The 229,933-nt window shown below is 70.5% G+C and carries 210 protein-coding genes, 4 tRNA genes, 5 pseudogenes and 1 riboswitch (2 of these 220 running past the window's edge); of the genes and pseudogenes, 125 read left to right on the forward strand and 94 right to left on the reverse strand.

Annotation, left to right across the window (positions count from 1 at the left end; genetic code table 11):
• The 7 genes from OIE47_RS13210 to OIE47_RS13240 form a co-directional block, all read left to right on the forward strand.
• On the forward strand, positions 1-897 hold the 3' portion of the coding sequence (locus tag OIE47_RS13210; protein WP_326561784.1) for an LCP family protein. 303 nt of this gene lie to the left of the window's left edge; the window shows 897 of its 1,200 coding nt (coding positions 304-1,200); the start codon falls outside the window, past its left edge; its stop codon occupies positions 895-897.
• 109 nt (positions 898-1,006) lie between these two features.
• Complete coding sequence (locus tag OIE47_RS13215) at positions 1,007-2,089, forward strand: LCP family protein (RefSeq protein ID WP_442792088.1); 1,083 nt, start codon at positions 1,007-1,009, stop codon at positions 2,087-2,089.
• Between the two features lie 56 nt (positions 2,090-2,145).
• Positions 2,146-2,481 (forward strand): rhodanese-like domain-containing protein, encoded by a 336-nt coding sequence (locus OIE47_RS13220; RefSeq protein ID WP_326561785.1) that lies wholly within the window; start codon positions 2,146-2,148, stop codon positions 2,479-2,481.
• 2 nt (positions 2,482-2,483) lie between these two features.
• Positions 2,484-3,281 (forward strand): glycerophosphodiester phosphodiesterase, encoded by a 798-nt coding sequence (locus tag OIE47_RS13225; protein WP_326561786.1) that lies wholly within the window; start codon positions 2,484-2,486, stop codon positions 3,279-3,281.
• A gap of 50 nt (positions 3,282-3,331) precedes the next feature.
• Positions 3,332-4,792 carry a PAS domain-containing sensor histidine kinase gene (locus tag OIE47_RS13230; protein ID WP_326561787.1) on the forward strand — a complete coding sequence of 487 codons (1,461 nt, stop codon included), beginning with the start codon at positions 3,332-3,334 and terminating at the stop codon, positions 4,790-4,792.
• A 76-nt stretch (positions 4,793-4,868) separates the two neighbouring features.
• Entirely contained in the window at positions 4,869-5,279 is a 411-nt protein-coding gene (locus tag OIE47_RS13235) for an ATP-binding protein (RefSeq protein ID WP_326563086.1), read from the forward strand.
• Between the two features lie 101 nt (positions 5,280-5,380).
• Positions 5,381-6,307 (forward strand): DUF5926 family protein, encoded by a 927-nt coding sequence (locus tag OIE47_RS13240; RefSeq protein WP_326561788.1) that lies wholly within the window; start codon positions 5,381-5,383, stop codon positions 6,305-6,307.
• A 39-nt stretch (positions 6,308-6,346) separates the two neighbouring features.
• On the opposite strand, the gene OIE47_RS13245 is transcribed toward OIE47_RS13240, so the two are convergent.
• Entirely contained in the window at positions 6,347-7,555 is a 1,209-nt protein-coding gene (locus OIE47_RS13245; RefSeq protein WP_326561789.1) for an arginine deiminase, read from the reverse strand.
• A gap of 159 nt (positions 7,556-7,714) precedes the next feature.
• Here OIE47_RS13245 and OIE47_RS13250 point away from each other — a divergent pair, with 159 nt between their 5' ends.
• The 5 genes from OIE47_RS13250 to pheA all read left to right on the forward strand — a co-directional run bounded on the left by OIE47_RS13250 (position 7,715) and on the right by pheA (position 11,206).
• On the forward strand, positions 7,715-8,455 hold the full coding sequence (locus OIE47_RS13250) for a hypothetical protein (protein ID WP_326561790.1): 741 nt from the start codon (positions 7,715-7,717) through the stop codon (positions 8,453-8,455).
• A gap of 183 nt (positions 8,456-8,638) precedes the next feature.
• Positions 8,639-9,100, forward strand: a complete 462-nt coding sequence (locus tag OIE47_RS13255) for a PAS domain-containing protein (protein WP_326561791.1) — start codon at positions 8,639-8,641, stop codon at positions 9,098-9,100.
• Positions 9,101-9,175: 75 nt separating this feature from the next.
• The gene (locus tag OIE47_RS13260; RefSeq protein WP_326561792.1) at positions 9,176-9,565 is read left to right on the forward strand and encodes an ACT domain-containing protein; all 390 of its coding nucleotides are present in this window, start codon (positions 9,176-9,178) and stop codon (positions 9,563-9,565) included.
• 86 nt (positions 9,566-9,651) lie between these two features.
• A complete protein-coding gene (locus tag OIE47_RS13265) occupies positions 9,652-10,239 on the forward strand; it encodes a hypothetical protein (RefSeq protein ID WP_326561793.1) in 588 nt (195 codons plus the stop codon).
• A 10-nt stretch (positions 10,240-10,249) separates the two neighbouring features.
• Complete coding sequence (pheA, locus tag OIE47_RS13270) at positions 10,250-11,206, forward strand: prephenate dehydratase (protein ID WP_326561794.1); 957 nt, start codon at positions 10,250-10,252, stop codon at positions 11,204-11,206.
• Positions 11,207-11,259: 53 nt separating this feature from the next.
• Here pheA and OIE47_RS13275 read toward each other — a convergent pair whose 3' ends face one another.
• The 3 genes from OIE47_RS13275 to OIE47_RS13285 all read right to left on the reverse strand — a co-directional run bounded on the left by OIE47_RS13275 (position 11,260) and on the right by OIE47_RS13285 (position 12,998).
• A complete protein-coding gene (locus OIE47_RS13275; RefSeq protein ID WP_326561795.1) occupies positions 11,260-11,982 on the reverse strand; it encodes an AIM24 family protein in 723 nt (240 codons plus the stop codon).
• Positions 11,983-12,058: 76 nt separating this feature from the next.
• Complete coding sequence (locus tag OIE47_RS13280) at positions 12,059-12,421, reverse strand: metallopeptidase family protein (RefSeq protein WP_326561796.1); 363 nt, start codon at positions 12,419-12,421, stop codon at positions 12,059-12,061.
• Positions 12,422-12,566: 145 nt separating this feature from the next.
• A complete protein-coding gene (locus OIE47_RS13285; RefSeq protein ID WP_326561797.1) occupies positions 12,567-12,998 on the reverse strand; it encodes an OsmC family protein in 432 nt (143 codons plus the stop codon).
• 144 nt (positions 12,999-13,142) lie between these two features.
• Here OIE47_RS13285 and OIE47_RS13290 point away from each other — a divergent pair, with 144 nt between their 5' ends.
• The 4 genes from OIE47_RS13290 (at position 13,143) to OIE47_RS13305 (ending at position 17,149) form a co-directional block, all read left to right on the forward strand.
• A complete protein-coding gene (locus OIE47_RS13290) occupies positions 13,143-13,916 on the forward strand; it encodes a hypothetical protein (RefSeq protein ID WP_326561798.1) in 774 nt (257 codons plus the stop codon).
• 141 nt (positions 13,917-14,057) lie between these two features.
• Positions 14,058-15,317: a serine--tRNA ligase gene (gene serS, locus OIE47_RS13295; RefSeq protein WP_326561799.1), complete on the forward strand. Its 1,260-nt coding sequence runs from the start codon at positions 14,058-14,060 to the stop codon at positions 15,315-15,317.
• Between the two features lie 204 nt (positions 15,318-15,521).
• Positions 15,522-16,343, forward strand: a complete 822-nt coding sequence (locus OIE47_RS13300; protein WP_326561800.1) for an HAD family hydrolase — start codon at positions 15,522-15,524, stop codon at positions 16,341-16,343.
• The gene (locus OIE47_RS13305) at positions 16,343-17,149 is read left to right on the forward strand and encodes an HAD family hydrolase (RefSeq protein ID WP_326561801.1); all 807 of its coding nucleotides are present in this window, start codon (positions 16,343-16,345) and stop codon (positions 17,147-17,149) included. The genes OIE47_RS13300 and OIE47_RS13305 overlap by 1 nt, the downstream gene beginning before the upstream one ends.
• Before the next feature lie 139 nt (positions 17,150-17,288).
• Here the strand turns inward: OIE47_RS13305 and OIE47_RS13310 are convergent, their stop codons facing one another.
• Positions 17,289-17,882 carry a bacterial proteasome activator family protein gene (locus OIE47_RS13310; protein ID WP_326561802.1) on the reverse strand — a complete coding sequence of 198 codons (594 nt, stop codon included), beginning with the start codon at positions 17,880-17,882 and terminating at the stop codon, positions 17,289-17,291.
• Between the two features lie 61 nt (positions 17,883-17,943).
• Between OIE47_RS13310 and OIE47_RS13315 the strand changes: the two genes are divergently transcribed.
• Both OIE47_RS13315 and OIE47_RS13320 read left to right on the forward strand, forming a co-directional pair.
• Positions 17,944-18,738, forward strand: a complete 795-nt coding sequence (locus OIE47_RS13315) for an alpha/beta hydrolase family protein (RefSeq protein WP_326561803.1) — start codon at positions 17,944-17,946, stop codon at positions 18,736-18,738.
• 107 nt (positions 18,739-18,845) lie between these two features.
• Complete coding sequence (locus tag OIE47_RS13320; protein WP_326561804.1) at positions 18,846-20,048, forward strand: ABC transporter substrate-binding protein; 1,203 nt, start codon at positions 18,846-18,848, stop codon at positions 20,046-20,048.
• A gap of 61 nt (positions 20,049-20,109) precedes the next feature.
• On the opposite strand, the gene ddaH is transcribed toward OIE47_RS13320, so the two are convergent.
• Positions 20,110-20,943 (reverse strand): dimethylargininase, encoded by an 834-nt coding sequence (gene ddaH / locus OIE47_RS13325; protein ID WP_326561805.1) that lies wholly within the window; start codon positions 20,941-20,943, stop codon positions 20,110-20,112.
• Positions 20,944-21,002: 59 nt separating this feature from the next.
• Between ddaH and OIE47_RS13330 the strand changes: the two genes are divergently transcribed.
• Positions 21,003-21,467: an Lrp/AsnC family transcriptional regulator gene (locus tag OIE47_RS13330; protein WP_326561806.1), complete on the forward strand. Its 465-nt coding sequence runs from the start codon at positions 21,003-21,005 to the stop codon at positions 21,465-21,467.
• A 32-nt stretch (positions 21,468-21,499) separates the two neighbouring features.
• Here the strand turns inward: OIE47_RS13330 and OIE47_RS13335 are convergent, their stop codons facing one another.
• Positions 21,500-21,982, reverse strand: a complete 483-nt coding sequence (locus OIE47_RS13335) for a hypothetical protein (protein WP_326561807.1) — start codon at positions 21,980-21,982, stop codon at positions 21,500-21,502.
• 206 nt (positions 21,983-22,188) lie between these two features.
• Between OIE47_RS13335 and OIE47_RS13340 the strand changes: the two genes are divergently transcribed.
• Positions 22,189-24,228, forward strand: coding sequence for a beta-propeller domain-containing protein (locus OIE47_RS13340; RefSeq protein WP_326561808.1), 2,040 nt, complete (start codon positions 22,189-22,191; stop codon positions 24,226-24,228).
• Between the two features lie 75 nt (positions 24,229-24,303).
• Here OIE47_RS13340 and OIE47_RS13345 read toward each other — a convergent pair whose 3' ends face one another.
• The 4 genes from OIE47_RS13345 to OIE47_RS13360 form a co-directional block, all read right to left on the reverse strand.
• A complete protein-coding gene (locus tag OIE47_RS13345; protein WP_326561809.1) occupies positions 24,304-25,482 on the reverse strand; it encodes a T3SS (YopN, CesT) and YbjN peptide-binding chaperone 1 in 1,179 nt (392 codons plus the stop codon).
• Between the two features lie 106 nt (positions 25,483-25,588).
• Complete coding sequence (locus tag OIE47_RS13350) at positions 25,589-25,852, reverse strand: DUF6457 domain-containing protein (protein WP_326561810.1); 264 nt, start codon at positions 25,850-25,852, stop codon at positions 25,589-25,591.
• Between the two features lie 49 nt (positions 25,853-25,901).
• Complete coding sequence (gene mobA, locus OIE47_RS13355) at positions 25,902-26,528, reverse strand: molybdenum cofactor guanylyltransferase (RefSeq protein ID WP_326561811.1); 627 nt, start codon at positions 26,526-26,528, stop codon at positions 25,902-25,904.
• A gap of 151 nt (positions 26,529-26,679) precedes the next feature.
• Positions 26,680-27,819 carry a DUF4192 domain-containing protein gene (locus OIE47_RS13360; RefSeq protein ID WP_326561812.1) on the reverse strand — a complete coding sequence of 380 codons (1,140 nt, stop codon included), beginning with the start codon at positions 27,817-27,819 and terminating at the stop codon, positions 26,680-26,682.
• A gap of 159 nt (positions 27,820-27,978) precedes the next feature.
• On the opposite strand from OIE47_RS13360, the gene OIE47_RS13365 reads away from it, so the two are divergent.
• The 4 genes from OIE47_RS13365 (at position 27,979) to OIE47_RS13380 (ending at position 31,545) form a co-directional block, all read left to right on the forward strand.
• On the forward strand, positions 27,979-28,869 hold the full coding sequence (locus OIE47_RS13365; protein ID WP_326561813.1) for a fructosamine kinase family protein: 891 nt from the start codon (positions 27,979-27,981) through the stop codon (positions 28,867-28,869).
• Positions 28,870-28,886: 17 nt separating this feature from the next.
• Positions 28,887-29,996 (forward strand): GTP 3',8-cyclase MoaA, encoded by a 1,110-nt coding sequence (gene moaA / locus OIE47_RS13370; RefSeq protein ID WP_326561814.1) that lies wholly within the window; start codon positions 28,887-28,889, stop codon positions 29,994-29,996.
• A 2-nt stretch (positions 29,997-29,998) separates the two neighbouring features.
• Positions 29,999-30,265 (forward strand): MoaD/ThiS family protein, encoded by a 267-nt coding sequence (locus tag OIE47_RS13375; protein ID WP_326561815.1) that lies wholly within the window; start codon positions 29,999-30,001, stop codon positions 30,263-30,265.
• Positions 30,266-30,345: 80 nt separating this feature from the next.
• A complete protein-coding gene (locus OIE47_RS13380) occupies positions 30,346-31,545 on the forward strand; it encodes a low temperature requirement protein A (RefSeq protein WP_326561816.1) in 1,200 nt (399 codons plus the stop codon).
• A 25-nt stretch (positions 31,546-31,570) separates the two neighbouring features.
• Here OIE47_RS13380 and OIE47_RS13385 read toward each other — a convergent pair whose 3' ends face one another.
• The 3 genes and pseudogenes from OIE47_RS13385 to OIE47_RS13395 form a co-directional block, all read right to left on the reverse strand.
• Positions 31,571-33,556, reverse strand: a complete 1,986-nt coding sequence (locus OIE47_RS13385; RefSeq protein WP_326561817.1) for a hypothetical protein — start codon at positions 33,554-33,556, stop codon at positions 31,571-31,573.
• The gene (locus tag OIE47_RS13390; protein WP_326561818.1) at positions 33,553-33,813 is read right to left on the reverse strand and encodes a hypothetical protein; all 261 of its coding nucleotides are present in this window, start codon (positions 33,811-33,813) and stop codon (positions 33,553-33,555) included. The genes OIE47_RS13385 and OIE47_RS13390 overlap by 4 nt, the downstream gene beginning before the upstream one ends.
• Positions 33,810-34,111: pseudogene (locus OIE47_RS13395) on the reverse strand (DivIVA domain-containing protein). Before OIE47_RS13395 ends, OIE47_RS13390 begins: the two are co-directional and overlap by 4 nt.
• Positions 34,112-34,526: 415 nt before the next feature.
• On the opposite strand from OIE47_RS13395, the gene OIE47_RS13400 reads away from it, so the two are divergent.
• Positions 34,527-34,754 carry a winged helix-turn-helix domain-containing protein gene (locus tag OIE47_RS13400; protein WP_326561819.1) on the forward strand — a complete coding sequence of 76 codons (228 nt, stop codon included), beginning with the start codon at positions 34,527-34,529 and terminating at the stop codon, positions 34,752-34,754.
• Positions 34,755-35,013: 259 nt separating this feature from the next.
• On the forward strand, positions 35,014-38,235 hold the full coding sequence (locus tag OIE47_RS13405) for a UvrD-helicase domain-containing protein (RefSeq protein ID WP_442792089.1): 3,222 nt from the start codon (positions 35,014-35,016) through the stop codon (positions 38,233-38,235).
• A gap of 37 nt (positions 38,236-38,272) precedes the next feature.
• Here the strand turns inward: OIE47_RS13405 and OIE47_RS13410 are convergent, their stop codons facing one another.
• Positions 38,273-39,010, reverse strand: coding sequence for an A24 family peptidase (locus OIE47_RS13410; protein ID WP_326561821.1), 738 nt, complete (start codon positions 39,008-39,010; stop codon positions 38,273-38,275).
• A gap of 234 nt (positions 39,011-39,244) precedes the next feature.
• Here OIE47_RS13410 and OIE47_RS13415 point away from each other — a divergent pair, with 234 nt between their 5' ends.
• Entirely contained in the window at positions 39,245-40,264 is a 1,020-nt protein-coding gene (locus tag OIE47_RS13415) for an LppU/SCO3897 family protein (protein ID WP_326561822.1), read from the forward strand.
• Positions 40,265-40,411: 147 nt separating this feature from the next.
• Complete coding sequence (locus tag OIE47_RS13420; RefSeq protein ID WP_326561823.1) at positions 40,412-41,662, forward strand: ATP-binding protein; 1,251 nt, start codon at positions 40,412-40,414, stop codon at positions 41,660-41,662.
• 24 nt (positions 41,663-41,686) lie between these two features.
• On the opposite strand, the gene OIE47_RS13425 is transcribed toward OIE47_RS13420, so the two are convergent.
• Positions 41,687-42,226: a GNAT family N-acetyltransferase gene (locus OIE47_RS13425; protein WP_326561824.1), complete on the reverse strand. Its 540-nt coding sequence runs from the start codon at positions 42,224-42,226 to the stop codon at positions 41,687-41,689.
• A 163-nt stretch (positions 42,227-42,389) separates the two neighbouring features.
• Between OIE47_RS13425 and OIE47_RS13430 the strand changes: the two genes are divergently transcribed.
• Together OIE47_RS13430 and OIE47_RS13435 are read left to right on the forward strand one after the other, a co-directional pair.
• Positions 42,390-42,935 carry a DoxX family protein gene (locus OIE47_RS13430; protein WP_326561825.1) on the forward strand — a complete coding sequence of 182 codons (546 nt, stop codon included), beginning with the start codon at positions 42,390-42,392 and terminating at the stop codon, positions 42,933-42,935.
• Positions 42,936-43,176: 241 nt separating this feature from the next.
• Positions 43,177-44,628: a glycosyltransferase 87 family protein gene (locus OIE47_RS13435; RefSeq protein ID WP_326561826.1), complete on the forward strand. Its 1,452-nt coding sequence runs from the start codon at positions 43,177-43,179 to the stop codon at positions 44,626-44,628.
• A gap of 22 nt (positions 44,629-44,650) precedes the next feature.
• Here the strand turns inward: OIE47_RS13435 and OIE47_RS13440 are convergent, their stop codons facing one another.
• The 4 genes from OIE47_RS13440 to moaC form a co-directional block, all read right to left on the reverse strand.
• Positions 44,651-45,088, reverse strand: a complete 438-nt coding sequence (locus OIE47_RS13440; protein WP_326561827.1) for a molybdenum cofactor biosynthesis protein MoaE — start codon at positions 45,086-45,088, stop codon at positions 44,651-44,653.
• A 37-nt stretch (positions 45,089-45,125) separates the two neighbouring features.
• Positions 45,126-46,382, reverse strand: coding sequence for a molybdopterin molybdotransferase MoeA (locus tag OIE47_RS13445; RefSeq protein ID WP_326561828.1), 1,257 nt, complete (start codon positions 46,380-46,382; stop codon positions 45,126-45,128).
• A gap of 113 nt (positions 46,383-46,495) precedes the next feature.
• Positions 46,496-46,978 carry a MogA/MoaB family molybdenum cofactor biosynthesis protein gene (locus OIE47_RS13450; protein WP_326561829.1) on the reverse strand — a complete coding sequence of 161 codons (483 nt, stop codon included), beginning with the start codon at positions 46,976-46,978 and terminating at the stop codon, positions 46,496-46,498.
• On the reverse strand, positions 46,975-47,466 hold the full coding sequence (moaC, locus tag OIE47_RS13455; protein ID WP_326561830.1) for a cyclic pyranopterin monophosphate synthase MoaC: 492 nt from the start codon (positions 47,464-47,466) through the stop codon (positions 46,975-46,977). Before moaC ends, OIE47_RS13450 begins: the two co-directional genes overlap by 4 nt.
• Before the next feature lie 702 nt (positions 47,467-48,168).
• Between moaC and OIE47_RS13460 the strand changes: the two genes are divergently transcribed.
• Genes OIE47_RS13460 through OIE47_RS13475 form a run of 4 tightly spaced genes read left to right on the forward strand, consistent with a single transcriptional unit; the run spans position 48,169 to position 53,144 of the window.
• Positions 48,169-50,694: a putative bifunctional diguanylate cyclase/phosphodiesterase gene (locus OIE47_RS13460; RefSeq protein ID WP_326561831.1), complete on the forward strand. Its 2,526-nt coding sequence runs from the start codon at positions 48,169-48,171 to the stop codon at positions 50,692-50,694.
• On the forward strand, positions 50,694-52,067 hold the full coding sequence (locus OIE47_RS13465) for a glycosyltransferase family 87 protein (protein ID WP_326563087.1): 1,374 nt from the start codon (positions 50,694-50,696) through the stop codon (positions 52,065-52,067). The genes OIE47_RS13460 and OIE47_RS13465 overlap by 1 nt, the downstream gene beginning before the upstream one ends.
• Complete coding sequence (locus OIE47_RS13470) at positions 52,064-52,690, forward strand: phosphoribosyltransferase (RefSeq protein WP_326561832.1); 627 nt, start codon at positions 52,064-52,066, stop codon at positions 52,688-52,690. The genes OIE47_RS13465 and OIE47_RS13470 overlap by 4 nt, the downstream gene beginning before the upstream one ends.
• Before the next feature lie 25 nt (positions 52,691-52,715).
• Positions 52,716-53,144, forward strand: a complete 429-nt coding sequence (locus OIE47_RS13475; protein WP_326561833.1) for a TFIIB-type zinc ribbon-containing protein — start codon at positions 52,716-52,718, stop codon at positions 53,142-53,144.
• Between the two features lie 117 nt (positions 53,145-53,261).
• Here the strand turns inward: OIE47_RS13475 and dnaB are convergent, their stop codons facing one another.
• Entirely contained in the window at positions 53,262-56,186 is a 2,925-nt protein-coding gene (gene dnaB / locus OIE47_RS13480; protein ID WP_326561834.1) for a replicative DNA helicase, read from the reverse strand.
• Between the two features lie 412 nt (positions 56,187-56,598).
• Here dnaB and OIE47_RS13485 point away from each other — a divergent pair, with 412 nt between their 5' ends.
• The gene (locus OIE47_RS13485) at positions 56,599-59,079 is read left to right on the forward strand and encodes a hypothetical protein (protein WP_326561835.1); all 2,481 of its coding nucleotides are present in this window, start codon (positions 56,599-56,601) and stop codon (positions 59,077-59,079) included.
• Positions 59,080-59,171: 92 nt separating this feature from the next.
• Here the strand turns inward: OIE47_RS13485 and rplI are convergent, their stop codons facing one another.
• The 4 genes from rplI to rpsF all read right to left on the reverse strand — a co-directional run bounded on the left by rplI (position 59,172) and on the right by rpsF (position 60,841).
• Positions 59,172-59,621 (reverse strand): 50S ribosomal protein L9, encoded by a 450-nt coding sequence (rplI, locus tag OIE47_RS13490; RefSeq protein WP_326561836.1) that lies wholly within the window; start codon positions 59,619-59,621, stop codon positions 59,172-59,174.
• Positions 59,622-59,635: 14 nt separating this feature from the next.
• Positions 59,636-59,875 (reverse strand): 30S ribosomal protein S18, encoded by a 240-nt coding sequence (gene rpsR, locus OIE47_RS13495; RefSeq protein WP_007073789.1) that lies wholly within the window; start codon positions 59,873-59,875, stop codon positions 59,636-59,638.
• A gap of 44 nt (positions 59,876-59,919) precedes the next feature.
• The gene (locus OIE47_RS13500) at positions 59,920-60,468 is read right to left on the reverse strand and encodes a single-stranded DNA-binding protein (protein WP_326561837.1); all 549 of its coding nucleotides are present in this window, start codon (positions 60,466-60,468) and stop codon (positions 59,920-59,922) included.
• 82 nt (positions 60,469-60,550) lie between these two features.
• Positions 60,551-60,841, reverse strand: coding sequence for a 30S ribosomal protein S6 (rpsF, locus tag OIE47_RS13505; protein ID WP_121157770.1), 291 nt, complete (start codon positions 60,839-60,841; stop codon positions 60,551-60,553).
• Positions 60,842-61,700: 859 nt separating this feature from the next.
• Here rpsF and OIE47_RS13510 point away from each other — a divergent pair.
• Together OIE47_RS13510 and OIE47_RS13515 are read left to right on the forward strand one after the other, a co-directional pair.
• A complete protein-coding gene (locus OIE47_RS13510; RefSeq protein WP_326561838.1) occupies positions 61,701-62,477 on the forward strand; it encodes a deoxyribonuclease IV in 777 nt (258 codons plus the stop codon).
• A gap of 13 nt (positions 62,478-62,490) precedes the next feature.
• Complete coding sequence (locus OIE47_RS13515) at positions 62,491-64,977, forward strand: hypothetical protein (protein WP_326561839.1); 2,487 nt, start codon at positions 62,491-62,493, stop codon at positions 64,975-64,977.
• A 110-nt stretch (positions 64,978-65,087) separates the two neighbouring features.
• Here OIE47_RS13515 and OIE47_RS13520 read toward each other — a convergent pair whose 3' ends face one another.
• Complete coding sequence (locus OIE47_RS13520) at positions 65,088-66,626, reverse strand: glycosyltransferase family 87 protein (protein WP_326561840.1); 1,539 nt, start codon at positions 66,624-66,626, stop codon at positions 65,088-65,090.
• Between the two features lie 121 nt (positions 66,627-66,747).
• Positions 66,748-69,003, reverse strand: coding sequence for a transglycosylase domain-containing protein (locus OIE47_RS13525; RefSeq protein WP_326561841.1), 2,256 nt, complete (start codon positions 69,001-69,003; stop codon positions 66,748-66,750).
• A gap of 7 nt (positions 69,004-69,010) precedes the next feature.
• Here OIE47_RS13525 and OIE47_RS13530 point away from each other — a divergent pair, with 7 nt between their 5' ends.
• Positions 69,011-69,613: a hypothetical protein gene (locus OIE47_RS13530; RefSeq protein ID WP_326561842.1), complete on the forward strand. Its 603-nt coding sequence runs from the start codon at positions 69,011-69,013 to the stop codon at positions 69,611-69,613.
• A 319-nt stretch (positions 69,614-69,932) separates the two neighbouring features.
• Here the strand turns inward: OIE47_RS13530 and OIE47_RS13535 are convergent, their stop codons facing one another.
• On the reverse strand, positions 69,933-70,394 hold the full coding sequence (locus tag OIE47_RS13535; protein WP_326561843.1) for a DUF5318 domain-containing protein: 462 nt from the start codon (positions 70,392-70,394) through the stop codon (positions 69,933-69,935).
• A 176-nt stretch (positions 70,395-70,570) separates the two neighbouring features.
• Here OIE47_RS13535 and OIE47_RS13540 point away from each other — a divergent pair, with 176 nt between their 5' ends.
• Together OIE47_RS13540 and OIE47_RS13545 are read left to right on the forward strand one after the other, a co-directional pair.
• Positions 70,571-71,218, forward strand: a complete 648-nt coding sequence (locus OIE47_RS13540) for a PadR family transcriptional regulator (protein WP_442792090.1) — start codon at positions 70,571-70,573, stop codon at positions 71,216-71,218.
• A 20-nt stretch (positions 71,219-71,238) separates the two neighbouring features.
• Positions 71,239-72,318 carry an inositol-3-phosphate synthase gene (locus OIE47_RS13545; protein WP_326561844.1) on the forward strand — a complete coding sequence of 360 codons (1,080 nt, stop codon included), beginning with the start codon at positions 71,239-71,241 and terminating at the stop codon, positions 72,316-72,318.
• A gap of 113 nt (positions 72,319-72,431) precedes the next feature.
• Here OIE47_RS13545 and OIE47_RS13550 read toward each other — a convergent pair whose 3' ends face one another.
• Together OIE47_RS13550 and OIE47_RS13555 are read right to left on the reverse strand one after the other, a co-directional pair.
• Positions 72,432-72,938: a methylated-DNA--[protein]-cysteine S-methyltransferase gene (locus tag OIE47_RS13550; protein ID WP_326561845.1), complete on the reverse strand. Its 507-nt coding sequence runs from the start codon at positions 72,936-72,938 to the stop codon at positions 72,432-72,434.
• Between the two features lie 22 nt (positions 72,939-72,960).
• Positions 72,961-73,629, reverse strand: coding sequence for a hypothetical protein (locus OIE47_RS13555; protein ID WP_326561846.1), 669 nt, complete (start codon positions 73,627-73,629; stop codon positions 72,961-72,963).
• 398 nt (positions 73,630-74,027) lie between these two features.
• Here OIE47_RS13555 and OIE47_RS13560 point away from each other — a divergent pair, with 398 nt between their 5' ends.
• Complete coding sequence (locus tag OIE47_RS13560; protein WP_326561847.1) at positions 74,028-74,585, forward strand: NADPH-dependent FMN reductase; 558 nt, start codon at positions 74,028-74,030, stop codon at positions 74,583-74,585.
• A gap of 87 nt (positions 74,586-74,672) precedes the next feature.
• Here the strand turns inward: OIE47_RS13560 and OIE47_RS13565 are convergent, their stop codons facing one another.
• Positions 74,673-76,178, reverse strand: a complete 1,506-nt coding sequence (locus OIE47_RS13565) for a CCA tRNA nucleotidyltransferase (RefSeq protein WP_326561848.1) — start codon at positions 76,176-76,178, stop codon at positions 74,673-74,675.
• Positions 76,179-76,332: 154 nt separating this feature from the next.
• On the opposite strand from OIE47_RS13565, the gene murJ reads away from it, so the two are divergent.
• The 7 genes from murJ (at position 76,333) to OIE47_RS13600 (ending at position 84,784) form a co-directional block, all read left to right on the forward strand.
• Complete coding sequence (gene murJ / locus OIE47_RS13570; RefSeq protein ID WP_326561849.1) at positions 76,333-78,078, forward strand: murein biosynthesis integral membrane protein MurJ; 1,746 nt, start codon at positions 76,333-76,335, stop codon at positions 78,076-78,078.
• A gap of 369 nt (positions 78,079-78,447) precedes the next feature.
• The gene (locus tag OIE47_RS13575) at positions 78,448-80,046 is read left to right on the forward strand and encodes a protein kinase family protein (protein ID WP_326561850.1); all 1,599 of its coding nucleotides are present in this window, start codon (positions 78,448-78,450) and stop codon (positions 80,044-80,046) included.
• Between the two features lie 46 nt (positions 80,047-80,092).
• The gene (sigM, locus tag OIE47_RS13580; protein WP_326561851.1) at positions 80,093-80,857 is read left to right on the forward strand and encodes an RNA polymerase sigma factor SigM; all 765 of its coding nucleotides are present in this window, start codon (positions 80,093-80,095) and stop codon (positions 80,855-80,857) included.
• Positions 80,854-81,849: a hypothetical protein gene (locus OIE47_RS13585; RefSeq protein ID WP_326561852.1), complete on the forward strand. Its 996-nt coding sequence runs from the start codon at positions 80,854-80,856 to the stop codon at positions 81,847-81,849. The genes sigM and OIE47_RS13585 overlap by 4 nt, the downstream gene beginning before the upstream one ends.
• A gap of 185 nt (positions 81,850-82,034) precedes the next feature.
• Positions 82,035-82,988: a thioredoxin-disulfide reductase gene (gene trxB / locus OIE47_RS13590; protein ID WP_326561853.1), complete on the forward strand. Its 954-nt coding sequence runs from the start codon at positions 82,035-82,037 to the stop codon at positions 82,986-82,988.
• 37 nt (positions 82,989-83,025) lie between these two features.
• Positions 83,026-83,349 carry a thioredoxin gene (gene trxA, locus OIE47_RS13595; protein WP_326561854.1) on the forward strand — a complete coding sequence of 108 codons (324 nt, stop codon included), beginning with the start codon at positions 83,026-83,028 and terminating at the stop codon, positions 83,347-83,349.
• 271 nt (positions 83,350-83,620) lie between these two features.
• Entirely contained in the window at positions 83,621-84,784 is a 1,164-nt protein-coding gene (locus tag OIE47_RS13600) for an N-acetylmuramoyl-L-alanine amidase (RefSeq protein ID WP_326561855.1), read from the forward strand.
• A 16-nt stretch (positions 84,785-84,800) separates the two neighbouring features.
• Here the strand turns inward: OIE47_RS13600 and OIE47_RS13605 are convergent, their stop codons facing one another.
• Positions 84,801-85,466, reverse strand: coding sequence for a GNAT family N-acetyltransferase (locus tag OIE47_RS13605; RefSeq protein WP_326561856.1), 666 nt, complete (start codon positions 85,464-85,466; stop codon positions 84,801-84,803).
• A 326-nt stretch (positions 85,467-85,792) separates the two neighbouring features.
• Here OIE47_RS13605 and OIE47_RS13610 point away from each other — a divergent pair, with 326 nt between their 5' ends.
• Together OIE47_RS13610 and OIE47_RS13615 are read left to right on the forward strand one after the other, a co-directional pair.
• Positions 85,793-87,109 carry an aminotransferase-like domain-containing protein gene (locus tag OIE47_RS13610; protein WP_326561857.1) on the forward strand — a complete coding sequence of 439 codons (1,317 nt, stop codon included), beginning with the start codon at positions 85,793-85,795 and terminating at the stop codon, positions 87,107-87,109.
• Between the two features lie 79 nt (positions 87,110-87,188).
• Positions 87,189-88,130, forward strand: a complete 942-nt coding sequence (locus OIE47_RS13615) for a D-alanine--D-alanine ligase family protein (RefSeq protein WP_326563088.1) — start codon at positions 87,189-87,191, stop codon at positions 88,128-88,130.
• A 220-nt stretch (positions 88,131-88,350) separates the two neighbouring features.
• On the opposite strand, the gene OIE47_RS13620 is transcribed toward OIE47_RS13615, so the two are convergent.
• The 9 genes from OIE47_RS13620 to rpmH form a co-directional block, all read right to left on the reverse strand.
• A complete protein-coding gene (locus OIE47_RS13620; protein WP_326561858.1) occupies positions 88,351-89,247 on the reverse strand; it encodes a hypothetical protein in 897 nt (298 codons plus the stop codon).
• 1,960 nt (positions 89,248-91,207) lie between these two features.
• Positions 91,208-92,242, reverse strand: coding sequence for a ParB/RepB/Spo0J family partition protein (locus OIE47_RS13625; protein ID WP_326561859.1), 1,035 nt, complete (start codon positions 92,240-92,242; stop codon positions 91,208-91,210).
• Between the two features lie 27 nt (positions 92,243-92,269).
• A complete protein-coding gene (locus OIE47_RS13630; protein WP_326563089.1) occupies positions 92,270-93,304 on the reverse strand; it encodes a ParA family protein in 1,035 nt (344 codons plus the stop codon).
• Positions 93,305-94,452: 1,148 nt separating this feature from the next.
• Positions 94,453-95,361: a 16S rRNA (guanine(527)-N(7))-methyltransferase RsmG gene (rsmG, locus tag OIE47_RS13635; RefSeq protein WP_326563090.1), complete on the reverse strand. Its 909-nt coding sequence runs from the start codon at positions 95,359-95,361 to the stop codon at positions 94,453-94,455.
• Positions 95,362-95,368: 7 nt separating this feature from the next.
• Positions 95,369-95,929 carry a Jag family protein gene (locus tag OIE47_RS13640; RefSeq protein ID WP_442792150.1) on the reverse strand — a complete coding sequence of 187 codons (561 nt, stop codon included), beginning with the start codon at positions 95,927-95,929 and terminating at the stop codon, positions 95,369-95,371.
• A gap of 287 nt (positions 95,930-96,216) precedes the next feature.
• Complete coding sequence (gene yidC, locus OIE47_RS13645) at positions 96,217-97,248, reverse strand: membrane protein insertase YidC (protein WP_326561861.1); 1,032 nt, start codon at positions 97,246-97,248, stop codon at positions 96,217-96,219.
• Entirely contained in the window at positions 97,245-97,538 is a 294-nt protein-coding gene (yidD, locus tag OIE47_RS13650; protein WP_326561862.1) for a membrane protein insertion efficiency factor YidD, read from the reverse strand. The genes yidC and yidD overlap by 4 nt, the downstream gene beginning before the upstream one ends.
• Positions 97,535-97,963 (reverse strand): ribonuclease P protein component, encoded by a 429-nt coding sequence (gene rnpA, locus OIE47_RS13655; RefSeq protein WP_326561863.1) that lies wholly within the window; start codon positions 97,961-97,963, stop codon positions 97,535-97,537. Before rnpA ends, yidD begins: the two co-directional genes overlap by 4 nt.
• Positions 97,964-97,998: 35 nt before the next feature.
• Positions 97,999-98,136: a 50S ribosomal protein L34 gene (gene rpmH, locus OIE47_RS13660; protein ID WP_091249168.1), complete on the reverse strand. Its 138-nt coding sequence runs from the start codon at positions 98,134-98,136 to the stop codon at positions 97,999-98,001.
• Between the two features lie 657 nt (positions 98,137-98,793).
• On the opposite strand from rpmH, the gene dnaA reads away from it, so the two are divergent.
• The 5 genes from dnaA (at position 98,794) to OIE47_RS13685 (ending at position 105,630) form a co-directional block, all read left to right on the forward strand.
• Complete coding sequence (gene dnaA / locus OIE47_RS13665; RefSeq protein WP_326561864.1) at positions 98,794-100,692, forward strand: chromosomal replication initiator protein DnaA; 1,899 nt, start codon at positions 98,794-98,796, stop codon at positions 100,690-100,692.
• 1,028 nt (positions 100,693-101,720) lie between these two features.
• Entirely contained in the window at positions 101,721-102,854 is a 1,134-nt protein-coding gene (gene dnaN / locus OIE47_RS13670) for a DNA polymerase III subunit beta (RefSeq protein WP_326561865.1), read from the forward strand.
• A gap of 39 nt (positions 102,855-102,893) precedes the next feature.
• Positions 102,894-103,766 (forward strand): phosphogluconate dehydrogenase (NAD(+)-dependent, decarboxylating), encoded by an 873-nt coding sequence (gnd, locus tag OIE47_RS13675; RefSeq protein ID WP_326561866.1) that lies wholly within the window; start codon positions 102,894-102,896, stop codon positions 103,764-103,766.
• 6 nt (positions 103,767-103,772) lie between these two features.
• The gene (gene recF / locus OIE47_RS13680) at positions 103,773-104,906 is read left to right on the forward strand and encodes a DNA replication/repair protein RecF (RefSeq protein WP_326561867.1); all 1,134 of its coding nucleotides are present in this window, start codon (positions 103,773-103,775) and stop codon (positions 104,904-104,906) included.
• 196 nt (positions 104,907-105,102) lie between these two features.
• Positions 105,103-105,630: a DUF721 domain-containing protein gene (locus tag OIE47_RS13685; protein ID WP_442792151.1), complete on the forward strand. Its 528-nt coding sequence runs from the start codon at positions 105,103-105,105 to the stop codon at positions 105,628-105,630.
• A gap of 121 nt (positions 105,631-105,751) precedes the next feature.
• Here OIE47_RS13685 and OIE47_RS13690 read toward each other — a convergent pair.
• Together OIE47_RS13690 and OIE47_RS13695 are read right to left on the reverse strand one after the other, a co-directional pair.
• Positions 105,752-106,921: pseudogene (locus tag OIE47_RS13690) on the reverse strand (MFS transporter); the annotation flags it as partial.
• 195 nt (positions 106,922-107,116) lie between these two features.
• Positions 107,117-107,671 carry a hypothetical protein gene (locus OIE47_RS13695; RefSeq protein ID WP_326561868.1) on the reverse strand — a complete coding sequence of 185 codons (555 nt, stop codon included), beginning with the start codon at positions 107,669-107,671 and terminating at the stop codon, positions 107,117-107,119.
• 496 nt (positions 107,672-108,167) lie between these two features.
• Here OIE47_RS13695 and gyrB point away from each other — a divergent pair, with 496 nt between their 5' ends.
• The 6 genes from gyrB to OIE47_RS13725 all read left to right on the forward strand — a co-directional run bounded on the left by gyrB (position 108,168) and on the right by OIE47_RS13725 (position 114,358).
• The gene (gene gyrB / locus OIE47_RS13700; RefSeq protein WP_326561869.1) at positions 108,168-110,111 is read left to right on the forward strand and encodes a DNA topoisomerase (ATP-hydrolyzing) subunit B; all 1,944 of its coding nucleotides are present in this window, start codon (positions 108,168-108,170) and stop codon (positions 110,109-110,111) included.
• A gap of 182 nt (positions 110,112-110,293) precedes the next feature.
• A complete protein-coding gene (gyrA, locus tag OIE47_RS13705) occupies positions 110,294-112,816 on the forward strand; it encodes a DNA gyrase subunit A (RefSeq protein WP_326561870.1) in 2,523 nt (840 codons plus the stop codon).
• Between the two features lie 3 nt (positions 112,817-112,819).
• The gene (locus tag OIE47_RS13710) at positions 112,820-113,815 is read left to right on the forward strand and encodes a DUF3566 domain-containing protein (RefSeq protein WP_326561871.1); all 996 of its coding nucleotides are present in this window, start codon (positions 112,820-112,822) and stop codon (positions 113,813-113,815) included.
• Positions 113,816-113,992: 177 nt separating this feature from the next.
• Positions 113,993-114,066, forward strand: a tRNA-Ile gene (locus tag OIE47_RS13715).
• Between the two features lie 41 nt (positions 114,067-114,107).
• The gene (locus OIE47_RS13720) at positions 114,108-114,236 is read left to right on the forward strand and encodes a DLW-39 family protein (RefSeq protein WP_211349269.1); all 129 of its coding nucleotides are present in this window, start codon (positions 114,108-114,110) and stop codon (positions 114,234-114,236) included.
• Positions 114,237-114,282: 46 nt separating this feature from the next.
• A tRNA-Ala gene (locus tag OIE47_RS13725) sits at positions 114,283-114,358 on the forward strand.
• On the opposite strand, the gene OIE47_RS13730 is transcribed toward OIE47_RS13725, so the two are convergent.
• Positions 114,329-114,568 (reverse strand): DUF4259 domain-containing protein, encoded by a 240-nt coding sequence (locus tag OIE47_RS13730; protein ID WP_326561872.1) that lies wholly within the window; start codon positions 114,566-114,568, stop codon positions 114,329-114,331. The two genes, OIE47_RS13725 and OIE47_RS13730, sit on opposite strands and share 30 nt — an antisense overlap.
• A 72-nt stretch (positions 114,569-114,640) precedes the next feature.
• Positions 114,641-115,408 carry an ATP-grasp domain-containing protein gene (locus tag OIE47_RS13735; RefSeq protein ID WP_326561873.1) on the reverse strand — a complete coding sequence of 256 codons (768 nt, stop codon included), beginning with the start codon at positions 115,406-115,408 and terminating at the stop codon, positions 114,641-114,643.
• A gap of 87 nt (positions 115,409-115,495) precedes the next feature.
• Here OIE47_RS13735 and OIE47_RS13740 point away from each other — a divergent pair, with 87 nt between their 5' ends.
• Positions 115,496-116,101 carry a cadmium resistance transporter gene (locus tag OIE47_RS13740; protein WP_326561874.1) on the forward strand — a complete coding sequence of 202 codons (606 nt, stop codon included), beginning with the start codon at positions 115,496-115,498 and terminating at the stop codon, positions 116,099-116,101.
• 98 nt (positions 116,102-116,199) lie between these two features.
• Here the strand turns inward: OIE47_RS13740 and OIE47_RS13745 are convergent, their stop codons facing one another.
• The 4 genes from OIE47_RS13745 to OIE47_RS13760 form a co-directional block, all read right to left on the reverse strand.
• Positions 116,200-116,523, reverse strand: a complete 324-nt coding sequence (locus tag OIE47_RS13745) for a transcriptional regulator (RefSeq protein WP_326561875.1) — start codon at positions 116,521-116,523, stop codon at positions 116,200-116,202.
• A complete protein-coding gene (locus tag OIE47_RS13750; protein ID WP_326561876.1) occupies positions 116,520-116,978 on the reverse strand; it encodes a hypothetical protein in 459 nt (152 codons plus the stop codon). The genes OIE47_RS13745 and OIE47_RS13750 overlap by 4 nt, the downstream gene beginning before the upstream one ends.
• Before the next feature lie 104 nt (positions 116,979-117,082).
• Positions 117,083-118,510 carry an MFS transporter gene (locus OIE47_RS13755; protein WP_326561877.1) on the reverse strand — a complete coding sequence of 476 codons (1,428 nt, stop codon included), beginning with the start codon at positions 118,508-118,510 and terminating at the stop codon, positions 117,083-117,085.
• Positions 118,511-118,638: 128 nt separating this feature from the next.
• Positions 118,639-119,220: a peroxiredoxin-like family protein gene (locus OIE47_RS13760; protein WP_326561878.1), complete on the reverse strand. Its 582-nt coding sequence runs from the start codon at positions 119,218-119,220 to the stop codon at positions 118,639-118,641.
• 69 nt (positions 119,221-119,289) lie between these two features.
• On the opposite strand from OIE47_RS13760, the gene OIE47_RS13765 reads away from it, so the two are divergent.
• The 7 genes from OIE47_RS13765 (at position 119,290) to OIE47_RS13795 (ending at position 125,540) form a co-directional block, all read left to right on the forward strand.
• A complete protein-coding gene (locus OIE47_RS13765; protein ID WP_326561879.1) occupies positions 119,290-119,910 on the forward strand; it encodes a TetR/AcrR family transcriptional regulator in 621 nt (206 codons plus the stop codon).
• 107 nt (positions 119,911-120,017) lie between these two features.
• Complete coding sequence (locus tag OIE47_RS13770; RefSeq protein WP_326561880.1) at positions 120,018-121,004, forward strand: ABC transporter ATP-binding protein; 987 nt, start codon at positions 120,018-120,020, stop codon at positions 121,002-121,004.
• Positions 121,001-121,792, forward strand: coding sequence for an ABC transporter permease (locus OIE47_RS13775; protein ID WP_326561881.1), 792 nt, complete (start codon positions 121,001-121,003; stop codon positions 121,790-121,792). Before OIE47_RS13770 ends, OIE47_RS13775 begins: the two co-directional genes overlap by 4 nt.
• 34 nt (positions 121,793-121,826) lie before the next feature.
• Positions 121,827-123,023: a sensor histidine kinase gene (locus OIE47_RS13780; RefSeq protein ID WP_326561882.1), complete on the forward strand. Its 1,197-nt coding sequence runs from the start codon at positions 121,827-121,829 to the stop codon at positions 123,021-123,023.
• Complete coding sequence (locus OIE47_RS13785) at positions 123,013-123,639, forward strand: response regulator transcription factor (protein ID WP_326561883.1); 627 nt, start codon at positions 123,013-123,015, stop codon at positions 123,637-123,639. The genes OIE47_RS13780 and OIE47_RS13785 overlap by 11 nt, the downstream gene beginning before the upstream one ends.
• 183 nt (positions 123,640-123,822) lie before the next feature.
• On the forward strand, positions 123,823-124,911 hold the full coding sequence (locus OIE47_RS13790) for an S-(hydroxymethyl)mycothiol dehydrogenase (protein ID WP_326561884.1): 1,089 nt from the start codon (positions 123,823-123,825) through the stop codon (positions 124,909-124,911).
• Complete coding sequence (locus OIE47_RS13795; protein ID WP_326561885.1) at positions 124,911-125,540, forward strand: MBL fold metallo-hydrolase; 630 nt, start codon at positions 124,911-124,913, stop codon at positions 125,538-125,540. The genes OIE47_RS13790 and OIE47_RS13795 overlap by 1 nt, the downstream gene beginning before the upstream one ends.
• Positions 125,541-125,576: 36 nt before the next feature.
• Here the strand turns inward: OIE47_RS13795 and OIE47_RS13800 are convergent, their stop codons facing one another.
• Positions 125,577-126,221: a response regulator transcription factor gene (locus OIE47_RS13800; RefSeq protein WP_326561886.1), complete on the reverse strand. Its 645-nt coding sequence runs from the start codon at positions 126,219-126,221 to the stop codon at positions 125,577-125,579.
• Positions 126,173-127,489 carry a sensor histidine kinase gene (locus tag OIE47_RS13805; RefSeq protein WP_326561887.1) on the reverse strand — a complete coding sequence of 439 codons (1,317 nt, stop codon included), beginning with the start codon at positions 127,487-127,489 and terminating at the stop codon, positions 126,173-126,175. Before OIE47_RS13805 ends, OIE47_RS13800 begins: the two co-directional genes overlap by 49 nt.
• A gap of 108 nt (positions 127,490-127,597) precedes the next feature.
• Between OIE47_RS13805 and OIE47_RS13810 the strand changes: the two genes are divergently transcribed.
• Positions 127,598-129,238: a carboxylesterase/lipase family protein gene (locus tag OIE47_RS13810; protein WP_326561888.1), complete on the forward strand. Its 1,641-nt coding sequence runs from the start codon at positions 127,598-127,600 to the stop codon at positions 129,236-129,238.
• A 9-nt stretch (positions 129,239-129,247) separates the two neighbouring features.
• Here the strand turns inward: OIE47_RS13810 and OIE47_RS13815 are convergent, their stop codons facing one another.
• Positions 129,248-133,792, reverse strand: coding sequence for an HAD-IC family P-type ATPase (locus OIE47_RS13815; protein WP_326561889.1), 4,545 nt, complete (start codon positions 133,790-133,792; stop codon positions 129,248-129,250).
• Positions 133,793-134,017: 225 nt separating this feature from the next.
• Here OIE47_RS13815 and OIE47_RS13820 point away from each other — a divergent pair, with 225 nt between their 5' ends.
• On the forward strand, positions 134,018-134,272 hold the full coding sequence (locus tag OIE47_RS13820; protein ID WP_326561890.1) for a hypothetical protein: 255 nt from the start codon (positions 134,018-134,020) through the stop codon (positions 134,270-134,272).
• A gap of 135 nt (positions 134,273-134,407) precedes the next feature.
• Positions 134,408-135,778, forward strand: a complete 1,371-nt coding sequence (locus tag OIE47_RS13825) for an MFS transporter (RefSeq protein ID WP_326561891.1) — start codon at positions 134,408-134,410, stop codon at positions 135,776-135,778.
• Positions 135,779-135,811: 33 nt separating this feature from the next.
• Here OIE47_RS13825 and OIE47_RS13830 read toward each other — a convergent pair whose 3' ends face one another.
• Together OIE47_RS13830 and OIE47_RS13835 are read right to left on the reverse strand one after the other, a co-directional pair.
• Positions 135,812-136,381, reverse strand: coding sequence for a TetR/AcrR family transcriptional regulator (locus tag OIE47_RS13830; RefSeq protein WP_326561892.1), 570 nt, complete (start codon positions 136,379-136,381; stop codon positions 135,812-135,814).
• Complete coding sequence (locus tag OIE47_RS13835) at positions 136,374-137,180, reverse strand: alpha/beta fold hydrolase (RefSeq protein WP_326561893.1); 807 nt, start codon at positions 137,178-137,180, stop codon at positions 136,374-136,376. The genes OIE47_RS13830 and OIE47_RS13835 overlap by 8 nt, the downstream gene beginning before the upstream one ends.
• A gap of 102 nt (positions 137,181-137,282) precedes the next feature.
• On the opposite strand from OIE47_RS13835, the gene OIE47_RS13840 reads away from it, so the two are divergent.
• The 3 genes from OIE47_RS13840 to OIE47_RS13850 all read left to right on the forward strand — a co-directional run bounded on the left by OIE47_RS13840 (position 137,283) and on the right by OIE47_RS13850 (position 138,934).
• The gene (locus tag OIE47_RS13840) at positions 137,283-138,065 is read left to right on the forward strand and encodes an SDR family oxidoreductase (protein WP_326561894.1); all 783 of its coding nucleotides are present in this window, start codon (positions 137,283-137,285) and stop codon (positions 138,063-138,065) included.
• Between the two features lie 37 nt (positions 138,066-138,102).
• On the forward strand, positions 138,103-138,303 hold the full coding sequence (locus OIE47_RS13845; protein WP_326561895.1) for a hypothetical protein: 201 nt from the start codon (positions 138,103-138,105) through the stop codon (positions 138,301-138,303).
• 79 nt (positions 138,304-138,382) lie between these two features.
• Positions 138,383-138,934 (forward strand): YbaK/EbsC family protein, encoded by a 552-nt coding sequence (locus tag OIE47_RS13850; protein ID WP_326563091.1) that lies wholly within the window; start codon positions 138,383-138,385, stop codon positions 138,932-138,934.
• 321 nt (positions 138,935-139,255) lie between these two features.
• Here OIE47_RS13850 and OIE47_RS13855 read toward each other — a convergent pair whose 3' ends face one another.
• From OIE47_RS13855 to OIE47_RS13890, 8 genes are all read right to left on the reverse strand, one after another.
• A complete protein-coding gene (locus OIE47_RS13855) occupies positions 139,256-139,519 on the reverse strand; it encodes a hypothetical protein (protein ID WP_326561896.1) in 264 nt (87 codons plus the stop codon).
• Positions 139,516-139,743: a hypothetical protein gene (locus OIE47_RS13860; protein ID WP_326561897.1), complete on the reverse strand. Its 228-nt coding sequence runs from the start codon at positions 139,741-139,743 to the stop codon at positions 139,516-139,518. The genes OIE47_RS13855 and OIE47_RS13860 overlap by 4 nt, the downstream gene beginning before the upstream one ends.
• Positions 139,740-139,988: a hypothetical protein gene (locus tag OIE47_RS13865; protein WP_326561898.1), complete on the reverse strand. Its 249-nt coding sequence runs from the start codon at positions 139,986-139,988 to the stop codon at positions 139,740-139,742. Before OIE47_RS13865 ends, OIE47_RS13860 begins: the two co-directional genes overlap by 4 nt.
• Before the next feature lie 274 nt (positions 139,989-140,262).
• Entirely contained in the window at positions 140,263-140,472 is a 210-nt protein-coding gene (locus OIE47_RS13870; RefSeq protein ID WP_326561899.1) for a DUF397 domain-containing protein, read from the reverse strand.
• A gap of 23 nt (positions 140,473-140,495) precedes the next feature.
• Entirely contained in the window at positions 140,496-141,359 is an 864-nt protein-coding gene (locus OIE47_RS13875) for a helix-turn-helix domain-containing protein (RefSeq protein ID WP_326561900.1), read from the reverse strand.
• A 155-nt stretch (positions 141,360-141,514) separates the two neighbouring features.
• Complete coding sequence (locus tag OIE47_RS13880; protein WP_326561901.1) at positions 141,515-142,147, reverse strand: DsbA family oxidoreductase; 633 nt, start codon at positions 142,145-142,147, stop codon at positions 141,515-141,517.
• A 20-nt stretch (positions 142,148-142,167) separates the two neighbouring features.
• A complete protein-coding gene (locus OIE47_RS13885) occupies positions 142,168-142,590 on the reverse strand; it encodes a SufE family protein (RefSeq protein WP_326561902.1) in 423 nt (140 codons plus the stop codon).
• 38 nt (positions 142,591-142,628) lie between these two features.
• Entirely contained in the window at positions 142,629-143,054 is a 426-nt protein-coding gene (locus tag OIE47_RS13890) for a CBS domain-containing protein (RefSeq protein WP_326561903.1), read from the reverse strand.
• A 149-nt stretch (positions 143,055-143,203) separates the two neighbouring features.
• Between OIE47_RS13890 and OIE47_RS13895 the strand changes: the two genes are divergently transcribed.
• On the forward strand, positions 143,204-143,815 hold the full coding sequence (locus OIE47_RS13895; protein ID WP_326561904.1) for a dTDP-4-dehydrorhamnose 3,5-epimerase family protein: 612 nt from the start codon (positions 143,204-143,206) through the stop codon (positions 143,813-143,815).
• Between the two features lie 39 nt (positions 143,816-143,854).
• Here the strand turns inward: OIE47_RS13895 and OIE47_RS13900 are convergent, their stop codons facing one another.
• A complete protein-coding gene (locus OIE47_RS13900) occupies positions 143,855-144,277 on the reverse strand; it encodes a hypothetical protein (protein ID WP_326561905.1) in 423 nt (140 codons plus the stop codon).
• A 205-nt stretch (positions 144,278-144,482) separates the two neighbouring features.
• Positions 144,483-146,231 carry a proline--tRNA ligase gene (locus OIE47_RS13905; protein ID WP_326561906.1) on the reverse strand — a complete coding sequence of 583 codons (1,749 nt, stop codon included), beginning with the start codon at positions 146,229-146,231 and terminating at the stop codon, positions 144,483-144,485.
• Positions 146,232-146,359: 128 nt separating this feature from the next.
• Here OIE47_RS13905 and OIE47_RS13910 point away from each other — a divergent pair, with 128 nt between their 5' ends.
• From OIE47_RS13910 to OIE47_RS13925, 4 genes are all read left to right on the forward strand, one after another.
• Positions 146,360-146,887, forward strand: coding sequence for a SigE family RNA polymerase sigma factor (locus OIE47_RS13910; protein ID WP_326561907.1), 528 nt, complete (start codon positions 146,360-146,362; stop codon positions 146,885-146,887).
• A complete protein-coding gene (locus OIE47_RS13915; protein WP_326561908.1) occupies positions 146,884-148,053 on the forward strand; it encodes a hypothetical protein in 1,170 nt (389 codons plus the stop codon). The genes OIE47_RS13910 and OIE47_RS13915 overlap by 4 nt, the downstream gene beginning before the upstream one ends.
• A 159-nt stretch (positions 148,054-148,212) precedes the next feature.
• On the forward strand, positions 148,213-148,980 hold the full coding sequence (locus tag OIE47_RS13920; protein WP_326561909.1) for an SGNH/GDSL hydrolase family protein: 768 nt from the start codon (positions 148,213-148,215) through the stop codon (positions 148,978-148,980).
• Positions 148,981-149,099: 119 nt separating this feature from the next.
• Positions 149,100-150,122 (forward strand): hypothetical protein, encoded by a 1,023-nt coding sequence (locus OIE47_RS13925; RefSeq protein ID WP_326561910.1) that lies wholly within the window; start codon positions 149,100-149,102, stop codon positions 150,120-150,122.
• Positions 150,123-150,235: 113 nt separating this feature from the next.
• Here OIE47_RS13925 and OIE47_RS13930 read toward each other — a convergent pair whose 3' ends face one another.
• Positions 150,236-151,459, reverse strand: coding sequence for a class I SAM-dependent methyltransferase (locus OIE47_RS13930; protein ID WP_326561911.1), 1,224 nt, complete (start codon positions 151,457-151,459; stop codon positions 150,236-150,238).
• A gap of 226 nt (positions 151,460-151,685) precedes the next feature.
• Between OIE47_RS13930 and OIE47_RS13935 the strand changes: the two genes are divergently transcribed.
• On the forward strand, positions 151,686-152,591 hold the full coding sequence (locus OIE47_RS13935; protein WP_326561912.1) for a sulfurtransferase: 906 nt from the start codon (positions 151,686-151,688) through the stop codon (positions 152,589-152,591).
• Positions 152,592-152,666: 75 nt separating this feature from the next.
• Here OIE47_RS13935 and OIE47_RS13940 read toward each other — a convergent pair whose 3' ends face one another.
• A complete protein-coding gene (locus OIE47_RS13940) occupies positions 152,667-153,968 on the reverse strand; it encodes a YncE family protein (protein ID WP_326561913.1) in 1,302 nt (433 codons plus the stop codon).
• Positions 153,969-154,045: 77 nt separating this feature from the next.
• Positions 154,046-154,558, reverse strand: coding sequence for a hypothetical protein (locus tag OIE47_RS13945; protein ID WP_326561914.1), 513 nt, complete (start codon positions 154,556-154,558; stop codon positions 154,046-154,048).
• 316 nt (positions 154,559-154,874) lie between these two features.
• On the opposite strand from OIE47_RS13945, the gene OIE47_RS13950 reads away from it, so the two are divergent.
• The 5 genes from OIE47_RS13950 to OIE47_RS13970 all read left to right on the forward strand — a co-directional run bounded on the left by OIE47_RS13950 (position 154,875) and on the right by OIE47_RS13970 (position 157,990).
• Positions 154,875-156,032 carry a helix-turn-helix domain-containing protein gene (locus OIE47_RS13950; protein WP_326561915.1) on the forward strand — a complete coding sequence of 386 codons (1,158 nt, stop codon included), beginning with the start codon at positions 154,875-154,877 and terminating at the stop codon, positions 156,030-156,032.
• Positions 156,033-156,292: 260 nt separating this feature from the next.
• Positions 156,293-156,427, forward strand: a complete 135-nt coding sequence (locus OIE47_RS13955) for a hypothetical protein (protein ID WP_326561916.1) — start codon at positions 156,293-156,295, stop codon at positions 156,425-156,427.
• A complete protein-coding gene (locus OIE47_RS13960) occupies positions 156,424-156,645 on the forward strand; it encodes a hypothetical protein (RefSeq protein WP_326561917.1) in 222 nt (73 codons plus the stop codon). The genes OIE47_RS13955 and OIE47_RS13960 overlap by 4 nt, the downstream gene beginning before the upstream one ends.
• Positions 156,642-156,890, forward strand: a complete 249-nt coding sequence (locus tag OIE47_RS13965) for a flavin reductase (protein WP_326561918.1) — start codon at positions 156,642-156,644, stop codon at positions 156,888-156,890. The genes OIE47_RS13960 and OIE47_RS13965 overlap by 4 nt, the downstream gene beginning before the upstream one ends.
• Positions 156,891-157,300: 410 nt before the next feature.
• Positions 157,301-157,990, forward strand: a complete 690-nt coding sequence (locus OIE47_RS13970; protein ID WP_326561919.1) for a hypothetical protein — start codon at positions 157,301-157,303, stop codon at positions 157,988-157,990.
• Here the strand turns inward: OIE47_RS13970 and OIE47_RS13975 are convergent.
• Entirely contained in the window at positions 157,960-159,213 is a 1,254-nt protein-coding gene (locus tag OIE47_RS13975; protein WP_326561920.1) for an MFS transporter, read from the reverse strand. The two genes, OIE47_RS13970 and OIE47_RS13975, sit on opposite strands and share 31 nt — an antisense overlap.
• A gap of 120 nt (positions 159,214-159,333) precedes the next feature.
• Here OIE47_RS13975 and OIE47_RS13980 point away from each other — a divergent pair, with 120 nt between their 5' ends.
• The 4 genes from OIE47_RS13980 (at position 159,334) to OIE47_RS13995 (ending at position 166,171) form a co-directional block, all read left to right on the forward strand.
• A complete protein-coding gene (locus OIE47_RS13980; protein ID WP_326561921.1) occupies positions 159,334-161,127 on the forward strand; it encodes an HSP90 family protein in 1,794 nt (597 codons plus the stop codon).
• Positions 161,128-161,133: 6 nt separating this feature from the next.
• A complete protein-coding gene (locus tag OIE47_RS13985; protein ID WP_326561922.1) occupies positions 161,134-164,088 on the forward strand; it encodes a hypothetical protein in 2,955 nt (984 codons plus the stop codon).
• Between the two features lie 24 nt (positions 164,089-164,112).
• Positions 164,113-164,736, forward strand: coding sequence for a TetR/AcrR family transcriptional regulator (locus tag OIE47_RS13990; protein WP_442792091.1), 624 nt, complete (start codon positions 164,113-164,115; stop codon positions 164,734-164,736).
• Between the two features lie 97 nt (positions 164,737-164,833).
• Positions 164,834-166,171: an acetyl-CoA carboxylase biotin carboxylase subunit gene (locus OIE47_RS13995; protein ID WP_326561923.1), complete on the forward strand. Its 1,338-nt coding sequence runs from the start codon at positions 164,834-164,836 to the stop codon at positions 166,169-166,171.
• A 114-nt stretch (positions 166,172-166,285) separates the two neighbouring features.
• On the opposite strand, the pseudogene OIE47_RS14000 reads toward OIE47_RS13995, so the two are convergent.
• Positions 166,286-166,720, reverse strand: a pseudogene (locus OIE47_RS14000) (XRE family transcriptional regulator); the annotation flags it as partial.
• A 315-nt stretch (positions 166,721-167,035) separates the two neighbouring features.
• Between OIE47_RS14000 and OIE47_RS14005 the strand changes: the two are divergent.
• The 3 genes from OIE47_RS14005 to OIE47_RS14015 all read left to right on the forward strand — a co-directional run bounded on the left by OIE47_RS14005 (position 167,036) and on the right by OIE47_RS14015 (position 170,837).
• The gene (locus OIE47_RS14005) at positions 167,036-167,944 is read left to right on the forward strand and encodes a hydroxymethylglutaryl-CoA lyase (RefSeq protein ID WP_326561924.1); all 909 of its coding nucleotides are present in this window, start codon (positions 167,036-167,038) and stop codon (positions 167,942-167,944) included.
• 127 nt (positions 167,945-168,071) lie between these two features.
• Positions 168,072-169,604 carry an acyl-CoA carboxylase subunit beta gene (locus OIE47_RS14010; RefSeq protein WP_326561925.1) on the forward strand — a complete coding sequence of 511 codons (1,533 nt, stop codon included), beginning with the start codon at positions 168,072-168,074 and terminating at the stop codon, positions 169,602-169,604.
• A gap of 84 nt (positions 169,605-169,688) precedes the next feature.
• The gene (locus OIE47_RS14015) at positions 169,689-170,837 is read left to right on the forward strand and encodes an acyl-CoA dehydrogenase family protein (protein WP_326561926.1); all 1,149 of its coding nucleotides are present in this window, start codon (positions 169,689-169,691) and stop codon (positions 170,835-170,837) included.
• Between the two features lie 123 nt (positions 170,838-170,960).
• On the opposite strand, the gene OIE47_RS14020 is transcribed toward OIE47_RS14015, so the two are convergent.
• The 3 genes from OIE47_RS14020 to OIE47_RS14030 all read right to left on the reverse strand — a co-directional run bounded on the left by OIE47_RS14020 (position 170,961) and on the right by OIE47_RS14030 (position 173,821).
• Positions 170,961-171,878 (reverse strand): hypothetical protein, encoded by a 918-nt coding sequence (locus tag OIE47_RS14020; RefSeq protein WP_326561927.1) that lies wholly within the window; start codon positions 171,876-171,878, stop codon positions 170,961-170,963.
• Positions 171,871-172,383, reverse strand: a complete 513-nt coding sequence (locus OIE47_RS14025) for a SigE family RNA polymerase sigma factor (protein ID WP_326561928.1) — start codon at positions 172,381-172,383, stop codon at positions 171,871-171,873. Before OIE47_RS14025 ends, OIE47_RS14020 begins: the two co-directional genes overlap by 8 nt.
• 112 nt (positions 172,384-172,495) lie before the next feature.
• A complete protein-coding gene (locus OIE47_RS14030; RefSeq protein ID WP_326561929.1) occupies positions 172,496-173,821 on the reverse strand; it encodes a hypothetical protein in 1,326 nt (441 codons plus the stop codon).
• A gap of 197 nt (positions 173,822-174,018) precedes the next feature.
• On the opposite strand from OIE47_RS14030, the gene OIE47_RS14035 reads away from it, so the two are divergent.
• Together OIE47_RS14035 and OIE47_RS14040 are read left to right on the forward strand one after the other, a co-directional pair.
• The gene (locus OIE47_RS14035) at positions 174,019-176,340 is read left to right on the forward strand and encodes an MMPL family transporter (RefSeq protein WP_326561930.1); all 2,322 of its coding nucleotides are present in this window, start codon (positions 174,019-174,021) and stop codon (positions 176,338-176,340) included.
• Between the two features lie 120 nt (positions 176,341-176,460).
• A complete protein-coding gene (locus OIE47_RS14040) occupies positions 176,461-179,127 on the forward strand; it encodes an ATP-binding protein (protein WP_326561931.1) in 2,667 nt (888 codons plus the stop codon).
• A 267-nt stretch (positions 179,128-179,394) separates the two neighbouring features.
• On the opposite strand, the gene OIE47_RS14045 is transcribed toward OIE47_RS14040, so the two are convergent.
• The gene (locus OIE47_RS14045) at positions 179,395-179,832 is read right to left on the reverse strand and encodes a MarR family winged helix-turn-helix transcriptional regulator (protein WP_326563093.1); all 438 of its coding nucleotides are present in this window, start codon (positions 179,830-179,832) and stop codon (positions 179,395-179,397) included.
• Positions 179,833-179,991: 159 nt separating this feature from the next.
• Between OIE47_RS14045 and OIE47_RS14050 the strand changes: the two genes are divergently transcribed.
• Both OIE47_RS14050 and OIE47_RS14055 read left to right on the forward strand, forming a co-directional pair.
• Entirely contained in the window at positions 179,992-180,573 is a 582-nt protein-coding gene (locus OIE47_RS14050; RefSeq protein ID WP_326561932.1) for a YceI family protein, read from the forward strand.
• Between the two features lie 285 nt (positions 180,574-180,858).
• Positions 180,859-182,337, forward strand: coding sequence for a glutamate--cysteine ligase (locus OIE47_RS14055; protein ID WP_326561933.1), 1,479 nt, complete (start codon positions 180,859-180,861; stop codon positions 182,335-182,337).
• A gap of 43 nt (positions 182,338-182,380) precedes the next feature.
• Here the strand turns inward: OIE47_RS14055 and OIE47_RS14060 are convergent, their stop codons facing one another.
• The gene (locus OIE47_RS14060; protein WP_326561934.1) at positions 182,381-183,700 is read right to left on the reverse strand and encodes a hypothetical protein; all 1,320 of its coding nucleotides are present in this window, start codon (positions 183,698-183,700) and stop codon (positions 182,381-182,383) included.
• A 186-nt stretch (positions 183,701-183,886) separates the two neighbouring features.
• Between OIE47_RS14060 and OIE47_RS14065 the strand changes: the two genes are divergently transcribed.
• Both OIE47_RS14065 and OIE47_RS14070 read left to right on the forward strand, forming a co-directional pair.
• Complete coding sequence (locus OIE47_RS14065) at positions 183,887-184,582, forward strand: PASTA domain-containing protein (RefSeq protein ID WP_326561935.1); 696 nt, start codon at positions 183,887-183,889, stop codon at positions 184,580-184,582.
• 451 nt (positions 184,583-185,033) lie between these two features.
• Positions 185,034-186,419 (forward strand): PASTA domain-containing protein, encoded by a 1,386-nt coding sequence (locus OIE47_RS14070; RefSeq protein ID WP_326561936.1) that lies wholly within the window; start codon positions 185,034-185,036, stop codon positions 186,417-186,419.
• Positions 186,420-186,513: 94 nt separating this feature from the next.
• Here the strand turns inward: OIE47_RS14070 and OIE47_RS14075 are convergent, their stop codons facing one another.
• Both OIE47_RS14075 and OIE47_RS14080 read right to left on the reverse strand, forming a co-directional pair.
• Positions 186,514-187,029, reverse strand: a complete 516-nt coding sequence (locus OIE47_RS14075) for a hypothetical protein (RefSeq protein WP_326561937.1) — start codon at positions 187,027-187,029, stop codon at positions 186,514-186,516.
• Between the two features lie 160 nt (positions 187,030-187,189).
• Complete coding sequence (locus tag OIE47_RS14080; RefSeq protein ID WP_326561938.1) at positions 187,190-187,492, reverse strand: hypothetical protein; 303 nt, start codon at positions 187,490-187,492, stop codon at positions 187,190-187,192.
• A 574-nt stretch (positions 187,493-188,066) separates the two neighbouring features.
• On the opposite strand from OIE47_RS14080, the gene OIE47_RS14085 reads away from it, so the two are divergent.
• The 3 genes from OIE47_RS14085 to OIE47_RS14095 all read left to right on the forward strand — a co-directional run bounded on the left by OIE47_RS14085 (position 188,067) and on the right by OIE47_RS14095 (position 189,836).
• Positions 188,067-188,945, forward strand: a complete 879-nt coding sequence (locus OIE47_RS14085) for a helix-turn-helix domain-containing protein (protein ID WP_326561939.1) — start codon at positions 188,067-188,069, stop codon at positions 188,943-188,945.
• Positions 188,921-189,142, forward strand: coding sequence for a DUF397 domain-containing protein (locus OIE47_RS14090; protein ID WP_326563094.1), 222 nt, complete (start codon positions 188,921-188,923; stop codon positions 189,140-189,142). The genes OIE47_RS14085 and OIE47_RS14090 overlap by 25 nt, the downstream gene beginning before the upstream one ends.
• Before the next feature lie 280 nt (positions 189,143-189,422).
• Entirely contained in the window at positions 189,423-189,836 is a 414-nt protein-coding gene (locus OIE47_RS14095) for a hypothetical protein (protein ID WP_326561940.1), read from the forward strand.
• Here the strand turns inward: OIE47_RS14095 and OIE47_RS14100 are convergent.
• The 6 genes from OIE47_RS14100 to OIE47_RS14125 form a co-directional block, all read right to left on the reverse strand.
• Positions 189,804-190,415, reverse strand: coding sequence for a hypothetical protein (locus OIE47_RS14100; RefSeq protein WP_326561941.1), 612 nt, complete (start codon positions 190,413-190,415; stop codon positions 189,804-189,806). The two genes, OIE47_RS14095 and OIE47_RS14100, sit on opposite strands and share 33 nt — an antisense overlap.
• Positions 190,416-190,543: 128 nt before the next feature.
• Positions 190,544-191,323 carry a 3-ketoacyl-ACP reductase gene (locus OIE47_RS14105; protein ID WP_326561942.1) on the reverse strand — a complete coding sequence of 260 codons (780 nt, stop codon included), beginning with the start codon at positions 191,321-191,323 and terminating at the stop codon, positions 190,544-190,546.
• Positions 191,320-192,747: a hypothetical protein gene (locus OIE47_RS14110; RefSeq protein WP_326561943.1), complete on the reverse strand. Its 1,428-nt coding sequence runs from the start codon at positions 192,745-192,747 to the stop codon at positions 191,320-191,322. Before OIE47_RS14110 ends, OIE47_RS14105 begins: the two co-directional genes overlap by 4 nt.
• A 166-nt stretch (positions 192,748-192,913) precedes the next feature.
• On the reverse strand, positions 192,914-193,720 hold the full coding sequence (locus OIE47_RS14115) for a WecB/TagA/CpsF family glycosyltransferase (RefSeq protein ID WP_326561944.1): 807 nt from the start codon (positions 193,718-193,720) through the stop codon (positions 192,914-192,916).
• 106 nt (positions 193,721-193,826) lie between these two features.
• The gene (locus OIE47_RS14120) at positions 193,827-194,900 is read right to left on the reverse strand and encodes an NAD-dependent epimerase/dehydratase family protein (protein WP_326561945.1); all 1,074 of its coding nucleotides are present in this window, start codon (positions 194,898-194,900) and stop codon (positions 193,827-193,829) included.
• Positions 194,901-195,022: 122 nt separating this feature from the next.
• Positions 195,023-195,108, reverse strand: a tRNA-Leu gene (locus OIE47_RS14125).
• A gap of 242 nt (positions 195,109-195,350) precedes the next feature.
• Between OIE47_RS14125 and OIE47_RS14130 the strand changes: the two genes are divergently transcribed.
• The 7 genes from OIE47_RS14130 (at position 195,351) to pknB (ending at position 204,384) form a co-directional block, all read left to right on the forward strand.
• Positions 195,351-196,145: a DUF3662 and FHA domain-containing protein gene (locus tag OIE47_RS14130; RefSeq protein ID WP_326561946.1), complete on the forward strand. Its 795-nt coding sequence runs from the start codon at positions 195,351-195,353 to the stop codon at positions 196,143-196,145.
• Positions 196,146-196,149: 4 nt separating this feature from the next.
• On the forward strand, positions 196,150-196,632 hold the full coding sequence (locus OIE47_RS14135; RefSeq protein ID WP_326561947.1) for an FHA domain-containing protein FhaB/FipA: 483 nt from the start codon (positions 196,150-196,152) through the stop codon (positions 196,630-196,632).
• Positions 196,629-198,095 carry a PP2C family protein-serine/threonine phosphatase gene (locus OIE47_RS14140; RefSeq protein WP_326561948.1) on the forward strand — a complete coding sequence of 489 codons (1,467 nt, stop codon included), beginning with the start codon at positions 196,629-196,631 and terminating at the stop codon, positions 198,093-198,095. The genes OIE47_RS14135 and OIE47_RS14140 overlap by 4 nt, the downstream gene beginning before the upstream one ends.
• A gap of 79 nt (positions 198,096-198,174) precedes the next feature.
• Positions 198,175-199,620 (forward strand): FtsW/RodA/SpoVE family cell cycle protein, encoded by a 1,446-nt coding sequence (locus OIE47_RS14145; RefSeq protein ID WP_326563095.1) that lies wholly within the window; start codon positions 198,175-198,177, stop codon positions 199,618-199,620.
• On the forward strand, positions 199,617-201,119 hold the full coding sequence (locus OIE47_RS14150; protein ID WP_326561949.1) for a peptidoglycan D,D-transpeptidase FtsI family protein: 1,503 nt from the start codon (positions 199,617-199,619) through the stop codon (positions 201,117-201,119). The genes OIE47_RS14145 and OIE47_RS14150 overlap by 4 nt, the downstream gene beginning before the upstream one ends.
• Positions 201,119-202,570 (forward strand): serine/threonine-protein kinase, encoded by a 1,452-nt coding sequence (locus OIE47_RS14155; protein ID WP_326561950.1) that lies wholly within the window; start codon positions 201,119-201,121, stop codon positions 202,568-202,570. The genes OIE47_RS14150 and OIE47_RS14155 overlap by 1 nt, the downstream gene beginning before the upstream one ends.
• Positions 202,567-204,384, forward strand: a complete 1,818-nt coding sequence (pknB, locus tag OIE47_RS14160) for a Stk1 family PASTA domain-containing Ser/Thr kinase (RefSeq protein WP_326561951.1) — start codon at positions 202,567-202,569, stop codon at positions 204,382-204,384. Before OIE47_RS14155 ends, pknB begins: the two co-directional genes overlap by 4 nt.
• A 51-nt stretch (positions 204,385-204,435) precedes the next feature.
• Here pknB and OIE47_RS14165 read toward each other — a convergent pair whose 3' ends face one another.
• The 3 genes and pseudogenes from OIE47_RS14165 to OIE47_RS14175 all read right to left on the reverse strand — a co-directional run.
• The gene (locus OIE47_RS14165; RefSeq protein WP_326561952.1) at positions 204,436-205,086 is read right to left on the reverse strand and encodes an aminodeoxychorismate/anthranilate synthase component II; all 651 of its coding nucleotides are present in this window, start codon (positions 205,084-205,086) and stop codon (positions 204,436-204,438) included.
• A gap of 4 nt (positions 205,087-205,090) precedes the next feature.
• On the reverse strand, positions 205,091-205,381 hold the full coding sequence (locus tag OIE47_RS14170) for a hypothetical protein (protein ID WP_326561953.1): 291 nt from the start codon (positions 205,379-205,381) through the stop codon (positions 205,091-205,093).
• Between the two features lie 3 nt (positions 205,382-205,384).
• Positions 205,385-206,389 (reverse strand): annotated as a pseudogene (locus tag OIE47_RS14175) (class E sortase); the annotation flags it as partial.
• Position 206,390: 1 nt separating this feature from the next.
• Here OIE47_RS14175 and OIE47_RS14180 point away from each other — a divergent pair.
• On the forward strand, positions 206,391-207,329 hold the full coding sequence (locus OIE47_RS14180) for a hypothetical protein (protein WP_326561955.1): 939 nt from the start codon (positions 206,391-206,393) through the stop codon (positions 207,327-207,329).
• Positions 207,330-207,705: 376 nt separating this feature from the next.
• On the opposite strand, the gene OIE47_RS14185 is transcribed toward OIE47_RS14180, so the two are convergent.
• Complete coding sequence (locus tag OIE47_RS14185) at positions 207,706-208,515, reverse strand: DUF881 domain-containing protein (protein WP_326561956.1); 810 nt, start codon at positions 208,513-208,515, stop codon at positions 207,706-207,708.
• Between the two features lie 220 nt (positions 208,516-208,735).
• Between OIE47_RS14185 and OIE47_RS14190 the strand changes: the two genes are divergently transcribed.
• From OIE47_RS14190 to OIE47_RS14225, 8 genes are all read left to right on the forward strand, one after another.
• Positions 208,736-208,999 (forward strand): cell division protein CrgA, encoded by a 264-nt coding sequence (locus OIE47_RS14190; protein WP_326561957.1) that lies wholly within the window; start codon positions 208,736-208,738, stop codon positions 208,997-208,999.
• Positions 209,000-209,297: 298 nt separating this feature from the next.
• Positions 209,298-211,490 (forward strand): (Fe-S)-binding protein, encoded by a 2,193-nt coding sequence (locus tag OIE47_RS14195; protein ID WP_326561958.1) that lies wholly within the window; start codon positions 209,298-209,300, stop codon positions 211,488-211,490.
• A 73-nt stretch (positions 211,491-211,563) separates the two neighbouring features.
• Positions 211,564-212,736, forward strand: a complete 1,173-nt coding sequence (locus OIE47_RS14200) for a sensor histidine kinase (protein WP_326561959.1) — start codon at positions 211,564-211,566, stop codon at positions 212,734-212,736.
• Positions 212,727-213,371, forward strand: coding sequence for a response regulator transcription factor (locus OIE47_RS14205; RefSeq protein ID WP_326561960.1), 645 nt, complete (start codon positions 212,727-212,729; stop codon positions 213,369-213,371). The genes OIE47_RS14200 and OIE47_RS14205 overlap by 10 nt, the downstream gene beginning before the upstream one ends.
• Before the next feature lie 110 nt (positions 213,372-213,481).
• On the forward strand, positions 213,482-214,807 hold the full coding sequence (locus tag OIE47_RS14210) for a hemolysin family protein (protein WP_326561961.1): 1,326 nt from the start codon (positions 213,482-213,484) through the stop codon (positions 214,805-214,807).
• Positions 214,808-214,832: 25 nt separating this feature from the next.
• Positions 214,833-215,876, forward strand: coding sequence for a hemolysin family protein (locus tag OIE47_RS14215; RefSeq protein WP_326561962.1), 1,044 nt, complete (start codon positions 214,833-214,835; stop codon positions 215,874-215,876).
• Between the two features lie 136 nt (positions 215,877-216,012).
• Positions 216,013-217,041 carry an NlpC/P60 family protein gene (locus OIE47_RS14220; protein ID WP_442792092.1) on the forward strand — a complete coding sequence of 343 codons (1,029 nt, stop codon included), beginning with the start codon at positions 216,013-216,015 and terminating at the stop codon, positions 217,039-217,041.
• A 215-nt stretch (positions 217,042-217,256) separates the two neighbouring features.
• A riboswitch (cyclic di-AMP (ydaO/yuaA leader) is annotated at positions 217,257-217,394 on the forward strand.
• Between the two features lie 67 nt (positions 217,395-217,461).
• The gene (locus OIE47_RS14225) at positions 217,462-218,445 is read left to right on the forward strand and encodes a C40 family peptidase (RefSeq protein WP_326561964.1); all 984 of its coding nucleotides are present in this window, start codon (positions 217,462-217,464) and stop codon (positions 218,443-218,445) included.
• Between the two features lie 80 nt (positions 218,446-218,525).
• Here OIE47_RS14225 and dcd read toward each other — a convergent pair whose 3' ends face one another.
• Complete coding sequence (dcd, locus tag OIE47_RS14230) at positions 218,526-219,104, reverse strand: dCTP deaminase (RefSeq protein ID WP_326561965.1); 579 nt, start codon at positions 219,102-219,104, stop codon at positions 218,526-218,528.
• 115 nt (positions 219,105-219,219) lie between these two features.
• Here dcd and OIE47_RS38005 point away from each other — a divergent pair, with 115 nt between their 5' ends.
• Positions 219,220-219,861, forward strand: a complete 642-nt coding sequence (locus OIE47_RS38005; protein WP_442792093.1) for a pyridoxamine 5'-phosphate oxidase family protein — start codon at positions 219,220-219,222, stop codon at positions 219,859-219,861.
• 97 nt (positions 219,862-219,958) lie between these two features.
• On the opposite strand, the gene OIE47_RS14240 is transcribed toward OIE47_RS38005, so the two are convergent.
• The gene (locus OIE47_RS14240; protein WP_326561966.1) at positions 219,959-220,942 is read right to left on the reverse strand and encodes a zinc metalloprotease; all 984 of its coding nucleotides are present in this window, start codon (positions 220,940-220,942) and stop codon (positions 219,959-219,961) included.
• Positions 220,943-221,153: 211 nt separating this feature from the next.
• Between OIE47_RS14240 and OIE47_RS14245 the strand changes: the two genes are divergently transcribed.
• A tRNA-Gly gene (locus OIE47_RS14245) sits at positions 221,154-221,224 on the forward strand.
• Between the two features lie 60 nt (positions 221,225-221,284).
• Here the strand turns inward: OIE47_RS14245 and OIE47_RS14250 are convergent.
• From OIE47_RS14250 to OIE47_RS14260, 3 genes and pseudogenes are all read right to left on the reverse strand, one after another.
• Positions 221,285-222,409, reverse strand: coding sequence for a tyrosine-type recombinase/integrase (locus OIE47_RS14250; protein WP_326561967.1), 1,125 nt, complete (start codon positions 222,407-222,409; stop codon positions 221,285-221,287).
• A gap of 38 nt (positions 222,410-222,447) precedes the next feature.
• A pseudogene (locus tag OIE47_RS14255) lies at positions 222,448-222,867 on the reverse strand (DUF3631 domain-containing protein); the annotation flags it as partial.
• 771 nt (positions 222,868-223,638) lie between these two features.
• On the reverse strand, positions 223,639-224,145 hold the full coding sequence (locus OIE47_RS14260; protein WP_326561968.1) for a hypothetical protein: 507 nt from the start codon (positions 224,143-224,145) through the stop codon (positions 223,639-223,641).
• A 945-nt stretch (positions 224,146-225,090) separates the two neighbouring features.
• Here OIE47_RS14260 and OIE47_RS14265 point away from each other — a divergent pair.
• Together OIE47_RS14265 and OIE47_RS14270 are read left to right on the forward strand one after the other, a co-directional pair.
• Entirely contained in the window at positions 225,091-225,510 is a 420-nt protein-coding gene (locus OIE47_RS14265; protein ID WP_326561969.1) for a hypothetical protein, read from the forward strand.
• A gap of 186 nt (positions 225,511-225,696) precedes the next feature.
• The gene (locus OIE47_RS14270; RefSeq protein WP_326561970.1) at positions 225,697-225,996 is read left to right on the forward strand and encodes a hypothetical protein; all 300 of its coding nucleotides are present in this window, start codon (positions 225,697-225,699) and stop codon (positions 225,994-225,996) included.
• A 741-nt stretch (positions 225,997-226,737) separates the two neighbouring features.
• Here the strand turns inward: OIE47_RS14270 and OIE47_RS14275 are convergent.
• Positions 226,738-226,941, reverse strand: coding sequence for a hypothetical protein (locus OIE47_RS14275; RefSeq protein ID WP_326561971.1), 204 nt, complete (start codon positions 226,939-226,941; stop codon positions 226,738-226,740).
• Positions 226,942-227,090: 149 nt separating this feature from the next.
• Between OIE47_RS14275 and OIE47_RS14280 the strand changes: the two genes are divergently transcribed.
• Both OIE47_RS14280 and trxA (OIE47_RS14285) read left to right on the forward strand, forming a co-directional pair.
• Positions 227,091-227,483 (forward strand): MerR family transcriptional regulator, encoded by a 393-nt coding sequence (locus tag OIE47_RS14280; RefSeq protein WP_326561972.1) that lies wholly within the window; start codon positions 227,091-227,093, stop codon positions 227,481-227,483.
• Positions 227,453-227,800, forward strand: a complete 348-nt coding sequence (trxA, locus tag OIE47_RS14285; RefSeq protein WP_326561973.1) for a thioredoxin — start codon at positions 227,453-227,455, stop codon at positions 227,798-227,800. The genes OIE47_RS14280 and trxA (OIE47_RS14285) overlap by 31 nt, the downstream gene beginning before the upstream one ends.
• Positions 227,801-227,833: 33 nt before the next feature.
• Here the strand turns inward: trxA (OIE47_RS14285) and OIE47_RS14290 are convergent, their stop codons facing one another.
• Together OIE47_RS14290 and OIE47_RS14295 are read right to left on the reverse strand one after the other, a co-directional pair.
• Positions 227,834-228,577 (reverse strand): glycosyltransferase, encoded by a 744-nt coding sequence (locus OIE47_RS14290; RefSeq protein ID WP_326561974.1) that lies wholly within the window; start codon positions 228,575-228,577, stop codon positions 227,834-227,836.
• Complete coding sequence (locus OIE47_RS14295; protein ID WP_326561975.1) at positions 228,574-229,257, reverse strand: UTRA domain-containing protein; 684 nt, start codon at positions 229,255-229,257, stop codon at positions 228,574-228,576. Before OIE47_RS14295 ends, OIE47_RS14290 begins: the two co-directional genes overlap by 4 nt.
• A gap of 133 nt (positions 229,258-229,390) precedes the next feature.
• Here OIE47_RS14295 and OIE47_RS14300 point away from each other — a divergent pair, with 133 nt between their 5' ends.
• Positions 229,391-229,933, forward strand: the 5' portion of a protein-coding gene (locus OIE47_RS14300; RefSeq protein WP_326561976.1) for a hypothetical protein. Its footprint extends 12 nt past the window's final position; only the first 543 of its 555 coding nucleotides appear in the window; it begins with the start codon at positions 229,391-229,393; its stop codon lies off the right edge, out of view.

Here is a 229,933-nt window from a genome sequence, read left to right on the forward strand (position 1 = left end):
CTGCTGCTCGGGGTGGACGTGCGCGGGTCGTGGGACCCGGAGAACGTGCGGGCCGACACGATCATCGTGCTGCACATCCCGGCCAGCCACGACCAGGCGTACCTGATCTCGATCCCCCGGGACACCGAGGTGCAGGTGCCGGCGTCGAAGAAGAGCGGCTACTCGGGCGGTACGGCGAAGATCAACAGCGCGTTCGAGATCGGCGCCAAGAACGGTGCCGGTTGGACCGGCGGAGCACAGCTCACGGCGGCCACCATCAAGAACCTGACCGGCATCGGCTTCGACGGTGCCGCGATCATCGACTTCGGCGGGTTCCGCAAGGTCATCGACGCGCTCGGCTCGGTGCACCTCTGCGTCGACCAGGAGGTCGAGTCGTACCACATGAAGTTGGTCGACGGTAAGCCGATGTGGAACGCGGACGCCAAGAAGACCGGCAAGCCGATGAAGCCGGTGGTGCACAAGAAGGGCTGCCGCGAGATGGAGGGCTGGGAGGCGCTGGACTATTCCCGCCAGCGCTACGGCCTGAAGAACGGCGACTACGACCGGCAGCAGCACCAGCAGCAGCTCATCAAGGCGATGGCGAAGAAGGCGATGGACGGCGGGGTGATGACCAACCCGCTCAAGCTCAACGACCTGGTCAAGTCCGCCGGTGAGGCGTTCGTGCTCGACACCGGCGGCACGGAGATCGGCGACTTCGTCTTCACCCTGCGCGGGGTGGCCGCCAACGACATGGTCATGCTCCGCACCAACGACGGCGCGTTCAACTCGGTCAAGGAGGGTGCGGAGGAGCGCGAGGTGCTCAAGCCGATCAGCCTCGAGATGTTCAAGGCGGTCAAGGACGACAAGCTCGCCGAGTTCATCGCGGCCAACCCCAGCGTGATCTCCACCAAGAAGTGACCGGGGCGACGCTACAAACGCCCCTGGACGGGTAGCCCGGATTCAGGCCGGACGTGGGAGATGCCCACGCGGCAGGGTCCGGGAGGCTGCCACGAACAGATCCGAACGAGTGGGTCGGGAGCAGCCGGAACACTCGGATCGCAAGGCCGATTCGTCGTCTTCCGGCGGATCGGGACGAGGACGCGCGAAACGGGTACGCCGTACCGCCCGTTGGCCCAAGGTCCTGCTCGGCATCGGGATCGGCCTGGTGCTGATCGCCGTCGTCGCCGGCCTCGGCCTGCGCGGGGTGACCCAGCGGTACGACAACAGCGTGGCCAAGGAGCTGCTGCTCGACCCCGCCGCCCGGCGGGACCGGGCCGCGGGCAACGGCCCGCTCAACTACCTCCTGGTCGGCTCGGACCGGCGGGCCGCCACCGCACAGTCGGACCAGCGCGCGGACACGATCCTGATCGTGCACATTCCGGCCGGGCTGAACCGGGCCTACCTGATCTCCGTACCCCGGGACCTGCTGGTCGAGATCCCGCCCTCGCCGGCGAACGCCTATCCCGGCGGGTCCGACAAGATCAATTCCGCGTTCCACTACGGCGGCGGCGGGCAGCCCGGCGCCCGGCTGCTCTCGGCGACCCTGACCCAGATCACCGGGCTCCGGTTCGACGGCGCGGCGCTGATCGACTTCTCCGGCTTCCGCAAGGTGATCGACCTGCTCGGCGGGGTGAAGATGTGCGTCGACACCCCGGTACGGTCGATCCACACCAACGTCCAGTTCAACCCCGGCTGCCAGGACATGAACGGGGCGACGGCGCTGGACTACGCCCGCCAGCGCTACGACCTGCCGGCCGGCGACTTCGACCGGCAGCGGCACCAGCAGCAGTTGCTCCGGGCGATCATGGACAAGGCCAGCGCGAGCGACCTGCGTACCAACCCGCTGAAGCTCGACCAGGTGATCCGGGCGGTCGGCGCCTCGCTGACCGTGGACACCAACGGCAAACCGACCCAGGACATCCTGTTCGACCTGCGCGGGCTGCGCCCCGAGGCGATGAGGGGCATCCAGGTCCCGTCCCGCTCCGAGATGATCGGCGACACGTCGTACGTGGTGCTGGACGACAGCGCGACCGGGCTGTTCCAGGCCCTGCGGGGGCCCGATCTGGACGGCTGGGCACAAGCCAACCCAAAATGGGTGAACAAGCTGTAGCGGCGCGGCACCGCCCGGCCGCACCGGCCCGACCGTCCGGCTCTAGGCTGGACGCCGTGAACGGATCGAGAATTCCCACCGTGACGGTGTCCGAGGTCGACGACGAGGCGTACCTGCTCGACGTGCGCGAGCCCGACGAGTGGGAGGCCGGCCACGCGCCCGGCGCCCACCACCTGCCGATGATGGAGGTGCCGGCCCGCCTCGCCGAGCTCCCCACCGACCAGGACGTGGTCGTGGTCTGCCGGTCCGGGGGCCGCTCCGGCCAGGTGGTCTCCTACCTGCTCGGCAACGGCTGGGACAACGTACGCAACCTCGAGGGTGGGATGCAGGAGTGGGCCGCGTCCGGCCGACCGGTGCAGAGCGAGAACGGGCAGCCCGCCCGAGTGATCTGAGCATGACCGGTCCACTGGTGTTCGCACACCGCGGTTCGTCCGCGGTGCTGCCCGAGCACACCCTGGCCGCGTACCTGCGGGCGCTGGACGAGGGCGCGGACGGGTTGGAGTGCGACGTCCGGCTGACCCGCGACGGGCACCTGGTCTGCGTACACGACCGGCGGCTGGACCGGACCAGCAACGGCACCGGGCTGGTCAGCACCCGTACCCTCGCCGAGCTGGACCAGCTCGACTTCGGCTCGTGGCACAGTGCCATGGCCGGCGAGGACCTGCCGACCGACGTACCGGCGGACCCGTCCCGGACCCGGTTGCTCACCCTCGACGGGCTGCTGCGCGCGGTCCGCGCCGCCGGCCGCCCGGTCGAGCTGCTGATCGAGACCAAACACCCCACCCGGTACGGGGCCGACGTCGAGCGCCGGCTGGTCGACCTGCTCCGCCAGCACGGGCTGGTCGACCGGAACCCGGACGAAACCGTACGGGTCACCGTCATGTCGTTCTCGCCCCTGGCCGTACGCCGGATCCGCGAACTGGCCCCGCAACTGCCGACCGTGCTCCTGCTCGAGGTGTTGCCGCCCTGGATGCGCGTGGGCCGGCTGCCGTTCGGCGCCCAGATCGCCGGCCCCGGCATCGGGCTGCTCCGGGCCCGTCCCCGGCTGGTGCCGGCGTTACGCGCCGCCGGCAACCGCGTCTACGTCTGGACGGTCAACGAACCCGACGACCTGGATCTGGTCCTCGACTCCGGGGTGGACGGCATCATCACCGACCGTCCGGCGCTCATCCTCGACCGGCTGGGTCGCTGACCGGCCGACCGGGACTGCCCAAAGCCGACCGGAGAAGGCAGACTCGGGGCATGCCGGACCGCCCCGATTACCCCGCTCTCGTCGCCGGCCACACCGTCGTCATCGAAATGATCAATTCCGGTGACGCCGCGCTGCCGGTCCTCGGTCACCTGCTCCGGGTCGCCCAGCGGACGGTCGGCGCGGCCGGCATGGCCTTTGTGGAGTACGGCCCCACCCGGGGCAGGATCATCGCCGCCACCGGGGCCGCGGAGTGGGCCCTCGGCCGACCGGTGCCGCTCGGCGACCCGGCCACCGAACGGCTGCGGTCCGGTGCCCGGGTGCAGGACATGCGGGTCGACGCGCTCTCCTGGGAACTGGCCCACCAACCCGACCGGTCGGACCTGCGCCGGATGGTGGTGGCGCGGGCGGAGATCGGCGGGGTGATGATCGGGAGCCTGCACGCCCTCTATCCCGACGGTGACGACGACTGCGGCCCGGAACACCGCACCGTCCTGACGTACGTCGCCTCCTGCGTCGCGCACATGTACGGCGACCAGGCGGGTCTGCCCGTACACGGGGACGGGCCGGTGGTCGCCGCGCTCGCCGACGGGCTCGCCATCGCCGACCGGGACGGCTTCGTCCGGCTCTGGAACCCGGCGGCGGAACAGATCGTCGGGCGGACCGCGGCCCAGGCGCTCAACCACCCGCTGCCCTTCCCCCTGCCGCCGCCGGGGCAGGTCCTCGACCACCGGCTGCCGGACGGACGGTGGATCAAGATCACTTCGGGGGAGCTGCCCGGCACGGTCGCCTCCCGGGTGGTCACCTTCCGCGACGTCACCGACCAGTTCCGGCAGGACCACGACACCGACCTGTTCGTCGCCGTCACCAGCCACGAACTCCGTACGCCGGTGACGGTCATCAAGGGGTACGCCGACACCCTCACCGACCACTGGGACTCGCTCTCCGAACCGGACCGACGCCAGGCGGCACGGGTGATCGGGCAACGGGCCGGCGAACTCGCCCGCCTGGTCGACCGGCTCCTCTCGGCGGCCAACGACGCGGGTCCGGTGGGCGGCGCTTCCCCCGTACCGTTCGACCTGGTCGAGGCGCTGCGCGCCGCGGTCGCCGACCTGCCCGCGCACCTGCGCCGCCGACTGGTCCTCGCGCTCCCGGTGGACCTGCCCAAGGCGCTCGGCGACCGGGCCAGCCTGGCGACCGTGCTGACCGAACTGGCCACCAACGCGGACAAGTACTCACCCGCCGACTCCCCGGTGGAGTTGCGCGCCGAGGCCGACGGGCACACGGTGGCGTTCCGGGTCAGCGATCGTGGCGTAGGCATCCGACCCGAGCATGTGGAGCGTGCGTTCGACCGGTTCTGGCAGGGCGAGTCCGGCGACCGCCGGCAGTACCCCGGGGCCGGGCTCGGCCTCTACCTGGTCCGCCGGATCGTCGAACGACAGAATGGATGGGTTTCCCTGCGACCTCGGGCCGGGGGCGGTACGGTCGCAGAGGTGCGGCTGCCCAGAGGGTGATCCGCACCGATGGATTCCGGCGGTGCTCCGAGGAGGCACGTCCGTGGTTACGGGGATCGCTGAACGCTCGTGGTGCGTGGTCGTGCCGCACCAGGCGAGCGGAGCACGGACGGCCCGGCAACGGCTGGCGACCGAGCTGTCCGGGGTCATCCCGGCGGAGCTGCTCGCCGACGTCGTCGCCGTCCTGGCCGAACTCGTCGGCAACGCGGTCCGGCACGCCGAGCCGCTGCCCGGCGGGGTGGTCCGGGTGGCCTGGCGCCTGCGTCACGGTCCCGGCACCGACGTGGTCGGGATCCGGGTCACCGACGGCGGCGCGAACACCTCCCCCCGGATCCGTACGCTGGGGCTGGAGGCGATCGACGGCCGTGGGCTGCACATCGTGACCGCCCTCACCACCCAGTGGGGCGTCGAACGGGACGGCCTCGGGCAGAGCGTCTGGGCCGAACTCGCCGCCCCCGCCGCGGACCGCCTCGTCGCGCTGTACTGACCGCCCCGTCGCCCTGTCCTGACCGTGCCCGGGACCGTCGACCGGCCGGTGGGGCACCGAGCGACCCGGAGTCCGGCCCCGATCCTCTAGGCTGTCTCGCCGTGAGCAAGCGTCGAAAGCAAACCCGGTCCTCGGCCGTTGCCGGTTCGAACAGCACGCCGGACGGCGGCCAGCGGCCGGCGAAGGAGAAGCGGGAGAAGGTCCGCGACGTCTTCGTCCCCCGGCCGTTCGAGGGACTCGCCGACGAGGCGGAGTGGATCGCCCTGCGCGAACTCGTACCGGCCGCGTCGGCCCCGCTCCAGCTCACCCCCGACCTCGTCGAGCAGTACGGCGACCGGCCGGTGATGCTCTCCACCGTGCTGCCGATGGCGTGGCCGGCGATGACCAAGCCGGACGGGCGGGTCTTCATCGGCCTCCAGCGCCACGACCAGTCCGGTGACGTCTCCCGGGACCTCGCCGTCGCACTGCTCGCCGCCCTGGACGCCGAACCCGGACAGCAGGTGTCGGTGCCGCCGCTGCCCGGCGTCGGTCCCCGGCTGCAGGACCTGCTGGTCACCGACCGGCTCGACATCACCATGCACGAGGGCTTCGACTTCTGGCTGGACCCCGACGCCGCCGACGACCCGACCGTGCAGGCGTCGCTGGAGCGGGCCAACGCGTCGATCTACCCGACCGTACGGCTCGCCGCCGCTCCGGCCGCGTACTGGTGCCGGGTGCCGGAGAAGAGCCACGTGCGCTGGGTGCTGCCCGACGACGAGGACGCCGCGCTCGACGCGCTGTCCCGCCTGGGCGCCGCCGGTGAGCTGACGCTCGGCGAGGGCACCCGGTTCGCCGGGATGTTCCGGGCCCACGGGCGGCTCGTACCGGTCTGGGACCTGCCCCGCGATCCCGAGGCGGACGAGTGGGAGACCCCGCTGGCCGACTTCGCCAAGCGGTACGCGGCGGCGCTCGCGGATTCGTCGCCGCTCGACGGTGCCGCCCGCCGCGCCCGCCAGGGCCTGGTCGGCCGCCAACTGACCCTGCGCTGACCCTGGCCCCAGCGCTCGCCGAATCTCGCCCCGCCGCTGTCAGCGGGGTGAGTCGCGGACCAGGGGGCAGGACATGCACCGCGGGCCGCCTCGCCCCGAGCCGAGTTCGGAGCCGGCGATCCGGATCACCTCGATCCCGGCCCGTTCCAACTGGGCGTTCGTCTCCACGTTGCGTTCGTACGCGACGCAGAGCCGGGGGGCCAGGGCGAGGGTGTTGTTGCCGTCGTCCCACTGTTCCCGTTCGGCGGTGACCGGGTCGAGGCCGGTGTCGATGACCCGCAGCGTGTCCAGGTCCATCGCGTCGGCCGCCGCCCGCAGGAACGGCGCCGGCCCGTCGACCTGCGGCTCGCCGTCGGGGCCGTTGACCACGGTGTACGCCGTCAGGGTGTCGGCGACGTTGGCGTACATCAGGACCGTGTCGACGTCGACCATCGTGCAGACGGTGTCGAGGTGCATGGTGGCGCGTTCCTGCGCGATCGGCACCACCAGGATGGTGTGCGCCAGGTCGGCGGCGAAGACCCGGCGGGCCAGCCGTTCGGCACCGGCCGGTGTGGTCCGTTCACCGACGCCGACCGCGATCACCCCCGGGGCGAGCAGCAGCACGTCGCCGCCCTCGATCCGTTCCAGGCCCGGGTGGTAGACGAACGGCGTACCGCCGAACCGGGGGTGGTGCCGGTAGATCGCGTCGGTCAGCGAGGTCTCCCGCTGACGGGCGGGCATAGTGAGACTCGTCACTGCGGCGTGGTCTCGGATCCAGGTGGATGAATCTCTGGTGAAGAGAAGATTGGGCAACGGGTCGATGACGAAGTCGTGTCGGTCGAGCAAGGTGTAGACCAACCCGCCGGGCCGGTCCCAACTCGTACGGAGTTCCTCGTGCGCGAGCCCGGCGATGAGCACGGTGGCGAGCGCGGCCGGGTCGAGGTAGGTCAGATGGTCCGCCACCCGCCGCCGCAGCGTCTCACCGAGCCGGGGGTCGCCGAGCACCTGCTCGGTCACCTCGGCCCTGGCGTCGGGCAGGGCCAGCGTCTCGGCCAGCAGGTTTCCCAGGTAGAGGACCTCGACGCCACGGGACGCGAGGGCGGCGGCGAAGGCGTCGTGCTCCTCCTGGGCCCGTCCGACCCATGGGATGGCATCGAAGAGCAGCGAGCCGTTGTTGCGCGGGGTGAGCCGGGCGAGTTCGCCGCCGGGCCGGTGCAGGAGCACCGTACGAAGACGACCTACCTCACTGTCGACGTAGTGTGTCACCATCGAAGCGTAGGGCAGGACTTGTCACCATCCGGGAAAACGGGCTGGGGGTGAATATGGCATTCATCCATACTCACTCAGCGGTTCGTCTTGCAGAACCACCGGTGTGGCCACGTACGGTAGTGAAGACATAACCCGAGGGACCTTTTGCCGGAGGTCACGATGACTGTGTTTCCTGCGCGCCGAGCGGTACCCACCGCCCGAGCCCTACCCGCCCCGCCGCCGACCGGGCCGTCCGGGACGCTCGAAGCCGTTCGTCCCACCCCATTGGACTGGGCCCGCCGTCGCCGCGCCGAACGTGAAGCCCGCCGGGTCGAGGGAGCTGCCGCACGCGCACTCCACCAGCTCGACCACCTCGGTCCCTCCTGGCACGTGATCGACGTTCCGCGCGCGGAGCTGGCCGGTGGCCACCCGATCGCCCTCGACCGTGGCGCCCGTGACGAGCGGGCCAGCTTCCTCGCGATCGGACCCAGCGGCCTGTTCGCGGTCACCATCGCCGACCACGGCCGGGCCCGCGTCATGATCGCCGGTGACGTGGTCCAGATCAACGGCAAGCGCCCGAACTACGTCGCCGAGGCACGCCGGGACGCCAAGCGGGCGAGCAAGGCGCTCTCCACCGCGGTCGGCCTGAACGTACCCGTCACCCCGGTCCTCACCTTCGTCGGTTCCGGCGTGATCAGTGTCTACGGCCTGCCGAAGGAGTGTCTGGTCGCGACCCACCGCGAACTGGACCGCCTCCTGGTGGCCGGCGGCACCCGGATCAGCGCCGCCACCGCGGAAAAACTCTCCCGGGTCGCACAGGCGCCTTCCACCTGGTTGAACGGCCCCTACCGGTCCGCTGCGGACTACCGTTGGTACGAGGACGGCCGAACGGCCGCTGACAAGCGGGCCAGCCACCGGTAACGTCACCAGCCAACGTCACCTATCGGGGCGGGAGTCCGCTTTCGCCCCCGTGGCATCGCTCGGCCCTGCCCTGGACCGTGCGCTGTCATGGCTCGCCGTCGCGACGGCCCCACCGGGGGTAAGCACCGAACCGTCGCGGTCGGCTAGCGTGGGTCCGACTGGTGAAGTTGCATAGGAGGCGCGGTGGCCCACGTCGAACTCTCACTCACCGAGGCGTTCGTGCCACCCTCCACCGGGACCTCGGCGGATCACGAGTCCGACAGCTTCGCCAACTGGTCCGCCAGCGTCTCCCTGGCCGCCGAGGCATGTCTCCTCATCGACCTGCGTACGACGATCACCGCCATCTCCGACTCGTGCTGCACCCTGCTCGGCCTCAGCGCCCCGGCGAAGGTGGTCGGCCACCCGCTGCTCGACGGCGAACTGCGGTTGCTCGACTTCACCGCCGCCCGGGGCGAGTTGAACGAGCAGGAGGTCGACAAGATCCCGCCGCTGCTCGCGCTCAGCTCCGGCCGGCTCACCCGTGGCCTGCTCCGGGTCCAGGCCGGCACCAGTCCGACAACCGACGCGACGGTGGACGCGATCTCGACGCCGCTGCTGGTCGCAGGGGCGGTCGCCGGCTCCCTCACCTTCTTCGCTCCGGTCTGACCGGCCGACCCACTGTGTCGCTCGCCGCACAGTAAGGAGTTGGGCGGTCGACCGGGCTCACCGTAAGGTGCCCTCATGTTGGATATCGCTCTGCTTCCGGAGGAGTACGCGGTGTGCCGGCTGCCGGCCGGCTCGTCGCTGCCCGCCGGCCTGCTGGGCGGTACGGCGGAGTCCGGCGTCCTGTCGGTGACCTGGACCGCCGACGAGGTGTCGATCATCTGTCGGGCCGACCGGGCACCGGTCGAGGCCACCGTCGAAACCCCGTGGCGCTGCCTACAGGTCGCCGGACCGCTGGACATGGCCCTGACCGGGATCCTGGCCTCGCTGGTCGTACCGCTCGCCGACGCGCGGGTCAACATCTTCGCGTTCTCCACCTACGACACCGACTACCTGATGGTGCCGGCGGTCCGACTCGCCGAGGCGCTGGCCACCCTGACCCACGCCGGTCACCGCGTCTCCGGCTGAGCATCTATCTAGCGGCCGGTCCACAGGAATACCATGGGGCCCGGTCAACTGATCGGCTTCTCCGCCCCGGCGCAAGGAATCGGCCCGTGCTCCGCGCACCATCCTCACGTACCACCGTGGCCCGCCGGCTCGTCGCCAGCGGTCTGCTCGTCGGTGGCCTCGCCCTGGCCGGCTGTGGCACCCCGCCGGAGTTGCGGAAACCGCCCGGCAGCGAACTGCCCTCGCCGGCCACCGCACATCCCACCCCGACCGGCACCCCGGTCACGCCGGGCACCCGCACCCAGACCCCCGGCACCTGGCCGACCCCCACGCCGCTGTTCGGCGAGAACACCGCCGTCGCATGCCAGGGCAAACCAACCGCCGACCAGGTGGTCGCCCTGCTCCGCCGCTCGTCCAGCGGGATCCCGCGCGGGGTCCAGTTGACCGTGCCGGCCCCCGGCCCGCTCTGCGCCGGCGACTGGCAGTACACCGTGGTCCAGGTCGGTGACCGGGGCCCGTGGCAGGTGGTGTCGAAAGGACCGGCGACCGCACTGACCCTGGTCACCGCCGGGACCGACGTGTGCAGCATCCCGGTCCGTACCGGCGCACCCGCCGGCATCAAGACCGCTGCCTGCGAAACCCCGCCCCAGGTTGCCGGCGGGTACACCACGCCCCCGCCCACCACCGGTGCGTAGGCTGGACCGCATGCCCGGTGTACCACCGACCCGGTTCGTCTACCTCGGTCCCGAAGGAACCTTCGCCGAGCAGGCACTGCGTACCCTGCCGGCGGCCGTAAGCGGCAGCCGTACCCCGGCGCGCAGCGTGCCGGAGGCCCTCGACGCGGTCCGGCTCGACGACGCCGACGCGGCGCTGGTGCCCCTGGAGAACTCGATCGGCGGCGCGGTCGGGGTGACCTTCGACGAGATCGTCGACGGCGACCCCCTGATGATCGCCCGTGAGGTGGTGCTGCCGGTCGAGTTCGTGCTGGCCGCCCGGCCGGGCCGGTCGCTGGACGAGATCCGTACGGTCGCCGCCCACCCGCAGGCGTCGACCCAGTGCCGTGGCTGGCTCCGGGAGCAGTTGCCGAACGCCACGGTGGTCGACGTGCTCTCCAACGGAGCTGCCGCCGCGGCCGCCGCAGCCGGTGAACAGGACGCCGCCATCTGCGCGCCGATCGGGGTGACCCGGCAACGGTTGGCCGTACTGGCCGAGAAGATCGCCGACCACGGCGACGCCGTCACCCGGTTCGTGCTGGTCACCCGGCCGAGCGCACCTCCGCCGCCGACCGGCGACGATGTGACGTCGTTGGCGGTCTTCATCGCCCACGACCGGGTCGGTGCGCTGCTCGCGGTGCTGATGGAACTCGCCGTACGCGGGGTGAACCTGACCCGGATCGAGTCCCGCCCGACCGGCGAGGCCCTGGGGCGCTACGTCTTCTTCCTCGACTGCACCGGGCACGTCGCCGACGACCGGGTCGGCGAGGCGCTGCGGGGACTGCGTCGGGTCTGCGCCGACGTACGGTTCCTCGGCTCGTACCCCCGGCACCGGTGGGGGGTGGCGCCGCACGAACCCCCGGTGCCGGCGCCGCCGGGCCTCAGCGATGCCGACTACGCCGACGCGACCGCGTGGCTGACCCGGCTCCGGGCCGGCGAACTCGGCTGATCCCCGTGGCGGGGTGACCCGTACGGCCACCCCGCGCGCTCGTGCCGCCCGGTTCAGCTCAGCAGACCGCCGAGCAGGCCGCCCTGCTGTTCCTGCTGGCCACTGCCCTGCACCGGCGGCTCCTCCGACGGCTGCACGACCACGAAGCCCTGTCCGGCGAAGCTCATCGTGAACGCCTCCCCGGTACGCCGCCCGAGCAGGGTGCCGAGCCCGAGCTGCTCGGCCCGGTGGTAGCCGGTCTGCAGGCTCGCCGACCAGCAGACGGCCGCCTGGGGGTCGACGAAGGTCGGCCCGTCCACGTTCAGCACCACCGGGGTGCCCTTGGTGGTGATCGCGATCCGGCCGTAGCCGGTGAACACACAGTTGAACAGGCCGGACGACGAGGCCATCCCGGCGCCGCCGACCATCCTGATGTCGTACTGGAGGGTGGAGTCGAAGGCCAGGACGCTGGATCCGTTGATCGACAACGCGTCGCCGGGCTCGAGGTCGATCAGGTGTACGTCACTGGCGTAGTCGGCGAGGAAAACATCGCCCCGGCCGGTGACCTTCATCAGCGGCACACCCTCGCCGGTGAGCTTCTGCTTGAGGAACTTGCCGAGGCCGCCGGAGCCGAGTGCCTGGAACTGCACCTGTCCCTGGTAGGCGACCATCGAGCCGACGCGGGCCATCGCCTCGCCGTTCAGCTCGATCTTCAGCATCTTGGAGTTCTGCAGCCGCAGGCCGGGCTGGTCGGACTCCTTCTCCAGGTTCTCCGCGGAGAACAGCGCGCTGCGCATGGGTGTTCCTCCTGCTAGGGGTTGTTGCCCGAGGGTAGGCACCGGATGCAAACGGGCCTGGACGCGGGGGCGAGGGTCAGCCCCAGCCGAGGGCGTGCAGGCGCTCGTCGTCGATGCCGAAGTGGTGTGCGATCTCGTGTACGACGGTGACCGCGATCTCATCGATCACCTCGTCGTCGTCCTGGCAGATGCGCAGGATCGGATAACGGTAGATGAAGATCCGGTCGGGCAGGACGCCCGCGTAGTCCCAACCCCGGCTGGTCAGCGCGTGGCCCTCGTAGAGCCCGAGCAGCTCGGGCCCACCCTCGGGCGAGTAGTCCTCGACCAGGATCACCACGTTGCTCATCAGGCGGAGCAGCTCCGCGGGCACCTCATCGAGTGCCTCGCCGACCAGCTCTTCGAAACGCTCGCGGCTCATCTCGACCGGCACGCTCACCATTGTGCCCGATCAACGCGGTACCCACCGGGCGTCGAACACCGGATACGGGTGAGCGCGGTGCCCCGGCAGCCGTACCCGTTCGGTCTGCCGACGCGTACGGGCGTGCCGTGAACACCGCGCTCGGCGGCTCGGATCAGGTGCCGGGTCAGGCGGAGAGGCGGGCGACCAGGGAGATCTCGGCGCCCGGGGAGAGCAGCCGGGAGATCGGGCAGTTGGCCTTCGCGCTCTCGGCCTGCTTCTGGAACTCGGCCTCGTCGATGCCCGGCACGTCCCCGACGGTTTCGAGGTCGATCCGGGTGACGGAGAACCCGCCGTCGGTCTTGTCCAGGTGGACCTTTGCCGTGGTCTCGACCGAGGTCGGGGTGAACCCGGCGTCGGCCAGGCCCTTGGAGAAGGCCATCGAGAAGCAGCCGGCGTGAGCGGCGCCGATCAGCTCCTCGGGGTTGGTCCCCTCGCCCTCCTGGAACCGGGACTTGAATGAGTAGTTCCCCTCGATCCCGCCGTTGCCGGTGCGGATCGTGCCGGAACCTTCGGTCAGGTTGCCCTGCCAGCGGGCGGACGCAGTACGGATAGGCATGACCACGACGCTAGTGCAAACCGGCCGGCGATGCGACGAACCGGGGCGGGACCATGGACACAGCGTCGGCGGCGTTCCGGGGTGCGGTCAGGAAGCTGTGTCATGATGCGGCGAGGACCGCGCTTACCCGGAAAGGGCACGGCCATGTCCCAGGAGTACCCGATTCCCCGGCAGGATGTCCGGTCGGAAGGCGTCGCCATGGTGGAGTGGGGCGACCAGGACGAACCACGCCGACCCCGCCGCCGTGGCGACCTGATGACCCGCCTCGCTCGGGACCCCCGGCTGGTGCCGGTGGTCGCCGGGATCGGGGCGGTCGCGGTCTTCGCCTCGCTGGTCGGTGAGTGGACGATCATGCGGGTGCCGAACTTCGGGCCGGAGGGTGTCGGGACGGTCGGCCGTACTCCGGTCGGGGTCTCCGACTCGACCAACTTCGGGGCCGCGTACCTGTTCGGGGTCTTCGGCATCGTCTGCTGCCTGGCGCTGGTCATCTTCGGCACGACCGCCGTACGGCGCAACGTCCGGGTGGTCGGCCTGGCCATCACCGGTACGGTGCTCGGCGTACTCGTCGCCGCGTCGCTGACCCTGGACAACATCTCCCGGCTCGGGATCGGTGAGGACACCGGCCTGCGGATCGAGTACGGCCGTGGGCTGGTGATGGCGTACGTCGGCACGGCGCTGCTCGGGCTCGCCCTGTATCTCGCCGGTCGGCTGCTCGGCCCCGACCCGACGCCGGCCGCGCCACCGGCCGCCGGGGCGGAGCGCCCCGAACAGGCGGATCCGGACCCCGATCCCGTCTTCTCCTGGCGCCGCCAGACGAGCACGGGAACACCCGACGACGAGTTGGACGACGTGCCCCGGGACCTGACCGTCGGCCCGACCACCCCGTTCGCCTCGCCCGAGCCACCGGAAGCCCGCTGAGGCCGGTCGTCACGGCCCGCCGAGGCCGGACGCCGCAGCCGGGCCGGCCGCCGGGCGGCCACGTGCGGGATCACGCCGCCGACCGCGCCGGGCAGATATCGCGGTGAAGGTTGGCGGCCCTTCCCGGTAGGCTCACTTCCCGTGATTGACCTGCGTCTGCTTCGCGACGAACCGGAAACCGTCCGTGCCAGCCAGCGTGCCCGTGGCGAGTCCGAGTCGGTCGTCGACGACCTGCTCGGGGCCGACGAGCAGCGCCGAGCCGCAGTCGGGCGGTTCGAGGCACTCCGGGCCGAGCAGAAACAGCTCGGCAAGCAGATGCCCAGGGCCACCGGGGACGAGCGGACCGCACTGCTGGCGCGTACGAAGGAGCTCTCGGGTGAGGTGAAGGCGGCCGAGGCCGCCACCACCGAGGCCGACGCGGCGCTGCGCCGGGCCCAGCTCGCGGTTCCGAACGTGGTCGAGCCGGGCGCCCCGGCCGGCGGCGAGGACGACTACGTCGTGCTGCGCGAGGTCGGCCAGCTACCGGTGATCGACAACCCGAAGGACCACCTCGAAATCGGCGAGGCGCTGCGGGCGATCGACATGGAACGCGGCGCCAAGGTCTCGGGCAGCCGGTTCTACTTCCTGACCGGGGTGGGCGCGCTGCTCCAACTCGGCCTGCTCCAGCTCGCCATCGCCCAGGCCGTCGAGTACGGCTTCACCCCGGCCATCACCCCGGCGTTGGTCAAGCCGGAGTCGATGGAGGGGACCGGTTTCCTCGGCGCGCATGCGAGCGAGGTCTACCGGCTGGACGCGGACGACATCTTCCTGGTCGGCACCAGCGAGGTGCCGCTGGCCGCGTACCACTCGGAGGAGATCCTCAAGCTGGACGACGAGCCGCAGCGCTACGCCGGCTGGTCGTCGTGTTTCCGCCGCGAGGCCGGCTCGTACGGCAAGGACACCCGGGGGATCATGCGGGTGCACCAGTTCGACAAGGTGGAGATGTTCTCCTACTGCCGCCCCGAGCAGGCGCACGAGGAGCACCTGCGACTGCTGGCCTGGGAAGAGGAGATGCTGGCCAAGGTCGAGATCCCGTACCGGGTGATCGACGTGGCGGCCGGCGACCTCGGGTCGAGCGCGGCCCGCAAGTACGACTGCGAGGCGTGGGTGCCGTCGCAGGGGCGCTACCGGGAGGTCACCTCGACCTCGAACTGCACCACCTTCCAGGCCCGGCGGCTGAACATCCGCTACCGGGACGCGGACGGCAAGCCGCAGTTCGCCGCCACGCTCAACGGCACCCTCGCGACCACCCGGTGGCTGGTGCCGATCCTGGAGAACCACCAGCAACCGGACGGTTCGGTACGGGTCCCCAAGGCGCTCCAGCCGTACCTCGGTGGACGGGACGTCCTCGAACCGCGCTGATCCGGGCGGACACCCGGTGTGTCGATGGCCGGCCCGGCCATCGGCACACCAGCCGCTGGTACGTGAGTATTAGCGCGGAAGTCATGGGCGCGTAGCACACCGCGAGATACGGTTGCTCCCCCGTCGCCACGGACAGACCCGTGGAACTGGACAAACAGCACCAGTTTCACCGGGCCGGCGGAGGAGGCGGGGCGAGGAGGAGTCATGCCGCGACCCGGACTACCCAAGCTGGTGGCCACCGACCTGGACGGCACCCTGGTGCGCAGCGACGACACCGTGTCGGCCTTCACCCACGAGGTGCTCGATCGGGTACGCGCCGCCGGCATCCCGGTGGTCGGCGCGACCGGACGTGGACCGCGCCTGGCCGAGTTGACCCGAAACGACATCCGGGCCGCCGACTTCCTGGTGATGGCCGGTGGCGGTTGGGTGGTCGACCAGACCGATCCGCTCGGGCCGGTGGTGCTCCGCGACGAACGGCTCTCCGGTGGTGTGCTGGCCGCCCTGCTCGCCACGCTGGAGGCCGAGGTCGGCCCGCTCACCGTGATGGTGGAGGCGCTGGACGCCACCGACGCGCCGCTCTGGGGCGACTACGACCCCACCTGGCCGTACCCGGAGCGGTTCGAGGCCCGGTCCCGGCTCGACTGCTGCGCCAGCGACGTCATCAAGGCCTTCGCCCGTACGCCGGGGCACGACGTGGACGCGCTGCTCGATGCGGCCCGACGGATCGTCCCGCCGGAACAGGCCGCGATCACCCAGGCCGGGCAGGGCTTCATCGAGATCAGCCCGCCCGGGGTGGACAAGGCCACCGGGCTGGCCGTGGTGGCCGAGTCGCTCGGGGTCGACCCGGCCGACGTCCTGGTCTTCGGCGACATGCCCAACGACCTGCCGATGTTCGAGTGGGCCGGCTGGGGCCGGGTGGCGGTCTCCAACGCCCACCCGACCGTCCGGTCGACCGCTGACGAGATCACCCTGCGCAACGACGAGGACGGGGTCGCGGTCTACCTCGACCGCCTACTGTCGCACTGATGGATCAACCGCCCCGACTGATCGCCACCGACCTGGACGGCACCCTGCTCCGGGGGGACCGGACGGTCAGCGTACGGACCGCCGACGCGTTGGAGCTCGCGGCAGGGGCGGGAGCCCGGATCGTACTGGTCACCGGTCGACCGATCCGCTGGCTGCAAGGGGTGTACGACCAGTTGCGGGAGGCCGTACCGGCGATCTGCGCGAACGGGGCCGTGGTGTACGACCCGGTCGAGGACCTGGTGCTGCGGGCCGACCCGCTCGCCCCGGACCTGCTCGCCGAGGTGGCTCGCCGGCTCCGGGCGGAGGTGCCCGGCGTACGCCTCGCGGTCGAGATCACCGACGGCCGGCAGATGCGGCACGAGGTCGACTGGCCGCTGCGGTGGGACGGCGACATGAGGGAGATCCGGAGCATCGAGTCGCCGGAGGAACTCTTCTCGGTGCCGGCGGTGAAGCTGCTCGCCCGCGCCGGCACCCAGGATCCGGACGTCTTCGTCAAGGTGGTGGCGGGGGCCGTGGCGGGGCTGGCCGAGGCGACCCATTCGTCGTCGTCCGGGCTGGTGGAGATCTCGGCCGCCGGGGTGACCAAGGCGGCGGGTCTGGCCTGGTTCTGCGCCCGGCACGGGGTCACCGCCGATCAGGTGGTGGCGTTCGGTGACATGCCGAACGATCTGCCGATGCTGGCCTGGGCGGGGCGGGCGGTGGCGGTGGCTAACGGGCATCCTTCTGTGTTGGCGGTTGCTGACGTGGTTGTGGGGTCGAACGATTCCGATGGGGTTGCTGTTTACCTGGAGTCGTTGTTTCGGTAGTGGGCGCGGTGGGGGTTGGGGGCGGCGTGCCCCACTCTGGGCGGTCACGCTTGATCCCGACGTGGGGCACGCCGCCCCCAACCCCTCGGTGGTCGCTCCGACCGAGCTGGTGGCGCGACGCGCGGGGTACAGCGGGTGGCTAGAGGTACTGGCCGGTGTTGGGGGTGTCGCCGGGTTGGCCGGGGGTGCCGGGGATGAGGCCGGTGGGCTGGGCGCCGCTCGGCAGGGCCGGGCGACCGCCGCGCATCTGTTCGAGTTGGAGCCGGGCGGCCATCTGCTGGGCCACCAGGGCGGCCTGGATGCCGTGGAAGAGTCCTTCGAGCCAGCCGACCAACTGGGCCTGGGCGACCCGCAGCTCGCCCTCGCTGGGCGTGGTGCCCTCCTCGAACGGGAGGGAGAGGCGTTCCAGTTCGTCCCGGAGTTCGGGGGCGAGACCGTCCTCGAGTTCGACGATCGACCGCTGGTGGATCTCGCGGAGGCGCTGCCGGCTCGCCTCGTCCAGCGGGGCGGCCTTGACCTCCTCCAGCAACTGCTTGATCATGCTGCCGATCCGCATCACCTTGGCCGGCTGCTCGATCAGGCTGCCCGGATCCTCGCCCTGCGCGTTCCCGCCGACCGGTACGGTGCCGACCGGCTGGCCGTCCGGCCCGACCACCACCACGGTGCCGGGGCGGCCGGCCTCGGGGCGACTCGACTCGTCATTCTCGTTCGCGGAGCGCGCGGCATCGGTCATGGACCCATTTTCGCGCAGTGCGGGCACCGCCCGCTCGCGGGGACCGGGATACGGTCTGGCCGTGCTTCCCGACCCCCGCTCGGTGCTCACCCGGGCCGCCCCCGTACCCGATGCCACGGTTCGCTACGGCGACGGGCCTGATCAGCTCGCCGACGTACGCCTGCCGGCTGTGCTCGGTGGCCCGGCCCGGCCACTGGTGGTGGTGATCCACGGTGGGTTCTGGCGGGACGAGTACGACCGGGCGCACGTCTCGCCGCTGGCCGCGGACCTGGCCGCTCGGGGGTACCCGGTGGCGCAACTGGAGTTCCGGCGTACCGGGCAGGCGGGTGGCGGTTGGCCGGGCACCCTCGACGACGTGTCGGCGGGCGTGTCGGCGCTGCCGGGGCTGGTGGGCGAGGTGCTGGCGGCAGCCGGTCGGGAGGCGGCGGTGGGGGCGCCGATCCTGCTGGGGCACTCGGCCGGGGGGCATCTCGCCCTGTACTGCGCCCGGAGGGTGCCGGAGCGGGTGGGGGGCGTACTGGCGTTGGCGCCGGTGAGCGACCTGGCCGAGGCGTACCGTCTCGATCTTGACGGGGGTGCGGTGGCGGCGCTGCTCGGCGGCGGCCCGGAGGAGTTCCCGGACCGGTACGCGGCCGCCGACCCACACCAGCACGTACCGCTTCAGTCACCTACCGTGGTCATCCATGGTGGGCTCGACCGACAGGTTCCGCCCCCGATGAGTCGGCGGTACGCGGCGGCGGCCGGGGCGAATTGCCAGTTGATCGAGCTTCCTGATTGCGAGCATTTCGGTCTCATCGATCCCGAATCGGCCGCCTGGCCGACCGTGACGGCGGCACTGCGCTCTCTCCACCGATGACGTCCCATTCCCTGAACAGATGATCGAGCGGCATTGACGCAGCGTCGCCAAACCGGTAGAACGCGGAGGGGCTTCGCCCGCCCATTCATGTTCGGGAGGAACGATCTGTGTCGCAAATGGACCGCAGGCAGGCACTCAAGCTCTTCGCCGCATTGGGCGGCACCGGGCTGGCCGCCGCGTGCAGCACCGACACCGGAACTGAGGCGGCGGACGGTCCGGTGAGCGACCAACCGGTCCGGATCGGCCTGATCGCCCCGCAGACCGGTGGCTACAAGCCCATTGGTGACGAGATCGCGAAGGGGTTCCAGCTCTTCCTCGAACTCAACGAGGGCCGGCTCGGCGGGCACCCGGTGGAGCTGATCCAGGCCGACGAGGGCGAGTCGGCGCAGACCGGCAAGGCCGCCCTGGACGGGTTGCTCAAGCAGAACGTGCTCGCCCTGACCGGGGTGGTGAACTCGTCGGTCATGCTCGGCATCCGGGACGCGGTCGAGCAGGCCAAAGTGCCGCTGGTCGGCTCGAACGCCTCGCCGGCCACCCTGCAGAGCGTCGTCTACATCTGGCGCACGTCGTACGTGAACGACGAGCCCGGACGCGCGCTGGCCCCGTACGTGGCGCAGCAGGTGCCGCGCGGGAAGAAGATCGTGATCATCGCGCCGGACGGACAGAGCGGCCGGGACGCGGTGGCCGGCTTCCAGCAGGGGTTCGGTGCCGCCGACCCGCGGATCTCCGGTTCGGTGCTCTGGACGGAGTTCTCCACCAACCCCGGCAAGGGCGCCTTCTCGGCCAAGATCGAACAACTGCGGGACCGCAATCCGGACGCAATCTTCTGCTTCTATGCCGGAGCCGCCGCGGTCGAGTTCCTCCGGCAGTTGCGCGGATCCGGCTACCGGAACCCGATCTACGCGCCGGGCTTCCTCACCGAGGGATCCGTACTCAGTGAGCTGAAGGCGGACGAGGCGGAGGGAATCGTCACCGCCCTGAACTACTCGGCGGACCTCAACAACTCGGCCAATCGACGGTTCGCGTCAGCGTTCCGCAAGGCGCACGGTGCCTCCCCGACCACGTACGCGATGGCCTCCTACGACGCCGCCCAGGTGTTGAACAAGGCGATCCGGATCGCCGGGGTGAAGCCGACGCCACAGCAGGTCAACCTGGCGCTGGGCAATGTCGGTCAGATCGACAGCCCGCGCGGGCCGTGGCAGTTCAACCAGCCCCGTACGCCGCAGCAGAAGTGGTACCTGCGCAAGGTCCAGCGGGACGGGCAGTTGCTCTCGAACGTCCTGATCAACGAGCTGGCCACCCTGGGCTAGCCGGACCGACCAGCGGTCGGGTGGGGGCGCGCGGGATCAACCCCCACCCGACCGGTCCCGGTCAGTGGCGCAGTTCGGCGATGCAGCACTTGACGCTGCCGCCGCCCTTCTTCAGCTCACCCAGCTCGACCGGCACCGGGACGTACCCGGCCGCGGCGATCTTGCTGGCCAGGCCGGTCGCCTCGCTGTTCAGGATCACGTGCCGGCCGTCGCCGACCAGGTTGAGCCCGAAGGCCAGGGCGTCGGTCTCGTCGGCGAGCACCGCGTCGGGGAAGAGCTGGGCGAGGACCTGCTGGGTGGCGGTGGAGAACGCCCCCGGAAAGTAGGCCACGTTCCGGTCGTCGAGCGCGGCCAGCGCGGTGTCCAGGTGGTAGAACCGGGGGTCGACCAGGCGCAACGAAACGACGGGTCGGCCCAGCACCTCCTGCGCCTCGGTGTGCGCGGCGACCTCGGTACGGAAGCCGTACCCGGCGAGGATCGTGCCCCCGTACGCCTCCGGCAGGTACGCGAAGTCGCCCTCGCCCTCGTTCGTCACGGTCGGCGCCACGTACCGCCAGCCCTGGGCCTGGTAGAACGCCCGGTGGGAGACGGCCTCGGCGGTCCGCTGCTCGTACCTGAACCGGGCCCCGTAGGCGGTGCCGTCGACCACGAACGCCCCGTTGGCCGCGAAGACCATGTCCGGCAGGCCGGGCTCGGGGTCGAGTACGTGGACCGTGTGACCGAGGCCGACCAGGGTCTCCCGCATCCGCTCCCACTGCTTGACCGCCAACTCGACGTCGACCGGCGCGGTGGGATCCATCCACGGGTTGATCACGTACTGCACCGCGAAGTACTCCGGTGCACACAAGAGATATGTCCGCTTTCGCGGGATCCGCCGCTGGTTCACGGATACCAAGAGTAGGTACGCTTGAGCAGCGTAAACAGCCGGATTTGTTGCTTCTCAGAGGCGGAACGTTGCAGATAGACGAGATAGATCAGCGAATCATTGCGTCCCTGGTCGCGGACGCGCGCCAGTCGTACGCGGAGATCGGTAGCCGGGTGTCACTCTCCGCACCGGCGGTCAAGCGTCGGGTGGACCGGTTGCGCGCCGGTGGGGTCATCCGGGCATTCACCACCGTCGTGGACCCGGCGGCCGTCGGGTGGACCACCGAGGCCTTCGTCGAGCTGTTCTGCACCGGCCGGACCACCCCGGCGCAGCTCACCGTCGCCACCCGGCGGCACCCCGAGGTGGTCGGCGCGTACACCGTGTCGGGTGAGGCGGACGCGCTGGTCCACCTGCGCGCCGCCGACATCACCCACCTGGAGCAGGCGCTCGAACGGCTGCGGGCGGAACCGTTCGTGACCTCGACCCGGAGCATGATCGTCCTGTCCCGCCTGGTCGACTCGCCGACCGTGGTCCCCGCCCCGGCCGCCGGCTGACCGGGGCAGCGCCGGACAGGGCCGGGCCCGGATCAGCGCAGACCGGGGCCGGCGTCACTGCCACCCCAGCTCAGACCCCCGAGACCGGCCGCGCGATGGAAGCCGGGATGTTCGCGTACGTCCGCACAGACCTCCTCGTCCGGGCCGACGGCGCCGCAGAAGAGCGGTTCGATGTGGTTCCAGGTGTCGGCCCGGGAGAGCAGCGGCGCGTGTACGCCCACCTCGGGACGGAGCACGCTGAGCCCCTCGGCGTAGCTGACCGCGTGCGCTCGGGCCTCGTCCAGGGTTGCCGCGGGGAAGGTGAGATGCAGCGTGTACCGGGTGTGCATGGCCTGCTCGGGCCAGCTCGGACCGGACTGCCGGGGAAACTGTGGAGGGCGCTTGAGCGCGTGGGCCACCGCCGCCCGCACCGGCTCGGAGACGTCCGCCCCGTCAAGTACGGCAAACAGGTCCGCCTCACGCTCCGGTTGGGCATAGTGGGGCTTGTGCCAGTGTGGCGAGCGGTTGTCAATCACCAATACCTCCCGTACGCGCGCCTTAGCGTCCTTTGTCGATATTTCTCGTGAAACACAGTGACGAAGCAGTCACGAAGAGCATGCATGGGATTTCTCTCGGATGCAACGCCGCAAATCGGGCCAGGCCGGTGAGCCCTCCCTGATCACCTCCGGGCAATCGCCGGCCGGAGCGGAACGCAAGCGGCGCTCGCTACGTCGTACCGGCCATGACCCGAAGGCGTTTCGTTCGTCCCACCACCGTCATCGCCGGCTGTGCGCTGGTCGGCACGCTCGCACTGGTCGCCGCGAGCGGAACGACTCCCACCGCCCGTACCCTCACCCGCGACCCCGGGGTGCCGGCCGCCGGCTGGCAGCTCGTCGCCTTCGACTCCTGTGCGGACGCGCTGACCCGGCTCAAGTCGGCCGCAAAGGCGTACGTCGGGCCGTGGGGCTTCGGTGGCGGTGCCGTGTCGCTCTCCGACGCGGTGGCCGCCGGTAGCGCGCAGCGGGCAGCTGCCCCGGGCGCCGCGCCGCCTGCCGGGGCCGGTGCACCGGGCCCCGGCACCGCGAGCGACACCGCGTCGGGCTACTCCGGCACCAACACCCACGAGGTCGGCGTCGACGAACCCGACCTGGTCAAGACCGACGGCCGACGGATCGTCACGGTCTCCGGCGGGGTGCTGTACGTGGTCGACCCGGCCACCCGGCAGCGGACCGGACGGCTGGAACTGTTCACAGGGGACGATCCCGGCCGGTGGAGCGAGAGCAACCTGCTGCTGCACGGAGACCGGGCCCTGGTCCTGGTCCGCGACGGTTGGGGTGGCGGGATGCCGGCCATCCGGCGCCCCGGCAGCGTGCCCGGACCGGACGGGATGCCGCCGGCATCGGACGCGGTCGCCGGACCACGGTTGATCCTGGTCGACCTGGCCGGACCACCCCGGGTTCTCGCCCAGTACCACACCGACGGGAGCCTGGTCGACGCGCGGCAGGTCGGTGCCACGGTCCGGATCGTGGTGCGGTCCGCACCGCGCCTGAGCTTCCCGTACAAGGAGTCCGACACCGACGCGCAACGCATCGAAACCAACCAGGACATCATCGACGCCTCGACCGCGCAGTCCTGGCTGCCCCGGTACGAGATCACCACCGGCGGGACCACCCGCGCCGGTCAGGTCGGCTGCGAACGGCTGGTCCGACCGGCCAGCTACTCCGGTACGTCGATGGTGACCCTGCTCAGCTTCGACCTCGGCGCGGCCACCCTCAACGAGGGCGACCCGCTGACCGTGGTCGCCGACGGCGACACCGTCTACAGCACCGGCGCCCGGCTCTACCTCACGAACGACCAGCGGTGGCAGATGCCTGGCGGATGGTCCGACAGGGGTTTCGCCCCCCAACCCCGGGACGAGACGACCGAGATCTACCAGTTCGACACCAGCGGAACCGGCACCCCCCGGTACCTCGCCGCCACCACCGTTCCCGGCTGGCTGATCAATCAGTACGCACTGTCCGAGTGGGACGGTCACCTCCGGGTCGCCACCACCACCGGCCAGTCCAGGGGTACGGACGCACAGTCCAGCTCGGCGGTGTACGTACTCCGTGCGGACGGTAGGGCGCTGACCGAAACCGGCCGGGTGACCGGGCTGGGCAAGGGCGAACGGATATATGCCGTACGGTTCGTCGCCGGCACCGGATACGTGGTCACGTTCCGCCAGACCGATCCGCTCTACACAGTGGACCTGACCCGTCCGGCCGCCCCCCGGGTGGTCGGTGAGTTGAAGATCAGCGGGTACTCGGCGTACCTGCATCCGGTGGACGGGAACCGGCTGCTCGGCATCGGCCAGGAGGCCACCGACCAGGGCCGTACGCAGGGCACCCAGCTCTCCCTCTTCGACGTCTCCGATCCGGCCCGGCCGAACCGGCTCGCCCAGCACCACGTCCGGCAGGGCAACTCGGAGGCCGAACACGACCCGCACGCGTTCCTCTACTGGCCGGCGGACCGCCTGGTCGTGGTCCCGCTGACCGCGTACGAGAGCACCCGGGCCGAGGTCGGCAGATCGCCGACCCAGGGTGCGCTGGCCCTGCGGGTGACCGAGGGCGGGTTCACCCAGCTCGGGCTGGTCGAGCACACCCGTGAGGCAGGGTCGGAGAAGACCGGGATGATCCGGCGGTCGCTGGTGGTGAACGGGGTGCTCTGGACCGTCTCGGACGTCGGCCTGAAGGCCAACCAACTGTCCACGATGGACGCGGCAGGCTGGGTGGAGCTGTCGTAGCCGGGTTCGGGTTGCCGTGGCGGCGCCGGTCGACCGTCGGGTACGGCGGTCGACCGGTGTGTCACCGTGCCGGGGTCAGAGGTACATCCCGGTACGGTGCTCGCCCGTCGCCCGGTTCGTCGGCTTGTCGCCCTCACCGAAGAAGCGCTTGCCGCCGAACTCGCCGTGCAGCCGGTCGTCGAGTTCGTCCGCGAGCCCGGTCATCACCTGTACGGCGAGCATCAGGTGGGTCGCCTGGAAGTTGCGCCCGAAGACCGGGATGGAGGCCCAGACCGTCTCGTTGGCGCAGTAGAGCCGACCGATCGGCATCCGGTTGGTCAGCTCAGAGAGCTTCACGTAGAGCTGCTCGGTCGGCTCGATCTCGGTCAGGATCGGGGAGAAGACGTCGACCAGCGGCGGGTTGTCCCGTACCCGGACGAACACCATGGCCGACCCGGCCCGGATGTTGATGTCGCCGTCGGAGTCGACCTGGAGCTGTTCGGCGTTCGACTTCATCATCGCGGAGACCACGGTGCGGACCCGCTCCTCGAGCGGGATGACCTCGTCGCCGACCGCCTGGGCGGCCCGTGCGGCGGCGAGCGCCTCGTCCAGGTCCGCCTCGGTGCCTTCGCCGGACTCGGTGTCGTCGTCGGCGTCCGGGGTGAGCGCGGCACGGGCCGTACCGAGCGGTTGGACCGGGAGCGGCTCGTCGTCGGCGTCCTGGGCCAGGTAGACGAGGAACGCCGGGTGCGGGGCACCGTAGACGTCGCGCAGCGTGCGGACCACGGTGGTGGCCAGGCGGCTCGCCTCCGCCGTACCGCTGCGCAGGCCGAAGTGCGGGCCGGAACCCTCGATCACGCCGGGGGGCGACCAGCCGAGCGCGACCATCTCCGCGACCGCACCCCGGTTGAGCCGGAAGCCCTCCGGCAGGGCCGCGTTGCCGACCGCGCGGGCGCCGATCCGGCCCTCGGCACCGGCCTCGATGCTGACCGAGTAGATGGCGTCACCGGTACCGGAGGCGGTGGGGTCGAGGGTGACCTCGATCCGGGCGCCGGACGGCAGTTCACGCAGGGCGACCGCGAGCGCGCGGGCGAACTCCTGCCAGGCCTCGGTCACCTTCGCCTGCAAGTCCGCGGTGCTGGGCTCGTCGAGCAGGATGGAATCGTGGTGAGCGGGCCAGGCGTTGCCGGCCAGGGCAGGCTCGGCCGCAGCAGGCTCGATCGCCTCGGACCCGGTCGCCTCGGACCCGGTCGCCGAGGGGTGCTCCGCGTTCATGATCGCCTCCGTCCGTCAGGCACACACCCTACCCAGCGCGACGGTCGGTGGGCACGGCGCCGACCCGGATCGGACACTCTCCGGAGCTGAGCCGGGACTCATGCCCTCAGGCGGCGTTGTCCGATGCGGCGGGGCCGTCCGGCGGAGGCCAGGAACGGGCCAGCACAGCCAGCCGTTCGGCCGCCTCCGCCGGGTCCGCACCACGCCCGACCGCGATCCCCAACAGGTACGCGGTGACCGGCGCACCCGGACGCAACACCTGGTGGGCGACGTCCCGGGCCAGGTCGAGCACCACCGGGACGTCCGCCACGCTCGGATCCAGCCCCAGTTCGGCGCAGGCCGTGGCCACCCAGTCGTCGAGCGTTCCCATCAGCCCACCGCCAGGATCCGGTGCGGCGGACTGGTCTGTTCGAGCACCGTCATCGTGTCCACTCCTCGGCCCGGCGTACGTCGTCGTCAGTGTCGCAGTCGAACCAGGGCGGCGGCCCCGATCCGGTCCACGAAATCTCGATCACGGTCAGCTCGGCCACCAGCGCCCGGATCGAGGCACCCGCCAGCGTCCCGCCGCGCTGCTGTGCGAGCCGGTCCAGGGCAACGGCCAGTGCGGTCGTACGCCACACCCCGCACAACAGTTGCCGCCGGCCGGTGTCGTCGGTGTAGAGCACCCCGTCGGCGGTCGATCCGGCCAACCGTTCGACCAGCAGGGCGACCGCCTCGGCGGTCAGCAACGGCAGGTCGGCGGCGAGCAGCGCGACGTACTCCGGTGAAGTTGGGGCGCTGTCCTGACCGGTGTCACCGGTGAGCGCGGCCAGTCCGGCTGCGGTCGCGGCGACCGGGCCGCCACCGGGCGGGTCCTCGCGGGTGACGAGGACTCCGGGCGGCAGGTCGACGGCCGGGCCGACCACCACCCGTGGCGCTGCCGTGGCGACCGCCGCGAGCACCCGGTCCCGCATCGACCGACCGTTGACCGGCACGGCCGGTTTGTCGACCCCGCCCATCCGCCGGGCCGCGCCACCGGTGAGCACCACCGCCGCCAATCCCACCATCGGCCCACCGTAACCGCATCCGCTCGGGTCGGCTCGCCATGCCGCGCCCTGCCGAGCCGAGCCACGCCGTGCCGCGCCGTGCCCTGCCGTGCCCTGCCGTGCCCTGCCGTGCTGTGCCCTGCCGTGCTGCGCCGGTTGCGAGCCGTACCGGTCACTCGGCGTTGCGGCGGGACGGTCGCCAGTCCCTGCGTCGCACCCTGGACCGGCTCGGGCGGACGGCCCGTTCGGCGAGTCCGGCCGTACCGGGTCGGCGGGGTTTTCCCGTCCTGCCGCCACGCCGCCCGCGACGGGCCGGCGACACCCAGCTCTCGTCCAGTGCGGACGGTGGCAGGCCGCCGTTGAGTACGTCGGCCATCAGCTGTGCCATCGAGTAACCGGGATCGTCGGCCAGTGCCCGCTCCACCGCCGCCGAGGCGAGTGCCCCGTTCCCGACCCGCCAGGCGGCGAAGGCGAGCAGCCCGCCCGGTGCCGCCGCGAGACCCGGCTCGGCCCGACGAAGTACGTCACTCCAGAGCGCCACCTCCCAGTCCTGCGCCCCGATCCGCTCCCACGCGCGGTCGCGTACGTCGAGGTGGGTCAAGAGCAGGGTGAGCCAGGCGAGTTCGTCGTCGGGGAGGGTGCTCCCGGTCCGGTACCGGTCCTCGGCCAGCCGTACCGCCGCCATACCGGCCGTGCGGATGGCCGCCATCCCGGTCGGATCGCCGTCCGGGGCAGCGGAGAGCAGGTCGAGCAGCCGCTCCCGGGCGCGTACGGTGGCCCGGCTCATCGACTCGCGTGCCGCACCCTCGACCGGGGCGACCTGACCCGTCAGCGCGGCCCGGTCGGGGAGTGCCACGTGGCCGGCGAAGGTGGCGGCAGCGGCAACTGCACTGGTGGCCGGATCGAACGCGGTGCCCTCCGGCGGGCAGCACCTCGGTTCGTCGCACCGGTACGACCAGTAGCGGCCGTCGGTGACCCGGAGGGCGTCGAAAATCATCAGCCCGGCCCGCTGAACCGCCGCCTCCAACTCGTCCACGGCCGGGGTGACCCGCTGCGGCGGGCCGTACCCGATGATGGTGACCGCGTGGGCGCCCTGCCGGCGGATCACCGCGGCCAGGTATTCGGCGGCCTGACGCAGTTCGGGGCCGCCCGGGTCGGGCAGGTCACCACGGGCGACGAAGACGATCCGGGTGTCCCGCATGGCGAGCAGCACGAGGCTGTCGGCGGGATGGAACCCGAGCAGGTAGGGAACCGCAGAGATCAGATCGGCGGTCGAGCGTACGGTGAGCCGCGGTGGATCGGTCGAGGTCATGCCGGCAGCCTCGCGCGGGTGCCGGAGTGATCGGAAGACCCCGGTTCCGGGCTGTGGACGACACGCGGGTTATCCACAGGGACGTTCCGTAGTTCCCCTGCTCAACCCGGATGTTCGACCCGTGGCGGTCAACCTCCCGCCGGGCGGTACGTTTCGCGGATGGACCTGGTCTACCTCCGGGCGCACCCGCAGCACCTGCCCACCTTCCTGACCCACCAACGGATCAGGGAGACACCGGTCGCCGGTGGTGACATCTGCGATGCCCGGCGACTCACCCTCGACGACGGTAACTCGGTCTTCGCCAAGAGCTGGCCCGAGAGCCGCGCGACGCCCGTACCCGATGGGTTCTTCGCCGCCGAGGCGGCCGGGCTGCGCTGGTTGCGGGCGGCCGGCGCGGTCCCGGTGCCCGAGGTGATCGCCGAGCTGCCGGACCTGCTCGCGCTGGAGTGGGTCGAGCCCGGACCGCCGACCCCGGCGGCGGCCACCCGGTTCGGCCGGGAACTGGCCGCCCTGCACCGGGCCGGTGCGCCCGCCTTCGGCGCCGAATGGAGCGGTTTCATCGGTGCGCTGCCGCAGTCGAACACCCCGTCGTCCGGGCCGTGGCCGACCTGGTTCGCCGAGCACCGGCTGGCGCCGTACCTGCGCCTGTCGGTCGACAACGGCGCCCTCGGACCGGCCGAGGTCGCGCTGGTCGAGCGGGTGATGAAAAACATCAACGGGTACGGCGGCGCCGAACCACCCGCCCGGATCCACGGTGACCTGTGGCCCGGCAACCTGCTCTGGGGTGCCGACGGGCGGGCCTGGCTGGTCGACCCGGCGGCGCACGGCGGGCACCGGGAAACCGACCTGGCCCAGCTCGCGCTCTTCGGCGGTGCCCCCGAACTCCCCCTGATCCTCGACGGTTACCAGGAGATCTGGCCGCTGTCCGACGGTTGGCGGGAGCGGGTGCCGGTGCACCAACTGCACCTGCTGCTGGTCCACACCGCGCTGTTCGGTGCCGGTTACCGTACGGCGGTAAGCGCGGCGGCTGGCTCCGCGCTACATGGTTGACGGTATACCGTCGAACGATGGGCATCCCGGTTATCCAATCGACCGCCGTCGGCCCGGCGACCGGATCCGGACCGGAGACACCGACCGGACCGGAGACCTCGTCCGTACGGCCACCGCTGCGCACCCTCGTCGACCGGTACCAACGGGTCGCCACCGACCTGCGCGTCTCCCTGACCGACCGGTGCAACCTGCGCTGCACCTACTGCATGCCGGAGGAGGGGCTGCCCTGGCTCCCGCAGAGCCGGCTGCTCACCGACGACGAGATCAGTCGACTGGTCCGGGTCGCGGTCCAGCTTCTCGGCGTGACCGAGGTCCGGTTCACCGGCGGTGAACCGCTGATCCGTCCCGGACTGCCCGCCATCGTCGCCGCCGCCGCCCGCCTGGAGCCACGGCCGACGCTGTCGCTGACCACGAACGGGATCGGGCTGGAACGGCTCGCCGACCCGTTGCGTACGGCCGGGTTGGACCGGGTGAACGTGTCGCTGGACACGATCGACGCCGAGCGGTTCCACGCCCTGACCCGGCGCAACCGGCTGCCGGACGTGGTGGCCGGGCTGGCCGCCGCAGCGACGGCCGGACTGACCCCGGTGAAAATCAACTCGGTGCTGATGCGCGGCGTCAACGACCGGGACGCGCCCGCCCTGCTGCGCTTCGCCCTCGACCACGGCTACGAGCTGCGGTTCATCGAGCAGATGCCGTTGGACGCCCAGCACGGCTGGGACCGCTCGGAGATGGTGACCGCGGCAGAGATCCTGACCGCGCTGAAGGCCGAGTTCACCCTGCTCCCCGATCCGGTCGAGCGGGGTGGGGCGCCGGCGGAGACCTGGCTGGTCGACGGGTTCACCGGGCTGGACGGGCGCCCGGCACGGGTCGGTGTCATCGGCAGCGTGACCCGACCGTTCTGCGGCGACTGCGACCGGACCCGACTCACCGCCGACGGCCAGGTACGCGCCTGCCTCTTCGCCACCGAGGAGTCCGACCTGCGCGAGGCCCTGCGGGGCGGGGCGGACGACGAGGAGATCGCCCGACGGTGGCGTACGGCCATGTGGGGCAAACGGGCCGGGCACGACATCGACGACCCGTCCTTCCTCCAACCGGCCCGACCGATGTCCGCGATCGGAGGATGACCATGACGACTTCCGAGATCTCCCCGACCATCACGGTTCGCTACTTCGCGGCGGCACGGGCGGCGGCCGGAGTCAGCGAGGAGCCCGCCCCGGGCGGGCTCACCCTCGACGCCCTGGCCGACACGCTGGGCATCCGGCACGGCGAGCGGCTGGCGAGCGTACTGAAGGTGGCCAGCTTCCTGGTCGACGGTGTGGTCCAACGCGACCGGGAGCAGCCGCTGCCGGCGACCGGCACGGTCGACGTACTGCCGCCGTTCGCGGGCGGCTGAGGGTCCTCCCCCGCGTCGGTGCCCGCCGTCACTCGTTCGTCAGCACGTGGGGGGCGGGCTACGGGAGGTGACGGTGGGTGATGGCGACTGACCGCGCCGCCGACCTTGTACGGGAGCCGGACGAGCCGCAACGCGCCACGTTCATCGAACTCCTCTTCGACGTGGTGTTCGCGTTCGCGCTGACCCGGGTGTCCCAGCAACTGTTGGACAGCATCGACGCGGGTCGCCGGATCGAGTGGCTCCCCGTCGCCGAGACCCTGGTGCTGTCGCTGGCGGTATGGAACGTCTGGGTCTTCACCTGCTGGATCACCAGCAGGTTCAACCGGCTCTCCGCGACGATTCACGTCACCATCTCCGCGCTGATCCTCGGCAGCCTGCTGATGGCGGTCGGCCTGCCCGGGGCGTTCGACGACCGGGGCCTGTTGTTCGCCGGGGCGTACGTGGGGTCGCAGCTCGGTCGGCCGCTGATCATTATCCTCGCGCTGGGTAACCATCCGAGGCGGCGCAACCAGGTCCGGATCCTGTGCTGGGCGGTCGGATCCGGGGTGTTCTGGATCGTCGGGGCGCTGCTACCGGCTCCGTTCCGGCTGCTCCTCTGGACGGTCGGCATCGGAATCGACTTCCTGGGCGTCCTGCTCGGCTGGCCGGTGCCGGGGCTCGGTCGTGAGCACAACGCCTGGTGGCGATTTGCCGGCGAACACCTCGCCGAGCGGTACCAGCAGTTCTTCATCCTGGCGCTCGGCGAGTCGATCCTGTTCACCGGGCTGACGTACGGCGACGGCCAGCTCACCTTCGGCCGTACGCTCGCGTTCCTGTTCGCACTCGGCAGCACCCTGCTGCTCTGGCACATCTACTTCTACCAGGCAGGAAAGGCCCTGCCCGACGCGATGGGCCGGGCCGACCACCCCGGTCGACTCGGCCGATCGTCCAACTTCACCCAGTACGCGCTCGTGGCCGCCGTGCTCGTCACCGCGGTTGCCAACGAGCTGGCCATCAACGACCCGTTCGGTGATCCCCGCCTCGCCTTTGTCGCCGTCACCCTGGGTGGACCGGCGGTCTTCCTGGCCGCACGGCTGCGCTTCGAGTGGGAGGTGTTCGGGCAGCGCAGTCTCGCCCTGGTCATCGGACCGGTGCTGCTCTGTGCGCTGATCCCGGTGATGCTCCACCCGCCGAAACTGGTCGCGAGCATCGTCGCCGCCGGGGTCCTGGCCTCGGTGGCCGCCGTCGAACTGGTACGCCGCAAGCGGGCCGGCCGCGCCGAACCGGCCCCACCGTTCTAGCCGCGACGGGACCGCCCGGTACGGATCAGCGCGGCTCGTCCCGTGCGGGCAGTCCGAGCGCGGCGGCTGCGGCGGACAGGGTCGGCGCCTTTGCCAACACCCGGTCGACGCCGTATTCGTGCAGGTGGACGGTGCAGCCAGCGCGATCGAAGCGTACGGTGACCGGCTTGCCGGGGTGGTGCTGCCCGAGCTGCGCGATGAGCCGGTCGGGGTGCTCGACCAGGCATGGTTGCGGCGTCTGGGGCACGGGGATCGGCTGGTGCGGGTCGGCGGGCACGGTCGCGGCGAGGGCCACTTCGAGGTACGTCACACAGTCGGCGACCGCCGCCGGCAGGCTCCGGTGCAGGGGCAGGTCGGTGAGCGGGGCGGCCGGGTCCGCAGCGGTGATCTGCACGTCCCAGCTTTCGCCGTGCACCCGCAGGGGGTCCCCGGCGTGCGATCGGTGGTCCTGCACGGTGATCGCGATGGCCAGGTGCAGTCCGAGGGCGATCCCGGTCAGCTCGGCCAGTGGTGGTGCGTCCGGCGGCCGGGCCGACAGCAGTAGCCGGCCGCCGGGGCGTCCTCGGGTGGCGCGGGCGATCTGTTCGGCGAGCGGGTCGTCGCCGGGTTGGTGCACGGTGACGATGCCGTCGCGAAGATCCTGGCTGAGCTGGTGACCGCCGTCGAGTTCGGTGAGGTCGTCCGGCCGCTGGTCGAAGCGACCGGCCAGCCGGGCCAGCCGGTGCCGCTCGGGGGGTTGGACAACGGGTTTCCCGCCGGGCTGGGTGGCGACCTGCGGCGCGTCCACGGGCTGACGGGACCAGTTCGCGTGGGTCACCCGGTCGCCGAGGTCGGTGACGGTGACGACCGCCCCGTGGTAGACCCGACGGCTGTCGCGGCAGGTGTGGCAGGCACGGAGGCTGCTGCCCGGGTCGCAGTCGGGGCAGTCGTGGTACGGGATCGGCTCACCGAGCCAGTTCGGCGCGGGCGGTTCCCAGGCACGTACGAGTTCGGTGGTGATCTGGCGGCTCACCTGCCCGGTCGGTTGCTCGGTGAGGGTCTCGACGACGCGGCTGGGGCGCAGGGTGGTGTGCCACCACCGGCCGTTACGCCAGATCGCCTGCGCACCGGGCCAGCCCTCACAGTCCCGGATCATCCGCCGCTCGACCTGGTCGAGGTCGACGGGGTCGGGAAGGTCGGGTGGGGCGGCACCGGCCCGGAGGTAGTGCGCGGGGGCATCGTGGCCGCGCAGGTCGAACCCGTCGAAGACGTCAGCGATCGAGGCGGTGCCGTACCTGCTGGTAAGGGCGGTGGGCAGGTCGTCGGCGCGTACCCGAGGGGTGGCCGGGACGCCCCCGCCGGGCGTCTCGTAGCGGATGTCCCAGGTCGGTACACCGTTCCCCGGATTTCGCGCCTCGATGACCAGGTCGAGAAAGAGTATGTCCGCGAGGCGGCAGAGCTGGGCGAGTCGACCGTTTGGGTCGGGGGTCGGCGCGGCGATGCTACGGCCGTGGAAGACCCGCCACGGGTTGTGTGAACAGTCGGCGAGGGCTGCCGCGACCAGCGCGTCACGCCGCTCGGCGGGCAGGTCGGGGCGCCACTCGCGGGGTAGCGCGACGTACTCGTGGCCGAGCGGGCGCCACCCGGTGGAGATGTCGGAGAGCGCGGTCGCGCCGACAACGGCGGCGAGTTCGGATATCAGCGGGGTGAGCGGCAGCTCCCAACGCTTGTCCGCCGCCTGTCGTGGCTCGATTCCGCCGGCCGTGACATTGGCCGACGCGACCGCGCCGGTATCGGCGTTGACCACGGTGAGCACGAGCTGCGACCGGCGTTCGCCGCGCTGGCCACACTCGCGACAGGGGCGGGCGACGGCGCCGTCGCCCCGGCAGAGCAGGCAATCCCGGTACGGCTGACCGCCCGACCGCTGTTCGTCGACGAGGAACCGGTCACCGCCCCAGGTGCACTGGCAGGGGTCGAGGGTGAAGGTCAGCCCGACGCAGGCGGAGCAGGCGGCGACCGTCCCGCCGCTCATCGCGGCACCCGTGGGGCGCAGGGTGTTTCGTGCTCGGCCCTGAGCACGCACCGCCGGCCGTCGTCCAGCAACCGATCACAGAACACCCGATGATGTACGCCCTGGTTGTCCTCCTCCGACACGGTGGTTTCCCGGGCGTCGACGGCGAGGAAGGACAGCGAACGAGCGGCGGTGCGGGCCAGAATGCGGGCGCGGGGCAGGTCGGGTGCGGAGATCGGCAGGTGGATGACGTACCTGGTCGGTTCGTCGGCGGTCACCGCCGGCGGGCCAGTTCGCGCATGCTCGGCACCTGGTTGGACTGCCAGCGGCGCAGCGCGTCCTTGACCCGCGCCGTCTCCTCCCGGCTGCGGGCAAGCTCGGCGTAGACGCTGCCGAGGTCGTCGGCGACCCGGTCCAGGAAGGTGGCCACCTCATCGGGGTCCAGCCACGCCAGCTTGTCGCGAACTGCCGGCGCCGCACCTGCCAGGGCCGGATCGGGAGGTACGACGTGGAGCGGTATTCACCGCCCGCCGAGTGCCGTGGCTGGGGCTTGGGCTCTTCCGATCTCGTCAGGATGCGCCGAAGGAGTCGTCGCACGTCAAGGCTCCTCTCACTGGGGTGTCTCGGGTTCCGGTGGAAGAGGTGGCCCCGCCGTTTCGGGTCCGGCGGGACCACCCCACCCCGCCGCCGCAGCCCTGATCGGCGGTACAGCAGCGGGGTTGCTGTTGGGAACACGGGGCGGAACCGGCCGTTGGTGGACGGAGGGACGCCCACCAACGCCCGTCCCGGTGCTCCAGCGGATGCCCTGACCTGCGAAGGCGCCAACCGACCGCAAAGTCCCCGCAACCCGCCGTCCGCGACGTTAGCCGTCAGATTTCACCTATGTCAAGGTTCTCAGGTTAGCCAAAGTTGCCAATGCTGGTACCTGCGTTGCCTACGTCGAGCTTCACGATCAATACTGGGATGGCCAACCGACCCCAAGGGGCAAGCTGTGCCTATCCCGCCAACCATGGACGAGCTGATCGAGGACCTCGTGAGGCGCATCGAGCAGGGCGTCTTCCCACCCGGCACCAAGATCCCCTCCGGCCGCGAACTGGCCGATCACTACGACGTTTCCCCGTCGACCATCGCTCGCGCCATCGCCACCCTGCGGCAACGTGGAGTGCTGGTAGGCCGACCGGGTCGCGGGGTGTTCGTCGCCGAAAGGCAGCGGCGTTAGCGGGTGCGGCTCAGTTTCCGTTCGGGACGTACACCATCTTTGATGTGAATACATCGAAGATGGTGTACGAGATTGCCGCGTTATACGTCCCGGACGGAGAGACAGCGGGCGTCAGCCTTCCTGGCTCGCGACGCGCCACCAACGGCATCGCACGACATCCGCCGATCACATCGCCCGGCACCCTGCTGGTCTGCCGGCGAGAAATCACACTCGCGCGTGGCGACACGCGCCCGCGCGACGGCCCATGACAGGATGCGGCGTGCTTCCGTTCAGCGCTGCACCTTCCGGCGGCCCCGCCTCGACCGCCGGCTCCTTCGTCGCGGACCTGCACATCCACTCGAAATACTCGCGCGCCTGTAGCCGGGACCTGACGCTGCCGAACCTGGGCTGGTGGGCCAAGCGCAAGGGCATCAGCGTGCTCGGCACCGGCGACTTCACCCACCCCGCCTGGTACGACCACCTGCGCGAGACGCTGCGCCCGGCCGAACCGGGGCTCTACCGGCTCAGCCCGGACGCGGAACGGGACATCGCCCGCCGCCTGCCGCCCCGGCTGTCCAGCGTGGCCGAGGCGAACCCGGTCCGCTACCAGCTCAGCGTCGAGATCTCCACGATCTACAAGCGTGACGACCGGACCCGGAAGGTGCACCACCTGATCTACCTGCCGGACCTGGACGCGGTCGCGCGGTTCAACACCGTACTGGGGCGGATCGGGAACATCGGGTCCGACGGGCGGCCGATCCTCGGGCTCGACTCCCGCGACCTGCTGGAGATCGTGCTCGAGGCGAGCCCCGACGGTTACCTCGTCCCGGCGCACATCTGGACGCCGTGGTTCTCCGCGCTCGGCTCCAAGTCCGGCTTCGACGCGATCGCCGACTGCTACGCCGACCTGGCCGAACACATCTTCGCGGTGGAGACCGGCCTCTCCTCCGACCCGGCGATGAACTGGCGGGTCTCCAGCCTCGACCGCTACCGCCTGGTCTCGAACTCGGACGCGCACTCCCCGGCGGCCCTGGCCCGCGAGGCCACCGTCTTCACCACCGACGTGGACTACTACGCGATCCGGTCGGCGATGCGTACCGGCGACGGGCTGGCGGGGACCATCGAGTTCTTCCCCGAGGAGGGGAAGTACCACGCGGACGGACACCGGCTCTGCGGTGTCAACTGGGCACCCGAGCGGACCCGGCAGGCGGGCGGCCTCTGCCCGGAGTGCGGCAAGCCCCTCACCGTCGGGGTGCTGAGCCGGGTCGAGGACCTCGCCGACCGGCCGGAGGGACACGTACCGGCGGGCGCGCCACGGGTGAACCACCTGGTCCAGCTCGCCGAGATCCTGGGCGAGATCAACGGGGTGGGCCCGAAGTCGAAGACGGTCGAGGGGCAGCTCAACAACCTGGTCGCCGCGCTCGGCGCCGAACTCGACATCCTCACCGCCGTACCCCTGGACGACCTGCGGCAGGCCGGTGGGGAACGGATCGCCGAGGCGATCGACCGGCTGCGCCGGGGCGAGGTACGCCGGATCCCCGGCTACGACGGCGAGTACGGCGTGATCAGCCTCTTCGAACCGGGCGAACTACGCGGCGCGGGTGCGGCCGGCGAACCGGAGGCGCTCTTCGACGTACCCGTGTCGGTGCCCCGGCCCCGACCGGCGGCGGAGTCGGCGCCGAAGCCACGGGCCAAGCCCGCCGCGAAGGCCGCCGCCGAGCCGAAACGCCGACCGGCCCGGACCGTGCCCGCCCCGGCCCCGCCGATCGCCCCGCCGCCCTCACCGCACGAACCGTTCGAGCCGATGCTCGCCGGGATGGAGGAGGTCGGCACCGGGCTGCTCGACCGCCTCGACGCGATGCAGCGGGTGGCCGCCTCGGCACCCGGCGGGCCGCTGCTCATCGTCGCCGGTCCGGGCACCGGTAAGACCCGTACGCTGACCCACCGGATCGCGTACCTCTGCGCGGAGCTGAACGTCTTCCCGGAGCACTGCCTGGCGATCACCTTCACCCGGCGGTCCGCCGAGGAGTTGCAGGCCCGGCTCGACGGCCTGCTCGGCCCGGTGGCCGAGGACATCACCGTCGGCACGTTCCACTCGCTCGGCCTGTCGATCCTGCGGGAGCACCCGGCCGCCGCCGGCCTGCCGGAGAACTTCCGGATCGCCGACGACACCGAGCGGACCGCCGCGCGGGCCGAGGCCGGCGAGGACGAGGCGACGTACGTCAAGCTGCTGCGCGGCCAGGACCTGGTCGACCTGGACGAGCTGGTGACCCTGCCGGTACGGCTGCTGCGCGACGATCCGGAGCTGGTCCGGGAGTACCGGGACCGCTGGCGGTGGATCTTCGTCGACGAGTACCAGGACGTCGACGAGGTCCAGTACGAGCTGCTCCGGCTGCTCGCACCGCCGGACGGCAACCTCTGCGCGATCGGCGACCCGGACCAGGCGATCTACTCGTTCCGGGGCGCGGACGTGGCGTACTTCCTGCGGTTCTCGGAGGATTTCGTCGACGCCCGGCTGGTCCGGCTCACCCGCAACTACCGCTCGTCGGCGCCGATCCTGGCCGCCGCCGTCCAGGCCATCGCACCGACGTCGCTGGTCCGGGGCCGACGGCTGGATCCGGCCCGGCTGGACCCGGAGGCACCGCTGGTCGGCCGCTATCCGGCCGCCTCGATCGCGGACGAGGCGAACTTCGTCGTACGGACCGTCGACGACCTGGTCGGTGGGCTGTCGCACCGGTCGTTGGACTCGGGCCGGATCGACGGTCGCAACTCGACCGTCTCCTTCTCCGACATCGCGGTCCTCTACCGCACCGACGCCCAGGCCGCGACGATCGTGGACGCGCTGGTCCGGGCCGGGGTGCCGGTGCAGAAGCGCTCGCACAACCGGCTGCGCGACCGGCCCGGGGTGGCGGTGATCGCCCGCGAGCTGCGGCACGCCGACGGGCTCGGCGGCTCCCTGGCGGCCCGGGTACGGCTCGCCGGGCAGGTACTCGCCGAGCGGTTCGCGATGCCCACCCTGGACGCGCCCGGCGGCATCGGCCCGGAGGAGATCCGCAACGCGGTCGACCTGCTCACCCCGCTGGCCCAGCGGTGCGGCGACGACCTGCCGCTGTTCCTGTCGCAGCTCGCCACCGGTGCCGAGGTCGACGCCCTGGACCCGCGCGCCGAGGCGGTCACCCTGCTCACCCTGCACGCCGCCAAGGGGCTGGAGTTCCCGGTGGTGTTCCTGGTCGGCTGCGAGGACGGGCTGCTCCCGCTGCGTTTCCCCGGCCGCCCGCCGACCGACGACGACGTGGCCGAGGAGCGCCGGTTGTTCTTCGTCGGGCTCACCCGCGCCCAGGACCGGCTCTACGTCAGCCACGCGGCCCGACGGGTACGGCACGGTCAGGAGCGGGACTGCGTACCGACCCCGTTCCTGGACGCGATCGACCCGGGCCTGTTCGAGCGCTTCGGCGACACCGAGCCGCGCCGCCCCAAGGACCGCCAACTCCGCCTCCTCTGAGCCGCCGCCCCCGTCGAGCCTCCGGGCGGGCCCGTCGTCAGCCTTCGAGGAGGATGGCGAGCAGGGCGCCGGTGAGCAGGGCGGGGCCGAAGGGGAGCGGTGTGCTCCGGTCGGCGCGCCGGCCCAGTAGCAGGACGAGCGCCACGGTGCCGTTGATCAGGTGCGGTAGGACCAGCCCGAGCAGGAGCGCCGGCCAGCCGTACCAGCCCAGCGGCAGGCCGAGTACGGCAGCCAGTTTCACGTCGCCGAAGCCGAGCCGGGCGCCGGGCAGGAGCGCGAGCAGCACGTAGACCACGCCGCTGGCGAGCCCGGCGACCAGGGCGCGTACGAGTGGGTCGGGGGTGCCGAGGACCAGCGCGGCGCCGGCGAGGCCGAGCAGGGCGGCCACCGCACCGAGCGCCACCAGTGGGTCGGGCAGCCGCAGGCAGGCCAGGTCGACGAAGGCCAGCGGCAGGCCGACCGCGGCCACCGCCAGCACCGCCGGCAGCGCCGGGTCGATCCCGGTGTCGGTGGCGAGAGCGGCGGTGAGCAGGCCGAACACGGCCGCGCCGAGGGCGGCCGGAGATCCGGTACGGGAACCCAGACGCGCGCCGCAGCCCGGGCAGCGCGCGTCGGGGCGTATCCAGCCGGGCAGGCCACGCGGGAACGGGCGGGTGCACACCGCGCAGGCCGACCGCGGCGGCGATCCCGACTCGACGGCGAGCCGATGGACCAGCCACGGTGTGCTCGCCCCGACCACCGCCCCGAGGGTGACGGCGGCGAGCACGGCGAACATGCGCTCGGATGTTAACGCCGGACCACCACGCCGGGCGACCCCCGAGTCGACTGGGTGACACTCCCCCGCTGTCGACCGCTTCCGGGAAGGTACGGATCCGGCAAAGCCGACCGACTCGGCGAGTTGGCGCGGTTGGGGGAGGTGAGCCGGTCGGGGCGTCGCGATACGGTGACCTGAGCATCGCCGTCGCCCGCGGGTGGCCAGCCTCTTTCTCTCGTGCCAGGAGGACCGTCCATGTCTAACTACGGACCGCCCGGCGGGCCGTACCCGGGCCAGCCGCCGTACCCCGGCCAGGAGCCGGAGCCATGGCCCGGTCAGCAGCAGGGCCCGCGAGGCCAGCAGAGGCCCGGACAGCCGCACCCCGACCAGCAGGGTCCGTATCCGGGTCAGCAGGAGCCGTATCCGGGGCAACAGGAGCCGTGGCCGGGGCAGCAGCAGGACGACCCGTACCGCCGGCCGCAGGCCGAGCCGTACCGGCAGCCGGGAGGCCAGCAGCCGGGTCCCGGGTATCCGCAGGAGCCGTACCGGCAGCCGCAGGACCCGTACCGGCAGCCACGCGACCCGTACGCCCAGCCGCGCGACCCGTACGCCCAGCCGGCCGATCCGTGGGGCGGCGGCCAGGAGCAGTGGGGTGGCGGTCCGACCTCGGTCCCGCCGGGCGGCCCCGGCTCGCCGAGCGGCTACCAGGACTACCGCGACCAGGGCTACCGCGACCAGGGCTACCCGCCGGGTTATCCCGCGCCGGGACCGGATCCCGAGTGGACCACGGCCAGCCCGGTGCCGCCGAAGCGGGGCAACCGGGGGATGACCGCGGTCCTGGTCACGCTGGTGGTGCTGGTCCTCGGCGTCGGCGGGGCGGCCTTCTGGTGGCTCGGGCGCGACAGCGGCGGGTCGGACCCGGTGCCGAACGCGGGCGCGACCACCCCCGCCACGGACCCGAGCGCCCAGGCGCCGGCCGAGCCGAGTGCCGACCCGGCGCAGGGCGCCCCGGCACCGGAGTCGTCGACCGACGCGCGGCTGGTCAAGGAGGGCCAGTGCGTGAAGAACGAGGGCGACGCGAGCGGCAAGCCGAAGCTGGCCATCACCCAGTGCGCGCCGAAGACGTACGAGGTGCTGCGGCGCTTCGACGGGGCCACCGACGGTGAGAACGACGCGAAGACGAAGTGCGCCCCGGTCGAGGGCTACACCGAGTGGTACTTCTTCAACAGCGAACTCGACGTCCTCGACTTCGTGCTCTGCCTCAAGTCACGCTGACCCGGGCCGGGGTCACACCCGATTGTGGAAACTAGGACTGTCTAGCGGAATTGCTAGACAGTCCTAGTTTATTCACGAGACGACACGCCGTAGCGGGATCTACCTGTTTCTAGCCCAGTGGCTAGACGTGCCGATACGGTGCAATGCGTGGATCCGGTCCGCAACCCGTACGCCCCCGGCGCCGGCCAGCGCCCGCCCGAACTCGCCGGCCGGGGGCGGGAACTCGACGTCTTCGACATCGTCCTCGAACGGGTCGCCCGAGGGCGCCCGGAACGCAGCCTGATGCTCACCGGCCTGCGCGGCGTCGGCAAGACCGTACTGCTCAACACGCTGCGGTCACAGGCCATCGGGCGACTCTGGGGCACCGGCAAGATCGAGGCCCGGCCGGACCAGTCGCTGCGCCGCCCGGTGGCCGCCGCCCTGCACATGGCCGTACGCGAACTCGCCCCGCACCACCGGGCACCGGACCGGATCGACGGCTTCCTCGGCGTACTCAAAGCGTTTGCCCTGCGGGGCGGACCGGCCGCCGGCAGCGGTCGGGGGGCCGCCGCAACCAAGCTGCGCGACCGCTGGCAGCCCGGCATCGACGTGCCCGCCGCCAGCGGTCGGGCCGACTCCGGCGACATCGAGATCGACCTGGTCGAACTCCTCACCGACGCGGCCAGCGTGGCCACCGACGTCGGCACCGGCATCGCCGTCTTCATCGACGAGATGCAGGACGTGAACCCCGAGGACGTCTCCGCCCTCTGCGCCGCCTGCCACGAGCTGTCCCAGCTCGGCGCACCGCTGATCGTGGTCGGTGCCGGGCTCCCGCACCTGCCCGCCGTGCTGTCGGCGGCCAAGTCCTACTCGGAGCGACTGTTCCGCTACCAGCGCATCGACCGGCTCGACCGGATCGCCGCCGACCAGGCCCTCTGCGCCCCCGCCGAACGGGAGGACGTCGAGTACGAGCAGAAGGCGCTCGACCTGCTCTACGAGAAGTCCGGCGGTTACCCCTACTTCGTCCAGGCGTACGGGAAGGCGACCTGGGACCACGCGCCCCGCTCCCCGGTCACCGCCGCCGACGTACGGGTCGCCGCACCGGAGGCGGAGGCGGAGCTGGCGGTCGGCTTCTTCGGCTCCCGGTTCGAACGGGCTACCCCGGCCGAACGCGAGTACATGCGGGCGATGGCCACGTTGTCCCTGGTCGCCGGGGAGGAAACCGGCGTCGAGCGCGACGACATGGACGCGGCCGTACCGACCGCAGAGATCGCCCGAGCGCTCGGTCGGAAACCGGCGAGCCTCTCCCCGGCCCGGGATGCGCTGATCAAGAAGGGGCTCATCTACTCGGGTGAGCGGGGCACGGTGGCGTTCACCGTGCCGCACTTCGGTCGCTACCTGCGTACGCAACCGGCCTGAACGCCCACTGTCGGCCCGGCGTGATCAGACCCGGGACCACGGCAGGGGGTAGTTGACCTCGCCGCTGAGCACCGCGCCGTCACCGCTGACCGACGGCGGCAACAGCAACGCCTGCCAGGGCGCACCCAGCCCCGACCAGGGACTGGTCAGCTCGTATCTCGCCGCCGGCACGAACCCGAACCGGCGGTAGTACGCCGGATCGCCGAGCACCACCACCAGCCGCTCACCCAGCTCGGTCGCGGCGGCGAGCGCGGCCTGCACCACGTCGGTGCCGTACCCCACCCCGCGCCGCTTCGGCAGCACCGCCACCGGCCCCAGCGCCAACGCCGGCACCGCACCCGGCTGCACCATCACCCGGGTGAGCAGGGCGTACCCGACCACGTCGCCATCGACCTCGGCCACCATGGACAGCTCCGGCAGCCACGCGTCACTGTCCCGGAGCGCCTCGACCAGTCGCACCTCGGCCGGCACCGGCCGGTCCGGGGCGGCGAAGGCGGCAGCCACCACCCGACGGATCGCCGGTTCGTCGGCGGGCCCCTCGGGTCGCAGCCGTACAGTCGTCACGCCTGGCGACGCTACCGGTACGCAGACCCCGTCTGCATTACGATTCGCCGACCAAATACCTGATCAAGGCTGGTCACAGCCCTGTCGGGCAGTCGCGGGCGGCGTACGGCCAGTCCGGCAGTTGCGGGGGTAAAGGGGGCGCCGAGCGGGTAAGACTGGACCCATGAGACCCGTACGTACCGTCGCCCGGACCCTGCTGAGCGGCATCTTCGTGGTCAGCGGCGCACAGGCGGTCGCCACCCCCAAGCCGTTCATGGCTCGGGCACAGCGGGTGACGGACCGGGTCGCCCCGCTCGTGGCCCGTACCAGCCCCCGACTGCCGACCGACCCGGAGACGCTGGTCCGGGTCAACGGGACGGTCCAGCTCGTCGGCGGGCTGATGCTCGCCACCGGTTACTTTCCCCGTACGGCCGCGGCCGTGCTCGCCGGCACCCTCGTACCGACCACGCTGGCCGGGCACGCGTACTGGCAGGAGGACGATCCCGCGCAGCGGCGCCGCCAGCGGACCGAGCTGCTGAAGAACCTGGGGCTGTTCGGCGGTCTGCTGCTCGCCGCGGTCGACAACGAGGGCAGGCCCGGTTTGCGTTGGCGCGCCGGACACGCGATCGTCGACAGCCGGCGGTCGGTGAGTCGTACCGTGCGACACGCCCGACGGGGTACACGGATCGCGGCGACCTCCGCGCGGGCCGCGCGCCGGCTGCCGGGGTGACCTGCGGCAACCGTTTGAGCTGCGTCGATATCGGGGCGTGTCCCCTCCGGTACGGCGGAAACGGCGAATCACCTGAAACAGTCGCCCTGCGTTAACGTGGTGGAAATGTCGCGAACTAGTGTGGGATCGGACACGGTCGGATAACGCAGTAGGCAATCACATGGTGCTCCGCTCTAGGCTCCCATCAGGACCTGGGCGCGATTTCGGAAAGTTCGACAACTTGTACGGGGGTGGCCACACCATGCCGGCGACCGTCGGGAGACGGCTGGACCGACTTGCCCCAGTCCGCCGTGTCACACGTGGGATCGACCGTCGAACCGTCGCTCGGCTCGGCCTCATAGCCGCGACCTGGTACGCCGCCTGGCTGTCCATTGACGCGTTCGGACGCCCGTACAACTTCTTCGACATGAAGATCTACCACGGTGCGATCGTCTGGTGGGCCAGCGGCAACGACCTCTACGGCTTCATCGCGCCGATGACCACGCTCGGCTTCACCTATCCACCGTTCGCGGCCCTGATCATGCTGCCGATGGCCTGGTTCCCGGTCGGCGCCGCCGGTTGGCTCAACGTGTTCGCCAGCCTCGCCGCGCTCACGGTTGTCCTCACCGCACTGTTGCGACCGACCGTCGAACGCCTCGGCTGGTCGCTCTGGTTCGTCGTCGGCATCGCCGTACCGCTCGCGGTGGCGATCGAACCGGTACGGGAGACCCTCGGCTACGGCCAGGTCAACCTGCTCCTGTTCGGCCTCATCATGGCCGATCTGGTGGCCCTGCGGTGGCGGGCCCGGCGCGGGATCCGTACCGGCTGGACGGACCGGCCGCTGCGCCGGTTCTTCTTCAGCGGTGCCTGGGCCGGTGTCGGCATCGGACTGGCCACCTCGGTCAAGCTCACCCCGGCGCTGTTCATCCTGTACTTCCTGCTGACCCGGCAGTGGCGCGCCGCGATGACCGCGATCGGCACCACCATCGGCGTGATCCTGGCGACCTTCGCGATCGCCGGCCGCGAGTCGATGACCTACTTCACCAGCGTGATCTGGCAGACCGAGCGGGTCGGTGCGGCGGACATGACGCCGAACCAGTCGCTGGCCGGGGTTCTCGCCCGCCTCTACGACTCGATCGAGACCCCGGGCCTGCTCTGGCTCTCGTTCGCCCTGGTCATCCTCGCGATCGGACTCTCCCGGGCGGGCAACGCGCACGCCGACGGCGACGAGTTGACCGCGTTCACCCTGGTCGGGCTGACCGCCAACGTGATCAGCCCGGTCTCCTGGTCGCACCACCTCGTCTGGGTGGTCCCGGCGGTCATCGTGCTCGCGGACAACGCCCTGCGCCGCCGACGCGCCAGCCGTGGCCTGCTGCACCGGATCGGCCCACCACCGTCCCAGAACAACCTGATCGGCGTCGCCGGTCTGCGCTCACCGATCTGGTTCCCGACCCTGACCGGGCTCCGGCACGGGGTCGCCGCTGTCGGCCTCTACCTGCTGTTCCTGATCTCGCCGATCTGGCCGTACGAGCACAAGCTGCCCGAGGTGTCGCACTACCAGGACGGCCTCTTCGGGGCGCTGATGGAGAACTCGCTCGCGTTGGCGCTGATCGTGCTGGTCGCGACGCTGCCCTGGCGTCCCGGCGCCGAACCCGCGTTCTACACCGAGCGGCGCCGACCGGGATCCGTCCCGCTGCACCACGGCCAGCACTGACCGCCGCAGCGGTTACGACCCCTCAGGGGCAGTTGACCCACTCTTCGGTGCCGTCGGCGAACACCTGCCGCTTCCAGACCGGCAACTGCGCCTTGACCTCGTCGACCAGCCGGGCGCAGGCGGCGAACGCGGCGGCCCGGTGCGCGGTGCTCACCGCCGCGACCAACGCCACGTCGCCGATCTCGAGCGGTCCGACCCGGTGGGAGACGGCAACCGCGTGTACGTCGGGGTCGGCGGCGATCTCGGCGGCCACCGCCCGCAGCACGTCGATCGCACTGGGGTGGCCCTCGTACTCCAGGCGGGTCACCGCGCGACCGTGATCGTGGTCGCGGACCACGCCCTGGAAGGAGACCACCGCACCGGCCCGACGGTCCGCGACCGCGGCCTCGTGCGCGGCCAGGTCGAGCGGTTCGGTGGTGACCGCCACCTCGGTGACGCCCTCGGCAGTCGGCGCGCTCACGGAACCCACCTTCCGTTTCCGGCCAACGGGCCGGTGGTCATGATCTCACTCCGGACAGCAACGGCAACGGTACAACCGGAACCCGCGTACCCGCCTCGCCGTTGCCGCCCGGTTCGATCACCGCGAAGCCGTCCGCCTGCGCCAGCCCGCGCAGCATCGCCGATCCGACGTGCCGGACCGGGGTGGCGGTGCCGAGCACCGGATCGATCCGGACCAGGGCCAGGTGGGTGTAGTCCCCCCGACCGGCGATCGGTTCGGCCAGCGTGACGTACGGCAGCAGCGGCATCGGTCGCCCCTGCAAACCGGCCAACAGGGGTGCGACCAGCGAGACCAGGGCGACGACGGCGGACTGCGGATTGCCGGGGAGCCCGGCGACGTACCGCTTGCGGCCGTCCGGGCCGGTGACCCGGGCCAGCAGCATCGGGAATCCGGGGCGTACCGCCACGGTGTTGACCACGTACTCGGCGCCGAGTTCGGCCAGCGCCGGGTGCAGGTGGTCGACCGGCCCGTGCATGGTTCCGCCGGTGGTGCAGATCAGGTCGACGCCGGCCAGCGCCTGCCGCAGCGCGGCCACGTGTGCCGGCAGGGTGTCCGCGACCGGCCCGATCACCGCCGCCGGTGCGACCGTGGCGCCGTACCGCCGCAGCCAGGCCGGTACGGCCGGACCGAGGCTGTCGCGTACGCGGCCGGCCTCGGGTGGGCCGGCGGTGAGCAGTTCGTCGCCGAAGACCAGAACGGCGGCCCGGGGCGCGGGATGCACCCGCAGCCGGTCGTAGCCACAGGAGGCGGCCAGCCCGACCACACCCGGTCCGACCGGGCTCCCGGCCGGGAGCAGTTCCTCCCCGGCGTACGCCTCCTCGCCCGGCGCCCGCCACTCCGGTCCCGTACGCGGTGTGCCCGCGACCCGGCCGTCGGCGGTCCGGGTGGACTCCTCGATCCGCAGCACCTCGTTCGCACCGGCCGGCAGCATGGCCCCGGTCGCGATCTCCACGGTGGTGCCGTCCTCGGTCAGCGGCGGCGGGGTGCCGCCGGCCAGGACCCGCCCGACGACCCGCCAGGGTCCGTCGCCCCGGACCGCCCAGCCATCCACGCTGGAGGTGGGGAACGCGGGCAGGTCGGTCAGCGTGGTGAGGGGTTCGGCCAGGGTCAGCCCGTCGGCCTCGACCAGCGGGACGTCGACGGGCGCCACGGCGTCGGCCCGGCCGGCCGCGTAGACCCGGGCGCGGGCCTCGGCCCAGCCGACCGGTGGGCGGTCGGCGCCCCGATCCGTGGCGACAGCGGGTTCGACGCTCATCGGGCCGGCCTCGACCGGTGGAATCTCGCACTCACCGATCGAGCCTATCGTCGTACGCGCCCGGCTTGGTCCGGGTCCTGAGTCCGGGGCGGTCCGGACGGCACCCGCCCGACTCAGGCCGGCTGCGGGTGGTCGCCGCCGCGTAGCTGGTCGACGGTGTGGGCGAGGATCGGCCCGAGTACGGCGAGCCCGTCCTTGGCGCCGCCGGTGGATCCGGGCAGGTTCACGACCAGCATCCGCCCGGCCACCCCGGCCAGTCCCCGGGACAGCGCTGCGGTCGGCACGGCCGCCCGGCTGTGTGCCCGGATCGCCTCGGCGATGCCGGGGATCTCGTAGTCGAGCACCGCCCGGGTGACCTCGGGTGTCCGGTCGGTCGGTGTGACCCCGGTGCCCCCGCTGGTGAGGACGACGTCGACCCCGTCGGCGAGGGCCTGGCGCAGGGCCGCGCCGACCGGTTCGCCGTCGGGGACGACCACCGGCTCGTCCACCTCGCACCCGAGTTCGCGCAGTCCGGCGACCAGGCGGGGGCCGCTGGTGTCGGCGTAGACGCCGGCGGCGGCCCGGTTGGAGGCGACCACCACCCGTGCCCGGATCACGGCCGGTCCGCCGGTCGGTCCCAGTCCCCGGTCTTGCCACCCTCTTTGCGCAGCACCCGTACGTGTTCGAGGGATGCGGCGGGGTCGACGGCCTTGACCATGTCGATCAGGGCGAGCCCGGCGGTGGCGACCGCGGTCAGCGCCTCCATCTCCACCCCGGTCCGGTCGGCGGTCCGTACGGTCGCGGTGATCTCGACGGTCGAGCCCTCCGGCGTGAGGTCGACGATCACCCCGTGCAGTGCGATCGGGTGGCAGAGCGGGATCAGGTCGGGGGTCCGCTTGGCGCCCATGATCCCGGCCAGCCGCCCGACCGCCAGGGCGTCTCCCTTCGGCAGCCCGTCCTGGCGCAGCAACCGGACAACCTCGTCGGTGGTCTGGAGTCGGCCGGCGGCAATGGCCCGGCGTCCGGTCACCGGTTTGCCGGACACGTCGACCATCCGGGCCGCGCCGGCCCGGTCGACGTGGGTGAGGTGTTCCGAGGTGGTCACGTACGCGAGCCTATCGACCGTCGCCGTCCATTCGCGAGGACCGCGCCGCCCACCCCGGTCTCGATGATCGGGTACGGCGATCGAAGCTGATCGACCGCTACTACCCGCGTTCCCGATCGCGCCGATCGTGGTCGTCCCGGGGTTGGAATTGACTAGTCCGTCGAATCGAGAGAACATCCGCCGATGGCACCCGCGCGGGGATGTCCGGGGCGGTACGGCGGTCGACCGGGGGACGGATCGGCGCCGGTCGGAGCAGGTCTGATCTACCTGGCCACAGCGAGGTGGCAGGCGAATGCGGTCAGTGGGCCCGCATCAGCACCGGGGTGTCAACGGGTGTGCGGAGTCACGATTCCGGGGTCCCAATCCACAAATAGGAAATATGACGCCGATCAGGCAGTCGCATAAGCATTCAGTTTCCATATCGGGACGCAAAGTAGCAAACTAGGTGAGGATTAGCGGATACTGCGCATATCGACACCTAACGGTATATAACTGACGCCTCATCTCATACGATTCTCACGTCGAACAACAGCGATCGAAGCGCCGGACCCCCTCCCGCTTCATCGGTACGACAAGAGAGGACGTGCGGAGATGCGCAGCACCGACTGGCTCTGAGCAGAGGTATCCGACAACCACTACGAGTCGTAGGCTGGCGAGACATACCGTCACGAGAGAAACACCGAGTGGCGACAAAGGACTGGTATGACTCGGACTGATCAGGACGACACTGGGACCGATCGGCGGCTGGTGCTGCTTGTCGGTCTCGTCGTCATTTGTGCGGGTATAGCCGCAGCGATCAGCATCCGCGAGATACTCGGTCACGGCCTTCCGACACTCAACGACCTCGGCACCGCCGCCAAACTGACCTTCCTGGTTGTCGTCGGCGCAACGGTCAGCGTCCGGATTCGGATCCGGTCGACCCCGCACGGCATCTCCTGGACCGAGGTCGCGATCCTCACCGGTCTCGCGCTCGCACCCGTCCCCTGGGTCATCCTCTGCGCCGGACTCGGCGTGGGCATCGCGCGGGCGATCGTCCGACTGGCCCCGTTGAAGCTCGCCTTCGGCGTGGCGAAGGACATGCTCCTCGCGACCGCTGCCGGGGTGGTCTTCCTGCTCCTCGACTGGTCCTGGTCAGCCGACCGCCCGCTGCAAGAGCGGATCGTGCCGCTGGTCGCCGCCTACCTCGTGGTCGTGGTGCTCGACGAGGCGTTGACGCTGCCCGTCATCTCGCTCGCCAGCCGGGTCAGCCTCCGCAGGCTCTTCTCCGGCCACTGGGACCTCAGGTTGGCCAGCGTCGTCGCCCGCCTGCTGGTGATCCTGGCCATCATGCTGATCCTGCAGGCCGACACGAGCCTGCTGCTGATCATCCCGCCACTCGTACTCAGCCTGCACCTGGCGTACTCGTCCCGCCTGCGCAGCCGGGACGAACGGCACGCCTGGCAGCGGTTGGCCCGGGCCACCGACGCGCTCAACGACGTCGACCTCGGACAGGTGCTCCGGACCGCCGTCGACGGTGCGGCAGAACTGTTCGGCGCCGACCGGGTGGAGGTCGTACGCGACGACGGCGGGCGGACCGTACGGGGCGACGGCGGCACGATCACCTCCGACGGCAACGGCGGCGAACCGCTGCCCACCGGCGGCACCACCATCACCACTCCGCTGCAGGGCCACGACGGCATCGAGATCGGACTGCTCCGCCTCTGGTTCCCCGGCCCGGTCCAACTCTCCGAACGCGAGTGGTACACGCTGCGCACGTTCGCCTCCGCGCTCTGCACCGCGATCCGCAACGCCTCCGCGTACGCGGAGCTGACCCGGGTCGCCGACGAACACGCACACGCGGCGTCACACGACGTACTCACCGGCCTGGCGAACCGGCGCCACCTGCTGGAACGGGGCACCGAACAACTGAGCCTGCGGCACGCCGACGGGGTCGCCGCGGTGCTGCTGATCGACCTGAACCACTTCAAGGAGGTCAACGACACCCTCGGCCACCCGTCCGGCGACCGGGTGCTGATCGAGGTCGCCGACCGGCTGCGGGCCGTCGCCGGCCCCGAGGACCTGGTCGCCCGGCTCGGCGGCGACGAGTTCGCCATCCTGATCACCGGCCTCCCCGCCCCGGCGGTCGCCACCCACCGGGCCGAGAAACTGCTGGCCGTACTCCACGAACCGATCGAGCTGGACGGGATGCGGATCAGCGTGGAGGCCAGCGGCGGGATCGCCGTCGCACCCAACAACGGCGGCATGTCCGAGTTGCTCCGCCGCGCCGACGTGGCGATGTACCAGGCAAAACGGAGCGGCCAGCGGCTCGCCGGTTACGTGCCGAGCCGCGACACCGCCGACCTCGGACGGCTCACCCTCAGCGGTGAACTGTCCCGCGCGGTCGCGGAGCGGGAGTTCACCGTCGAATTCCAACCGATCGTCGACCTCGGCACCGGTGTGGTCGTGGCCGCGGAGGCGCTGGCCCGCTGGCAACACCCGACCCACGGGACCATCGACCCGTTGCGCTTCCTGGACGCGGTGGAGCGCTCCGGCCTGCTGCCGGCGTTCGCCGCCGCCGTACTCGACCAGTCGATCGTCGCCGCCGGGGACTGGCACGCGGCCGGATTCGACCTGCCGGTGGCGGTGAACGTGTCGCCACGCAGCCTGCTCGACGCCAGCTTCCCGGAGGTCGTACTGGCCCGGTTGCACGCCCACGACCTGCCACCCGAGCGCCTGGTCCTCGAACTCACCGAAAATCTCACCCTCAGCCAACTCGAGGTGGTCGACCGGGTCCTCGGGCAACTACGGGACGCCGGTGTCCGGCTCGCCCTCGACGACTTCGGCACCGGCTACTCCTCGCTGTCGGTGCTGTCCCGGATCCCGGTGCACGAGTTGAAGATCGACCGGACCTTCGTGATGGCGATGGAAACCTCGGCCGAGGCGGTCGCGGTGATCCGATCCACCGTCGACCTCGGCCGCAGCCTCGACCTCGAGGTCATCGCCGAGGGGGTGGAAAGCGAACCGCAGCGGCTGGCGCTCTGGGAGCTGGGCTGCACCGCCGGACAGGGCCACCTCTTCGCCCGCCCGATGCCGGCCCCCCGGATGCTCGCCGCGCTGCGCCGGGGAGCCGAGGGCCGCCCCGGCGCGCTCGCCCCGCCACTGCACGACGAGGGCGCGGTGATCCGGCTGTCACCCGGACGGCGCACCGGCACCCGACAGACCGACCGTCTGCCACACTTGCCCGCGTGATCTCCCCGGACCCGCCCGGCCGCGTCCACCGGTTCTGGCGCCGGCTCGACGGTGCCGCCGACGGCCTCGCCGCCGACCTGGGGCTCTACGCCGCCTCGGCCGTCTTCGCCGCCGTCACCGCCGCCACCTCGACCCTGCTCCCGCACCGGGCCTGGGGAACCGTGGCCACCGCCGGCTACCTGCTGGCGACCCTTGCCGTCATCGCCCAGCTCATCGCCCGCCGCCGGGGTGCGACCCGGCTGACCGGGACCGCCGCCCGCGCCGCGCTCACCGCGGTGACCTGGGTGACCACCGCGCTGGTACCGATGGTGTGGCAGTGCGTCGAGCGGGCCGGTGGACGTACCGACCGGGCGCAGGAGGAGGTGGTCGTGATCGAGCACGCCGGCATCCGCCTGCTCGACCACGGCACGCCGTACCTCGGACCGGAGGCGATCAGGGCGCTGCCGGCCGGCGAGCAGCTGCTCGGCTACACCCCGTACCAGCCGGGGATGGCCCTGTTCGGGCTGCCGAGGGCGATCGCCGGAGACGGTTGGTGGACCGACGCCCGGATCTGGTTCGCCCTGGTCACCGCCATCGCCCTGGTCGTCGCGGTGACGACGCTGCGGCGTACCGGAATCGGTCCGAGCCGGGCCGCCGCCGACCCGGCACGGCCCGACGGACCCACCGCCCGCGACTCGGCCCTGGTACGCGCCGTGCAGCTCGCCACCGTCCTGCCGATCTGCGCGCTGACCCTGGCCACCGGCGGAGACGACCTGCCCGTCCTCGCACTCTGTCTGCTCGCCCTCGCCTTCGGCGCCAACCGGCGGTTCGGTGCCGCCGGGGTGGCGATCGGGCTCGCCGGTGCGCTGAAGCTCTTCGCCTGGCCGGTCGCCCTGGTGCTGATCGGATACGCCGCCACCAGGGGCTGGCGGACCGCCGCGCGGCTGGCCGCCGGGGCGATCGGCCTGCCCGTCGCCGCCCTGATCCCGGTCCAACTGGTCGACTCGTCCGCCCTGGTGGAGAACGTGCTCCGGTTCCCCCTCGGCCACGGGGTGGTGAGCAGTCCGGCCCAGTCACCGTTCCCCGGTTACCTGATCGCCTCCGCGTTGCCCGCCGGCCGGGTGATCGCCGCCGCCCTGCTCGTCGGGGCCGGGCTGCTGATCGCCGTACGACTCGTCCGCCGTCCCCCGCGTACGGCCGGCTCGGCCGCCCTGATCTGCGGGTACGGGCTGCTCGCCGCGATCGCCCTGATGCCCTCGACCCGGTTCGGCTACCTGCTCTACCCGATCGCGTTCCTGGCCTGGGCACCCGCCCTGTGGCTCGCCCGGCCCGAATCGCTTTCTGCGGCGACCACCGGGCGGGTCGCCGCGACGAGGCGTACACCTGAGGCATGACCATCTACCGGGACCGGGCCGACGCGGGCCGGGCCCTCGCGGACCGGTTGGCCGGGCTCGCCGGCCGGCCCGATCTCATCGTCCTCGGCCTGGTCCGGGGCGGGGTCCCGGTCGCCGCCGCGGTGGCCGAGCGGCTGGCCGCACCACTGGATGTGCTGGTCGTCCGCAAGCTCGGCCTGCCCCAGGCCCCCGAGGTGGCCTTCGGGGCAGTGGGGCCGGGCGGTGTCCGGGTGCTCAATCCGGAGATTGCCGACCGGCTCGACCCGGACCGGACAGCGGAGGTGGTGGGTCGGGAGACGGTGGAGCTGGAGCGCCGGGAGCGGCTCTACCGGGCAGGTCGGCCGCCGCTGTCGCTCGACGGGCGTACCGCCGTGATCGTGGACGACGGGCTCGCCACCGGCGCCACCGCACGGGCCTCGGTCGCGGTCGCCCGCCGGCTCGGCGCGCAACGGGTCGTGGTGGCGGTCCCGGTCGGTTCCGTGCAGGCGTACGCGGCCCTCGCCGAAGAGGCCGACGAGGTGGTCTGCCTGCAGCGGCCGGAGGACTTCGGCGCGGTCAGCCGCTTCTACGAGGACTTCCACGAGGTGCCCGACGACGAAGTCACGGCCACGCTCAGTGGGTGATAGTGACTTCACCCGGTACCTTCGAGTGATGCATCTGACATGTCCGAAGTGCCAGGGCGACATGCGCCAGTACGAGCGCAGCGGCGTCACCGTAGACCAGTGCAGCGAATGCCGTGGAATTTTCCTTGACCGCGGCGAGCTGGAGAAGCTTTTCGAGGCCGAGTCGAACTGGCAGCAGCAGCAGGGTGGCGCGCCGCGCCAGCCTTCCGCCGCGCCGGCCGGCGGTTACGCACCGCCGCCGCCTCCGCCGGGCGCCGGTTACCCGCCGCCCCCGCCCGGACCGGGACAGCACCAGCCCGGTTACCCCGCCCCCGGCCACGCCCCGCCGCCGCCGGTCACCCACGGCTACCCGCCGGCTCCGGCGTACGGACAGCACCAGGGGCAGCACCAGGGTTACCACGGGCACTACCGGCAGAAGAAGCGCAAGAGCTTCCTGAACGAGCTCTTCGACTGACCGTCGGTAACGATTCGCCCGGTTGACGAATGAGGTGTCGGCCGGGACCGGGGAGGAATCCCGACGGTCCCGGGCGGCACCTCGACTGGTTTCGGAACGGTCTTCGGACCGTCCGGATCAGACGATCGCCATGTCGACGAAGCGGGACAGGTGTAGCTGCGCCGCGACCGTCACCGTGTCGGTCGGCCCGTTACGGTGTTTCGCGACTATGAAGTCCGCCTCACCTGCGCGCGGCGACTCCTTGTCGTAGTAGTCGTCGCGGTGCAGCAGGATGACAACGTCCGCATCCTGCTCAATTGACCCAGATTCACGCAGATCAGACAGTTGAGGTCGTTTGTCCGTACGTTGCTCCGGTCCACGGTTCAGCTGGCTGACCGCGATGACCGGGCACTCGACCTCCTTGGCCAGCAGCTTCAGCCCCCGGGACAGCTCCGCGACCTCCTGCTGGCGGCTCTCCGTCTTCTTCGGCGAACTCATCAGCTGGAGATAGTCGACCACGATCATCTTCAGGTCGTGCCGCTGCTTGAGCCGGCGCGCCTTGGCCCGAATCTCCATCAGGTTCATGTTCGGGGTGTCGTCCACGAACAGCGGGGCCTCGCTGATCTCACCCATGCACCGGGCCAGCTTGGTCCAGTCGTCGTCGGAGAGCTGCCCACTGCGCAGCACGTGCAGCGGTACGCGCGCCTCGGCCGAGAGCAACCGCATGACGATCTCGACCTTGCTCATTTCGAGCGAGAAGATCGCCGCCGCCTGGTTCGCTCGAATGGCCGCATTTCGGGCAAAGTCCATAGATGCGGTGCTGTTGTGCGTGGGGATCATCGTCTCGCCAGCAAGGTACAGGTGGTCCTCGTTGTCGACGGTGACGCAGCGGACCGGCACGCTGGGAACCGGACGCACGGCAACGATGAACCGGGAGCCGCTGCGGACCTCCGAATCGGTTCTGCGTCGAGTTCGGTGCGTTTCCTGCTTCCGTCGCAGACGGAACATGGCGTCGTTGGTCGAGAAGTTCAACGTGTACGCCGTCGACGACTCGGGCGCGCGTCCCCGTACCTTCTTCTCGTTTACCGTGCACCGGTACCCGAGGCTGACGACCAGTTCTCGAACGTCGTATGCCAGCCGCCGAGATGTCGAGACGTACTGGATGTTTCCGGCAGGAGCGACCGTGCCGTCAGTATCGAGCAGCCCCGCCAGAAGTGCTCGACGCTGGGCTTCGGATGCCCGGAGGTAACTCTGGGGAATGTGCTTGTTGTTGAGCACGCCGATCGACTGCAGCATCCCCCCGAAAGACCCGAACGTACGGTGACAGTCCTCGCACCGCCGGCTACCACTGCGCTTCTCGATCGATATGGATCGCTTCCCGCAGGTAGCGCAGCCGAGTTCCGGGCGCGGCATCCCCTTTGACTGCCCGCCGCACGACCTGCCGCAGGTGAACACAGCGATCGACTTCGGTAGGAAGGTCGTGCCGCAGACCAGACACGCTCTGGAGGGGATGGCCGGCAGTGGCGGCGGGCTGATCGCGTAGAGCATCGGGCCGGTTTGGCGGACGAGAAGGCCGGACTCCTCGATGTAGGTCGCTATTTCGGGATCGGCACTGGTGAAGCGACCACCAGCACTGTGACCGTCCCCGAGCCACACCCCCAACACATACGGAGGCACCAGAAGTTCTTGTTCCGGAAGTACCAGCGGGGCGCAGTTTTCAACCGCATGGTTGAGACGTTGATCAGCAGTGTCGGTTCGCAGGGTGGCAGCGATCTGCTCGGTTGTAACCACGCTCTGCTGTGCCGCCTGGTCAAGCGTCTCGACCCAGCCCTCGGCGCGATCCAGCAAGCTCGAATACAACACCCGTGCGGAGTACGTTTGAGCGGGACGGCCTCGTCGCCCCGTCCCCACAGTTGATCGGACCGACTGGACCGGCAGGCCACGCACCACGCGTTGAAGGGTGCTCTTGAACTCCGGGCCGACCAGAGCAAGCGCTTCCTGGACGGAAAGGTCCGAATCCGGTGCTGTCGCGTGCTCCTGGTGGACGCGCCGCAACCCGGTCAGGGCATCGCCGGACCAGCCGATCTGCGGGCGGATACTGCCGCCGCGGCGGCTTGCCCTGGTTGTTGTTTTCCACAGGTGCTCAGCGTCCGCGACGACGACCGACCCGTCGGAGAACTCGACCTCGTAGCACGGCCGGTCGTGCATCACCTCGAAAGCGGCCGTGACAACGGTTGGCCGGCCGTCGGCACCCAACAGCTGATCACCCTCGCGCACCGCCCCCATGGTCGTCCACCCATCCGGGGTCGGCAGCGGCGTGTCGAGCGCCAGCGCCTTTCCCAGACCGGGTCGACCGGCAACGATGATCAACTGGCCGGGGTGCAGGCCGTTGAGCAGGCGGTCCAGGTCACTGAAGCCGGTGGGTACACCGGTCATCATCCCGCCAGAGGCACCGACCGCCTCGATCTCGTCGAGCGTGGGTTGCAGCATGTCGGCGAGGACCGCGAAGTCCTCGTTCACCCGCCGCTCGGTGACGTCGTACACCGCCTGCTGGGCCAGGTCGACCACGTCGTCGACGTCGCGCCCGCCACCGGCCGCGGAGCCGTACCCGAGCTGGACGATCCGGGTCCCCGCCTCGACCAGCCGGCGCAGCACGGCGCGCTCGCCGACGATCCGGGCGTAGTAACCGGCGTTCGCGGCGGTCGGCACGCTGGCGATCAGCGTGTGCAGGTACGGCGCACCACCGATCCGGCCCAGGTCACCGGAGTCGGCCAGGGCCGCCGCCACGGTGATCGAGTCGGCCGGCTCTCCCCGCCCGTACAGGTCGAGGATGATGTCGAAGATCGTGCCGTGTACGGGCCGGTAGAAGTCGTTGGTCTTGAGGATCTCGACCACGTCGGCGATGGCGTCCTTGGACAGCAGCATCCCACCGAGCACGCACTGCTCAGCCGCGATGTCCTGCGGCGGGGTCTTGTCGAACTGACCGTCACGCTGGGGCGGTGGCCCTCCGGCGGGTGGCCCCGTCGACCTGGCCTCCGCGCGTATGTCATCGCTGACCGACACCGACTCCCCCCTCCGCTGGACCGGCTGTCTCTGAGCGATACCGCCGAGGTACGACAAGTTTTCGCTTGCTGTCCGACCGACCGGGCTGGCCGGAGGACGTCGCGTCAGGGGCGGGGATCCGCTGTTAACCATACGAAAGTCGAGGTCAGGACCCCAAACGCGGCGGTGGACGAGCCTCGGGACAACCTGTGGACAGTGGGCACCAGGGTGTGCGCGGCCCTGTGCACAGGCTGTGCATAACGGCTGGGGAAGGTAACCTGTACCAGCCGTGACTTGGGCGTACTCCGTCCCCACGGTGTGGAGGAAAGAAAAACCCAGAAGATCCGTCCGAGCTGGCAGGATTATGCCGACATCGACAGATCCGTCTGGACGGTCGATTGCTATTCGATCTCAGAAAGGTCACGCTCCGACCGTGGACTATCGGGACTGGGGGCGCGGTGAGCTCACCCGCCCCGTGCGGCGACCAGCCGACGCCTGGGTCGATGATGGCGATCCACGCCCCGGTGACCCCTACTCGCACACCGGCGACGGTTACGAACCCACCGGTCGCCGCCGTGGCGCGCACCGCAGCGACCCGGAGCGGTACACCCCGAGCTGGGCGCGGGAGTCCGCGACCGAGGCGCGGGACGACTACGGCCGTACCGACGACAACGCCCGCTACCGGGACGATCCGGAGCCGGGTCGGCGCTGGACGGACGACACCGGCACCACCGCGCGCGACGCCAGCACCACCGCGCGCGACACCGGATCGGCGCGTACGACCGGGTCCGGCACGGACAGTTCGGCAACGGACTACTGGACCGCTCCGACCGGTTGGCAGGGCACCGAACCGACACGTGGTCGACGGCGACGGGCCGAGCCGGACGACCGGCCGGCGGACGGTGCGGGTCGACACGCGGACAACAGCGACAACCGGGCCGGTGACAGCCTCACCGACCGCCGGGACGGCGACGGGTACGACCGCCAGCGGCGCAGCCGCTCCGAACGTACGCAGCCGACCGCCAGCACCTGGAGCGACTCCGGGGTAGGCACGGACGACACCCGTACCGGTGGTTCACGGGCCGGCGGCACCCGGCGGCGTTCCGATCGCCGGAGCCGGGAATGGTCGGACGACGCGGCGCCCCTGGACGGTCGGGACGGATCCGCCGGCACCAGCCGGTGGAGTTCCGGCAGCGACACCACGATCGGCGGTGAGCAGCGGCGGAGCCGGACGACCGGGGACTCCCGGTCGGGCCGTTCGGCGGATGCCGCCCGCTGGGAGCGGTTCGACGACACCGGCGTCTGGGACCGGGACGACCTGGACGCGCAGCTCGGCGCGACGGATCGCACCGACCGGGCGAGCCGGGCCGGTCGGACGGCACGTGGCGGCACCTCGGCGGAACCGCGCCGCGCGGACCGGACCGAGCGGGCCGACCGGTCGGACCGAGCCGACTCCACGGGCCGCGCGGACCGGGCAGGCCGAGCAGACCGGGCGGGTCGAGCCGACTCCACGGGCCGCGCGGACCGGGCCGGGGCAGACCGGGCGGGCCGAGCCGAATCCACGGGCCGAGTCGGTCGCGTGGACCGAAGCGACAGGGCAGGCGGAGCCGAGCCCACGAACCGGCCGGGCCGGACAGGCCGAGCCGAGCCCACTGACCGGGCAGACCGGGCAGGCCGGGCAGGCCGAGCCGAGTCCACGGACCGGACAGACCGGGTAAGCGGAGGCGGCCGAACAGTCCCCACGGAGCGAGCAGGCCGCGGGGACCGAACGAGGCGGGCGGATCGGGCGGGCCGGGCCGGGCGCGCGGACCTGCGGGCGGTGCCCGAGCCGGACGACCGGGTACGGCCGACGCGCTCCGAGCCGCCGGAGCCGGTGACGGACGAACCCTCGACGGGTCGGCGCAGCCGTGACAGGTTCACCGAGACCGGCCAGTGGAACCGGGTGACCGACACCGGTGACCGGCGTCGGGAGGCCGAGTCGCGGCACCGGGCGGCCGACACCGGGCAGTGGGACCGGTTCGACGACACCGGCGTCTGGGACCGGTTCGACATCGACAACCCGGATGCCGAGGATGGCACCGGGGTCTGGAGTTCGTTCAGCGAGACCGGCCGGTGGGATCGGTCCACAGACACCGGGCAGTGGGACCGGTTCACCGACACCGGTGTCTGGGACCGTAGCGAGCTGGCCGCGCTGGACGAGCCGGATCGGCGGGACGCCGGTGCAAACCCGCCCTGGCGCGACCGGGATGCCTTCTGGTCGGGCACCCGCCTCGCCGGCGACGACCCGCGCTGGATGGAGACTCCGACCTCCGCGCCACGATCTCCGGCGGTGGCGTACCCGCGTCCTCCCCGGACCAGACCGCCCGGCCCGTCGGCGGCGGCGACAACGGGGGCCCGGCCCGCACCCACCGTCCCGGTCGAACGGCGTACCGGGAGAGGTGGACGGAGCACCCAGACCACCCGTGGCGCGCGGAGCGCGCAGATTCCGCAGTCCGGACTGGCGAGCCTGCCCGGGCGGAGCAATCGGCCCGAGCGGAGGATCGAAGAGGACCTGCTCGACACGGAGCCCGGCAGTCATCTCGCCGCGGTGCTCTACACCGCCGCCTGGTACGCCGTACCGGTGCTGGTCTTTTTCGTCTGGCTGGTGACCCTGGACAACAGCGTGCCGGCCGGTTGCGTGACCGATCCGACCGGTGGCGGATGTGACTCCGAGCGGGCGCAGGCGCTGGCCTCGATCCTTGGTGCCGCGCCGCGCTTCGGTGCCGCCCTGATGGGCAGCCTGGTGGTCGCGCTGCTGCTGCGCTGGGTGAGCCGATCCTGGCGACCGGCCAGCCTCGGGCTCGCCTCGGCGGTTGTCGGCGGTGGGCTCTCCACGGTGCTGTACAGCGTGGTCACCGGTCAGCAACTCGGCTGACCCCGGGGCCGCGTCGGCCCCGGTCCCGACTCCGGTGCTGCAACGAGTGAAGGCCGCACCCGAGGGTGCGGCCTTCACTCGTCAGTCCCGAACTAGCGGCTCTGCACCACGTTCAGGTCGAACTTGGCGGTGACCTCCGGGTGCAGCTTGACCCGCACCGGGTACGCACCGACCGACTTGATGTGGCCGGGCAGTTCCAGCCGGCGCCGGTCGAGGACCGGGCCGCCGGCGGCCTTGACCGCGTCGACGACCTCGGCCGGGGTGACCGAGCCGAAGAGGCGGCCGCCTTCGCCGGCACGCGCCTTGAGGCTGATCTTGAGGCCCTGGAGCTGGCCCGCAACCTCGGTGGCGTGGCCGAGGTCGCGGATCTCACGGGTCGAGCGGGCCCGCTTGATGACCGAGACCTGCTTCTCCGCACCCTTGGTCCACACGATGGCGAAGCCCTGCGGCAGCAGGTAGTTACGGCCGTAGCCGTCCTTCACCTCGAGGACGTCGCCCGGGGAACCGAGACCGGACACTTCCTGCGTCAGGATGACCTTCATATCGGCGTCTCCTCTCAGCGGGCCGTGGCCGTGTACGGCAGGAGCGCCATCTCACGGGCGTTCTTGACCGCACGGGCGATCTGGCGCTGCTGCTGGGAGGTAACCCCGGTCACCCGCCGAGCGCGGATCTTGCCGCGATCGGAGATGAACTTCCGCAGCAACGCGGTGTCCTTGTAGTCGATATAGGTGATCCCGTCCTTGTCGAGCGGGTTCACCTTCTTCTTCGGCTTGCGCAGTGCCGCAGCCTTTGCCATTGACCTTGCTCCTGGTTTGCGATCTCGAGTACTCGGCGGTGCCATCAGAAAGGAGGCTCCTCATCGAAGTTTCCGCCGCCCGAACCGGAGGGCGAGGAGGACGGGGCTGCCGTGGCCCAGGGGTCGTCGAAGTTTCCTCCGCCACCCTGCTGGCCACCACCGCCACCGCCACCGCCGGAGGCACCGAAGCCGCCACCGCCGCCACCGGAGCGCGACATCTTCTGCACCTTCGCCGTGGCGTACCGCAGCGACGGGCCGATCTCGTCGACCTCCAGCTCGATGACGGTGCGCTTCTCACCCTCGCGGGTCTCGTAAGACCGCTGGCGCAGCCGACCCGAGACGATCACGCGGGCACCCCGCTGCAGCGACTCGGCGACATGCTCCGCTGCCTGCCGCCATACGGTGCAGGCAAGGAAGAGCGGGTCCCCGTCCTTCCACTCGTTCGTGGCCCGGTCCATGAACCGGGGCGTCGAGGCGATCCGGAACTTGGCGACCGCCGCACCGGACGGGGTGAAACGCAACTCGGGGTCATCAGTCAGGTTGCCGATGACCGTAATGGTGGTATCTCCTGCCATGGCCAACTCCTCGCGCACTCATAAGCCTCCGCCGTAGGCTGCCAGAGCAGTACGACAGAGCGCTTGAGGCTGATCCGGGCGTGCCGGGAAAGAATGCGCGTCAGCGCGTTTCCGGCCGGATGACCTTGGTGCGCAGCACGGACTCGTTGAGTCGCAGCTGACGGTCCAGCTCAGCCACCGCCGCAGGGGATGCCTGCAGATCGATGACGGCGTAGATGCCCTCGGCCTTCTTGTTGATCTCGAACGAGAGGCGCCGGCGGCCCCATACGTCGAGCTTCTCCACCGAGCCACCCGCGGTGCGGATCACGTTGAGGTACGTGTCCAGCGACGGGGCGACGGTGCGCTCCTCGAGGCTTGGATCGAGGATGACCATGATCTCGTAATGACGCAAGACGTGCTCACCTCCTATGGGCTAACGGCCACGGTCCTTCCGTGGCAGGAGGTCGTGCGTCGTTGCCGGTAACCGGCGGGGGAACCCGTGGTTACACAGACAACCTGACCAGGATACCCGGTGACGTACGGAGACGTTCACCGGGCGTACGGGGTGTTGACAGGCCCCCTTCCCAGCGAAGATCGATGGGAAGGGGGCCTTCCTTGCAGAGCCGCGGGGCGCCCTATCCGCATTCTTTGGGTGGGACCTGGGGAGGAACGACCACACCGATGAGGTTGGATAGGAGGCGCCCCGCGGAGCCTACTGAGTTGTCATCTTACGCCACAACAGTCCGTGTTGCTCGTTGAGCGAGGATAGCCCGAATTGCCCCAACACTGACGCCCAGCACGCAGATCGTGGCGATGAGCGCGAGCAGCCGGGTCAATCCGGCGTCCCGGACCGGTTCGGCCGGCACCATCGGCTGCTCCACCGGACTGGCGGGGCGGGCCGACGGTGCGGCACTCCCCTCCGCCGCGCCGGGCCGCGCGACGGAGGGGGGCCATGGATCAACGTCAGTCGTACGTCCGACCGCCGGCGCCATCGCGACCTGCCCACCCACCGCAGCCGCCAGCGGCGGCGCGCCGGCGAACAACGCGGCCAAAACCACGGTGGCGCGACGGTGTCGGAGCAGCGACGGCACTTCTTCGTCCCTCGGGTCGGCAGCGGTTCCGGACCTGATCCGAGCACCGGACCAGGAGTCTCACCACTGCTAACGACCGGTCCGGCAGGCGGTAACGCAGCCCGCTCCGAGGCACCGCAGCGCGCCAGCCGTCGGCTGCCGCGCTGCCGGCGTGGGCACACGGGACGTAGGCTCGCCCTCATGCGTATCGGAGCCCACGTCGATTCTGCGGACCCGCTGGACGAGGCCACCCTCCGCAAGGCGGACACGGTGCAGTTCTTCCTCGCCGATCCGCAGGGCTGGAAAGCACCGGAACCCAGGGCGGACGCCGACCGGTTACGGGCCGCCGAGGTCGACGTCTACATCCACGCGCCGTACGTGATCAACGTCGCGACGTTGAACAACCGGATCCGGATCCCCAGTCGCAAGCTGCTGGTGGAGCACGCCAACGCGGCGGCGACGGTGGGCGCCCGGGGACTCATCGTGCACGGCGGACATGTGAACAAGGGCGACGACATCGCGAAGGGTTTCGACAACTGGCGGAAGACCTTCGCGTACGCGGCCGAGTCCGGCGGGTTCGCCACCCCGGTGCTGATCGAGAACACCGCCGGTGGCGACAACGCGTGTGCCCGCCGGTTCGACTCGCTCGCCCGGCTCTGGGACGCGGTCGGCGAGTACGGCGTCGGCTTCTGCCTGGACACCTGCCACGCCCACGCCGGTGGTGAGGACCTGCTCGACATCGTGGACCGGGTGAAGGCCATCACCGGCCGGATCGACCTGATCCACGCCAACGATTCCAAGGACGGATTCGACTCCGGCCGCGACCGGCACGACAATCTCGGGCAGGGAAAAATCGATCCCGACCTGGTGGTCGCCGTCATCCGCGCGGCCGGCGCCCCGGTTGTCGTGGAGACACCGGGCGGGGCGGACGGCCAGGGCGCGGACATCGCATACCTGCGCGACCGCGTGGGCCGGTAGGAAAAGCAGGCTGATGACAACGGACCAGTCGAACGCCACCGACGTGCCCGCCGACGCGGCGGCCCAAGCGACCACCGGCACCGACGAGTCGGCCACCAACCCGGCCGGCTCCACCAGCACCGGGTCCGGCCGCGGCAAGCCCACCAACGGGTCGGACGCCACCGGCAAGACCGCCAACGGGTCGGACGCCGCAGGCAGGACCGACCAGCCCGGGACGGCGACCAGGTCCGACGCCACCAACCAGCCGGACCCGAACAGCAAACCCAACACGAACGCCGGGACCGGACGACGCAGCAGGTCGAACGCCGGCAAGCCGGGTCCGGACGCGGACAGCAAGCCGGACGCCGGCAAGCCGGGTCCGGACGCGGACAGCAAGCCGGACGCCGGCAAGCCGGATCCGAAGACCGATCCGGACTCAAGCAGCAAGCCGGGTCCGGAGGCCGGCGCCACCGCGACCAGCAAGCCGGACCCGAGCGACGGGCCCGAGCGCCCCGGTACGACCAGCCCCGCCAAGAAAGGCGACAAGGCTGGCGCAAAGAGCGACACGACGGCTGCCGAACCGACGGTGATCGACCTCGGCGTGATCAAGCCGAACGCTCCGGCACCGGGACCCCGTCCGCCGTGGTGGCGGCGAACCTGGCCGCTGCGCCGGGCGGGCGCCACCGTCGTACAGCTCAAGCCGCCGGCCGAGGCGAGCGCGGCCGATCAGCCCGAGGGCGATCCGGTCGACCGGTGGTCGGCGTTCGCTCCGGCCCCGGAGCCGACACCCGGACGGTTGAGCCGGATCACCCGGGTCCTGGCGCACGAGTGGACCCTGGCCGGCCTGGCCAGCCTGGTGCTCGCCGTTGTACTGACCTGGCCGACGTTGCGCTATCCCGCACACACGATTCCGCAGGACATCTGGGACCCGACCCTCCAGGCCTGGCAGATGTCCTGGTCCGGGCACATTCTGATGACCAACCCGGCGCTGCTCTGGCAGTCGAACGCGTTCTACCCGGAGTCGTGGAGCTTCGCCTTCTCCGACACCCTGCTCGGGTACGCCCCGGCCGGGATGATCGGGCACGGGCCGGTTGCCGCGTTGGTCCGCTACAACATCATCTTCGTGCTGGCCCACGCCCTCGCCACCGTCGGCGCGTACGCCCTCGTTCGTCAGCTCGGGGCGGGTCGGATCGGTGCGGCGGTCGCCGGGGTGGCGTTCGCGTACCCGCCGTGGCTGCTCTCCCAGGCCGGGCACCTGCACATCATCTCCAACGGTGGCATTCCGCTGGCGCTGGCGATGCTCGCCAGGGGACACGGCTGGTCGTTGCGGCACGGCTTCCGGCCCGAACGCAAGCACGCCGGCTGGGCGCTCGGCGGGTGGCTGGTCGCCGCCTGGCAACTCAGTCTCGGCTTCGGCATCGGCCTGCCGTTCGCGTACCTGCTCGCGGTGATCTTCATCGTCTCCGCGGTGACCTGGTTCGTCCGGCGTACCTGGTTCTGGCCGGAGCGCCGACCGCTCGGCGTACGGCTGCTCCTGGCCGACTTCTGGGGTGCGGTGATCTTCGCGGGGATCGGCGTACTGCTCGCCATCCCGTACTTCCGGGTCGCCGAGCTGCACCCGAACGCCAAACGTACGGTCGGCGACCTCGCCCTCTACTCGCCGCCACCGAGCGGTTTCGTCGTCGCGCCGCAGGAGTCGCTGCTCTGGGGCCGGCTGCACGAAGCGGCGCGGGCCGGGTTGCCGTGGGCCCCGGAGAACACGCTGCTGCCCGGGTTCGTGCTCTACGCGCTGGCCCTCGCCGGCCTGTTCTTCTCCATCTGGACCATCCGGCAGCGCCTGTTGCTGCTGGCGGGGGTGCTGGTCAGCGGCATCCTGACGCTGGGGACGGAGTTCTTCGGCGGCCGGTTCACCTACCTTCCGCTCTTCGAGCACCTGCCCGGTTGGGACGGGTTGCGCACCCCGGGCCGGCTGATGATCTGGACCACGCTGCTGCTCGGGATACTCGCCGCCGGATCGGTCAGCGCGTTCGCCAAGCGGGCACGGGAGATCTCGGCGGCGGAACGGATCCCACCCCGGCCCGGCCCACTGCTGCGCCTGGCCACCCTGCTGCCGCTGGTGCTGGTGCTGGCCGAGGGGCTGAACTCGACCCCGACCCCGATCGTCCCCGCCCAGCCGGCGGCGATGCGTACGGTCGACGGGCCGGTCCTGGTGCTCCCGTCGGATCAGGGCACCGACCAGCACGTGATGCTCTGGTCGACGAGCCGGTTCCAGGACGTGGTGAACGGCGGCAGCGGGTTCACCCCGGACTCCCTGGCGCAGGCACGCGAGCGGACACAGGCGTTCCCCGACCAGGAGAGCATCGACTACCTGCGCGGGCTCGGGGTGAAGACGGTTGTCCTGCTCAAGGACCGCGCGGTCGGTACGCCCTGGGAGCGCGCCGCCGACCAGCCGGTGGACCAGTTCAACATCAGGCGTGAGGACAGCGGCGACACCGTCGTCTTCCACCTCGACGGAAGCTGACCCCGGGACCCGAGCCCTGTGCTCGGCCCCGGCCGGAACGAAAGCGGCCCGGTAACCCCGGATCGTCGGGTGAACCGGGGCGCTTCGACTTCTGCCCCTCGGTGCGCCCGCTAGGCCACCGGCACCGGCTCGCCGGACGAGGGCGGTTCGGGGGAGGCACCGGAGTCGGCAGCCTTCCGCCCCGTACGCCATCGGGTGAACCACGGCGCGTCCGCCGCACCGTCCAGTACCCCGCCGTCGGGGTCGTCGTCGTAGGTGGCGCGTACGGGGTCGAGTTCGGGGCGGAGGATCTCCCGCACGATCAGCCCGCAGAGCACGGCCACGGTGACCAGCCGGAGGGTGGCGGCGAGCACGAACACGCCCTCCGGGAAGACCTGTTTGCCGGAGGCGCCGAGCAGTTCGCCGTAGAAGGCGACGAAGTAGCAGACCTCGGCGAACTGCCAGGCCAGGAACGCGCCCCAGCGGGGCCGGGCGAGCACCAGCAGCGGCAGCAGCCAGAGCGTGTACTGCTGGGACCAGACCTTGCTGAAGATGAGGAACGCGGCCACCACGAGGAAGGCGAGTTGGGCCAGCCTCGGCCGGCGCGGCGCGAGCACCGCCAGCAGGGCCACGCCGACGCAGGCCAGCCCGAACAGGACGTACGTCAGGTAGTTGAGGGTGGGGTCGACGTGGTTGCTGAGCCACTGGAACGGCCCCTGGTCACCGGGGTTGCCGCTGTTCCACTTCCCGTCCAGGTAGCGGCCGATGTACCAGAGTGTGCCCCAGTCGATCGGCCGCTCGGTGTTCAGTTCGAAGAACCGGTTCCAGCTCTCCCGGTAGGGGATCGCCACCGGGAGGTTGACCGCGACGACCGTGACGACGGCGGTGCCGGCGGCTATCAGCGCCTGTTTCAGCCGGTTCGCTCGGATGGCCAGCACTATCAGCGGGCCGAAGATGAACAGCGGGAAGAGCTTCGCCGCGCCGGCCAGGCCGAGCAGGATGCCGGCCGCGACGGGTCGGCGCCGGGCCCAGGCGTACATCCCGAAGGCGGCCAGGCCGATGGCGAGCAGGTCCCAGTTGACGGTGGCGGTGACCAGCAGCGCGGGTGACAGGGCGAACAGCGCCGCGTCCCAGGGTCGGCGGCGGCGCAGCGACAGCAGCATGGCCACGGTCGCGACCGCCAGGGCGCTGAGCACGATGGCGTTGACGTTGTAGAACCACATGCCCTGGTTGAGGCCGGGACGGGACTCACCGAGCGCATGTACGGGCAGACCCAGGGCGCCCATGAAGTAACCGGTCACCACCGGGTACTCGACCGGGTGGTCCGCGTACGGCACCTTGCCCTCGTTGAGGCCCTCGGCGTAGTAGAGCGCGAGCACGTCGGTGTAGCAGAGGCGGGTGTACTGCACGTTGTTCTGCCACGCGCCGTCCTGGCAGGGCGACTTCTGCACCCAGTGCAGGGCGAGGGTGAGGCAGGTCAGGGCCAGCACGATCCGGGCGGCGCTCCAGAACACGATGCCGCCGCGTCCACCGCCGCGAGGTCGGCCGGCGGCGTGTTCGCCCATCGGCCCGCCGATCGCCTCGGCCAGTCCGCGGACGAAGCCGTCCGAGCGGGAGGGGTGGTCCACCTTTTCAGGCTCGTCGATGCCTGCCGTCGACTGCGCGCTCATGAACAGGCATCCTGCCGTACGCGACCGTCATCCGTCCCGCCCGGTCCGCCCGTGTCGGCGGCCGGGTACGGAAATGGGCCGGCGGCCGGGTGATCACCCGGCCGCCGGCCCGTCAGATCGATCAGTTCCGCGTACGCGGGGTGGGGGTCACGGTTCCGCCACCACCGCCGCCACCGCCCTCGGGTCGACCCGGGTTGTTGGGTTGGCCCGGTTGGTTGGGCTGACCCGGTTGGTTCGGCTGGCCGGGCTGGTTGGGCTGACCCGGCTGGTTGGGCTGACCAGGCTGGTTCGGCTGATTGGGGATGATGCTCCCCGGGGGGCACAACAGCGGGTTCGGGTCGGTGCAGATCGTCGGCGTCGGTGGCGGCGCGATGCCGTTGCCGGCGTCCGGGTCACCGAAGTCCTTCGGCGGATCCGCGAACTTCTCCGTCTTCTTGCCCTTGAGGGCGGCGTTCATGAAGTCTTTCCAGATGTCGGCGGGTAGCCCGTTGCCGCCGATCGCCGACTTGTTCTTGTCCTTGATCGCCTTCAGGTCACCGACGTTGCCGACCCAGACCGCGGTCGCGACCTGCGGGGTGGCGCCGACCATCCAGGCGTGGGCGTTGTCCCTGCTGGTCGGGTTCAGTTCCCAGGTACCGGTCTTGCCGGTCGCGGGGCGGTTGCCGGACAGGGTGTCCTTGTTCGCCGCGGGGATCTTCTCCAGCACCGCGTTGACGCTGTCGGCGACCTCGGTACGGATCCGCTGCTCCACCTTGATCTGCTCGCCGCCGACCTTCTTCCAGGCGCCGGTCTCGGTGTCCTTCTGCTCGACCTTCGCGACGAAGTGCGGCTTGCTGTACTTGCCCCGGGCGGCGAGCGTGGCCACACCGGTGGCGTGGTCGAGCACGGTGATCGCGTACTGGCCGTAACCGACGTAGGTGTCGAACGGGGAGTCCTTGCCGGAGCCCTTGAGCAGGTCGTACGGCTTCCCTGCGTCGGTCCACATGGTGGTGACACCGGCCGCCTTGGCCATCTCGACCACCTTGTCCACGCCGATCTTCTCGGTCACGTGGTAGAAGGGCACGTTGTACGACTGGACAGTGGATTCCAACAACGAGCAGTTCTTGGCACAGCTCGCGTTACGACCGGCGTTCTGCACGCTCGGGCCGTTGCCACCGACCTTGAACGGCGACGCGTCCCAGTGCGAATCGACTGCGATACCGGCTTCCAGGGCCGCCGCCAAGGTGTAGATCTTGAAGGTCGAGCCCGGCGGATGTCCACCGGTCAGGGTGCCTTCCATGTTCTTGCCGGCGTAGTCGTGACCGGTGCCGTTGTCACCGCCGAAGTAGGCCAGCACCCGGCCGGTTCCCGGTTCGATCGCCACCGCGGCGGCCATCAGGTTGTCCGGCTGGTCGCTGAGCTCGGACCCCTTGGCCTTGCGCCAGGCGGCGGCTTCGAGGGCCTTCTGCATCTTGCCGTCGATGGTGGTGGTGATCTTGTAGCCGCCGTCCCGGATCTCCTTGACACAGGTCTCGGCGCTCGAGCAGATCTTCTTCTCCACCATCTCGTCGCGCACGTAGTTGACCACGTTGCCGACTGGGGTGTTGATGCCGCACTCGGTGGAGCAGGCGGTGTTGGGTGGGAAGACCTCCGGGTAGTCGACCGGCCGCTGGTCGGCCGGCAGCCACTTCTTCTCCACCATGCCACTCAGGACGTAGTTCCACCGGTCCTTGGCTGCCTCGGGGTTGTCCGCCGGGTCGTAACCCTTGTGCCCGGTCACCTCGTCCGGCTGTGGCTGCTTGATCACCGCTGCCAGCACCGCGCCCTGGGCGGGGGTCAGCTTGTCCACCGGTACGTGGAAGTACGCCTGCGCCGCCGCGTCGATCCCGTACGCGCCCCGACCGAAGTAGATCGTGTTCAGGTAGAACTTCATGATCTCGGGCTTGCTGTACTTCTCGTTCAGCTTGGACGCCAGCACCGCTTCTTTGATCTTCCGCCCGTAGCCGCCGCTGAGTTCCATCGCGTTGCGGGCGTACTGCTGGGTGATGGTCGACGCGCCCTGCTTGCTGCCGCCGGTGAAGTTGTTCCAGGCGGCTCGGGCGATACCCACGTAGTCGAGACCGCCGTGGGTGTAGAAGTTGCGGTCCTCGGCCGACGCGACCGCCTGTTCGACGTAGTCGGGGATCTGCTCGATCGTGACGAAGTTCCGGTTGTACTCGCCCATCTTCACCAGCTGGGTGGTGCCGTCGCTGGCGTAGATGGTGCTGGAAAGCGGAAGCGCCAGGTCCTCCGGCAGCACCACCGTGGTGGAGTAGTACGTCGTCGCCACGACCCCACCACCGGCGAGCATGATCAGTACGGCGAAACCGGCGATTAGCCAGTTGATCCGCTTACGCATCTTGGCCTTGCGCAGCGACTCGGGGTCGGTGCCGCCCCGCCGGCCGCGCCGTCCGGGGCCGTCCGGTCCACCGGGGCCACCGGGTCCGTTCGGACCACCCGGTCCACCGGGACCGCCTGGACCGGCGGGTGAGATCGGGCGGACGCTGGCCCGACCGGCGATCCCCGCGCTGCCTACCGAGGCGGAACCGACCGAAGCCGACCCGACCGAGGCGGAGCCGACGCTGGCCCGCCCGACCCGCGCCCGACCGGCTCCGCCGGAGGCCGGGCCCACGGATGCGGAACCGACCGAAGCCGACCCGACCGAAGCCGAGCCCACCGAGGCGGAACCGACCGAAGCCGAACCTCTCGACGCCGTTCCTCTGGCTCCGGGACCGGCGGAGGCCGATCCCGAGGCGACCGGGCCGCCCGGGGGCGCGCTGCGCGGGCCGGAGCCGGAGCCACCTACCGAGGCGGAACCGACCGAGGCCCGTCCACCGGCGGCGGGGCCGACCGAGGCGGAACCGACCGAAGCGGAACCGCGTGGCGCGGACGCCGCTCCGTTGTTGCCGTTCAAGCCGCCGTTGGCCGACCAGCCGGCACCGGCGCCATCCGGCGCGGACGAGCGGTAGGTCGGGGAGGCGTCCGGAGCCGGACGCCGGTACGGGTCGTCCGCCGTGGGTCCGGGTTCGCCGTTGGGCCCTGAACCATGGGCCTGACCGCGTGCGGAACTGGGGTCGCCGTACGAGTTCATCTGTCACACCCTGCCGGTCGCAGTGGGGCGCGCCAGCGCCACCACCGGGTTGCCGTGAGCTAGGACACGCTGCAAGCCTGACCGGGATTGCCCATTGCCTGCAGCCATTTCGGGAATAACCGGACTTATCCGGTTAGAAATCCGCCACTCGCCCTGACAGGTCAAGGTAACCGTGCTAGGGGCCGGGGGCGGTGGGTTCACCGTTGCGCCTCACGCCTTCGACGAGCTGTCGGGGTCCGGGAGCCCGTGGCGGCCATCGCCTCGCCACCACCGGCGTCACCCTGATCGGTCGCCAGACCGTCCCGGCCGAGCAGGTACTGCTCGACGAGGTGGTTCCAGTTGCAGCCCTGGCAGACCTCGACCACGTACACCTGGAATTCACGCACAGTCATGGCGAGCACGGGTAGCTCCGCCAACCTGCGTGCCTGACCGGCGGACTGCTTGAGCTCATCGCCGTAAATGTAGTGGACGTGCGTGAGATTCTCGCGCCGGCAGATCGGGCACCGCACCTCGGTCGGCTCGCCGTGGAAGTGAGCGGCGTTCTTCAGGTACGGAGACGCGTCGCAGACCTCGTAGGTGCCGACCCGTCCGGCGTAGACCTCGCGCAGCACCGCCCGCTTCTGGAGCGAGTAGTCCACCACCCGGCGCTGCGTACGCATGCGGTGAAGGGTACGCGGTTCGGCCCGGCGAGGCGACCACCGTCACACCCTGTGACGACACGCATGCCGATCCGGGGTTTGCCCTTGCCGCGCCGGGGGTCTACGGTGCGATGTATCGGGCCGATACATCGGGTGGATTACCGGAGCACAAGCGGGGAATGGAGGACTGGCACCTGATGCTTGAACTCGCCATTCTCGGCCTCCTCCAGGAGTCCCCTATGCACGGCTACGAGCTGCGCAAGGAGCTCGCCGCCAAGCTCGGCGCCATCCGCGCGGCGATCAGCTACGGCTCGCTCTACCCGACGCTACGCCGGCTGCAGGCGGCCGGCTGGATCGTGGAGGCGGCCGAGACCTCGGTCACCACCGAGGTGGTTCCGGCACTGACGAGTCGCCGGGGCCGGGTGGTCTACAAGATCACCGCAGAAGGCAAGGAGCGGTTTGCCGAGCTCATCGCGCAGACCGGCCCGGAGACGTACGAGGACACCGGATTCGGGGTGCACTTCGCGTTCTTCGCCCGTACCGACCAGGCAACCCGGCTACGGATCCTGGAAGGTCGCCGACGCAAGATCGAGGAACGTCGCGAAGGTCTGCGCGACGTGCTGGGCCGGGCGGCCGAGCGCCTCGACGCGTACACACTCGAACTTCAGCGCCACGGGCTGGACGCCTGCGAACGCGAAGTCCGCTGGCTGGAGGAGCTCATCGCAAACGAGCGCTCCGGCCGGTCCCCGGCGGCACCCTCCGGTGCCGGCGGGACCCCATCAACCGAGATAAGCCCGTCTCCGCCTGGACGACAGCAGTCCAGCAATGAGCCGGAGCGGCCGTGATAAAGAAGGAGGCAAACGCGATGGGCTCCGTCCGCGTCGCCATCGTCGGTGTCGGAAACTGCGCCTCGTCCCTGGTACAGGGCGTGGAGTACTACCGCAATGCCGACCCAAACGACCGCGTGCCGGGTCTCATGCACGTTACCTTCGGCGACTACCACGTCTCCGACGTGGAGTTCGTCGCGGCGTTCGACGTGGACGCCAAAAAGGTGGGCATGGACCTGGCCGAGGCAATCGTGGCCAGCGAGAACAACACCATCAAGCTGGCTGACGTGGCGCCGACCGGCGTCACCGTCCAGCGCGGTCCGACCCTGGACGGGCTGGGCCAGTACTACCGGGAGATCGTCCAGGAGTCCGACCGCGAGCCGGCCGACGTCGTGCAGGCACTGCGTGACGCCCGGGTCGACGTGGTCGTCTCCTACCTGCCGGTCGGCTCCGAGCAGGCGGACAAGTTCTACGCCCAGGCGGCGATCGACGCCGGCTGCGCGTTCGTGAACGCACTCCCCGTGTTCATCGCCTCCGACCCGGCGTGGGCGCAGAAGTTCACCGATGCCGGTCTCCCGATCATCGGCGACGACATCAAGAGCCAGGTCGGTGCGACGATCGTGCACCGCGCCCTGGCCAAGCTGTTCGAGGACCGCGGGGTCGAGCTGCTGCGCACGTACCAGCTCAACTTCGGCGGCAACATGGACTTCATGAACATGTTGGAGCGCACCCGCCTGGTCTCCAAGAAGATCTCGAAGACCCAGTCGGTCACCTCGCAGATCCCGCACGAGATCAACAAGGGCGACGTGCACATCGGCCCGTCGGACCACGTGCCGTGGCTGGACGACCGCAAGTGGGCGTACATCCGGCTCGAGGGTCGCTCCTTCGGCGACGTACCGCTGAACGCCGAGCTCAAGCTCGAGGTGTGGGACTCGCCGAACTCCGCGGGTGTCATCATCGACGCGGTTCGCGCCGCGAAGATCGCCCTGGACCGGGGCATCGGCGGGCCGATCCTCTCGGCCTCGTCCTACTTCATGAAGTCCCCGCCGGTGCAGTACTCCGACCACGACGCCCACCAGTCGGTCGAGGACTTCATCGCGGGCACCGTCGAGCGGTAGTCAGCCCGCGGTGAACACCAGACGCTGAGCGACGATCAGCACACTTCGAGGGCCGGGTCCGTTGGACCCGGCCCTCGCTGGTTCCCGGTCCGACCCTCGCCGGTCGGGTCGACTCAGCCCCAGGCCCGCTGCAACGCCACACCGGCCTCGATCTCGAGCAACTGCCGCTTGCGGGGCAGCCCGCCGCCGAAGCCGACCAACTTGCCGCCCGCCCCGACGATCCGGTGACACGGCACGATGACCGGGATCGGGTTGCGGTTGCAGGCAACCCCGACGGCGCGGGCCGCACCCGGATCGCCCAGGGCGGTGGCCACCTCGCCGTACGTGCGCATCTCCCCGTACGGGATCGCCGACATCTCCCGCCAGACCGCCCGTTCGAAGTCCGAGCCGCGACGGACCGAGAGCGGGACGGTGAAGTCGGTGAGCTCACCGGCGAAGTACAACCGGAGCTGGTCGACGGCCGCTCGACGCCACCGCCCATCCTGTGCGGCTGGCGCCTCCGGTTCCGTCCCGGCGGGAACCGCGCCGTCGACCGGGCCGAAGTGCACGCCGCAGATCCCCGCGTCGTCGGCGGCCACGGACAGTTCACCGATCGGTGTGTCGAGCACGGTCCAGCGCATCGCCCCATTATCCAAGGCGAGGTCAGACCCGGTCGAGCTGCTCGGCGAGGCGGGCCGCGACGGCCCGTACCCCGCTCTCGCCGCCGGGATCGGGCAGGTTGAGCGTGGAAACCAGCGAACCCCGCCGTACGACCACGAAGTAGGAGACCGTCGGGGGCGCGTCGGCGGTCACGATCCTGCCCCGCACCAGCAGTGCCTCGTCACCGGCGAAATCCGAGTCGAGCAGGCTGAACGAGACCTGCCCGCCGTACGCCGGATAGCTCGCGCACGTCTCCAGCACCCGGCGTACGTCCTCCACCGCCCGCGTGGCCCAGTCCGGCTCGTACGCCTCGACCACCTGGAGGGCGGCGGCCCGGGGTGATGCGCGCAGGTACTGGCGGGCGACGCTGTCGCGCCGGTGTCGCTGCGCCGGGAAGTCCGCGTCCCGGTACGCCGGGCAGTCCTCCTGTGCCCACGGCCAACGGGTGCCGTCGGCCGAGGTGGTGCCGGTGGTCCAGTCGCCGCCGAGCGCCTCCGCCCCGAGCAGCGCCGGCTCGACCGCGGCGGGACCGCTCGCCGGCCCGTCCGCCGCCGGTCCGCCACCGCAGGCCGACAGGGTCATCCCGGCCAGTGCGAGCAGTGTCACGACGAGCGTCGACACCGCCCGCATCGGCGCGATCGGCTTCGTCCGCTTCTCCCGGTGGTTGACCACGCCAGTAGGACGCGGCCCCCCGGAGCCGGCGTTGCATCCGCCGCGCCACCATCGACGCCACGGATCGGCGGCCGGCCGGCGGGCAGCCCGGACGCCGTTCCGGTCCGGGGCCTGGACCCGACCGGGTCGGGCCGCCGTACGCGCCGGCCGTTCCGTGCCGTGACCAGGGGAGTCGTGACGCTTGACGGAAGGCCGGACCTGCGCGGGTCGGGCGTGCGATGCTGGCGCCAACCGGACCTTTCGCCCTACGGCTACGCCAGACCGGTGGTTGCGTGGGCACACGATCCGGGTACCCGTGAGTCGTGCGTCACGTCCGATGATCCCACCAAGGGTGACGTGTCATCCTGGCTAAGGCGCTGTCTAAGGATGACACGTCACCCTAGTAAAGGAAGATCTCAATGACCAAGGTAGCCATCATCCTCGGCAGCACCCGGCCGGGTCGTAACGGCGAGGCCGTCGCACGCTGGGTCTACGACCTCGCGAGCAAGCGCACCGACGCCGAGTTCGAGTTGGTCGACATCGCGACCTTCAACCTCCCGCACCTCGACGAGGCGATCCCGCCGTCGATGGGCCAGTACGCCAACGACCACACCAAGGCGTGGGCCTCGAAGATCGCGGAGTTCGACGCGTACATCTTCGTCACCCCGGAGTACAACCACTCCACCTCGGGTGCGCTGAAGAACGCGATCGACTACCTGTACGGCGAGTGGAACAACAAGGCGGCCGGCTTCGTCAGCTACGGCTCCCTCGGCGGCGCCCGCGCGGTCGAGCACCTCCGCCTGATCATGGCCGAGCTGCAGGTCGCGACCGTCCGCGCCCAGGTCGCGCTCTCCCTGCACACCGACTTCGAGAACTACAGCTCGTTCAAGCCGGCCGCGATGCACGACGACGCGCTGAACACCGTGCTCGACCAGACGGTCGCCTGGGGCCGCGCGCTCGAGACCCTGCGCAAGTAATCGCCACACCCCGGTACAACCAGAACGGGGCGGTGTCCGGACCGGACGCCGCCCCGTTGCCGTCACCGCCTGCGCGGTGACCCGTTCTCAGCCCGCGAGGCCCTGGTCCCGCGCCCAGCGCTGCAACTCCGCCTCGGCCTCGTCCCGGTCCATCGGCCCACGCTCCAGGCGCAGTTCCTTGAGGTGGCGCCACGCCTGCCCGACCAACGGACCCGGCGGTACGCCCAGCAGCTCCATGATCGCGTTGCCGTCCAGGTCGGGCCGGACCCGGGCCAGGTCCTCCTCCGACTGGATCCGGGCGATCCGCTCCTCCAGCGCGTCGTAGTCCCCGGCGAGCTGCCGCGCCTTGCGCCGGTTACGGGTGGTGCAGTCCGACCGGGTCAGCTTGTGCAGCCGAGGCAGCAGGTCACCGGCGTCGGCGACGTACCGCCGGACCGCCGAGTCGGTCCACTCGCCCCGGCCGTACCCGTAGAACCGCAGGTGCAGCCCGACCAGCGCGACCACCTGCGAGATCACGTCCTTGGGGTAGCGCATCGCCTTCATCCGCTGCTTGGTCAGCTTGGCCCCGACCACCTCGTGGTGGTGGAAGCTGACCCGCCCGTCCGGGCCGACCGCCTTCGTCGCCGGCTTGCCCGCGTCGTGCATGAGCGCGGCCATCCGCAGGATGAAGTCGCAGCCGTCCTCCTCCAACCGGACCGCGTTGCTGACCACGGTCAGGGTGTGCTCGTACACGTCCTTGTGCTGGGCGTGCTCGTCGATCTCCAGCTTCAGCCCGGACAACTCAGGCAGGAACCGGTCGGCCAGGCCGGTGTCGACCAGCAGCCGCAGGCCGGTGATCGGATCGGCACCGCAGAGCAGCTTGGTGAACTCGTCCCGGATCCGCTCGGCGGTGATCCGGTCCAGGTCGGCCGCCATCGCGACCATCGCGGCGTGCACCTCCGGCTGCACGGCGAAGCCCAGTTGGGCCGCGAACCGGGCCGCGCGCAGCATCCGCAACGGGTCGTCACCGAAGGACTCCCGCGGCGTTCCCGGCGTACGGATCAGCCGGGCGGCCAGGTCGGCGAGCCCGCCGTACGGGTCGGTGAACACGTGTCCGGGCAGGCTGACCGCCATCGCGTTGATGGTGAAGTCCCGCCGCCGCAGGTCGTCGATGAGGTTCGTGCCGTACTGGACCACCGGGTTGCGGGTGACCTGGTCGTACGACTCGGCCCGGAAGGTGGTGATCTCCAGCCGCAGTCCCTCGCGCTGTGCGCCGATGGTGCCGAACTCGCGTCCGGTCTCCCAGGTCGCCTCGGCCCAGCCCCGGAGCACCCGCAACGTGTCGTCCGGATGGGCGTCGGTGCAGAAGTCGAGGTCGTCGCCGAGCCGGCCGAGCAGCGCGTCCCGGACCGAGCCGCCGACCAGGTGCAGTTCGTGACCGGCACGGGCGAATCGGCGTCCCAGCTCGTCGGCGACGGGGGAAACCCGCAGCAGCTCGGCGACGGCGTTGCGTTGGACGGTGGTCAACCCGGCCTCGGAGGGCTGGGGCGCGGCTGTTCCAGCGGCGGGTGCTGCGGCTGGACCGGCGGCGTCGGGAGCGGAGGTTTCGGACATGGGAACGCCAGCCTATCGGTCCGACCCGGGTCGTATCCCGGCGGGCGGACCAGCCGGATCGGACTCGGCGCGGCGGGCGATCACACCGGTTGACTAAGGTCTGAGCAGTATCGGTTGGGCACGCCTGCCCGCCGTACCGGTTGGGGAGGCAGACATGGGCGACGGGCTGTACCGCAGCGCGAACGCCATGCCGCACGGAGTCCCGCCGCCCGCGGACGGTGCGACCCTGATCTCGATCGAGTCCCTGGACCAGCCCATGGTCGAGACCACCGCGCCGGCCCCGGAGCCACCGGGTGAGGGGAACGCCGCCGGCAACAGCGCGGTGATGGCCATCGGCAGCCTGGTGAGCCGTGGTACAGGCTTCCTCCGCACCGTGGTTCTCGGCGCCGCACTGGGCACGTTCGCGGTCGGCAACGCCTACACAACCGCCCAGATCTTCCCGGGCATGGTCTACGAGTTCCTGCTCGGCGGGATCCTGACCAGTGTGCTGGTCCCGGTACTGGTCCGGCGCCGCAAGGCCGACCCGGACCAGGGCCAGGCCTACGCCCAGCGCCTCCTCACCCTGGCGGTGCTCGCCCTGGGGGTGGCGGCGGTGGTCGCCGTGCTCGCCGCCTCGCTGCTCACCCGGTTGTACGGCAGCGACCAGACCAGCCAGGAATTCCAGGACCTGGTCACGAGCCTCTCGTACCTGATGCTGCCGATGATCTTCTTCACCGGCCTCTCCGCGCTGATCAGTGCGGTGCTCAACGTCCGGGGCCACTTCGCCGCCCCGATGTGGACCCCGATCCTGAACAACGTGGTGGTGATCGCCACCTTCGGTCTCTACATCGCCATCTTCGGCGCGAAGGTGATCCCGCCCGAGGAGATGACAACCGGCCGGATCGCGCTCCTCGGCGGTGGCACCCTGCTCGGCGTGATCATCCAGGCCGCGGGCCTGCTGCCGGCGCTGCGCAAGGTGGGCTTCCGGTGGCGCTGGCGGTTCGACTTCCGCGCTCTCGGCCTGCGCGAGCTGGGCCGGCTCGGCGCCTGGATGATCTGCTACGTCGCGGTCAGTCAGATCGGCCTCGCGGTCCTGTTCAACCTGCTGAACCGGGCCGGAGACGCCGACGAGGCCGGGCCGCTGATCTACAACAATGTCTTCCTGCTGGTGATGATGGCGCACGGCATCGTGGCGGTGTCGATCCTCACCGCGTTGATGCCGAGGATGAGCGCGGCAGCCGCCGAGGGCCGGTACGCCGACGTCGTCGCCGACCTGTCCCGGGGAACCCGGGTGGTCACCGCGGTACTCGCCCCGATCGCGGTCTGCTACGCAGTGCTGGCCAACCCGATCGCGGTCGTGCTGTTCCGGTATGGCGCGTTCAGCGCCAAGAGCGCCACGGCGACCTCGGTCGTGCTGCTCGTCGGTGCGCTGGCGCTGATCCCGTTCGCGGTGAGCCAGCTCTTCACCTTCGCCTTCTATGCGCTGCCGGACACCAAGACCCCGGCACTGATCAACATTCCGGTGGTGGGGATCCGGATCGTGGTGCAGATCGGGCTCTTCGCCGCGTTCAGCGCCTCGTTCGCCGCCGCAGGGCTGATGCTCGGCAACGCGGTGTCGTACCTGGCGGCGGTGGTGATCACGGCGATGCTGCTGCGCCGCCGGATCGGCCGGCTCGGCCTCGGCGAGATCACGAAGACGCTCGGCAAGGTGTTGGTCGCCGCGCTCGCCTCGGCCCTGGTCGGGTGGCTCGTCCTGCAACTGCTGCCGGGCGACTCGACGCCGAGCCGGCTGGAGGCGATCATCCGGCTGATCGTCGCCGGTGGTCTGATCGGCGTCACCTATGTCGGGCTCGCCATGCTGCTGCGGATCCGCGAGATCAGCGAGGTGGTCCAGCTCGTACGACGGAAGGTCGGTCGCTGATTGTCACGGCACGGCTGGGGACGACCTGTGGAAAACCAAGGGATGTCGGTGGATGACCGGGCACCGGGTTGTGGACAACGACAGATCTCCACCGGTGCCGGACCGGGCGGGTGGGCCACACCGGTGACCCTCGCGCAAGTAGTTGAAATCAACCGATAGATTAGGAATTGCCGGTGCCATCAAGGCGGATGACACCGGTCGTACTTGGACTGTTCGGCATACTCCCGGCACCGGGTCGGGTACGCCCGCAAGATGACATGTCGGGGATGAGTCCATCCCAGGTAAGGTCGCTCTCGACAGGTGCGGAGAGCGCCTACGCTATGGAATGGCGCCCAGCGTCCGGTCCACCGGCGATAGAGCGGAAAACCAATGCCCAGCAGCACGGGTCCATCGATCGCGACAATCATCGAGGGAGGACGGGTGACCCAGGTCGGCGAAGGTCAGGAGGCGGACGAGGTCACTCCGCCCGTTATGGCCTTCGGTGCCCCCGCCGTCGGTGAGGTCCTCGCCGAGCGGTACGAGTTGGCCGAGCACATCAACGACGACAGCGCCGGCCGCCAGGTCTGGCGGGGTGTCGACGTGGTGCTCCGTCGGCCCGTGGCCGTGGTGCTCCGGTACCCCGGCGGCGACTCGGCGATGGAGATGCTCCAGGCCGCGGTGACCGCGAGCCGGGTGATCCATCCGAACCTGGTCGGCGTCTACGACGCCATCGACGAGGACGAGCGGGCGTACGTCGTACGTGAGTGGGTCGACGGCCACTCGCTGCGGGAACTGGTCGCCGACGGCCCGCTCGAACCGGCCCGCGCCACCAGCATCGCGCACGCCGTCGCCGGTGCCATCGCCGCCGTACACGCCACCGGAATGGTGCACGGCAACGTCCACCCCGGCACCGTGATGGTCGGTGACGACGGTCGGGTGGTGCTCGCCGACGCCCGCGCCGACGGCAACGACACCATCGAGACCGACGCCCGCGCGGTCGGCGGTGTGCTCTACTTCGCCCTCACCGGGGCCTGGCCGCATGTCGAGGCCAACCTCTCCGGCGGCCGGGGCCGTTCCGCCCTGCCGGACGGGGTCCGGGACGCCAACGGCGCCCTCGCCGCACCCCGTCAGGTACGGGCCGGCGTGCCTGCGTACCTCGACGACCTGACCATGGACCTGCTCGACCCGCAGCTCGCGGTCCCCTCGGTCGACGTGCTCGCCGCCGAACTCGGCCGGCTGAACGCCGCCGCCGAGGAGCAGTACCTGGACAACAGCGGCCCGCTCCGGTTCGCCACGCACGACGAGGACAACACCGGCGCCCCGGCCGCACCCGCCGGTACGCGCAACATCGTCGCCGGGGTCGCCGCGCTGTTGGTGATCGCCCTGATCGGCCTCTATTTCGGCATCAACGCGCTCTCCGACAGGGACGGCACCAACGCCGCCTCGCCGAGCACCCCGCCCGGTGCCACCGCCCCGGCGGGCGGCACCGACGCGCCGACGACGCAGCCGCAGAAGATCCCGATCGACGGCAACAGCGTCCGGATCGTCAGCACCGGCACCGACCGGGGTCAGGAACTGAACGGCGCCGCGGCCGTGGTGGACGGTGACGTCAACAAGGGTTGGGAGTCCGACTCCTACGACGGCCCGCAGTTCGCCGGCCTGAAGTCGGGCATGGGCGTCCTCATCGACCTGAAGGAGCCCCGGGCCATCAAGGACGTCCAGGTGGTCCTCGCCAACGGCGGTGCGACCGCCGAGCTGAAGAGCGGCACCACCACCCTGCCGTCCAGCAAGGCGTCGGACACCCAGCTCGTCACCAGCTACACGATCATCGGTGAGCCGCACGAGCGGGCCGGGGCGAACATGACCTTCAGCGCGTTCCAGCCCGACCAGAAATACCAGTACCTGCTGTTCTGGGTCACCGACATCGCCAAGAACGCCAAGAACGAATACCGGCTCGGCATCCAGGAAATCACGGTCCGGGCACCATGATCGGCGGGCCGGCGCGCTGCCTCCGTCCACCGGAACGGACCGGATCATGACCGGTCTTCCGGTGCCGGACGATACGGGCAGCGCCCCGGCCGAGACCGCCGGTTCTTCCGGCCCGCTGACCGAAGTCAGCGACGCGGAACTGCTCCGCGCGCACGTCGACGGTGACCGGGACGCCTTCACGACCCTCTTCCACCGGCACCGGGACCGGCTCTGGGCAGTGGCGATACGCACCCTCGGCGACCGGGAGGACGCCGCCGACGCACTCCAGGACGCCCTGCTCTCGGCCCATCGGGCCGCCGCCCGCTTCCGCGGCGACGCCGCGGTCACCACCTGGTTGCACCGCATCGTGGTCAACTCCTGCCTGGACCGGATCCGGCGCCGGCAGGCGCACCCGACGGTTCCGCTGCCCGACGGATCGCGGACCGACGAGACCGGCCGGTGGACCGGCATCGAGCCGGCCGCACCGGCCCCCGACCACGACACCGCCCTCGTCGTCCAGCAGGCGCTGGCCAAGCTTCCGGCCGAGCAGCGGGCGGCGATCATCCTGGTCGACGTGCAGGGCTACCCGGTCGCCGAAGTCGCGATCATGCTCGGCGTCGCCGAGGGGACGGTGAAGAGCCGCTGCGCCCGGGGCCGGGCCCGGCTCGCCCTGATCCTCGGCCACCTGCGCCCCCGTGGACCGGCCGTACCGGCGCCGAACAGGGCGGACAAGGACGTGCCGTCGGTCACCCGGGGGAACCCGGCGGCCGGTGGCGGCGTCCGATCGGGGTCGAGTCATTCCGGGCGCGACGGCATCCAGGAGGAACAGTGACCGCGGGCCAGTCCAGCGAGGTCGACCTCGACCTGCTGGCCGACTATCTCGAGGGGGTCCTGACGGACACCCCGGAAGAGGCTGCGGTCGCTCGCCTGATCGAGGCGGACCCGGAGTGGGCAGCGGCGTACGCGGCGCTGACCCTGGCGTTCGACTCCGTCCAGGAGGACCTGGCCGGCTGGGCGGCCACCACCGAGCCGATGCCGACCGAGATCACCGACCGGCTCACCGCCGCGCTCGCCGACGCCGGGCCGCTCGGTCAGCCCGGCATCCCGACCCAGTTCACCGAGCAGACCCCGCTGGGCGAGCAGACCGAACGCCGGCTCAGCGTCGTACCCGGATCGGACAACCGGGCGCACGATGGCCGGGACCGCCCCGCGCGGGCGGCCCGTCGGCGCCGGTCGCGCCTGGCCGGTCTGGTGGCGGTCGCCGCCGCGGCGGTCGCGTTCGCGGGCTTCGGGCTCAGCCGGATCGGCCTTTCCGACACCGCGTCCGAGGACAGCGTGGCAGGGGCTCCCGCTCCGGCGGTGGCCCCGCAGTTCGCACCGCCCGCGGCACGTCAGCTCATCGCCACCGGCACCGACTACGCGGCCGTCACCCTGCCCGGGGCACTGGCCAAACGGCTCCAGGGCAACGTCGAGGAACGCACCGGGACCGACGCCGCCAGCCCGCCCGACGCCAGCCCGCCCGACGCCAGCTCGCCGGGCACCTTCGGTGCCGCCCGGGAGCCGGGTGACGGCCCGCAGGCCGCCGGTCTGGCCCGGCTGGCCGACCGGGACGCGCTCACCGCCTGCCTCGAAGCGATCGCCCTCGCCCACGGCCGTGGCCCGATCACGTTCAACCTGGTGGACTACGCAGCCTTCGAGGGCACCCCCGCGCTGGTGCTCGGCCTCACCGACGGCACCGGCGCCCGCTGGGCCTGGGTCAGCGGCGCCGACTGCGGACAGGGCGGGTCGGGTCCGGACACCCGCTACCAGGCCCAGGTAGGGTGAATCGACTCCTCACGGCTGTTTGGCCGTCAGCGTGACGTGACCCACCGGATGGCCGGCTGGGGAATTTCCCCTTCGTAAGATGACGTTCTGCTCAACAGTTGCCGGTCGTCGGATCGTCGGCCGGCCGCTGGCCGGTATCGATGGACCACGCCGGTTGGCGACACACAGACTCTCGGGAGACGGCAGTGGACGAGGTCCGCAACCTCATCATCATCGGCTCGGGGCCGGCCGGATACACGGCCGCCGTGTACGCCGCCCGGGCCAACCTCAAACCGCTGATCATCGAGGGTGTGCAGTCGGGTGGCGCCCTGATGACCACCACGGAGGTGGAGAACTTCCCCGGCTTCCCGGATGGGATCCTCGGGCCGGAGCTGATGGACTCGATGCGCAAGCAGGCCGAGCGGTTCGGCGCCGAGTTCCTCACCGACGACGTCAGCCGGGTCGAACTCACCGACACCGGTGAGCCGGGTTCCGGCGCGGTCAGCACCGTGTACGTCGGCGAGACCGCGTACCGGGCCAAGGCGGTCATCCTCACCACCGGCTCCGCCTGGCGCCCCCTCGGTGTTCCGGGCGAGCAGGAGTACCTCGGCCACGGTGTCTCGTCCTGTGCCACCTGTGACGGCTTCTTCTTCCGGGGCCAGGAGATCGTGGTGGTCGGCGGTGGCGACTCGGCGATGGAGGAGGCCAGCTTCCTCACCAAGTTCGCGGCCAAGGTGACGATCGTGCACCGGCGGGACAGCTTCCGGGCCAGCAAGATCATGGCCGAGCGGGCGCTGAGCAACGAGAAGATCCAGGTCGAGTGGAACAGCCAGGTCGAAGAGGTCCTCGGCGCCGACGGCAAGGTCACCGGGGTACGGCTGCGCAACGTACACACCGGTGAGACCAAGGTGCTCGACGTCGCGGGCGTGTTCGTGGCCATCGGTCACGACCCGCGCAGCCAGCTCTTCCAGGGCCAGGTCGACATGGACGAGAACGGCTACGTACGGGTGAACGCACCGGGCACCACGACCAACGTGCCGGGCGTCTTCGCCGCCGGAGACCTGGTCGACCACACCTACCGCCAGGCGATCACCGCCGCCGGCACCGGCTGCGCCGCGGCGCTGGACGCCGAACGCTTCCTCGCCACGTTGGAAGTCTGAGACAACCGAAAGCGCACGCCCGGAGGAGGGTCTTTTCATGGGAACAACCAAGGCGGTCACCGACAAGAATTTCGTCAGTGACGTGCTCCAGTCGGAGAAGCCGGTACTGGTCGACTTCTGGGCCGAGTGGTGCGGACCGTGCCGGAAGGTCTCCCCGCTGCTGGAGGAGATCGCCCGCGAGATGGGCGACCGGGTCACCATCGTGAAGCTCAACATCGACGAGAATCCCGAGACCGCCATGGCCTACCGGGTGATGTCGGTGCCGACCCTCACCATCTTCAAGGGTGGCCAGCCGGTGCAGTCGGTGGCCGGTGCCCGGCCCAAGAGCGACCTGGTCAAGCTGATCGAGGCCGCGCTCTAAGGCAGAACACTCTCTCGTTCACGCCCGTCACCGGACCACCGGTGGCGGGCGCGTTCCGTTGACCCGCAGGCGGTCTGCCACGTAGCCGCGTCAGCGTCGATGTCGTCGGCATCCGGTCAACCCCGGGCGGCGGCCACCGGGTCACGGTACGCTCCGGAAGCGTTCTCAGGAGCAGACGGCAGCCGGCGAACAGGACACCGCCGGACGATCAGCCCGACTCGCCCCCGCCGGCAGGCCGACCGAACACAGCACCCGCAGAGGGAGGTCGTTTGTGCGTCCGGTCCGACGTGGTGACCGAGGTCCCGCGGTCACCGAGATCAGAGGCGTCCTCCTCGGCATCGAACTGCTCACCCCCGACGCGTCGGTGGAGACCGACGAGTTCGGGCCGGACATCGAGCAGGCCGTACGCGCCTTCCAGCAGAGCCGTGGGCTGAGCGTCGACGGCCAGGTGGGCGCCGAGACGTGGCGCGCGCTGGACGCAGCCCGATGGCGGCTCGGCGCCCGTACCCTGTACCACTCGATCCCCGAACCGCTCACCGGCGAGGACGTACGCACGCTGCAGGAACGGCTGCTCGAAATGGGCTACGACGTGGGCCGGGCGGACAGCATCTACGGCGCACAGACCGCCCGCGCGGTCGCCCAGTTCCAGCGGGAGGTCGGACTCTCCCCGGACGGCACCTGCGGACCGCACACCATGCACGCCCTGCGCCGGCTGGGCCGCAAGGTGGTCGGCGGGCGACCGCAGCTCCTCCGCGATTCCGACGCGATCCGGCAGTCCGGCCCCAACCTGATGGGCAAGGTCATCGTCATCGACCCCGGCCACGGAGGTTCGGACCTCGGCGTTGTCGTGGCCGACGGCTCGTTGCGCTGGGCCGAGGCGGAACTCGCCTACGACCTCGCCAACCGGCTGCGCGGACGGCTCGTCGCCGCCGGCATGCGGGTGCACCTCACCCGGGGCCCGACGCCCGGCGCCGTGCTGCCCGACCTGGCCCGCGCGGAACTCGCCAACGAACTCGGCGGCGACCTGTTCATCTCGCTGCACACCGACGGACACGCCAACCCCGAGGCGGACGGGGTGGCCACCTACCACTACGGCACCGACAACGGGGTCACCTCGACCGTCGGGGAACGGCTCGCCGGCCTGGTCCAGCGGGAGATCGTGGCCCGGACCGGGATGCGGAACTGCCAGGTGCACGCGAAAACCTGGGAGCTGCTCCGGCTCACCCGGATGCCGGCCGTACGGGTCGAGATCGGCTACCTCACCTCACCCGTCGACCTGGCCCGGCTGACCAACCCCGGGTTCCGGGACCACGTGGTCGAGGCGATGGTCGCCGCCGTACAGCGGATGTACTTCCCGGTCGAACAGGACGTGCCGACCGGCTCGATCGACGTGCGCGAGCTGCGTGCCGCGGTGGCCGCCGGAGCGCTCAAGTAGGGGCTCCGGCGCCCGCTCAGCCCGCCGTGGTGGTGGTACGCGTGGCCGGGCGGACCGGCCGGAGCAGGCTCTCCGGACTCATCGACCCGAGCAGCTTCTCCAGGGCGTACTCGACGTCGGACTTCCAGGAGAGCGCGGTCCGCAACTCCAACCGCAGCCTCGGGTAACGGTGGTGCTGGCGTACCGTCTTGAAGCCCACGGAGAGGAAGTAGTCCGCCGGGGCGACACAGCTCCCGGCCTCGTCACCGGCCTCGCCGAACTTCGCGTCCCCGAACGCCTCGATCGCCTTGATCCCGCGTTTGGTGAGGTCACGGGCGACGCCCTGGACCAGCATCCGGCCGAGCCCACCGCCGGCGAAGGCGGCCACCACGTGCGCGGTGGTCAGCAACGCGGCATCGGCCGAGACCGGCGAGGTGGGAAACGCCATCGACCGGGGCACGTACGCCGGTGGCGCGTACATGGCGAAGCCGGCCGGCATCCCGTCCACGTAGACGAGCTTGCCGCAGGAACCCCACTCCAGCAGGGTCTGGGAGACCCAGGCTTCCTTCTCCAGACCCGGATCACCCGCCGCGCAGGCCCGGTCGGCGGCCACCGGATCGAGTTCCCAGTAGACGCACTGCCGGCACGGGCGCGGCAGATCTTCGAGCGTATCGAGGGTGAGACTGACCAGACGTCGCGACATCGCCGTATCCCCAAAAATCCGGTCGGAGGCCTAAAGACCGCGAAAAATCGCCACAGCCGCGCCTTGCCCCCAACGAGCGATCGTACGCCGTAACTTCGCGGCACGGGAGAGGTCGGGCTGAGCAGTACGACCCGGGTCGCGGGTCGGGCCGCCGACCGGTGTCCGGGATGTGGACCACGGGTCGGCTGTACGGCCGTAATCCTCGGCCGAGGATTACGATCGAATTAACGGTGCCGTGTGGCCTAGGGTTGCTCGGCACCCTGCGATCAGGGATGTCATGACCGACGATCAGTGCTGTCATGACCGAGCGCAGCGAGGGAGAGGCCATGACCGGCACGACGCTCGACGACTATACCGACCGCTATGCCCGCCGGGTCCGGGGCATGACGGCATCGGAAATCCGAGCGCTCTTCGCCGTCGCGAGCCGACCCGAGGTGGTGTCACTCGCCGGCGGTGCCCCGTACATCGCCGCCCTGCCGCTCGACGCGGTCGGTGAGATGCTCGGCCGGCTCGGCGCCGAACAGGGCACCACCACCCTCCAGTACGGCATCGGCCAGGGCATGCTCGACCTGCGTGAACGCATCTGCGAGGTGATGACGCTCTCCGGGATCGACGTCGGGTGCGGCGCGTCCCCGGAGGACGTGGTGGTCACCGTCGGCGGCCAGCAGGCCCTCGACCTGGTCGCCAGGCTCTTCCTCGACCCAGGCGACGTGGTGCTCGCCGAGGGCCCCACCTACGTCGGCGCCCTCGGTGTCTTCCAGGCCGCCCAGGCCCAGGTCGTGCACGTCCCGATGGACGGTGACGGGCTGATCCCCGAGGCGCTGGAACTGGCTATCGCCGACGTCGCCCGGACCGGCCGGCGGGCGAAGTTCCTCTACACCATCCCGACGTTCCAGAACCCCACCGGCGTGACCCTGACCGACGAGCGGCGGGAGCGGGTCCTCGACATCTGCGAGCGCGCCGGGCTGCTGGTGGTCGAGGACGACCCGTACGGCCAGCTCGGCTTCGACGGGGACGCACCGGCGCCACTGCGGGCTCGACGCCGCGACGGCGTTTTCTACCTCAGCACCTTCTCCAAGACCTTCGCGCCGGGGCTGCGGGTGGGCTGGATCCTCGCCCCGCACGCCGTACGCGACAAGCTGGTGATCGCCAGCGAGGCGCAGATCCTCTGCCCGAGCGCGTTCGCCCAGTCCGCGGTCACCAGCTACCTGAGCACCATGCCGTGGCGCGAGCAGCTCAAGACGTACCGGGAGGTCTACCGGGAGCGCCGCGACGCGATGCTCGACGCCCTCGGGGACCTGATGCCCGCCGGCACCACGTGGACCGAACCGGGCGGCGGACTGTTCGTCTGGGCCACGCTCCCCGACGGCCTGGACTCCAAGGCGATGATGCCGAGGGCGATCGCCGCCCGGGTGGCGTACGTGCCGGGCACCGGTTTCTACGCCGACGGGACCGGCACCGGTCATATGCGACTCAACTTCTCCTTCCCGCCCCCGGAGCGGATCCGCGAGGGTGTGCGCCGGCTGGCCAGCGTGATGGAGCAGGAGATGGCGATGCGGCAGGTGTTCGGCACGGTCAGCCGGCCGGTGAACGGCCGTCGTGGGCAGGCCGGCGCGGACGCACCAGGTCCCGACTTGGCATGATCTCGGCATGAGTACGCCTGCCGACTCCGGTCCCCCCACGAACGAACCACTGTTCCCCACCGCGCACGCCATCACCGACATGCGCGTACTGGTGCTGGCCGGCGGTCTGTCGTACGAACGCGACGTGTCGTTGCGCTCCGGACGCCGGGTGCTGGACGCGCTGCGCAGCATCGGGGTGGAGGTGGAACTCCGCGACGCCGACGTGGCACTGCTGCCCGCGTTACAGGTCGACCCGCCGGACGCGGTGGTGATCGCACTGCACGGGGCGACCGGCGAGGACGGTTCCCTGCGCGGCGTGCTCGACCTCTGCGACGTGCCGTACGTCGGTTGTGACGCCCGCTCCTCCCGGCTCGCCTGGGACAAGCCGTCCGCCAAGGCGGTGCTGCGGGAGGCGGGCATCCCCACGCCGGACTGGGTGGCGCTGCCGCACGACCGCTTCTCCGAACTCGGTGCGGTCGCGGTGCTGGACCGGATCGCCGACCGGCTGGGACTGCCCCTGATGGTCAAGCCGGCGCAGGGCGGATCGGGCCTGGGCGCCGCCGTGGTCCGGGACGCCGCGGCGCTACCGGCCGCGATGGTCGGCTGTTTCGCGTACGACTCGACCGCGCTGGTCGAGCGCTACGTGCCCGGCATGGACGTGGCGGTCTCGATCGTCGACCTGGGCGACGGTCCCCGCGCACTGCCCGCCGTCGAGATCGTCCCCCGCAACGGCGTGTACGACTACGCGGCCCGCTACACGGCCGGTCTGACCACCTGGCACGCACCGGCCCGGCTGGCACCCGTGGTGGCCGCCGAGGTCGCCGACACCGCCCTGGCCGCGCACACGGCGCTCGGCCTGCGTGACCTCTCCCGGGTCGACCTCATCGTCGACGAGGCCGGACGCCCGCACGTGCTGGAGGTCAACGTCTCGCCGGGGATGACCGAAACCTCGCTGCTGCCACTCGCGGTGCAGGCCGCCGGACTCGATTTCGGCAAACTACTCGGCTCGCTCGTCGCCCGCGCGGTCGACCGACGGCGCTAGCGGCGGGCTCCGCACCGACGTCGACCGCCCGCATCGGTCCCGCCAGGCACTGCCCTGTTTCGTACGTCCCGCGCTGTTCCTGCTCCGGGGCTGTATCTGCTCCCGCGCTGTCCTGCTAACGCCCTGTCCGGTCCACGGGTTCACCCCGCGCGACCTGGCGACCGGGTCGCACCGGGTGCCCGGTGCCCGACCCGATCCCCGAGGTCTCGCGGATGGCCGGTCACCCGGCTGACCGATCAACCGGCCGTTCGGTCTGGTCCTGCTGTTCCGCCCTGCCGTCCTGCTCGGTCTCGTCGTCCTGTTCCGTCCCGGTGGCCTGCCCGGTCTTGCCGGTCTGCTCCGGTGGGGCCTCGGCGTACGCGACCAGGGAGCCGTCCGTCACCGATCGGTCTGCCGGACCGTTGTCCGAGGTAGCTCCATCCGGCGCGGTGCCGGTCGGGGCATCACCTTCGACGTCGCCGCTCGAGCTTGCCGGCTCCAGCTCGACGTCTTCCAATCCCAGGCTGGCTGCCGCCTGCTGGGTCAGATTCGACGGCGCCTGCCATTGGATTCGTGGTGGCGCCGCCAGCGGTCGCCCACCGAACTCGGCCAACCAAGCCGCGACGTGGGCGAGGTTCTCCCGCCAGGTCGACTCCGGGATCGCCGGCAGGATGGCGTCCCACAGCGACAGGAAGGTACCGCGCAACTGCAGCCGGCCGTACGGCCTCGCCAGGAACCACATGTGCAGGTGAGCCGAGCCATCGCCCCACCGGTTGACGTGTACCCGGGCGACACCGTCGAGGGATCGAATGGCTCGCTCCAGGCGCACGGTCATCACACCGAGTTCCGCTGCGAGCAGGTTGGGTAGGTCACCCAGGTCGAGATGCGACCGGGATTCGAGAATGAGCACCATCGGCAGCCCGGTCGGGCGGTCCATGGCACGTACCCGCCAACGCTCACTCACCCAGATGTAGGCGTCATCCGGGGCGTTGCAGGAGAGGCATTCGGCCGAACCTTCGCCCTTGCGAGCCGGCTCGACGTCGACCGGGTCGTCGAGATGCTTGACGCGGAGGTCGCCTTCGAAGGGAAACGAGGGCCACTTGGCGAAGTCTGGTACGGAAAGAGGGGTGTGGGACACGACGCTGACCCTAACCGAGTTACAGACGACTGTCCCTCCCCATCTCGGCCCCCGCCCCGTACGCAGAGCGGGGCTGACCACCGGCCCTGGTGCGGCGTGACTCGGTACGCCCCGAGCGGCTGGTCAGCACCGCTCGGGAACAGGACCCAACAGGGCCCGGAGCCGGGTCGAAGTCGCCGATCGGGACCGGCAACCCTCGGTACCGGTGCCCCGAGGGCCTGGTTTTCGGTCCGTCATCCACAGGGCTACACCCCGTTTCACGCGCGGTTTCACGTGAAACGGGGTGGGGCTGTGGACAAACCCTGTGGATTACTTCGGACGCTCGGTCGATCGGCACGCGCCACGCTCCCGTCGCCCGGTTTCCACCCGTCGCCACGGCCGCGATCCAGCCCCTCCTCGCCCTATGAACAACCTCGGCGGGCCAGTGAAATCTCCCCTGGTCGGCGTCCCCACTCAACGACCAGCCGTCGAACCCCGGAGGACCGCGCCGTCACCGCTCATGCCGTCCGGCCGTCTTTCCGTGCTCGCATCCCGGCGTTGTGGCGTTGTGGCGTTGTGGCGTCGCCAGGGTCTAGCCGTCCGGCCGGAAGCGGGTGGGCGAGCGCCTCGACCTGGCTCGCTGGACATGACGCGGCCCGGCCACCCGGAGTTGCACTGCGCCGTGGCCGGGACAGTTCCGGACGCGCTGCCCTGTTCTGGCTCGTGCTGTTCCGTTCAGCTCTCCCACCCGTCTCGATCTGTTCCGTCCGGCGAAGGTCGGCGGCTGGAGGTCGAGGGTCGGGCGACTGACGGCGCGCGGCGGCAGGCGCGCCTTCCTCGTGCTGGCCCACGTCTGGCGCCATGGACGCCTCAAGCCAGACGTGTTGCCCCGGTCGCCGGCCAGGGTCTCGCCCCGAACTCAACCGGCCGGTACGAGGACGGCTCCGCCACAGCCCCGTCCGTGGCCCCTCGCGTCAGCCCCTCGGCGGTCACCATGGTCACCACCCCTGTCGCCCGTCACGCCACACACCTACCTGCGCTGTCCTGTCCCGGGGGCCTAAGGCCCCTTCCCCTCGTCCTGCCCAGCACCTACGTCCCGGGGCGTGGCGCGGGGCCGAGGGCCGTACCGCCCGACGGCCCGACCGCGCGGGACACCACGGAGTCTCCGGTCGTTTTGAAGTCAGACCAGGTGTGCACATCCACAGCGGCCGAACCGGCGGCAGGGGACCAGGTCGCGCGCGGCGGCCATTGCCGCATGGCGTCGACCACGGCACGGCGTCGCGTCACTGGCGCTCGTCGCGGGCTGGGCGGGGAGGGCCATTCCAACCACGCGTATCGGCATCCGGCGTGTGCGGTGGTGAGCGATGCCGGAAGACTCGGGACTGTGTCTCGGCATCGCAGCCCGCGTCGAGGACTGGTCGGGGCGCTCACCGACCGGCGGACCTACCGCCATGACCCCACGGATCGCAGGCCGGAACTCCAGGGCCACGCCCAGCCCCGAACCGGTCGACATTGCAGGACGAGTCCACTCGCCGGGCTCGGCATCGCCGCACGGTTTCACGTGAAACAGGCCTGGCGTGAAACCGGCCCGGAATGGCGCAGGCCTCGTGTGGAACGGGGCTCGTGTGGAACGGGGCTCGTGTGGAACGGGGCTCGTGTGGAACGGGGCTCGTGTGGAACGGGGCTCGTGTGGAACGGGGCTCGTGTGGAACGGGGCTCGCGTGAAACGGGGCTCGCTGTGGAGCGTCGGCACCCACTGGCGGCGACGCCTTCCGCAGGACGGACGAGCCGCCCTGGCCATCCGTCCACGTGCCGAACCGGAGAAGCAGCACCTCCATGGTCGGGCAAGACGACACCTCCCAGCGGGGCCGAGGCAACACCACCGGTGGCCGGGTAAGCGGGCGGCGTACCCGGAGAAACGGCGATGGCCGCGGCACCGCCGGAATCGGCGGGCGCGGCCATCGGACCAGCTCGGGATCGGTCAGCCGGCGGCGTCCTGTTCCTCCATGCCGATGATGCCCACGATGCGTTCCAGGTCGTCGACCGAGGCGAACTCGATCGTGATTTTGCCCTTACTCCGGCCGATGTCCACCTTGACCCGGGTGTCGAAGCGATCGGACAGCCGGTCGGCGAGATCGGTCAGCGCCGGGGCGTGCGGCTTGGCCCGCCGGGTCGCGGGGGTGCTCTTTGTCGCCGCCCCCTCGGAGATGGCCAACTGCACGAGCTCTTCGGTCGTACGCACCGAGAGCCCCTCGGCAACCACCCGAAGCGCGAGTGCCTCCTGCGCCTCCGACTCGTCGAGACCCAGGAGGGCGCGGGCGTGACCGGCGGACAGCACGCCTGCGGCCACCCGCCGCTGCACCTGTGCCGGGAGGTTCAGCAGCCGGATCGTGTTGGAGATCTGCGGCCGGCTGCGGCCGATCCGGCGGGCGAGTTCCTCGTGCGTGGCCCCGAACTCCTCCAGCAACTGCTGGTACGCGGCCGCCTCTTCCAACGGGTTCAGGTTTGCACGGTGGATGTTCTCCAGCAACGCGTCCCGCAGCATCGCGTCGTCGCGGGTGTCCCGGACGATCGCCGGGATGACCTCCCGGCCGACCGCCTGCGCTGCCCGCCACCGCCGCTCGCCCATGACGAGCTCGTACTGCTCGCCGTCGAGGCGCCGTACGACGATCGGCTGAAGGAAGCCGACCTCCTGGATCGAGGTCTTGAGTTCCTCCAGTGCCTCCTCGTCGAAGACCTGCCGGGGCTGCTTCGGGTTGGGCACGATCGAGCCGACCGGGATCTCCGCGAAGTGCGCCCCCGGTACGGGCGCCAACTCGGGTCCGGAGCCGTTCGCCCGTTCCGGCTCGAACGGTTCGGGCGCGTCGCCGAATTCCCTCTCGTCGGGAATCTGGTCGGCGGCCTCGATCCGGTTCGGGACGTCCTCGGCCGTCGCCACCCCGGACGCCGGTAGCGGGGAGGTGGGAATCAACGCCCCAAGACCCCGACCGAGCCCGCCCCGCGGACGGTTCTTCATGCCACGCCTCCCACCGAATCAACCGACCTAAGCATTCCGGCCGACGGGGTCTTTGACCCCCCGCTCCGCAATCTCCTGAGCCGCCTCGAAGTAACTCGTCGCGCCCCGCGAACCGGGATCGTAGGTCATCACCGACTGACCGTAACTAGGAGCCTCCGACACCCGGACGTTGCGTGGGATGACCGCCTGGAGGACCTTGTCGCCGAAGTGGTTGCGGACATCCTGCTCCACGGCGTCCGCCAGTCGGGTACGCCGGTCGTACATGGTGAGCAGGATGGTCGAGACGTCGAGGGTGGGGTTCAGGTGCTGCTTCACCAGGTTGATGTTGTTGATCAGCTGGTTGAGCCCCTCCAGCGCGTAGTACTCGCACTGGATCGGGATCAGCACCTCCTGGGCGGCGACCAGGGCGTTGACCGTCAGCAGGCCGAGCGAGGGCGGGCAGTCGATGAACACGTAGTCGAACTGACCGGGGTAGGCGTTGATGGCCCGGCCCAGCCGCGACTCACGGGCCACCACGGAGACCAACTCGATCTCGGCGCCGGCAAGGTCGATCGTCGCCGGTACGCACCAGAGGTTCGGAATGCCCTCGACCGCCTGGGCCACCTCCGCCAGGGGCACGTTCTCGATCAGGCAGTCGTACACATCCGGGATGCCGGCGTGGTGCGGAACGTTGAGGCCGGTCGAGGCATTGCCCTGCGGGTCGAGGTCCACCACCAACACCCGGTTACCGTGCAGGGCCAGCGCTACAGCCAGGTTGACCGTGGTTGTGGTCTTGCCTACGCCGCCCTTCTGGTTCGCGACACACATGATCCGCGTCCGGGTGGGGCGGGGCATGCTCACCTCGCCACTCGGGTTCAGGATTTGCACGGCGCGCATTGCCTCCATAGCCAACGGGGGATCATCCTCTTCCCGAGACGAAGTTTCACGTGAAACGTACGCGTCCCTACCCGGATCTTCCGGGAAGGGTCCGGTGACGGGCGAGTGCGTGTCTGGCGGGTCGACCCCCGCCGGCTCCGACTGAACGGGCGCGCCGGCATTGGGCTGCACCACGGGACCACCCACTCCCGACGACTGGTACGACGAACCGGCCGACGCCGGTACGGGTTGCTCCGGTACGGCAGGCCCCTGCTGGAGCGCTCCGCCCCGCTCGGCCACCGGCCCGTCGGGCTGCTGGCGCTCTGCCATCAGCCGCCCGGGCACCGATGCTTCTGCCGCCGCGGTTCCGGTCTCGAAGTGAACGGTCACCCGGTCGATCCGTGGTTCCGTGGGGCCGTACTCCTCTGCTGGGCTCGTCGCCGGGTCGGCCCCGTGCGGTGACCGGGCTCGACTTCCGGCCGACCAGCCCTCGTACTCGGTTTCACGTGAAACATCAGGGCCATCGGATTGATAGCGCCGGGCTTCGGTTATCCCTTGATCGTCATACCTACCGTTGTCATGCACCGTGTCATCCCTGCCAGCTTCGGACGGGTCGGCACCGCCAGCGCCCACGAACTTCGCGCTTTCGGGTTGTAGCCTACGGCCCGGCGAGAAACGGCAGGGGCCCACAGGGCCGCCGGCCGCCGCCCGGTCCACACTATCGACGCGCGGCCAGCCTACGGCCGATGGGCCGGGGAGACCATGGCTGACAACAAGGTCCACCGCCGAGGTCATCAGAAACACCCCTCCGACCGAGGCAACCAAGGCAACCGAGGCAGGAACAACGATCGGCTTACGCGTTCCGATCGGTCTGCCCCGGCGGTTCGGTCACCGGGACCCCGAAGTTCGTCCCGGCGAGCTTTTCAGCCCACCGACCCGGGCCCTTGACGCGGTGACTCACGCCGTCGCCCCCTTTCTGACTCCGGTCGGGCTTGACCGTGTGGCCCGCCGACCACTGGGGCACGGCCCCTCCAGACAGGACGGTGCCGGGCCAGGTGCGGCCGGACCCTGTCGACGGCGACCCGGCCCCGGACCCACCCCAGGTTCGCCATCGCAGCAGCAGGCCACCCGTCCGTCGAGGCCATCGGGCTCCGGACGGTCCGGGTCGGTCAACGCCGGTCACAGGCTGGCCCCAGGTTCACGAGCAGCGGTCAAGCCCGACGCCACCTCCGCGCGGCCGCAGGCCGGCGTCCCGACATCGTCCAGGAGCCGACCCAGGGTCAGCTGAAACGGTGAAGCCCGGCTCTGGGTCGACAAGAACCAGAGCCGGGCTTCACCGGTACGGAAGGACGGGGTCAGCGGCCCCGAGCCCGGCCACCGCCACCGCGCCGGCCAGACTCCGCTCTGGCTGCTGCACGGCGCTTGGCCAGAGCGTCGCGCAGCGCCGGGCCGACCAGACGCTCACGCACGATCTCCACCACGGTCGTCGGCGGGTCGACCAGCCCCACTCCGCAGTGCCGAACCTGGGGGGCCGCACCACCGAGCCGGGCGACGGCCTTCCCGTACTCGGCGACCTCGTCGGCCGCCGAGGATCCCTTCAGGGCGAGGACCCGGCCGCCCAGGGTGGTCAGCGGAAGACACCACCCGGCGAGCCGGTCGAGCGGGGCCACCGCTCGTGCGGTGACGATGTCGGCCGGGACACCGGCGGGTCCACCGCCGGCCAGCTCCTCGGCACGCGCGCGGAGGACCGTCACCGACGAGTCAAGGCCGAGGGCGGTCACCGCCTCGGTCAGGAAGGCGGTCCGCCGGGCCAGCGGTTCGACGAGTACGACCGACAGGTCCGGTCGTGCGATCGCGAGCACGATGCCGGGCAGACCGGCACCCGAGCCGACGTCCAGCACGGAGGATCCGGTCGGGATGAGTTCGGCGACCGCCGCGCAGTTGAGCAGGTGTCGGTCCCAGATCCGAGGTGCCTCGCGTGGGCCGATCAGGCCGCGGAGCACTCCGTCGGTGGCCAGCAGTTCCGCGTACGCGGTCGCCAGGTCGAGGCGGTCGCCGAAGAGCGTACGAGCGGCGTCGGCCAGGTCGTCCGGTAGCGACACGTCCGGCGGGCCGGGTTCACCGGCCGCCGGTGCTGTGGACGGGTTCGAAGCGGCGGGGAGGGCGGCAGGGTCCAAGCCGTCCGGGGCGGTGGACGAAGACGGCCCGGGCGGTGTGTCACCACCCGGGCCGGCGGCGGCGTGAGCCGCAGGGTCGTACGTCATCACCCGGTCAGGCAACCGGACGGACAACGATGCGACGGCTGGGCTCGACGCCCTCCGACTCACTCTCGACACCGCTGATCGCGTTCACCACGTCGTGTACGCACTTGCGCTCGAACGCGGACATCGGTTCGAGGCGTACCGGCTCGCCGTGTTCCTTGACCTTCTCCACCGCGTTCTTCGCCACCGCGGCGAGTTCCTTGCGCCGGGTGGCGCGGTAGCCACCGACGTCGAGCAGCAGCCGGCTCGGCGTACCGGTCTGGCGGAAGACCGCGAGCCGGGTCAGCTCCTGGAGCGCCTCCAGCGTGGCGCCGCGCTGGCCGACCAGTGGTTGCAGCCGGCCTCCCACCACCTCGACGACCGGGCGACCGGCCGACACCAGCTCGTCGATGTCACCGTCGTAGTCGAGGATGTCCAGCAGGCCCTCGACGTAGTCCGCGGCGATCTCGCTCTGCCGGAACAGGTCGGCGTCGGTGGTCGCGGGCTTGGCTGCCGCCTCGGCACGCACCTCGGTACCGCCCTCGGCGGTCTCCTCGTCGGTGTCGTCGTCGTCATCGGACTCGACCGTGATCGGGTCCGTCTCCTCTTCGAGGGTCTGCTGCTCGGCGCGCGGAATGCTGGTGTCGGTCACGGTCTCATCTCCGTACTCGCTCGGCCGGACCTGTACGGTCCGCTGATTCCCGGGCCCGGCGGGAGGTCGCCGAGTGCCACGGGCACGTCTTCTCGGGCAGTTTCGCCCGCTACCGCGACGGCGCGCGGCGGAATCCTTTTGTCCGGCGCCGGGCGCGCTGGCGGCTGCCTGGACTCCGGATTCCTGGGGGCTGCCGGCGGGGTGGGTACCGCCGGCAGCCCGATGACTCAGCCCTGACGCTTGGCCGGGCGTCCCTTCTTCGGGTTGACCGGCTTGGCGCCCGGCTTGGGGGCGAGCGCCTTGGTGTCGACGGCGGGCTTCGGTTCCGGCTGGGCGCCGTTGGCCTTGGTACGGCCGAAGAGACCGCTCGGCTTGGCCGCGGGTGCCGCCTTGTTGCCGGTCGCCGGACGGTTGCCGGTCCCCGCGTTACGCGAACCGGAGCCGGGCAGGCCGGGCAGGCTCGCGGTGGGCGGCGGCGGGTACTTCCGCAGCACCCACTGCTGCTGGCCGAGGGTGAAGAGGTTGTTGGTCACCCAGTAGATGATCACGCCGATCGGGAAGATCGCGCCGGAGATGAGCAGCGAGGCCGGGATGCCGTAGAGCATCAACCGCTGGATCATCCGTTGCTGCGGGTCCTGGGCCCAGCCGGTCTTGAGGATCATCTGACGGCTGGTCAGGTAGGTGGTCGCGATCATGATGAGCACCAGGACGCCCGCCATGATCTTCACGGTGGTCGGGTTCGCGCCCAGGGCGCTCATCTCAGCCGCGGTTGAGCCGAACCGGCCGGAAATCGGGGCTGTGAAGAGCTTCGCGTTGGAGGCGCTGGTGAACTGGTCCAGGCTCCAGCCGTAGATCGTCGGCTGGGGGTTGTCCGGGTTGAGCCGGCGGAGTACGTGGAAGAGGCCGAGGAAGACCGGGATCTGCAGGAACATCGGAAGGCAACCCATCAGGGGGTTGGCCTTCTCCTTCCGGTACAGCTCCATCGTTTCCTTCTGGAGCGTCTCCCGGTCACCCTTGTGCTTCTCCTGCAGGGCCTTGATCTGTGGCGCGAGGGCTTGCATCGCCCGCTGCGACTTGATCTGCTTGACGAAGACCGGGAAGAGGATCACCCGGACGGTGATCACCAGGAAAATGATCGAGAGGATCCAGGCCCAGTTCGTACCGAGGGCCGCTGTCGCCGGTACCCCGATCGCGTCCCACGCGGAGTGCCAGATCAGCAGGATCCACGAGATCGCCCAGTAGATCCAGTCGAGACTCAATTCGGGGCTCCAGTCACATCGGCATGTCGGCGGCCGCCCGGCTCCGGCACCGGGTCATATCCACCAGGGTGGAAAGGGTGGCAGCGCGACAGCCGCCAGACCGCGAGGCCGGATCCCCGGAGGGCACCGTGCCGCGTCACCGCCTCAAGGGCGTACGCGCTGCACGACGGGTAGAACCGACAGCGGGCCGGCAGCGCCGGGCTTATCCAACGACGGTACGCGACGATGGCTCCTGCCAGCACACGGGCACCGAGTGTGCTGGCTCGGGACCTCCCGGTCACCCCGCTCATTCGGGTCGCCGCCCCGAGCGTCGGGGCCGCCGGGCGGCGGCGAGAGCCGCGTCCAGGTCGGCTGCGAGCCGGTCGTACGTGAGGTCGGCGGCGCCGGGCAGTGCTCGTACGACGAGGGTTGTCCCGGCCGGGAGCGTGGTCAACCGCTCCCGCACCAGGTGCCGCAACCGGCGGCGGACGCTGTTGCGGACGACCGCCCCGCCCACGGCCTTGGAGACGACAAAACCGGCGCGGGCCGGCGCGGAGTCCTGCTCCGTGCCGGCCGGACGCACCGGCTCTGGCGTTGCTGTTTCGGGCCCGACGGACGGCGAAGCGGACGGCAGGTCGAGGTGGACCACGACGGCGCCCCTACCGGCACGCCGTCCGCCGCGGACCGCAACGGCGAACTCGCCGCTACGCCGCAGTCGCTGCGCGGCCGCCAGCACGACGTCTACATCCCCGGGGCCGGGCCGATCGGCCCTCAGGCCGACAGGCGGTCACGGCCCTTGGCGCGACGGGTCGAAAGGATGGCGCGGCCGGCGCGGGTACGCATGCGCAGCCGGAAGCCGTGGGTCTTCGCGCGCCGGCGGTTGTTCGGCTGGTAGGTGCGCTTGCTCACGTCAGGCTCTCCGTCTTCGTACGAGCCCCGGTCGGTCGACTACGGGGTCGGATGGTGGTCCGCCGTCGACCACCGAGCGGGTGGCCTACGGGCGATGCTGCCCGGTGGTGCACGGACCGGCGAGGCGCGGGGTGGCGACCGCGGACAGCAAGCACCCATCACCCTAGCAGAGGGCGAGAGAGCAGCCGCTAAAGCCTACGCACGGGCGCAATGACCGTCAAACACCCCGGAGGCCGTGCCAAAAAATCGGCCAGGATCGGACGACCGTGTCGTAAGCGGTAGTTTTCCCCGATGTTCGGCCTACCCGCACCGGTCCGACGGTTGAAGCGTTGTGGAGAACGCTGTTAGCGTGCCCGTTTGCCGGTGAGCGTCAGGGGGCTCGGTGCCGCCGCCGTGCAAAACTGGACAAGCTAGTCGATCGTTCGACAGGTGAACCCGCGTCAGCGCTGATTCAGCCGGGGGCAGGTAGGACACAGGTCCGGCGGGGAGCCACAATCAGTCGATACACAGGTTGTGGATAACTTGTGGACGACGGTTCGGTCAACCGCAGGGCATGCCAGGTCGTGCCTGTTCGAGAGCGGTAGCAGGCCCGGAACGGTCGACTGGCAGCACACCAGCGGCGGCCGGGAACGCAGAGGCGATGGGGGTGGCGCGACGGTGGCCGACACGATCGACCTTGCCGCGGTGTGGCTGGCCGCAACCGATGATCTTGCCGATGAAATTATCTCGGCGCAACAGCGCGCGTACCTCCGACTCACCCGCCTGCGCGCCATCGTCGAGGACACGGCACTCCTCTCGGTCCCGGACGCGTTCACCCGCGACGTCATCGAGTCCCGGCTCCGCCCGGCGATCACCGACGCTCTCTCCCGGCACCTCGGTCGGGCCATCCAGGTCGCGGTCACGGTCCGCCCCCCGGAGGACGGCCAGGGACGACCGACCGGAACGCTGTACGGCAGCGGCACCCCGAACCCGGCCCCGAGCGGCTACGCCCCGGCCCCCGGCCCGAGTGCCTACGGTCCGCCACCGGAGGGGCCACGGGACAGTGCGCCCACCGGTCCGGTCGAACGCGTACCCACCGGCTCCGCCCAGTACCCCGCCGCACCGGTCGAGCCACCCCGGATGGGCCTGATCCCGAGCAGCCGCGACGGGGGTCAGGACACCCTCTTCGGCCCCGGCTACCCGGACCACTCGGGTTATCCCGAGCAGCAGTACCCCGACCAGGCGTACCCGGACGGCTCCTACGCCGACCAGGGCCGGCCGCCGGCGCCGCTGCAGGAGCGGCGCAACCTTGACGACCGTGGTGTGGAGCGGGGACCGGGTGGTCCGCACGCCCTCGACCCCCGACAGGTGGAGCACCGCTACCGGGACGACTCGATCGGCGGGCACGGCGACCCGGGGCCCCGCGGTCTGGCTCGCGACAACGGCACGGACAGCGGCCCCGGCCGAGGCGGTTCCCCGATGGACCACCGGACCGGTGGCCGGGACGACCGCCGGCTCGGCGGCGGCATGGACAGCGGGAGCAGCGGGGGAAACCGGCTGAACCCGAAGTACATGTTCGAGACCTTCGTCATCGGCTCGTCCAACCGGTTCGCCCACGCCGCCTCCGTCGCGGTCGCCGAGTCGCCGGCCAAGGCGTACAACCCGCTCTTCATCTACGGCAGCTCCGGGCTGGGCAAGACCCACCTGTTGCACGCCATCGGGCACTACGCCACGACGCTGGGCAACGCCCGCTCGGTGCGGTACGTCTCCACCGAAGAGTTCACCAACGACTTCATCAACTCGCTGCGCGACGACAAAACCAGTGCGTTCCAGCGCCGCTACCGCGACGTCGACATCCTCCTGATCGACGACATCCAGTTCCTGGAGAACCGCGAGCGGACCCAGGAGGAGTTCTTCCACACCTTCAACACCCTGCACAACGCGAACAAGCAGATCGTGATCAGCTCCGACCGCTCGCCCCGGGACCTGGCCACGTTGGAGGACCGGATGCGTACCCGGTTCGAGTGGGGCCTGCTGGCCGACATCCAGCCGCCGGACCTGGAGACCCGGATCGCGATCCTGCAGAAGAAGGCCGCCCAGGAGCGCATGTACGCCCCGCCGGACGTACTGGAGTTCATCGCGTCGCGGGTCTCGAACTCGATCCGGGAGCTGGAGGGCGCCCTGATCCGGGTGACCGCGTTCGCCAGTCTGACCCGGGCCACGGTCGAGCTGTCGCTGGCCGAGGAGGTCCTGCGGGACTTCATCCCGGACGGCTCCGGCCCGGAGATCAACGCCGACCAGATCATGGTCTCCACCGCCGACTACTTCGGCGTGAGCCTGGAGGACCTGCGCGGTCAGTCCCGGTCCAGGGTGCTGGTCAACGCCCGCCAGGTGGCCATGTACCTGTGCCGCGAGCTGACCGAGCTGTCGCTGCCCCGGATCGGTCAGGCGTTCGGTGGTCGGGACCACACCACGGTGATGCACGCCGACCGCAAGATCCGCCAGCAGATGGCCGAGCGGCGTTCGCTCTACAACCAAATCGCCGAGTTGACGAACCGGATCAAGCAGAACACCTGAAGCGGGTCCCGCCGACGTCCGGACCCGCAACGGGCGCCGGGCTTCCCACGCCGTGACCGACCCCGCCGATAGCTAACGGATACGTCGGCGCTCGCCCGCGTACGCGCCCCCACGCGCTCTGCCACTGCCCTGTGGCGTACCCCGAGGGCTGTGGTTTGCCCATGGCACCGATCCGACCGAGGCCGCCCGCCCGTGCCGGGACCGGTTGGGTCATCCGGCCGGGTGATGTCGTCCGCCGATCGGGTGAGATCCAGTAGCCCCACCGGTCCCGTCGGAGGCGCTTGCACGGATCCCGCTCGGCCCGGATGCGCCGCCGCCCGGTGATTTCCGACCCTCGGCGACGAAGGACGGCCGCCTCGGCGGGCCCGGGGACGGCGGTCGGCGGTGGACGGGCGGAAGTTGTCCACACCTTGTTATCCACCGTCGGTGGACAACCGGTAGTGCCGATCTACCTGGCTATCCACAACCTGTGGACAACTTCTGGGGAAACCGCTGTGGACAGACACGCTCCGTAGTCGAGTTATCCACGGGCGCCGGCTCGCTGTGGACCGGCTGTTGAAGGTTCTGGGGACAACGAGGATCGATGGGGATTCGACTGTCCCCAGGCTTGGGGAGAAACCCGGTGGAGAACCGGTGGACAACCGGTGGACAACCGTGGACAACTGCGGGCCGCCGACCGGCTGTGGATCGCGAGCCGGGTTTTACCCCAGGTTTTCCCCAGCAAACCCACCGGTGGATAATCCTCTGGCCAGGCCAAACGCCGCTCATCCACAGTTTGCACAACACCGATGAAGACGATGAGTTTTATCTCTAAGACAACAAAAACCAATCATCACCGTTGGGCATTCTGTGGATTCAGCTGATCGACCCCACCAGAGCCCGGCACCGGGTGCCGAAACACCGGGGTCGGGCGCACAGCCGATGCCATCGCCACCTAAGGTGCGATGGGGATCCGCACGGTTGGCCGGGCGGGCAGGCACCACCCGGCATGAGACAGTGGTCGCTGACGTCGACGCGGAGGCAATGGCATGAAGTTCCGAGTGGAGCGCGACGCGCTCGCCGACGCCGTGGCCTGGACGGCCAAGAGTCTGCCGAGCCGGCCATCGGTCCCGGTGCTCGCCGGTGTGATGCTGCGGGTCGCCGAGGGCAGCCTGCACGTGTCCGGCTTCGACTACGAGGTCTCGAGCCAGGTGACGGTGGACGTACAGGCCGACGCGGACGGCGCGGCGCTCGTCTCCGGCCGGCTGCTCGCCGAGATCACCAAGGCGCTGCCGGCCAAGCCGGTGGACATCGCCGCGGTCGGCTCGCACCTGGAACTGGTCTGCGGCAGCGCCCGGTTCACCCTCCCGACCATGCCGGTCGAGGACTACCCCACGCTGCCGGAGATGCCCGCCAGCGCCGGCACCATCGACGCCGCCGCGTTCGCCTCGGCGGTCAGCCAGGTCGCGATCGCCGCCGGGCGCGACGAGACGCTGCCGATGATGACCGGGGTACGGATCGAGCTGAACGGCAGCACGCTGGCGATGCTCGCGACCGACCGGTACCGGCTCGCCCTGCGGGAGATGCAGTGGCAGCCGGACGACCCGGAGATCAGCCTCAACGCGCTGGTGCCGGCGAAGACCCTGCACGACACGGCGAAGACGCTCGGCCCGACCGGTGGCCAGGTGGTCATGGCACTGGCCCAGGGCGCGGCCGGCGAGGGGATGATCGGCTTTGCCGGTGGCACCCGGCGTACCACCAGCCGGCTGCTCGACGGCGCCAACTACCCGCCGGTCCGGTCGCTCTTCCCGAGCAGCCACAACGCCGAGGCGCGGGTCGCGGTCAGCGGGCTGATCGAGGTCGTCAAGCGGGTCTCGCTGGTCGCCGAGCGGACCACCCCGGTGCTGCTGAGCTTCAGCTCGGACGGCCTGGTGGTCGAGGCCGGCGGCACCGAGGACGCGCGGGCGAGCGAGGCGATGGAGGCGACCTTCACCGGTGAGCCGTTGACCATCGGCTTCAATCCCGGCTACCTGATCGACGGGCTGCAGAACCTGGGCGCCGCGACGGCGGTCTTCTCGTTCGTCGACGCCTTCAAGCCCGCGGTGATCTCCCCCTCCGGGGAGGACGGGGAAGTCATTCCCGGCTATCGCTATTTGATCATGCCGATCCGGGTCACACGCTGACCCGAATCGGTAGAACGTAACTCATAAGGGGACACGGAAATGCAAATCGGCCTGGTAGGTCTCGGTCGGATGGGCGGCAACATGCGCGAACGGTTGCGCGCCGCTGGACACGAGGTGGTCGGTTTCGACCGTGACCCCGGGGTCACCGACGTTGCCGGTCTCGCCGAGCTGGTCGAGAAGCTGGCCGCCCCCCGGGTGGTCTGGGTGATGGTTCCGGCCGCGGTGACCGAGGCGACCATCGACGAACTGTCCGGGGTCCTGGCGTCGGGCGACATCGTGATCGACGGCGGCAACTCCCGGTTCAGTGACGACGCCCCCCGGGCGGAGAAGCTGGACCGCTTCGGCATCGGGTACGTCGACGTCGGCGTCTCGGGTGGTGTGTGGGGCCGGCAGAACGGCTACGGACTGATGGTCGGCGGCTCCCAGGAGCACGTCGACCGGCTGATGCCGATCTTCGAGGCGCTCAAGCCCGCCGGTGAGTTCGGCTTCGTGCACGCCGGCCCGGTCGGCGCCGGGCACTACGCCAAGATGGTGCACAACGGCATCGAGTACGGCCTGATGCACGCGTACGCCGAGGGCTACGAGCTGATGTCCGCCTCCGAGCTGGTGACCAACGTTCCCGGCGTGATCAAGTCCTGGCGCGAGGGCACGGTGGTCCGCTCCTGGCTGCTCGACCTGCTCGACCGAGCCCTCGACGAGGACCCGGAGCTGGCCAACCTGCGCGGCTACGCGGAGGACACCGGCGAGGGCCGGTGGACGGTCGAGGAGGCGATCCGCCTCGCGGTGCCGATGAACGTGATCGCCGCATCGCTCTTCGCCCGGTTCGTGTCCCGCCAGGACGACTCGCCCGCGATCAAGGCGGTGGCCGCGCTGCGCAACCAGTTCGGCGGCCACGCCATCCACAAGAACTAGCGCCCGGTGTACGTCCGCCGGCTCGAACTGATCGACTTCCGCTCGTACGAGCGGGTCGAGCTGGACCTCGAGCCGGGCGGGAACGTCTTCGTCGGCCCCAACGGGGTGGGCAAGACGAACCTCGTCGAGGCACTCGGCTATGTGGCGACCCTGTCCAGTCACCGGGTCGCCACGGACGCCCCGCTGGTACGGGTCGGCGCGAGCGCCGCGGTGCTGCGGTGCGCGATCGTGCACGACGGCCGGGAGCTGCTGGTCGAACTGGAGATCGTGCCGGGCAAGGCCAACCGGGCCCGGCTGGGTCGGTCACCGGTCCGGCGGGCCCGGGACGTACTCGGCGCGCTGCGGCTGGTGCTCTTCGCCCCGGAGGACCTGGAGCTGATCCGGGGCGATCCGGCGGAACGGCGGCGCTACCTGGACGACCTCCTGGTCACCCGGCAGCCGCGCTACGCCGGGGTCCGGGCCGACTACGAGCGGGTGGTCAAGCAGCGCAACGCGTTGTTGCGGACGTCGTACCTGGCCCGCAAGACCGGGGGTTCGCGGGGCGGCGACCTCTCCACCCTCGACGTGTGGGACGCCCAACTCGCCCGGCACGGTGCGGAGCTGCTCGCGGGTCGGCTCGACCTGGTCGCCACCCTGGCGCCGCACGTGACCAAGGCGTACGACGCGGTGGCCGCCGGTCGTGGCGCGGCCGGGATCGCGTACCGACCGTCGGTCGACCTGACCGAGCCGGTGCCGGACCGGGCAACGCTGGAGGCTGCGTTGGCCGCCGCCCTGGCCGAGTCCCGCCCCAGCGAGGTGGAGCGGGGCGTCACGCTGGTCGGGCCGCACCGCGACGAACTGGCCCTCACCCTGGGTCCGCTGCCGGCCAAGGGGTACGCCAGCCACGGCGAGTCGTGGTCGTACGCGTTGGCGCTGCGGCTCGCCGCGTACGACCTGTTGCGGTCGGACGGGATCGAACCGGTGCTCGCCCTCGACGACGTGTTCGCCGAGTTGGATGCCGGCCGCCGTGAGCGGTTGGCCGAACTCGTCGGTGGTGCCAGTCAGCTACTGGTCACCTGCGCGGTTGACGACGACGTGCCGTCGCGGTTGCGGGGTTCCCGGTACGCGGTGACGGACGGGACGGTCCGCCGTGCCGACTGACCCGAACCCGAACCCGAACCCGAACCCGAACCCGAGCCCGAGCCCGAGCCCGGGTCGGAAGCCGGCTTCGAAGGCGGCCCCGAAGGCAAAATCGGGTACGCGGTCGACACCGGCCAAGGACCCCACGCCGGGCTCCGGCCCCGCGTCGGCAGCAGCCGCCGGGGCGGGGGCGACGGCGGAACATAGTGGTCCGGAGCTGGCTCGGGCCGTACTCGATGCGGCTCGGGCGCGCCGGGAGACGAACCGGGCCCCGCAGCGGCGCCGGACCGGCGCGGACGCCGACGGGGTGACCGGGGACGACCGGGGCGTGGGCCGCGACGGCCAACCCCGGCGGCGGCTACGGGGTTACTCCGGCCCCGGCCCGGACCCGCGCGACCCGCAACTGCTCGGTACGGTGCTCGCCCGCCTGGTCAAGGCCCGTGGCTGGCAGCAGCCCACGGCGGAGGCGACGGTCTTCGGGGCGTGGGAGAAGGTGGTCGGCCCGGACGTGGCCAAGCACAGCCGCCCGATCAAGCTGGAGAACGGCGAGCTGACGGTCGAGGCGGAGTCGACCGCGTGGGCGACCCAACTGCGGCTGCTGGCTGGCTCGCTGTTGAAGCGGATCGCCGGCGAGGTCGGCCATAACGTGGTCCGGAAGCTGCATATCCACGGTCCGACAGCGCCGTCGTGGTCGCGTGGGCCGCGACGGGTACGGGGGCGTGGCCCACGGGACACATACGGCTGACCGCCGCCACGCCCCGTTGCCGGGCCGCCGCCCGACCGACGGTGATCGGCGCCGGTGGCGCGGACCCGGCCGGTACGGTCCGGGCTCGTTGCCGGCTCAGCGCCAGCCCGGCCGCCACCGTGGCGAGCGCCGCGAGCGCGCCGGCCAGTACCAGCGTCTGGCGCGGCCCGAGGTGTTCGGAGAGCCAGCCGAGCAACGGTGCACCGACCGCCGCCGAGATGGCACCGGTGACGCCGACCGCGGCGAGTACCCGACCGCGCATGGCGCCGTCGGTGTCGAGTTGGGCCCGGGTGCCGACGGTGGTGTCGATGAGGACGGCGGTCGCCGCGATCGGCAGGATGAACGCCGCGAAGCTCCAGGTGCCCGGTGCCAGTCCGGCCAGGATCTGCATCAGGCTGGCGAGCACCCCGGCGCCGACCAGGATGCCGTACCCGAGTTCGCGTCGCTGGGCGGCGACCAGCGCGCCGACCACGGTGCCGACCGCGAAGACGGTGGAGAGCAGCCCGTACCCCGAGGCTCCGGCGCCGAGCGGGCCGTCGCTCATGGCGGCCATGGTCACCTGGTAGTTGCGCCCGAGGCTGCCCAGTACGAAGGCGAGCGCGAGCATGATCAGCACCACCGGCTGCCCCCGCAGGTACGCGAACCCGGCCCGTACGCCGCCGGTGTCCCGTGTCTCGATACCGTTCGGTTCCGGCTCGGGGGTGTGCAGGTCCCCCTGCCGGATGGAGAGCAGTGCCAGCACCACGGCGGCGAAGCTGATCGCGTTGATCAGGAACAGCGGGGCCGGGCCCGAGGCGGCGACCACCACCGCGCCGACGCTCATGCCGAGGATCCGGCCGGCCGAGTTGGTGAGCGAGCCGAGGGCGAGGGCGTTGCCGAGGGTGGACCGGTCGACCAGGGTGGAACCCCAGCGACCCATCACCGGCCCCTCGATGGCAGAGACGGCGCCACTGACCAGCGAGATCGCGTAGATCACCGGCAGCCCGCCGGTGTGTGACCAGGCCACGGCCGCCAGCCCCAGGGCGAGCCCGGTGTGCATGACCTGGGTGCCGACCAGCAGTGGCCGGGCCGGTAGCCGGTCGGCGAGCGCGCCACCCCAGGTGCTGAGCAGGAGGGTGGGTACGGCCTGGAGCAGCACCGCCCAACCCATCGAGGTCACCGAACCGGTCGCCTGGAGCACGAACCAGTTGATGCCGAGTACCTGCATCCAGGTCCCGATGATCGACACGAAGCCGGCACCGGCCCAGATGCGGTAGTTGCGATGGCGCAGAGCAGCGAATGTGGCGCGCATGGTCGCGAGCCGACCCCCCCTCGGACGGCGGCGACGTACGCGCACCAGGTCCCGGACTCCGTCGCCGGCTCTCGGCGACGTGCAATCCTGGCTCAGGAGGTAGCGGATCGCTTACTTCTAGTGATGGAGTTCATGTCCGTCCACGCTCGTCCTGACCTGGGCAAACGCCGGCCGATCAGCTACCGGGCAGTAATGTCAGGAGTCGGCGTAGACGGCGAAGCCACGGTCGGCGCAGCGTCGGTAGAAGCCGGCGAGCACGCTCAGCTCCGACCGTACGAAACTCCACTGCGGGGCGGCGCCGGACTCGTCGCGCAGGGCGTCGAGCCGGTTGTCGAGCCAGCGCAGTTGCTGCTCGGCGAGGCGCCCGTCGGCGAGCGCGGACCGGAGCACGGCACCGACAGTGTCGAAGGTCACCAGATCGCCGTACTGGCGGTGGCCGTCGACGAACCGTTCGAGGCCGCCGGCGATCCAGGCGCAGCCGTCGGGGTCGATCACCGGGTCCTCGTCCTCGGCCGCGGCCTCTGTGGCGTAGAGCACACCGTCGAGGCCGAGCAGGAGATCAACAAGCTCGGTGTACGCGGTCGCGCGTACCGTTCCGGTCTTGGCGATGTGCCCGGCCAGCGCGGCGGTCGGCGCGGCCACCTCGGGCGCGTCGGCGAGGTCGCCGAAGTCCACGAAGTCGGCCGGGGCCACCGGATCGTAGAAGCGGCCGGTACGCGGCCAATGCACCGCGACGTTGTCCAGCCCCATCGGGCGTCACCTTCCTGAGCACGTACCGAACCGGCCGTCCGAGGCACGGCGACAGCGACGCAAAGTTACGGCACGGCGAGCCGTTCGCGCGACCCCCGTGCCCAAGATCCGCCTCCGGGTCGAGCGCGGCGGCGCGGAGCGGCCTTGATCCGACCGGTGGCGTGTGGGGGGAGTCGCGGTAGGCGGGGTGCGGCCGGCTACGGGGGTCTCAGGTGGGTCCGCAGGGGTGCCGCGTACTGGTTCTGTCGTCTCGGCACAGTAGGATTGACATCGAGACGAGGACACGGTGTGGAGCGACGACGCGGGCCAGGTTGGCCTGGGCCACCAGTCCGCACCGGGTCCGAGCCGATCGCGAACCGCGGGCATCCGCGGCGACCGGCGCTTTCGGCCGTATCCGCAGATCAATCGTGGTGCCGGCCTGTGCGCTGAGTCGCGTGCCCGCCAAACCCGCGCCCGCCGCGCCCTGGTGCCCGGATGGTGCGAGAAAGTGGCCAAGGTGGCAACGCAGGACAAGCAGGAATACGGTGCCGGGTCGATCCAGGTGCTCGAGGGCCTGGAGGCGGTTCGCAAGCGGCCCGGTATGTACATCGGATCAACCGGCGAGCGCGGTCTGCACCACCTGGTCTGGGAGGTCGTCGACAACGCGGTCGACGAGGCACTCGCCGGATACTGCGACACCATCGAGGTGACGCTGCTCGCCGACGGCGGCGTGCGGGTGGTCGACAACGGCCGTGGTTTCCCGGTCGACCTCCACCCCACGCTGAAGAAGCCGGGCGTCGAGGTGGCGCTGACCATCCTGCACGCGGGCGGCAAGTTCGACGGCAAGGCGTACGCGGTCTCCGGCGGCCTGCACGGCGTGGGTGTCTCGGTGGTCAACGCGCTCTCCGTCCGGATGGCGCTGGAGATCCACAAGGACGGCTTCGTCTGGCGGCAGCAGTACCACAACTCCAAGCCGACCCCGCTGGAGAAGGGCGAGAGCACCAACCTCACCGGCTCCTCGGTGTCGTTCTGGCCGGACCCGACGATCTTCGAGACGATCGAGTTCACCTTCGAGACCATCTACCGCAGGCTGCAGGAGATGGCGTTCCTCAACCGGGGACTGACCATCCAGCTGCGCGACGAGCGGGTCCAGGAGGACGACGGCAAGCCGCGCGAGGTGACCTTCTGCTACAAGGGCGGTATCTCCGACTTCGTCCGTCACCTGAACGCCTCGAAGAACCCGTTCCACAAGACGGTGGTCGAGTTCGGGGCCGAGGAAGAGGGCATGTCGGTCGAGATCGCCATGCAGTGGAACGAGTCGTACGGCGAGTCGGTCTACACCTTCGCCAACACGATCAACACCCACGAGGGTGGCACCCACGAGGAGGGCTTCCGGGCCGCGTTGACCGGTGTGGTCAACAAGTACGGCCTGGAGAAGAAGTTCCTCAAGGGCGACGAGAAGCTCTCCGGCGAGGACGTACGGGAGGGGCTGGCCGCGATCATCTCGGTCAAGCTGTCCAACCCGCAGTTCGAGGGGCAGACCAAGACCAAGCTGGGCAACACCCCGGTGAAGAGCTTCGTGCTCCGGGTCTGCAACGAGTGGCTGGTGGACTGGTTCGAGCGGAACCCGGCCGAGGCCAAGCTGATCATCACCAAGGCGACCCAGGCCTCCCGGGCCCGGATCGCGGCGCAGCAGGCGCGCAAGCTCGCCCGGCGCAAGTCGCTGCTGGAGTCCGGTTCGATGCCGGGCAAGCTGGCCGACTGCCAGTCGACCGACCCGCGCGAGTCCGAGGTGTTCATCGTCGAGGGTGACTCCGCCGGTGGCTCGGCGAAGCAGGGGCGTGATCCGCGTACCCAGGCGATCCTGCCGATCCGCGGCAAGATCCTCAACGTGGAGAAGGCCCGGATCGACCGGGTGCTGAAGAACAACGAGGTCCAGGCGTTGATCACGGCGCTGGGCACCGGCATCCACGACGACTTCGACATGGAGAAGCTGCGCTACCACAAGGTCGTGCTGATGGCCGACGCGGACGTGGACGGCCAGCACATCCAGACCCTGCTGCTGACGCTGCTGTTCCGCTTCATGCGGCCGCTGGTCGAGATGGGTCACGTCTACCTGGCCGCCCCGCCGCTCTACAAGATCAAGTGGAACAAGAAGGGCGACGACGCCCAGTACGCGTACTCCGACCGGGAACGGGACGGGCTGATCGCGCTGCGGCAGCAGAAGAAGCCCAACGCCAGGCCGGACGACATCCAGCGGTTCAAGGGTCTGGGCGAGATGAACTACCCGGAGCTTTGGGAGACCACGATGAACCCGGCAACGCGTACGCTGCGTCAGGTCACGCTCGACGACGCTGCAACCGCTGATGAGCTATTCAGCGTCCTGATGGGTGAGGACGTGGAGGCACGACGGTCGTTCATCCAGCGAAACGCGAAGGATGTCCGGTTCCTCGACATTTAAGGCTGTTCCCGTACGTCGGGATCTTCCTGATTGTGTCCTGGTTTCCGGGTGACCGACGGTGGACATCAGGATGACCAGTGGGTGCACGGAGACTTGCATCCACATGGTTATCCACAGTTTCGACGGTTTCCACAGCCGTTATCCACAGGTAAAGCGGCTAATTAGTCTGATAAGGGTTGACAGTGACGGATACTCCCGAGTCCTTCGATAGCGAGCCGGTCGATCCGGCCGCCGCCAGCGCGGCGGTGGTCCAGCACGACCGCATCGAGCCGGTGGGGCTCGAGGTGGAGATGCAGCGGTCCTACCTCGACTACGCGATGAGCGTGATCGTGGGCCGTGCCCTGCCGGACGTACGGGACGGACTCAAGCCCGTACACCGCAAGATCCTCTACGCCATGTTCGACTCCGGCTACCGTCCGGACCGCGGGTACGTGAAGTGCTCCCGGGTGGTCGGCGACGTGATGGGTCAGTTCCACCCGCACGGCGACTCGTCCATCTACGACGCGTTGGTCCGGATGGCCCAGCCGTGGTCGCTGCGCTACCCGCTGGTCGACGGCAACGGCAACTTCGGTTCGCCCGGTAACGACCCCGCCGCCGCCATGCGGTACACCGAGTGCAAGCTCGACCCGCTGGCGATGGAGATGCTCCGGGACATCGACGAGGACACCGTCGACCTCCAGGACAACTACGACGGCCGGGCCAAGGAACCGACGATCCTGCCGTCCCGGATCCCGAACCTGTTGCTCAACGGCTCCGAGGGCATCGCGGTCGGCATGGCCACCAAGATCCCGCCGCACAACCTGCGGGAGATCGGCGCGGCGGTCCAGTGGTGCCTGGAGAACCCGGACTCCGACGAGGCGACCACGCTCGACGCGCTGCTCGAGATCGTCAAGGGTCCGGACTTCCCCACCTACGGGCTGATCGTCGGACACCAGCCGATCCAGGACGCGTACCGGACCGGTCGCGGCTCGATCCGGATGCGCGCCGTGGTCGACGTGGAGGAGGACAAGAAGGGGCGGGCCTGTCTGGTCGTCACCGAGCTGCCCTACCAGGTCAACCCGGACAACCTGGCCGAGCGGATCGCGGAACTGGTCAAGGAGGGCAAGCTCGCCGGGATCGCGGACATCCGGGACGAGTCCTCCGGGCGTACCGGCATGCGGATCGTCCTGGTGCTCAAGCGCGACGCGGTCGCCAAGGTGGTGCTGAACAACCTCTACAAGCACACCCAGCTCCAGGAAACCTTCGGCGCCAACATGCTGGCCCTGGTCGACGGGGTGCCGCGCACGCTCAACCTGGCCCAGTTCATCCGGTACTACGTCGAGCACCAGATCGAGGTGATCCGGAGGCGGACCGCGTACCGGCTGCGCAAGGCCGAGGAGCGGGCGCACATCCTGCGCGGTCTGGTCAAGGCACTGGACGCGCTCGACGACGTGATCGCCCTGATCCGGCGCTCGCCCACGGTCGAGGAGGCCCGGCAGGGGCTGGTCCAGCTCCTGACGATCGACGAGATCCAGGCGACCGCGATCCTCGACATGCAGCTCCGGCGGCTCGCCGCACTGGAGCGCCAGAAGATCATCGACGAGTTGGCGAAGATCGAGCTCGAGATCGCCGACTACAAGGACATCCTGGCCAAGCCGGAGCGGCAGCGGAAGATCGTTTCCGAGGAGCTCGGCGAGATCGTGGCGAAGTGGGGCGACGAGCGGCGTACCAAGATCCTGCCGTTCGACGGCGAGGTCTCCATGGAGGACCTGATCGCCCGCGAGGACGTCGTGGTCACCATCACCCGTACCGGTTACGCCAAGCGCACCAAGGTCGACCTGTACCGGTCGCAGCGGCGCGGGGGCAAGGGTGTCAGCGGCGCGACCCTGCGCCAGGACGACATCGTCAGCCACTTCTTCGTCTGCTCCACGCACAACTGGATGCTCTTCTTCACCAACAAGGGCCGGGTCTACCGGGCCAAGGCGTACGAGCTGCCGGAGGCGAGCCGTACGGCGAAGGGCCAGCACGTGGCCAACCTGCTCGCCTTCCAGCCGGACGAGCAGATCGCCCAGGTCATCCAGATCCCGGACTACCAGGTCGCGCCGTACCTGGTGCTGGCGACGCAGAAGGGCCTGGTCAAGAAGACCAAGCTGGAGGAGTTCGACTCCAACCGCTCCGGCGGCATCATCGCGATCAACCTGCGCGATGAGGACGAGCTGGTCGGCGCGGCACTTGCCGGACCCGAGGACGATCTCCTGCTGGTGTCCAAAAAGGCACAGGCGATCCGGTTCAACGCCACCGACGAGGCACTGCGGCCGATGGGTCGCGCCACCTCGGGCGTGATCGGGATGCGCTTCACCGACGACGACGTCCTGTTGGCCATGGAAGTGGTCACCGACGGGATGGATGTCCTGGTGGCAACGAACGGCGGGTACGCAAAACGTACGCCGATCGAGGAATATCCGGTGCAGGGCCGGGGAGGAAAGGGTGTGCTGACCGCGAAGATCACCGAGCGACGTGGTGGACTGGTCGGCGCAGTGGTGATCAGCCCGGACGACGAGTTGTTCGCGATCACCAGTAACGGCGGCGTCATCCGGACTCCGGTGAAGCCTGTACGCCGTACACGCGATCGGAACACAATGGGGGTCAAGCTCATGGACCTCCCGGATGGTGTGACGATCGTGGCCATTGCTCGCAATGCCGACGAGCCTGACGAACAGGACTAGTTGATGACGGAGACACAGGCGAAGTCGGGGAGCGCGGGGACCTCGGCCAACCCGGTCGATGAGGAGGCCGCCGCGGGCGGCGCACCAGCGACCGGCCGCGCGGCCGTCGGCCGGGCGGTAGTCCCCGCCGACGCACCGTCGCCGAAGTTCACCCGGGCCCCCGGCATGCCACCCCCGCCGGACCAGCCCGGCGGGGAAGCGGGCAGCCGCCCGACCGAGGCATCCGGCACCGAAGGCGGGTCGCCCTCGACACCGTCCTCCGGAGCGGCGGCCAGCGCTGCCACGTCGGCCGGTGGCCCGTCCGCCGACCGACCGGGCGGCCAGAACCGGCCGGGCGCGCAGAGCAGACCGTCGATGCCGGGCAGCTCCGGTCCGCCGGCATCCGGGCAGTCCGCCCCGGGGCAGACCATGCCGGGCATGTCCGTGCTGGGTCAGCCGGCCCAGGGGGCGCCCACGGGTGGACCGGGTGGTTCGGGTGGCTCGGACGAGGGACGGGCGACAGGATCGGCCCGGCCCAACCCGACCGGTGGCCCGGCCCGTACGTTCGGCGGCGCCGCCGCGGTCGGTGCGGCCCGGGTCAGCGAGGCCGTACGTTCGGCCCGCAGCGCGGTCGGTTCCGCCGCTTCGCGGGGGCCGCGACGGGCCCGGCTGAACCTCAAGCGCATCGACCCCTGGTCGGTGATGAAATTCTCGTTCGCGGTGTCGCTGGTGCTCTTCGTCGTCGTGATCGTGGCGACCTCGGTGCTCTACCTCGCGTTGGACGCGATGGGCGTGTTCGAGAGCGTCAACAGCAGCCTGACCGACCTGATCAACGCCGGTGGTGGGCAGAGTGACAACGCCCTGAAGATCACCGCCAAGGGCGTGATCCTCAGCTCGGCGTTGATCGGGCTGGTGAACGTGGTGCTGTTCACCGCGCTCGCCACGCTCGGTGCGTTCGTCTACAACGTCTGCGCCGACCTGGTCGGTGGGATCGAGTTGACCCTCGCCGAGCGCGACTGACAACGTGCCGACGCCGGGGGCGCCGCAGATATTGCGGTGGCCCCGGCGTTTCGCATTCGGTAGCGTCTGCGACGACCGCAGGGTTACCGGCGCACAATTCGTTGTCGCAGGTCAGCCTGGGGGTCAGCCCCCGAGTTGGGACCTGGCCCTTAGGTACGGTAACCTTGCTCGTCGCACGGGGCTATAGCTCAGTCGGTTAGAGCGCAGAGCTGATAACTCTGAGGTCGCTGGTTCGATTCCAGCTAGCCCCACTTTCAGATCGTCCGACAGCAGTCGAGCGTGAGGGACTGTCATGTTCAAGAAGCTTCTGATCCTCGCCAGCGTTGTCGGCGTGGCGGCCCTGATCGCCAAGAAGGTCAAGGAATCCAACGACGAGCGGGCGCTGTGGCACGAGGCCACCACCGCACCGGACCTCCGGTAATTCGCTCGACCTGGATCGCCCGACCCGGCGGCGTCAGCCGCCTTCCGGGGCCATAGCTCAACTGGCAGAGCACTGCCTTTGCAAGGCAGGGGTTAGGGGTTCGAGTCCCCTTGGCTCCACCAGCACCCTCCTGCGTTGACCTTGGTACGAGTACGGCCATCCGTACCCTCCAGGCCGCTTTCCCGCTGACGCAGGTGTCCGGCGTTGGACGCTGCCGTTGCCAGGGCAGCACGAACAAGTGCCGCCCGTGCAGACGGATCGGCATCGTGGAGGTCACCGCACCAGCCAGCGGCGCTGTCGTTGTCGGAGGGGCCGTCATCCCAGGTGCCCATGTGCTCCCTCTACGTTCGCAGTAAGCGGATCATGAAGCCAAGCGGAGCGATTCGGCACGGATCCGGCAGCGCTCAGTCCCGATCTTGCTCCTGCTGGGGTGCGCGGATGAACCGCCGGTCATGGCTGCTGACCCCGGCGGTCGGGCCGGCGGCACGCAGGATGACGTCCAGCACGAGGTCGGGATCCGCCACGTAGGCCCCGCTGGCCCATGCCGCGTTCGGCTCGATCACAGCCCAGTGGCCGTCGACGACTCCCACATCCACCACGATGGCGGTGGGCAGGGTGTGGCCGAACCCGGCCAGCAGGTCGGCGCCGAAGGCGAGCGTATCGGCGGACGGAGGTCCGAGGCGGAGCCTGCCCTGCTCGGCGTACTGACTGGCGGTGTGGACCGCGCCGTCGAGCAGGTGTAGCCGGTACTCGGCGGCGAAGTCGACGATGTCGCTGACGAGTACGGGGGTCTGCCGGTCGATCGCGTCGGGGCCGGGCAGACGGGAGCCGTCCGTATAGATCATCGCCCGGATGCTCTTGTCGTTCGGCGACTTGATGAACGCCGGTCGGCGCAGTTCGTAGGCTTCGCCGGCCGTGACCAGGGTGATCTCCCGGTGGGTGAGTTCCCTGGGCAGTCCGGTCAGCCAGTCCGGTGGCGCTTCCAGGGGAGCGATACCGAGGATCGGTGCGACGGCGTCGGCGAAGGTCGGCCCCGCGTGGAGGTGATCGGCTCGCGTACCGGCCGGTACTTCGAAGGTGGGCAGTTGGATGGTGTGAAGCCCTCGTCGCTGGGCCGCATCCCGCAGATTCTTCGCGGATGCGGTCAGTCGCGGTGGCAGGACGAGTGTCACGGACGAGGATCCTGCCGCAATCGATCCCGAAACCGGGTACCTGGCCGAATAGGGCCTGTCGCCCGGCGGACTCGTACGCTGTCGGCCGTGGGAGATCTCGCGAGCACCTTACTGACGGCGGTCGGTGTGTTCGCGGGTACGAACGTCGACGACATCATCGTGCTCACGGTGCTGTTTCTTTCCGCGCGGGCCAGCGGGCTGCCGAGGGTGTGGCAGGTCTGGACAGGCCAGTACGCCGGGATCGGCGTACTGGTGGCGGTGTCGGCGGTCGCGGCCCTGGGGTTGACGATCGTGCCGGACGAGTGGGTCGGCCTGCTCGGGCTGCTGCCCTTCGCGTTGGGCGTACGCGGCCTGATCGCCGCGATCCGTGCCCGTGGGCAGGACGAGCCGCCGGGAGCGGGGGTGGCGACCGGACTGGTTTCGGTGGCCGGGGTGACGATCGCCAACGGTGCCGACAACATCTCCGTCTACACCCCGCTGTTCCGTACGGTCGGGTTGACCGACAGCCTGGTCTCCGTGGCGGTGTTTGCCGCACTGACCGCGGTGTGGTGCCTGGTCGGCTCCTGGCTCGGCTCGCACCGGCAGGTCATCGCGATCGTCCAGCGGTACGGGCACTGGATCGTGCCGGGGGTCTTCATGCTCATCGGCGCGGTTATCGTCATCGAGTCCGGGGTGATCGGCCACCTGCGGTGATCTGGCCGGCGGCGGCCGGGCCCCGCCCCGCCCCGCCCCGCCCCGCCCCGCCCCGGGGCATGCTTGCCGGCCAGTGCCGGTGTCCGGCGAGCCTGCCGTCAGGCCCCGGCCGGGCCGGAGTGCGTGCCGACGATCGCCTGTAGGGCGGCGACGTGGGCCCGGTACGCCGCCCGTCCCTCCGGGGTGAACTGGAGCCAGACTCGGGGTCGGGTCTCCCGGACCGCCTTGCGCTGGGTGACGTAGCCCGCCTCGGTCAGGACCGTCACATGTTTGCTGAGTACGGAGGCGCTGACCGACAGCCGTTCCTGGACCACGCCGAACTCGATCTCGGCGACGCTGTCGAGCAGCGCGCAGATCAGCAACCGGTTCGGCGCGTGGATGATCAGGTTGAAGCCGCCCGGCTCCGGGGCCAGGGTGGTCATGCCCCGGCCCGCAACCGACGGCGGTGCCACCAGCCCAGGGCCAGCACCGCCCCGGAGTTGAGGACGGCGGCGACGATCCAGGCCCAGGGGCGGCCGGAGTCGTCCAGCCATGCGGCGGCGAGCGTCACGAACACCAGCGGCGTCGTGGCGAGGATGATCCATCGAGCGTTGATCTTGCCGACCTGCGGTACGACTCCGGCCCGGTCGAAGAAGACCCGCACCATCGCGCCCATGGCGGCGACCAGCACGAGCGTGACCACGATGGTGGCGGCGGTGGGCAGTAGTTGGCTCAGGGTGGTCCCGCCCAGCATCGCCGCGACGGCTGCGAAATACCAGCTCGGTGCGAGTCTGCGGCCGAGCGAGGACTGGGTGTCCTGCACCTGCCGCAGGGCTGCGGCAGCCTCCGCCGGGGTGGGGCGGTGGGCGGTCGGGTCGAGGGGTGCATCACTTGCCATGACGGAAAGTGTGTCCGAGACTTTCCGTCATGGCAAGTAAAGACTTTCGGTAGCGGAAACTCGGGAAGGTCCCGCGGCACCCTCAGGAAGGTTCCGCGTCGCGGTTACGCCGCGACGGCCGCCTCCGCGACCTGTTCGGCATCGGGGCGCAACTGCGGGGTGGCGAGCGAGACCACGAGGTTGAGGATGGCGAACGCGGCGGCCACCATCAGTCCACGGTGGAAGCCCTCGACCAGGGCCTGCTGCTGGTCGAGCCCCTGGGCGACCGCGTCGGTGGTGCGGGTGATGGACAGGGTGGTGACGATGGCCAACCCCAGTGCACCGCCGACCTGGTAGACGGCGGTCACCACGCCCGACGCGGCACCCGCCTCGTGGTGCGCGACGTCGGCCACGGCGGCGATCTGGGCCGGTACGCCGACGCCGAGAATGCCCAGTCCGAACAGGACGAAGCCGGGCAGCAGCTCGGTGGCGTAGCTGCCGGTGGCCCCGGCCCGGGAGAGCAGCAGCAGACCGGCGACGCTGAGCACCGCGCCGGCGAGTTGGAGCGTACGGGTGCCGATCCGGTGCACCAGCTGGGTGGAGAGGGCGGCGCCGACGATCGCGGCGGCACCCATGGGCAGGAAGTGCACGCCTGCGGCCAGGGGCGAGTCGCCGCGTACCTGCTGGAGGTAGATCGCGGTCAGGAAGAACATGGAGAGGAAGCCGGCGCCGTTGAGGGCCAGGGCGGCGCTGGAGACGCTCAGGGCGCGGGAGCGGAACAACCGCAGCGGTACGAGTGGTGCGGCGGAGCGGGCCTCGACCGCGATGAAGGCGATCAGGAGCGCGATTCCGCCGGTGAGGAAGCCGACGACCTCGAGTGAGCCCCACCCGCTCGCCTCGGCGCGTACGACGCCGAAGACGACGGCGAGCAGGCCGCCGGTGCCGAGGAACGCGCCCGCCACGTCGAAGGTCCGGTTGCCGTGCTCGTTGTGGCGGATGTCGCGGACGAAGGTCGGGATGATCGCGACCAGGGCGATCACGATCGGCACGTTCACGAAGAAGACCCAGCGCCAGCTCAGCGAGTCGACGAGCAGGCCACCAGCGACGACGCCCAGGGTGCCGCCGAGCCCGGCCAGACCGCCCCAGACGCCCATGGCGATGTTTCGGGCCCGCCCGTGCGCGAAGGTCACGGTGAGGATGGCCAGCGCCGCCGGCGAGAGCAGCGCGCCACCCAGCCCTTGAACGGCTCTCGCCCCGATCAGGAGCCCCGGCGAGGTGGCGAACCCGGCCAGCAGGGAGGTCACCCCGAACAGGACGAGTCCGCCGACGAACACCCGGCGAGGTCCGAGCAGGTCGGCGGCGCGACCGCCGAGGAGCAGGAAGCCACCGAAGAGCAGGGTGTACGCGCTGATCACCCATTGCAGGTTGTCGGTGCTGAAGTTCAGGTCGGACTGGATGTCGGGCAGTGCGACGTTCACGATCGTCACGTCGAGCACCACGATGAACTGGGCGAGTGCCAACACCGCGAGGGTGGCCCAGGGACTGCGTCGCATTGCGTACCTCATAAGGAAGCCGGCGGCTGATACGTGTACAACGTAGGTATACGACGTACGTTTACAACGTAGACGTGGTCTACGCCGTACACCGGCCTGAGGCGCGAGCTATGAGCAAGGACACAGGGTCAGCGGCGTACGTCCACGCGGGCGAGGTTGAGCAGTTCGTCCACCGACCACTGGTCGTAGGCGTGGGAACCGTACTTACTGGCGATCAGCCGGCCGTCGGTGTCGATCAGGAAGTCGGCGGGTAGGCCGATCCGGCCGTTGGGCTGGCTGGTCGAGGGCAGGGGTTTGCCGTGCCGGACGACCGCCACCAGGTCGAGCGTGATCGAGCGGAGGATCGGGCCCCAGACCCGCGGGTCGAGGAGGGCTCGGGGTGCCGCCTCCACCCCGAACGTGCGGTACCACCGCCGGTCCGGGTCGGCGATCACCGCGAACGGAAGGTCGGCGGTGTGTTCGCGCAGCTCGTCCGCCTCGGAATGGAAGAGGACCACCTCGCGTACGCCGGCCGCCTCGATCTCCGCGTGCCGGCGGACCACGGAACGCAGGTGCAGGTTGCAGACCGGGCAACCGGCGAACCGCCGGAACTGAAGGTGGACCAGTCGATCCGGGTCCGGGACGACCACCGGCTCGCCGTCGACGGTGATCAGTTCCAGGGGGGCGACGAGGTGTCCGGGCGGCAGTCGGTGGGCTCTGTCTCGGGGCATGTCAGTCCTCTCTGTAGGCGTACGGTGTACTCCTACGAGGGTAGGCGTATGGCGTACGCTGTCAAGGCCATGCCTCGTCCGAAGTCCCTCACCCACGGCCGGATCGCCGCCGCGGCCCTCGCCGTGATCGACGGCGCCGGGCTCGACACCCTCTCGATGCGTACGGTCGCGCAGGAACTCGGCATCGGCACCATGTCGCTGTACCGCTACGTGGAGGACCGCGAGCAGCTCGAACAGCTCGTGGTCGACCTGGTGCTGAGCGAGCTGGACCCGAGCGCGCCGGACGGCTCCTGGACCGAACGCGTGACCGTCCTGGCCGAGCGGATCCGGGAAGCGGTCGCCGCACACCCCGCTGTCGTACCGCTGTTCCTCAGCCACCGGCACCGCAACCCGCACGTGATGGCCTGGGGTGAGGCGGTGCTCGGCATCCTCACCGAGGCCGGGTTCGCCGACCGGCGGCGGGTCATCGCCTTCCGTACGCTGATCAGCTATCTGGTCGGCGCGTTCAGCGCCGAACAGCTCGGCCCGCTCTCCGGGCCGGGCACCGTCGTGCTGGCGGAGCTGCCGCCCACGCCGTTCCCGCTGCTCGCCGAGACCGCCCGGACCGCGCGGGAGATCCCCGCCGCAGAGGAGTTCCGGGGCGGGCTCGCCATCGTGCTCGCCGGACTCGGGACGGCCACCACACCCTGATCACCCGAAGCACTAGACGAGGGCGATCGGCAGGGCTGACAAATGTCATGGTCAGGTGGTGACGCGCGGCCGATCGGGACCGGCGCCCGACGGCGCAACCTGGTCCCATGACGAGATCAACGACCGTGGTGCCGGCCGCACCACGGGCGGTCAGCGGTGCGGGGAACCCCGCCGTGGAGCTGACCGGACTGACCAAGACCTTCGGGTCGGTGACCGCCGTCGACGGGCTCAGCCTGCGCATCGAGCCCGGCGAGGTGGTGGCCTTCCTCGGGCCGAACGGCGCCGGCAAGACCACCACGATCGACATGCTGCTCGGCCTGGCCCAGCCGACCTCGGGAACCGTACGGGTCTACGGGCAGGCGCCCGCCGAGGCGATCGGGCAGGGCCGGATCGCCGCCGTCATGCAGACCGGTGGACTGCTCAAGGACCTGACCGTGGCGGAGACGGTACGGATGACCGCCACCTTCTTCAGCCACGCCCGTCCGGTGGCCGAGGTGCTCGACCGGGCCGGCATCACCGGGATCGCCGACCGTCGGGTGGGTAAGTGCTCCGGCGGCCAGCAGCAGCGGCTCCGGTTCGCCCTGGCACTGCTCTCCGACCCGGACCTGATGGTCCTGGACGAGCCGACGACCGGGATGGACGTCGAGGGGCGGCGGGACTTCTGGACCGCGATCCGGCAGGACGCCCGAACCGGACGCACGGTCCTGTTCGCCACCCACTACCTCGAAGAGGCGGACGCGTACGCCGACCGGATCGTCCTGGTCCGGCAGGGGCGGATCGTCGCCGACGGCACCAGTGCCGAGATCAAGAACCTGGCCGCCGGCCGGCTGGTCCGGGCCACGCTGCCCGGCGCCGACCAGGTACGGCTCGCCGCACTGCCGGGCGTCGACTCGGTCGAGGTACGCGGCGACACCGTACTGCTGCACGCCACCGACTCCGACTCGGTGGCCCGGCACCTGCTCACCACCACCGCCGCGCGGGACCTGGAGATCACCTCGCGCAACCTGGAGGACGCGTTCATCGCCCTCACCGCCGCCGAGGCCCCGAGCCGTGACGCCGGTGGCACCGCGATCGAAGACCGGAGGACCCGATGACCAGCACCGCCTCTGTCCGGCAGACCGTGAGCCGGCAACGTCCGGCGCTCGGTGGCTTCACGCCGACCTTCCTGCTGTTGGAGATCCGTCGGGTGCTGCGCAACCGCCGTACGATGATCTTCATCCTGGTCATGCCGGCGGTCTTCTTCCTCCTGTTCGGCCTGCCGCAGCGCGGTCAGACCCTCGACAACGGCTCCCCGGTCACCGGCTACATCATGATCAGCCTGGCTGTCTACGGCGCGATGGTCGCGACCACCAGCGGCGGCGGCATGGTCGCGGTCGAACGCGCCCTGGGCTGGAGCCGGCAACTCCGGCTCACCCCGCTGCGTCCGGCCGCGTACGTGACCACCAAGGTGCTGACCGCGATGGCGCTCGGCCTGGTCGCGGTCGTGGTCGAGTTTGTCGTCGGCGGGGTTTCCGGCGTACGGATGCCGGTGCACGTCTGGGTGCTCGCCGGGCTGGCCGCCTGGATCGGCTCGCTCGTCTTCGCCGCCTTCGGACTCTTCGTCGGCTACCTCGCCCCGGCCGAGAACGTGATGCAGTTCCTCGGCCCGATCCTCGCCATCCTGGCCATGTTCGGCGGCCTCTTCGTGCCGCTCGAAGTGCTGCCGCAGGCCATGCAGGACATCGCCAGGTTCACCCCGGTGTACGGCGTCGGCGAGATCGCCCGCAGCCCGCTGACCGGATCGGGGTTCACCCTGGGCGCGGTGGTGAACGTACTGGCCTGGACCGTCGCCTTCGGCTTCGGCGCCGCCCGCCTGTTCCGGCGCGACACCCAGCGGGTATGACCGGGGACACCGCCGGGCTGGTTAGGGTGGGCCGGTGACCTCCCCGCCCCGGTCGGCCCGGTGGTGGCCCGGCAGCCACGGCCGGCGGGACCTCGGCTGGGTGGTCGGCGCGATCTGGCTGGTCTACCTGAGCCAACCGATCAGCTCCGCCTGGAACCACCCGCCCGGATTCGCCCGGGACCTGGCGGTCGGCGCGCTGGCCGCCTTCGGCCTCGCCTACGTGCTCATCTTCGTGCTGGTGGTCCGGGCCCGGCTCCGGCGGGCGGGCACCGGTACGCCGACCACCTGGGGGATGCTCGACAACCGGCTGAACTGGGTGCTGCTCGCCCTGCTGCTCTGCCTCGGCCTGCTCGCCATCCCCGGCGCCGGTGCGGACTGGCTGGTCACGATCGTCTACCTCGCCACCGCGGCGGTGCTGCTGCTGCCACGGCGTACCGCCCTGCTGGTGGTCGCCGTGCTGGCGGTGGTCGCGGCCGTCGCGCCGCTGGCTGTACCGGCCTGGCGCAGCCAGTCCCACCTGGTCTTCTCCGTCCTGCTGGCCGCGTTCGCCACCTTCGGGGTGACCCGGCTGGCCGAACGCAACGCCGACCTGCTCAGCGCGCAGCGGGAGATCCACCGGCTGGCGGTCGCCGGGGAACGGGCCCGTGCCGCCCGCGACCTGCACGACATCCTCGGGCACTCGCTGACCGTGGTGGCGGTCAAGGCCGAACTCGCCGGACGGCTGCTGGAGGTCGACCCGTCCCGGGCCGCCGTCGAGATCGCCGACGTGGAGCGGCTGGCCCGCGAGGCGCTGGCCGACGTACGGGGCACCGTCGGGGCGTACCGTGAGGTCACCCTGGCCGGCGAACTGGCTGGCGCCCGCTCGGCGCTGGACGCGGCGGGCATCCGGGCCGACCTGCCGGACTCCGTTCCGGAACTGCCGGCGGGCCGGGCCGAGTTGTTCGGCTGGGCGGTCCGGGAAGGGGTGACCAACGTGGTACGACACAGCGGCGCCCGGTGCTGCACCGTCCGGCTCGGCCCCGATCACGTCGAGGTGCTCGACGACGGCCGGGGACCGGTCGGCGACCCTGACCGGTCGACCACCGGACCCGATCCCGCGTACGCCGGTCACGGGCTGGTCGGGCTGCGCGAACGGGCCGACCAGGCCGGCGGGCGGGTGAGGCTGGGCCGGGGTCCGGGCGGTCGGGGTTTCCGGCTCCGGGTCGAAATGGACCGGGCAGATGACCGCTGAGTCCATCCGGTTACTGCTCGCCGACGACCAGGCGCTCGTCCGGGGTGCCCTGGCCGCACTGCTCTCCCTCGAACCGGACCTGACCGTGGTCGCCGAGGTCGGGCGCGGCGACGAGGTGCTCGACGCCGCCCGGCGTACGGCACCCGACGTCGCCCTGCTCGACGTGGAGATGCCCGGACTGGACGGGATCGCGGCCACCGCCGCCCTGCGTGCCGGCGTACCCGGCTGCCGGGTGCTGGTGGTCACCACCTTCGGCCGCCCCGGTTACCTGCGCCGGGCGATGGAGGCCGGTGCGGACGGGTTCGTGGTCAAGGACACCCCGGCCCGGCAGCTCGCCGACGCCGTCCGGCGGGTGCACTCCGGGCTGCGCGTGGTCGACCCGACCCTGGCAGCGGAGACCCTGGCCAGCGGTGTCAGCCCGCTCACCGAGCGGGAGACCGAGGTGCTGCGGGCGGCCAGGGGCGGCGGTACGGTGGCCTCCCTCGCGGCGACCCTGCACCTGTCCGAGGGGACCGTACGCAACCACCTCTCCGCCGCGATCGGCAAGACCGGGGCGCACAACCGGACCGAGGCGGTACGGATCGCCGAGCAGAACGGCTGGCTCCTCGGCGACTGATCCCGGCTCCTCGGCGGCTGAGCCTCGCGGCTCGGCGGCTACGGATCCAGCTCGGCGGCTACGGATCCGGCTGCCGGCCCGGCCCGGTGCCGGTCGTAGCGCTGGCCCTCGATTCATGCGCATGGTGTGATACGTCGGGATCATGACCGAGGGATCGATCGCGGCGGAAGTGAGGGCGGACCAGTGGGCCAGGAAGTACGCGGGGTCATCTCGAGGGCCAAGGGTGCACCGGTGGAGGTGGCCACGATCGTGGTGCCGGACCCCGGACCGGGCGAGGCCGTGGTGCGGGTGCAGAGCTGCGGGGTCTGCCACACCGATCTGCACTACCGCGAGGGCGGGATCAACGACGACTACCCGTTCCTGCTCGGCCACGAGGCGGCCGGGATCGTGGAACAGGTCGGCGAGGGTGTCACCGACGTGGCGCCGGGCGACTTCGTCGTACTGAACTGGCGGGCGGTCTGCGGCGACTGCCGGGCCTGCAACAAGGGCAAGCCCTGGTACTGCTTCAACACCCACAACGCCAAGCAGAGGATGACCCTCACCGACGGCACCGAGCTGTCGCCGGCCCTGGGCATCGGCGCGTTCGTGGAGAAGACCCTGGTACACGCCGGACAGTGCACAAAGGTCAACCCGGCGGCCCGACCGGCCGCCGTGGGTCTGCTCGGATGCGGGGTGATGGCCGGCCTCGGCGCGGCGATGAACACCGGCGGGGTGACCCGGGGCGACTCCGTCGCGGTGATCGGCTGCGGTGGGGTCGGTGACGGTGCGGTGGCCGGTGCGGTGCTGGCCGGCGCGACCACGATCATCGCGGTCGACACCGACCCCCGGAAGCTGGAGTGGGCCAGGGGGTTCGGCGCCACCCACACCGTCAACGCCCGCGAAACCGACCCGGTCGAGGCGATCAAGGCCCTGACCGGCGGGTTCGGGGCGGACGTGGTGGTCGACGCGGTCGGCCGCCCGGAAACCTGGCAGCAGGCGTTCTACGCCCGTGACCTGGCCGGCACGGTGGTCCTGGTCGGGGTGCCGACACCGGAGATGAAGGTCCCCGAGTTGCCGCTGCTGGACGTCTTCGGTCGCGGCGGGGCGCTCAAGTCGAGCTGGTACGGCGACTGCCTGCCCAGCCGCGACTTCCCCCTGCTCACCGAGCTGTACCTACAGGGCCGGCTGGACCTGGACAGCTTCGTCACCGAGGAGATCGCCCTGGAGCAGGTGGAGGAGGCGTTCGCCCGGATGCACCGGGGCGACGTACTCCGCTCTGTGGTGATCTTCTGATGGCGACCCGGATCGACCACGCGGTCACCTCGGGCACCTTCTCCCTCGACGGTCAGACCTTCGACGTGGACAACAACGTCTGGGTGATCGGGGACGACCACGAGTGCGTGGTGATCGACGCCCCGCACGACGTGGAGACGATTCTGCGTACGGTCGGTGACCGGCGGGTACGGGCGATCCTGGCCACCCACGCCCACGACGACCACGTCCGGGTCGCGCCGGAACTGGCCGAGGCGACCGGTGCACCGGTGCTGCTGCACCCGGACGACCGGGTCCTCTGGGACCAGGTGCACCCGGAGGTCGTACCCGATGGTGAGCTGTCCGACGGGCAGACGATCGAGGTGGCAGGGGTGGTGCTCACCGTCCTGCACACGCCGGGGCACAGTCCGGGGGCGTGCAGTTTCCACGTACCCCGGCTCGGTGCGGTGTTCACCGGGGACACCCTCTTCGCCGGTGGCCCGGGGGCGACCGGGCGGTCGTTCAGCGACTTCGGCACCATCGTCGCCTCGATCCGGGACCGGCTGCTGGGACTGCCACCGGAGACCGTGGTGCACACCGGCCACGGCGACCGTACGACGATCGGCGACGAGGCGCCGCACCTGGAGGAGTGGCTGGCCCGAGGCCACTGAGGCGGGGCGTACCGCTCAGGGTTTGAGGGGCGCTGCTCAGGCGTTGAGGTAGGTGAGCACGGCCAGGACCCGCCGGTTGTTGTCGTCCGAGGGTGGCAGGCCGAGTTTGCCGAAGATGCTGTTGATGTGTTTGCTGACGGCCTTCTCGGTGACGAAGAGTCGTTCGGCGACCGCCGCGTTCGAGAGTCCCTCGGCCATCAGGCCGAGGACCTCGCGCTCGCGCGCGGTCAACCCGGCGAGCGGTTCGTCGCGGGTGCGCCGGGCCAGCAACTGGGCCACCACCTCGGGGTCCATCACCGTGCCGCCGGACGCCACCTGACGTACCGCGTCGACGAACTGCCCCACATTGGACACCCGGTCCTTGAGCAGGTAACCCACCCCGCCGCTGCGGTCGGAGAGCAGTTCGCGGGCGTAGAGCTGCTCGACGTGCTGGGACAGCACCAGTACGGGCAGTCCGGGGACCTGTGCGCGGGCTCCGATCGCGGCCTGCAACCCCTCGTCGGTGAACGTCGGCGGCAGCCGTACGTCGACCACGGCCACGTCGGGCCGGTGGGTGGTCAGCGCCGGCAGCAGGGCGGGACCGTTGTCGACCGCGGCGACGACCTCGAAGCCGAAGGCGGTGAGCAGCCGGGTCAGGCCGTCCCGGAGGAGGGCCAGGTCTTCCGCGATGACAACTCGCACGAGAGCTCCATGGTGACGACGGTCGGTCCACCGGGCGGGCTGGTGACGGTCATCGTGCCATCGAACGCGGCCAGGCGACGCCCGATGCCGCGTAGGCCGGTGCCCCGGTCGGGGTCGGCGCCCCCTTGCCCGTCGTCGCCCACCACGACCACGAGCCGGCCGCCGGTGTGGGTCACCTCGATCCACGCCGTACCGGCGCGGCCGTGCTTGGTCACGTTGGCCAGCGCCTCCGCGACGGCGAAGTACGCGGCCGACTCGACCGGCGCCTCCGGCCGTCCGGACAGCTCCACCCGGACCCGTACGGGCAACGGCACGGCCAGGGCCAGGGCCTGTACGGCACCGCTCAGGCCGCGCTCGGCGAGCACCGGCGGGTGGATTCCGCGTACCAGGTCGCGCAGTTCCACCAGAGCCTGGCCGCTGGCCTCCCGTGCCTCGCCCAGCAGCAGTCGGGCGGCCTGCGGGTCCCGGCCGACGAGTTCCTCGGCCAGCCCGATCGTCATGCCGACCGCCACGATCCGGGCCTGTGCGCCGTCGTGCAGGTCCCGTTCGATCCGGCGCAGCTCGGCGGCCTGCGCGTCGACCGTCTCCGCCCGGCTCTCGGTCAGGTCCCGTACCCGTCGGGTCAACGCGGCCGACCGGGTCGGTGCCAGCAGCCAGCGGGCGAAGAGGGCGTGTACGCGCAGCGCCAGAGGTGCCGCCGCCAGCCCGGTGATCAGGATGAGCACCCCCTGGGGGAAGACGAGGAGCCTGGTGGCCAGGTCGTCGACGGGCCAGGTGGCGGCGTACCCGAACGGGCCCAGCACCACCCCGAGCAGGACCGGTTCGAGCACGACGCCGAGCAGCCCGTACAGGATGAGCAGGGTGGGTACGAGCCCGAGGACCAGGCCCACCGGGATTCCGAGCACCAGCCAGAGCAGGTCGCGCCAGGTCGCCGGATCGGTGACCGTGTGCCGGTAACGCTGCCACGGGTTCTGCCGCCCGGCCGGCTCCGGCCGGTAGGGGACCGGGATCGGGACCTCCGCCCACGTACCGGCCGACCGCCGTCGCAGGTTGGCGACCCGGCGTACGGCCGCCGTCACCACCGGTACGGCGAACAGGCCGACTCCCACCACCGTGGTCAGGAGGGACAGCACCGACAGCACGAACAGGGCGATGTTCGCGGTGACGGCCAGGACGGCGTCGGGTAGCCCGCGCAGGGCGCAGAGCAGTCCGTGACGTCCCCACGGCCGCAGGGACCGGATCGACGGGTGCAGAGTTCGGCTGGCCATGCGCCCAGTGTGGACGGTGTCGGGCCGGAGATCAGGGGTGTTAACACCACCGGGGTTCGGGACGTGCCACCCCTGTGCCCGCCGGCCGGATCGGATTGGCTCGAAGCCATGAACAGAACGAGCGCTTTCTTCCGGGCCGTACTCGGCCTGGCCGTCATCTCCACCGTCCTCACCGGGACCGGCACCGCCTCGGCGGGACCGCCGGACGCCGGGCGGGACCCGGCTGTGGTCCGTACCGACAGCGGTTCGGTGCGGGGTGTGGTCGCCGACGACCACCGGTCGTTCCTCGCCATCCCGTACGCGGCACCACCAACGGGCGAGCTGCGCTGGAAGTCGCCGCGTCCACCGGCGAACTGGACCGGCGTACGTGATGCGACGGTGGCCGGTGCCGCCTGCGCCCAACCCGCCGGGATCCCGATGGGGCGCCCGAGCACCGCCGAGGACTGCCTCTTCGTCAACGTGACCACACCGGCCCGGACCACCGGCAGGCGGCTGCCGGTGATGGTCTGGCTGCACGGCGGCAGCCTGAAGTACGGCGCCGGCGACATCTACGGTGCCGGGTCCCTGGCCGTACGGGGCGATGTGGTCGTCGTGTCGGTCAACTACCGGCTCGGCATGCTCGGCTTCCTGGCCCATCCGGCACTCGAAGCCGGCGCCTCCGCCTCCGGCAACTTCGGCATCGAGGACCAGCAGGCGGCCCTGCGTTGGGTACGTCGCAACGCGACCGCCTTCGGGGGCGACCCGGGCAACGTCACGCTGTTCGGGGAGTCGGCGGGCAGCTTCAGCACCTGCGCCCACCTGGCCGCACCGGCCTCGGCGGGCCTCTTCCACCGGGCGATCATGCAGAGCGGTCCCTGCACCGCCGGCTGGTCGCCGTCCACGCCGTCCTCGTTGCGGCCACGCGAGATGGCCAGAAACGAAGGGCTCTCGGTGGCGCGGGACCTGGGGTGCGCCGATCCGGCCACCGCCGCGTCCTGCCTGCGTCGTACGGACGTGGCCGAGTTGCTGGACAAGAGTGACCGGATCGAGTTCGGTCCGGTGCTCGGTGGTCCGGTCCTGCCCGTCGACACGGCCCGTGCCCTGGCCGCCGGCCACTTCAACCGGGTGCCGGTGATCCACGGCGGCAACCGTGACGAGGAACGGCTGCGGGTGTGGGGGATGGAGGTACGCGGCGACAACTGCGGACCCGGGGTGCCGTCCCTGCCCGGTCGGCCCAACGAGTGCCCGCTCACGGCAGACCAGTACCGCGACGAGTTGGACGAGCTGTTCGGTGCCGACGCGGCGAAGGTGCACCGGCGCTACCCGAGTGAGGCGTACCAGTCGCCGAGTGTGGCGCTCGGTGCCGTACTGACCGACCAGATCTGGTCCAGGCCGATCCTCGACACGGTGAAGACCCTGGCCCGGCACACCCCCACGTACGCCTACGAGTTCGCCGACGACCGGGCCCCGTTCTTCGTCGGCGCGCAGGAGCCCGGCTTCCCGCTGGGGGCGTTCCACACCTCGGAACTGCCGTACCTGTTCGACGTCGACTACGCGGCACCGCTCAGTGACGCCCAGGCCCGGTTGGCGGAGCAGATGATCGGCTACTGGACGCGCTTCGCGCACACCGGGAACCCGAACGGCGGGGGTGCGCCGTACTGGTCCGAGTTCTCCGGGGAGCGGGTGCAGTCCCTGGCGCCCGGAGCCGTGGGGCCCGTCGACTTCGGTCGGGCGCACCGGTACGACTTCTGGCGATCCCTCGGCAACTGAACGCCCGGTCTACGTCCCCCGGTGGCTGCCACCGGGGGACGTACCGCCGTCCGGCCCCGCCCCGGCCGTACCCGCGTCGGCTCCACCCTCGGCCGGGGCATGGTCGGCGGGCGAACCGTCAGCCGGGGCGTGGTCGTCGTCCGGGCGGACGAAGAACCGGCTGAGGGTGCTGCTGGCGAAGGTGGCGCCGAGCGCGCTGCCTGCGGCGATGCCCCAGCCGAGCGGGCCGAGCGGGGTGCAGCCGAAGAACTGGCTCACCCCCGGGGTCTGGATCACCCCGGCCAGGACCGCCAACGAGCCCGCGGTCGAGACGAGTACGGCAGGGCTGGCGCCGCCGTCCACCACCGTCTGGCCGAGTTGGGTGCCGACCAGCGAGGCGAGCGCGATGGTGCCGGCGCGGCGCTGCCGTCCGGTGTACCGGGCCAGGGTCCAGCCGGCGGTGGCGCCGAGGGTGGTGGTCGCGGCCCGGGAGGCGATCTCCCGGTTCAGGCTGCCGCCGAGCGAGCTGTCCGGTCCTTCGAGCAGCAGGCCGTCGGTGGCGTCCGGGTTGGGTGCCCGGATCGCGATCGCCATCGCGGGGGCCAGGTCGGTGAGCAGGTTGACCAGCAGGAGCTGTCGACCGTTGAGGGCGGACCGGCCGGTGGCGGCGGCGGTCAGCACGCTGAACGCGATCTCGCCGAGGTTGCCGCCGACCAGGATGCTCAGCGCGTGGCGTACCGAGGACCACATGGCCCGGCCCTCGACCAGGGTGGCGATGATCGTTTCGAGCCGGTCGTCGGTGACCACCAGGTCGGCGGCGGCGCGGGCGGCGGGGGTGCCGCGTTGACCGAGCGCGATGCCCACGTCGGCGAGCCGGATCGCGGGGGCGTCGTTGGCCCCGTCACCGGTCATCGCGACCACCCGCCCGGCCTGTTGCAGGGCCTGGATGATCCGTACCTTGTGGGCCGGGGTGCACCGGGCGACCACGTCCGTACGGGCCAGTCGCTCGGCGAGCGCCGCGTCGTCGAGCCGGTCGAGTTCGGTGCCGGTGGCGACCCGCTGCTCGGTGTCGTCGGTGCTGATGATCGAGGCGATCGCGGCGGCGGTGCCCGGATGGTCGCCCGTGATCATGATGGTGTGCACACCGGCCTGCCGGATCCGGGCGACCGCGGGTGCCGCGCTGGCCCGTACGCCGTCGGCGAGGGTCAGGCAGCCGACGAAGGTCAGGTCGGTGACGTCCGCGTCGGTGACCGAGTCGTGGTCGAGCACCCGCTCGGCGACCGCCAACACCCGCTGACCGGCCCCCGCGTGCCGGCCCATCATCTCCTGGAGCGCCTCCCGGCCGGCGTCGTCCAACGCCTCGTCGCCGTTGCGGGTCCGCTTCCGTCCGCACCGGGGCAGGATCGTCTCCGGTGCCCCCTTCACGCTGAGCAGGTACGTCTGGTGCCGGTTGCCGACCGTCGCGTGGTAACCCCGGGACGGCTCGAATGGCAGCGCGGCGGCGTACTGCCAGCTACGGCAGCCGGTGGTCGGCTGGACCTCGGCGGTCTGCGCCCCGACCAGCACCGCCCGGTCGGTCTGCCCGCTGAGCTGCTCCGGCTGGTCCGCCTCCGGGGTGGCGCGCAGGGCGGCGGCGAGGACGTGGCGCAGCGTACGGTCGAGCGCGTCGACCTCGGCGTACCGCTCGCTGTCGGCGACCCCGGCGAGCCGCAGGTGGCCCTCGGTCAGGGTTCCGGTCTTGTCGAAGCAGAGCACGTCGACCCGGCCGAGGGCCTCGATCGTGCGTGGGTTGCGGACCAGTGCCCCGTGGTCGGCCAGTCGCCGGGCGGCGGCCAGTTGGGCCGCGCTGACCAGGAACGGCAGCCCTTCCGGCACCGACGCCACGGCGAGGTTCGCGGCGGTCGCGGCGGTCTCGGCCAGCGGTACGCCCCGGAACAGTCCCGCCCCGGCGACCGCCATCGCGGCACCGGCGGCGACCGGGATGGTGGCCTTGGTCAGCTTGGTCAGCCGGGCCTCGACACCGCTGCCCGGTGGCGCCTGGCGGGCCAGCGCCATCCCGCGTCCCACCTCGGTGTCGGAGCCGGTCGCGACCACCACCGCGACGCCCCGGCCGGCGGCGACGGTGGTTCCCTCGTAGAGCATCGAGTGCCGGTCGGCGACCGCCGCGGCGACCACCGACCGGGTGTCCTTCGTGACCGGCAGGGACTCGCCGGTCAGCGACGACTCGTCCGCCTCCAGGCCGGCGGCCTCCAGCACCCGGCAGTCGGCCGGGATGGCGTCGCCGGGTCCGACCAGGACGATGTCGCCGGTGACCAGGTCGTTCGCGGCGACCACCCGTTCCGCGCCGTCGCGCCGGACCCGGGCGGTGACCGCCGAACGGGACAGCAGCTCGGACAGCGACTTCTCCGTGTTGATCTGGTGGATGGCGCCGACCAGTGCGGAGAGCCCGACCACGCCGCCGACCAGTGCGGCGTCCACCACCGAGCCGACCGCTGCGGAGAGGCCGGCCCCGGCGACCAGCACCGGGGTGAGCGGGTTGGCGAGTTCGTCGACGAAGGCCCGGCCGAGACTCATGCCCTGGTGGTCGTCCGCGCCGGTGTCGCGCCCGCGCCGTTGCGCCTCCTGCGAGCTCAGCCCGTCCGTGCCGGTGTCCAGGCGGGCGAGCACGGTCGGCACCGGCATCAGGTGCCACGGTGTGGCGACCCCGGTCGGTCGCGCGGTGCCGTGCGTGGGCAGCCGTTTGGCCCGCCAGATGCCGTTCGCCAGGGCCATCGCGCCGGCCAGGTTGACGCTGTTCATCGTCCGGCGGGGCAGCAGGTTCACCGGGGAGGTGAAGGCGGTCAGTGCGCCGAGGCTGGTGCCGGCCGCGGCCAGGGCGATGTTCTGCCGGGTCAACATCTTGGCCACGCCGACCGCCTCGACGATGAACGCGGGTACCTCCAGGTCCGCGCCGACCAGCAGGTGCGCGCCCCACGGCGGGGCTTCGGCCGGGTGCCAGATGCCCAGTCCGCAGTCGGCCGCGCCGAGTGCCCGCCGGTCGCCGGAGACGAGCATGACCATCGCCCCTTCGGCCTGCAACGATCGGATCGACGCGGTCAGGTCGGGGCCGCCGGGCACCACGGCGTCGGCGAAGTCGTACCGGTCGGCGTCGGCGCTCGCCACGACCAGCCGTACGCCGACCCGGCGGGTCGCCGACGGCAGGGCGTCGACGCCGGGTGCCGGCTCCGGTTCGTACTTGACCGCCGCCGCGAGTTCACCGCCGTGGGCGAGCCCGAGCACGGTGCCACCGGAGTCGAACAGCCGGCTCGCCTCGGGGTGGTCGTTCGGCGCGGCCAGGCCGAGTTCGGCGAAGGGGCCGAGCCGCCAACCGTCCGCCTGGCGCAGCTCGTCCGGGGCGGTCGGGTCGAACAGGGCGAACGCCTGGGCGGCGACCTCCTCCGGGTCGCCGGCCAGCGGCACCAGGTCGGTCAGGGTGCCCCGGTTGGAGTGCAGCACCGACTCGTCCAGCACCAGGGTGTCGACCCGGTCGAGTTCGCGCAGCACCGAACGGTCCATGGCGATCACGCCCCGGGCGGCGAGCGCCCGGCCGAGCTGGGCGGCGTAGCTCTCGCGGCCGTCGAACGGTGCGTTGGACAGGCCGGACATGGCCAGCGCGGCGGCCCGTTTGGGGCCGGCGAACGGCAGGGCGGTCGCCCCGGCCAGGGCGCCGGCGGTCAGCATCCGGGCGACGTACCGCTCCAGTGGGCCGTCCGGTTTCGGGCGGGGGCGCCCGTCGAGCAGGGGGCCCGCCGAGGCCAGTTCGGGCGTACCGGCGAGCCGGGGTTCGGCCTCCTGCCAGGCGGTGAGCTGGGCCCGAGCCTCCTGCCACTGCAACACCCGCTGCGCGCCGTCGAGCAGGATGCCCGCCCACCCGCCGGTCAGGCCGAGCGCCAGCGCCTCGGCCAGCGGCAGGAACGAGTCCGCCCGGTGGTCGCCGCGCAGGCTCTGCCCGACCAGCGCGTGCAGCTTCGGGTGCATGTCGATCGCCTTGAGCAGCCCGGCGAACTCGCCCGGCAGCGGGGTGAAGGGCAGGATCCGGGTGGCCACGGTCAGCCCCAGGCCGAAGGCGTCGGCGGCCAGCGTGGAGACGGCGCGCCGGGTCCGTGGGCCTTCCTCCGGCGGGTGCGGTTGCCGGTCGTCGGGGTGGTGCTCGCAGTCATCGGTACGTTCGGTCGCGACGATCGCCGCGATCAGGTCCCGCAACCGGGGTGCGGGGTCGTCGACCGCCACCACCACCCGACCGGTGGGTGCGTTGACCCGGGCCCAGCGCACTCCGGGGATCCGTTCGAGCGCTTCCTCCACCCGGTGGGCGAGCCGTTCGCTGCCGGGTTGGGCGACGCCACGTACCTCGATGTGGTGGCGGCCGGGTCGGGACCGTACCCCGCGTTGGGTGAGTCCGGCGGCGCGCGCACCCTGACCGGCCAGGGCTCCCGCCCGGTTGGCCAGCTCCTGGGCACCTCGGGAGACACCGCTGAGCAGGTTCGAGACGGTTGGCGTCGGCAGGGCTCCGGTGAGGTTCAGTCCGAACGGCGTCATCGAGCCGCGCGGATGACGGCTTCGTGCCGCTGCGACTGCTGTCGACTCCTGATGCTCGTGTACGCCATATCGCCCCCCGGATCCACGGTCGGCCCTGGCTTCCCAGGTGTGGGTACGTTATGCGTGCCAAGGTGACGAAGTTTCCTGGTTTTCGCCCCGCCCCGGCGCATGGACGCGGTCGACGGTGGAATGCCAACCGGCACACGTCGACCCTGGGAGGCAGCCATGAACGTCAGCGTCCTGCATGACCCGCGCAAGGTGGTCGAGTTGTACGCCGGAAGGGTGCGGATCCCCGGTTTCGGCGAGATCGCGGCCCCGCCACCCGACAAGATCGCCTACTACGCCGGTCTCGGCCTGCTCGCCGCCCTCCAGATCATCGAGTGGCCGCTGGCCCTGGTGATCACCGCCGGTCACCTCATCGCCGACCAGCACTTTTCCGGGTTGGCCAAAGGATTAGGCGAGGCCTTGCAGCAGGCGTAGCGGCTTCGGTACGCGCCCGGCCCGGCCCGATTCGGCTTGACCTGAACCCCGGTTCATGTTCGATGCTGGTGCCTCGCGACCGGTCGACCACCGGCCGGAGTGGAAGGGGCGCCGCCTCATGATCGAGTTGTCCCGGTGACCGCGCTGCTGGCACCGACGCCGACGGCGCAAGGGCTGTTCGACCGGCGGTTCCGGGGGCTGAGCGTGGGCATGGTGGCGCTCATCTCGCTGCTCGCGTTCGAGGCGCTCGCGGTCGCCACCGCGATGCCGACCATCGCGCACGCCCTGGACGGGTTGCGGCTGTACGCGCTCGCCTTCGGCGGGCCGGCCGCCGCCGGTGTGGTCACCATGGTCGTCGCCGGGATGTGGAGCGACGCGCGTGGCCCGGCCGCCCCGGTACGGCACGGCGTTGCCTGGTTCGTGGTCGGTCTGGTGGTCGCCGGTACCGCCCCGAACATGGTGCAGTTCGTGATCGGGCGGGTGTTGCAGGGACTCGGTTCGGGCCTGCTCATCGTGGCGCTCTACGTGGTGGTGGCGCGGGTCTACCCGGAGGCGCTGCACCGGCGGGTCTTCGCCGCGTTCGCCGCCGCCTGGGTGGTCCCGTCGCTGGTCGGACCGGCGATTGCCGGCCTGATCGTGCAGTACGTCGGCTGGCGCTGGGTGTTCCTCGCCGTACCGGCGTTGGCGGTGCCGGCGGTGCTGCTGATCCGCCCGGCTCTGCGCGGGATGGGCGACCAGCCGGCGCGTCGGCTGGTGCCCGGCTCGGTACGCCGGATCGGGTGGGCGTGCGGGGCCGCGGTGAGTGCCGGACTGCTGCACGTCGGGGGGCAGCAGCACGGCACTCTCGAGGTCGTGTTGATCGTGTCGGCCCTCGCCGGCCTGGGGTTGTGCGTACCCCGGTTGTTGCCGGCCGGGGTGCTCCGGGCGGCGCGCGGGCTGCCGACGGTGATCGCGTTGCGCGGGCTGGCTGCGGCGGCGTTCGTCGGGGCGGAGGTGTTCATCCCGCTGCTGCTCACCCGGGAGCGGGAACTCGCCCCGGCGCTCGCCGGTGCCGCGCTCGCGGCCGGTGCCGTCTCCTGGTCGCTCGGCTCGTGGGTGCAGGGGCGGGTACGGCAGCCGAGGTCGCGGGCCACCCTGCCCCGGGTCGGGTTGCTGCTGATGGCCGCCGGTATCGCCGCCGCCGCGCCGCTGATGCTGGCCACGGCGGTGCCGGTGGTGCTGGGCATCGTCGCCTGGGCGGTGGCGGGGCTCGGGATCGGGCTGGCCTACCCGTCGATCTCGGTGCTGACCCTGGAGCTGTCGGAGCCGCAGGAGCAGGGGCGCAACAGTTCGGCACTCCAGCTCAGCGACTCGTTGTCGGGTGCGACCGTACTGGCGTTCACCGGGGGGTTGCTCGCCGCGACGACCGCACCGGGGCCGGGTACGTACCTGGCCGGGTTCGCGGTCGCCACCGGTCTGGCGTTGCTGGGTGGGCTGGTCGCCGGCCGGGTGAACCCGCGCACCTGAGTGTGGCCCGGCTCGGCGGTCCGGCTCGGCGGCTCAGTTCTCCGGCCAGGTGCGCAGCGACCGGTCGAGGGCGTCGACCAACAGGTCGTAGGACCGGTTCAGGTCCTGGGGCAGCCCGAAGCCGTGGGCTGCCTCCAGGGTGACGAATCCGTGCAGGGCACTGCGCAGCGCCCTGGTCGCGTCGACCGCCCGGTCACCCTCCAGGCCGTACGCGGCGAGCACCGCGAAGACCACCCGTACGCTCCGTTCGGCGGCGGCGACGTGCGCCGGGTGACCCGGATCGGGTGCCCGCAGGGTGGCCGCGTAACTGCCTGGGTGGGTACGCGCGTACTCCCGGTACGCCGAGGCCATCGCCCGTACGGCGGCGGTGCCGGAGAGCCCGACCGTGGCATCGGTGAGCCGTTCGGTCAGCTCGGTCAGTGCTCGGACGGCGAGCTGCTGCGCCAACCCGTCCAGACCCCGTACGTGCTTGTAGAGGCTGGGCAGGGTGACGCCGAGCTGCTGCGCGACGGCGGCGAGGGTGAGCCGGTCGAGTCCGTGCTCGTCGGCGACCCTGGCCGCTTCGGCGACGACGATCGCGGGGGTGAGGCCGGCTCTAGGCATTCGTGCTGATCCGGTTGACGAAGGCGACCAGCGCCGGGTTGACCAGTTCGGGGTACTCGGTCATCGGGTAGTGGCCGCTGTTCGGCACCAGCATCAGTTCGCCGCCCAGCCGTTCGGCCGTGTACCGGGCCTCGCCCGCCGGGTCGGTGAAGTCCGGGTCCTTCTCACCCATCACGACCAGCGCGGGCGCCCGGACCGCGTCGAGCCGTCCCTCGACCACGGCGTGCGAGAGCTTGGTGGTCTTGACGAACGAGCGCCAGTGGTCGCCCCGCCGGAAGCTCGCCGCGACCTCGGCCAGGTGTTCGGCCTGGTCCGCCGGGGGCCGTCCGGGGTAGAGCGTCTTGAGGTACATCCGCCAGGCGGCCGGTCCCCAGGGCTTGAGCAGTAGGAGCCGCATGGCGAGTCCCATGACCGGGTTCAGCTTCGGGTCCCGGACGAACGCGCCGAGCAGCGCCAGCCCGGTCACCTTGGTCGGTTCGGCCGCGGCGGCGAGGATCGCGGCGCTGCCGCCCATCGAGTTGCCGACCAGGAACGCCGGCCCGCCGAGGTGGTCGACGAGGGCCAGGGCGTCGCTGGCCAGTGCCTCGTCGTCGTGGTCGCGGAAGCCGTCGTCGCTGTCGCCGTGGCCGCGCAGGTCCAGCACGGCGACCCGGTAGCCGGCGTCGACCAGGACGGGTTCGGTAAACCGGTATACCGAGCGCAGCTCGCCCATGCCGGGTAGGCAGATGACCAGGGGACCTTCGCCCCGCACCGTGTACGCGATCCGGCCTTCGCCGCGATCAAGGAAGTTAATCGTCATAGCTGCAAAGTTAATGCCATTAACCAGATTCGTCAACTGTGAAGCGGCTCACCGTCACAGATCGATCGGTCGCCCCGTCCCATCCCCGGAAGGGAGCACACGATGAAGGTTCTGGTCACCGGCGCCAGCGGCACGCTCGGCCGGGCGGTCGTACCCCGCCTGCTGGGCGCGGGGTTCGACGTACGAGGAATGAGCCGGCGGCCCCGGCCGGCTGCCGACGGGGTCGAATGGGTGGTCGCGGACCTGGCCGCCGGCACCGGTGTCGACCTGGCGGTCACCGGCGTGGACGCGGTTGTCCACCTGGCCTCCGCGACGAGGTCGACGAGCGCCCGGGTCGACGTGGCCGGGACCCGCCGGCTGGTCACCGACGCCGCCGAGGCCGGGGTACGCCACCTGCTGTACGTCTCGATCGTCGGCATCGACCAGGTGCCCCTGCGGTACTACCGGCTCAAACTCGCCGCGGAGCAGGTGGTGGCCGCCGGTGCGGTGCCCTGGAGCATCCTGCGGGCCACCCAGTTCCCGCAGTTGCTGGACCAGATCCTGGGCGGCGCCAGCCGGCTCGGGCCGGTGCTCGGCGACCGTGCCCTGCTCGCCCAGCCCGTCGACCCGCGCGACGTGGCCGGCCGGATCTCGGACCGGTTGGCCGCCGGCCCGAGCCGGACCATCGAGGAGTACGGCGGACCGCAGGTGCTCCGGTACGACGAGGCCGCAGCCGCCTGGCTCACCGCCCGGGGCCGGCGCCGCCCGGTGCTGTCGATCCGGTTTCCGGGCACGTTCGGCCGGACGGTACGCGCGGGTGCCCTGACCACCACCGCCACCCCGACCGGCACCCTGACCTGGGCCGACTACCTCGCCGACACGTACGGGGGATCAGCCGGTAAATGAGGGTTTCTCGGACAATCCGTCGTCCTAACGTGAACCCATGCTTCAATTCGCTGCCGCACTGCTGCTGTACGTCTGTGGATTCCCCTGCCTGTACGGCGTGATGCGCATCGCCGTACGCCACGGTTTGCAGGATGTCGCCCAGGCTCGGCAGGAGAACGCCGCCGAGCAGGCCGCCGAGCGGGCCCGGCTGGAGGAGCGCACCTTCGCCCGGGAGAACGCCTTCCTCACCGGGAGCTGACGACGATCACCCCGGTGCCCCGCTGTGGCGCCGGGTCGGGTGGGCGGAGGCGGGTCGGCGGTGCGAGGATCGAGCCGTGATGGGGACCTTGCAGACGGAACCGGCCCGTACCCGCCTCGACCTGCTCGCCCCGCCGGTGGCGGTGGCCGTACAGGGCTGGCCGGCGGATGGTTCGGTGCCGGTGGACGACATCCTGGTCGCGCCGATCGACGCCACGCTCGCGGACACCGCCGCCTTCTGTGCCGCGTACGAGGTGGGGTTGGACGTCTCGGCCAACTGTGTCGTGGTGGCCGGCAAGCGGGACGGTGTGACCCGCTACGCCGCCTGCATGATCCTGGCGACCACCAGGGCGGACGTGAACGGTGTGGTCCGCCGCCAGCTCGACGTACGCAAGGCGAGCTTCGCCCCGATGGACGACGCGGTCAGCCTCACCGGCATGGAGTACGGCGGCATCACCCCGATCGGGCTGCCGTCGGAATGGCCGATCCTGGTCGACGAGCGGGTCATCGACAGCAAGTACGTGATCATCGGTTCCGGCGTACGGCACAGCAAGATCGCGGTGCCCGGTCGGGCCCTGGCCACCCTGCCCAACGCGCGCGTGGTCCCGGACCTGGCCCGACCGGCCGCCTGACCCGCCCGAGCCGGTCACGCTACGCCCCGTCGACTCGTCGATCATGAAGTTAGCGACGGGATCGGGCTGATTTTCGGTCGCTAACTTCATGGTCAACTTCGCTCGACGGGGTAGGACGGAGTGTTGCGCGCCGACCGTGATCGTCGGCCCGAACCGTGCTGTCGCGTACCTCGGTTGCCCAGGCGAGTTGGGCGCAGCCGGTGCCCGTGCACTGCCAGCAGGTGCCCGGCTTCCAGATGTTTCCACCGGGCTGGTGCTGACGCCACGTCCGGTCGGCGGCAAGCTTGAGCGTGCCCCGGTCCACCGGTTCGTCGTGCCGACTCACTCTGCTGCCGCCGCTCGTGCGAGCGGTTCCCAGTAGACGTACGCATGGCTACAGGGTGAGGTGCAGTCGGACGTCGGCCACTCGCACTCCAACAGGTGCCCGGTGACCCAGACGCCCGGAGCATCCTCGGGAGCGCGATCGGTGTGGAGCCGGGACACCCGGATCACCAGGTGAGTTTCGGCGGGTAGACCCGTACCGTTCGACCACTCGCCCGCTGCCAGCCGCAACACCGTTCCGGCGGCGATGTCCGGCCGGTTCACGGCTTGGCCTTGTTCTCGGTTGCCTCGCGCTCCACCCGCAACATCTCGGGGTCGGCAAGGTACGTCCGGGCGCCGTTGAGCCGGGAGCAGACGCCAGGAGTGATGCAGTGGTCGCACAGCTTCCCGTCCGCGTGGCGCTCGACGACAACACGGGCACCCGCCAGCAGGGCTGGCCACAGCGCCGGACTGAGGTTCGTGCTCGCGGAACGGGGGCCGTCGCTCATATCGCCCGCCAACGCGATCCACGGTTGCCGCGCAACCGGGCCCGCTTCTGCTCGTCACTGCCCTGCTCAATCTCGATACCGCCCTGCTCAGTGCGGTGCTGCTCGTCGCCGATCTGCTCCCGTCGCTCGTCCGGCGACTGCTCGGCAAGGTAGGCGCCGGACCTGCCGGGGTACGCCGTCGCGGGGCCGGTCCTGTCCTCCGGTCCCGGCTCGTACGGATCCGCGAACCACTTCCATCTGCCCATCGGACACCTCCCTGAACGGGGAGGGCGCCGGCCCCGACACGGGGGAATCGGGTCCGGCGCCCCGCTGGTCGCCCATCGGTCGTCGCGGTTGGGGCTCAGGCGACCGACGGGGCTGACGCGGACACAGTGCTTGCCGACACTGTGTCCACGAACACCGTGTCAGACTGCCACTGCGTCCATCAATATCACAAGGGGGTGTTCCGGAATCACTGAAAGTGATCACGAAGAAGGCCAGCACCGCGCGGGCGCTGGCCTTCTTCGGTGCAAGGGGTGGTCAGGCGTTGGTGGTGAGCTCCCCGTTCTGGACGGTCGCGATGAACGCACGCCATCCGACACCGCCGAACTCCAGCACCGGACCAGTCTGGTCTTTGCTGTCCCGCACCCGGACGGCACTGGCGTCCACCGCGTCGGCAACCTCGACGCAGTTCTGCCCGCCGTCGGACTTGCTGGTCCTGCGGAAGTCGAGGAATTGAGGCTCGTTCATAGGGATGACCTCCAGTCGGGGCGTCAGGCGGCCAGGGTCTCGGCCGCCTGCTGGATGAGATCCGCGCTCGACTTCTGATCGAGTGCGGCAGCGCGCAACTCCTCGAACAGTTGCGCGTAGTCCGCCGCCTCGTTCGGCGCGGTGACCACCAGGTCGGTGCCGACCGTGTCCACGGAGACCAGTGTCAGATCACCTGCGGCATAGTCGTACACGGCGAACGGTGAGCGGGGCACCCACCCGGCTCCGAGTTGGGCGTCAACCGGCAGGAGGCGGATGTACACGTTCTCTGCGGTCCGCGCGATGCCGAGCAGGTGGAGCAGTTGCTCGTGCATTACGTCCGGCGGCACGGGTGACCGCCAAATGGCCTGGGGTTCCAGAACCACGTCATAGGTGCCTGTCCGCTGCTTCTGCCTACGGAGTCTCCCGGCAACGTCGGCGGTCAGATCGAACCGATGGCCCTTGCCGATCGCGACCTGCCCACGATGTCGGGCGTACGCCTCCGTCTGGAGCAGGCCGGGCAGCATGGAGCCTTGATACTCGCGGATCGTGGCGCCACATTCCAGGTCGGCGGTCCGAGCCTGACGGTCGCCCATCTGGGCGTACTCGGCAGCTCCCCACCAGCCCTTCTTCAGGCCGTCCCGAGCAATCTGCTGTAGCTCCCGGTAGGTGATCCCACCGGGTTCGATCGGCAGCACGTCCAGGATCTTGAGGATGGTGTCGAGGCCGGCACGGCGCTCACCTGCCTCGATCTTGGATACGACGGTCCGATCCAGGCCGGCTCGACGGGCGATCGCAGCCGCGGTCTCGGTGCCACGCAATGCCCGGATCTCCGCGCCGAGGCGCATGCGCCGGGCGAGTGGGCTGACAGTTGCGAGGGATCCGGCCACGGCGGCGTGAACACCTCCACTAATGGGCACGGTGTCAGGATGACACGCACGTGGTGAATGAGGGTACGCCCATCCTTGATGGCCGGACGGCGCACCAGCAGCCAAAGATCGCAGCGCGTCAATACTGTTTCACGTGCAACAGGCGAATGTGCTGGTCAGGAGGCTGCTTCGCGCTGGGCCACCTCGGCCAGTGCGGCGAGCAGGGTCTCCGTCTCCTGGGCGCCGGTGACGGCGTACTTGCCGGCGAGGACGTAGGTCGGCACGCTGCTGATGCCCAACTCGCGGGCCTCGTTGAGGGCTGCCCGTACCTCTGCGGTGCCGGCGGTGGAGTCGAGGAACTCCCGTACCTCGGTCTCGTCCAGCCCGACCCCGGCGGCGACGGTGGCGAGCGACGCGGTCGACCCGACGTCGACCCCGTCGACGAAGTGGGCCCGGTAGAGGGCGTCGATCATCTCGCTGTCCAGCCCACGCTGCCCGGCGAACCAGATCAGCCGGTGCGCGTCGAAGGTGTTCGCCGCCAACGCGTGGTCGTAGTGCAGGACCAGTCCGGCACCGGCGGCGACATCCACCACCCGGTTGATCATCTGTTCGGCACGCTGCCGGCCACCGAATTTCGCGCCCAGTGCGTCCAGCACCGGCAGCGGCTCGGGCACCGGCGACGGGTCGAGCTGGAACGGCCGCAGCCGGACCGTCACCTCGCCGTCGTAGGCCTTGAGCGCCTCTTCGAGCCGGGTCTTGCCGATGTAGCACCAGGGGCAGACGACGTCCGCATAGAGATCGATTTCCACGCTGTGGTCAACGCGCGGGGTCAGCCGATCTGTTCCCGTACCTGTCGCTTCAGTCGGGCCAGGATCGCGGTGCCGCCGCGTACCCGCAGCGGGCTGATCGCCTGGGCCAGGCCCATCCGCTGGTAAAGATCATCCGGTACGTCGAGCACCTCCTCGGCGCTCGCCCCGGCCAGCCCCTCGGCGAGGATGCCGGCGAACGCGCGGGTGGTCGGCGCCTCGGGCGGGCAGTCGAACCAGGTGTCGACCGTGCCCTCCGGGGTCACCTCGGCGCGGAGGAAAAACGAGGTCTGACACTCCGGGACCTGCTCCATACCGGCGTGCCCGGCCAGCTCGGCCGGCAGCGGCGGAACCGCGTCGGAGTATTCGAGCAGCATCTCCAGCACCAGCTCACGTGGTGCGGAGGCGAACTCCTCGATGATCTCGTCAAGCTTCTTCGGAGCCATGACCTCCAGGTTACCCACGCCGGGAAGTGCGCCTTCCCCTAGCTGCTCGGGCTGGCCTCGCTGATGTCGCTCAGCGCGGACGACGGGTCGAGCTGCTGGGCCAGGTCACCCAGGGAGATGATGCCGACCAGTTGGCGGTCCACGTCACACACCAACACCCGGCGTACGGCCCGTTCCCGCATCAACCGGGCCGCCTCGGCCCCGGTCGAACTCTGCTCGATCATCACGATCTCCCGGGTGGCGATCGAGCCGAGCGTCGTCTTCGCCGGATCCTTGTGCTCGGCCACCGCCCGGACCACGATGTCCCGGTCGGTCACCATGCCGTACAGGTTCTGGCCGTCGGTCACCACGATGTCGCCGATGTCCGCGTCCGCCATCGCCCTGGCCGCCTCGTCGAGGTTCGTCTGCGCCGACAGATAGACGACCTTCCGGGTCATCAGGTCGGCGACCCGATAGCTGGTCATGAGAGCCTCCAGAAATTCTGTACGTACGTCGATATCCGTTCGGTACCCAGTGGCCGGATCGTCACACCCGGTTGGGATCCGCGCCTCACCTGCTTGTCCGGGCTCGCCCGGTATCGTGTGCTGTTGCTGATCGCGTGAAAGGTGAACAGGTGAAATCCACCGAGTTGTCGATCTCCGGTGCCTGGGAGTTCGTACCCCAGCAGTTTCCCGACAGCCGTGGCAACTTCCTCGTCTGGTACGACGCCGGCGCGTTCTCCGACGCGTTGGGTTTCGAGTTGTCCGTAGCCCAGACCAACCACAGCGTGTCCCGTCGCGGCGTGGTCCGGGGCATCCACTGGGCCGACGTACCGCCCGGTCAGGGCAAGTACGTCTACTGCCCGCAGGGCGCCCTGCTGGACATTGTGGTCGACCTGCGGGTCGGCTCGCCGACGTTCGGCCAGCACGAGGTCGTTCGCATGGACACGGTCGACTACCGGGCCCTCTACCTCTCCGAAGGGCTGGGCCACGGGTTCATCGCGCTCGAGGACAACACCGTGCTGAGCTACCTCTGCTCGACCGGGTACGCCCCGAAGCGCGAGCGGATCGTCAACGTGCTCGACCCGGAACTCGCCCTGCCGATCCCGTCGGACATCAACCCGACCCTCTCGGAGCGGGACGCCGCCGGCCCGACCCTGGCCGAGCTGCGCGACGCCGGGCTGCTCCCGACGTACGACGAGTGCCTGCGCCACTACGCCTCCCTGCGCGCCGACCACCGGGGCTGACCACCCCCACGGCTACGGTGGCGCTGGCCGGATCACAGGTCAGCGCCCGGCGACCCGGCGCAACCCGTCCTCGATCGCGGTACGCAGCGCCTCGCCGTACCCGTCTGCGGGAAGCGCGGCGACGTGCTCCCGAGCCTGTTCGAAGGCGCGTCGGGCCTGCTCGGGCTCGCCGAGTTGTTCACGGGCCAGGCCGACGCCGACGTACAGCGACGGGTAGAACGCGGTCACCCGTTCGTCCCCGACCCGGTCCGCCCGGCCCAGCGCCTCGGTGTTCCACCGGAGGACCTCACGGGGATCGTCCTGCTGCCGGGCCAGGTAATGCGCCGCCACACAGGCGTCGTAGTCGTCGACGCTGGACGCCCACGCCTGCTCGAACAGGGCGCGGGCATCCGCCGGTCGCCCCTGCGCCTCCGCCCGCATGCCGTCCTGGCACAACCTGAGCACCGGATTGTCGAGATCCATCGTTCGCCCGTCCTCGTTCCGAAGTGATCCGCCCGGCGGCACCGGAGTGGGCCGCCGGGCGGATCATCGGCCCTCGACCAGGTCGAGGGTCAAACCGAGAGACGCGGGCTCATCCGCGCGACGCGGGCCCGGAAGGGCGAGGTGGACTCGACCGGGCGACGCGGGCTCGGGACGGGCGACGCGGGCTCGACCGCAGGGTGCCGGGTCAGGCGGGGCGGCCGGTGAGCTGGGCGACGATCTCGGCGACCGGCAGCTCGACCCGCTCCCCGCTGGCCCGGTCGCGCAGCTCGGCGTACCCGTCGATCAGCCGGCGGCCGACCACGACGCTGCGTGGGATGCCGATCAGCTCGGCATCGGCGAACTTGACCCCGGCCGACACCTGCGACCGGTCGTCGACCAGCACCCGCAGGCCGGCGTCGGACAGCTCCCGGCCGAGGGCCAGCGCCGCCTCCACCTGCGGCCCCTTCCCGGCCGCGACCACGTGTACGTCAACCGGTGCGACCGCCGCCGGCCACGCCAGACCCCGTTCGTCGTGGTGCTGTTCGGCGATGGCCGCGACCGCGCGGGACACCCCGATGCCGTAGCACCCCATGATCGGCCGCACCGGCTTCCCGTTCGGACCGAGTACGTCCACCGCGAACGCGTCGGTGAACCGGCGACCGAGCTGGAAGATGTGCCCGATCTCGATCCCCCGGCGGATCGTCAGCTCACCGGACCGGCAGGCCGGGCAGGGGTCACCGGCCCGGACCTCGGCCGCCTCGATCGTGCCGTCCGGGGTGAAGTCCCGCCCGCTGACCACGTTGACCGCGTGCCGCCCGGCCTCGTTCGCACCGGTCAGCCACGCCGTCCCGGTCACCACGCGGGGGTCCACCAGGTAGCGGATCCCGAGTTTCGCCAGCACCTGCGGCCCGATGTAGCCCCGGACCAGGTCCGGGTGGTCGGCGAACCCGTCGAAGAGCGTGGCGGTGTTCGGGTAGAGCGCCACCTCGACCCGCTTCAGGTCCACCTCCCGGTCGCCGGGTACGCCGATCACCAGCAGTTCCGGCTCGGCGACCCCGACCCGGCGTACGGACAGGACGACGTTCTTCAACGTGTCAGCGGCGGTCCAGTTGTCCCGGCCACCCAACCTGCGGTCGTTCGCGACCTGCACCAACGCCTCGATCGTCGGCGTGTCCGGGGTGTCGTACGCCTCGGCGGGCGGGAACGAGTCGACGTCGCCGGCGGCCGGCACCGGAGTGGTCACCGCCTCGGTGTTCGCCGCGTAGTGACAGGCGGTGCAGCCGACGAAGGTGTCCTCGCCGACCGGTGTCGCGGCCAGGAACTCCTCCGAAGCCGACCCGCCCATCGCACCCGACGAGGCGGCGACGATCGTGTAGTCCAGCCCGAGCCGGTCGAAGATCCGCTGGTACGCCATCCGATGCTGGTCGTACGCGGCCTGCAACCCGGCCTGGTCCAGGTCGAACGAGTAGGCGTCCTTCATCAGGAACTCCCGCCCGCGCAGCAGCCCGGCCCGGGGCCGCGCCTCGTCCCGGAACTTCGTCTGCACCTGGTAGAGGATCACCGGAAAGTCCCGGTACGAGCTGAACAGGTCCTTCACCAGCAGCGCGAACATCTCCTCGTGCGTCGGCGCGAGCAGGTGCTCGGCACCCCGCCGGTCCTTGAGGGTGAAGATGTCGTCGCCGTACTCGGCCCACCGGCCGCTCGTCTCGTACGCCTCACGCGGCAGCAGGGCGGGAAAGTGCAGCTCCTGGCCACCGATCGCGGCCATCTCGTCGCGTACGACCTGGGCCACCCGGTCCAGCATCAGCTTGCCCAGCGGCAGCCAGGTGTAGCCGCCCGACGCGGCCCGCCGGATGTAGCCGGCCCGGACCAGGAGCCGGTGGCTCGGCACCTCCGCGTCCGCCGGATCCTCCCGGAGCGTACGAAGGAACAGCGTGGACATCCGAAGCAGCATCCAGGCAGCCTGGCATGTCGCAAACCCGACGTCCAAGCATTTCGGTACGACCGGCAACCTCGCGTCGCAAGGTCGCGTCTTGGGTGGCATGACTTGCCCACGTTCCACTACCCCAAGGATCGGTTCGGGTGGATCCCTCACTTAGCGAGTTCGACAACTTCGTCCGCACCCGTACCCCGGCGCTGCTGCGCTCGGCGTACCTGCTGACCGGCGACCAGCACCTGGCCGAGGACCTCGTCCAGTCGGCGTTGGCCCGTACCCACCGCGCCTGGCGGGGACTGCACCAGACCGGGAACGCCGAGGCGTACACCCGCAAGACCATGTACCACCTGCAGGTCTCCTGGTGGCGGCGACGCCGGGTGGCCGAGTCGATGACCGGTGAGATGCCCGAGCCGCGCCGGGACGCCTCCACGGACCACGCCCACCAGACCGCGTTGCGGCTCTCCCTGCGGGCGGCGCTGCTGAAGCTGTCCGCGAAGCAGCGGGCGGTTCTGGTGCTGCGGTTCTTCGAGGACCGCTCCGAGGCCGAAGCCGCCGACCTGCTCGGCGTCTCCGCCGGCACGGTCAAGAGCCAGACCTCACGGGCACTGGCCCGACTGCGCGCCGTCGCCCCCGAACTTGCCGACATGTACCTCCTGGAAGGGAGCGTTCGATGAACATGGACCGTCTTCGCAGCGACCTGGCCGACCTGGCGGAGGAGGTCGCGCCGGTGGACCTGCGGGACCGGACCCTGCGTACCTCGCGCCGCATCGGCGTACAGCGGACCCTGGCCTCCTCGGCCGCGGCCCTGGTGATGATCGGTGCCGCGACCGGCACCGCGTTCGCCTTCTTCCCCCGTGGCGATGTCGGTCCGGCACCGGCCGCGACGACGCCACCGGCGGTCGTCACCCCGACCCCCACGCCGATGCCGAGCGTCACCGTCACCGAACCCGTCAACCTGGCCCCGCTGACCGTCTCCGAGATCGAGAACGGGTCGTTGACCCTTCCGGACTGGGGGACCGACGTCTGCCCGACCGGAACGTTCCGCTTCGCCAAGGGCAACCACGTCTACCTGCCCCAGCCCGACTCTCCGATGGCGTTCGCGATCCTGGGCGAGCCGGTGCCGGTCGACGTGGACGGCGACGGCGTCAACGAGATGGCCGCCGAGATCGTCTGCAGCCCGCACGCGGTGACCGCGCAGCAGGTGCTCGTGTTCAAGCGGGCCGCCGACGGTGGTGTGCAGACCCTCGGGCGGGTGACCTCGGTCCGGCCTCCGGCCAGGGGCGCCCTGCCGCAGGAGTTGATCCAGGCCGTGGCCGCCGGAGATGCCGGTACGGTCCGGGTCCAGTGGGCGGACCAGCAGCCGTTCTCGCCGGCCGACCCGCAGTGGCGGGGCTACCGGTGGGTCGATGGGCAGTTCAAACAGGTGAGCGGCCCGACCCGGTTCCCGACGGTGGACGCCGACGTCCGGGCGCAGGCGCAGCCGGTCGAGCTGAAACTGCTGAACGGCGCTTACGTGGGCGAGCTGAAGGTGACCGTGCACAACAACGGTCCGATGTCCGCGCAGTCGCTGGGGTTGCGTCTCACGCTTCCCGCCGGAGTCACCATGGCGAACCAGCGGGGAGGGACGGTCGGCGAGTGTGGCTTCCACGATCAGGGGCCGCCGGCGGTCCTGTTGTGCGGACTGGCGACGCTCGCGCCGAACAAGAGCGTGACGGTCACCTTCACCCTCAGCTACGCGGGCCCGGCGACCAACCTGACCGGTTCGATCGCGGCGGAGACGGTCCAGGACACCAAGAACGCCAACGACAAGGTCGACTTCAACATCAAGGTCGTTCGTTGACCCCGGTCGTCCGGGCTGACTGAGCCCCAACGGAAAGTGGCGGTGCCGAGCAGTGCTGTCGGTGCCGCCACTTTTGGCGTACCCGGCGGTAACCTCGCGCGGTTGAGTGTAAGACTCCGATCGGACCCGGTGGAGGGTCACGGATTCAGGAGGGCGCGGATGCGCTGGCGCAGCTACGTGGCGGTGGGAGACAGCTTCACCGAGGGCATGGACGACGCGTACCCGGACGGCACCTACCGGGGGTGGGCCGACCTGGTCGCCGCCCGCCTGGCCGTCGAGGCCGGGCCCGATTTCGGGTACGCGAACCTCGCGATCCGGGGGCGGCTGTTCCCGAGTGTGGTGGCCGAGCAGGTGCCCGCGGCTCTCGCCATGCGCCCCGACCTGGTCAGCTTCGCGGCCGGCGGCAACGACGTACTGCGGCGCAACTTCGACGCCGAGGCGTTGACCGGCCGGTTCGACCAGGTGATCCGGGACTTCCGGGAGGCCGGCGCGGACGTGCTGGTGTTCCGGTTCGCCGACATCGTGTCCCGGCTGCCGGGCCAGCGGATGATGGCTCCCCGGGTGGCGCTGCTGAACCGTGCCGTCGGCGAGACCGCCCAGCGGTACGGCGCCAAGCTGGTCGACCTCTTCGCCGACGACGTGTTCCAGCACCCGGAATTCTGGAGTGCGGACCGGTTGCACCTCTCCGCCGCCGGTCACCGCCGGGTCGCCGGGCACGTCCTGGCCGCGCTCGGCGTGCCGGCGGACGAGCAGTGGCTGGTCGTACCGCCGCAGCCGGCGCCGACACCGTGGCTGGCCGCCCGTGGCGCCGACCTGCGCTGGGCCGGTCAGCACCTGGCCCCGTGGATCAAGCGCCGCCTCACCGGCCGTTCGTCCGGCGACACGGTCACCGCGAAACGACCCGTACTCGGCCCGTTGTCCGACTGACCGCCGAGACCGCGTCCAGGGTGGACTCGCCCGTCCGGAAATCCATTCATCGTTGTCGTACCCGATGGTTAGGATCATCTCCCGTCGAATGACGGGGGTTGATACGGGGAGGTCGGCTGATGCTGCACGGATTCGACACCGGTCGTTGGCGATGGTTGCCCGGCCGAGGTCCGACCGCGGCCGTCGCGGTGACCGTCGCTCTGCTCGCGGTCACCGCGCAACCGGCCGTTGCGATCGAACAGACCGGCGGCGTTTGCAGCCCGACCTGCTACTCCACAGCGGACCTGGTTCGGCCGGAACAACCGCCGTCGGTCTCGTCCACGGACTACCCCGCCGACGACAACTGGCACGACGGGACCGGTATCCCGGGTGAGTTCACGTTCGGCCCGAACGGGGCCACGGGCATCGCCGGTTACCACTTCGGGTTGGCCGGCGCCTTGACCAGCTATGTCGCCGCCGGGCCGGACGGCACCGCGACGGTGACGATCACCCCCGAGGACGATGGCCCGAACCAGTTGTACGTGACGAGCGTGGACAGCGCGGGCAACCGCTCCGACCAGTTCGTCCATGTGTTCCGGGTGATCGACAACGGGCCGATCGTCGAGGGCACCGTGGCCGGTGTCGGCACCCCCGCCACCTTGACCTTCCGGCCTCGCTTCGATGACGTGGTCCAGTACCGCTACCAGTTCGACGGCGAGCCGGAGCAGACCGTCGTGGCCGAAGCGGACGGCACCGCCCAGGTCACCGTCACCCTGCTCTGGGGCGGGGCCCGTCGGCTTACCGTGACCAGCCGGACCGCCACCGGTCTGGAGGCGACCACGGAAACCGGCTTCAACCTGCGTACGGACCCGTTGGTCGCCTCGGTCGAGTATCCCGAGCGTCAGAGCAGTGGAGGGCCGGGGGTGCCGGGCACGTTCACCTTCACCCCCCGCTTGCCCAACGTCGTGTCGTACCTCTACTCGTTCCGGCTAGGCACTCCCGAGCTGAGCGTCGCGGCGGACGCCACCGGCAGCGCCACCCTGCCCTGGGCGCCGACCACGGCGGGCTCCCACGTGCTCCGGGTGCGCAGCGTCAGCGCGGACGGCACGAGGTCCCCGGTGTACAGCTACGCCTTCACCGTACGGCCGCTGCCCGCGAGCTAGGGCGTCAGCGCCCGGTGGCCCGTCACGCTCGTTGGTGGCGGGCCACCGGCATGTCGCCCGGACCGGTCGCTGCGCAGAACCACCTGACACAGCGGGTTCGGGCGCCCGTCCGGTTACCGGGTGTCCCCGGTGGCGTCATCACCCCCGGCTCGGACGCCGCCGAGCAGATCGTCGGGTAGGCGGTGCCGGAGCAGTTCGGCGAGCCGTGGCCGTACGCCGAACATCCCGGTCGTGGCACGGACCGATGCCTCGGCGTCGCGGTCGACGGGACCGGGGGTACGGACCGCCCGGATCAGGTTGTTGCGCGGGGTGTGTTCGACCGGGACGAACGCGAACACGTCAACCTGGTAGCCGACCAGACGCAGCACCGATGCGCGCAGCGAGTCGGTGAGCAGGTCGCCCAACTGTTCCTTGAGCACCCCGTCGCGGACGAGGTCGCGGAAGCCCTCGGGCATCGCCCGGGAACGCAACTGCCGTTGCAGGTCGTGCTGGCAACACGGTGAAGCAAGCAGGTAGTCCGCGTTCTGCTCCACCGCCAGCGCGAGTACGTCATCGGTCGCGGTGTCGCAGGCGTGCAACGCGACCACCAGGTCCGGCGACTCGGTCGGTTCGTACCGGTCGATCAGTGCCGTGGTGAACGTGAGGCGGTCCTGCCACCCGAGCTGTTCCGCCCGCGAGTTGTTCCGGGCCACCAGCTCGGCATCCCGGTCGACGCCGACGACCACACACGGAATCCCGGACTCGGTGAGGTGGTGGACGGTGGCGAACGTCAGGTACGCGTTCCCGCACCCGAGATCCAGTACCTGCAACGGCCGGTCCCGATCCTGCTTCTCGCCGAGGGTGGCGCCGAGGACCCGTACGAATTCGTTGATCTGGCGGTACTTGCGCTGGGCGGTCGGCTTCACCGCACCGTCACGGCTGACGCCGAGCACTTCGAGGAACGGGGCGTCCTCCGGGATGGCGCGGCGGCGTACCCGGTCGTGCGCGAGATCGCGGTTGTTCGCCTCGTTCCGGCGGGACAGCAGCAGCTTGCCGCGCTTGCTGACCCGCCCCTCGATCGTGGCCGTACGCAACTCCACGTGGCCGTTGCGGAACGGCACCTCGACGAGTTCGTCGATCACCGCGTCGATCCCGGTGTAGTTCCGGGTGGTCGAGTTGTCGCTGGTGTGCCACTCGACCTGGGTCTGGACCGTGCCCCGCAGCGCTACCTTCCGTACGACAACGCGGCGCCAGGGGTGTGTTGCCCCGTGCATCGTGCCGCTGAGAACCGCGCGCTGGAACTCGTCGTGTCGCAGCGCGTAGCGAATGAGATCCGGAATATTGGCGATATCAGACATCTGTTTGAGCCTTCTGTTGAACCACGTGATCAACGCCGGCCGTGGGCCGTCGGTCACGCGGTGGATGGGTGGGCTCTGAGGGAACTGTTGCACGGGTTCCGCCCGGCGAGTCGGCACCCGACCGGGCGGAACCCGTGCGGCTCAGGCGCCGTCCGTGGCGGAGAGTGACCCAGCAGGCATCCGGTTACCCGCCTGATCGGGGGCAGGCTGGCGTACGTTGGGCTGCATGTCCGTACCAAGTGATCCCACGCCTGCCCTGCAGGCATACGCCGACCCGCAGCGCCTCGTCACCACCGAGTGGCTGGCCGAGAACCTGGGCGCGAAGGGTCTGGTGGTGATCGAATCCGACGAGGATGTGCTGCTCTACGAGACCGGCCACATCCCCGGTGCGATCAAAGTCGACTGGCACCTGGAACTGAACGACCAGGTCACCCGGGACTATCTCAGCGCCGACGCGTTCGCCGAGCTCTGTGCGGCCAAGGGCATCGGCCGGGACGACACGATCGTGTTCTACGGCGACAACTTCAACTGGTGGGCGGCGTACGCCCTCTGGGTCTTCTCCCTCTTCGGCCACGGTGACGTACGGCTGCTCAACGGCGGCCGGCAGAAGTGGGTGGCGGAGGGTCGCGAGCTGACCCGGGAGAAGGTCGAGCGCCCGCGCGCCGAGTACCCGGTGCCGACGCGTGACGACAGCCAGATCCGTGCGTACCGCGACCAGGTGGCGGCGCACATCGCCAGTGCCCGGCCGCTGGTCGACGTCCGCTCGCCGGGTGAGTACAGCGGTGCGCTGCTGCACATGCCCGACTACCCGCAGGAGGGGGCGATGCGCGGTGGGCACATCCCCGGTGCGGTGAACAAGCCGTGGAAGTCGGCGGCCAACGAGGACGGCACCTTCAAGCGTCCCGACGAACTCCGGGCGATCTACGCCGACGAGCTGGGGCTGTCGACCGCGGACGACATCATCGCGTACTGCCGGATCGGTGAGCGGTCCAGCCACACCTGGTTCGTGCTGCGCCACCTGCTCGGCTACCCGCAGGTCCGCAACTACGACGGCTCCTGGACAGAATGGGGCAACCTGGTCCGCGCCCCCGTCGTCCAAGGCGACCAACCAGGCGGCCTCCCCACCCCCTGACCCCCAGATCACGCCTCTTGTAGAGAAAGAGTGGCTATCCCCGAGCGGGAAGCCACTCTTTCTCTACAGGAGGGCTCAGGTGTGCGGGGTGAGGTGGCGCAGCGCGCCCAGGTCGGGGGTGGGGATGCGGCGGATGACCTTGCCGGTGGACAGGTCGAGGCAGGTGACTGCGTTTTCCTGGCCGACGTAGCAGCGTTTGTGGTCGGGGCTGGTGGCGATGCCGCGTACCGGGGTGGGTAGCTGCCATCGGACGGGGTCGGCACCGGCCAGCGGGACGATGACCAGGTCGTGCCCGGCGCCGACCAGCAGCGTGCCGGCCGGACCGGTGGTGGCGGCGGCCGAGACGATCGGCCCGGTCGGCGGGGTGAACCGGAGGGTCCGGCTGACCGTCAACGCCGCCGGGTCGATGACCGCGATCGTGCCGCTGGTCGCGTCCACCACGTAGACCCCGGCGCCACTCGGGTCGAGGGCGATCGCGTGGCCGGCGGCCCGCTGCTCCCCGAACGGCGACGGAAGATCGACACAGTACGCCCACCGCTCGGTCAGATTCAGCGTGTGGACAAACGCGTGTACGTGCGGGGCATCATCGCGTGCACCGCCGACCAGATCCCGGGTGTGCTCGTGCTCGGGCTGGTGGGTGTAAAGAGTGAACAGTTGCCGGGTGGTGCTGTCGTACACCGCCTGCCGACCCTCGCCCCGCATCTCCTCCTCGGCACCCGCCGGCACCACCGCCTTCAGCCGGGTGAGCAGCGGTTGCAGCTCGCCGGTGGCAAGATCGACCATGCGTACGCGGTAGCGGTCAGGGGCCGCCGGTGGCAGATAGTCGAGGACAAAAAGCGCCTGCCCGGTGGCGTCGAACGCCTCCGGCTCCAGGTTGCCGGCCAACTCCACCCGGCTACGCTCCCCGACCGTGCCGGCGACCACGATCGTGGTCCGCTCCCGCCCACCCGGCCGGTACGGACCGCCACCCGGCTTGCCCGGCGTGGCGAGCGCCACCAGCGAACCGTCCGGGTTCGTGGCCCGCGCGGCAAGCCGGTCGGAAAGAGTGCCGCCACTGACCGAGGCCCCGTCGGAGAGCCGATGACTGGTCAACCTGGTCCCCTCGCCGGCCACCTCGGTACGGACCAGCCGGGTCCCGTCACCGCTGAGCACACCCTCGGACCGGTTCACCACGGTCTGCCCGGTGGCCGCGTCGAGCACCGCCAGTTCCCCCGTCGCCAGCTCGATGACCAGGGCTTCCGTCGGTGTCGAGCCGCCCCGTGCCGGCCCGTCCTCCGCGCTGTCCCGGCAACCGCCGCTGGCCACCACCATTGCACCGCCCGCCGCACCGGCCGCGATCCCGCCGGCCAGGCGCAGCACCGTACGCCTTGTAGTCATGCCTGGTAGAGGCGTGACCGCCGAGCCGGGTTCCGACCCGTTCGGGCCACCTTTCCGTCTGCTGTGTCTCGTTCGGGTCAGCGTTCCGTTGGCTGGGCGAGGTCGCGGGAGAGGTGGGAGCGGCGCAGCCCGAACGTGCGCAGTCGACGCAGATCGGTCCGGCGGTCGTAGCTGAGCTGGAGGTGGAAGTAGTTGACGTGCTCGATGACCGCGAACAGTGCGTACCCCAGCCCCGGCAAGGAGGCGAGCCCCGGCGAGTCGACCGCCCCGTACGCGGCGATCCCGACGCCGATCGCCAGCAGCGGCAGGTTGGCGATCCGGAGCAGTCGGAAGATCCGGGCACCCGGCAGTGCACGCTGCCGGATGTTCGTCTGGTGCAGTTTCGCCAGCCAGTAACCGGCGCCCTCGATCAGCAACAGTGAGAAGAGCAGGTAGCCCGCGACGTTGGCCAGGGTCAGCGGTGCACCGATGATGCCGATCCAGATGACGGCGTGCAGCGGAATGTTGACCAGTTCACCGCCGGCAAGCGAGAGCAGCCGTCGATGTACCGGCCTGCTCGTGCCGGTAGCGGAACGAGAGGTTGTTTGCACGCTCCGGATCATTCACGACCGATGCCCGGCGCGTGGTCCCGTGAGCACACGGTTTCGTGGCATGGGTTGCTTGATCCACGCGCGCTGAGCTGTTCTCCAGGTGCCTTCCACAACAGCTCAGCGCGCGTGGATCAAGCTCGCCGAGCACGCCCACTCGCCTCTCCCGGCTTTGTGCTCACGATGATCGGATGAACGTGGCATCCACGCCTCGCTCGGGATACGTGAATCGTGCACGACGTGTACCGTCCGAAGTGGCGGCCCGTCGGTTTGTAGTGGGCCGCGTGGCGTTGCCCGGTCCTCTACCTGGGATGGCACCGTGAACGAATCAGCGTTCGGTGAAAGCCTGCGGCGGCACCGACTCGCGCACAACCTGTCCCTGCGGGGCCTCGGAAATCTTGCCCACCGCAGCAAGAGCCACCTCCAGGAACTGGAGAGTGGACGTAAGCAGCCCAGCATCGACACCGCGCGACACCTCGATGACCTTCTTGGTGCGGGTGGGCGCCTGGTCACCCTGGCCAGCACGTCAGCGCCAGAGGCCGTACGCGGCGAAGACGAAGCACTCGAACTCGCCAGCCTGCTCGATGCCAGCGACGTTGCCCCCGAACTCGTCAACCGGTTCGAATTCGCCGTCGACGAACTGGCCAGCAGCTATCCGACCACTGCGCCGATGGACCTGCTGCCGGTCGTACGCGACAACCTGGCGCAGCTCGGCACCGCGCTCAGGAAGCGAACCACCCTGGATCAGCAGCGCAGACTCCTCGTCGCCGCGGGATGGCTCGCCCTGTTGCGAGCGACCCTGCACATCGACCTGCGGCACCAGCGGGCCGCCGATGCGCATCTGACCACAGCCGAGCAACTCGCCAAACACGTCGGACACGCGGAGATCCGTGCCTGGTCCCTGGAGACGCGGGCCTGGGACGTACTCACCGCCGGGGATTACCGTCGTGCTCTCGACCTGGCCGAACAGGCACGGGCAATGGCACCCCGTGGCAGCTCCGCGCACATCCAGGCGACCGCCCAGACCGGTCGGGCGTGGGCCCGTATGGGCAACCGACGTCAGACCCGTCGAGTGTTGGACGAGGTCGAGCGTCTGGTCAGCCCGCTGCAAACCCCTGATCGACCGGAACACCACTACCAGTACGACCCGGCGAAGGCCCTCTCGTACACCGCGACGACTCTCGCCTGGTCCGGTGACCCGGCGGCAGAGGAGTACGCCCGCACGATCGTCGCCGATCTCGACGTGGCCGGTCGGCCGAGGCGGGCAGCATCGGCTCGTCTCGACCTCGGGCTGGCGCTGCTCGCGGCGGGGCGGCCCGATGAGGCGAGCATGGTCACGACGGAGGCGATCACCTCGGGGCGGGTGGTGCCGTCGAACTGGTGGCGGGCGACCGAGGTACTTTCCGCCGTCGAATCGAGCGGAATCCGCGAGGCCAATGACCTCCGCGACGCGTACGAGACGCACCGACCGCGCTGACCAGGCGAAGTAGCAGCGGACACCTGTCCCGAGCCAGCGGACACCTACAGCCTGGATTGTGACCGCGTCGTCACCGAGGCTACGAATAGGCGCGGCGACGGGCATGTGCAGCACTTTCGCCGTACGACAGACTTTGATCTGGCCCGTTGGCGCGCCTCCCGATCGCGTCGAGCCGGCTGCCCCCGTGGCCGGCTCGACGCCCGGGGGTGCGGTGCCCCGGGGCGGTCGCCGCACCCCCGGTCAGCCGATGGAGGTGCGTGATGGCGGACGACCCACGGCCGGCGGAGTCCCAGCCGGCCTCCGACCAGAAGCCAACCGGTGATCCGGTGCCGTGGCCGCTGGTCAGGATCGTGCACAACGCCGCGAGCGCGCGGTGGGTACGGCGGCGGATATGAGCGCCGACGCCATCCAGCGGTTCAAGACCTACTCCCGTGACCTGTGGCCGGCGCTGCTGAACAACGCCCGCCTGATCGTCACTCGTCACGAGAACGGCGAGGAGTGCACCGTGTGCCCGTGCTTCACGCCCGGCCGGTGCAGCCGTCTCCGTGCGGCCCGCCACCTGCTGGCCGATCCGGAGCTGCGGGCAGTGGAGCAGCAGGCGGTGAACGGGTGAGTTCGCAACCGGTCCTTCCGGTGGTGACCGACCAGCACCGGCCGTGCGGGAAGCGGTGGGAGTGCGGCACCTGTGGCAAGGCGTGGCCGTGCGAGCCGGCCCGCGCCCGGTTGACCCGCGAGTACGGCCACGACCGGGTGTCGCTGGCCTGTTACCTGGGTACGCAGTTGGTCCACGCCGCCCGGGACATCCGGGACGTGGGTCCGCGAGAGCTGTACGAGAGGTTCGTGTCGTGGACCCGATGACGGACCGGTACGTGAAGGTGACGGTGCACACCTCCACGACCTGGCGCCGAACGGGCACCTCACGATCACCCGACCCGACGGGACGATCGCAGACGTATACCTCGTGTGACACCGGAGTCGGCGGCAACCGTCTCCGGGAAGCAAAGGCGCCGGCCCGGACCATCCCGGTCCGGGCCGGCGCCGCGCATTGGGAGCTTCCCGTGATCCCGAAGAGTTCGGCCGGCTATGGCGAGCCAAACTTTTCGCGATCACGGGAGTGGTCGAAGGAGTGCCGCCGGTAGGCTGGCGATCTTCGGCTGGCGTGAGCCCCGGAGTCCACGAGGGCGATACCTGTGATCAATCCTGACCCCGTAGCTGCGCGTGTTCGCCTCGATGCCGCGTTGGGTGGTGTGGCCACCACTTTCAGGGGGATGACCGCGCACCCGGACGATTACATGTGTGACTGTCACTGGGGCAGTGCGGAGGAGTTGGCTCAGCTCAAGGTGCCGGACATCGAACTGGAACCGGACCTGCTGCGGCGTACCTGGTGGGGGTCGTCCTGGAGTTATCCCGCAGACGTGCTCCGCCGGATCCTGCCCCAGTTCGCCAGCGGCCTCGTCAGTGGCGTCGTCGAGCCCATGTTCGACATGGGGCAACCAGGGCTCGTGTTCAGGCGCGGCAATTGGCAGGAGTGGCCGACCGAACAGGCGGCGGCGATTTGGGAACTCCTGCACGCCTGGTGGGCGCACGCACTCACCGACCCGGAGCCGGTGGTGCCGACGTACGAGGTTCTCGCCTTCTGCACCGAGGCGTCCAGCACGCTCACCCCCTGGCTCGACATCTGGGCGACGTCGACGTACCCGCTGGCCGATCGGCGCCTGGCCGAGACGGCGACGCACTGGGAGTGGGACCTGCTCAGTGATGTGCTTCCCTGGCACACCTACTACGACGAAGCGGAGAAGGCGGCCGAACTCTCCGCCTGGCTGGTCCGCCACGCTCCCGACCGTCTCCGTCGCTGCGGTGTACCCGAGAAGCGGGTGTTCCGGATCGGACTGCTCGCCCTCAGCGGCCGGGAGCGCTGGGACCACCCCTACTGGTCCAGAGAGGACGCCGAGGACTGACGGGCGCCGAGTGGGCGGTGGGCGGTCAGGGTGGCGAGGGCGAAGATGGCGGCTGCCGCGTACGCGACCGGGAGCAGGCCGTACGCCTCCGCGGTGAAGCCGGCGACGATCGCGCCGATCGGGGCGGCGAGCAGCCCGGCGAAGCGCTGGGCGCTGCCGACCCGCCCGAGCAGCTCGGCCGGTACGTGACGCTGGCCGTACGCGGACCAGAGTGCGTTCCAGGTCGCCGAGCCGGCGGAGAAGACCGCGAGCGCGATCGCACCCGGCACCGGATGCCGGGCGAAGGCGAGCACCACCAGGGCGAGCGTCTGCAACACCAGCACCCAACGCAGCCCGGTGAGGGTGCCGAGCCGACCCGCCAACCGACCGGCGCCGAGTCCACCGGCCAACCCGCCGATCACCGCCGAGGCCATGAACAGTCCGTAGCCTGCCTCGGGCACCCGCAGCACCTCCAGCGCGTAGAGCACCATCACCGCGATCAGCCCGCTGATCGCCAGGTTGGTGACGGCGGTGAGCACGGTGATCCGGAGCAGGGTCGGGTCACGCAGGATCCACCGCAGCCCGTCCCCGGCCTCCCGCCACACCGACCGTCGCAAAGGGACAGAGGATGACGAGGGGGCCCGCATCCGGGGCAGGGTCAGTGCGAGCAGCGCGGCGAGGGCGAACGAGGCGGCGTCGACCGCGAACGGGAGCGCGGCGCCGAGGGCGAAGAGCAGGCCGGCGACCGGGGCGCCGACAAATCCGCCGGCTACGGCCGTACCGGCGGCGAGCCTGCCGTTCGCGGCCGGTAACCGGTCGGCGGGCACCAGGGCGGGCAGCACCGCGAACGCCGCCGCGTCGAAGAGCGCACCGAGGGCGGCCAGCAGGAACGCGGCGGCGGCCAGCACACCGATGCCGACCTGCCCGAAGAAGACCAGGACCGCCAGCACGGCCACCAGCACGCAGCGCAACCCGTCGACCGTCGCCATGGTGCGCCGCCGGTCCCACCGGTCGGCAAAAACCCCGGCGAGCAGGCCGAACAACAGTGGTGGCACCTGGCCGGCGGCGACCACCGCCGCGACCAGGCGCGGATCGCGGGTCAGCGAGACCGCGAGCAGGGCAAGTGCCGGGGTACGCACCGCGTCGCCGAACCTCGACGTCACCGCCGCCACCCAGAGCCGCCCGTACGCGGCACCCAGCAACGGTCGTACGCCGGATTCCTGCCCTGCCGTGAGTCTGATCATCACGCGACCCTGCGGCCTCGACCAGGTCGAGGGTCAATTCCCGCCCGGACTAGGGCGAGCGAGGTGTCACCGGTCACCGGTACGGTGGGCGCCGGCACCTGAACCGGGGAGTAACAAAGCGTGGACCGCACCTTCCAGGTTGACCTTCGCGGCATCGTCGACCTGCTCAGTCACCATTTGTACGCAAGCCCCAGGGTCTACCTGCGGGAGTTGTTGCAGAACGCCGCGGACGCGATCACCGCCCGTCGGGCCGAGGATCCGGGCGCGCCCGGGGTGGTCTGGATCGAGCCGCCCGAGTTGACCGGCGACGGCACCCTGCGGATCCACGACACGGGGATCGGGCTCACCGAGACGCAGGTCCACGAACTGCTCGCCACCATCGGCCGCAGCTCCAAGCGGGACGAGCTCGGTTTCGCCCGGCACGAGTTCCTCGGCCAGTTCGGGATCGGCCTGCTCTCCTGTTTCCTCGTCGCGGACGAGATCCGGGTCGTGACCAGGCATGCCGACCAGCCGACCGTGCTCTGGACCGGTCACACCGACGGGCGTTACCGGGTCGAACTGGCCGCACCGGACGTCGGTCGGGCCGAGCCGGGCACCACCGTCACCCTGGTCCCGCGTCCCGGTGCCGAGCAGTGGTTCACCCAGCCGACGGTCACCGAACTGGCCCGACTCTTCGGGTCGCTGCTGCCGGTCACCGTCCGGGTCGGCGAGGTGGAGACAACCACCGGGCCGCCGCCGTGGTCACCGGCCGCCGGTACGTCACCGGCCGCCCGCCGCGAAAATCTGATCCGGTACGCCCGCGAAACGCTCGGCTTCACCCCGTTCGACGTCATCCCGCTGTCGGTGCCGGAGGCGGGCCTGACCGGGGCGGCGTTCGTACTGCCCCAACCGGCGAACCCGGCCGCGCGGGTCGGACACCGGGTCTACCTGAAGCGGATGCTGCTCACCGAGGGGGCGGAGGGGCTGCTGCCGGAGTGGGCGTTTTTTGCCCGCTGCGTGGTCGACGCCGGTGAGCTGCGGCCGACCGCGAGCCGGGAGGCGCTCTACGAGGACGGGCTGCTCGACAGCACCCGGGAAGCGCTCGGCGACCGGTTGCGCGGCTGGCTGGTGCAGCTCGCCAGCGGTGACCCGCGCCGGCTCGGTGAGTTCCTCCAGGTGCACCACCTCGGGGTGAAGGCGCTCGCGTTGCACGACGACGAGATGCTCCGGCTGGTCGAGCAGTGGTGGCCGATGGAGACGAACACCGGCCGGATGACGCTGTCCGAGTTCCGGTCCCGGCACGGTGTCGTTCGCTACGCCGCCACGACCGACGAGTTCCGGCAGCTTGCCGCCGTGGCGGCGGCGCAGGATTTGGCGGTGGTAAACGGCGGTTACACGTACGACACCGAGATCATCGAGCGGTTGCCGGGGCTGGACCGGTCGGTGCTGATCGAACGGCTGGAGCCGACCGACCTGACCACCCGGTTCGACACCCTCGACCCGTCGGTGGAACTGGCGCTGCGGCCGTTCCTGCTCACCGCCCAGCGGGCCATGGACCGGCTCGGGTGCGAGGTGGCGCTGCGCGCGTACGACCCGGCGTCGTTGCCGGCGTTGTACCTGGTCAGCCGGTCGGCGGCGTTCCACGACCAGCTCGAGTCGACCCGGCAGCGCGCCGACGAACTCTGGGCGGGCGTGCTCGACGCCATCGCCTCCTCCGGCCCGCCGGAGCGGCCGCAGCTCGTGCTCAACCATCGCAACCCGCTGGTCCGCCGGATCACCACCCTCGGTGACCCGGAGCTGGTCGGTCTCGCCGTCGAGGCGCTGTACGGGCAGGCCCTGCTGCTCGGTTACCACCCGATCCGCCCGGCCGACGCGGCCCTGCTCAACAACTCTTTCCTCGGCCTGCTCGGCCGGGCCGTTCCGGGACAGGAGTGATCTGCGGTGGCCAGCGGTAACGACGAACTGTGGTCGGTGTACGAGCAGGCGGCCGACATGCCGTTCGGCGCCGGGCAGATCGCCGCGGTGGAGCAGTTGATCCGGCAGGTCGACGCCAAGGGTGACCAGGAGTTGGCGTTCGCCGCCCGGATGCTCGGCACCAGCGCCTACACGTACGGTGGCGAGCCGGCGAAGTCGTTCGTCACCTTCTCCTGGTGCCTGGCGGACTACGACCGCAACCCGCAGCCGTACCACCAGCGGCACGTACACACGCTGCTCTGGCACTTCAAGCACATGGTCAACGCGCTGCTCAACTTCCCCGAGGTGCCGCTGGAACGCACGTACGCGGTCCTCGACGACATGGAGCGCCGCTACCGCGAGGGCGGACACAGCCTCCAGGCGGTCTACAAGTACCGGCACCTGGTGGCCCGGCACCGGGGCGCCGACGAGGAGACCGAGGAGTGGTACCGAAGGTGGGTCACCGCCCCGCGCGACGAACTCTCCGACTGTGCCGGGTGTGACCCGTCCGGGCAGGTCCGGCACCTTGCCGGCACCGGGCAGATCGAAGCGGCGGTGGCGCTGGCCGAACCGGTGCTGGCCGGGCAGCTCACCTGCAACGAGCAGCCACAGGGGATCCTGACCAGCCTGATGGTGCCGTACCTGCGGTCGGGGCGGCGGGAGCGGGCGCGGGACGCGCACCGGCGGGCGTACCGGCGGTTGCGGGGGAACCTGGCCGATCTCGGCAGCATCGCCAATCACGTCGAGTTCTGTGCGGTGACCGGGAACGAGTCCCGTGGGCTGGAGATCGTGGAGCGGCACCTCGACTGGCTGGACCGGGCCCCGTCACCGGGGGACGCGATGTCGTTCGCCGCCGCTGCGGCGCTGCTGCTCCGGCGGCTGGACGAGACCGGGCACGGGAAGCTGACCGTGCACCGGCAGGCGTACGGCGAACGACCCGCCGCCGAGCTGCCGGTCGGTGCGCTAGCCGAGGACCTGGCGCGGATCGCCACCGACATCGCGGCCCGGTTCGACAACCGCAACGGCACGTCGCATCAGTCCGGCTGGGTCGAGCGGCGGTTGGCGGCCGAGCCGATCGGGGAACACCTGCCGCTGTCGCCGACCGCCCGTCGGCGTACTGCCCCGGCGTCCGTCGTAGCGGCGTCGGTCGCACCGGCCGCGGGTGAGGTGCCGGCGGGTGCGCAGGTGCCGCCGGTGCCGTCACCGGCCGACATCCCGGCCGGGGCGACGCTGTCCGAGCTGCTCGAACTCGCCGACCAGCACTGGAAGACCGAGCGCTACGAGCACCTGAAGGTGCTGCTGCGGGTACTGGACGAACGTTTCGGCGACGACGCGGACACCGCTGCCGACGCTGCCAACGCCGACGAGGCGGACGCGGGCCGGGTGCTCACGCCGGCGGACGACGCACGGTGGATCGAACTCCGGGCGGCTGAACTGATGATGGCCGACGACCGGCCGGCCACGATCGAGCTGCTCCGCCGGGCGATCGAGCTGTACCGGGGGCTGGCGGACCACCGTCGGGAGTGGATGGTCGCTGGCCGGCTCGGCGTACTGCTCTGCCACCAGGGGGACGAGGCCGAAGGTCTGCCGCTGGTCGAGGCGGGGGTGACCTACCTGACCGAGCACGGGGACCGGGCCGATGTGGCGGGTGCCCGGGACCGGGCCGCGCTGGCGCTGGCCGGACTCCAACGCTGGCCCGAGGCGCTCGACGCGGTGGAACTCGCGGCCGAGGCGGCGGCGGAGGTCGACGATCCGTACCTGGTTGCCCGGATCGGGCTGCGTCGGGCGATCTGCCTCCAGGCGGTCGGCCGACGCGAGGAGGCCCGGGACGCGGCGGCGCAGTCCCGTGACAGTTACCGGGCGCTGGCCGTGCCGGAACGGCTCGCCGCGGCCTGCATCTGCCACTCCCAGAACCTGGACGACCCGACCGAGGTACGCGACGCCCTGGACGAGGCGTTGCCGATCGCGACCGGGGAGGCGGCCCTGCACGTACGGATCGGTCGGGGCCGGGCGTCGCTGGCGCTGGACCGTCCGGCGGACGCGGTCGAGGATCTTGTCGAGGCGGTTGCGATCTGCGCCGAACAGGGCATCATCGACGGGGCCGCGTTCCTCCGGTTCGAGTTGGCGAACGCGTACCGGCGGGCCGGGCGGGCGCTCGACGCGGCCGAGGTGGGCGAGGAGGCGGTGCTCGAACTCGACCGGCTCGGCCACCAGGGCGACGCGGACCGGTGCCGGCACCTGCTCGCCGGGGTCTACCGGGAGCTGGACGAGGATCAGCTTGCCCTGTCCCTGCTGGACCAGCTCGCGGAGAACCTGGACGGGCCGGACAATCTCGGCGGCCGGGCGCAGGTGCTGGAGGAGGCGGGTGACCTGCTCTATGCCCAGGACCGGGACGCGCTGGCGGCACAGCGGTTCGCCGCGGCGGCGACCGCGTACGGGCTGGCCGGGCTGTCGATGGACGGGTCGAGGGCCCGACGGCGGGAGGCCGACGCCTGGCACTGGGCCGGTGAGCCGGACGCCGCGCTGGTGGCGGTCGAGCGTGGCGAAGCGGTCCTGGCGGCGCTGCCGGCGGAGGCCGCCGACGAGCCGTCGGTGATCTGGGAGTCGTGCATGCTCTCCGACAGCGCCGCACGGGCGCTGATCGGCGCGGAACGCCCGGACGAGGCGTTGCGTCGAGTGGAGGGCGTACCGGGACGATTGCGGGCGATCGAGGCATTCGGTGAGGCTTTGCAGGTCGAGTTGCTGACCGGGGAGGTGCTGCTGCGGCTGGACCGGGCGGTCGAGGCCGAGCCGATCCTGCGTACGGTGCTCGGCTCCCTGCCCACCGGTTCACCCGCCGTACGCCGGGCGGCGTGGTTGCTCTCCGAGGCGCTCGGGCAGTCGGGGCGTGGTGAAGAGGCGGAGGCGTTGCGCCGGGAGCACGATCTGGACACCGATGGCTGAGCGGACCGGGACTAGGCTGGCCTGGTGACGCTGGAACAGCAGGTGACAGGGGCGACGCCGGGCGGTACCCCGGTGACTCCACGGCGCCGGTCGCGCCGTGACGAAATCTTGGAGATCGCGGTCGGGTTGTTCGCCGCCCGTGGCTACCACGGCGTGTCCATGGATGACATCGGGGCAGCCGCGGGCGTCACCGGGCCGGCCCTCTACCACCACTTCGCCGGCAAGGAGGCGATGCTCGCCGCCGCCCTGATCCCGGTCAGTCAGGGTCTGCTCGACGGCGGCCGGCAGCGGGTGACGGAACACCCCGGTCAGCCGCAGGCGATCCTCGAGTCGTTGATCGACTTCCATGTCGAGTTCGCGCTCGCCAACCCGGCGGTCATCGCGCTGCACCTGCACGAACTGGACCGGTTGCCGGACGAACCGCGTCGGCAGATCCGCCGGCTCCAGCGCCTCTACGTCGAGGAATGGGTGTCGGTCCTCACCGTCCTGCACCCCGGACTCGCGGCCGGCGAGGCCCGGGTACTGGCGCACGCCGCCTTCGGCCTGATGAACTCCACCCCGTTCCTCGGCGGTGAGGTCGACCGTCGCCGCCGGGCCGCGCTGCTGCGGGCGGCCACCCTCGCCGCCCTGCTCGGCCCGATCTCCTGACCCCCGCCGGGTCGGGGGCGACCCCGGATTCGTGAGCGGAGGGGTACCCATGGTGTCCTAGCACTGTCAGGACACCCGGAGACCCCGAGGAGAAGACATGATCGAGTCGCTGCTGGTCGCGAACCGTGGCGAGATCGCCCGCAGGATCATCCGTACTGCTCGGCGGCTCGGCGTACGGACGATCGCGGTCTACTCGGAGGCGGACGCAGACCTGCCGTTCGTCCGCGAGGCCGACGAGGCGGTATGTGTGGGACCGGCGAACCCGGCGCAGAGCTACCGCAACTCCGAGGCGATCCTCGCCGCCGCCAAGTCGACCGGTGCGGTGGCCATCCACCCCGGTTACGGCTTCCTGTCCGAGAACGCCGACTTCGCCCGTACCGTCGAGGCCAACGGCCTGATCTGGGTCGGACCGGGCCCGGACGCGATCACCGCGATGGGCGACAAGATCAATGCGCGGAACCTGATGGCCGCCGCAGGGGTCCCGGTGGCCCCCGGCACCACCGACCCGGCCGCCGACGTCGAGGCAGCGCTCGCGGCGGCGGAGTCGATCGGCTTCCCGGTGATGGTCAAGGCCGCGGCCGGTGGCGGCGGGATGGGCATGGCCGTCGCGACCGACGCCGGGTCACTGCACACCGAGTACGACAAGGTCCGCGCGTTCGCGCAGCGGATGTTCGGCGACGGCTCGGTGCTGATCGAGCGTTACTTCCCCCGGGTACGCCACGTCGAGGTGCAGATCCTCGGCCTGGCCGACGGCCGGGTGGTGGCCCTGGGCGAGCGGGAGTGCTCGGTCCAGCGGCGCAACCAGAAGCTGGTCGAGGAGTCGCCGTCGCCGGCCGTCGCACCCGAACTGCGGGAGCGTTTCCTGGCTGCGGCGGTACGGGCCGGTGAGGCCGTCGGATACCGCAACGCCGGTACGGTCGAATGCCTGCTGGACCCGACGACCGGTGAGTTCTTCTTCCTGGAGATGAACACCCGGCTCCAGGTCGAGCACCCGATCACCGAGCTGGTCTACGGGGTTGACCTGGTCGAGGAGCAGTTGCGGGTGGCGTCCGGACTGGCGCCGAACTTCGACCCGGACGCGCTGGTGCCGCGCGGGCACGCGATCGAGTTGCGGATCAACGCCGAGGACCCGAAGCGTTTCATGCCGGGGCCGGGCGTGGTCAAGTCCTGGGTGGAGCCGACGGGCGAGGGTGTCCGGGTCGACTCGGGCTACGAGACGGGTACGACGGTGACGCCGCACTACGACTCGTTGATGGCGAAGCTCATCGTGTACGGGGCTGATCGGGCTGAGGCTATCGAGCGGGCTCGGGGTGCGGTTGCCGGGTTCGAGGTTGTGGGGCCGAAGTGCAATCTGCCGTTCTTTGCTGAGCTGTTGGAGAACGACGAGTTCATCTCGGGGGATTACGACACGGGGATTGTTGCTCGGATGCGGTGAGCGCGGGGGTGGGGCCCACCGTGCCCACTCTGGGTCGTCAGGCTTGATCCCCGCCGTGGGTACGGTGGGCCCCACCCTGAGCCGATCACTGTGGCGGGTGCAGGAGATCGGTGGTTACGCCTCGGGAGTTGGCGGTCGGTTGTATCGCTCCAGGGTGGCTTTGTTGGTGGAGGCGTCCTGGAAGATCAGCTCCCAGGGGCCGGTGTTGATGTCCATGTTCTTGCCGAAGCCGACCCACTTGCCGGTCATTCGGCGGCCGGTTGGCTCGGCCAGCATCTGGATCGAGCCGTGGTACCGGGCACCCCGGTAGTAGCTCTCGGGCTCCGTCTGCTCGACCCAGGTGCCGGTTACGACGTTTCCGTCGACCGTCAGGTCCAGGGTCAGCGAGGAGTCCGCTGATCCGGGCAGGCTTCGTACGGTGAGCCGGTCGCCGTGCTGCAACAGGGTGACGTAGTGCTGGCCGGTGAATGTGGCGTTCCGGCCGCTGGAGAAGTATTCGTACCGGCTGAGCCAGACTCCGGAGTAGTCGCCTCGTGGTCCTAGCTGACCGGCCGGCGTGCTGGTGACTGCGGTAACCGTCTCGGTTGGGGCAACTCGGAGTGTGCTCTCGGGTGTCGGCACTCTTCGAATGGTAGACGGCGGTGACGCCACAATCACGCACTGTTTGTCGCCGGTGACCCTGCTGGTGGTCTGGGTGGGGCCCACCGTGCCCACGGCGGGGATCAAGCGTGACGGCCCAGAGTGGGCACGGTGGGCCCCACCCACCTTGAGCTGCACTGTTGTGGTGTTGATCTGCTGTTGTGGGCTCGTACGGGTGGGCGAGTGACAATGGGTGGGTCCAGTGGCGTCACAGTGAGGTGGCCGATGAGTCAACTGCCAGGTGCGGTGTCGATCCGCGAGGTGGGACCGCGCGACGGGTTGCAGAACGAGGACCCGATTCCGACGGATGCGAAGGTGCGGCTGCTCGACGCGCTCTCCGCCACCGGTGTGGGGCGGATCGAGGCGGTGTCGTTCGTGCATCCTCGGGCGATTCCGGCGATGGCCGACGCGGACGAGGTCTGGCGGGCGGCCGTACGGGCACCGGAGGTGCGTTACTCGGCGCTGGTGCCGAACTCGCGTGGGGCGCAGCGGGCGTTGGCGGCCGGGTTCACCGAGATCGAGGTGGTGGTGTCGGCCAGCGACACGCACAACCGGCGGAACGTGAACCGGTCGACGGCTGAGTCGTTGGACGACATCGCGGAGCTGATCGAGCTGCTGCACGGGGCCGGTGCCTCGGTCGAGGTGATCGTGGCGACGAGCTTCGGGTGTCCGTACGAGGGGGATGTCGCGCCGGAGCGGGTGGCGGGGATCGTCGACCGGGTGGTTGCCGATGGTGCCGATCGGGTGGCGTTCGGTGACACCACGGGGATGGGTACGCCGCGTCGGGTGCGGGAGCTGGTGACGGCGGTCCGGTCCGCCCAGCCGGACGTGCCGGTGTTGCTGCACTTCCACAACACCCGGGGTACGGGTCTGGCGAACATCCTGACGGCGTTGGAGCTGGGCATCACCGAGTTCGATGCCAGCATCGGCGGGCTCGGCGGGTGTCCGTACGCGCCGGGGGCGAGCGGGAACGTGGCCACCGAGGAGGTGGTGCACATGCTGCACGACATGGGGATCGAGACCGGGATCGACCTCGACCGGTTGATCGAGGTGGCGGAGTTGGCGGAGAAGTTGGTCGGGCGGCAGTTGCCGTCCGGGGTGTTGCGTGCTGGTCCGCGTACCAGATTGGTCTGATCCGGCGGACGGTGACCTGTGTTGCTCGGCTCGATGCGCTAGCCTAACGACCGTTAAGTAGACTTGTGGTGTCCCGGCTGAGGCCGGGACACCGGGTCGGTTGGTCGGGGTGCGGTGAGGAGTCGGCGTGACGCTCGACGGTGAGGCGCTGGAACAGCTCCGTAAGCGGGTCCGGGGCGGTGGCGCGGAGAAGTACCACGCGGCGAACGCGGCCAAGGGCAAGCTCTTCGCCCGGGAGCGGGTCGCGCTCCTGGTGGACGAGGGCTCCTTCGTCGAGGACGGGATCTACGCCAACGCGCTCGCCGACGGGTTGCCGGCCGACGGTGTGATCACCGGTCAGGCGACCATCGACGGTCGGCGGGTCTGCCTGATGGCGAACGACTCCACGGTCAAGGCCGGTAGCTGGGGCGCCCGTACGGTCGAGAAGATCATCCGGATCATCGAGCGGGCGTACGCGGCCGGAATGCCGATGGTCTACCTGGTCGACTCGGCCGGGGCCCGGATCACCGACCAGGTGGACCTGTTCCCGGGGCGGCGGGGCGCCGGCAAGATCTTCTGGAACCAGGTACGCGCCTCGGGCTCGATCCCGCAGGTCTGCGCCCTGTTCGGGCCGAGCGCTGCCGGTGGCGCGTACATCCCGGCGTTCTGTGACGTGGTTGCCATGGTCGAGGGCAACGCGAGCATGTACCTCGGTTCGGATCGCATGGTCGAGATGGTGACCGGCGAGAAGACCACGCTGGAGGAGATGGGCGGGGCGCGGGTGCACTGCGCCGAGTCGGGCGTGGGGCACTTCCTCTGCAAGACGGAAGCGGACGCGCTGAAGGTGGTGCGCGACTACCTGTCGTACCTGCCGGCGAACTGGACGCAGGAGCCGCCGACCGCCGAGGCGGCCGAACCGCCCGCGTCGGTCGACCTGGCCGCGCTGGTGCCGGCGAGCGAGCGGCAGGCGTTCGACATGCGGCGGTACGTCAAGGGCCTGCTCGACGCCGACTCGTTCCTGGAGATCCAGGCGCTCTGGGCCAAGGAGCTGACGATCGGGTTCGGCCGGCTGAACGGCGAGGTCGTGGGGGTCGTCGCCAACAACTCGATGTTCAAGGGCGGCGTGCTCTTCGTCGACTCGGCCGACAAGGCGACCCGGTTCGTCCAGCTCTGCGACGCGTTCAACGTACCGCTGCTCTTCCTCTCCGACGTGCCCGGATTCATGGTCGGCACGGCGGTGGAGAAGCAGGGCATCATCCGGCACGGCGCGAAGATGATCACGGCGATCTCGGAGGCGACCGTACCGAAGATCTGCGTGGTGGTCCGCAAGGCGTACGGCGCGGGTCTCTACGCGATGGCCGGTCCCGGCTTCGAGCCGGACGCGACGATCGCCCTGCCCACGGCGAAGATCGCGGTGATGGGGGCCGAGGCGGCGGTGAACGCGGTCTACGCCAACAAGATCGCCGCGATCGAGGACCCGGACGAGCGGGCCGCGTTCGTCGCGGCGAAGCGGGCCGAGTACGAGCGCGACATCGACATCGTGCGGCTGGCCAGCGAACTTGTCATCGACGCGATCGTGGAGCCGCACGAGCTGCGGACCGAACTGGTCCGGCGGTACGCCGCGGCCAAGGGCAAGGACCGCCAGTTCTCCCGGCGGCGGCACGGCGTCACCCCGGTCTGACCGGTCTCGTTTTCGCCGGTAGGCCGCCACAAGTGAGCCGATCGGCACCATGTTCCACGTTGTACCGCCTACGAGGAGGAACCCATGGACTTCCGGCTCACCGAGGAGCAGGAGGCGCTCCGGCAGACCGTACGGGAGTTCGCCCGCGAGGTGGTCGCCCCGGTCATCGGCGAACACTACGAAAAGCACACGTTCCCGTACGAGGTCATCCGGGAGATGGGCAAGATGGGCCTGTTCGGGCTCCCCTTCCCGGAGGAGCGCGGCGGCATGGGCGGTGACTACTTCGCGCTCTGCCTGACCCTGGAGGAACTGGCCCGGGTCGACTCCAGCGTGGCGATCACCCTGGAGGCGGCGATCTCGCTCGGCGCGATGCCGATCTTCCGGTTCGGTACGGAGGCGCAGAAGGAACAGTGGCTGCCGAGGCTGCTCAGCGGTGAGGCGCTGGCCGGGTTCGGGCTGACCGAGCCGGGGACCGGGTCCGACGCCGGTGGCACCACCACCCGCGCGGCCCTGGACGGCGACGAGTGGGTGATCAACGGTTCCAAGGCGTTCATCACGAACTCCGGGACCGACATCACCGCGCTGGTCACGGTCACCGCGGTGACCGGCATCAAGGAGGACGGCTCGAAGGAGCTGTCCACCATCATCGTCCCGTCGGGTACGCCCGGCTTCACCGTCGCACCTGGTTACTCGAAGGTCGGCTGGTGTGCCTCCGACACCCACGAGCTGACCTTCGACGACTGCCGGGTGCCGGCGGCGAACCTGCTCGGCACCCGTGGCCGGGGCTTCGCCCAGTTCCTCCAGATCCTCGACGAGGGCCGGATCGCCATCGCCGCCCTCGCCGTCGGGCTCGCCCAGGGCTGCGTCGACGAGTCCATCCGGTACGCCAAGGAGCGGCACGCGTTCGGCCAGCCGATCGCGAAGAACCAGGCGATCCAGTTCAAGATCGCCGACATGGAGTTGCGCGCCCACATGGCCCGGTTGGCGTACTACGACGCCGCCGCGCGGATGCTGGCCGGCGAGGACTTCAAGCGGCAGGCCGCGATCGCCAAGCTGTACGCCAGCGAGAGCGCGGTGGACAACGCCCGCGAGGCGACCCAGATCCACGGCGGGTACGGCTTCATGAACGAGTTCCCGGTCGCCCGCTTCTGGCGCGACTCGAAGATCCTCGAAATCGGCGAGGGCACCTCCGAGGTCCAGCGCATGATCATCGCCCGCGACCTCGGCCTCTAACCCACCCCCATGCTCGTCCCCCCGTGACCCCCGACGATCTTGCAGTTGTGGCGCCTGAATTGAGGCACTAGGCCCGATTCGTTCACGACCACAAGTGCAAGATCGCCGGGGGTGGGGGGTGCGTCAGCGCCACTGGTTGATTGCGGTGACTGCTAGGTGGGTGAAGTTGTCGATGAGGGCGGGGATGGAACTGGTGCCCTCCCAGCCGCTGTCGTTGAGTACCGTGACCACGTCGCCCACCCGTACGACGACAATCCGTTGGGTAACGCGGTGGTCGGTTGGTTTGCCGTCGATGTCGAGGGACGGGCGGTCGGTCTCCAGCAGGATCGCCTGGTCGCCGTACGAGGGCGGTGGCAGCGTACGCATCGTGGTCGGGATGTCGCCGGCCTGGAACGACTTGCACGAGGCTGCTGCGGTCGCGAACTCGTCCATGAACTGCTCCGCCGCGCCCGTGGTGTAGGCGGTGATCGTCTGGTAGAGGGTGCCGTGAGGGACATTGTCCGCCGGGTCTTCCGGTCGTTTGTAGAGCGACCGAACCGCTTTGCGTCCGATCATCTCGTCGTCCAACGCGGTGAACATGTCGTCCCGGCAGAGCTCGGGCAGCGCCTCGCCGTTTGCCGTGGCGACCCTGGTCTCCGACTTCCGGGTGTTCGGCGGTGGCGTGAAGAAGGCCGCGAGTGGGATCGAGATGGACGCCGCTCGTCCCGGTGACCGTGGCGGGCCGGACGTCCCCTGCGGCGGGGTGGTGGGCGGGAGTGCGGTCGGGGTGCCGCCGTCGGGTGTCGGGGCCGCCGAAGGCGTCGGCGTCGGGGTCGGGGTCGGCACCGGAATACCCACCTGCGGGGTCGGCGGGGGCGGGTCGAAGAGGATGGCGGGGGTCACCGCCACGCCGGCAACCGCGACCGTCGCCGCCGCACCGACCAGTGCCACACGGGTACGCGACCGACGATCGGCCCGCTGCCGCAGATGTTGCGGGTTGGCGAGGAGCATGCCGTCGACCTCGGCCGCGAGGTCGGCGAAACGGTCGGTGAGATCAGGCATCGTGTACCTCCAAGGGCCGGTCGGGAGCCAGGTCGCCGAGTTGTGCCGCGAGCCGATCCCGGCCCCGGGACAGCAGGGATTTGACGGTGCCCGAAGCGATGCCGACCTCCGCGGCGATCTCGTCCACCGTCAGGTCGACCAGGTAGTGCAGCGCCAGCACCTGCCGTTGCCGGGCCGGTAGCTGGCGTAACGCCGTCACCAGCAGCACGGTGTTCTCACTGGGCGGTGCCGCGATTCCGGTGGACCGGTCGGTACGGGCGATCGCGGCCCACAGTCCGGTCAGCCGGCGCCACCGGTCGGTGGCGAGTCGGGTCACGGTCAGCCGTACCCACGCCTCCGGGTACGGATGGCTGGCCAGGGTTTCCCACCGTTGCCAGGCCCTGGTGTACGCCTCCTGCACCGCGTCCTGCGCCTCGGCCCTGTCCCGGACGATGGCGACCGCGTACCGCAGTGTTCGCAGTGCGGAGCCTCGGTAGAACTCGTCGAAGCTTTGTGGATCCCTCACCTACGGCCACGCTCCCCCCAAGTGGCTCATGCGCTTTCCCGGTTGACGGGTGGGAGGATGGCTCGGTTGCGGCCGAGGCAAGATTGTTTCAGCGCCGGCGGAGATGTGCAGCTCAGGTCGTGGTGAGCAGGCTGCGGAGAGTTGCTTGGTCCGGGGCTTGCGCCAGGACGGTCGACATCAGGCGGGTGGCGTCGAGCTGCTGCCCGCTCGGGCTGACCAGTACGCCGCGCACCGCCGGATGTTCGAGCTGCCAACCCCGACGGAGTAGGGCGTACTCGATCAGGTGGGGTACCGCCCGGGGCGCTTCCGGGTCGGTGAGCCGGATCTCGTCCACGTTCTCGACTCCGGCCGGGCCGAGAGTGCCGCCGACGGCCTCGACCGCCTCCTCGGCACTCCGCCGGGACCGTCGGATCCACCAGTCGGCCGGGGCGCCGGTGAAGGTGGTCCACCGGACCCAGGCGAGAGCGTTCAGTTCGTGGTGGCTGCGCCGGACCAGGCGGCGGTACGCACGCCGGTCCAGGGGCAGCACCGTCACCGGGTCGGCCGGCGCGTGCAGGGCCATCGGCTCCGCGGCGGCGAGTACGGTCAGCGACCGGGCCAGCCCCGGGTGCAAGGTGGCCAACACCGCTGCCGCACCGGGGTTCCACGTCGGCCGGTCGATGCCGTGCCGTACCACCTGCCGCCAGCCGTCGTCGAGATCCTCGAAGGCGGGGTTGGAGAACCAGAACCACCGGCGGGGCGGGGTGGCCGAGTCGATCAGGAAGCTGGCGTACGCGGACCAGACGACGTCGCCGAGCACGATGCCGTACGCCGCCGTTTCGAGATCTCCGGCGGCGGTCCGCGCGGCCCGGTCGGCGTCCTGGCCGACCTCGGCGGCGAACGGGGCCAGTGCCCGGCGGTACCGGCCCGCCTCACCGGCCTGCGACTCCACCGTGTCCCGCCACCGGTGCCACAGCCGGGTGACCAACCAGGCCCGAGGGTGCGAGAGCAGTGTGAGCTGGTGACCGACCAGGGCGCGTAGTTGCGCGGTGGATAGGCAGGCGACCAGCGGCAGGCCGATCTCCAACGTCCGGCGGCGACCGGTGGCCCTGGCCCGGACCAGTGGTTGACCGATCAGGGTGATTCGACCGGGTGGTTGCACGCCGAGCCGGGCTGCGGTCTCGGCGACGAGTGCGTACAGCGCCGGCTGGTCGGGTGCGGTCACCGGTACGCCGGAACGGATCCCCTGGACCAGATGCTGCGCCAGGACGCTGCCCAGGACAGCCAGGAGCAGCGGCGGGCCGGGAATGAGGAAGGTGTCCAGGGCGGCGAGCAGGATCGCCAGGACGAGCAGCCACAGAAGTTCCCGCAGCGTCGCGCCGAGCCGTACGGCCAGCCCGATGGCCCGCCGGGTGGTCAGCCCGCCGGGAAGGGACGGCGCTCCCGCTTCGATGGTCATCACCGGGATTGTGGGTGTCCGAAGCAAGCCGATCAATGCCGCTCCGTTCCGGACTTCGGACCGGGCGACCGCTCCGAATGCGCGAATCGGACGTTCGGACTGACCGGTTGCGGGCTGGCGCGCGGGTGAACCGGGTGCTTGCATCGACGGGACAAACGCGCAAAGCGGCCGTACGGGTCGCCGGGGAGGTCTCGGTCATGTTCGCTGCACTCGGGCGTTCGATGTGGCGCTGGCGGTGGCCGGTGCTGGGAGCGTGGCTCGTCCTCGTGCTCGCCGGTGCGACCCTCGGCGGACAGGTCTTCGACCGGTTGTCGAGTACGGACAACCTGCGGTCGGACGCCGAGTCGCAGGTGGCGCAGGCTCGGATCGACCAGCTCCTGCCCGAGGGGCCGATCGTGGTGGCCGTGGTCCGGGACCGGGACCCGTACGACCCGCCGCTGGTGGAGAGTGTCACCAAGATCTCCGCCGAGCTGCGCACCCTGCCGGGTGTGGCCGGTGTGGACGATCTCTACAGCGCGCCGGGCGGGCAGATCGGCGCCGACAACCGCAGCACCCTGGTCCGGGTCGAGCTGGTCGACGGGCAGTCGGACGTCGAGCGGGAACGGGTCGAGGACCGGGTGACCGAGCTGCTGCGTCGGATCGACGCGCCGCAGGTCCTGGTCGGTGGCGAGAAGCTGGCCGAGCGGGCGTTCGCCGACCAGGCGATCCGGGACGCGGCGGTGGGCGAGTCGATCGCGCTGGTCGTGCTCCTGGTCGTCCTCGTGGTGATCGTCGGAGGGTTCCTGGCCGGGGCGATCCCGCTGCTGGCGGCGCTCGGCGCGGTCGCGGTGACGCTGCTCGGCCTGCTCGGCCTGGCCTCGGTGACCGAGGTCGGCGAGTTCACCGTCAACGTGGTCACCCTGCTCGGCATCGGCCTGAGCGTCGACTACGCGCTGCTGCTGCTGTTCCGGTTCCGGGAGGAGCGGGACGCCGACCCGGACGCCGGTCCGGCGGAGTTGCTCGGCCGTATGCTGGCCAGCGCCGGGCGGGCGGTGCTGATCTCCGGGCTCGCCGTGGCGGCTGCGATGACCGGCCTGTTCGTCTTCGCCGAGCCGCTGCTCGCGGCGATGGCGCTGGGCGGTGCCCTGGTCGTGGCGCTGGCGACGCTGGCCGGGCTGACCGCCGTACCGGCGCTCATCGCGGTCGGCCACCGGCGGATCCCGGCGGCGGGCGCGCGGACCTGGGCCACCCGCGCGGTCGGCGCGGTTGTCGGCCTGCCCCGCCGGGTCCGCCCCGCACGGTCCACCCCCGTTTCGGGTACGCCGCAGCGCCCACACCCGCGTTCCACCCCGGTCGGCGGGGGACTGCTCGTCCGGTTGGCCACGTTCGCCCAGTCCCGGCCGGGGCCGGTGGTCGTCACCGTCTCGGCCGGACTGCTCCTGCTCTCCCTGCCCTTCCTGTTCGGCGCGAACCTGGCCAACTCCGACGCGCGGGCGCTGCCGTCGGACATGGAGGCACGCCAGGTGCACGACGTGCTGCTGCGCGACTTCGAGTCCGGTCGGGCGCAACCGGTGGTCGTGGTGGTCAGCGCCGACCCGGCCACCTCGGCCGTACGCGACCTGATGAACCAGCTCAACCGGCTCCCGAACGTGATCCAGATGCAGCCCCGGCCGGACGTCCCCGGCAACGCCCTGGTGATCGACCTGACGCCGGAGGGCGCCACCGCCGGCCCGGAGTCCCGCGAACTGGTCCGCGCGGTACGGGCCCTGGACGCCCCGGTGCCGTTGCTGGTCGGTGGCGCCGCCGCCGAACTGGTCGACTACCGGTCGTCGGTCGCGCAGCGACTGCCGCTGGCCGTACTGGTGTTGTTGCTGGTCACCGGGGTGCTGCTGTTCGTGCTGACCGGTTCGGTGGTGATCGGGGTCAAGGCGCTGGTGATGAACGCCCTGACCCTGCTCGCCACCCTCGGCATCCTGGTGGTGGTCTTCCAGTGGGGTGTCGGGTCGGCCCTGCTCGGCGTCGAGTCGTGGGGTGCGATCGACCTGACCACGCCCGTCCTGCTCTTCGTGTTCGTGTACGGGCTCTCCATGGACTACGAGGTCTTCCTGCTGTCCCGGATTCGCGAGGAGTGGCTGCGCTGGTCGGGGCAGGTGACCGCGGCGGGTCGGGCGAGTGCCGGTGACCGGGCGGTGCTGGCCGGGATCACCCGTACCGGGCCGGTGGTGACCGCCGCCGCGGTCTGCATCGTCGTCGTTTTCCTCGGCTTCCTGCTCGGTGACCTGACCGCGGTCAAGGAGATCGGCTTCGGCATGGCGGTCGCGGTGATCCTGGACGTGACGGTCGTACGCGGACTGCTGCTGCCGGCACTGATGAGCCTGCTCGGCGAGTGGAACTGGTGGGCGCCGGGGCCGCTGCGCCGGCTGCACGAGCGGTGGTCGGGCCGGGTGGACCGGCGCCGGTGGCGGTTCCGGTGCCCGCTGGAGCCGGCCGCTGAACCGCGCCACATCCGACCCGGCACGCTGATGTTGACCGATTCCTGACCGGATGCTGACCGGTTCCCGACATCTGCGGCGGTAACTGTCGGGTATCCGGTGCATTCCCCGTCGGCACCGCGACGCATGCCTGCCCCGGGTGGGGCGGTGTGCGTACTCTTCCTGCCCATGACTCCGGATCATGGGTCGGAGCGGGACGCCACCTGCTTCCCCGAGCTGCTGCGCACCCTGCGCCGGGCAGCCGGGATGACCCAGGCCGACCTCGCCGTACGGGCCGGGGTCGGAGTCCGGACCGTACGGGATCTGGAGCGGGGACGAGCGCAGCGCCCGCAACGAACCACGGTCGAACTGCTCGCCTCCGCGCTCCGCCTCGCCGGCGCCGAACGGGCGGAGTTCATCGTCTCGGCGCGGGGGCAGAACCCCGCCGGTACGGAGCCCGGATCGGCGAACCCGGTCGGCCTCGCGGCGAGCGGTGTGGGGACGGTGAACAACGGCGTACCGGCGGCGGTGCCGGTCGGCCGACCGGCGGCAACCGGTCTCGGCCTGCCCGCGCCGGGGGCACTCATCGGTCGGGACGTGGAGGTACCGGAGCTTGCCGGGTTGCTGACCGGGGGCACCGGCGCGGCACCCTCGGTGGTCAGCCTGGTGGGGCTCGCCGGGGTCGGCAAGACCGCCCTGGCCCTGGCCGTCGCCGACCGGGTGACACCGCAGCACCCGGGCGGGGTGGCCGGGATCGTGGTCACCGACCTGTCCACCGAGAGCGACGTACTGTCGGCGGTCGCCACCGTGTTCGGCGTCGGCCGGGCCCAGGACCTGGCCGCCCGGCTCGCCGGTGGACCCTCGTTGTTGCTGGTCGACGCGGTGGAACGGGCACCGGGGGCGGTGGCCGGGGCGCTGCACCGGCTGATCGCCGGGGCGCCGACGTTACGGGTGCTGGCCACCGGGCGGCATCCGGTCGGGTTGGCCGGTGAGCGGGTCTGGCCGGTGGCGCCGCTGGAGGTGCCGCCCGCCGACGCCCCCGCCGAACTGGCCGTGGTCGCCCCCTATCCGGCGGTCGAACTCTTCCTCGCCCGGCTGCGCCAGGTACGGCGGGAGCCCCCGCAGCCGGACGAACTCGACGCCCTGCTCAACCTGGTACGCCGGCTCGGCGGGTTGCCGCTCGCGATCGAGCTGGCGGCGGCGCGCGGGGGCATCCTCGACCTCAACGGGATCCTGGACCGGTACGGGGACCGGGTGCTGGATCTCGCCCGCCCGGCGGCGGTGCACGAGGCGGTCGCGTTGACCCTGCGGGACGCGGTGGCGGCCTCGTACCGGTTGCTCGATCCGGACGACCAGGTGGCCCTGCGCCGGCTGTCGGTCTTCCGGAACCGGTGGTCGGTCGAGCTGGCCGAGGCGATGCTGACCGGTGAGTCCGACCGGGCCGGGCGACAGTTGCCCGCGGACCCGGTGCCGCTGCTCGACCGGCTCCTGGCGCTCGGCCTGCTCAGCGCACGGGGGCGGGGCCCGTTCCGGTTCCGGCTGGTCGACGTGGTGCGCGACTTCGCCGCCGAGACGGCCGCGGTCGACGGGGAGCAGGTGGTGATCCGGCGCCGGCACGCGCGGGTGTTCGCCGGGCTGGCCGCACGGACCGCGCCCGAGCTGACCGGGCCGAATCCGGGCACTGCGGTGAGCCGGTTGGACGAGGTCTCCAGCGACCTCTGGGCCGCCCTGGCGCACGCCGCGACCGACGACCCGCACACCGCGTTGCGCCTGGCGGCGAGCCTGGTCCGGTGGTGGCGGTTCCGGGGCAGGGACGTCGCCGGGCGGCAGTGGCTGCGCCGGTTGCTGGACGATCCGCGTACCGCACAGGCCGATCCGACCGTACGGGCCTGGGCCCGGGTGGGGGTGGCCCAGCTCGCCGCCGCGCACGGTGCCGGTCCGCAGGAACTTCCGGCGGCGCGGGCGGCGCTGGACTGGTTCCACGAGAACCGGGACGTGGGCGGCGAACTGGCCGCTCTCGGTGTGCTCTGCGGGCTGTGGACGGCCACCGGTGGCTACGGCGAGGCGAGGCGGCTGGGCGAGACGATGCTGACCCTCGCCGGCCGCAACGGTCGGGCCAGGGACATGGGAGTGGCGCAGCACTATCTGACCTGGCACGAGATCAGGGGCGCGGACCTGACCGCGGCGCGGCGGCGGCTGGCCGCGATGGACCTGCTCGGCGCCCAGTGCGGGGACGAGCGGCTGCGGGCCCTGGCGCGGGCGAACCTGGCCGAGGTGGCCCGCCTCGACGGCCGGTACGCCGACGCCGTCAACCAGGGCCGGCGCGTGGTCGCCGCACTGAGCGAGTACGGCGATCCGACCCACCGCCGTCAGGTGCTCGGCACGGTCGGGTTGGCCCTGGCCCAGGACGGCCGGCTGGCCGAGGCGAGCGCGGTCCTGGCCGAGTTGCGGATGGACGGCGTGTCACCGGTGACGTCGGTGGACTTCCGGTCTCCGGTCGGCGCGCTCGACGCGGGACGGCCGCTCGTGGACGACCGGGGCGGTGGTGAGGACGGGACCTGCGCCCTGATCGAGGCGATCCTCGCCGTGCAGCGCGCCGACCGGGAGTGGGCGGTCGAGTGGTACGCCGCCGCGGCCGGCGCGTACGCCACCGGCGGTGATCTGCGGGGTGCGGCGGAGGCGTTGGTCGGGCTGGTCGCGACCACCGACGACCCGGAGGTACGAACGGTGCTGCTGGCCCGGATCGACCAGGTCTGCCGCGAGGGTGCGATCACCCTGCTGCCCCGGGAGCGGGCGGTCCTCGACGCGGTGCCGGTCGTGCCGCCGGCCGCCCCGGTTGACCCGAGGGACGGCTGAGAGAGGTCTGGTTCCGGGCGTGGCGCGAGCGAGACTGCCCCCCGACAGCCCCTCACTTACTCCCGCTCGCGCCACTCCCCCCGGAGCCCCCGTCCGATGGACACTAGTACGACCAGGCGCGTAGTTCGTCCGGTAACGCGGCTAATGCCGAAGTGCACGAATGACTTCTGCCGGTTTTTCTGCCGGTCCCAGGTGGAGATCACCGGACATCGTCCTGCGACCAGGGCCTCGGGCGGGCGGTGCGACGAGGTTCGGTGGCTGGTCGCGCTACGCCGGGTCGCTCACCCCGGTGCTGCCGGCGGTGGCGCCCGGATTCACCGCGTCCCGTACGTCCCGCAGCGCGCCGAGCAGACCGCGCAGGGACTTCGGGTCGAGTTGCGAGGTGAACCACCGCTCGATCAACGCCAGGTGGCCGGGAAGGGTTTCCTCCAGGCGGGTTATCCCGGCAGGGGTCACCACCGCGTAGAGACTGCGGCGGTCGGACGGGCAGGCGTGGCGGCAGAGCAGCCCGTCGCGCTCCATCCGGTCGACAACGCGGGTGACCCCGCTGGTGGAGAGGGAGGTCTGGGCGGCGAGGTCGCTCATCCGGAGTCGCCGCTCGGGTGACCGGGCCAGGCGCATCAGCACCTCGAACTCGACGGGCGAGAGTCCGTGCTCGTCGAACTGGGTGGCGAACCGGGAGGTCAGCCCGGCGTGCACCTCCATCAGCAGCCCGAGGGCGGTGATCCGGGGGTCGTCGGAGAGCTCGTCGGTCGATGCCACCGCTACATCCTAGCAATGCTTGACAACGGGAATATTGCTCAGTCTATAGTTGCTCAGTCAGTCGTTGACGTACTCAATCATCCCCTCGGAAGGGTCACGATCATGACCAGCAGCACGAACCCCGCCATCCGTAGCTGGGACGGCCTGACCATCCCGGCCGCTGGCACCTACCTGCTCGACCAGGCGCACAAGCGCGTCGGCTTCGTGGCTCGGCACATGATGGTGAGCAAGGTTCGGGGCGAGTTCACCGAGGCGACCGCGACCATCACCGTCGCCGAGGACCCGCTGCAGTCGTCGGTGACCGCCACCATCTCGGCCGCCAGCATCACCACCGGTCAGGCCGACCGCGACGCCCACCTCAACAGCGGCGACTTCTTCGAGGTGGAGAAGCACCCCAACCTGGAATACCGGAGCACCGGCGTCAAGTCGCACAGCGGCGACGAGTTCGTGCTCGCCGGTGAGCTGAGCATCCGTGGTGTCACCCACCCGGTCGACCTGAAGGTCGAGTTCCACGGCGTCGGCACCAGCCCGTTCGGGCAGGAGATCTTCGGGTTCACCGCGACCACCGAGATCGACCGTGAGGACTGGGGCCTGACCTGGAACGTGGGCCTGGAGACCGGCGGTGTGCTGGTCGGCAAGAAGGTCAAGATCGAGATCGAGGGCGAGGCCGTCCGTCAGGCCTGATCGACTCTCCACGTAGGACAGTGTGCGGGCTGTGTCCGTGCACTCCACGCCCGCCCCGGCGACCGGAAATCCGGTCCCGGGGCGGACGAATGTGAGACCGATTGCGAGCGCCGACTGACTCTGTGCGATCGTTGGGCCCGCGCTGCTGGCCGCCCTCCGGCCGGCACTGTCGCTGATCTGGTCGGATGCGGTCCTTACTCGTACCGTAATAGTTCGGTCGCGGTAAGAATCCGGGCATCGACTCCTCCGGGCTGCGCCGACAGCGCTTAGCGCCGGGGAGGACACATGGGCACAGAGGTCGGACAAAGCATATTTTCCCGTGCGGATCGCATCCGCTACCGGCAGAAGGTTCGCCGCTGCCTGGATGTCTTCGCGCTGATGCTCGACGACTTCGGCTTCGACGCCGAACGGCCGACCACCGGCCTCGAGATCGAGCTGAACCTGGTCGACGCCGACGCCGAACCGGCGATGCGCAACGAGGAGATCCTGGCCAACCTCGGCGACCCGATGTTCCAGACCGAACTGGGACAGTTCAACCTGGAGTTCAACGCCCGACCCCGCCTCATCGAGGGCGCCGGTTTCACCGACTACGAACGGGACCTGCGGCTCAGCCTGGACCGCGCCGACGACCGGGCGGTCAAGGCCGACGCGTCCGTCATCCTGATCGGCATCCTGCCCACCCTCACCGAACGGCACCTGGTCGCCGACAACCTCTCCACCAACACGCGGTACCGCATCCTGAACGACCAGATCGTCGCCGCCCGGGGCGAGGACATCGAGATGGACATCCGGGGGGTCGAACGGCTGCACACCCAGACCGATTCGATCGCGCCCGAGGCGGCCTGCACCAGCATCCAACTCCACCTTCAGGTGGCGCCGGACAACTTCGCCAGCTACTGGAACGCCTCCCAGGCCATCGCCGGCATCCAGGTCGCGATCGGCGCGAACTCGCCGTACCTCTACGAACGGCAACTCTGGGCGGAGACCCGGGTCGCGGTCTTCGAGCAGGCGACCGACACCCGGCCGGACGAGCTCAAAGCCCAGGGCGTACGACCACGGGTCTGGTTCGGCGAGCGGTGGATCACCTCGATCTTCGACCTGTTCGAGGAGAACGTCCGGTACTTTCCCCCGCTGCTGCCGATCTGCGAGGAAGAGGACCCGGTCGAGGTGCTGCACCGCGGCGGGGTGCCACACCTGGCCGAACTGCGGCTGCACAACGGAACCGTCTACCGGTGGAACCGCCCGGTGTACGACATCATGAACGGCCGCCCCCACCTGCGGGTGGAGAACCGGGTCCTGCCGGCCGGACCGACCATCGTCGACATGCTGGCCAACGCCGCGTTCTACTTCGGCCTGGCCCGTGAACTGGCCGAGGCGGAACGGCCGATCTGGAGCCAGCTCACCTTCAGCGCGGCCGAGGAGAACTTCCACGCCGCCGCCCGGCGGGGCATCGACGCCACCGTCTACTGGCCCCGACTCGGCGAGGTAAGGGTCACCGACCTGGTCCTCGACGTACTGCTGCCCCGTGCCGCAGTGGGGCTGGACCGGTTCGGTGTGGCACCGGCGGAGCGGGACCGGCTGCTCGGCATCATCGAGCAGCGTTGCCGTACGCGTCGCAACGGTGCCGTCTGGCAGACAAAGTCGGTGTGGGCCGCCGAGCATCACCACGGGCTGGACCGATCGGCGGCGTTACACCGGATGTTGCAGCGCTACGGCGAACTCCAGCGCACCAACGAACCCGTACACACCTGGCCGATCGACTGACCGGACGTTCCCGCCCGGGTACGCCGTCGGTCGTACCTCTGAGTCAGCGGGCGCGGCGACCGAACCGGGCCGACCGGCCCTTCGGCTTCGCCTCGTCCGGCTGGTCCGGCCCGGCTGACGGCTCCGGCGTCGTACCGCCCTCGCCGTCCGGGCGATCGGACCCGGTCGCGGTGTCCCGGGGATCGGTGTCCCGGCGGGGCTCCGGGGCGGTCTGCGCGGAACCGGCCGCCGGCCACAACGTGGCAACCGGTGTGGCCGGGCGGTCCCGGAGCTGCTCGGTCGAGCCGAACCGCTCGGTGGCCGGCTCGGTGTCGTACGACCGGGGGGTGTGACCGTCACCGTCACCGACCTGGCTGTCGGACGCGGCGGGCAGCCGCACCGGCACTCCACCCGGTTCCGGGGAGTCCGCCGACCCGGACCCGGCAGGGTCCACGGTCACCGGCCGGGCCGTCGAGGCGCGCTGCGCCAGCGTCGCCACCAGGGCCGAACCGGCCAGGCCGGCGATCACCGCGTACGGCGCGGCCAGGTGCGCCGACACCTGCTCGGCCCGGATCCCCACCAACCTCGGCGCGGCCAGGAAGTACGCGGTGGCGACCAGCAGCGGTCCCGCCACACCGGAAACGACCGCGCCGACCCGACGCTCGGGCAACCGCGCCGTCGTACGGGCGGCGAGCGCCCCGATCAGCAGCGCCGAGCCGAGCGAGAGAGCCGCACCGGGCCAGTAGAAGTAGTCACGGAACCAGAACCGTTCGCTGTCCGAGGTGATCTGCCAGACGCCGAGTTGCGCGCTGCCCAGGCCGCGTCCGGACAGGACGCCGTCGACCACCGACACGACGGCGAGCAGCCACAGCCAACCGCTCGTGGCGATCACGTTCCCGGCGACGGCCGGCGAGGAGAGCGCCCAGATCGCCATCACCAGCCCGAGCATCACGCCGATGACCGCGTAGCCGGCGGCGATGCTCTGCGGCGAGACACTGTCGGCGCGGGTCGCCGCCCTGGCCGGTACGGCAACCAGCGCGACGGTGACCAGCCCGCCGACCGCACTCGCCAGTGCCAACGCGATCCGCCACAGTCCGGTGGTGAAGGTCTGTCCGGATGGTGCCGGGGTGCCCGCCGTGGCGGGGCGCGCAGTCTCGGGAGCACCGATCCGCTGCGCCGCGATGGCACCGGCAACCGTCGAGGTGGCGGCGATCCAGGTGGCCCAGGCGAGACTCGCCACCCAGGACGCCTCGCTCGTTCCGCTCGCCGACGGCAGCCAGGCGATGATGCCGAGCCCGTAGCCGAGCCCCAACTGCGCGGCACCAGCGCCCGCAGCTACGCCGATCGCCATGGCGACCGATCCTCCCCAGCCCCGTACGGCCATGCCGGGCAGCGTAGCGTCCACCCGCCGGCAGGGCGAGTCGCGACATTGGGCCGTACTGGCATCCTTACGGAGGGTGCGCATCGACGCCCGATTGGATCCCGGTTGCCGTCAGCCAGCACACTTCATCAGTCAGATGGTGATTGTCGGCGGGCGGTTCGGGGCCCGGATGGTGAGGCAGTGGTCGACATGACGGATGGGAACGCGAGCTGGCAGACCTCGTCGCCGGTCGAGCAGCCGGATCGGCCGCGCCGGGGGGCGATGGTCGCCGGGGCGGCGGTGGCGACGGTGCTGCTCGCCACCATCGGGGCGATCGGCGGTTGGGCACTGGCCAACAGCGAGGGCAGCGATCCGACCACCGGCGCCGGTCCGGAGGTGACCAGCACCATCGAACCGTCCCCGACGAAGACGAAGACCCGTCCGCCCACCTCGCCGCCGAAGACCGCGCCGACGCCCAAGGCGCCCGCCGGTCAGTTCGCGCTGCCCGACCTCACCGGGCAGAGCTTCGAACGGGTACGTCAGGACCTGCGCGAGCTGGGGCTCGGCTGGACCCTGATGTTCGGGGACTCCGGCGAGGATCCGACGGTGGTGCGTACCGATCCTCCAGCCAACACGAATGTCCGCAAGGGCACCACCGTGAAGGTGTACGTGTCCGGGGCGGCGCCGATGACGGACGTACCGGAGGTGACCGGCCTCAGCTGTGACCAGGCGAAGGCGGTCCTGGTCGACTCGGGATTCGGGATCGAGTACCGCACCGGTAAGACCGGCCCGGTCCTGCGGCAGGAGCCGGGGCCGAACGAGAAGCGCCGGTGGAACGAGTCGATCGTGATCTACTGCGGCAGCCCGCCGAACCTGCCGGGACAGCCGACACCTGCGGCTACCTAGCCGGTCACCCGGCCGCCTGGTCGCTCGACCGGGCTGTGGGTGGCCCCGGCCGGGGACGGTGTCCGCTTTCGGTGGTGCGACGGCTGACTGACCGAGCAGCCGGATAAATTGGACGGGCGCAGTTTGTCGGGGAGAGGACGTTGCCATGGCGAAGGACGGTCATCAGCCACGGGACGTGCCCGAGGATCCTCCGGTCGAGCCGACCCCGCAGCCGAAAGAGCCCACCGACGAGCAGAGGGAGCCCACCGAGGGCCCGGCCGAGCCGGCGGACCGGGCGGACGAGGCTGCGGGATCGGCGACGGGAGCCGCTGACCCGGCGGACAAGCCTGACGAGTCCGCCGAGCCCACGGACTTGGCCGAGCCCACGGAGTCTGCCGAGCCCACGGACGGGGCGAGGGAGCCTGCCGATACCTCGGAGGGGCAGGTCGAGGAGCCGACTGAGGCTGTCGACGTGTCGGAGGAACCCGCCGGGCCCCCGGCAACCGACCGGGAGTCCGAGTCGGTGACCGACGGGGACGCTGAGTCGGCACAGTCGGAGTCGGCACCCGCGACGGACGCCGTGGATCGGCAGCCCACGGGCGACGAGACGGCGTTGCTGCCGGGCACTCCCGCCGGTTCGTCCGCCGACGAGACGGTGGCGCTGCCGGACCCGTCGTCTGCCACCGGTGCGGATGCGACGCAGGTGCTGCCGACGCCGCCTGCCCCTGGCGGGGACGAGACACAGGTGCTGCCCACACCACCTGCCCCTGGCGCGGACGCGACGCAGGTGCTGCCGACGCCGCCCGCCACCTCCGGCACCGACGAAACCGTGGCGTTGCCCGGTCCGTCTGCCGGCACGGGCGTCGACGAGACGGTGGCGCTGCCGCGCCCGCCTGCTACTCAGGGCGTTGACGAGACGGTGGCGCTGCCCGGTCCGTCTGCCGGCCCGGGACCGGATGAGACGCAGGTGTTGCCGACACCGTCCGCGTCGACACCGTCCGCTGCTTCGGGTGGTGACGAAACCGTGGCGCTGCCCCCGGCGGCGGGTTCGGCGAGCGACGAGACGATGGCGTTGCCCCGGCCGCCCGCCGAATCGGGCGGCGACGAGACGATGCCGTTGCCGGGCCGGTCGTCCGGCTCGGATAGTGATCAAACCATGGCGATTCCGCGTCCGCCGGTCGGTCCGGCGAGCGACGTGACGGCCAAGCTGCCGCGACGTACGTCCGACGGGTTGAGCCGTACGTCGACGTTCCCGGCGGTCCGCGACGGCGGCCAGCCGCCGGGCGGAGCCTGGTCGGGGCGGGCGGGTGTGCCGCCGCCCGACGTACGCGGACCGGCGCCCGCCGAGTGGCCCGGCGACGACGGGCGGTCCAACCGGCGCTGGTGGTTCCCGATTCTCGTGGGCCTGATCGCGCTGATCCTGCTCGGTGTCCTGGCTTTTGCCATCTGGCTGATCGCACAGGCGAATCCGGATGACAGCGGACCCGCACCGGTCAAGCCGTCACCGAGCCCGACCGCCACCGCCGTGCGGACCTCGGCGGTGCCGACCACGCCCCCGCCGACTCCCACCGAGACCGCCCCCAGCACCGTTGCGGTGCCACCGGTCATCGGGCTGAGCCAGGAGGAGGCCCAGGCACTGCTCGACCAGGCGGGACTTCCCTTCCAGGTGCAGTTCCGCGAGTCGAACCGCCCGGCCGGGACGGTCATCGCCTGCGACCCGCGGCCGAGTTCGCTCATCGCGGTCGGAACGCAGGTCACCCTGACGGTTGCCGAGCCGCCGGCGCCGCCGACGCCCACCCCGACTCCGTCGCCGACCGACGGGCCGCCGGTCACGCCCGATCCGACACCGACCGCCTGACCACTCGACTCCGTCGGAACCGCTGACCGGCGCCGCTGAAAGATCACCGGCACCGGCACCGGCACCGGCACCGGCACCACCGCACCGTTGGGGATCACCAGAGCCGACGGCGGCGGCCGACCATGGTGAGCCCGATCGCCGCGATGATGAGCCCGAGCAGGCCCGAGTAGAGCAGTGAGCGCTGGTAGCCGTCCGGAAGTCGATCGGTGGCCTGGCCGGGGCCGGTGGTGTGGGGGCCCGACCGGGTGGCGTACGGAGCCGAGCCGCCCGAGCCGCCCGCGGAGGCGGTCGGCTCGATCGGGGATGGGATCGGGGGGACCATGTCCGGTGGCACGATGGATCGCTCGGGTACGGAGGTGGGTGGCAGGGGTGCCGGCCACCCGTCCGGCGCGGACGGCCGGACCTGGTCCGGCAGGGGGTACGACGGCCACGCGGACCCCGTGTCGGGGGTGTGCCACGGTGGCGGGGGTGCGGGCAGGGCGGCCGGGCCGACGGAGCGGTAAACGGCGTGGCCGCAGCCGGCAGCCATGCCGCCGAGCAGCATGGCGAGTACGGGAACGAGCACGACGGGCAGCGTCGGATGGAACCGAGCGCCGGATTTCGTGGCCATGGCCACCCCTGCGGTTCGGGGACTCGCGTACGGGCGGATCGCCGTCCGACTCGTCTGATTTGTGAGCCGTGCGGTCTTCCCGAGTCTATGGGGGTGGGCCCTGCGGCACCGGCGGAACGGACCGGATCCCGGCGTGCCGTACGGGTGCTGGTGGTGGCGGTCAGCCCACCCGTACCCGGATGGGTGACGCGTTGCGGCCGGGGACCGTACGTGGCCCGGCGTTGACGTGCCGGGCCGCGGGCGCGGTCAGCCGGACCGCACGCAGTCCGTCCAGCTGTACGAAGATCGAGCGGCGGGCGACCGCGTCCAGCGCCGTGTTGAGTTCGTATCCGTCGAGCCAGATCCAGCCGTCATAGGTGGGCCAGTCATGTGCTCGGATCACGCGGAAGAGGATCGGCTCGGCGAACTGGACGCTCGCCGCGCGGGTCACCTGGAGGACGTCACCTGAGCGGGGAGGAAGCACATCGACTCCTGTCCGAACTGACCTTGGTTGGACGATTGAGCTGGTGAGCTTGGCCGCGGGTCCGACGGGATGTGGGACGCGCGGTATCCCGCCGCCCGCAGCGGTGGGATGGGGCGCTGGCCGAGCCGGGCCCGGACCGGTTCCAGCCTGGGCGTCGGCCCGGCCAGCACCCGTCGACTCCGGGACCGCGCCAGCCGCCGTAGCCGCATGACGTACAGCGGCGGGGTCATTACCCCGGAGTTTGTCCCGGGCTGGTAGCGCGGAGGGCGGTCCCGTCCGGTATGCAGGGAGGGCCGGTGCACGACCTCGCTGGATCGAAACGCTGAGTAACCCGAGCCATACGGACAGGGTGCACGAAGAGCGTGATCAATGCAAGTTGCAGCATGGCTCTTGCGCGTCGGGTGTCGGCGATGCTTGAAGTGTCGCGTGTGGACCGGGCAGACTGGGGCCCGTCTCCGCCGCCGCGGCCGGCTGACGTGTGCGTTTATCCCGCCGCGAACCTGATCGCCCGCCGCCCAGACGGTCGCGCACCGCGGCGGGTAGAACTCATGCGCGATCGACCGGAGGTGACCCGGTGTCTGAGCGCCGGAGCCCGACAATCCGCCGCCGCCGACTGGGAGCTGAGTTGCGCCGGCTCCGGGAGGCGGCCGGAGTGACAATCGAGGTGGTCGCCGAGCGGCTGGAATGCTCGCAATCAAAGATCTCACGTATTGAGACAGGTCATACCACCGCAACCGTTCGTGACGTACGCGACATGATCAGCATTTACGGCATCGTCGGTGCCGAGAGCGAGGACCTGCTCCAGATTGCCCGGGAGGCCCGGCAGAAGGGTTGGTGGGCCTCCTACAGCACCGTACTGACCAGCGCATACGTCGGGTTCGAGGCGGCTGCCGGCTCGATTCGGGCGTACGAGCAGCAGGTCGTGCCGGGTCTTCTGCAGACCGAGGACTACGCCAAGGCGATGATCCGGTCGGCCCGGCCCGACATCACCGCGGACGAAGTCGAGCAGCGGGTCCGTGTCCGGTTGAGTCGTCAGTCGTTACTGCACCAAGACGATCCGATCGACGTGTGGGTGGTGCTCGATGAGACGGTGGTGAGTCGGCCGGTCGGTGGCGACGAGGTCATGCGCGACCAGCTGAAGCGGCTGGTGGAAGCGGCCGATCAGCCGAATGTGACGATCCAGATCCTGCCGTTCGACGTCGGCGCGCATGCCGGCATGGACGGCACCTTCACGATTCTCGACTTTCCGGAGCCGGGCGACCCGCCGGTGGTGTACGCCGAAAATGCCACGGGTGGGCTCTTCCTGGAGAAGCCCGACGAATTGCAGAAGTACGCCTTTATTTTCGATCACATTCGAGCAGCGGCAATCCGTCCGGAGGATTCCGTAGCTCTTATTGCGAAGTTGGCAGAGGAGCCATTGTGGAAGAAGTGGAGACAAAGGGGTTTCGCGTAGACCTCAGTCGCGCAGCCTGGTACAAGAGCTCGCGCAGCGGGCCGAACTGTGACAACTGCGTCGAGGTGGCCTTCGTGAGTGGCGCGATCGCCGTTCGTGACTCGAAGAACGCGGCCGGGCCAGCCCTGATCTTCACGCCGGACGAGTGGGACGCCTTCGTCGGCGGTGCCAAGGACGGCGAGTTCGACCTGGGCTAGTCGGACGTACCATGCGGGCCACTTTGAGCGCGGTCACCCGGTCGGGTGCCCGCGCTCTCCATGTCCGGGCGGTCCGCCCCGAGGGCCGCGCCGCCGGTCCGGGGCCCGGCCGGTGTCCGGGTCGTCGGCGTTCCCGCCGCAGGTCAACGCGGGTCTGGTTGGCCACTGATCGGAGTGACGCCGTCGCCACCGTCGGCCCGGGTCGTTGTACCAGGCGGCGCGGCATCCGCTGGGCCAACCCGCCGCGCGGGTTCGCGACGGAGCGAGGCAGGCGACACCCATGACGATCGGGTCGGAAAACCTGGGCAATGGTTCGGTGACACCGGACCGGCTCGCCGGTAAGTACCGTGGCGCCCGACGGGACGGCGTACTCGGCGACGACGGCCCTCCCGGCCAGGACCTCGGCTCGCACGACAGCGAGGCGGCCGAACTGGGATCGACCGCGGCGGTCGACCGGCCGCCGAAACTCCCGTCGCTCGATCTGGACGGCCTCACCGAGCCCGTGTATCCGCCGTCCGACTGGACCGAACCGCAAATCGAGTCACTGGTCGACCACCCATTGTTGCGTGGTCTGCTGCTCGAATTGCCGTCGAAGGGCTCGATGCCCCGGCAGGAATGGCTGGACCGGTGGTTCGAGGCCGCTCGGGCGATTCTGGAACTGCTATACGTGCAGGACGCGGGTCGCCCGCGCTGACGACGGCGGGGCCGCCGGTCGTACCGCGATCGAGCTTTCCGCCAGCCGGCTGTGGCGCAGGGCGTGCCGTACGCCGATGAAACTCACCACGGCCAGGCCCGCGGTGAGCGCGAACCCGGTCAGGGCCGGTGCGGTCAGCGGGACCACCGAGGTGGACGCGGCCAACGCCGGCAGCGTCGACAGCCCGGCCACCTGAAGCGGCAGCGCGATCATCGGATGCGCCGCGCCGGCCCGGAGCAGGGGCGGGACCGGGGCGTCCGGGGCTGCGGCGAAGGCACCGGCACCGGCCCGCAGCCGGCGCAGCCGCCGTACGGTCAGCAACGCCACGGCCGTCGCGGGCACGGCGGACAGCACCAGGAGCAGCGGTGCCCGGTCGGCCACGGTCGGACCCGCCGCGATCAGCGCGGCCAGCCCGAGCACGGCCATCGCCCCGAGCCCGGTCATCGTCAGGGCCAGCAACCAGGTGGTACGGCGACGCAGCGCGCGGGGACTGTCCAGTTGCGGCAGTCCATCCGCGACGATGCCGGCGGTGAGCCACACCAGGGCCACCGCGATCAGCACGGTCAGGTCGAAATCCATGAATCCAGGATTGCCCAGTCCCGCAATCGGGGAATCAGGGCCGTGCCCTGGGCCGCCCCCGGAGTTCGTCCAGTAGGGGTAGGGCCGGGGCGCCGGCTCCGGGTCGCGTCCCGAAGCCGGCGCGGGAGTTACAGCGTACGGAGGTGGAAGCCGCCGTCGACGTCGATGACCTGCCCCGTGCTGAACGGGAGCAGATCGGTGGCGACCGCGACCACCGCCCGACCCACGTCGTCGGGCTGGCCCCAGCGGCGGATCGGTGTCAGCCCCTGGTTGAAGATCAGATCGTCGTACCGGGCCTTCACACCGCCGGTCATGTCGGTCTCGATGACGCCCGGCCGGATCTCGTACACGTTGATCCCGTGTTCGGCGAGGCGGGCCGCATAGAGCTGGGCGGTCATCGCCAGTCCGGCCTTGCTGACGCAGTAGTCGCCACGGTTCACGCTGGCCGCGTACGCGCTGACCGAGGAGACGATGACGATCTTCGGATTGGTGACGATCCCGGCCGCCTGCTGCTCGATCATGACGCGGGCGGCGAGCTGGGTCAGGAAGTACGGCCCCTTGAGGTTGATCTCGATCAGCCGGTCGAAGGACTCCTCCTCCGCCTCCAGCAGGTCGGCCCGTACGTTCGGCGCCACCCCCGCGTTGCTCACCAACAGGTCGAGCCGGCCGAAGGTGTTGACGGTCTCGTCGACCAGGTGCTGCCGGTCGGCCCGCTGGGAGACGTCGGCCCGTACCGGAAGGGCCTGTCCGCCGCGTGCCTCGACCTCCTTGGCGACCTCGCGGGCGGCGTCGGCGTTGCTCGCGTAGTTGACCACGACGTCGTAGCCGGCGCCGGCCAGCGAGAGCACGATGCCGCGTCCGATGCCCCGGGAGCCACCGGTGACGATCGCGACCGGCCGCGGGCTCATCGGGCCGCCCCGACCGGCGTCGCGATCGACGGTACGGAGCCCGCCACCGGCCCGAAGAAGGTGTAGTACGGCTCGTCCCGGGCCACCCGCTGGACGTAGAGGGCCAGCTCGCGGGCGTGGTAGTCGCCCCACATGCTGGACTCCCCGTTCGGCACCCGCTGCCCGGCCGGTACGTGGTCCCAACCGTTCGGCCGGTGGTAGACCGAGTGCAGGATCAGTCCCTGGTGCCGGGCGTCGGTGCTCAGGTACGGCTCGTCGAAGAGGGTGTCGCAGACGGTCAGCCCGGCCTGCCAGTAGCGCTGCCCCTCGACCACCCGCCCGACCGAGGTGAGGTAGCGGCCGAGCCGGAGCAGCCCCTGGGCGCCGATCGCCGCCGCCGACGAGTCCACCGGTTCGTGCGCGTTGTACGGGTCCGCCGGGTGGTCCAGGTAGTCACCCATCCGGGCCAGTCCCGGCGCGCCGGTGTCCCAGTACGGGATCCCGTCGACCGGGGTGTGGGCCAGGTAGAAGTCACAGGTGGCGATGGCGGCCCGGAGCAGCGTCGCCTCGACCTCGGCCCGCCCGCCGTACGGTTCGAACGCCTCGTCCGGCAGGACGGCGAGGAACTCGAGCTGCTCGGGGAAGCCGAGCATGGCCCAGGCCAGGCCCCGGGTCCAGGTGCTGAACGGGGAGTAGCCCTGCTGGGTGCTCGGGCACCGGTAGCTGCCGTCGTTGACGTTGAAGATCGACTCGTGTGCGGTACGACCGGAGATGTCGTAACTGTCCCGGCCGTCGCCGTAGAAGACGTTCCACCTGGCGGTGTTGGTCGCGTGCTCGACCAGCCGGCCGAGCAGCGAGATCCGCTCGTCCCGCTCGCCCATCAGGACGTGCCCGAGCAGGTGCGACACGCCCAACGCCCGGCAGGACCGGATGGTGTCGACGAAGAGCGACTGCGGGCCGTTGAAGGAGTAGATGTAGCCGGTGCCGTCGGCGGTGTCCCGCCACCGGGCCGCCTGCACCGCGCCGGTGAGCTTCAACGCCAGCTCGTAGAAGTGCCGCTCGCCCCGGTCGTCCGGGATCCGCCCCTCGTTCATCAGCCGCCACAGGTTGCCGTACGTGCTGACGTTGTTGAACCCGTGATCGTGTACGCCGATGTGGCTGACGTGGCTGGCCATCACCGCCACGGTCTGCTCGCGGCCGACATCGAGGAACCGCTGTTCGCCGGTGGCGTCGTACTGCAACAGCGCGGAGCCGTACTGGAAGCCCTGGGTCCACTCGGTCCAGCCCCGGGCGGTGTACCGGCCCTCGACGGTGAACACCGGCGACGGCGAACCCGCGGGGCAACTCTGCTCGATCGAATCGATCTTCTCGGCCGACAGCGCCCAGAGACGTTCGATCTTGGGGATCAGCCGCCCGGGGGTCAGCTCCTCGTCGCTCCTCATCATGGTGGCAAGCATAGGAAAGCGCTTGCCCAAAACCTAGACCCACTCCCCACCCGCCCGAAACGCCCCATCTGACCCGCGCGCAAATACAGAGAAAGAGTGCCTACACCAGCCGGAACAGGCACTCTTTCTCTACATTTGCGGCCCGGTCGCCTCCCGGGCGACGGAGTTAGACGGAGAAGGTGGGGGGGAGTTCCGTGGCGGGGGGTGGTGGGGTGGCCTTCCAGAGTTTGGTCTTCTGGGCGGCCAGGCGGGCCAGGTAGGCCGGGTTCAGGACCAGGTAGCGCTGCCACAGGCGCCTCGGCTCCAGGCCGAGCCGCCACAGCCACTCCAGCCCGGCCCGCTGCATCCACGGGGGCGGCTTGCGGAGCAGCCCGGCGTGGTAGTCGAAGGCGGCACCGACGGCGAGCAGGGGCATGTCCAGCAGGGGACGCATCGCGTACGCGAAAACCTCCTGGCGGGGGCAGCCGAGCCCGACCAGGACGACCCTGGCCCCCGAGGCGCGGATCCGGTCGGCGATCTCGTTCTCCTCGTGCGGCCGGACCTGGCGGAACTTGGACGGCTCCACCCCGGCGAACTTCAGCGCCGGGAAGCGCTGCTCCAGCGCCGGCACCAGCCGGGCCAGGGTCGACTCGGTCGAGCCGTACAGGTAGACCGGTAGGCCGGCGTCGGCGGCGCGGGACAGGACGCGCAGCGTGAGGGTCGGTCCGTAGACACGATCGGCCAGCCGGGCCCCGTGCAGCAGGTTGAGCGCCCAGCGGACGGGCTGGCCGTCCGGCGTGACCACGTCGAACGAGTTGAGCCTGGCGTTGTGCGGCGGATCCAGCACCCCGGTCATCACACCGTGTACGGCCAACGCGGTCAGCGCGAACGGCCTTCGCTCGCGTGCGGCCGAGATCACCTCGGTTGCCGCGGCGTCGTAGTCGATCACGTCCACCAGTACGCCGAGCACGTTCCGCTTACCCTCGGAGATCATCGCGTTCCCTCGCTGCGCCCACGGCGCCGTGATCCCCGTGACTGAGCTGACTCATGGCGCTGGCGCCTTCGCGTACCTGTTCATGGTGCGGCCTGAACGCGTGCCGTCATGCCTGCGGTATCCACTTGTCCACGTTGGCTTCGTAGATCTCCTGCAGGATCATCGGCACGTCGTAAATCTGCTTCCAGTCCGGGTAGTGGGCCTGGAACGACGCGTTGGAACCGATCCACCACTGGTGGTCACCGACCCGGTTCTCGTCCCGGTATTCGGTGATCATCGCCTGGCCGGAGATCTGCTCGGCCAGCGCGAACGCCTCCAGGTGGGAGCAGTTCGAGTGGCGTCCGCCACCGAGGTTGTAGACCGCCGCCGAACGCGGGTTGCGGAAGAACGCCTCGAACGCGTTCACCACGTCGTGGCTGTGGATCGCGTCCCGCACCATCTTGCCTTTGTACCCGAAGATCTTGTACGTCCGGCGCTCCATGTTGCAGCGCATCACGTACGCGAGGAAGCCGTGCAGCTCGGTGGCGGAGTGCGCCGGGCCGGTGAGCGTGCCGCCCCGGAAGCAGGCGGTACGCATGTCGAAGTAGCGGCCGTACTCCTGCACCATCACGTCGGCGGCGACCTTGGAGGCGCCGAAGACGGAGTGCAGGGTGCCGTCGATCGACATGTCCTCCTTGATCCCGTCCGCGTACGGGTGCCCGGGGTCGATCTCCCAGCGGGTCTCCTGCTCGATCAACGGCAGGCTGTTCGGCCGGTCGCCGTAGACCTTGTTGGTCGAGCAGTGGATGAACGCCGCCTCCGGGCAGTTCTCGCGCACGTTCTGCAGCACGTTCAGGGTGCCGCCGGCGTTCACGTCGAAGTCGGTGAACGGGTCGCGTACCGCCCAGTCGTGGGACGGCTGCGCCGCAGTGTGGATCACCACAGAGATCTCGCGGCCGTAGCGGCGGAAGATCTCCGCCAGCGCGTCCCGGTCGCGGATGTCGGCGTCCCGATGCGTGTACGCCGCGCCGAGGTCGCTGGTCAGCCGCAGTACGTTCCACGCGGTCGAGGCCTCGGCGCCGAAGAACTGCCGACGCATGTCGTTGTCGATGCCCACTACGTCGAGACCCAGTCCGGCGAAGTGCCGGACCGCCTCGGATCCGATCAGACCACCTGATCCGGTCACCAGCGCGACACTCACACGACACTCCAGGATCCTCGGCAACCGGAAACCATCGGAGCATAACGCGGCACCGACCTGGCTCGGGCATTCGTGCCCGGACATGAGTGAAGGGCCCCGCGTGAACGCGGAGCCCTTCGTGTTGGTGGGGAAGGGGGGAGTTGAACCCCCACGCCCTTTCGGGCACACGGACCTGAACCGTGCGCGTCTGCCATTCCGCCACTCCCCCGTGCGCGATGACCCGGACAGATTGCTCTGCCCCGGCTCGTGCATGGGCCCAACCAACTTCAGGTTATCCCAGCCAGTTCTTCAACCGACGCCGGGACATATTACGCTGTTCGTACTGCGACCGTGGGCGTTACCGCTTGCGGCGCATGGAACACTAGCACGAGGACTCCGGCCCCCCAGTACGGGCCGGCAGCAGACGGCCGAGCGGCATGCGAGCCGCATGTGCGGCGGCCGGATACCATCATGTCCTCGGGACCCGAGGAGGAGCCGGTGAGCGTGCTGCAACGCTTCGAGAAGCGTCTGGAAGGCCTGGTCGAGGGGGCCTTCGCGAAGGTGTTCAAGGGGGTCGTCCACCCAGTGGAGATCCTCAACGCGATGCAGCGGGAGGCAGAGGCGCACAAGGCGATCCTGGCTGGTGGGCGCACTCTCGTGCCCAACCGCTACGTGATCGATCTCTCGCCGTACGACCACAGTCGGCTCGCGCCGTACGCCGCCGCACTGGCCCAGGAGCTGGCCCAGTCGCAGGCCGAGTTCATCGGCGAGCAGGCCTGGACGGTCTACGGCGACGTGATCGTCGAGATCGAGCGCGGCGACGGGCTGGACACCGGCATGTTCCGGGTCACGGCCGAGGTCTACACCGGCGGCGATGTCGCGCCGGTGCAGCAGCAGTCGTACGACCAGCCCGGACAGGGCGGCTACCCGCCGTACGAGCAGCAGGGTGGTGGCTACGGCCCGCCGCCCGGGCACGGTGGCGGTCGCAACGTGCGGCTGGTCTCCGGCGACGGGCGCAGCTACCCGCTGCAGATGGGTTCGACCGTGATCGGTCGGGGCGACCAGGCCAACCTGCGTCTGCCCGACGTCGGCATCTCCCGCCGACACGCCCGGCTCGACTTCGACGGCGCCCAGGTGGTGCTGACCGATCTCGGCTCGACCAACGGGACGATGGTCAACGGCCAACGGGTCTCGGCGGTGGCGCTCAACCCAGGCGACATGGTCCAGCTCGGGACGACCACCCTCACGTTCCGAGTGGACGGCTAAAAACTTGGCGCCCTTCGTCATCACCGTCGCCCGGTTCGGGTTCATCGTCCTGCTGTGGATCTTCGTCTTCACCGTGGTGGGGGTGATCCGTCGAGACCTCTTCGCGGGCGCCCGGTCCAGTCGTCTGGTAGCGGCGCCACGGGGGGTCGGCGCGGTGACCGGGCAGGGCAAGCCGGCGAAGGTGAAGCGCGGCAGGGCGGCCCACCAGCTCGTCGTCACCGCCGGTCAGCTGGCCGGCACCAGGATCACCCTCGGCGAGGGGCAGATCACCATCGGCCGTGCGGAGGACTCCACCCTGGTGATTACCGACGACTATGCCTCGGCCCGACACGCCCGACTGGTGCCCCGCTCCGGCCAGTGGTTCGTCGAAGACCTCGGCTCGACTAACGGCACGTACCTCGACCGCGCTAAGGTCACCGGACCAACCCCCGTCCCCCTCGGCGTGCCGATCCGGATCGGCCGCACTTCTCTCGAGTTACGGCCATGACTCTGACCCTGCGCTATGCGGCCCACAGCGACCGCGGTCTGATCCGAGACGGAAACCAGGACTCCGTCTACGCCGGTCCGCGGCTACTCGCCGTGGCGGACGGCATGGGCGGCATGGCCGCCGGTGACGTCGCCAGCAACATTGTCATCGGTGCGATGGCGCCGCTCGACGAGGACGTCCCCGGGGACGCTCTGGTCGACGCGCTGCGCTCCGCCGTCGATACCGCCAACCAGCAACTCCGCGACACGGTGGACGCCAACCCGCACCTGGAGGGTATGGGCACCACCCTGACCGCGACGCTGTTCTCGGGCAGCAAGATCGGCATGGTGCACATCGGCGACTCCCGCGCGTACCTGCTGCGCGACGGTGAGTTCGGCCAGATCACCAAGGACGACACGTACGTACAGATGCTCGTCGACGAGGGCCGGATCACCCTGGAGGAGGCGAGCAGCCACCCGCAGCGGTCGCTGCTCACCCGGGCCCTCGACGGACGCGACATCGACCCGGAATACTCCGTCCGGCAGGTGCTCCCCGGTGATCGCTACCTGATCTGCAGCGACGGTCTCTCCGGCGTGGTGAGCGCCGAGACCATCGGGCAGACGCTGCGCGAGTACACCGACCCGCAGAAGTGTGTGGAGCGGCTGGTCCAGCTCGCCCTGCGCGGTGGCGGTCCGGACAACATCACCGTGGTCATCGCCGACGCGACCGACCAGGACATTCTCGAAGCCACACCGATCGTGGGCGGTGCCGCCGCCCGTGACCGGGGCATGGCGACGTCGGCCGACGACTCGACCCCGGCCGCCCGTGCCTCGGCGCTCACCCCGCCGCGCCCGGCCACCCCGGAGCCGGCGAACGCCTCCGGGAACGACGACGACTCCGACGAGCGGCCCCGCCGCCGGCCGCTGCGTACGGCGGTGCAGTTGATCGTCCTGGCCGGCATCCTCGGCGGCGGTCTCTGGGGCGGTTGGACCTACAGCCAGCGGCAGTTCTACGTCGGCGCCACGGAGAGCGGGCAGCTTGCCGTCTTCCGGGGCGTGCCGGGTCAGATCGCCGGGTTGGACCTCTCCAGCGTGCACGCGACCAGCCGGGCCAAGCTCGACGACCTGACGAACGCCGCTCAGGAGCAGGTCAAGCAGGGGATCCAGGCCGACGACGAGCCGGACGCGGAGCGACTGCTCTCCGAGTTGACGCTCGACGAGCCGGGCAACCCGAACCTGAAGCCGACCTGTCCGCCGAGCCCTTCCCCGTCGGCGGACGTCACGGCGAGCCCGACCGCGCCGGTCGCACCACCCCCGGGTACGCCGACACCGAACGGCGTCACCCCCACCCCGACGTTGCCGGGGGTCGGGCTCAGCCCGACCGCACCCGCCGTACCGTCCGACTCCGCCAGCCCCGACCCGTTCCCGTCCGACACGCTTCCGCCGGCCACCCCCGACCCGGCGGGATGCCGGTCGCCCGAGTGACCGTGAGATCGAACGATCCGAGGGACTTATCGTGACTGCCCCAGCCGGACCGCCACCAGCGCCCGCAGTCACGGGTGAGATGCCGCGCGTCCGGGACACCAAGTCCCGGCGCAACGCCGAACTGGCGCTACTCCTGCTGGCGATGGCGCTGGTGGCGGTGTACGCGGCCACCGTCGAGGCGAACGTGCTCGACACCGTCACGCTGGACTTCTGGGTGCCGACCGCGGCCCTGACCGCGGTCTTCCTCGGTCTGCACGTGGTGATCCGTTACCTCGCGCCGCACGCCGATCCGGCCCTGGTGCCGGCGGTCGCCCTGCTCAACGGGCTCGGCGTGGGCTTCCTGCGCCGGCTCGACCTGGCGGAGGCGAAGCCGGAGGCACGCGCCGACTTCCCGATCTTCGCGGGCACCGGGGGCCGGCAACTGGCCTGGACCCTGGCCGCGGTGATCCTCGCGGCCGGACTGCTGATCCTGGTCCGCGACCACCGGGCGATCTCGCGGTACGCGTACACGCTCGGCCTCGCCGGCATCGTGCTGGTGATGCTGCCGGCGGTGCTGCCGCGGAGCATGTCGGAGATCAACGGCGCCAAGCTCTGGATCATGATCGGCGGGTTCTCCATCCAGCCCGGCGAGTTCGCCAAGCTGGCCCTGCTGGTCTTCTTCGCCTACTACCTGGTCCGCAAGCGAGAAGTGCTGTCGCTGGCGAGCCGTCGGTTCCTCGGCGTCGACTTCCCCCGTGGCCGCGACCTCGGGCCGGTGATCGGGGTCTGGCTGGTCAGCCTGATGGTCCTGATCTTCGAGAAGGACCTCGGCACCTCGCTGCTCTACTTCGGCATGTTCGTGGTGACGCTCTACATCGCCACCGAGCGGGTCAGTTGGCTGATCATCGGTCTGGTGCTCTTCTTCGGCGGGGCCTTCCTGGCGTACTTCCTGGGCAGCGCGGTCGGCGGGCCGTTCGCGAACTTCTACCTGCGGGCCGAGATCTGGCTGCACCCGTTCGACGATCCGTACCGCGACGGTTATCAACTCGTACAGGGCTTACTCGGGCTCGGTACCGGAGGTCTGTTCGGCGCCGGGCCGGGCGGCGGTCAGCCGACCGAGGTGCCCGAGGTGCACAACGACTTCATCTTCGCCGGCATGGGTGAGGAGATCGGCCTGTTCGGGCTCACCGCCCTGCTGGTGATCTACCTGCTCATCGTCGAGCGCGGGTTGCGGGCCGCGCTGGCCGTACGCGACTCGTTCGGCAAACTGCTCGCCGGTGGCCTCGCGTTCACCCTCGGGCTCCAGGTCTTCGTGATCGTCGGCGGGATCAGCAAGCTCATCCCGCTCACCGGCCAGACCACCCCGTTCCTCTCCGCCGGTGGTTCCTCACTGATGGCGAACTGGCTGCTGGTGGCGCTGCTGTTGCGGGTCTCCGACGCGGCCCGGCGGCCGGTGGACAGTTCCACGCCGGGGCGTCCGGCGGGCGGGTCCGGGACACCCCCGGCCCAACTGCACGGTGCCACAACGGAGGTGATTCGCCCGTGAACGCACCACTGCGCAAGGTCGGCGTGGTCGTCATGGTCCTGTTCGGCCTGCTCTTCGTGAACCTCAACTGGGTGCAGGGCTACAAGGCCGACGAATACCGCACCAGCGACTACAACGGTCGGGTCCAGGTCGCCCAGTACGACCGCAAGCGCGGCAACATCGAAGCCGGCGGTACGGCTCTGGCCAGCAGCAAGGAGACCACCGGCAAGCTGAAGTTCCTGCGCTCGTACGTCGACGGGCCGATGTACGCGCACGTGCTCGGCTACCAGCCGGTCAACATCGGTCCGACCGGCATCGAGCGGAGCGAGAACGACTTCCTCAACGGCACCAGCGACCAGCTTTTCGGTGACCGGGTCCGGGACCTCTTCACCGGCGACCAGACGGCCGGCGGCAACGTCCTGCTGAGCCTGTCCCGCCGGGCCCAGCAGACCGCGTTCGACGAGATGACGAAGAACAAGGTCGGTGCGGTCAGGGGTGGCGCCATCGCGATCAACCCGAGCACCGGTGCGGTGCAGGCGCTCGTCTCCATGCCCAGCTTCGACCCGAACACGCTCGCCACCCACGACACCGAGGCGGCGAACGTCGAGTACCAGAAGCTGGAGAACGACCCGAACGGGCCGCTGCGCAACCGCGCTCTCTCCGAGACCCAGCCGCCCGGCTCGACCTTCAAGGTGATCGACGCCGCCGCCGCGCTGGAGGCCGGGTACAAGCAGGACACCAAGATCCCGGCCACCTCCAGCTACACCGCGCCGACCTCGGGTACCGAGATCCGCAACGCCGCGCCGAGCATCTGCCCGGAGGCCGAGGTCACCCTGATCGACGCGCTCACCGAGTCGTGCAACACCGGCTTCGCGCGACTCGGTGTGCAGCTCGGCGCAGACAAGATCAAGGAGACCGCGCGGAACTTCGGCTTCGAGGACGAGGACCTCACCGTCGGCCGGCTCGACGAGAACGGGATCGCGACCGCGGCCAGCCGTACCGGGGACATCAAGAACCCGGACGGCGGGGACGACCCGGCCGCCCTGGCACAGTCCGCGATCGGCCAGAACAACGTACGGATGACCCCGCTGGAAGGCGCGATGATCGCCGCCGCGGTGGCGAACAACGGCAAGCAGATGCGGCCGTACCTGGTGCAGCAGCTCCTCGGCCCGGACCGGACCACCGACTACTACACCGCCGACCCGCGCGAGTTGCGCCAGTCGGTCAGCCCGCAGGTGGCCAGCGACCTGCGGGACATGATGTACAGCGTGGTCACGAACGGCACCGGCAAGCCGGCCCGGATCAGCGGCTACCAGGTCGGCGGCAAGACCGGCACCGCCCAGTCCGACGCGAACACCCAGGACCACGGCTGGTTCATCGGGTTCGTGATGAAGGACGGCAAGCCGATCTCCGCCGTGGCGGTCCTGCTGGAGGCCGCCGGCAGCGGTGGCAGCGGCGAGGCGGCCCGGATCGCCGGCAAGATCATGCAGGCGGTCATCCAGGACGGGGGAGGCAAGTAATGCTCAGCCCCGGAGTGCTGCTCGGCAACCGTTACCGCCTGGACGAGCGGATCGCCGGCGGCGGCATGGGTGACGTCTGGCGCGGTACGGACGAGGTGCTCGGTCGTACCGTCGCGGTGAAGATCCTGCTGCCGGCACTGCTCGACGAGCCCGGCTTCGCCGAGCGGTTCCGGGGCGAGGCCCGGACCATGGCGACGATCAACCACCCCGGTGTGGTGGACGTCTACGACTACGGCAGCGACCAGCAGATCGCCTTTCTGGTCATGGAGTACGTCGAGGGCGACGCGCTCTCCACGACGCTCGGTCGGGTCGGCCGGCTCACCCCGGCGCGGACGATGGCGCTGATGGCGCAGGCGGCCGACGCGCTGCACGCCGCGCACGAGAAGGGCATCGTGCACCGCGACGTCAAGCCGGGCAACCTGCTGGTACGCCCGAACGGCACGCTGGTCCTCACCGACTTCGGCATCGCCCGGTCCGCACTGGTCGGGCAGCTCACCGCGGCCGGATCCGTACTCGGGACGGCGTCCTACATCTCCCCGGAGCAGGCGACCGGGTCCACCGCGTCGCCCGCCTCGGACGTGTACGCCCTCGGCGTGGTGGCGTACCAGTGCCTCTCCGGGCGGCGCCCGTTCGAGGGCGAGAACCCGCTCGACATCGCCATGCAGCACGTACGGGACACGCCCCGGCCACTGCCGGCGGACATCCCGCCGGCCGTACGGGCGATCGTCGAACGGTCGATGGCCAAGGACCCGGCGGCCCGGTGGCCCACGGCGGCCACTCTGGCCGCGGTGGCCCGGCAGGCCGCCACCCCGGCGCCGCCGATGCGCCCGCCGGTGCACCCCGCGCCCCCGCAGCCCACTCGGGCCGCCGGGCATCCCGCACCGCCGGCCCCGGCGCAGTCCGGCCGCCCGGCGGGGTACCCCGGCTCGGTACCGCCGGGTTCGCCGGTTGCCGGCCCCGTCTCCGGCGCGCCCCCGGTGGCGCCGGGCGGTACCAGGGTCGGCCCGTCCTATCCGCCGCCGGCCGCCGCCGCGGCTGCCTCGGTGCCGAACCGGCCGGGTTCACCGGCCGGCCCGACCCAGCAGCCGCCGGGTTACCACCGTGGCGCGGCTGCGGTGCCGGCCCCCCGACCCCGCCAGGAACCCAGTTACGCTCCGCCACCGGCGGCCGTGGCGTCCCGCCCGCAGCCGCCGTCGCCCGCCAACCGGTCCCTGCTGGTGGCGCTCGCGCTGGTATTGGGGCTGATAGTGCTGATCTGCTCCGGCGTGATCTCCTACTGGGTGACGAAGAGCAACAACAACGCCGGGAGCCAAGGCTTGCGGACAGTGACGTCCAGCTCGCAGAGAGTCAACGAACGCGACGTTTCGCAATATGCGCCGTACCGTCGGATAGAGCGGTACGGGTACGGCGCCCGGATGACCCAGATGAGCGAAGGACGACAGACGCGATGACTGCGCAGGCCCGCCTGCTGGGTGGCAGGTATCAGGTCGGCGAGCTGCTCGGCTACGGCGGCATGGCCGAGGTGCACCGGGGGCGCGATCTCCGGCTCGGCCGGGACGTCGCGATCAAGATGCTGCGTACGGACCTCGCCCGGGACGCCACCTTCCAGATGCGCTTCCGTCGGGAGGCGCAGAACGCCGCGTCCCTCAACCACCCGGCGATCGTCGCCGTCTACGACACCGGCGAGGAGATCGCCCCCACCGGCGAGACGCTCCCGTTCATCGTCATGGAGTTCGTCAACGGGCGCACCCTCAAGGAGGTGCTCGCCGCCGAGGGGCGGTTGATGCCCCGCCGCGCCCTGGAGATCTCCGCCGACATCTGCGCCGCCCTGGAGTTCAGCCACCGGCACGGGATCATCCACCGGGACATCAAGCCCGGCAACGTGATGCTCACCCTGAACGGCCAGGTCAAGGTCATGGACTTCGGCATCGCGCGGGCCCTGGCCAGCGGTGCCACCACGATGACGCAGACCAGCGCCGTCATCGGAACCGCCCAGTACCTCTCGCCCGAGCAGGCCCGTGGCGAGCCGGTGGACGCCCGGTCGGACGTCTACGCGGCCGGGTGCGTGATCTTCGAGCTGCTCTGCGGCCACCCCCCGTTCGTCGGGGACAGCCCGGTCAGCGTCGCCTACCAGCACGTACGGGAGGATCCGCCGGCGCCGAGCGACATCAACCGGGACGTCACCCCGCCGATCGACGCGATCGTGCTCAAGGCCCTCTCCAAGAACCCGCTCAACCGTTACCAGAGCGCCGGCGAGATGCGTGCCGACCTGCTCCGGGCAGCGGCGGGGCGCCCGGTGATGGCCACCCCGGTGCTGCGCGACGACGAGACCACCGCCCTGCCGCCGGCCGGCGCCGTACGCCCCGGTGGTGGCGGCCCCCGGCCGGCACCGGCCCGGGTCGGTGACCCCCGCAACCGCCGCGCCTCCGCCTGGGTGCTCGCCACCCTCAGTGGGCTCGGTGTCCTCGCGGTGATCGCGCTGGTCGCCGCCCTGCTGATCAACAACGCCGACAAGCCGACCACGGTCCAGGTGCAGGGGGTGGTCGGGCAGACGGAGGCAGCCGCCGTCGCCGCACTCCAGAAGCAGGGCTTCAAGACCACGGTCGGCGCGCAGGAGTTCAACGACACCTGCGAGAAGGACACGGTCGCCTCGCAGGATCCGGCCGCCGGGCAGTCGGCCGAGGCGAACACCACGATCACGTTGCGGCTCTGCGGCGGCCCGGAGGCGGTGAAGGTCCCGGCGAACCAGGTCGGCAACCCGTACGCCAACGTCGAGGCCGCGTTGAAGCAGGCCGGCCTGGTTCCCGAGCGCAAGAACGTGTCGAGCGAACAGCAAGAGGGCACGGTGTTGAAGCTCACCCCGGGCTCCGACGCCTCGGTGCAGAAGGGCTCGAAGGTCGTCGTCGAGGTCGCCACCGGCAACCTCAAGACGGTGCCGGAGGTGCGGGGCGAGACCAGGGAGGACGCCGAGAACACGCTGGACAATCTCGGTTTCGACGTGAAGGTCATCGACGGCAACAAGGTGGCGCCGCAGGACGCGGGCCGGGTGGAGAAGCAGAGCATCCCCGAGGGCCAGAAGAAGCCGGTCGGCACCCAGATCGTGCTGACCGTCACCGTCCCCCGGCAGGAGCCGACCGCGAACCCGACCACCCCGACGCCGACTCCGACGGGCACCGGTGGTGCCGGTGCCGGCGGCGGTGGCGGGGTGCCGGTCAGCCCGAGCACGACCCCGAGCGCGCGGCCAACCAGGAGCGGGATCCGCTAGGAGACCCCGAGCGGTACGTCCGTCCCCGCAGTGAGGCGGCGGTGACGGACGCTAGACGGTGACGAAGGCCGAGCGGCGGCGGGTGTCGACCTCGGCGGCGAGCGCGGGCGCCCGGTCGAGCGCCTCCGGGTGGCCGCAACCGGCCAGCCAGTTGGCGAGCATCAGGTGCCCACCCTCGGTCAGCACCGACTCGGGGTGGAACTGCACTCCCTCGATCGGCAGCGTCCGGTGGCGCATCGCCATCACCACCCCGGACTCGGTCCAGCCGGTGACCTCGATCTCGTCCGGCAGCGTCTCCGGCAGTACGGCCAACGAGTGGTACCTGGTGGCGGTGAACGGGTCGGGCAGACCGGCCAGGACCCCCACCGACTTGTGCTGCACCTGCGAGGTCTTGCCGTGCAGCAGCTCCGGTGCACGGGTGACGGTGGCCCCGAAGGCGACACCGATGGCCTGGTGACCCAGGCAGACACCGAAGATCGGCAGTTTTCCGGCGTACTCGCGGACCACGTCGAGGCAGATTCCGGCGCGTTCGGGCGTACCCGGTCCAGGGGAGAGCAGCACCCCGGCGACGCCGAGCCGGCCGATCTCGGCCACCTCGATCTCGTCGTTGCGGCGTACCTCGCAGTCGACTCCGAGCTGGCCCAGGTACTGGACCAGGTTGAAGACGAAGGAGTCGTAGTTGTCGATCACCAGGACGCGCATCGGGTTACCTGTTCGGGCTGGGAGGAGGGGTGTTGTTCGCATCGGTGTCGTACGGCACCGAATGGTCGTCGCCGGTCGCCGGATCGCCCCCGAGGCCCGGGTCCTCGCCGGACTCGACCCCGTCGGGGCCGCCGCCGTCCTGGGTCACCTGTACGTCGTCGAACGGCAGCAGTGGCTCGGCCCAGGGAAACACCACGTACCAGAGCAGGGCCACCGTCGCCGTGGTGAGCAGGAGCGAGCCGACCAGCTTGCCGACCAGGCCAAATGGTAGTCGTCGCCAGATCCAGGCGTACACGGCTCAGCCCTTCAGCTCGTCCGGTTGCCCGGCCGACTTCGGTTGGGTACGAGCCAGTTCGGCGTGGATGATCAACCGCTGGTAGTTGTCGAACTTGGGGTTGCAGGTGGTCAGCGTCAACATCGCCTTGGTCGCCTTGGCCTTGGGCTTGCCGGGTACCGGCGCGACCACCTCGACCTGGCTCGGCTTGACGATGATGTTGTCGGTGACCTTGTAGATGAACCAGTCGGTCTTCGACTCGGCCACGATCACGTCGCCGTCGTGCAGTTCGTCGAGGCGCCAGAAGGTTGCCTTGTTGCGGTGGCCGGCGACGGAGAAGTTGCCCACCTGGCCGGGCAGGGCGGTCTTCGGGTAGTGGCCGGGCGCGTACCGGATGTCCTTCTGGGTGACGCCCTCGACCACCACCCAGCTCTTGTCGAGCTTCGGGATGTAGATCGAGGCCATCGGCTTGCCGCCGGCGGGAGCCTTCGGCGGGGCGACTCCGGGTGCCGGGGTCGGCCCCACGGTCGGGTCGGGGCCGGGTTCGTCCTCCCACGCCTGGGCGAGTTCCTGGTTCAGCTCGCTCTGGTGGGCGTTGACGATGACCGACTTGCCCCAGATCTCGTACCCGGCGAAGAGCAGGATGACCAGGCCAAACGTGATCATGAGTTCGCCGCTGAACCGGAGCCCGGTACGGATCCGCGAGCCGATGGTCGGGCGGGTCAACTCGGAGTAGACGCTCTTGTAGCCCTCGTCCGTACGCTCCGGGCGGAGTTTGACCACCCGTTCACCCCGCTTGGGTCGGGCCTCGCCATCAGCGTCGGCCTCGTTCTCGGTGCCGTTGTGCTCCGCGCCCGGTCGCTCGTCGCCGGTCGCCGGGTCACGGTTCGTCCGTGATCCCGCCGCCACGAGCGGCAGCAGGGTCGTGACGTGTGCCTCCGGCCGTCTTCCCTCCGGCCGTGGCTTCCGTGCCGCCACCGTGGGCAGCAGGGTGGTTGCCGACGTGTCCTCGACCGGCGGGACCGCCGGGATGACCATCGTCGAGTTCTCGGGCGACGGCGGGGCCGCCGGTGGACGCCTCAGCGCCGAGGTGGGCAGCGGTGGCCGGGTGGCCCGGCTGTCGGCGGTCGGGCCCGGTGCCGTGGCGCCGTTCGGGCTGGGAGTGCCACCGCCCGGGGCCGGCTTCGTCGGGGAGTCGTTGCGCGCCGCGCTCGCCAGCGGGGCAGTGGCGGCGGTGAGCGGGTGCGCGCTGGCGGTCAGCGGGTGGGACGGGGCAGGTGCGCGAACCGGGTCCGGCCCGCCGGAGGCCCGGCTCCAGCCGCCGTTGGCACCGCTCGCGCCGGCCGCCGTCGCCGTCGGTCCGGCGGTGATCCGCCCGTTTGCGAGAGATGCCAGCTCGGCCGGCCCCGGGATGGGCTGGGTGCGTTCGGAAGACCCCGGGCCGGGTCGGGTGAGGTCGGCCGTCGCGGGCCGGATGGGCTCGGTGGTGACCGGCTGGGGGCGCTCGGTGGTGGCGGGCCGGGTGTGCTCCGACAGGCCGTTGAGGGCCCGGGTGCGTGCGGACGGGCCGGGGCTCGGGCGGGTGACTGCGGCAGGACCGGGTCCGGGGATGGGCTGGGTACGAACGGACGCGTCCGGGTCGGGCCCGGGAATGGGCTGCGTCCGATCGGCCGAACCCGCGATGTGGTCCGGGCCGGGTCGGGTCGCGGCGACCGGTGTGGATGCGCCACCTGCGCGTGCGGAGCCGTTCAGGGCAACACCGGTCGGGCCGACCGTACCGGGCCAGACCCTGGCGGGGTCGGCGGACGCCGCCGACTTGCCGGCTGCGGCGGGTGCCGTGAACGGGTGGATGGCCGGAATGGGTGCTGTCGTGTCCGGGTTCGCCCCGGCCGGGCGGGCCTGGCCGGGGTTCGGGACCCCGTCGGAGCGGGCCGGGGATCCCGGCGTCGGCCCCGGTGTCGGGCGCTGACGGGCGGGCGTCACCGACGGTACGACCGGAGCGGGAGTGGTGCCGGCAGGCGAAGCCGCGCCGGGTCGGCGGTCGGCCGACGGAGGCGGGACGGGCCTGGCCGGTGGGCTCTGGGGTGCTTGTGGCCGGGCGGCGGCCGGTGCCGGCGGCTTCGGTGAGGCAACGGGCGGGACCGGCGGCGTCGAGGCGGCAACGGGCGGGACCGGCGGCGTCGAGGCGGTAGGGGGTGCTTTCGGCACGGCGGCGGTCGGGGTCGACGCCGCAGGAGGCGGACCAGGGTCGGTGAATCGTGGGATCACCATGGTCTGGTCGTCGGCGTCCGGGGCACGGTGGCGTCCATTGCGCTCGTCGTGCGACGGGTCGCCGCTCATCGAACTCACCCCGGCACCTGGGCGGTACGTAGCCCGGTTGACCCTTCGAAGGCCGGCACGGTCACGCTGGACTCCACTGTCTCCTGGTATCCGAGTTGGAAGTGGTCCACGGCGTCCTTGAACAACCGAACGCCCTCGGAGGCGGCGAGGGCCCGCTGCAGAGCGGCGGGGTCACCGATTGCGGTGATCTTGAAGGGCGGCGAATACACCCGCCCGTGTAGTAACAGGGTGTTTCCCACGCAGCGTACCGCGCTGGTGGCGAGCACGCGGACGTTCATGATGGACATGCCCTCCGCGCCACCGGCCCAGAGCGCGTTGACGACCGCCTGTACATCGCCCTGGTGGACCACGAGGTCGTCGTTGCTGGCGTTCGCCGGCCGGCTGTCGTCGCCGAGTCGGGGGGCGTCGTTGAGTTCGACCACGAGGCCCGGCCCGGCCAGGGCGGTGAAGCCGGCGGCCACCCGGCTGGCGGCGGCCCGGTCGCGCTGGGCGGCGACGGGTGCGTCGGAGCCGGCCAGGGACTCGGTCTGCCGCTCCACGTCGGCGCGCAGGGCCGCGGCCTGTTTCTCGCTGGCGACCACCTGGTCGCGGCGGTCCTTCATGAGCTGGGCGAGCTCGGGGCGGCGGTCCTCCCGCAGCGAGGTGCCGTTGGCGGCGGTCGCCGAGGTGGTGAACAGCAGCCCGGCGGCGAGAGCGATCAACGGCACAGCCGCGGACCAGCCCGGCCGTCGCTGCCCGGAGCGGCGGGGCAGTAGCCCGACAACCGCCCGGCGGAGCACCTTGCGCCAGGAGATGACACCCGTTGTGTACTCCACCGAGCCTGCCCTCCCCATCGTGTCGATCTCTCGCACTGTGGGCTTCGTGTCCCACTCGGTAGCCGGATGTGCTCACCCGGAGCAACCGGTTGGCCCCGTTCATGGCCTGATCGGGTCAACCCGACTACGCTAGCTGTCGAACATTATTGGCCATGGACCGTCGCCCCTGCGTCCGGTTGTCAGGCCGGACGAGGATCGCCACCCCTCCAGGAGGAGCGCCGTGCCGAAGTCGCAGGTCCGTAAGAAAAAGGTCTACACCCCGCCCACCGACGTGCGCCCCTCGGGCACGGCGGCGACCCGCAAGCCTAGCCCGATCTGGCTGCCCATCACCGCGGTCAGCTTGATCGTCTTTGGCATCGCGTGGCTGGTGGTCTACTACCTTTCCGAGACCGAGTACCCGGTCGCCAGCTGGGGTTACTGGAACCTCGCGATCGGCTTCGGGGGCATGGTCGGCTCGTTGGCCCTGCTCTCCCGTTGGCGCTGACGGCGTACCGGATCGGCCACTGATCTCGCACGACAACCTTCGCTGACCCGCCCCGTACGGGCGGGTCAGCCAGCTCAGCCGGCGCCAGCACCGTCCCGCGGGCGCCGGCTCTGCGTACGTGCACCCTGACCGGCGCGGCGACTGCGACCGGGGCCGCCTAGGGTGTCCGTACGGCGGCGCATCCGGCTGCGAGGAATCCCACGTTACTAGCGGGTAACCTGGCGCGTAGGCTGCAGGCACGATCGCACCCCCGCGGTCAGCCAGTCGCCGGGCACGTCGCACACCGGGAGGCCAGGGCATGGGCAGCGTCCAGATCGTCACCACGGCCGTCGCCGCCGCCATCACCGTGGTCGCGGTGGTGCTGGCGGTACGCGCGGTGCAGCGGATGCTGGCGGTGATCCGGGCGGGTCAACCCGACCCGACGCGCTCCGGCAACCGCTCCCTGCGTACGCGGACGATGTTGACCGAGACGCTCGGGCACACCCGGATGCTGCGCTGGAGCGTGGTGGGCGCCGCGCACTGGTTCGTGATGGTCGCGTTCATCGTGCTGTCGCTGCTGGTGCTCGAGGCGTACTTCGAAGTGGTCACCCCGACCGGCGGCCTGCCGGTGATCGGCCACTGGATCGTGTACGGCCTGGTCACCGAGATCATCGGGATCCTCGGTACGGCCGGGATCCTGGTGCTGATCGCCATCCGGCTGCGCAACCGACCGGGCAACCCGGAGCGGCGTTCCCGGTTCACCGGCTCGACCATGTGGCAGGGCTACTTCGTCGAGGCCGTGGTGCTGGCGGTACTCGTCTGCGGCTTCCTGATCCGTGGCTTCAAGGTCGCGACCGACCACTTCGAGTTCCCGGCCTGGGCCACCCCGGTCAGCCACGCGGTCGGCGCGGTGCTGCCGGACTGGTCCGCCGGCACCAGCGTCACCGCCATGGTGAAGATCATGATTTCGATGACCTGGGTCATCGTCATCGCGCTCAACGTGACCATGGGCGTGGCCTGGCACCGGTTCTTCGCCTTCTTCAACATCTACTTCAAGCGGGACCCGGGCAAGACCGGCTCGGGCCTCGGGGCGCTGCGGCCGATGATGAGCGAGGGCAAGCCCCTCGACTTCGAGGAGGCGGATCCGGAGTCCGACCAGTTCGGGGTCGCCCAGGTGGAGCAGTTCACCTGGAAGGGGCTGCTGGACTTCAGCACCTGCACCGAGTGCGGGCGGTGCCAGTCGCAGTGCCCCGCCTGGAACACCGGCAAGCCGCTGTCGCCGAAGCTGCTCGTACTGAGCCTGCGTGACCACGCGTACGCGAAGGCGCCGTACCTGCTGGCCGGTGGGGGCAAGGACCTGACCGGCGAGGAGAAGGCGACCCAGGCCCAGCTCGCCCACCTGGACGTACTCTCGCTCGCCGAGGGGAACCGGCCGCTGATCGGTGGCGCCGAGGAGGGCGGGGTGATCGACCCGGACGTGCTCTGGTCCTGCACCACCTGCGGTGCCTGCGTCGAGCAGTGCCCGGTCGACATCGAGCACGTGGACCACATCGTCGACATGCGCCGTTACCAGGTGCTGATCGAGTCGAACTTCCCGCCCGAGGCGGGCGTGATGCTGCGCAACCTGGAGAACAAGGGCAACCCGTGGGGTGCCCCGCCGAACACCCGCGAGGACTGGACCAAGGGCCTCGACTTCGAGGTGCCCCGGGTCGGTGAGACCGAGGACTTCGAGTACCTGTTCTGGGTCGGCTGCGCCGGGGCGTTCGAGGACCGGGCGAAGAAGACCACCCGTGCGGTGGCCACCCTCCTGCACGAGGCCGGGGTCAACTTCGCCATCCTCGGCGAGGGCGAGACCTGCACCGGTGACCCGGCCCGGCGGATCGGCAACGAGTTCGTCTTCCAGATGCTCGCCCAGCAGAACGTCGAGACGCTGAACGAGGCGTTCGGTGACCGGGAGCCGGCCAAGCGCAAGATCGTCGCGACCTGCCCGCACTGCTTCAACACCCTCGGCAACGAGTACGGCGAACTCGGCGGCCAGTTCGAGGTTGTCCACCACACCCAGTTGCTGGCCCACCTGGTCGCCACCGGCAAGCTCACCCCGGTCGCCCCGATCGACGGCGGCGTCACCTACCACGACCCCTGCTACCTGGGCCGGCACAACCGGGTCTTCACCCCGCCGCGCGAGGTGCTCGGCGCGGCGGCGGCCGACGGGCTGACCGAGATGCCGCGCAACAGCGAGCGTTCCTTCTGCTGCGGTGCCGGCGGCGCCCGGATGTGGATGGAGGAGCGGATCGGCAAGCGGATCAACGTGGAGCGGGTCGAGGAGGCGATCGCCACCGGCGCGAAGACCATCGCGGTCGGCTGCCCGTTCTGCACCACGATGATCAGCGACGGGGTGAACGGCAAGGGCGCGTCCGACGAGGTCGAGGTGATCGACGTGGCGACCGTACTGCTCCGCTCGGTCAAGCCGCCGACCCAGGGACAGCCGGAACCCGCCACCACGGCCAGCTAACCGGGAAGCAGCCCGCAACTGGGGGAAACCGCAGCCCGGGGCTGTGGGAAACCGCAAAGGTAGCCTCGCCGGGGTGGAGAGCCCGAACCCGTCCAGGCCCGGTAAGGCGGTCGTACGACTGCTGAGCCGTGCCGTACGCCTCGTGGTCGGGGTTCTGCTCGGTGCGGTGACCGCGGTGGTCGACCTGACGTACCTGGTCTGGTCCGGGCTGATCCTGGTGCCGGTCTGGCCGCATCCGGGAGCCCGGCGGGCGGCGGTACGGGAGATCCAGGCCGGTGCCCGGCACCTCGCCGAGGTGGAGCGGTGGCGACTGGCGGCGTTCCTCGACAGCGACAACGCCGACGACTACAGCGGGCGGCGCGCGGTGGAGTACCTCTGCCTGCGCTGGGCGGTCGGCCTGCTCGGCGGATTCGTGCTCCTGCTGTTCGTGTACGGCGCCGTCGCCGGCCTGGTGTGGCTCGGTGAGTGGGTCGCGGGTCAGAGCGGCGTCCTGCTCTTCGGCGGTCAACTCCTCCTCGGCCTGATCGGGCTCTTCCTGGTCACGCAGGGCCTGGTCGGGTTGGCCGCGCTGGATCGCCGGCTGGGCCGGATGTTCTTCGGACCGAGCGACCGGGAGGCGCTGGAGCGCCGGATCAGCGAGCTGGCGGTGAGCCGGGCCGGGATCGTCGAGGCGGTCGACGCCGAACGCCGGCGGATCGAGCGGGACCTGCACGACGGGTTGCAGCAGCGGCTGGTCGCGCTCGGCATGCTGCTGGGCCGGGCCCGCCGCAGCGGCGATCCGGAGCGGGCCGGGGACCTGCTCCGGCAGGCGCACGAGGAGTCCCGGTCGGCCCTGGAGGACCTCCGTGAGGTCGCCTGGCGGGTGTACCCGGCCGCGCTGGACAACCTGGGCCTCCAGGAGGCGCTGGCCCGGGTGGGCGAGCGGGCCGGGGTGCCGGTGACGATCCACTACCGGTTGGTCGAGCAGCCGCCGGACCCGGTGCGGACCGCCGCGTACTTCGTGGTCTCGGAGGCGGTGACGAACGCGGCCAAGCACGCCCGCGCCGGCCGGGTCGTGGTCGAGGTCGCACCGGGGCAGAATGCGGTCGTGGTGACGATCGACGACGACGGGACCGGCGGCGCGGACCCGTCCGGCAGCGGACTGGCCGGACTGGCCCGCCGGGTGGCCGCGCTGGACGGTCGGTTCCGGGTGCACAGCCCGCCCGGTGGTCCGACCACGGTCGTCGCGGAGCTGCCGTGCGGGTGATCCTGGCCGAGGACTCGACCCTGCTTCGGGAGGGGCTGGCCCGGTTGCTGGTCGAGGAGGGGCACGAGGTGGTGGCCTCGGTCGGTGACGGGGTCGCGCTGGTCGAGGCGGTCCGGGCCGACCCGCCCGACGTCGTGGTCGCGGACGTACGGATGCCGCCGACGCACACCGACGAGGGGCTGCGCGCCGCACTGGAGATCCGCCGCCGGTGGCCGGCCGTCGGGGTCCTGGTCCTCTCCCAGTACGTGGAGAAGCGGTACGCGGTCGACCTGCTCGGCGGTCGTACCGACGGGGTGGGCTACCTGCTGAAGGACCGGGTGGTGGAGGTGGGCGAGTTCCTCGACGCCCTGGCCCGGGTCGGCACCGGCGGCACCGCCTTCGACCCCGAGGTGGTACGCCAACTCCTGGCGCGTACGTCGCACACGGACTCGTTGGGCCGGCTCACCGAGCGGGAGCGGGCGGTGCTGGACCAGATGGCGCAGGGGCAGACGAACGCCACCATCGCCGGGCAGTTGCACGTGTCGCAGAGCGCGGTGGAGAAACACGTGAACGCGATCTTCGAGAAGCTGGGGCTGTCGCACACCACCGGGTACAGCCGCCGGGTGCTGGCCGTGCTCCGCTACCTCGGTAGCTGACTCCGACGAACGCCGCCCCGGCGGCCAACCGGGAAAAATCGGCGCTCGTGCCCCGCGCGCAGTCGTGGAACAATCGGCGCCGAGGTGAGCAGATCATCGATAGCCCACTGTTGACCACCCTCCTGCCGCTGGTCGCCTTCGTGCTGCTGACCGCCGGCAACGCCTTCTTCGTGGTGGCCGAATTCGCCCTCGTGACCGTCGACCGGGCCGAGGTGGACCAACGCGCCGCCGCCGGGGACCGCCGCGCCGGTACGGTCCACAAGGCACTGCGGGAACTTTCCTTCCAGCTTTCCGGGGCGCAGCTCGGCATCACCATCACCGCCCTGCTCACCGGCTATCTCGCCGAACCGGCACTGGCCAAACTCTTCGGCCCGGTGCTGCGGCCCCTGCTCGGCGACCGTACCGAGCTGGTCACCCCGTTGCTGTCGCTGGTGCTGGCCACCCTGCTGTCGATGCTCTTCGGTGAGCTGATCCCGAAGAACGCCGCGCTGGCCCGGCCGCTTCCGGCGGCGCTGGCCACGGCCGCGCCGATGCGTACCTTCAGCATCGTCTTCAAGTGGCTGATCCGGGCCCTGAACAACTCGGCGAACTGGCTCGTGCGGCGGCTCGGCGTGGAGCCGCAGGAGGAACTGGCCAGCGCCCGGTCCGCCGACGAGCTGGGGCTGCTGGCCGCGATCTCGGCGCAGGCCGGCGCGCTGCCGCCGGACACCGCGATGCTCCTGCGCCGGACCATCCGGTTCGGCGACAAACGGGCGGCGGAGGCGATGACCCCGAGGGTCGACGTGGTCGCGCTGCGGGCCGGCGCCACCGTGGCCGAGCTGCTCGACCTGGCCCAGCGCACCGGTCGGACCCGGTTTCCGGTGTACGAGGACACCCTCGACCTGGTCACCGGGGTGGCCGGGGTGCCGGACGCGCTCGGCGTACCGCTGGCCCGCAGGGCCGAGACGACGGTCGCCGCGGTGGCCCGGGAGCCGGTGTACGTACCGGAGAGCCTGGACCTGGACAACGTGCTCGCCGCGCTGCGTCGCGCGGACGCCGACCTGGCCATCGTGGTCGACGAGTACGGCGGCACCGACGGTGTGGTCACGGTCGAGGACCTGGTGGAGGAGCTGGTCGGTGAGATCGCCGACGAGTTCGACCCGGCGGCGGAACCGGACAGCGAGTGGCTCGAACTGACCGTGCCGGGCGGTGAGCGGACGGTCCTGGTCGACGGGGTACGCCGCGCGGACGAACTGGCCGAGCAGACCGGCTTCCGGCTGCCAGACGGTCCCTACGAGACCCTGGCAGGCTTCCTGCTGGCCCGCCTCGGGCACATCCCGGTCGCCGGGGAGACGGTCACCGAGCAGGGGTACGAGTTCACCGTGGTCGAGGTGGACCGGCACCGGATCGAGCAGGTACGGGTCCTGCGTCCGCCGGATCCCGGGGAGCCGGCATGACCGGGCGGCCGTCGGGTGGTGGCTCGTGACCGAGCTGCTGGTCGCTCTCGTGCTGCTGCTCGGCAACGGCTTCTTCGTGGGCAGCGAGTTCGCGCTGATCGCCTCCAGGCGTACGGTCATCGAGCCGATGGCGGCGGTGTCCAAACCGGCCCGGTGGGCGTTGTCCGCGATGAACCAGATCCCGCTGATGATCGCCGGTGCGCAGCTCGGCATCACCATCTGCTCGCTGGGTCTCGGCGCGATCGCCGAGCCGGCCCTGGCGCACCTGCTGGAGGGCCCGTTCCACGCGATCGGTGTGCCGGACGGTGCGGTGCACCCGGTCGCGTTCGTGCTCGCCCTCGGCGTGGTGGTGTTCCTGCACACCGTGGTCGGCGAGATGGTGCCGAAGAACATCACCCTCGCCGGGCCGGAGCGGGCGGCGCTCGCGCTCGGGCCGGCGATGCTGGCGTTCTGCACGGCGACCAAGCCGCTGCTGCTGGCGATGAAGTGGGCGTCGAGGCGGGTGCTGCGGCTGTGGGGAATCGAGGCCGCGGACGCGGTGAAGACGGTGTTCACCGCGGAGGAGTTGGCCGGGCTGGTCGCGCAGGCGCGTACCGAGGGGCTGCTCGACCCGGTGGAACACGCAAGGATCACCGGGGCGCTAGCGCTGCACCGCCGTACCGCCGCGGACGCGCTGCGCCCGTGGTCGAGTGTGACGACGGTGGCCGAGGACGTGTCGCCCGCGTCGCTGGAGGTGCTGGCCACGAGTACGGGCCGTTCGCGGTTCCCGGTGGTGCAGCGCAGTACCCGACGGGTGCTCGGTTTCGTGCACGTGAAGGACGTACTGGGTTATGCCGGGGCGGCTCGGCGGGCACCGGTGCCGGCCGACGTGTTGCGTCCGCTGGCGGTGGTGCCACCGGACCGTACGCTGGCCGAACTGTTGTTGTCGATGCGCCGCGAGCGCCGGCACATGGTGTTGGTGAGTGACGGCCGGGCGCCGCTGGGTGTGGTAACGCTCGACGATGTATTGACTGCGGTCGTTGGCAGGTCGACTGAGACCGTTGTCCGGCAACCGATTGCGCCGGTCTGAATACAGCGAGGAGTATCCGACCAGCGGCCTTGATTCGCGAACGAACCTTCCCTAATGTGGGGCTCCGACCGCTGTGGGACGTCGGCGCCCATTTCCCCCCTCGGGTGGCACCCAGCGGTCGGTAACGAAGGAGTCGGTGCCGGTGGCACGCGTGCCCTCCCATCGCCATTCGACCAATCATGAGCATCCGGGTGGTGGCACACGCCGCCGCACGTACCGCCTGTTGGCGCTCTCTGCCGTGGTGCTCGCCGGACTGCTGCCCGCCACGCAGGCGCAGGCCGCTCCGACGGTCGACGAAATCGAATCGCAGATCGACACCCAGTGGGTGCAGCTCGAACCGACCATCGAGCAGTACAACAAGGTGCACGGCCAGCTTCTGGCGAACCAGAAGAAGTCGGCCGACCTGCAGAAGAAGATTCAGCCGCTGGCGCTACAGGCCAACATGGCGCTCGATCGGGTCGGTGACCTGGCCTCGCGTTACTACAAGACCGGCCCGTCGTCGGACCTGAACGCGCTGATCACCACCGGTACGCCGACCCAGCTCGCGGACCAGCTCACCATCCTGGACCACCTGGCCCGCCAGCAGCAGGAGCAGATCGCCGACGTCACCGCCGCCCGGGACAAGTACGACGGCGAGAAGCGCAAGCTGGACGAGCTGATCGCCCAGCAGAAGAAGCAGGACACCGAGCTCGCCGGCAAGCGCAAGCAGATCAACGGTGAGATCGAGCGGCTGGAGAAGCTGCGTCTGACCGCGTACGGGTCGAGCAGTGCCGGTGGCGCGTTGCGCAAGGGCCCCTGCCCGGCGACGTACCCCGGTGGTGCCGCCGGCACCGCGGTCAAGACCGCCTGCGCGCAGATCGGCAAGCCGTACGTCTGGGGTTCGACCGGCCCCAACTCGTTCGACTGTTCGGGCCTGACCCAGTACGCCTGGGGCAAGGCCGGGGTGAAGCTCACGCACTTCACCGGTGCACAGTGGAACGAGGGAAAGGCGGTGAGCCGGGCCGACGCCCGAGCCGGCGATCTGGTCTTCTTCTACGGTGATCTGCACCACGTCGGTATGTATGTCGGTAACGGGCTGATGGTGCACTCGCCACGGTCCGGTAAGCCGGTGCAGATGCAGAGCATTGACGTCATGCCGGTTGCCGGGTTCCGCCGTCCGGGCTGACCTGGTGTAATTGCCCAGATTTGCAATGAAGAACCCCTTGCCAGCGGCACCCGCCGTTAGCAAGGGGTTCTCTTTATGTCGACCACAACACACCGTACGTGGTTGTCTGATATACGGAAAGATTTCACTCCTGCCACGGGTTGCACTTCAATAACAGGCTTCCTACTGTGGGAGATCGTCGGGGCGGCACCAGTCCACCCAGCCCGGGTGGCACCGGCTCGACACCGCCGAATCGTTTTCCGAAACGAGCCGGGGACCCAGCACCTCGGGGTGAATCCGCGAATTCTCGTGGTAGGGCGCCACTTCCCGCCCGAACCCGTCAGCTAACCCGGTACGCGGTAACGGAAGAAGGAGCGCCCAACCCCGGTGGCTAGCCATGCCCCGCGGTCGCTGTCCGTTGCGTCGACTCCGGTCGACCCGATGACCGTGCGATCGCGTACCCGTTGGCCTGTCCGTACCAGCCTGCTCGCCGCGATCGCCGGCGTAGCCGTTCTCCTGCTCGGTACCACCCCGGCCCACGCCGAGCCCTCGGTCGCCGAGATCGAGAAGCAGATCGACGTGGCCTGGAACCAGCTCGAACCGATCATCGAGAAGCACAACGCCACCCGCCAGGACCTGGCCGTCAAGCAGAAGCAGGCCGACGCGCTGGCCAAGAAGATCCAGCCGTTGCAGCTCCAGGTCGACATGGCCATGGGCAAGGTCAGCGACATGGCCGTGCGGGCGTACAAGGGCGACAACGCCTCGGCGATCAACGCGATCCTGACCACGGACTCGCCGACGATGCTCGCCGACCAGCTCACCATCCTCGACCAGTTCGCCCGCCGGCAGCAGCACGACGTGCAGGCCGTGGTCGACCTCAAGGAGAAGTACGCGGCCCAGAAGGCGCCGCTGGACACCCTGGTCGCCCAGCTCACCCGCACCGAGGCCGACCTGGCCGCGAAGAAGAAGCAGATCGACGCCGAGATCGACCGGCTGCAGAAACTGCGGATCAAGGTGTACGGCAACGGTGGCGGCGGCCCGCTCGCCCCGGCCCCGTGCCCGTCCGAGTACCCGGGCGGCGGCGCCGGCATCGCCGTCAAGTACGCCTGCCAGCAGATCGGCAAGCTCTACGTCTGGGGCGCCGCCGGGCCGAACAACTTCGACTGCTCCGGGCTGATGCTCGCCGCCTGGGCCAAGGCCGGGGTGACGCTGCCGCACAACGCCGCCGCGCAGCGCCGGGTCACGGCGTACGTCAAGCGCGCCGACCTGCGCCCCGGAGATCTCGTCTTCTACTACGCCGACCTGCACCACGTCGGCATGTACGTGGGCAACGGGTGGGTGGTGCACGCCTCCCAGGCCGGTGAACCGATCAAGATGAAACGCGTCGACGAGGGCACGATCCACAGCTTCGGCCGCCCCGGCTGACCACCGGTCGACCCGTCTCGAAACGATCAGGGCTGGCATCCCGTACGCGGGTGCCAGCCCTGACTGTCGTCGCTACCCGCTCAGCGGGTCGGCCAGGTGCGCCAGTGCTGCCAGGAGCGGCTCGGGGTGGGGCCGCGCTGGCCCTGGTAACGCGAGCCGTACACGGCTGAGCCGTACGGGTGCTCGGCCGGGGACGAGAGCCGGAAGATGCAGAGCTGGCCGATCTTCATGCCGGGCCAGAGGGTGATCGGCAGGTTGGCCACGTTGGAGAGTTCCAGCGTGACGTGGCCGGAGAAGCCGGGGTCGATGAAACCGGCGGTGGAGTGGGTGAGCAGTCCCAGCCGACCCAGGCTCGACTTGCCCTCCAGTCGGCCGGCGAGCTGGTCGCCGAGCGAGATGACCTCGAGCGTCGAGGCGAGCACGAACTCGCCGGGATGCAGCACGAACGGCTCGCCGTCCGGCACGTCCACCACCGAGGTCAGGTCGTCCTGCTGACTCGCCGGGTCGATGTGGGTGTAGAGATGGTTGTTGAAGACCCGGAAGAGCCGGTCCAGCCGTACGTCGATGCTCGACGGTTGCACGAGTGCGGGCTCGAACGGGTCGAGCCCGAGAGTGCCCGCCTTGATCTCGATGACCAGGTCGCGGTCGGAGAGCAGCATCCCGACACCTTAGCGAGCCGTCGGGCCCGGTCACGGCGTACCCGTACCCGGAGTGGCGCCCGGCTCACGCGTGTCGCACTACCGCTCTCGAACATGTGTTCGATAGACTCTCCGCATGGCATCCTGGTCCGAATTCGCCGCCGACGCCCCGCGTCTCGCCGAGGCGATCCGCATCCTCCTGCAGCAGTACGGGCCGGGTCTCGGCTACCTGGCGACCGTGCGTGCCGACGGTGGCCCGCGCGTACATCCGGTGTCGCCGGTGATCAACGACGAAGGGCTGTTCTGCTTCGTCGTCGACTCACCCAAGCGGCGCGACCTCGAACGCGACGGCCGCTACGCGTTGCACTCGTTCCCGCCGGAGGAGAGCGACGACGAGGCGTACGTCGCCGGGCGGGCCCAGGCGGTCACCGACCCGGCGAAGATCGCCCGGCTGGCCGACACGGTGCGGGCCGAGCCGCGGGTCGACTGGCGGCTGTTCGAGTTCACCGTCGAGGCAGCCATGCTGGCCCGACACGGGCGGGCCGACGCGATCCCACTCGCCTACGGCGGGCCGGGCGGCGAGCGGCCGGGCGTCCAGGTGTGGCTCGACCCCACCGCCACCCGACCGCAGGTGACCCGCCGGGGTCGCCGTACCCGCCGGCACCCCAATCCGTCCGACTTACGCGGGGCGTCGACAGCCAACGCCGTCGACCAGCGTTTCGTCCGGGAGCCCCGGGTGGCGGCGGCAGCCCCCGACCCCGCCGTCTGGGCCTCCTGAAGAGTGTCCAGGCGCCCCTGAGTGGGCACTGTAAGTCCACAGGACGCGACGAGGGCCGGCTCCTCGGGAATGGGCCGGCCCTCGTCGTTCGACTTCATCACAACAGAGCGCGATAGGCCTGCCACGCCTTCACCATGCGGTTCACCTGTCCGAGGCTGAACCTGTCCATGCAGGAGTCGTTCGTGTAGTCCATGAAGTTGTGGATCGGGTCCAACCCCGGCTTGCTGACGCACGAGTCCCGGCCCGTCGGGCAGCCGAACGCCGGCTCCGCCTCGGCCGGGGTGTCCGCCACCGCGTCACCCTCACCCGTGCACCCGTCCTGGAACGTGTGGAAGAGATCCAGCCAGTGCCCGACCTCGTGCGTACCCGTGTCTCCCTCGTTGTACGGCTTCGCCGTACCGCCCGGCAGTGACTCCGAGAGCACCACCACCCCGTCGTACGAGGTCAGCTTCTTCTGCGGGAACGTCGCCCAGCCGAGCAGGTCGTCGCTGAGCGCGCCGAGATACAGGTTGAGAGTCTCCGGCCCACCGACCCGCAGTGCCTTTTTCATCTGCGTCTCGGTGAGGCTGTCCGCCACGATCGGATACCAGGCCGGGTTGACCACCCGGTTGAGCTTCTTCAGCTTGAACCTGAACGGCGTCACCGCGCTGCCACTCCCACCGGTGAACGCCTCGTTCAGCACCTTGAGCTGGGCGTCGATCAGCGCACGCGGGATGTTGCCGCCGGCCCGCGTACGGTCCCGGCTGATCACGTGCACCACCACCGGAATAGTGATCTTCGTCGGGGTGGTGCTGAACGGGGCGACCCCGACCCGCTCCGCGTACGCGGTGTCCAGATCGCGGTTACGTTGCGCCGCCTCGGTGCCGCTCAACTGGTTGGGGTCGTGCCCGCCCGGCGCACCGGGTTTCGCCTTGGCGAGCGGGTGGGTGTCCGCCGGTTCCACGCAGGGCGCGGCTGGTGCTCCGGCCGCGCCGGCGACCGCCGGCCGCGCGACCACCCCCGTCGATCCGAGCAGCAGTACGAGTGCAGTGGACGCCACGCCAGCCGAGCGCAACGACTTCCGGATGCGGTGCAAACCCACGACCTCACTCCTTCGCCCCACGGAGAGCGACGCTAAACTCACGCGCCGCAAGTTACAGGTGTGGCGGACGTTACAGGCCGGGACACTCTTCGCAAACAACGCGGATCGGCGTGGTCCCGATCGATCTGCTCCGCTGTCAGGCCGGCACGTACCCTCCCGTGGGGTACGTTGATGCGCTCCGGAGGCGGACCAGGTACAGTGGGCTCCGCTCGCGGGTGTAGTTCAATGGCAGAACATCAGCTTCCCAAGCTGACAGTGCGGGTTCGATTCCCGTCACCCGCTCAGACAACGAAGGCCCAGGTCAGAGGACATTTCCTGACGCTGGGCCTTCGCTATCTCTGATCACTGGTCGGGCGTCGTGCCCCCTGCGTGCCCCTCACGATCAGCGTGCCCGTCCGTGCCACCGGCCGCCGGGTCGGTGGCGCCCTGGTCGTCGACACCGGCCGTGTCCTTCGCCGTGGTGCCTCGCGAATCCTCCACGAGCTTGCTCAGCGCGTCGGCGATCTTCCGATCTCGGCCCGCCGTCTTGTGTAGGTAGATCAGCGCGGCACGGGTGGTCGAGTGGCCCATTCGGTCCATCAGGTCCCGCAGAGTCGCGCCCGTCTCCGCTGCCCAGGTGTTCCCGGTGTGCCGCAGGTCGTGGAAGTGCAGGCCGGGAATGCCAGCCTCAGCGATGGCTTTGCGCCAGTGATCCTGGAAGTTCGACCGGCGCAGCGGCCCGCCCTTCGGCCCGACGAACAGCAGCGCCTCCGGACCCTTCCCGGTGAAGTCCGCCAGGTGCCGCACCACGTCCGGCAGGAAGATCATCGGAAGGGTCACCACGCGCACGCTCGCGTCCGACTTCGGCGGGCCGAACACCAGCTCTGCTGTGGGCAGCTCTACCACCGACCGCTCGACGACCACCGTTCCCTCCACCGTGTCGACATGCTTACGCGCCAGCGAGGCCAGCTCACCCCAGCGCAGCGAGTTGAAGCAGGCCAGCAGCACGAGCACCCGGTACCGCTCAGGCACCGCCCCGGCGATGGTGAACACCTGCTCGATCGTCGCCGTTGGCCGTTCCGGACTCTTCTCCAGGCCGGCACCCGGAATCTCGCAAGGGTTCTTCGTGATCAGCCGGTCGGAGACGGCCGTGTTCAGGATCGACCGCAGCAGGCGGTACGCCTTCGCCACCGTCACCGGTCCCACGCCCGCGTCGAGCAGATCCCGCCGCCACTTACGCAGTCGAGGAGTGGTCACCTCGGTCAACGTGAGCTTGCCGAGCGCCGGAGCGATGTGTAGCCGGAGCAGGCCCTCGTACAGGACGACAGTCTTCGGCCGCAGCTTGGGCCGCTCCCGGATCCACGACTCGTCGTACTCGCGGAGGCCGATCTTGCCCGCCTCCGGGTCGAGCCAGTCCCCCCGCGCGATCTCCGCTTCCTTTGCCGAAAGCCAGAGATCGGCCTCCCGGCCGGTCCGGAGTCGGCCCACGGCGCTTCCGGGTCGCCGTTGAGTGCGGTGAGCAGCTCGTGGGTGGATGCGGCCGGGGGGTCACCGAGCACGGTGAACGTGGTCCGGACGTCGGCCAGCAGCCGCACGCGGGTCGACACGTTCCCGGCGTCGTCGGCTTCCGCGGTGAGGGTGGTGACCGCGATCCGTGTTCGTTGCGGCCACGTTCCCCCGGCCAGGTCGGCTACGGCTACGAGTGGTTCCCAGGTGTCGGCGGCGCGGTCTTCGACGGGCATGGCTGGTCCGGCGGCTTCGAGGTCGGCCAGGTGGGCGCCGAGCCATTCGGTCAGCTTCTCGGCCACCCGCCGCAGTGCCGGGCTATCGCGTCGGTGCCGGTACGGCGCCACCACCTCCCCGGGCGCCCAGCGGCGCATCCGCACGATCACGGCCCGGTCTGAGATGGTGTCCGGCATGGAGCCGATCGCGGCCAGCGCAGCCATGGCAAAGGTGGGGATTTTCTCCAGGCTGTGGGTGTTGTTGTCCTATCGGATCGCGGCCCGGTTGCGGTGGTGACCGGCGTTGAACAGCCCGCCTAGCTCGCAGAGAATTATCGTTCGTGGAACGGGAGATGTGCAGGCGCGAATCTGTGCATCGGATGAAACTAAGCCGATTACTCAAGCCGACCTCGGCGTAAATACGGCGGAGGTCGCCCCCGAAGAATGCGCTCGCCAGATCCACGCCCGAGTGCGAATATCCGAGTGACGACCGAGTACCAACCGAACCCTAACTACAGTAGCGATCGGCACAGAATCAGGTGGCCTCACAAGCTGCTTGGGTTCGTCAGGCGTGGCAGACATAGTGAGGCCAGGCTAGTAGGTTACCGCCCCTGTTCCACGGCGCCGGTGGCCGGAGTTAAAGAAGACGGTCGATGTCTCGTATCGCGTTATCGATAAATTCGTTGACCTTGAGTGTCTTCTCCGAGACCAATTTGAGAAGCTTGTGTAAAGAGGTATTGAGCGGGACCCATTCTGGGTCTAGGGCTGAGCTATGGTCGAGCATGTCGCTGCCTGATTCATCCTGCAATCGAATACTCGCTCCACCGGTTTCGTGATCGCTGAGTATCACGGTGAAGTTTGGGGTCGAAGCAGTAAAAGAATAACCACCCTCAAACTTGTTTCTGTTGGAGCGCCATTTTATTCGATTCTCGCGTGTTGCGGATGCGAGGGATTGAATAAGTCGGGCAAGTCGGTGAGCCCCTTCATTATCTAGCATCAGCTTCCTCCTGACTGAATTCCTTGCATACTTGCAATCGAACTGAGCTCGTTTGTTGCGCGCGCCATTGAGGAACGGGCGACTTTCGTCACGTCAGCTAAATCCAGGTCTCCGGTGGATAAGAGTTGGGAGGCGGCTTCAGATGCACCAGAGATCGAGTCCTGAATGTCGATAAGGAGTTCATCGGTGCCCAGGCTGCCGGCCTTCAATAAGCCTTTCATCTGTCCAGCCTGCCAGCGCCATGACTGCAAGTGAGAACGCACGAGAGTCTTGGATTTACTCAGGACCGCGCGCTCCAGCTCCTCTTCTATTCGCTGCAACTGCGGTATCAGTACGAGAACATTGCTACGGGAAATTGCGGCTTGAGCCGTATGTGCGGCGTCACGAGCTGCTTCGGCTGCCTTCCGGGTCTTCCTGAGTTGCCACAGGGTTAGGCCGAAACCAACAGCGGCGATGGGCAGTGCGGAGAGATCGGCTATATGGCCAGCTACGTCAAGAAGAGCCATTGCCCCCGCTCCTGTCGTTCGCCGTCGCCAAGTGTCCGTAGCCTGCCAGGTTCAGGTAGGACGTGCCATAGGCCAGCAGGCTCGGGTCGGGACGACCCGAGGGGACCGGCCGGCTTCCAGCCGTTACTGCGATCTGGGGAGGCGGTATGGCGAGCCTCCCCCTGGGATCGGCTACAGAGAAAGACTGTCCGGGCACGTATCGGTCGGGCTGGCTGGCCGCTGATCTAGCCGAGCCAGACCGCATCGCCGATCTCTGGAGGTCAAGGGGTTGCTGGCTTTGGAGTCGGGTTGGATGCATCCGTGTGGAAGGCCGGGCCTGGTCGAGTAGGTTGCCATCCCCCGGCCAACGCCTTGCGGACGATCACAGCGACCGTCGATGGGAGAACGGGGACCGCCGGTCGACCCATCCAGTTGCTCGGGTGGTCCTGGGGCATCGTGACTAGCAGTACGTTGCCCTTGCGGTCAACCTGCTCTACGGCGACGGTGAGTGGTCGGTCGCAGAGCGCCTGCATGTAGGTGGGCCTGCTACGGACCCGCCACCGGTATGCGACGCCGTTAATCGTTATGAGCCGAGATCCCTTTTTGGTCAGCGCCACGCGATCCCCTCGAACGTCAGATGCCCGTGCCCGTCGGTCCCAGGATGCCCCTACACATGGTGCAGATCAACCGATTCCTGAGCTGACGGCAGTGAGGGTTCGATTCCCTTCACCCGTACCAAGGCGAAGGCCCCGGTCAGGCGGCAGTCCGAATCGGGGCCTTTGCCGTTTTTCGAGTGGCAGGCTATCCACGGCGCCCAGGAGGCAATCGGCGTCGTGAATCTGAGTTGCGTCAGGACGGGTAGGGGCCGATTATTCCGATGTGGATGCGGTGACGCAGTGGGTTCGCACTTCGTGGACCAAGCGTTCACGCGGCGGAGCCGAGGCAACTCGGCGTAACGCGGTACCGGTGTCGTTCGCGCTGCCGGCACAGGTTGCGCCGCTGACGCAAGAGATCAACATGGGGGAGGCCGATGGGTTCGAGCCTCGCGAGACTCTGGTACACGTGCCGTACCAGGGCGAACTGCGTCTCCGGCTCCGTCCGTCGTACCGGAGCGAGGTGCGTCTCCTGCTCGTGGACGGGCACCTTCAGGTTGAACTGTTTCCGGCGGCCTGGGGCATGCCGCGCCGTCACCGCCGGCCGCCTACGGTCCGACTGGCCTACGGCGAATGGCTGCGCTGGCAGATCAACTACCGCTTCATGGGGATGAACGGCGGCGCCTCGCTTTACCGCTTGGACACCCTTAACGTCGCGCACGGAGCGGTGCCCGCCAGTACCTTCCTTGGCGAGCCGCCTCGATTCATCGACGAGCGCGCGCACATCTGGTAGCTCGGGCCGCCCTCCGGCGGAAGCCCCGGAACCAAGGGCGGTGAGGAAGCGAGCGGAGCTGGCGATTCGAGGGCCATCCAACCGCGAGGTCGGGCCGGAGGGTGCATCCGCCGTACTCACCGGGGCGCACCCGGCTGGCGATCGACCGGGGACTGAAGTGTCGGCGTGAACCGGCACACTGCCGGAATGACCTACCGGAAGTACATCGGAGTGGATGAGGATGTTCCACCGACTCCGCGTATCCGCGCCTACGTCGAGGCTCTGCTTGACCGTTGGATAGATATGACCGAGGACGACGATGACGTGAGCCCATGGTCCGATGGCCCGCTGATTGGCAACGCGTCGGGTCCGATCATCTACTTCGCCATGCGGTACAGCATGTGTGAGGAAGTGTCGGCGCGCGCGGCGCGGATGGCTGCCGAGCGTGACCTTATTTGCTTCGACCCGCAGTGGAACCGTCTCCGGCCGGCCCCTGAGGAGCAGTAGGCCGGGCCACCCACGAGCCATGAGCCGATGTCGCTCCAGGCAACCAGCGACCGTGTCGACCAGGCGAATCGCTGGACCGGGACCTTGTCCCGGTCCAATTTCGAGCTGACACTGGCCGAGTGCCGTGCCGCCTGGTCGTCCCTCCCGGTCAGGGTGCTTCTCGGGTCGCGGCGGTTGGCCGTACGTCGTGCTGTGAGGACACCCGGTCGGGATAGAGGTGTAGCTCATGGGGCCGTAACAGTCCGCCATCAGTGTTGAATCCGCAGCCGTTGATGGTGGCGCCGGAGCGTGCCACCTCGGCGCCGCATGGGCACACCTGGTTCGGGCCAGCGGCTCCGAACGGGCCGCAGCACCCGGTCAGACGGGAGGCGTCCGGGTGTCGCCGAAGCGAGGGGGCGTCGTCCCGGTGGATGACGATCGTGTTGCGTGGGCCGGCAGACACCACGTTCACACCGTTGGCATTCCTCGGAATGCCCGGCATGGCATCCGGCGAGGACTCCTGATCCTCCGCTGGCACAAACGGGGCGCCGAACGGCTCAGGGTCGAGGGCGAAGAACCCACGGGGCACCGTCCACGGCCGGGACCTCGTTCGACTCTCTTGCGGACCAACTCGCCGGTCAGAAGCACGAGGTCGGGTGTCAGTGCGGTGCCGCAGGCGATGCATCTGAAAACGGCGACGTAACGAGTATTTCAGCGGCATCGGTGGAGTGGGAGCCGGCGGGCTGGCCGAGATCGCGCTGTCTAGGTCGCGGAGTCGCGCTCGGGGCTGAACAGGTCGTCCTCGACGAGTTGTTCGAGGACCTCGCCGGTGTCTCCTACCAGGACGTCGTACCTGGTCCTGGACAACCAGCCGGTCTCCACCCGGATGACCAGTCCCGCCGCGCCCGGTTTGTGGCCGTCGACCAACTTCGTCAACACCACCTTGTCGCCCTTCTCGTACTCCATAGGGTGACCTTATGTGAGCGCTGAGCAACGGGCTAGTGACTGATTCACCACAGTCTCGGCGGCGTGTTGGACCTCGGCCGTACGACTGTTGCCTTGACGTCGGCGGCAAGGTCTAGCGTGGCTGGTACGGGCTGAAACAGGAGGTCAGCATGCTGATCGGCGAGCTGGCGGAGAACGCTGGTACGAGCACCCGGACGCTTCGCTACTACGAGGAGCACGGGCTCGTACGCGCACGGCGTTCCGCCAACGGCTACCGCGTCTACGACGAGGCGGAGCTGCGGGTCGTACGCGAGATCCGTGCTCTGCTCGCGGTCGGCTTCGGCCTCGACGACATCCGTCCGTTTGTTGCCTGCCTCCGGGCCGGCAACCCGTCCGGGGACGTGTGCCCGGACTCCGTGGCGGTGCTGCGACGCAAGCTCGCCGAGGTCGACGCGTACCTCGACCAGCTCGGGGAGGTACGGCAGCAGCTCCACACCCAGCTCACCCAGGCCATCGCGCAGCGGGAGGAAACATGCTTCAAGCACAGGAAGTCGGAGCGGTAGTCACCGTCACCGACGCCACGTTCGCCACGTTGGTGCTGGCCAGCGACCGACCGGTGGTGGTCGACTTCTGGGCGGAGTGGTGCCCGCCGTGCCGGGCGATCTCGAAGAGCCTCGCCGAGCTGGCCGAGGAGTTCGGTGACCGGATGGTCGTCGCGACGCTCAACTCCGACGAGAACCCGGCGACCACGCGTGCGTACCGGATTCTGTCGCTTCCGACGCTCCTGGTGTTCCGGCGGGGTGAGCTGGTCGGCTCGACCGTCGGGGCCAGGCCGAAGAGCCACCTCCGGCAGGCGCTGACCGCACACCTGGAGCCGTGATCGGTCGAGGAAGCAGGGCAGTCGGGGGATCGGTCAGGTGAGCAGGGCGCGGATCGCGTGGGCGCGGGCCTCGACGACCCGCATCCGGGCGGTGTGCTCGGCCGGCTCGCGGTGGGTGGCCTGGTTGGTCATCTGACCGGGCCACTTGCGGTAGAGCAGGCCGGGTTCGGCGATGAACCAACCGGGGCTGATCGCGTTCGCGGCCAGCAGCAGGCCGGTGTCCTCGGAGGCGGGCAGGGCCATCCACCCGCCGAGGGCGAGCAGCAGCTCCGTACGCATGCACAGGGTCGCCGGGTGCACCGGCAGCCCGTAGTCGTTGGCCTGCCAGAAGGCGAGGATGGCCCCGGTGTTGAGCGGTCCCTCGGGCGGGTCGTCACCCCAGTCCCGGGTGGAGCCGTCGGCGAGCAGGTCGAGCACCCGCGAGGTGGTCCACCCGACGTCCGGGTTGTCGGTGAGCGTGGTGATGTCCCTGGCCAGTGCGCCGGGCGTGAGCTGGTCGTCGGCGTCGAGCACCTTGACCAGCTCGCCCTCGACCCGGGACAGGGCCAGGGTACGGGCGACGCCCGGCCCGCCCGGTCGTCCGCTGCCAGGACTGATCCGTGGATCCAGCTCGGGTAGCTGGTCGATCAGGAGCCCGTCCTGTCCGTCCTCCTGGACCAGCCACTGCCAGTCCCAGCCGTCCGGCAACTCCTGCCCGGCCAGTGACTCGTACGCACCGGCGAGGTAGCCGACGCTGGGCCAGTGGACCGGGGTGATCACCGAGATCACCCGGCTCACCGCTGCCACCGCTTCAGTGCCGTCGCGTACGCGAGTTCGGTGCGGTCGCCGGGGAAGACGACGTCGGCGACCTCGACCACCCGTCCGGTGGTGTCGATCGAGGTCTTCCGTACGGCCAGGACCGGGTCGTCGGGGGCGAGGTCGAGCAGGTCCGCCTCGTCGCGGGACGGGGGTCGGGCGCGTACCTCGTCGACGATCCGGTCCAGCTCGATGCCGAGGGTGAAGAGCTGGTGCTGGGTGCCGCCGGGCCAGGGCTCGTTGTCGGCGTCCAGCAGGGCCAGATTCGCCTGCGCCAACTCGTACGGCAGGTAGGAGTGGGAGACCGACAGGGCGGCGCCCCGTTCCCGGGAACTGGTCCAGTAGATCCGGCGCAGCAGTGGCGTACCGGTGGGCACCTCGAACGCGGCGGCCAGGTCCTCGTCGGCGTCGATGCGGTCGTACTCGGCGTGGAAACGCAGGTCGGTGGTGGGCAGTCCGGTGTCGTGCTCGGTGCCGCCGGTACGCCGTCGCCCCGCCTCGTCGAGCAGCACCCGGTCCTTCTCCCACTGGTACCGCTCGGTGTTGTCCCGCCGTACCCGTGGTGGGTCTGCCTCCCGCTCGCGAGCCGCCGCGTCCGGGAGGTCGCCGGGGGGCTGCTGGTCGGGTCGCGGGGAGTGCGGGTGACGGTTGCGGGCGATCACCCGGCTGACGGTACCCGTCGGGGCGCCGACCCGCCCGCTATGGGCGTGCTTCACCCCGTGTCGTCCGATTGGTACGGCTTGCTGATGTCTTCACGGGACAATCGAATCCGTCGATATGAGGTACGAATGCGTCATGGCCGAACATGACGATGGCTCACGGTCCGAGCCCGACGTCCTCGTCTTCCGGACGACCCTGACCCGCATGCTGGTGACGATGCTCCTACTCGGCGTCGTCGGTTGGATCTTCGCCCGGCTGATGGTGATCCTCCTGTTCGACCTGGGCTTCAGCGAGGAGGTGATCCGGGAGAGCCTGATCTCCGGGGTGTTCTACGTCATGCTCTTCGCCGGGCTCGGCGCGTTGGGGCAGCGGCGCCGACCGACCTGGGTCCGGCTGTCCGGCACCGGGATCGAGCTGGCCGCCGCCCGCCGACAGCCGGTGTTCGTGCCCTGGGATGCGGTCGAGGCGGTCAGGTTCCGGTGGTTCGGCCCGTTCACCATGGTCGAGGTGACTCCGACGAGTATGGCCGCGACGTCGACGGGACCGCCCACCGGCTGGGGACCCCGCATACGTCAGCGGGCGGGTCGCCCGACCATCGTCACCGAGGTCGGCCTGCTCCACCCGGGTCCGGACGTACTGCGGGCGGAGCTGACCCGACGGCTGCCCGCCGGGGTGGTC

It is taken from the genome of Micromonospora sp. NBC_01796 (genome assembly GCF_035917455.1).
GTDB lineage: Bacteria > Actinomycetota > Actinomycetes > Mycobacteriales > Micromonosporaceae > Micromonospora_G.

Coding starts and splice junctions, on each gene's coding strand:
- OIE47_RS13290 (WP_326561798.1), top strand. CDS start 13,143: ATGTCCCAGGAGTACCCGATTCCCCGGCAGGATGTCCGGTCGGAAGGC.
- OIE47_RS13345 (WP_326561809.1), bottom strand. CDS start 25,482: ATGAACGCGGAGCACCCCTCGGCGACCGGGTCCGAGGCGACCGGGTCC.
- OIE47_RS13375 (WP_326561815.1), top strand. CDS start 29,999: ATGACGACTTCCGAGATCTCCCCGACCATCACGGTTCGCTACTTCGCG.
- OIE47_RS13560 (WP_326561847.1), top strand. CDS start 74,028: ATGACCAAGGTAGCCATCATCCTCGGCAGCACCCGGCCGGGTCGTAAC.
- OIE47_RS13935 (WP_326561912.1), top strand. CDS start 151,686: ATGTCCGTACCAAGTGATCCCACGCCTGCCCTGCAGGCATACGCCGAC.
- OIE47_RS13385 (WP_326561817.1), bottom strand. CDS start 33,556: ATGAGCGGCGGGACGGTCGCCGCCTGCTCCGCCTGCGTCGGGCTGACC.
- OIE47_RS13605 (WP_326561856.1), bottom strand. CDS start 85,466: ATGTCGCGACGTCTGGTCAGTCTCACCCTCGATACGCTCGAAGATCTG.
- OIE47_RS13770 (WP_326561880.1), top strand. CDS start 120,018: ATGACGAGATCAACGACCGTGGTGCCGGCCGCACCACGGGCGGTCAGC.
- OIE47_RS13470 (WP_326561832.1), top strand. CDS start 52,064: ATGACCATCTACCGGGACCGGGCCGACGCGGGCCGGGCCCTCGCGGAC.
- OIE47_RS13565 (WP_326561848.1), bottom strand. CDS start 76,178: ATGTCCGAAACCTCCGCTCCCGACGCCGCCGGTCCAGCCGCAGCACCC.
- OIE47_RS14095 (WP_326561940.1), top strand. CDS start 189,423: ATGACGATCGGGTCGGAAAACCTGGGCAATGGTTCGGTGACACCGGAC.
- OIE47_RS14015 (WP_326561926.1), top strand. CDS start 169,689: ATGGACTTCCGGCTCACCGAGGAGCAGGAGGCGCTCCGGCAGACCGTA.
- OIE47_RS14060 (WP_326561934.1), bottom strand. CDS start 183,700: ATGGCCGTACGGGGCTGGGGAGGATCGGTCGCCATGGCGATCGGCGTA.
- OIE47_RS13970 (WP_326561919.1), top strand. CDS start 157,301: ATGACCGCGCACCCGGACGATTACATGTGTGACTGTCACTGGGGCAGT.
- OIE47_RS13230 (WP_326561787.1), top strand. CDS start 3,332: ATGCCGGACCGCCCCGATTACCCCGCTCTCGTCGCCGGCCACACCGTC.
- OIE47_RS13755 (WP_326561877.1), bottom strand. CDS start 118,510: ATGCGACGCAGTCCCTGGGCCACCCTCGCGGTGTTGGCACTCGCCCAG.
- gnd (WP_326561866.1), top strand. CDS start 102,894: ATGCAAATCGGCCTGGTAGGTCTCGGTCGGATGGGCGGCAACATGCGC.
- OIE47_RS13810 (WP_326561888.1), top strand. CDS start 127,598: ATGAACAGAACGAGCGCTTTCTTCCGGGCCGTACTCGGCCTGGCCGTC.
- OIE47_RS14260 (WP_326561968.1), bottom strand. CDS start 224,145: ATGGCTCTTCTTGACGTAGCTGGCCATATAGCCGATCTCTCCGCACTG.
- dcd (WP_326561965.1), bottom strand. CDS start 219,104: ATGCTGCTCTCCGACCGCGACCTGGTCATCGAGATCAAGGCGGGCACT.
- OIE47_RS13730 (WP_326561872.1), bottom strand. CDS start 114,568: ATGGGCACCTGGGATGACGGCCCCTCCGACAACGACAGCGCCGCTGGC.
- OIE47_RS13435 (WP_326561826.1), top strand. CDS start 43,177: ATGCCGGCGACCGTCGGGAGACGGCTGGACCGACTTGCCCCAGTCCGC.
- OIE47_RS13835 (WP_326561893.1), bottom strand. CDS start 137,180: ATGACGATTAACTTCCTTGATCGCGGCGAAGGCCGGATCGCGTACACG.
- OIE47_RS13460 (WP_326561831.1), top strand. CDS start 48,169: ATGACTCGGACTGATCAGGACGACACTGGGACCGATCGGCGGCTGGTG.
- OIE47_RS13260 (WP_326561792.1), top strand. CDS start 9,176: ATGTTGGATATCGCTCTGCTTCCGGAGGAGTACGCGGTGTGCCGGCTG.
- OIE47_RS13920 (WP_326561909.1), top strand. CDS start 148,213: ATGCGCTGGCGCAGCTACGTGGCGGTGGGAGACAGCTTCACCGAGGGC.
- OIE47_RS13360 (WP_326561812.1), bottom strand. CDS start 27,819: ATGACCTCGACCGATCCACCGCGGCTCACCGTACGCTCGACCGCCGAT.
- OIE47_RS13975 (WP_326561920.1), bottom strand. CDS start 159,213: ATGATCAGACTCACGGCAGGGCAGGAATCCGGCGTACGACCGTTGCTG.
- OIE47_RS13535 (WP_326561843.1), bottom strand. CDS start 70,394: ATGCGTACGCAGCGCCGGGTGGTGGACTACTCGCTCCAGAAGCGGGCG.
- OIE47_RS13870 (WP_326561899.1), bottom strand. CDS start 140,472: ATGAACGAGCCTCAATTCCTCGACTTCCGCAGGACCAGCAAGTCCGAC.
- OIE47_RS14020 (WP_326561927.1), bottom strand. CDS start 171,878: ATGCCTGATCTCACCGACCGTTTCGCCGACCTCGCGGCCGAGGTCGAC.
- OIE47_RS13310 (WP_326561802.1), bottom strand. CDS start 17,882: ATGACCGATGCCGCGCGCTCCGCGAACGAGAATGACGAGTCGAGTCGC.
- OIE47_RS13625 (WP_326561859.1), bottom strand. CDS start 92,242: ATGAAGAACCGTCCGCGGGGCGGGCTCGGTCGGGGTCTTGGGGCGTTG.
- OIE47_RS13845 (WP_326561895.1), top strand. CDS start 138,103: ATGCTTCAATTCGCTGCCGCACTGCTGCTGTACGTCTGTGGATTCCCC.
- OIE47_RS13550 (WP_326561845.1), bottom strand. CDS start 72,938: ATGCGCTGGACCGTGCTCGACACACCGATCGGTGAACTGTCCGTGGCC.
- rsmG (WP_326563090.1), bottom strand. CDS start 95,361: ATGACGTACGACCCTGCGGCTCACGCCGCCGCCGGCCCGGGTGGTGAC.
- OIE47_RS13865 (WP_326561898.1), bottom strand. CDS start 139,988: ATGGGCAGATGGAAGTGGTTCGCGGATCCGTACGAGCCGGGACCGGAG.
- OIE47_RS13445 (WP_326561828.1), bottom strand. CDS start 46,382: ATGAGCGTCGAACCCGCTGTCGCCACGGATCGGGGCGCCGACCGCCCA.
- OIE47_RS14040 (WP_326561931.1), top strand. CDS start 176,461: ATGACTCCGGATCATGGGTCGGAGCGGGACGCCACCTGCTTCCCCGAG.
- OIE47_RS14180 (WP_326561955.1), top strand. CDS start 206,391: ATGACCATCGTCGAGTTCTCGGGCGACGGCGGGGCCGCCGGTGGACGC.
- OIE47_RS13915 (WP_326561908.1), top strand. CDS start 146,884: ATGAACATGGACCGTCTTCGCAGCGACCTGGCCGACCTGGCGGAGGAG.
- OIE47_RS14110 (WP_326561943.1), bottom strand. CDS start 192,747: ATGATGAGGAGCGACGAGGAGCTGACCCCCGGGCGGCTGATCCCCAAG.
- OIE47_RS14055 (WP_326561933.1), top strand. CDS start 180,859: ATGGGCACAGAGGTCGGACAAAGCATATTTTCCCGTGCGGATCGCATC.
- OIE47_RS13840 (WP_326561894.1), top strand. CDS start 137,283: ATGAAGGTTCTGGTCACCGGCGCCAGCGGCACGCTCGGCCGGGCGGTC.
- OIE47_RS13300 (WP_326561800.1), top strand. CDS start 15,522: ATGCCGCGACCCGGACTACCCAAGCTGGTGGCCACCGACCTGGACGGC.
- OIE47_RS13765 (WP_326561879.1), top strand. CDS start 119,290: ATGCCTCGTCCGAAGTCCCTCACCCACGGCCGGATCGCCGCCGCGGCC.
- OIE47_RS13830 (WP_326561892.1), bottom strand. CDS start 136,381: ATGCCTAGAGCCGGCCTCACCCCCGCGATCGTCGTCGCCGAAGCGGCC.
- rpsR (WP_007073789.1), bottom strand. CDS start 59,875: ATGGCAAAGGCTGCGGCACTGCGCAAGCCGAAGAAGAAGGTGAACCCG.
- OIE47_RS13225 (WP_326561786.1), top strand. CDS start 2,484: ATGACCGGTCCACTGGTGTTCGCACACCGCGGTTCGTCCGCGGTGCTG.
- OIE47_RS14275 (WP_326561971.1), bottom strand. CDS start 226,941: ATGGAGTACGAGAAGGGCGACAAGGTGGTGTTGACGAAGTTGGTCGAC.
- OIE47_RS14115 (WP_326561944.1), bottom strand. CDS start 193,720: ATGATCTCCGAGGGTAAGCGGAACGTGCTCGGCGTACTGGTGGACGTG.
- OIE47_RS13860 (WP_326561897.1), bottom strand. CDS start 139,743: ATGAGCGACGGCCCCCGTTCCGCGAGCACGAACCTCAGTCCGGCGCTG.
- OIE47_RS13940 (WP_326561913.1), bottom strand. CDS start 153,968: ATGACTACAAGGCGTACGGTGCTGCGCCTGGCCGGCGGGATCGCGGCC.
- OIE47_RS13515 (WP_326561839.1), top strand. CDS start 62,491: ATGACAACGGACCAGTCGAACGCCACCGACGTGCCCGCCGACGCGGCG.
- trxA (WP_326561973.1), top strand. CDS start 227,453: ATGCTTCAAGCACAGGAAGTCGGAGCGGTAGTCACCGTCACCGACGCC.
- OIE47_RS13795 (WP_326561885.1), top strand. CDS start 124,911: ATGGCGACCCGGATCGACCACGCGGTCACCTCGGGCACCTTCTCCCTC.
- dnaN (WP_326561865.1), top strand. CDS start 101,721: ATGAAGTTCCGAGTGGAGCGCGACGCGCTCGCCGACGCCGTGGCCTGG.
- trxA (WP_326561854.1), top strand. CDS start 83,026: ATGGGAACAACCAAGGCGGTCACCGACAAGAATTTCGTCAGTGACGTG.
- OIE47_RS13545 (WP_326561844.1), top strand. CDS start 71,239: ATGGGCTCCGTCCGCGTCGCCATCGTCGGTGTCGGAAACTGCGCCTCG.
- OIE47_RS13815 (WP_326561889.1), bottom strand. CDS start 133,792: ATGACGCCGTTCGGACTGAACCTCACCGGAGCCCTGCCGACGCCAACC.
- OIE47_RS13695 (WP_326561868.1), bottom strand. CDS start 107,671: ATGGGGCTGGACAACGTCGCGGTGCATTGGCCGCGTACCGGCCGCTTC.
- OIE47_RS13285 (WP_326561797.1), bottom strand. CDS start 12,998: ATGCCTATCCGTACTGCGTCCGCCCGCTGGCAGGGCAACCTGACCGAA.
- OIE47_RS14045 (WP_326563093.1), bottom strand. CDS start 179,832: ATGGAGGTGCACGCCGGGCTGACCTCCCGGTTCGCCACCCAGTTCGAC.
- OIE47_RS13520 (WP_326561840.1), bottom strand. CDS start 66,626: ATGAGCGCGCAGTCGACGGCAGGCATCGACGAGCCTGAAAAGGTGGAC.
- OIE47_RS14155 (WP_326561950.1), top strand. CDS start 201,119: ATGCTCAGCCCCGGAGTGCTGCTCGGCAACCGTTACCGCCTGGACGAG.
- OIE47_RS38005 (WP_442792093.1), top strand. CDS start 219,220: ATGGCATCCTGGTCCGAATTCGCCGCCGACGCCCCGCGTCTCGCCGAG.
- OIE47_RS13275 (WP_326561795.1), bottom strand. CDS start 11,982: ATGCGCAGCGCGCTGTTCTCCGCGGAGAACCTGGAGAAGGAGTCCGAC.
- OIE47_RS14105 (WP_326561942.1), bottom strand. CDS start 191,323: ATGAGCCCGCGGCCGGTCGCGATCGTCACCGGTGGCTCCCGGGGCATC.
- moaA (WP_326561814.1), top strand. CDS start 28,887: ATGGGCATCCCGGTTATCCAATCGACCGCCGTCGGCCCGGCGACCGGA.
- OIE47_RS14145 (WP_326563095.1), top strand. CDS start 198,175: ATGCCGCGCGTCCGGGACACCAAGTCCCGGCGCAACGCCGAACTGGCG.
- OIE47_RS13805 (WP_326561887.1), bottom strand. CDS start 127,489: ATGGCCAGCCGAACTCTGCACCCGTCGATCCGGTCCCTGCGGCCGTGG.
- OIE47_RS14280 (WP_326561972.1), top strand. CDS start 227,091: ATGCTGATCGGCGAGCTGGCGGAGAACGCTGGTACGAGCACCCGGACG.
- OIE47_RS13710 (WP_326561871.1), top strand. CDS start 112,820: ATGACGGAGACACAGGCGAAGTCGGGGAGCGCGGGGACCTCGGCCAAC.
- OIE47_RS13305 (WP_326561801.1), top strand. CDS start 16,343: ATGGATCAACCGCCCCGACTGATCGCCACCGACCTGGACGGCACCCTG.
- OIE47_RS14225 (WP_326561964.1), top strand. CDS start 217,462: ATGACCGTGCGATCGCGTACCCGTTGGCCTGTCCGTACCAGCCTGCTC.
- OIE47_RS14140 (WP_326561948.1), top strand. CDS start 196,629: ATGACTCTGACCCTGCGCTATGCGGCCCACAGCGACCGCGGTCTGATC.
- pheA (WP_326561794.1), top strand. CDS start 10,250: ATGCCCGGTGTACCACCGACCCGGTTCGTCTACCTCGGTCCCGAAGGA.
- OIE47_RS13745 (WP_326561875.1), bottom strand. CDS start 116,523: ATGACCACCCTGGCCCCGGAGCCGGGCGGCTTCAACCTGATCATCCAC.
- OIE47_RS13785 (WP_326561883.1), top strand. CDS start 123,013: ATGACCGCTGAGTCCATCCGGTTACTGCTCGCCGACGACCAGGCGCTC.
- OIE47_RS13890 (WP_326561903.1), bottom strand. CDS start 143,054: ATGACCAGCTATCGGGTCGCCGACCTGATGACCCGGAAGGTCGTCTAT.
- OIE47_RS13760 (WP_326561878.1), bottom strand. CDS start 119,220: ATGCCCCGAGACAGAGCCCACCGACTGCCGCCCGGACACCTCGTCGCC.
- OIE47_RS14075 (WP_326561937.1), bottom strand. CDS start 187,029: ATGGCCACGAAATCCGGCGCTCGGTTCCATCCGACGCTGCCCGTCGTG.
- OIE47_RS14165 (WP_326561952.1), bottom strand. CDS start 205,086: ATGCGCGTCCTGGTGATCGACAACTACGACTCCTTCGTCTTCAACCTG.
- OIE47_RS13610 (WP_326561857.1), top strand. CDS start 85,793: ATGACCGGCACGACGCTCGACGACTATACCGACCGCTATGCCCGCCGG.
- mobA (WP_326561811.1), bottom strand. CDS start 26,528: ATGGTGGGATTGGCGGCGGTGGTGCTCACCGGTGGCGCGGCCCGGCGG.
- OIE47_RS13350 (WP_326561810.1), bottom strand. CDS start 25,852: ATGGGAACGCTCGACGACTGGGTGGCCACGGCCTGCGCCGAACTGGGG.
- OIE47_RS13615 (WP_326563088.1), top strand. CDS start 87,189: ATGCGCGTACTGGTGCTGGCCGGCGGTCTGTCGTACGAACGCGACGTG.
- OIE47_RS13410 (WP_326561821.1), bottom strand. CDS start 39,010: ATGTTCGCCGTGCTCGCCGCCGTCACCCTCGGGGCGGTGGTCGGGGCG.
- sigM (WP_326561851.1), top strand. CDS start 80,093: ATGACCGGTCTTCCGGTGCCGGACGATACGGGCAGCGCCCCGGCCGAG.
- OIE47_RS14050 (WP_326561932.1), top strand. CDS start 179,992: ATGACCAGCAGCACGAACCCCGCCATCCGTAGCTGGGACGGCCTGACC.
- rplI (WP_326561836.1), bottom strand. CDS start 59,621: ATGAAGGTCATCCTGACGCAGGAAGTGTCCGGTCTCGGTTCCCCGGGC.
- OIE47_RS13925 (WP_326561910.1), top strand. CDS start 149,100: ATGCTGCACGGATTCGACACCGGTCGTTGGCGATGGTTGCCCGGCCGA.
- OIE47_RS13540 (WP_442792090.1), top strand. CDS start 70,571: ATGCTTGAACTCGCCATTCTCGGCCTCCTCCAGGAGTCCCCTATGCAC.
- OIE47_RS13525 (WP_326561841.1), bottom strand. CDS start 69,003: ATGCGTAAGCGGATCAACTGGCTAATCGCCGGTTTCGCCGTACTGATC.
- OIE47_RS14035 (WP_326561930.1), top strand. CDS start 174,019: ATGTTCGCTGCACTCGGGCGTTCGATGTGGCGCTGGCGGTGGCCGGTG.
- OIE47_RS13850 (WP_326563091.1), top strand. CDS start 138,383: ATGGGGACCTTGCAGACGGAACCGGCCCGTACCCGCCTCGACCTGCTC.
- OIE47_RS13510 (WP_326561838.1), top strand. CDS start 61,701: ATGCGTATCGGAGCCCACGTCGATTCTGCGGACCCGCTGGACGAGGCC.
- OIE47_RS13415 (WP_326561822.1), top strand. CDS start 39,245: ATGTCTAACTACGGACCGCCCGGCGGGCCGTACCCGGGCCAGCCGCCG.
- OIE47_RS13575 (WP_326561850.1), top strand. CDS start 78,448: ATGCCCAGCAGCACGGGTCCATCGATCGCGACAATCATCGAGGGAGGA.
- OIE47_RS13820 (WP_326561890.1), top strand. CDS start 134,018: ATGAACGTCAGCGTCCTGCATGACCCGCGCAAGGTGGTCGAGTTGTAC.
- OIE47_RS14030 (WP_326561929.1), bottom strand. CDS start 173,821: ATGACCATCGAAGCGGGAGCGCCGTCCCTTCCCGGCGGGCTGACCACC.
- OIE47_RS13280 (WP_326561796.1), bottom strand. CDS start 12,421: ATGGTGAGCGTGCCGGTCGAGATGAGCCGCGAGCGTTTCGAAGAGCTG.
- OIE47_RS13245 (WP_326561789.1), bottom strand. CDS start 7,555: ATGGTGACACACTACGTCGACAGTGAGGTAGGTCGTCTTCGTACGGTG.
- OIE47_RS13905 (WP_326561906.1), bottom strand. CDS start 146,231: ATGCTGCTTCGGATGTCCACGCTGTTCCTTCGTACGCTCCGGGAGGAT.
- OIE47_RS14005 (WP_326561924.1), top strand. CDS start 167,036: ATGAGTCAACTGCCAGGTGCGGTGTCGATCCGCGAGGTGGGACCGCGC.
- OIE47_RS13430 (WP_326561825.1), top strand. CDS start 42,390: ATGAGACCCGTACGTACCGTCGCCCGGACCCTGCTGAGCGGCATCTTC.
- OIE47_RS13960 (WP_326561917.1), top strand. CDS start 156,424: ATGAGCGCCGACGCCATCCAGCGGTTCAAGACCTACTCCCGTGACCTG.
- OIE47_RS14130 (WP_326561946.1), top strand. CDS start 195,351: ATGTCCTCGGGACCCGAGGAGGAGCCGGTGAGCGTGCTGCAACGCTTC.
- OIE47_RS13250 (WP_326561790.1), top strand. CDS start 7,715: ATGACTGTGTTTCCTGCGCGCCGAGCGGTACCCACCGCCCGAGCCCTA.
- OIE47_RS13955 (WP_326561916.1), top strand. CDS start 156,293: ATGGCGGACGACCCACGGCCGGCGGAGTCCCAGCCGGCCTCCGACCAG.
- OIE47_RS13930 (WP_326561911.1), bottom strand. CDS start 151,459: ATGTCTGATATCGCCAATATTCCGGATCTCATTCGCTACGCGCTGCGA.
- OIE47_RS13720 (WP_211349269.1), top strand. CDS start 114,108: ATGTTCAAGAAGCTTCTGATCCTCGCCAGCGTTGTCGGCGTGGCGGCC.
- OIE47_RS13775 (WP_326561881.1), top strand. CDS start 121,001: ATGACCAGCACCGCCTCTGTCCGGCAGACCGTGAGCCGGCAACGTCCG.
- OIE47_RS14270 (WP_326561970.1), top strand. CDS start 225,697: ATGACCTACCGGAAGTACATCGGAGTGGATGAGGATGTTCCACCGACT.
- OIE47_RS14065 (WP_326561935.1), top strand. CDS start 183,887: ATGACGGATGGGAACGCGAGCTGGCAGACCTCGTCGCCGGTCGAGCAG.
- pknB (WP_326561951.1), top strand. CDS start 202,567: ATGACTGCGCAGGCCCGCCTGCTGGGTGGCAGGTATCAGGTCGGCGAG.
- OIE47_RS13995 (WP_326561923.1), top strand. CDS start 164,834: ATGATCGAGTCGCTGCTGGTCGCGAACCGTGGCGAGATCGCCCGCAGG.
- OIE47_RS14100 (WP_326561941.1), bottom strand. CDS start 190,415: ATGGATTTCGACCTGACCGTGCTGATCGCGGTGGCCCTGGTGTGGCTC.
- OIE47_RS14195 (WP_326561958.1), top strand. CDS start 209,298: ATGGGCAGCGTCCAGATCGTCACCACGGCCGTCGCCGCCGCCATCACC.
- murJ (WP_326561849.1), top strand. CDS start 76,333: ATGGGCGACGGGCTGTACCGCAGCGCGAACGCCATGCCGCACGGAGTC.
- yidD (WP_326561862.1), bottom strand. CDS start 97,538: ATGAGCGGGGTGACCGGGAGGTCCCGAGCCAGCACACTCGGTGCCCGT.
- OIE47_RS13900 (WP_326561905.1), bottom strand. CDS start 144,277: ATGGATCTCGACAATCCGGTGCTCAGGTTGTGCCAGGACGGCATGCGG.
- OIE47_RS13340 (WP_326561808.1), top strand. CDS start 22,189: ATGACCCGAAGGCGTTTCGTTCGTCCCACCACCGTCATCGCCGGCTGT.
- OIE47_RS13380 (WP_326561816.1), top strand. CDS start 30,346: ATGGCGACTGACCGCGCCGCCGACCTTGTACGGGAGCCGGACGAGCCG.
- OIE47_RS13885 (WP_326561902.1), bottom strand. CDS start 142,590: ATGGCTCCGAAGAAGCTTGACGAGATCATCGAGGAGTTCGCCTCCGCA.
- OIE47_RS13365 (WP_326561813.1), top strand. CDS start 27,979: ATGGACCTGGTCTACCTCCGGGCGCACCCGCAGCACCTGCCCACCTTC.
- OIE47_RS13750 (WP_326561876.1), bottom strand. CDS start 116,978: ATGGCAAGTGATGCACCCCTCGACCCGACCGCCCACCGCCCCACCCCG.